156 protein-coding genes, 3 tRNA genes and 23 pseudogenes (1 of these 182 cut by a window edge) are annotated in these 230,686 nt (G+C 64.7%); 76 read left to right on the top strand and 106 right to left on the bottom strand.

The window, feature by feature from the left end; genetic code table 11:
* The 10 genes from pks13 to glf all read right to left on the bottom strand — a co-directional run.
* Nucleotides 1–1,409: the beginning of a polyketide synthase Pks13 gene (gene pks13, locus MHEC_RS00915; protein WP_048892012.1), read on the bottom strand. The gene continues 3,835 nt to the left of window position 1, outside the view; only the first 1,409 of its 5,244 coding nucleotides appear in the window; its start codon is at nt 1,407–1,409; its stop codon lies off the left edge, out of view.
* A gap of 5 nt (nt 1,410–1,414) precedes the next feature.
* Complete coding sequence (gene fadD32 / locus MHEC_RS00910) at nt 1,415–3,310, bottom strand: long-chain-fatty-acid--AMP ligase FadD32 (protein WP_048892011.1); 1,896 nt, start codon at nt 3,308–3,310, stop codon at nt 1,415–1,417.
* Between the two features lie 263 nt (nt 3,311–3,573).
* The gene (gene culp6 / locus MHEC_RS00905; protein WP_048892010.1) at nt 3,574–4,596 is read right to left on the bottom strand and encodes a carboxylesterase Culp6; all 1,023 of its coding nucleotides are present in this window, start codon (nt 4,594–4,596) and stop codon (nt 3,574–3,576) included.
* A 105-nt stretch (nt 4,597–4,701) separates the two neighbouring features.
* On the bottom strand, nt 4,702–5,601 hold the full coding sequence (locus tag MHEC_RS00900) for an esterase family protein (protein WP_048892009.1): 900 nt from the start codon (nt 5,599–5,601) through the stop codon (nt 4,702–4,704).
* 162 nt (nt 5,602–5,763) lie between these two features.
* Nucleotides 5,764–6,810, bottom strand: coding sequence for a diacylglycerol acyltransferase/mycolyltransferase Ag85A (gene ag85A / locus MHEC_RS00895; RefSeq protein WP_048892008.1), 1,047 nt, complete (start codon nt 6,808–6,810; stop codon nt 5,764–5,766).
* A 524-nt stretch (nt 6,811–7,334) separates the two neighbouring features.
* The gene (zomB, locus tag MHEC_RS00890; protein ID WP_275952261.1) at nt 7,335–9,290 is read right to left on the bottom strand and encodes a flagellar motor control protein ZomB; all 1,956 of its coding nucleotides are present in this window, start codon (nt 9,288–9,290) and stop codon (nt 7,335–7,337) included.
* Nucleotides 9,277–10,191: a decaprenyl-phosphate phosphoribosyltransferase gene (locus tag MHEC_RS00885; protein WP_048892005.1), complete on the bottom strand. Its 915-nt coding sequence runs from the start codon at nt 10,189–10,191 to the stop codon at nt 9,277–9,279. Before MHEC_RS00885 ends, zomB begins: the two co-directional genes overlap by 14 nt.
* Entirely contained in the window at nt 10,188–10,724 is a 537-nt protein-coding gene (locus MHEC_RS00880; RefSeq protein WP_048892004.1) for a phosphatase PAP2 family protein, read from the bottom strand. Before MHEC_RS00880 ends, MHEC_RS00885 begins: the two co-directional genes overlap by 4 nt.
* Nucleotides 10,717–12,618, bottom strand: coding sequence for a glycosyltransferase (locus MHEC_RS00875; RefSeq protein WP_048892003.1), 1,902 nt, complete (start codon nt 12,616–12,618; stop codon nt 10,717–10,719). Before MHEC_RS00875 ends, MHEC_RS00880 begins: the two co-directional genes overlap by 8 nt.
* Nucleotides 12,615–13,823, bottom strand: coding sequence for a UDP-galactopyranose mutase (glf, locus tag MHEC_RS00870; RefSeq protein ID WP_048892002.1), 1,209 nt, complete (start codon nt 13,821–13,823; stop codon nt 12,615–12,617). Before glf ends, MHEC_RS00875 begins: the two co-directional genes overlap by 4 nt.
* Nucleotides 13,824–14,087: 264 nt before the next feature.
* Here glf and MHEC_RS00865 point away from each other — a divergent pair, with 264 nt between their 5' ends.
* From MHEC_RS00865 to MHEC_RS00840, 6 genes are all read left to right on the top strand, one after another.
* Nucleotides 14,088–15,101 (top strand): hypothetical protein, encoded by a 1,014-nt coding sequence (locus MHEC_RS00865; RefSeq protein ID WP_201399411.1) that lies wholly within the window; start codon nt 14,088–14,090, stop codon nt 15,099–15,101.
* Nucleotides 15,102–15,244: 143 nt separating this feature from the next.
* Nucleotides 15,245–16,873 (top strand): N-acetylmuramoyl-L-alanine amidase, encoded by a 1,629-nt coding sequence (locus tag MHEC_RS00860; protein ID WP_099869402.1) that lies wholly within the window; start codon nt 15,245–15,247, stop codon nt 16,871–16,873.
* 190 nt (nt 16,874–17,063) lie between these two features.
* A complete protein-coding gene (locus tag MHEC_RS00855) occupies nt 17,064–17,381 on the top strand; it encodes a hypothetical protein (RefSeq protein ID WP_048892000.1) in 318 nt (105 codons plus the stop codon).
* A 228-nt stretch (nt 17,382–17,609) separates the two neighbouring features.
* Nucleotides 17,610–19,046, top strand: coding sequence for a hypothetical protein (locus MHEC_RS00850; RefSeq protein ID WP_048891999.1), 1,437 nt, complete (start codon nt 17,610–17,612; stop codon nt 19,044–19,046).
* A gap of 4 nt (nt 19,047–19,050) precedes the next feature.
* A complete protein-coding gene (locus tag MHEC_RS00845; RefSeq protein ID WP_048891998.1) occupies nt 19,051–19,770 on the top strand; it encodes a hypothetical protein in 720 nt (239 codons plus the stop codon).
* Between the two features lie 318 nt (nt 19,771–20,088).
* Nucleotides 20,089–21,282 carry an HNH endonuclease signature motif containing protein gene (locus MHEC_RS00840; protein WP_082169933.1) on the top strand — a complete coding sequence of 398 codons (1,194 nt, stop codon included), beginning with the start codon at nt 20,089–20,091 and terminating at the stop codon, nt 21,280–21,282.
* Nucleotides 21,283–21,713: 431 nt separating this feature from the next.
* On the opposite strand, the gene MHEC_RS00835 is transcribed toward MHEC_RS00840, so the two are convergent.
* Genes MHEC_RS00835 through MHEC_RS00820 form a run of 4 tightly spaced genes read right to left on the bottom strand, consistent with a single transcriptional unit; the run spans nt 21,714 to nt 25,016 of the window.
* Nucleotides 21,714–22,529, bottom strand: a complete 816-nt coding sequence (locus MHEC_RS00835; protein WP_048891996.1) for a Cof-type HAD-IIB family hydrolase — start codon at nt 22,527–22,529, stop codon at nt 21,714–21,716.
* A gap of 48 nt (nt 22,530–22,577) precedes the next feature.
* Nucleotides 22,578–23,450: a lysophospholipid acyltransferase family protein gene (locus tag MHEC_RS00830; RefSeq protein ID WP_048891995.1), complete on the bottom strand. Its 873-nt coding sequence runs from the start codon at nt 23,448–23,450 to the stop codon at nt 22,578–22,580.
* A gap of 5 nt (nt 23,451–23,455) precedes the next feature.
* Complete coding sequence (locus tag MHEC_RS00825; protein ID WP_048892048.1) at nt 23,456–24,232, bottom strand: lysophospholipid acyltransferase family protein; 777 nt, start codon at nt 24,230–24,232, stop codon at nt 23,456–23,458.
* A 4-nt stretch (nt 24,233–24,236) separates the two neighbouring features.
* Nucleotides 24,237–25,016 carry a lysophospholipid acyltransferase family protein gene (locus MHEC_RS00820; RefSeq protein WP_048891994.1) on the bottom strand — a complete coding sequence of 260 codons (780 nt, stop codon included), beginning with the start codon at nt 25,014–25,016 and terminating at the stop codon, nt 24,237–24,239.
* Between the two features lie 193 nt (nt 25,017–25,209).
* On the opposite strand from MHEC_RS00820, the pseudogene MHEC_RS00815 reads away from it, so the two are divergent.
* Nucleotides 25,210–25,641: pseudogene (locus MHEC_RS00815) on the top strand (transposase); the annotation flags it as partial.
* Between the two features lie 531 nt (nt 25,642–26,172).
* On the opposite strand, the gene MHEC_RS00810 reads toward MHEC_RS00815, so the two are convergent.
* Nucleotides 26,173–27,285 carry an acyltransferase family protein gene (locus MHEC_RS00810; RefSeq protein ID WP_048891993.1) on the bottom strand — a complete coding sequence of 371 codons (1,113 nt, stop codon included), beginning with the start codon at nt 27,283–27,285 and terminating at the stop codon, nt 26,173–26,175.
* Between the two features lie 347 nt (nt 27,286–27,632).
* Here MHEC_RS00810 and MHEC_RS25185 point away from each other — a divergent pair, with 347 nt between their 5' ends.
* A complete protein-coding gene (locus MHEC_RS25185; protein WP_435870364.1) occupies nt 27,633–28,733 on the top strand; it encodes an IS110 family transposase in 1,101 nt (366 codons plus the stop codon).
* On the opposite strand, the pseudogene MHEC_RS23860 reads toward MHEC_RS25185, so the two are convergent.
* The 10 genes and pseudogenes from MHEC_RS23860 to MHEC_RS00765 form a co-directional block, all read right to left on the bottom strand.
* Nucleotides 28,690–28,785, bottom strand: a pseudogene (locus MHEC_RS23860) (ATP-binding protein); the annotation flags it as partial. The gene MHEC_RS25185 and the pseudogene MHEC_RS23860 overlap by 44 nt on opposite strands.
* Nucleotides 28,786–28,902: 117 nt before the next feature.
* Nucleotides 28,903–30,060 carry a site-specific integrase gene (locus MHEC_RS00800; protein ID WP_048891992.1) on the bottom strand — a complete coding sequence of 386 codons (1,158 nt, stop codon included), beginning with the start codon at nt 30,058–30,060 and terminating at the stop codon, nt 28,903–28,905.
* Nucleotides 30,061–30,237: 177 nt separating this feature from the next.
* Nucleotides 30,238–31,371, bottom strand: coding sequence for an ISL3 family transposase (locus MHEC_RS00795; RefSeq protein ID WP_264016472.1), 1,134 nt, complete (start codon nt 31,369–31,371; stop codon nt 30,238–30,240).
* Nucleotides 31,372–31,622: 251 nt separating this feature from the next.
* Nucleotides 31,623–33,071 carry a group II intron reverse transcriptase/maturase gene (ltrA, locus tag MHEC_RS00790; RefSeq protein WP_048893872.1) on the bottom strand — a complete coding sequence of 483 codons (1,449 nt, stop codon included), beginning with the start codon at nt 33,069–33,071 and terminating at the stop codon, nt 31,623–31,625.
* Nucleotides 33,072–33,586: 515 nt separating this feature from the next.
* Nucleotides 33,587–34,345, bottom strand: a complete 759-nt coding sequence (locus tag MHEC_RS24630) for an IS3 family transposase (protein ID WP_269097929.1) — start codon at nt 34,343–34,345, stop codon at nt 33,587–33,589.
* A 189-nt stretch (nt 34,346–34,534) separates the two neighbouring features.
* Nucleotides 34,535–34,846: a transposase gene (locus tag MHEC_RS24625; protein WP_269096928.1), complete on the bottom strand. Its 312-nt coding sequence runs from the start codon at nt 34,844–34,846 to the stop codon at nt 34,535–34,537.
* A gap of 15 nt (nt 34,847–34,861) precedes the next feature.
* Nucleotides 34,862–35,062, bottom strand: coding sequence for a hypothetical protein (locus MHEC_RS00780; protein WP_053094064.1), 201 nt, complete (start codon nt 35,060–35,062; stop codon nt 34,862–34,864).
* 77 nt (nt 35,063–35,139) lie between these two features.
* Nucleotides 35,140–35,511, bottom strand: coding sequence for a site-specific integrase (locus MHEC_RS00775; protein WP_235434998.1), 372 nt, complete (start codon nt 35,509–35,511; stop codon nt 35,140–35,142).
* Nucleotides 35,508–35,765, bottom strand: coding sequence for a hypothetical protein (locus MHEC_RS00770; protein WP_235434997.1), 258 nt, complete (start codon nt 35,763–35,765; stop codon nt 35,508–35,510). The genes MHEC_RS00775 and MHEC_RS00770 overlap by 4 nt, the downstream gene beginning before the upstream one ends.
* A gap of 723 nt (nt 35,766–36,488) precedes the next feature.
* A complete protein-coding gene (locus MHEC_RS00765; protein WP_048893638.1) occupies nt 36,489–37,757 on the bottom strand; it encodes a glycosyltransferase in 1,269 nt (422 codons plus the stop codon).
* A gap of 355 nt (nt 37,758–38,112) precedes the next feature.
* Here MHEC_RS00765 and MHEC_RS00760 point away from each other — a divergent pair, with 355 nt between their 5' ends.
* The 6 genes from MHEC_RS00760 to MHEC_RS00735 all read left to right on the top strand — a co-directional run bounded on the left by MHEC_RS00760 (nt 38,113) and on the right by MHEC_RS00735 (nt 48,431).
* Nucleotides 38,113–39,393 carry a condensation domain-containing protein gene (locus MHEC_RS00760; RefSeq protein WP_048893637.1) on the top strand — a complete coding sequence of 427 codons (1,281 nt, stop codon included), beginning with the start codon at nt 38,113–38,115 and terminating at the stop codon, nt 39,391–39,393.
* Between the two features lie 1,077 nt (nt 39,394–40,470).
* Entirely contained in the window at nt 40,471–40,890 is a 420-nt protein-coding gene (locus MHEC_RS00755; protein WP_048893635.1) for an MmpS family transport accessory protein, read from the top strand.
* Nucleotides 40,891–40,901: 11 nt separating this feature from the next.
* Nucleotides 40,902–43,871, top strand: a complete 2,970-nt coding sequence (locus MHEC_RS00750; RefSeq protein WP_372507376.1) for an MMPL/RND family transporter — start codon at nt 40,902–40,904, stop codon at nt 43,869–43,871.
* A 25-nt stretch (nt 43,872–43,896) separates the two neighbouring features.
* Nucleotides 43,897–44,031, top strand: coding sequence for a hypothetical protein (locus MHEC_RS24620; RefSeq protein ID WP_264016570.1), 135 nt, complete (start codon nt 43,897–43,899; stop codon nt 44,029–44,031).
* A complete protein-coding gene (locus MHEC_RS00745) occupies nt 44,028–46,940 on the top strand; it encodes an MMPL/RND family transporter (RefSeq protein ID WP_048893634.1) in 2,913 nt (970 codons plus the stop codon). Before MHEC_RS24620 ends, MHEC_RS00745 begins: the two co-directional genes overlap by 4 nt.
* Nucleotides 46,941–47,243: 303 nt before the next feature.
* The gene (locus tag MHEC_RS00735; protein WP_236591464.1) at nt 47,244–48,431 is read left to right on the top strand and encodes an ISL3 family transposase; all 1,188 of its coding nucleotides are present in this window, start codon (nt 47,244–47,246) and stop codon (nt 48,429–48,431) included.
* A gap of 242 nt (nt 48,432–48,673) precedes the next feature.
* On the opposite strand, the gene ltrA (MHEC_RS00730) is transcribed toward MHEC_RS00735, so the two are convergent.
* The 3 genes and pseudogenes from ltrA (MHEC_RS00730) to MHEC_RS00720 form a co-directional block, all read right to left on the bottom strand.
* Nucleotides 48,674–50,122: a group II intron reverse transcriptase/maturase gene (ltrA, locus tag MHEC_RS00730; RefSeq protein ID WP_048893872.1), complete on the bottom strand. Its 1,449-nt coding sequence runs from the start codon at nt 50,120–50,122 to the stop codon at nt 48,674–48,676.
* Nucleotides 50,123–50,718: 596 nt separating this feature from the next.
* Nucleotides 50,719–51,896 (bottom strand): annotated as a pseudogene (locus tag MHEC_RS00725) (IS3 family transposase); the annotation flags it as partial.
* A gap of 320 nt (nt 51,897–52,216) precedes the next feature.
* Nucleotides 52,217–53,483: pseudogene (locus MHEC_RS00720) on the bottom strand (glycosyltransferase).
* Nucleotides 53,484–53,685: 202 nt separating this feature from the next.
* Between MHEC_RS00720 and MHEC_RS00715 the strand changes: the two are divergent.
* Nucleotides 53,686–55,202: pseudogene (locus MHEC_RS00715) on the top strand (IS1634 family transposase).
* 187 nt (nt 55,203–55,389) lie between these two features.
* Here the strand turns inward: MHEC_RS00715 and MHEC_RS00710 are convergent.
* The 3 genes from MHEC_RS00710 to MHEC_RS00700 form a co-directional block, all read right to left on the bottom strand.
* A complete protein-coding gene (locus MHEC_RS00710; RefSeq protein WP_048893772.1) occupies nt 55,390–56,658 on the bottom strand; it encodes a glycosyltransferase in 1,269 nt (422 codons plus the stop codon).
* Between the two features lie 160 nt (nt 56,659–56,818).
* Complete coding sequence (locus MHEC_RS00705; RefSeq protein WP_048893771.1) at nt 56,819–58,087, bottom strand: glycosyltransferase; 1,269 nt, start codon at nt 58,085–58,087, stop codon at nt 56,819–56,821.
* A gap of 592 nt (nt 58,088–58,679) precedes the next feature.
* A complete protein-coding gene (locus MHEC_RS00700; protein WP_048893770.1) occupies nt 58,680–59,588 on the bottom strand; it encodes a class I SAM-dependent methyltransferase in 909 nt (302 codons plus the stop codon).
* Between the two features lie 288 nt (nt 59,589–59,876).
* Here MHEC_RS00700 and MHEC_RS00695 point away from each other — a divergent pair, with 288 nt between their 5' ends.
* Nucleotides 59,877–60,671 carry a GAP family protein gene (locus MHEC_RS00695; protein ID WP_071700564.1) on the top strand — a complete coding sequence of 265 codons (795 nt, stop codon included), beginning with the start codon at nt 59,877–59,879 and terminating at the stop codon, nt 60,669–60,671.
* Between the two features lie 145 nt (nt 60,672–60,816).
* Here the strand turns inward: MHEC_RS00695 and MHEC_RS23855 are convergent, their stop codons facing one another.
* From MHEC_RS23855 to MHEC_RS00685, 3 genes and pseudogenes are all read right to left on the bottom strand, one after another.
* Nucleotides 60,817–61,164 (bottom strand): hypothetical protein, encoded by a 348-nt coding sequence (locus MHEC_RS23855; protein ID WP_048893769.1) that lies wholly within the window; start codon nt 61,162–61,164, stop codon nt 60,817–60,819.
* 200 nt (nt 61,165–61,364) lie between these two features.
* A pseudogene (locus MHEC_RS24905) lies at nt 61,365–61,430 on the bottom strand (hypothetical protein); the annotation flags it as partial.
* A complete protein-coding gene (locus tag MHEC_RS00685) occupies nt 61,421–62,389 on the bottom strand; it encodes a sulfotransferase family protein (RefSeq protein WP_048893768.1) in 969 nt (322 codons plus the stop codon). The gene MHEC_RS00685 and the pseudogene MHEC_RS24905, both read right to left, overlap by 10 nt.
* Before the next feature lie 201 nt (nt 62,390–62,590).
* Here MHEC_RS00685 and MHEC_RS00680 point away from each other — a divergent pair.
* Nucleotides 62,591–63,767, top strand: a pseudogene (locus tag MHEC_RS00680) (IS3 family transposase); the annotation flags it as partial.
* Nucleotides 63,768–64,363: 596 nt separating this feature from the next.
* The gene (gene ltrA, locus MHEC_RS00675; RefSeq protein ID WP_048893872.1) at nt 64,364–65,812 is read left to right on the top strand and encodes a group II intron reverse transcriptase/maturase; all 1,449 of its coding nucleotides are present in this window, start codon (nt 64,364–64,366) and stop codon (nt 65,810–65,812) included.
* Nucleotides 65,813–66,113: 301 nt separating this feature from the next.
* Here ltrA (MHEC_RS00675) and MHEC_RS00670 read toward each other — a convergent pair whose 3' ends face one another.
* Both MHEC_RS00670 and MHEC_RS00665 read right to left on the bottom strand, forming a co-directional pair.
* A complete protein-coding gene (locus MHEC_RS00670) occupies nt 66,114–66,578 on the bottom strand; it encodes an integrase core domain-containing protein (protein WP_200902214.1) in 465 nt (154 codons plus the stop codon).
* 165 nt (nt 66,579–66,743) lie between these two features.
* Complete coding sequence (locus tag MHEC_RS00665) at nt 66,744–67,049, bottom strand: COG3415 family protein (RefSeq protein ID WP_200902215.1); 306 nt, start codon at nt 67,047–67,049, stop codon at nt 66,744–66,746.
* A 449-nt stretch (nt 67,050–67,498) separates the two neighbouring features.
* On the opposite strand from MHEC_RS00665, the gene htpG reads away from it, so the two are divergent.
* Nucleotides 67,499–69,430, top strand: coding sequence for a molecular chaperone HtpG (gene htpG / locus MHEC_RS00660; RefSeq protein ID WP_048893356.1), 1,932 nt, complete (start codon nt 67,499–67,501; stop codon nt 69,428–69,430).
* A gap of 94 nt (nt 69,431–69,524) precedes the next feature.
* The gene (locus MHEC_RS00655) at nt 69,525–70,199 is read left to right on the top strand and encodes a methyltransferase family protein (protein WP_048893357.1); all 675 of its coding nucleotides are present in this window, start codon (nt 69,525–69,527) and stop codon (nt 70,197–70,199) included.
* Between the two features lie 59 nt (nt 70,200–70,258).
* Here MHEC_RS00655 and MHEC_RS00650 read toward each other — a convergent pair whose 3' ends face one another.
* Entirely contained in the window at nt 70,259–87,316 is a 17,058-nt protein-coding gene (locus tag MHEC_RS00650) for a non-ribosomal peptide synthetase (RefSeq protein WP_082170011.1), read from the bottom strand.
* Nucleotides 87,317–87,840: 524 nt separating this feature from the next.
* Between MHEC_RS00650 and MHEC_RS00640 the strand changes: the two genes are divergently transcribed.
* Complete coding sequence (locus MHEC_RS00640; protein WP_172442228.1) at nt 87,841–88,824, top strand: ISL3 family transposase; 984 nt, start codon at nt 87,841–87,843, stop codon at nt 88,822–88,824.
* Nucleotides 88,825–88,865: 41 nt separating this feature from the next.
* Here the strand turns inward: MHEC_RS00640 and MHEC_RS00635 are convergent.
* The 3 genes and pseudogenes from MHEC_RS00635 to MHEC_RS00625 all read right to left on the bottom strand — a co-directional run.
* Nucleotides 88,866–89,330, bottom strand: a pseudogene (locus MHEC_RS00635) (transposase); the annotation flags it as partial.
* 83 nt (nt 89,331–89,413) lie between these two features.
* Nucleotides 89,414–90,634: an IS110 family RNA-guided transposase gene (locus MHEC_RS00630; RefSeq protein ID WP_071700283.1), complete on the bottom strand. Its 1,221-nt coding sequence runs from the start codon at nt 90,632–90,634 to the stop codon at nt 89,414–89,416.
* Between the two features lie 234 nt (nt 90,635–90,868).
* Nucleotides 90,869–91,663, bottom strand: a pseudogene (locus tag MHEC_RS00625) (IS256 family transposase); the annotation flags it as partial.
* Nucleotides 91,664–91,914: 251 nt separating this feature from the next.
* Here MHEC_RS00625 and MHEC_RS00615 point away from each other — a divergent pair.
* From MHEC_RS00615 to MHEC_RS00570, 8 genes and pseudogenes are all read left to right on the top strand, one after another.
* Nucleotides 91,915–93,092: pseudogene (locus MHEC_RS00615) on the top strand (IS3 family transposase); the annotation flags it as partial.
* A 596-nt stretch (nt 93,093–93,688) separates the two neighbouring features.
* The gene (gene ltrA / locus MHEC_RS00610) at nt 93,689–95,137 is read left to right on the top strand and encodes a group II intron reverse transcriptase/maturase (RefSeq protein WP_048893872.1); all 1,449 of its coding nucleotides are present in this window, start codon (nt 93,689–93,691) and stop codon (nt 95,135–95,137) included.
* A 515-nt stretch (nt 95,138–95,652) separates the two neighbouring features.
* A pseudogene (locus MHEC_RS25180) lies at nt 95,653–96,999 on the top strand (IS256 family transposase).
* A 231-nt stretch (nt 97,000–97,230) separates the two neighbouring features.
* A complete protein-coding gene (locus MHEC_RS00590; protein WP_048893826.1) occupies nt 97,231–99,840 on the top strand; it encodes a LuxR family transcriptional regulator in 2,610 nt (869 codons plus the stop codon).
* A 130-nt stretch (nt 99,841–99,970) separates the two neighbouring features.
* Nucleotides 99,971–100,845: pseudogene (locus tag MHEC_RS00585) on the top strand (AAA family ATPase); the annotation flags it as partial.
* 104 nt (nt 100,846–100,949) lie between these two features.
* Nucleotides 100,950–101,744 (top strand): annotated as a pseudogene (locus tag MHEC_RS00580) (IS256 family transposase); the annotation flags it as partial.
* A gap of 234 nt (nt 101,745–101,978) precedes the next feature.
* Nucleotides 101,979–103,199, top strand: coding sequence for an IS110 family RNA-guided transposase (locus MHEC_RS00575; protein WP_071700283.1), 1,221 nt, complete (start codon nt 101,979–101,981; stop codon nt 103,197–103,199).
* An 83-nt stretch (nt 103,200–103,282) separates the two neighbouring features.
* A pseudogene (locus tag MHEC_RS00570) lies at nt 103,283–103,750 on the top strand (transposase); the annotation flags it as partial.
* 198 nt (nt 103,751–103,948) lie between these two features.
* Here MHEC_RS00570 and MHEC_RS00565 read toward each other — a convergent pair.
* The 5 genes and pseudogenes from MHEC_RS00565 to MHEC_RS00545 form a co-directional block, all read right to left on the bottom strand.
* A complete protein-coding gene (locus tag MHEC_RS00565; RefSeq protein ID WP_053094071.1) occupies nt 103,949–105,610 on the bottom strand; it encodes a transposase in 1,662 nt (553 codons plus the stop codon).
* Nucleotides 105,611–105,829: 219 nt separating this feature from the next.
* On the bottom strand, nt 105,830–105,988 hold the full coding sequence (locus MHEC_RS23845) for a hypothetical protein (protein WP_162838793.1): 159 nt from the start codon (nt 105,986–105,988) through the stop codon (nt 105,830–105,832).
* 78 nt (nt 105,989–106,066) lie between these two features.
* Nucleotides 106,067–107,167 carry an NAD-dependent epimerase/dehydratase family protein gene (locus MHEC_RS00555; RefSeq protein WP_048893747.1) on the bottom strand — a complete coding sequence of 367 codons (1,101 nt, stop codon included), beginning with the start codon at nt 107,165–107,167 and terminating at the stop codon, nt 106,067–106,069.
* A 332-nt stretch (nt 107,168–107,499) separates the two neighbouring features.
* Nucleotides 107,500–107,736, bottom strand: a pseudogene (locus MHEC_RS00550) (transposase); the annotation flags it as partial.
* A gap of 28 nt (nt 107,737–107,764) precedes the next feature.
* A protein-coding gene (locus MHEC_RS00545) for an IS3 family transposase (protein WP_099869514.1) occupies nt 107,765–108,951 on the bottom strand; the annotation gives its coding sequence in 2 pieces (ribosomal slippage) (nt 107,765–108,684 and nt 108,684–108,951; 1,188 coding nt in all).
* Between MHEC_RS00545 and MHEC_RS00540 the strand changes: the two are divergent.
* Nucleotides 108,913–109,128 (top strand): annotated as a pseudogene (locus MHEC_RS00540) (IS1380 family transposase); the annotation flags it as partial. The gene MHEC_RS00545 and the pseudogene MHEC_RS00540 sit on opposite strands and share 39 nt — an antisense overlap.
* 142 nt (nt 109,129–109,270) lie before the next feature.
* Here the strand turns inward: MHEC_RS00540 and MHEC_RS00535 are convergent.
* Both MHEC_RS00535 and MHEC_RS00530 read right to left on the bottom strand, forming a co-directional pair.
* Nucleotides 109,271–110,614 carry a phthiocerol/phthiodiolone dimycocerosyl transferase family protein gene (locus MHEC_RS00535; RefSeq protein ID WP_048893745.1) on the bottom strand — a complete coding sequence of 448 codons (1,344 nt, stop codon included), beginning with the start codon at nt 110,612–110,614 and terminating at the stop codon, nt 109,271–109,273.
* 18 nt (nt 110,615–110,632) lie between these two features.
* A pseudogene (locus tag MHEC_RS00530) lies at nt 110,633–111,141 on the bottom strand (AMP-binding protein); the annotation flags it as partial.
* 60 nt (nt 111,142–111,201) lie between these two features.
* On the opposite strand from MHEC_RS00530, the gene MHEC_RS00525 reads away from it, so the two are divergent.
* Nucleotides 111,202–111,567 (top strand): transposase, encoded by a 366-nt coding sequence (locus MHEC_RS00525; protein WP_200902229.1) that lies wholly within the window; start codon nt 111,202–111,204, stop codon nt 111,565–111,567.
* A gap of 209 nt (nt 111,568–111,776) precedes the next feature.
* On the opposite strand, the gene MHEC_RS00520 is transcribed toward MHEC_RS00525, so the two are convergent.
* The 3 genes from MHEC_RS00520 to MHEC_RS00510 form a co-directional block, all read right to left on the bottom strand.
* Nucleotides 111,777–112,550: an ExeA family protein gene (locus MHEC_RS00520; RefSeq protein WP_235434982.1), complete on the bottom strand. Its 774-nt coding sequence runs from the start codon at nt 112,548–112,550 to the stop codon at nt 111,777–111,779.
* A 38-nt stretch (nt 112,551–112,588) separates the two neighbouring features.
* Nucleotides 112,589–114,049 (bottom strand): DDE-type integrase/transposase/recombinase, encoded by a 1,461-nt coding sequence (locus MHEC_RS00515; protein WP_099869216.1) that lies wholly within the window; start codon nt 114,047–114,049, stop codon nt 112,589–112,591.
* A gap of 118 nt (nt 114,050–114,167) precedes the next feature.
* Nucleotides 114,168–114,587 carry a sigma-70 family RNA polymerase sigma factor gene (locus MHEC_RS00510; protein WP_330849073.1) on the bottom strand — a complete coding sequence of 140 codons (420 nt, stop codon included), beginning with the start codon at nt 114,585–114,587 and terminating at the stop codon, nt 114,168–114,170.
* 91 nt (nt 114,588–114,678) lie between these two features.
* Here MHEC_RS00510 and MHEC_RS00505 point away from each other — a divergent pair.
* Nucleotides 114,679–115,856: pseudogene (locus tag MHEC_RS00505) on the top strand (IS3 family transposase); the annotation flags it as partial.
* A 596-nt stretch (nt 115,857–116,452) separates the two neighbouring features.
* Complete coding sequence (ltrA, locus tag MHEC_RS00500; RefSeq protein ID WP_048893872.1) at nt 116,453–117,901, top strand: group II intron reverse transcriptase/maturase; 1,449 nt, start codon at nt 116,453–116,455, stop codon at nt 117,899–117,901.
* A gap of 187 nt (nt 117,902–118,088) precedes the next feature.
* Here the strand turns inward: ltrA (MHEC_RS00500) and MHEC_RS00495 are convergent, their stop codons facing one another.
* From MHEC_RS00495 to MHEC_RS00455, 8 genes and pseudogenes are all read right to left on the bottom strand, one after another.
* A complete protein-coding gene (locus MHEC_RS00495) occupies nt 118,089–118,277 on the bottom strand; it encodes a hypothetical protein (RefSeq protein ID WP_414018089.1) in 189 nt (62 codons plus the stop codon).
* 685 nt (nt 118,278–118,962) lie between these two features.
* Nucleotides 118,963–119,160 (bottom strand): annotated as a pseudogene (locus MHEC_RS00490) (peptide-methionine (S)-S-oxide reductase); the annotation flags it as partial.
* Between the two features lie 189 nt (nt 119,161–119,349).
* Nucleotides 119,350–122,370: an MMPL/RND family transporter gene (locus MHEC_RS00485; protein ID WP_236591520.1), complete on the bottom strand. Its 3,021-nt coding sequence runs from the start codon at nt 122,368–122,370 to the stop codon at nt 119,350–119,352.
* Between the two features lie 191 nt (nt 122,371–122,561).
* Nucleotides 122,562–123,812 (bottom strand): cytochrome P450, encoded by a 1,251-nt coding sequence (locus tag MHEC_RS00480; RefSeq protein ID WP_048893765.1) that lies wholly within the window; start codon nt 123,810–123,812, stop codon nt 122,562–122,564.
* A pseudogene (locus MHEC_RS24760) lies at nt 123,809–134,597 on the bottom strand (amino acid adenylation domain-containing protein). Before MHEC_RS24760 ends, MHEC_RS00480 begins: the two are co-directional and overlap by 4 nt.
* Nucleotides 134,582–134,854 (bottom strand): MbtH family protein, encoded by a 273-nt coding sequence (locus tag MHEC_RS00465; RefSeq protein WP_048893814.1) that lies wholly within the window; start codon nt 134,852–134,854, stop codon nt 134,582–134,584. The pseudogene MHEC_RS24760 and the gene MHEC_RS00465 overlap by 16 nt, the downstream one beginning before the upstream one ends.
* Before the next feature lie 536 nt (nt 134,855–135,390).
* Nucleotides 135,391–136,599, bottom strand: a pseudogene (locus MHEC_RS00460) (IS1380 family transposase); the annotation flags it as partial.
* A gap of 99 nt (nt 136,600–136,698) precedes the next feature.
* Nucleotides 136,699–137,118, bottom strand: coding sequence for a hypothetical protein (locus tag MHEC_RS00455; RefSeq protein ID WP_236591463.1), 420 nt, complete (start codon nt 137,116–137,118; stop codon nt 136,699–136,701).
* Nucleotides 137,119–137,337: 219 nt separating this feature from the next.
* Here MHEC_RS00455 and MHEC_RS23835 point away from each other — a divergent pair, with 219 nt between their 5' ends.
* Nucleotides 137,338–137,658 carry a helix-turn-helix domain-containing protein gene (locus MHEC_RS23835; RefSeq protein WP_048893927.1) on the top strand — a complete coding sequence of 107 codons (321 nt, stop codon included), beginning with the start codon at nt 137,338–137,340 and terminating at the stop codon, nt 137,656–137,658.
* A 377-nt stretch (nt 137,659–138,035) separates the two neighbouring features.
* Here the strand turns inward: MHEC_RS23835 and MHEC_RS23825 are convergent, their stop codons facing one another.
* Complete coding sequence (locus MHEC_RS23825) at nt 138,036–138,206, bottom strand: hypothetical protein (RefSeq protein WP_236591546.1); 171 nt, start codon at nt 138,204–138,206, stop codon at nt 138,036–138,038.
* A 112-nt stretch (nt 138,207–138,318) separates the two neighbouring features.
* Here MHEC_RS23825 and MHEC_RS00445 point away from each other — a divergent pair, with 112 nt between their 5' ends.
* Together MHEC_RS00445 and MHEC_RS00440 are read left to right on the top strand one after the other, a co-directional pair.
* The gene (locus MHEC_RS00445; protein WP_048893734.1) at nt 138,319–139,869 is read left to right on the top strand and encodes an MBL fold metallo-hydrolase; all 1,551 of its coding nucleotides are present in this window, start codon (nt 138,319–138,321) and stop codon (nt 139,867–139,869) included.
* Nucleotides 139,866–140,210: a hypothetical protein gene (locus MHEC_RS00440; RefSeq protein ID WP_048893735.1), complete on the top strand. Its 345-nt coding sequence runs from the start codon at nt 139,866–139,868 to the stop codon at nt 140,208–140,210. Before MHEC_RS00445 ends, MHEC_RS00440 begins: the two co-directional genes overlap by 4 nt.
* Here MHEC_RS00440 and MHEC_RS00435 read toward each other — a convergent pair.
* Nucleotides 140,207–141,778, bottom strand: a complete 1,572-nt coding sequence (locus MHEC_RS00435) for a phytoene desaturase family protein (protein WP_048893733.1) — start codon at nt 141,776–141,778, stop codon at nt 140,207–140,209. The genes MHEC_RS00440 and MHEC_RS00435 overlap by 4 nt on opposite strands.
* Nucleotides 141,779–141,861: 83 nt before the next feature.
* A complete protein-coding gene (locus MHEC_RS00430) occupies nt 141,862–142,461 on the bottom strand; it encodes a TetR/AcrR family transcriptional regulator (protein WP_048893732.1) in 600 nt (199 codons plus the stop codon).
* 70 nt (nt 142,462–142,531) lie between these two features.
* On the opposite strand from MHEC_RS00430, the gene MHEC_RS00425 reads away from it, so the two are divergent.
* Nucleotides 142,532–143,014, top strand: coding sequence for a DUF2834 domain-containing protein (locus MHEC_RS00425; RefSeq protein WP_048893731.1), 483 nt, complete (start codon nt 142,532–142,534; stop codon nt 143,012–143,014).
* Here the strand turns inward: MHEC_RS00425 and serS are convergent.
* Nucleotides 143,011–144,264: a serine--tRNA ligase gene (serS, locus tag MHEC_RS00420; protein WP_048893730.1), complete on the bottom strand. Its 1,254-nt coding sequence runs from the start codon at nt 144,262–144,264 to the stop codon at nt 143,011–143,013. The genes MHEC_RS00425 and serS overlap by 4 nt on opposite strands.
* Before the next feature lie 118 nt (nt 144,265–144,382).
* Here serS and MHEC_RS00415 point away from each other — a divergent pair, with 118 nt between their 5' ends.
* Genes MHEC_RS00415 through MHEC_RS00405 form a run of 3 tightly spaced genes read left to right on the top strand, consistent with a single transcriptional unit; the run spans nt 144,383 to nt 146,343 of the window.
* Nucleotides 144,383–145,735 (top strand): septum formation family protein, encoded by a 1,353-nt coding sequence (locus MHEC_RS00415; RefSeq protein ID WP_201399391.1) that lies wholly within the window; start codon nt 144,383–144,385, stop codon nt 145,733–145,735.
* Nucleotides 145,736–145,740: 5 nt separating this feature from the next.
* On the top strand, nt 145,741–146,091 hold the full coding sequence (locus MHEC_RS00410; RefSeq protein WP_048893866.1) for a metallopeptidase family protein: 351 nt from the start codon (nt 145,741–145,743) through the stop codon (nt 146,089–146,091).
* 60 nt (nt 146,092–146,151) lie between these two features.
* A complete protein-coding gene (locus MHEC_RS00405; RefSeq protein ID WP_048893863.1) occupies nt 146,152–146,343 on the top strand; it encodes a hypothetical protein in 192 nt (63 codons plus the stop codon).
* A gap of 2 nt (nt 146,344–146,345) precedes the next feature.
* Here the strand turns inward: MHEC_RS00405 and MHEC_RS00400 are convergent, their stop codons facing one another.
* Both MHEC_RS00400 and pheA read right to left on the bottom strand, forming a co-directional pair.
* On the bottom strand, nt 146,346–147,035 hold the full coding sequence (locus MHEC_RS00400) for a histidine phosphatase family protein (RefSeq protein ID WP_048893864.1): 690 nt from the start codon (nt 147,033–147,035) through the stop codon (nt 146,346–146,348).
* The gene (pheA, locus tag MHEC_RS00395) at nt 147,032–147,979 is read right to left on the bottom strand and encodes a prephenate dehydratase (RefSeq protein ID WP_048893865.1); all 948 of its coding nucleotides are present in this window, start codon (nt 147,977–147,979) and stop codon (nt 147,032–147,034) included. Before pheA ends, MHEC_RS00400 begins: the two co-directional genes overlap by 4 nt.
* Nucleotides 147,980–148,258: 279 nt before the next feature.
* On the opposite strand from pheA, the gene MHEC_RS00390 reads away from it, so the two are divergent.
* The 5 genes from MHEC_RS00390 (at nt 148,259) to MHEC_RS00370 (ending at nt 152,957) form a co-directional block, all read left to right on the top strand.
* A complete protein-coding gene (locus MHEC_RS00390) occupies nt 148,259–149,482 on the top strand; it encodes an IS110 family RNA-guided transposase (protein WP_048893892.1) in 1,224 nt (407 codons plus the stop codon).
* Between the two features lie 96 nt (nt 149,483–149,578).
* Nucleotides 149,579–150,355, top strand: a complete 777-nt coding sequence (locus MHEC_RS00385) for a DUF2470 domain-containing protein (RefSeq protein WP_048892643.1) — start codon at nt 149,579–149,581, stop codon at nt 150,353–150,355.
* 26 nt (nt 150,356–150,381) lie between these two features.
* Nucleotides 150,382–151,143, top strand: a complete 762-nt coding sequence (locus MHEC_RS00380; RefSeq protein ID WP_048892642.1) for a CPBP family intramembrane glutamic endopeptidase — start codon at nt 150,382–150,384, stop codon at nt 151,141–151,143.
* Nucleotides 151,144–151,324: 181 nt separating this feature from the next.
* Nucleotides 151,325–152,290 carry an LCP family protein gene (locus tag MHEC_RS00375; RefSeq protein WP_236591462.1) on the top strand — a complete coding sequence of 322 codons (966 nt, stop codon included), beginning with the start codon at nt 151,325–151,327 and terminating at the stop codon, nt 152,288–152,290.
* 121 nt (nt 152,291–152,411) lie between these two features.
* A complete protein-coding gene (locus MHEC_RS00370; protein WP_048892641.1) occupies nt 152,412–152,957 on the top strand; it encodes a ferritin in 546 nt (181 codons plus the stop codon).
* Here MHEC_RS00370 and MHEC_RS00365 read toward each other — a convergent pair.
* The gene (locus tag MHEC_RS00365; protein ID WP_048892640.1) at nt 152,954–153,778 is read right to left on the bottom strand and encodes a glycerophosphodiester phosphodiesterase; all 825 of its coding nucleotides are present in this window, start codon (nt 153,776–153,778) and stop codon (nt 152,954–152,956) included. The two genes, MHEC_RS00370 and MHEC_RS00365, sit on opposite strands and share 4 nt — an antisense overlap.
* 4 nt (nt 153,779–153,782) lie before the next feature.
* The gene (locus MHEC_RS00360; protein WP_071700279.1) at nt 153,783–154,793 is read right to left on the bottom strand and encodes a DUF4328 domain-containing protein; all 1,011 of its coding nucleotides are present in this window, start codon (nt 154,791–154,793) and stop codon (nt 153,783–153,785) included.
* Between the two features lie 424 nt (nt 154,794–155,217).
* Between MHEC_RS00360 and MHEC_RS00355 the strand changes: the two genes are divergently transcribed.
* The 10 genes and pseudogenes from MHEC_RS00355 (at nt 155,218) to rraA (ending at nt 161,828) form a co-directional block, all read left to right on the top strand.
* Nucleotides 155,218–155,376 carry a hypothetical protein gene (locus MHEC_RS00355; RefSeq protein ID WP_162838789.1) on the top strand — a complete coding sequence of 53 codons (159 nt, stop codon included), beginning with the start codon at nt 155,218–155,220 and terminating at the stop codon, nt 155,374–155,376.
* Between the two features lie 159 nt (nt 155,377–155,535).
* Nucleotides 155,536–156,159 carry a superoxide dismutase gene (locus MHEC_RS00350; protein WP_048892639.1) on the top strand — a complete coding sequence of 208 codons (624 nt, stop codon included), beginning with the start codon at nt 155,536–155,538 and terminating at the stop codon, nt 156,157–156,159.
* Between the two features lie 220 nt (nt 156,160–156,379).
* On the top strand, nt 156,380–156,913 hold the full coding sequence (locus MHEC_RS00345) for a hypothetical protein (RefSeq protein WP_048892638.1): 534 nt from the start codon (nt 156,380–156,382) through the stop codon (nt 156,911–156,913).
* Nucleotides 156,914–157,217: 304 nt separating this feature from the next.
* Nucleotides 157,218–158,006, top strand: a complete 789-nt coding sequence (locus tag MHEC_RS00340) for a TMEM165/GDT1 family protein (RefSeq protein WP_082169968.1) — start codon at nt 157,218–157,220, stop codon at nt 158,004–158,006.
* Nucleotides 158,007–158,335: 329 nt separating this feature from the next.
* Nucleotides 158,336–158,734, top strand: coding sequence for a helix-turn-helix domain-containing protein (locus tag MHEC_RS00335; protein WP_048892652.1), 399 nt, complete (start codon nt 158,336–158,338; stop codon nt 158,732–158,734).
* Nucleotides 158,735–158,849: 115 nt separating this feature from the next.
* Nucleotides 158,850–159,506, top strand: coding sequence for a DUF6474 family protein (locus tag MHEC_RS00330; protein ID WP_048892637.1), 657 nt, complete (start codon nt 158,850–158,852; stop codon nt 159,504–159,506).
* Nucleotides 159,507–159,512: 6 nt separating this feature from the next.
* Nucleotides 159,513–160,193 (top strand): YcnI family copper-binding membrane protein, encoded by a 681-nt coding sequence (locus MHEC_RS00325; RefSeq protein WP_048892636.1) that lies wholly within the window; start codon nt 159,513–159,515, stop codon nt 160,191–160,193.
* A 56-nt stretch (nt 160,194–160,249) separates the two neighbouring features.
* Nucleotides 160,250–160,718: pseudogene (locus MHEC_RS00320) on the top strand (copper resistance CopC family protein).
* 118 nt (nt 160,719–160,836) lie between these two features.
* Nucleotides 160,837–161,350, top strand: a pseudogene (locus tag MHEC_RS00315) (Rv3852 family protein).
* Nucleotides 161,351–161,354: 4 nt separating this feature from the next.
* A complete protein-coding gene (gene rraA, locus MHEC_RS00310; protein ID WP_048892635.1) occupies nt 161,355–161,828 on the top strand; it encodes a ribonuclease E activity regulator RraA in 474 nt (157 codons plus the stop codon).
* Nucleotides 161,829–161,847: 19 nt separating this feature from the next.
* On the opposite strand, the gene MHEC_RS00305 is transcribed toward rraA, so the two are convergent.
* Complete coding sequence (locus MHEC_RS00305) at nt 161,848–163,317, bottom strand: flavin-containing monooxygenase (protein ID WP_048892634.1); 1,470 nt, start codon at nt 163,315–163,317, stop codon at nt 161,848–161,850.
* Nucleotides 163,318–163,394: 77 nt separating this feature from the next.
* Between MHEC_RS00305 and MHEC_RS00300 the strand changes: the two genes are divergently transcribed.
* Both MHEC_RS00300 and dinB read left to right on the top strand, forming a co-directional pair.
* On the top strand, nt 163,395–164,033 hold the full coding sequence (locus MHEC_RS00300) for a TetR/AcrR family transcriptional regulator (RefSeq protein ID WP_048892633.1): 639 nt from the start codon (nt 163,395–163,397) through the stop codon (nt 164,031–164,033).
* 24 nt (nt 164,034–164,057) lie between these two features.
* Complete coding sequence (gene dinB / locus MHEC_RS00295; protein WP_048892632.1) at nt 164,058–165,278, top strand: DNA polymerase IV; 1,221 nt, start codon at nt 164,058–164,060, stop codon at nt 165,276–165,278.
* 81 nt (nt 165,279–165,359) lie between these two features.
* On the opposite strand, the gene MHEC_RS00290 is transcribed toward dinB, so the two are convergent.
* Nucleotides 165,360–166,364, bottom strand: a complete 1,005-nt coding sequence (locus MHEC_RS00290; protein ID WP_048892631.1) for a PHP domain-containing protein — start codon at nt 166,362–166,364, stop codon at nt 165,360–165,362.
* A gap of 19 nt (nt 166,365–166,383) precedes the next feature.
* Nucleotides 166,384–166,815, bottom strand: coding sequence for a hypothetical protein (locus tag MHEC_RS00285; RefSeq protein WP_048892630.1), 432 nt, complete (start codon nt 166,813–166,815; stop codon nt 166,384–166,386).
* Nucleotides 166,816–166,877: 62 nt separating this feature from the next.
* On the opposite strand from MHEC_RS00285, the gene MHEC_RS00280 reads away from it, so the two are divergent.
* On the top strand, nt 166,878–167,720 hold the full coding sequence (locus MHEC_RS00280) for an LLM class F420-dependent oxidoreductase (protein ID WP_048892629.1): 843 nt from the start codon (nt 166,878–166,880) through the stop codon (nt 167,718–167,720).
* 379 nt (nt 167,721–168,099) lie between these two features.
* On the opposite strand, the gene MHEC_RS00275 is transcribed toward MHEC_RS00280, so the two are convergent.
* Together MHEC_RS00275 and gltB are read right to left on the bottom strand one after the other, a co-directional pair.
* Nucleotides 168,100–169,566, bottom strand: a complete 1,467-nt coding sequence (locus tag MHEC_RS00275; protein WP_048892628.1) for a glutamate synthase subunit beta — start codon at nt 169,564–169,566, stop codon at nt 168,100–168,102.
* Complete coding sequence (gltB, locus tag MHEC_RS00270; RefSeq protein ID WP_048892649.1) at nt 169,559–174,142, bottom strand: glutamate synthase large subunit; 4,584 nt, start codon at nt 174,140–174,142, stop codon at nt 169,559–169,561. The genes MHEC_RS00275 and gltB overlap by 8 nt, the downstream gene beginning before the upstream one ends.
* Before the next feature lie 584 nt (nt 174,143–174,726).
* Between gltB and MHEC_RS00265 the strand changes: the two genes are divergently transcribed.
* A complete protein-coding gene (locus tag MHEC_RS00265; protein ID WP_048892627.1) occupies nt 174,727–175,869 on the top strand; it encodes a MinD/ParA family ATP-binding protein in 1,143 nt (380 codons plus the stop codon).
* Between the two features lie 14 nt (nt 175,870–175,883).
* Here MHEC_RS00265 and MHEC_RS00260 read toward each other — a convergent pair whose 3' ends face one another.
* Complete coding sequence (locus tag MHEC_RS00260) at nt 175,884–176,303, bottom strand: SRPBCC family protein (protein ID WP_048892626.1); 420 nt, start codon at nt 176,301–176,303, stop codon at nt 175,884–175,886.
* Nucleotides 176,304–176,954: 651 nt separating this feature from the next.
* On the opposite strand from MHEC_RS00260, the gene MHEC_RS00255 reads away from it, so the two are divergent.
* The 4 genes from MHEC_RS00255 (at nt 176,955) to MHEC_RS00240 (ending at nt 180,561) form a co-directional block, all read left to right on the top strand.
* Nucleotides 176,955–177,842, top strand: a complete 888-nt coding sequence (locus MHEC_RS00255) for a serine/threonine-protein kinase (protein ID WP_201399389.1) — start codon at nt 176,955–176,957, stop codon at nt 177,840–177,842.
* A 404-nt stretch (nt 177,843–178,246) separates the two neighbouring features.
* Nucleotides 178,247–178,759 (top strand): sensor domain-containing protein, encoded by a 513-nt coding sequence (locus MHEC_RS00250; RefSeq protein WP_201399387.1) that lies wholly within the window; start codon nt 178,247–178,249, stop codon nt 178,757–178,759.
* 21 nt (nt 178,760–178,780) lie between these two features.
* On the top strand, nt 178,781–179,263 hold the full coding sequence (locus MHEC_RS00245; protein ID WP_372507341.1) for an Rv0361 family membrane protein: 483 nt from the start codon (nt 178,781–178,783) through the stop codon (nt 179,261–179,263).
* A gap of 89 nt (nt 179,264–179,352) precedes the next feature.
* Complete coding sequence (locus MHEC_RS00240) at nt 179,353–180,561, top strand: DUF7373 family lipoprotein (RefSeq protein WP_048892622.1); 1,209 nt, start codon at nt 179,353–179,355, stop codon at nt 180,559–180,561.
* A gap of 116 nt (nt 180,562–180,677) precedes the next feature.
* Here MHEC_RS00240 and eccA read toward each other — a convergent pair whose 3' ends face one another.
* From eccA to MHEC_RS00165, 15 genes are all read right to left on the bottom strand, one after another.
* Nucleotides 180,678–182,531 (bottom strand): type VII secretion AAA-ATPase EccA, encoded by a 1,854-nt coding sequence (gene eccA, locus MHEC_RS00235; protein ID WP_048892621.1) that lies wholly within the window; start codon nt 182,529–182,531, stop codon nt 180,678–180,680.
* A gap of 3 nt (nt 182,532–182,534) precedes the next feature.
* On the bottom strand, nt 182,535–184,097 hold the full coding sequence (gene eccE / locus MHEC_RS00230; RefSeq protein ID WP_235434917.1) for a type VII secretion protein EccE: 1,563 nt from the start codon (nt 184,095–184,097) through the stop codon (nt 182,535–182,537).
* On the bottom strand, nt 184,064–185,722 hold the full coding sequence (mycP, locus tag MHEC_RS00225) for a type VII secretion-associated serine protease mycosin (protein ID WP_048892620.1): 1,659 nt from the start codon (nt 185,720–185,722) through the stop codon (nt 184,064–184,066). Before mycP ends, eccE begins: the two co-directional genes overlap by 34 nt.
* Nucleotides 185,719–187,203 carry a type VII secretion integral membrane protein EccD gene (gene eccD, locus MHEC_RS00220; protein WP_048892619.1) on the bottom strand — a complete coding sequence of 495 codons (1,485 nt, stop codon included), beginning with the start codon at nt 187,201–187,203 and terminating at the stop codon, nt 185,719–185,721. Before eccD ends, mycP begins: the two co-directional genes overlap by 4 nt.
* A complete protein-coding gene (locus tag MHEC_RS00215) occupies nt 187,203–188,225 on the bottom strand; it encodes a MinD/ParA family ATP-binding protein (RefSeq protein WP_099869445.1) in 1,023 nt (340 codons plus the stop codon). Before MHEC_RS00215 ends, eccD begins: the two co-directional genes overlap by 1 nt.
* Before the next feature lie 37 nt (nt 188,226–188,262).
* Entirely contained in the window at nt 188,263–189,096 is an 834-nt protein-coding gene (locus MHEC_RS00210) for an ESX secretion-associated protein EspG (RefSeq protein ID WP_048892618.1), read from the bottom strand.
* 66 nt (nt 189,097–189,162) lie between these two features.
* A complete protein-coding gene (locus MHEC_RS00205) occupies nt 189,163–189,453 on the bottom strand; it encodes a hypothetical protein (protein ID WP_048892617.1) in 291 nt (96 codons plus the stop codon).
* 56 nt (nt 189,454–189,509) lie between these two features.
* Nucleotides 189,510–189,836: a hypothetical protein gene (locus tag MHEC_RS00200; RefSeq protein WP_048892616.1), complete on the bottom strand. Its 327-nt coding sequence runs from the start codon at nt 189,834–189,836 to the stop codon at nt 189,510–189,512.
* Between the two features lie 217 nt (nt 189,837–190,053).
* On the bottom strand, nt 190,054–191,232 hold the full coding sequence (locus MHEC_RS00195) for a PPE domain-containing protein (protein ID WP_160315059.1): 1,179 nt from the start codon (nt 191,230–191,232) through the stop codon (nt 190,054–190,056).
* 45 nt (nt 191,233–191,277) lie between these two features.
* Nucleotides 191,278–191,589, bottom strand: a complete 312-nt coding sequence (locus MHEC_RS00190; RefSeq protein ID WP_048892614.1) for a hypothetical protein — start codon at nt 191,587–191,589, stop codon at nt 191,278–191,280.
* Nucleotides 191,590–191,704: 115 nt separating this feature from the next.
* Nucleotides 191,705–195,790: a type VII secretion protein EccCa gene (gene eccCa / locus MHEC_RS00185; protein ID WP_048892613.1), complete on the bottom strand. Its 4,086-nt coding sequence runs from the start codon at nt 195,788–195,790 to the stop codon at nt 191,705–191,707.
* Nucleotides 195,791–195,792: 2 nt separating this feature from the next.
* Nucleotides 195,793–197,286, bottom strand: coding sequence for a type VII secretion protein EccB (gene eccB, locus MHEC_RS00180; RefSeq protein WP_048892612.1), 1,494 nt, complete (start codon nt 197,284–197,286; stop codon nt 195,793–195,795).
* A gap of 2 nt (nt 197,287–197,288) precedes the next feature.
* On the bottom strand, nt 197,289–198,224 hold the full coding sequence (locus tag MHEC_RS00175) for a transglycosylase SLT domain-containing protein (protein WP_053094029.1): 936 nt from the start codon (nt 198,222–198,224) through the stop codon (nt 197,289–197,291).
* On the bottom strand, nt 198,221–198,538 hold the full coding sequence (locus tag MHEC_RS00170) for a DUF2710 family protein (RefSeq protein ID WP_048892645.1): 318 nt from the start codon (nt 198,536–198,538) through the stop codon (nt 198,221–198,223). The genes MHEC_RS00175 and MHEC_RS00170 overlap by 4 nt, the downstream gene beginning before the upstream one ends.
* Before the next feature lie 120 nt (nt 198,539–198,658).
* Nucleotides 198,659–200,212, bottom strand: coding sequence for a DUF5631 domain-containing protein (locus MHEC_RS00165; protein ID WP_048892611.1), 1,554 nt, complete (start codon nt 200,210–200,212; stop codon nt 198,659–198,661).
* Nucleotides 200,213–200,293: 81 nt separating this feature from the next.
* Here MHEC_RS00165 and MHEC_RS00160 point away from each other — a divergent pair, with 81 nt between their 5' ends.
* Nucleotides 200,294–200,437 (top strand): hypothetical protein, encoded by a 144-nt coding sequence (locus MHEC_RS00160; protein ID WP_162838788.1) that lies wholly within the window; start codon nt 200,294–200,296, stop codon nt 200,435–200,437.
* A 12-nt stretch (nt 200,438–200,449) separates the two neighbouring features.
* Here MHEC_RS00160 and MHEC_RS00155 read toward each other — a convergent pair whose 3' ends face one another.
* The 6 genes from MHEC_RS00155 to MHEC_RS00130 form a co-directional block, all read right to left on the bottom strand.
* Nucleotides 200,450–200,761: a DUF2694 family protein gene (locus MHEC_RS00155; RefSeq protein ID WP_048892610.1), complete on the bottom strand. Its 312-nt coding sequence runs from the start codon at nt 200,759–200,761 to the stop codon at nt 200,450–200,452.
* Nucleotides 200,748–201,074, bottom strand: a complete 327-nt coding sequence (locus MHEC_RS00150; RefSeq protein ID WP_048892609.1) for an ESX-1 secretion-associated protein — start codon at nt 201,072–201,074, stop codon at nt 200,748–200,750. The genes MHEC_RS00155 and MHEC_RS00150 overlap by 14 nt, the downstream gene beginning before the upstream one ends.
* A 75-nt stretch (nt 201,075–201,149) precedes the next feature.
* Nucleotides 201,150–202,436 carry a DUF4226 domain-containing protein gene (locus tag MHEC_RS00145; protein ID WP_372507339.1) on the bottom strand — a complete coding sequence of 429 codons (1,287 nt, stop codon included), beginning with the start codon at nt 202,434–202,436 and terminating at the stop codon, nt 201,150–201,152.
* A gap of 83 nt (nt 202,437–202,519) precedes the next feature.
* Nucleotides 202,520–202,882: a DUF4226 domain-containing protein gene (locus MHEC_RS00140; protein WP_048892608.1), complete on the bottom strand. Its 363-nt coding sequence runs from the start codon at nt 202,880–202,882 to the stop codon at nt 202,520–202,522.
* Between the two features lie 53 nt (nt 202,883–202,935).
* Nucleotides 202,936–203,769: a C40 family peptidase gene (locus MHEC_RS00135; RefSeq protein WP_048892607.1), complete on the bottom strand. Its 834-nt coding sequence runs from the start codon at nt 203,767–203,769 to the stop codon at nt 202,936–202,938.
* The gene (locus MHEC_RS00130; RefSeq protein ID WP_201399385.1) at nt 203,759–204,547 is read right to left on the bottom strand and encodes a helix-turn-helix domain-containing protein; all 789 of its coding nucleotides are present in this window, start codon (nt 204,545–204,547) and stop codon (nt 203,759–203,761) included. Before MHEC_RS00130 ends, MHEC_RS00135 begins: the two co-directional genes overlap by 11 nt.
* Before the next feature lie 140 nt (nt 204,548–204,687).
* On the opposite strand from MHEC_RS00130, the gene MHEC_RS00125 reads away from it, so the two are divergent.
* Nucleotides 204,688–205,104: a WhiB family transcriptional regulator gene (locus tag MHEC_RS00125; protein ID WP_048892605.1), complete on the top strand. Its 417-nt coding sequence runs from the start codon at nt 204,688–204,690 to the stop codon at nt 205,102–205,104.
* A gap of 180 nt (nt 205,105–205,284) precedes the next feature.
* On the top strand, nt 205,285–205,626 hold the full coding sequence (locus tag MHEC_RS00120) for a GNAT family N-acetyltransferase (RefSeq protein WP_048892604.1): 342 nt from the start codon (nt 205,285–205,287) through the stop codon (nt 205,624–205,626).
* Nucleotides 205,627–205,649: 23 nt separating this feature from the next.
* On the opposite strand, the gene MHEC_RS00115 is transcribed toward MHEC_RS00120, so the two are convergent.
* Nucleotides 205,650–205,735 (bottom strand) — tRNA-Leu (locus MHEC_RS00115).
* Between the two features lie 260 nt (nt 205,736–205,995).
* On the opposite strand from MHEC_RS00115, the gene MHEC_RS00110 reads away from it, so the two are divergent.
* The 7 genes from MHEC_RS00110 (at nt 205,996) to pknB (ending at nt 215,675) form a co-directional block, all read left to right on the top strand.
* Nucleotides 205,996–207,522, top strand: coding sequence for a DUF3662 and FHA domain-containing protein (locus tag MHEC_RS00110; RefSeq protein ID WP_048892603.1), 1,527 nt, complete (start codon nt 205,996–205,998; stop codon nt 207,520–207,522).
* A gap of 127 nt (nt 207,523–207,649) precedes the next feature.
* Nucleotides 207,650–208,117 (top strand): FHA domain-containing protein FhaB/FipA, encoded by a 468-nt coding sequence (locus tag MHEC_RS00105; RefSeq protein ID WP_048892602.1) that lies wholly within the window; start codon nt 207,650–207,652, stop codon nt 208,115–208,117.
* Nucleotides 208,114–209,565 (top strand): PP2C family protein-serine/threonine phosphatase, encoded by a 1,452-nt coding sequence (locus MHEC_RS00100; protein WP_201399383.1) that lies wholly within the window; start codon nt 208,114–208,116, stop codon nt 209,563–209,565. The genes MHEC_RS00105 and MHEC_RS00100 overlap by 4 nt, the downstream gene beginning before the upstream one ends.
* 71 nt (nt 209,566–209,636) lie before the next feature.
* The gene (locus tag MHEC_RS00095) at nt 209,637–211,019 is read left to right on the top strand and encodes an FtsW/RodA/SpoVE family cell cycle protein (RefSeq protein ID WP_275999530.1); all 1,383 of its coding nucleotides are present in this window, start codon (nt 209,637–209,639) and stop codon (nt 211,017–211,019) included.
* The gene (gene pbpA / locus MHEC_RS00090; RefSeq protein ID WP_048891401.1) at nt 211,016–212,491 is read left to right on the top strand and encodes a D,D-transpeptidase PbpA; all 1,476 of its coding nucleotides are present in this window, start codon (nt 211,016–211,018) and stop codon (nt 212,489–212,491) included. Before MHEC_RS00095 ends, pbpA begins: the two co-directional genes overlap by 4 nt.
* The gene (locus MHEC_RS00085; RefSeq protein WP_048891400.1) at nt 212,488–213,798 is read left to right on the top strand and encodes a serine/threonine-protein kinase; all 1,311 of its coding nucleotides are present in this window, start codon (nt 212,488–212,490) and stop codon (nt 213,796–213,798) included. Before pbpA ends, MHEC_RS00085 begins: the two co-directional genes overlap by 4 nt.
* Nucleotides 213,795–215,675, top strand: coding sequence for a Stk1 family PASTA domain-containing Ser/Thr kinase (gene pknB / locus MHEC_RS00080; protein ID WP_048891399.1), 1,881 nt, complete (start codon nt 213,795–213,797; stop codon nt 215,673–215,675). The genes MHEC_RS00085 and pknB overlap by 4 nt, the downstream gene beginning before the upstream one ends.
* On the opposite strand, the gene MHEC_RS00075 is transcribed toward pknB, so the two are convergent.
* Nucleotides 215,653–216,333 carry an aminodeoxychorismate/anthranilate synthase component II gene (locus MHEC_RS00075; RefSeq protein WP_048891398.1) on the bottom strand — a complete coding sequence of 227 codons (681 nt, stop codon included), beginning with the start codon at nt 216,331–216,333 and terminating at the stop codon, nt 215,653–215,655. The two genes, pknB and MHEC_RS00075, sit on opposite strands and share 23 nt — an antisense overlap.
* 42 nt (nt 216,334–216,375) lie before the next feature.
* Nucleotides 216,376–217,125 (bottom strand): DUF881 domain-containing protein, encoded by a 750-nt coding sequence (locus MHEC_RS00070; RefSeq protein WP_048891397.1) that lies wholly within the window; start codon nt 217,123–217,125, stop codon nt 216,376–216,378.
* Between the two features lie 96 nt (nt 217,126–217,221).
* Between MHEC_RS00070 and crgA the strand changes: the two genes are divergently transcribed.
* Nucleotides 217,222–217,503 (top strand): cell division protein CrgA, encoded by a 282-nt coding sequence (gene crgA / locus MHEC_RS00065; RefSeq protein ID WP_048891396.1) that lies wholly within the window; start codon nt 217,222–217,224, stop codon nt 217,501–217,503.
* Nucleotides 217,504–217,718: 215 nt separating this feature from the next.
* Nucleotides 217,719–218,096 carry a PH domain-containing protein gene (locus MHEC_RS00060; protein WP_048891395.1) on the top strand — a complete coding sequence of 126 codons (378 nt, stop codon included), beginning with the start codon at nt 217,719–217,721 and terminating at the stop codon, nt 218,094–218,096.
* Here MHEC_RS00060 and MHEC_RS00055 read toward each other — a convergent pair.
* Nucleotides 218,091–218,639, bottom strand: coding sequence for a peptidylprolyl isomerase (locus tag MHEC_RS00055; RefSeq protein WP_048891394.1), 549 nt, complete (start codon nt 218,637–218,639; stop codon nt 218,091–218,093). The genes MHEC_RS00060 and MHEC_RS00055 overlap by 6 nt on opposite strands.
* A 149-nt stretch (nt 218,640–218,788) precedes the next feature.
* Here MHEC_RS00055 and cwsA point away from each other — a divergent pair, with 149 nt between their 5' ends.
* Nucleotides 218,789–219,217 carry a cell wall synthesis protein CwsA gene (cwsA, locus tag MHEC_RS00050; protein WP_048891393.1) on the top strand — a complete coding sequence of 143 codons (429 nt, stop codon included), beginning with the start codon at nt 218,789–218,791 and terminating at the stop codon, nt 219,215–219,217.
* 7 nt (nt 219,218–219,224) lie between these two features.
* Here cwsA and MHEC_RS00045 read toward each other — a convergent pair.
* The 9 genes from MHEC_RS00045 to dnaA all read right to left on the bottom strand — a co-directional run.
* Nucleotides 219,225–219,297, bottom strand: a tRNA-Ala gene (locus MHEC_RS00045).
* Nucleotides 219,298–219,424: 127 nt separating this feature from the next.
* Nucleotides 219,425–219,498: transfer RNA gene (locus MHEC_RS00040), tRNA-Ile, on the bottom strand.
* A 69-nt stretch (nt 219,499–219,567) separates the two neighbouring features.
* Nucleotides 219,568–220,434: a DUF3566 domain-containing protein gene (locus MHEC_RS00035; protein ID WP_048891392.1), complete on the bottom strand. Its 867-nt coding sequence runs from the start codon at nt 220,432–220,434 to the stop codon at nt 219,568–219,570.
* Between the two features lie 131 nt (nt 220,435–220,565).
* Nucleotides 220,566–223,661 (bottom strand): intein-containing DNA gyrase subunit A, encoded by a 3,096-nt coding sequence (gene gyrA / locus MHEC_RS00030; protein ID WP_048891391.1) that lies wholly within the window; start codon nt 223,659–223,661, stop codon nt 220,566–220,568.
* 28 nt (nt 223,662–223,689) lie between these two features.
* Nucleotides 223,690–225,717: a DNA topoisomerase (ATP-hydrolyzing) subunit B gene (gene gyrB / locus MHEC_RS00025; protein WP_048891390.1), complete on the bottom strand. Its 2,028-nt coding sequence runs from the start codon at nt 225,715–225,717 to the stop codon at nt 223,690–223,692.
* Between the two features lie 233 nt (nt 225,718–225,950).
* A complete protein-coding gene (locus MHEC_RS00020; protein WP_048891389.1) occupies nt 225,951–226,499 on the bottom strand; it encodes a DUF721 family protein in 549 nt (182 codons plus the stop codon).
* On the bottom strand, nt 226,496–227,641 hold the full coding sequence (recF, locus tag MHEC_RS00015) for a DNA replication/repair protein RecF (RefSeq protein ID WP_048891388.1): 1,146 nt from the start codon (nt 227,639–227,641) through the stop codon (nt 226,496–226,498). Before recF ends, MHEC_RS00020 begins: the two co-directional genes overlap by 4 nt.
* A gap of 8 nt (nt 227,642–227,649) precedes the next feature.
* On the bottom strand, nt 227,650–228,849 hold the full coding sequence (gene dnaN, locus MHEC_RS00010; protein WP_048891387.1) for a DNA polymerase III subunit beta: 1,200 nt from the start codon (nt 228,847–228,849) through the stop codon (nt 227,650–227,652).
* 484 nt (nt 228,850–229,333) lie between these two features.
* A partial coding sequence (gene dnaA / locus MHEC_RS00005) for a chromosomal replication initiator protein DnaA (RefSeq protein WP_201399381.1) occupies nt 229,334–230,686 on the bottom strand: 1,353 nt, incomplete at its 5' end.

Here is a 230,686-nt window from a genome sequence, read left to right as displayed (position 1 = left end):
GCCGCCGATTCCAGGTGCCCGATGTTGGTTTTCACCGCGCCCAGCAGCGCAGGCTTGTCGGCGGGACGGCCCTTGCCGACGACGCGGCCCAACGCCTCGGCCTCGATCGGGTCGCCGAGGATGGTGCCGGTGCCGTGCGCCTCGATGTAGTCGACGGTGCGCGGGTTGATGCCGGCGTCCTTGTAGGCTCGGCGCAGCACGTCGGCCTGGGCGTCCGGGTTGGGGATCAGCAGCCCGGACGAGCGCCCGTCGTGGTTGACCGCGCTGCCGGCGATCACCGCGAGAATCTGGTCTCCGTCGCGGCGCGCATCCTCGACCCGCTTGAGCACGACCATCCCGGCGCCCTCGGAGCGGGTGTAGCCGTCGGCGTCGGAAGAGAACGACTTGATCCGCCCGTCGGGCGCCAGCACCCCGCCGACCTCGTCGAACCCGACGGTGATCACCGGGGTGATCAGCGCGTTCACCCCACCGGCGACGGCCACGTCGCATTCGCCACTGCGCAGCGCCTGCACCGCCTGGTGGGCGGCGACCAGCGAACTCGAGCACGCGGTGTCCACCGCGACCGAGGGTCCGCGGAAGTCGTAGAAGTATGAGACCCGGTTGGCGACGATCGAGTGCGCGGTACCGGTGATCGCGTACGGATGCGTGACCGTCGGGTCCGACATGGCCAGGAAGCTGTAGTCGTTCACCGAGACGCCGATGAACACCCCGACCGCTTCGCCGCGCAGACTCGACGCCGGGATGCGGGCGTTCTCCAGCGCCTCCCACGTCAGCTCCAACGCCATTCGCTGCTGCGGGTCGATGTTGTCGGCCTCGGTCTTCGACAGCGCGAAGAACTCCGAGTCAAACCCCTTGATGTCGCTGAGATAGCCGCCGCGGGTGCGTGCCTTGGCGACCCGTTCGGCGATGCGCGGCTCGTCGAGGAACTCCGACCAGCGGCCTTCGGGCGGGTCGGTGATCGCGTCGCGGCCTTCCAGCAGCGCCCGCCAGGTTTCCTCGGGGGTGTTCATGTCGCCCGGGAAACGGGTGGCCAGGCCCACCACCGCGATGTCGGCCCGATCGGCGGGCCCCGGCCGTGACCAGTCCTCGTCGTCGGCTTCGTCGACCGCCGCGGGTTCGCCCTCGACGATGTAGGTGGCCAGCGACTCGATGGTCGGGTGCTGGAACGCCACCGTCGCCGACAAGGTGACCCCGGTGCGGTCTTCGATGTCGGCGGCCATCGCCACGGCGTCGCGCGACGAGAGGCCCAGTTCGACCATCGGCGTGGATTCGTCGATCGAATCCGGTGACTGGCCGGTGGCTCTGGCCACCCATTCGCGCAGCCATCGCCGCATCTCGGCGACCGTCATATCAGTTCGCGCAGAAGATGTTTCGGCTGGGCTGGTCTCTCGGATATCGGTGTCGGACATGCTTGTCAGCCTTGGTCAGCGAAAGCGGTTGGGGAGGCGGTGCCACGGCGCAGACTGCCGTCGATGTAGGCGGCGCGGCAGGCGCGCCGGCCGATCTTGCCGCTGGAGGTGCGCGGCACCGTGCCGGCCTGCACCAGCAGCAGGTCGCGCACGGTCACCCCGTGCCGGACGGCGATCGCCGCGCGAACGTCGTCGGTGATCGGCTGGGGGTCGAGTTTGTGCGCGCCCGGGGCACGTTCGGCGACGATCACCAGCTGCTCGGACGTGTCGTCGGGGTCGTAGGTCAACCCGGAGTGCGGGTTGTCGAACACCTCCCGGGGCAGCTGGTTGGCCGGCACCGAGAACGCGGCGACGAAGCCGGTGCGCAACGCCCGGCTGGCTTCCTGCGCCGAGAACTCCAAGTCCTGCGGGTAGTGGTTACGCCCGTCGATGATGACCAGGTCCTTGATCCGGCCGGTGATGTAGAGGCTGCCTTTGTAGTAGGTGCCGTAGTCGCCGGTGCGCACCCACAACCCGTCGTCGGGGGCGCCGTCGGCGTGCGAGGGGCTGGTACGCGACTTGAGGATGTTTTTGAACGTCTCATGGGTCTCATGTTCGCGGTTCCAGTAGCCCATGCCCATGTTCTTGCCGTGCAGCCAGATCTCGCCGATCTGCCCGTCGGGCAGTTCGCTGGCGGTGTCCACGTCGACGATGACCGCCCATTCGTCCAGCCCGATCTTGCCGCAGGAAACCTGCGCGACGGCGTTGGGCGCGTCGGCAGGCACCTCGACGAATCGGTGGTTGTTGAGCTCCTCCCGGTCGACGTAAATGACCGTGGGCGGCTCCGACATCGGGGTGCTGGACACGTACAGGGTGGCCTCGGCCAGACCGTAGGCCGGTTTGATCGCGGTATCACGAAGCCCGAACGGCCCGAACGCGTCGTGGAACTTGCGCATCGACGCTACCGAGATCGGCTCGCTGCCGTTGAGGATCGCCTTGACGTTGCGCAAATCCAGCGGCGGCTCACCGTCTTTGGGCACGCCCCGCATCGCGGCGTGCTCGAACGCGAAATTCGGTGCCACAGAGTAGACCTCGCCGGGATAGTCGTCGTCGACCCGGGACAGCTCCCGCAGCCACCGAATCGGTCGGCGCACGAACGCGGCCGGCGTCATGAACGTGTGCGACAAGCCCAGCACCGGCGTCAGCAAAATGGTGATCAGACCCATGTCGTGGAAGAACGGCAGCCAGGTCACCCCCCGGTCGCCTTCTTTCCCGTCGAACGAGTTCAGCACCTGAACCACATTGGTGGCCAGGTTCAGGTGGGTGATTTCCACGCCCGTGGGCACTCGGGTGGAGCCGGAGGTGTACTGCAGGTAGGCGATGGTGTCGAACGGCGTGTCCAGCGGGGGATCCCAGGTGGCGGCCACCTCGTTGGGCACCGCGTCGACGGCGATCACGCGGGGCCGCTCCTTGGCCGGGCGGGTGCGGAAGAACTTGTTGACACCCTCGGCGGAGTCGCTGGTGGTCAGGATCGCCGACGGGCTGCAGTCGTCGAGCACCGCATGCAGCCGGCCGACGTGACCGGGCTCGGCCGGGTCGAACAGCGGCACCGCGATGCGGCCCGCGTACAAGATGCCGAAAAAGGAGACGAGGTAGTCCAAATTCTGCGGACACAGGATGGCGATGCGGTCCCCGGGTTTGGTGACCTGCTGCAGCCGCGCCCCCACCGCGCGGTTGCGGGCCGCGAAATCGACCCACGACATCTCGCGGGCGACGCCGTCGCGTTCGGTGGAGTAGTCCCAGAACCGGTAGGCCACCCTCTGGCCGCGCACCTTAGCCCACCGTTCGACGTGCATCACCAGGTTGGTGTTGTCAGGAAACCTGATGTGTCCGTCGACGATGTACGGGTTGTGGTACGCCATGCCAGTCTCCTGTCGGAAAAAGCTTCAAACGTCGGGTTGGCCGGCGGTAGGCCGCACGCGTCGCCAACGTCGCTTACCGCGAACGCCAAACCTCACAGATGGTACAGATGCACCGGCGGCTATCTGCACTACCCGACCACGCCGACCACCGTGGTTCTTATTTTTCTCTTAAACTCTCGTCATGTTAAGGGCCGCTGTGCCGCGGGCCAAATCGGAAACCTGCCGCGTCACCGAACTGTTATCCCCCACGACGTCGGCCCGCGTCAGCCGTGTTTGGGGTGGGGCGCGTTGTCGATCAGATTGTGGGCCCAATTCAAGGTCCACTCGGTGGCGGACTGCCCGTCGACGCTCCAAAACTGGGTTGTCGCATACATCGCGTGTACCGGCTGTCCGGCGCCCCCGGCCAGGGTGTCCAGCGTGGTCGGCAGGTTGGTGATGCTGAACGCCTCCTCGGGTGCGGCGCAGATCAGGTCGCCGGGCGCGCAGATTTCATTGGTCTGATTGTCGAGTGCGCCGAAACCTCCCGGGCGTTTGCCGGTCATGGTCAGGCCCAGCTCGGCCAGCACCGGCACCTCGTGCAGGGTGATCTCGGCGCCCTGCCCCGGCGGATCCGGGCCGATCTCCTTGCCCACGCCGTGCTCGCGGCGCCCGTCGGCGATCAGCGTCACACCCAGCACCAGGTCGTCGTCGACGGGTCCGCGACCGTTGCCGATGTCGCTGGCGATGTCCCCGGCGATCACCGCGCCCTGTGAGAAGCCGACCAACACATAGCTGGTCAACGGGCACTTGTCGTTCATGTCAGTGATCGCCTTGACCGTGCCGCGGGTGCCTTCAGCCCGGCTGTCGTTGTAGGACATCTGCTTGTCGCCGCTGAGCGGATTGTGGAACTGCGCGGTGTAGGGCACCGTATACGCCTCGACCCGGCTGGAGTCGAACTGTTGGGTGATCGGCCGAGTCACATTGAGCAGCAACGCTTTCGGGAACTGCACCGGGTTGAGCGGGTCGTCTTGAAGCGACGATTCCCAGGTGCCGGGAACGGCGACCAGCTGAACGTCGGGACAGCTGGCGTCCTGGAACGCGGGGCGGGGTTTTTTGACGCGGCCCGAGGTGCTCGGCGGCGGCACGATGCTGGGCGGCACCGCGCTGGGCGGGCCCGGCCGATGCCGGACGATGACCACCACGACGGTGATGACCAACGCCACCACCAGCGCCATCGCGGCAGCGGCGATCAGCGCGAGGATGCGGTGGCGTCTGCGCCGGGAATTTCCCCGCGATCTTTTGACCATGTTCTCCTGCTAGCGGACTGGATGCGCCCAGACGCCGGCTGTGCCCAGTCAAGCGCCCGGCTTTTCACGGTACCGGCTCTGCCGCACCGGCTTGCGGCGCAGGTGTTACCGGATGGCGCCGACGATGTCGCCGGACATCGCGGCCAGCTGCGAGCTCCACGACCCCCAACCGTTGTCTCCACCGGTCGGGAATTCGAAGTGGCCGTTGTGCCCGCCGACATTGCGGTACTGCTGGTAAAACATCCGGCTGTTGCCCATCGCCTGGTCGGCCTGGCCGATCATGGCGGCCTGGTCGCTGCCCGCCCCGGCGGCCGGCGCGTAGACCCATATCCGGCTGTTGTTGGCTGCCAGCAGCGACGCGTGCACGTAGGGGTCGTGCCATTTCCACCGGCCCAGCTGCGGAGCGCCCCACATACCGTAGCTGTCGACCCCGCCGTACTGGGCCATACCGGCGGTGATGGCGCCGTTGGTGGTGGTGTCCGACGGGTACAAGAACCCCGACAGCGATCCGGCGTAGCCGAAGCGGTCCGGGTGGAAGACGGCCAGCGCCATCGCGCCGTATCCGCCCTGGGACGCACCGACGGCGGCATGCCCGCCGGGGGCCAGGCCCTTGTTGGCCGCCAGCCAGTCCGGCAGTTCGCTGGACAGGAACGTCTCCCACTGCTTGCTACCGTCCTGCTCCCAGTTGGTGTACATGCTGAAGGCGCCGCCCGCCGGCGCGACCACCGAGATACCCTTGCCGGCCAGCGTGTTCATCGCGTTGCCGGCAGTCACCCAGTTGCTGACATCGGGGCCGGCGTTGAATGCATCCAGCAAATACACCGCATGCGGGCCCCCGCCCAGGAACGCCACCGGGATATCGCGGCCCATCGCCGCCGACGGCACCATCAGGGACTCGTAATTCGCCGCGTGAGCCGAACCGAGGTGGGTCGCAGCGATGCCCCAAAACCCGGCTGTCAGCGCCGCGGCCCACAGCACGCGCAGCAGCATCGACAGGCTCCTCATGTCCACCTCACTCGTCTCTGAACTCGTCTCTGGGTTCCTTAGCTGACCGCCCGCCCCCCGCCACGCAAGGTAGTGAACCACACGCCGCGTGGCCACAGGGGCGAAACGGCTGACGGCGACGACCCCGCAAGGTCGCCGCCGTCAGCCGGGCAAGTGCCGCGCTTAGCCGTGGCTGGCCGTGGCGGCGGCGTTGGTGGCGCCGGCCGCCGGTGCACCGGCGTTCGGTGTCGCGCCCAGTGACCGCTGCAGGTCGGGCTTCATGGCGTTCAGCTGCGCGCCCCAGTACTCCCAGCTGTGCGTGCCGTTGTCCGGGAAGTTGAACACGGCGTTGTGACCGCCCGCGGCGTTGTAGGCGTCCTGGAACTTGATGTTGCTGGTACGCACAAAACCCTCCAGGAACTTCGCCGGCAGGTTGTCACCACCCAGCTCCGACGGTTTGCCGTTGCCGCAGTAGAGCCAGACGCGGGTGTTGTTGGCGACGGTCTTCCCGACATTCAGCAACGGGTCGTTGCGCGCCCACGCCGGGTCCTCCTTCGGACCCCACATGTCCTTGGCCTTGTAGCCGCCGGCGTCGCCCATTGCCAGGTTGATCAGCGAGGGCCCCATCCCCTGAGACGGGTCGAGCAAGCCGGACATCGCGCCGGCGTAGATGAACTGCTGCGGGTGATAGTTCGCCAGGTTCAGCGCCGACGCCGCAGCCATCGACAGGCCGATTGCGGCACCGCCGGTGGGCTTGACCTGCCTGTTGGCTTGCAGCCACTGCGGCAGCTCGCTGGTCAGGAACGTCTCCCACTTGTAGGTCTGGCAGCCGACCTTGCCGCAGGCCGGGCTGTACCAGTCGGTGTACCAGCTGGACTGACCGCCCACCGGCATGATCATCGACAAGCCGGACTGGTAGTACCACTCGAAGGCGGGGGTGTTGATGTCCCAGCCGTTGTAGTCGTCCTGGGCGCGCAGTCCGTCCAGCATGTAAACCGCCGGCGAGTTGGGCCCGCCGCTTTGGAACTGCACCTTGATCTCGCGGCCCATCGACGGCGACGGCACCATCAGGTATTCAACCGGCAGACCCGGCCGGGAGAACGCCCCCGCGGTGGCCGAACCCCCGGCGACACCGATCAGCCCGGGCAGCAGGGCTGCGCCCACGGCCCCGAACACGAGCCGGCGCGGCATACCTTTTACCGCGCCGCGAAACCTGTCAACAAGCCTCATCCCTGTTTCCCCATCGTTTGTTCGGCCCATCCTTTCGGAGGTCGGACTGCATCATGGCATGGCCCGGCGAGCGCAGGGCGTACCTGTGCTCGTGTAGTCAACCACACCTCGGGGCGGTCGCTCTCCTCGGAGGTCACCCGCTGCTGGGCGGTCCGGCGCGGTGAGCCGGCGCTTAGTCGCCTGCGACGGGCGCATCACGCGATGTGCTCAGAGGCGGTGACGTGCCGGTGAAAGACAGGATGCGGCGTTGCTGACGGCACCGCCGGGGCGGTGCGGTGATCGGCGCACCGGCGCCGCGGAGCCGTCGGAAAATTTTTTCGCCACCGGCCGTGAAGCATCCGGCTGCACGCCGTGGGGCTCGGTTGTCACCGGACTTTGCCCAACCTTCGATCCGGCCGCGGTTGCGCATCGTACGGATGTATTCGAGTTCCGGGCGCGCCGAGGGCCCCAGACCTGCTGTGACTGATGTGGCCAGTTGTCCGTCGCAGCTAACGGTGTTGTCCCGCAGGCATTTTGCTGTGCCGTCAGGGCCCGGTCGCGGGTAATCCGGTGTATGCCGGAGCGCCGGTTTCCGGCACCTCCAGACCGCATCGGATCAGATCGTAGAGCGGAACCCGGTCGATGCGGTACTTGGTGAACTGGTACGAGTGCAGCATGTTCGACAGGAACCGGTGGACTCCCATCGGGGCGCGCACCGAGCTGAGCACCGCCTGGGTGGCCGGACATTTCAGCGCCGCTCTGGCTTGCTCGACCCAGGCCGGGTCCAGATACGGCGGAACACCGACAAACGGGCCTTCAGCGATGGCCCAGTCAGGGAACAAGTTTTTGTCGTGTCCGATGCGGCTGTGATGCAGCCGCGGCGTATGCGCGGCAAGCGGATTGGCCAGGCCGATCTGGTCGATCACCCTGACGTCGAGGCCGACGTTCATACCAACCATGCCGATGTTGGTGAAAAACACTGTGTGAGGTCCCTTTTCAGAGGAATCTCCTGGCTTTGGCGGGGCCGCCGGAACGATGTCCCACTGGTTGTAATTGCCCGACGGCAGCAGCAGCGCGCCGGCGGGCGTGTTGTTGATGGCCACCACCGCGGCGCGCATCCGCGGGTAGTCGAGGTAGTCCGCCGCGGTCAGCGGGTGCGCGTGCCCGGTGGCCTGGGCGTAGAACCGGCGCTCGTCGACGATGCCGGAGTAGGTGACCCGGGTGGCGTCGTCACCCATTCCCGGTGAGTTCGCCGCCCACAGCGACCAGCCCGCAACCGCGAGCCACAGCGCGCTCACCGCACCGGCAAGCACATTGCGCGTTTCCCGGGAGAATGTCGTGCCTTCGGGAAATACCACCGGGACCACCGCAACCGGGGCCAGCACGCAAACCATCGGGATCAGCAGGACACGGCCGTGCATGAAATCGCCGCCCTGGCGTATCCAGTACAACGCCTGCAATAGCCCGCTGATGACGAAGAAGATCACCGCGGCCGGGGGGCTTTGCACCGCGCGGGCCAACGGGCCGTAACCACGCGGCGCCTCGTGGCGAATCCGCCAGGGCCGGCTGCGGGTAGCCGCCAACAGCAGGCCCAAGGCCAGCAACAGCACCGCAGGCACCCACAGCACGTAGGGCCGGTTGAAGTTGGCCAGGTAGATCATGCCCTGCGACCATTTGTCGCCCGCGGCGTCTTTGGCCAGCGCGGTGCCGGGCACCAGCAGCCCGTAGTAGCCCATCCGGAAGACCTCGTAGCCGACCGGCAGCAGCCCGCCCGCCAGCACGATCAGCGCGCGCCGGCGCCAGCCCCGCGCCGCGACCAGCATCATGATCAACACACCGCCGCCGATCAGCGCCAGCTCGGGACGCACCAGCACGCTGCAGCCGGCGACGAAGGCCAGCGCGGCCGAAAACACCCGGCCCTCCGGCCGGATCCGCAATGCCTGCGACCAGCAGACCGTCATCCACCACAGCAAACCCAGGTATGCCAGCGCCAACCCGCTTTCCAGGCCGGAGGTGGCGAAGTCGCGCGCCGGCGGCACGGCGATGTAGACCAGAGCGCCGGCCGGCAGCATCACCGCGCGGTGCCCGCGCAGGCTGGGCGCGTAGAGCCGGCCCGCGCCAAGCATCAGCAGCGCGACCCCAATCACACTGAGCGCCAAGGCCATAACCAGTGCCACGTACTCCAGGCGAAGCGGCCCGCCGATCAGCCCGCCCAGATAGAGCAGAAACGTCCACACGGTCGAGGTGTTGGCCTCGACACGCTCGCCGGCGTTGAACACCGGCCCGTTGCCGGCCAGCAGGTTGCGTACCGTGCGCAGCACGATCAGGCCGTCGTCGGCGATCCAGCGTCGTTGCCAGGCGCCCCAGCCGAACAGCACCGCCACCACCGCGACGGAAACCCACAGGCTGATTCGCACCGTGGTGTCGTAGGGAAACAGCGGTCGGGCAACCGCCGCGGCCCGGCGCGACGCGGCCCTGACCCGGGGGCTAGCTGAACGCAACAGCAGCACCGACTGTCCCTATCCAGGCAAGAAACAGCAGCTGTAACACCCGGTCACGAAGCGCGATCTCTTCGGGTTCGCCGGCCAGCCCGCCGTCGACGTCGACCGCATAACGCAGGATCGCGATGGTAAACGGCACCATCGACACCACAAACCACGATCCGGCGTAGCCGTCGCGCTCGAACGCCCACAGCCCGTAGCACACCACCACCGCGGTGGCCGACATCGTCCATACGAATCGCAGATAGGTGCTGGTGTAGGTTTCCAGCGATTTGCGGATATTGGCACCGGTGCGTTCGGCCAGCACCAGCTCGGCGTAGCGCTTACCGGCGACCATGAACAGCGAGGCAAACGCACCGGCTAGCAAAAACCACTGGGACAGCGGGATATCGGCCGCCACGCCACCGGCGATGGCCCGCAGCAAATACGCCGACGACACGATGCAAATGTCGATCACCGCCTGGTGTTTGAGGCCGAAACAGTAGGCCAGCTGGATGCCGATGTAGACGGCCATCACCAGCGCCAGGTTGGGCGTGAGCCACCACGAGATCACCAGCGACGCCACGCCCAGCGCCGCGGCAAGCAGATAGGCCAGCCACTCGGGCACCACACCGGCCGCGATCGGCCGGAACCGCTTGGTGGGGTGCTCGCGGTCGGCTTCGACGTCGCGGACGTCGTTGATCAGATACACCGCCGAGGCCGCCAGGCAGAACACCACGAACGCGACAGCCACCTTGCCCAGCACGTCGGCGTAGTTGTAGTGGATTCCGCGGCCGGCCGCGGCCAGGGGCGCGGCCAACACCAGCACGTTTTTTACCCATTGCCGCGGACGGATCGCCTTGACTACCCCGACAATCAGGTTGGCCGGAGGCCCGGTCACCGGGGCCACTTCCTCACTCATTGGCCCAGCCCGCGCTCGAGGCGCCCGCCTACCCGCACGGCGGCGGCCGCGACAGCGGCGCCCACGGCAACGCCGATGGCCACATCACTGGGGTAGTGCACTCCCAGAAGTATCCGCGACAACGCCATCGGCGGCACCAACACCGCGGTCAGCGGCATCCCGGTGGCTCGGCCCAGCAGGATGGCCGCCGCGGTGGTGGACGTGGCATGCGCCGACGGGAAGCTCAGCCGGCTGGGTGTGCCGACTTTCACCGCAACCGCGGGGTGGTTGGGACGCGGTCGCCGCACCAGCCGCTTGATCAGCACCGCGGCCGCGTGCGCGGCGAACGCACCGCCGCCGGCCAGCAACCACGTCCGGGCCCGCCGCGGCCGCAGCAGCGCGCCGAGCAGCGATACCGCCAGCCAACCGATGCTGTGCTCACCGAAATGCGACAACCCTCGGGCCACGGCCACGACACCGGGACGGTCGACCAGCGCCGACTGAACCGCCACCACAGCCGCCACTTCGCCGCGCGGCGCGGCGAGCTCAGCCATGCGCCGGCGCTTTGTCCGTTGCTGACAGCAGCACCGTTTCCCACTTCTGCTTGCTGGACAGCACCGGCAACGCGTCGCGGTAGACCCGGCGCATCTCGTCGAATCGGCGTGCGAGCTTGGCCAGGCGGCGCAGCGACTGCCACAACAGCGTGAACATTTTGGCCCGGTCGCGCTGGCGGAACACGACACCGCGGCCGTCGGCTGTTGTCACCGTGGCTCCGTCGAGGGTGCACAGCCGGAACCACCGCGCATCCTGGGTGGCCACGTTGAGCTGGGGGCGCTGGTGGTGCGCCGGGTCGGCCTTGGTCAGGTTGTGCAGCATGCCCCGGGCCAGCCGATACCCGATGGCCAGCGGGCGCACCGGCGGTTTCATCGGCTTGGTCTTCTGCGACGGCGCGGGCAGTGCGCTGGCCGTGGGCAGCACGATCGCGTCGGGGTAGGCCTTGCGGATGCGGTGCACTTCCGGCAACGCCGTTTCCAGGATCGAGAAGATGTGCTCGGGACCGGCCAGAAAATCGTCAATTGCCTTGTTCTGTATTGCCACCGTCGAATATTCAAGGCAGGCAAGGTGTTTCAACGTCGCCTTCAGGTGGCTGCGCAGCAGGCCGATGACGTCGTCGTCCCAGTGCATGGCCGCGACCACCAACCGGTTGCGCAGATGGAAATAGGCCTGCCAGTCGATGGCGTCGTCCTTGTCGCTCCAGGCCATGTGCCAGATCGCGGCGCCGGGCAAGGTGGCGGTGGGATAGCCATGCTCGGCGGCGCGCAACCCGTAGTCGGCGTCGTCCCATTTGATGAACAGGGGCAGCGGCTGCCCCAGTTCCTCGGCGACCTGGCGCGGGATCATGCACGTCCACCAGCCGTTGTAGTCCACGTCGATGCGCCGGTGCAGCAGGTTGCTGCGAGGATTGTTGTCGCTCAGCGGATATGTGGCAAAGTCGTGGTCGTATTCGGCGTAAGGCGCGGCGGTCCACATGAAGTTCGACCGGTCCACCACTTCGCCCATGATGTGCAGGTGCGACGGCTCCTGCAGGTTGAGCATCTGCCCGCCCACCAGCATCGGGGACTTCGCGAATCGATGCATCGCCAGCACCCGCAGAATCGAGTCCGGCTCGATCCTGATATCGTCGTCCATAAACAGGATCTGCTGGCAGTCAGTGTTTTTCAGCGCTTCGTACATCACCCGGCTGTAGCCTCCGGAACCACCGAGGTTGGGCTGGTCGTGGATGGACAGCCGGTTACCCAGCGGTGCCGCAGCTTTGGCGAAGTCCGGGTGATCGCGCACCTTGGCGATACCCTGATCAGGTACGATGACCGCACCGATCACCTTGTCCACCAACGGATCTGATGTCAAGTCACGTAACGCGTTGACGCAGTCGCCGGGGCGGTTGAAGGTCGGGATTCCGACCGCGACGTTGGCCACACCGGGGGCCGGCTCGGTGGCGTACCACCCGGCGCTGTGCAAAATAACGTCGGTTTCGGTGGTGATGTCGAACCAGATCCATCCGCCGTCTTCGAAAGGCTCCAGCCCCACTTGGAATTCCACTGTCGCGGGCTGCGGGCCGCCGTCGAACGGGCGGCCGTCGATGAAGATTCGCGCACCGGTGGCCTTGGTGCGGTAAACGTCGACGCGGCCGGAGCCGGTCAGCTCCGCACGCAACACGACCGACTTGCAGATGGTCCATCGCCGCCAGTAGCTGGCCGGAAACGCGTTGAAATAAGTGGCGAACGACACCTCCGACTCGGCACCGATCTGCAATGTCGTGCGGCTGACCGCGTGCGCGCGCCGCGCGTTGGTCGTCGACTCCAGCAGGTAAAGCTTTCGCACGTCGAGTGGTTCGCCCGGGCGCGGCAGGATGACCCGGGCCAGCAGGCTCACGGCGGTTTCAGTCATCCGCGGATGCTTTCTTTGTCGTTGTTTTCCACGAGAGCCTTGCCGTCGCGCAGGTGCGGCGCCAGGACGTTGTCGAACATGTTGAGCGCGCTGGCGATGGCCATGTGCATGTCCAGGTACTGATAGGTGCCCAGACGCCCGCCGAAGAGAACTTTCGACGACGCGGTCTCGGCCTTGGCCCGGGCCCGGTACGCCGCCAGCAGCGCTCGGTCCGCTTCGGTGTTGATCGGATAGTAGGGCTCATCGTCGTTGCCGGCGAAGCGGGAGTACTCCCGCATGATCACCGTCTTGTCGGTGGGGTAGTTGCGCTCGGGGTGGAAGTGGCGGAATTCGTGGATGCGGGTGTAGGGCACGTCGAGGTCGTTGTAGTTCATCACCGCGGTGCCCTGGAAATCACCGGTGTCGAGCACTTCAACCTCGAAATCCAAGGTGCGCCAGCCTAACCGGCCTTCGGCGTAGTCGAAGTAGCGGTCCAGCGGGCCGGTGTAGACCACCGGAGCGTCCGGGCTGGCGGCGCGCAGCTCGTCGCGCACGTCGAACCAGTCGGTGTTGAGGCGGACTTCGATGCGCTTGTCGGCGGCCATGTTTTTCAGCCACGCGGTGTAGCCGTCGACCGGCAGCCCTTCGTAGGTGTCGTTGAAGTAGCGGTTGTCGAACGTGTAGCGCACGGGCAGCCGGGTGATGTTGGATGCGGGCAGCTCCTTGGGATCGGTCTGCCACTGCTTGGCGGTGTAACCCTTGACGAACGCCTCGTAAAGCGGGCGGCCGATCAGTGAGATCGCCTTCTCCTCGAGGTTCTGCGCTTCTTCGGGTTTGATCTCGGCAGCCTGCTCCTTGATGAGCCGGCGCGCCTCGTCGGGGCTGTAGTACTTGCCGAAAAACTGGCACACCAGGCCTAGGCCCATCGGGAACTGGTAGGCCTGCCCGTTGTGCATGGCGAACACCCGGTGCTGGTAGCCGGTGAAATCGGTGAACTGCCGCACGTAGTCCCAGACCCGCTTGTTGGAGGTGTGGAATAGGTGGGCGCCGTACTTGTGGACTTCGATGCCGGTTTGCGGCTCGGGCTCCGAATACGCGTTTCCACCGATGTGTGGGCGCTTTTCGACGACCAGCACCCGCTTGCCCAGCTGGGTCGCGACGCGCTCGGCAATCGTCAGCCCGAAAAATCCGGAACCGACGACGAAGAGGTCATAGCGCGGGGTCATCGGTTGCCTAGGGTATCTGACCGCACGGGTTCGCCCCGATCGGCGGCACCTGGCATTTCGGCTGCACCGCCAGTTTGCGGCCGTCGGCCCGGGCGGCCCGCGTCAGTGCGGCGGTCGGTTGGCGGAAGGTCGCGATTGCCTCACGATTCGATATCGCCACTCTAGTCTCACTAATCTCAGCAGTACCATCGATCACGTCGGCTTCATGTCGTGCTTCACCTGCAAGTCGGCCGAACACCAGATATCCAGATTGAGGAGACTTCCGTGCCGAACCGACGTCGACGCAAGCTCTCAACAGCCATGAGCGCAGTCGCCGCCCTGGCAGTCGCGAGTCCGTTTGCTTATACCGCTGTGTCCGGATTGACGGCCGACGCCACGCCCGCACCGCAGCACCGGGAATTCGTCCGGGCGGCGGTGATGACCGACCTGCCCAACGAGTTGATGTCAGCGCTGTCGCAGGGGTTGTCGCAATTCGGGATCAACCTGCCGCCGGTGCCGAGCCTCGGTGGGACCGGCACCACACCCGCCACCATGCCCGGGCTCGCGACACCGGGACTCACCACTCCGGGGCTCACCAATCCGGGCCTGACCAGCCCGGGCTTGACCACCCCCGGGGCAACCACGCCCGGGCTCACCACACCCGGCGCCACGGCCCCGTCGGCCGGGCCCGGCCTGACCGACCCGAGCCTGACCGATCCCAGCCTGACCAACCCGGCACTCACCACGCCCGGCGGGACGACACCGGGGCTGACCAATCCCCCTGGCGCCACGCCGGGGACGCCGGGACTCACCCCGGGCACGGGGCTGACAAATCCGGCGGGGCTCACCCCGGGCACGGGACTGACGAACCCGGCGGGACTGACGCCGGGCGCGGCGGGACTGACGCCGGGCGCGGCGGGACTGACGCCGGGCGCGGCGGGACTGACGCCGGGCGCGGCGGGACTGACGCCGGGGACCGGCCTCGACCCGTCGCTGACCAGCCCGGGGCTGACCAGCCCGGGCGAGGTGCCGATCACCACGCCCGTGGGTTTGGACCCGGGTGCGGGCGGCACCTACCCGATCCTGGGCGACCCGTCGTTGGGCGCCGTGCCCGCGACCAGCAGCAGCGGTGGCGGCGGAATCATCAGTGATGTGATGAACACCGCCAACCAGCTGGGCGCCAGTCAGGCCATCGACCTGATCAAGGGCATGGTCTTGCCCTCGATCATGCAGGCCGTGCATGGTGCGGCGGCGCCAGCCGCAGCCGCTCCGCCGCCGGCCCCGGCTCCGACAACCTAAGGCCTGTCACCAAACGGCACCGCAGAGTGGGGCTGGGCTCGGGGCGCCCGGCGATCACCACCCTGCGGTGCCGTTGCGGTATTTGTTAACAAATTCCCGTGTCGAATCATTAGCAACTTGAGACACATACGTAACATCATCTGGTGCCGTGCTGCCGCCCTGCACCCGCGATGTTGTTCACCGCCGTCGCGGCCGCCGCCGTGATCCTGCCGTCGACACTCGATTCCGGCCGCGGTGATCCGCCACCCCGGCTCGCCAGCACTCACGTCACCCAGCAGCCGCTGGTCGGGCTGGGCGGCGGCGTGACCGTGCGCGAAATCACCCAATCCACGCCGTTTTCCATGGTCGCGTTGACCGGTGGGGACTTGACCGGCACCTCGGCGCGAGTGCGGGCCAAGCACGCCGACGGGTCCTGGGGACCCTGGTATGGAACCGAAACGCTGGAGTCAGGTGGCACTGACCAGCCGTCGGGGATGGCACATGGTCCCCGCGGCACCGAGGCGGTGTTCGTCGGCAAGACCACAACCGTGCAGATCGCCGTCACCCGCCCGCCGGGCGCCCCGGTGACATCGCCGCCGCCCAAACACGCCCCGGCCGGTCTGGGATATGTGCCGGCCACCGCCGAACAGCCGTTGGCGCAAAACATCTCCGCGGTGCTGATCTCCCCGCCGCAGGCTCCGGCAGACACCCAGTGGACTCCGCCGACCGCGGTGCTGGCACCGGGCCAGCCCCCGAACATCATCAGCCGTGCGCAGTGGGGCGCAGACGAGTCGATCCGATGCGGTAATACCGTGTACGACAACGGCATTCACGCTGCGATCATCCATCACACCGCGGGCAGCAACGACTACTCACCGGAAGATTCAGCCGAGATTGTGCGGGCCATCTACGCCTACCACACCCAGACGCTGGGCTGGTGCGACATCGCCTACAACGCGCTGGTGGACAAGTACGGCCAGGTATTCGAGGGCCGGGCCGGTGGAATCACCAAAGCGGTCGAGGGCTCCCACACCGGCGGATTCAACCGCGAAACCTGGGGTGTGGCGATGATCGGCGATTTCGACGACGTGCCGCCGACGTCGATCCAGTTGCGCACCGTCGGCCGGCTGATCGGGTGGCGGCTTGGACTCGAGCGCATCAATCCCAAAGGCACCGCCACGCTGGCCTCTGCCGGGGGCCCGTTCACCCGGATCCCCGACGGTGCCGCTTTGACCCTGCCGACCGTCTTCAGCCATCGCGACGTCGACTCCACGGATTGCCCCGGTAACGCCGCGTATGCGCTCCTCGACGAAATCCGCGATATCGCCGCGCATTTCAGCGATCCACCTGGGCCAGACGATGTCGCCGCCTCGCTGGCGGGCGGTGCCATATTCGCGCGCTGGCAGGAGATGGGCGCCATGAACAGCGCGCTTGGCGCGCCGACGTCGCCGGAGGCTACCGGAGCGGGTTCGGCACGCTATGCCACGTTCGACAAGGGAGCGATCTACTGGTCACCGGAGACCGGTGCCCAGCCGCTCACCGGCGCGATCTACGACGCTTGGGCCGCACTGGGTTACGAGCGCGGCGCGCTCGGATTGCCCACCAGCGGAGAAATTCAAGAACCGCAATGGGTCAAGCAAAACTTCCAACATGGGACCTTGAACCTCGACCGAGAAACCGGCACGGTGATCCGGGTCATCGACGGCGTCGCCGAACAACTTCCACCACCCTCGGCGAGCGGACCGCCGGTACAACTGGAGCGGTTTACCCGCCCGATCAACCCGCCGCACTGACGCCGTCGAATCAGTCTGGTGTGCCGAACATGCGCGCAAGCCGGGGTTTGCCGTGCGGCCCACCAGGCACTGGCGCGACGGGGCCACCCTGACTCCCGAGAGATCGGGATGTCGACTTCGCGGCCCGACCTTTGTCGCTAAACGCCGATGTGTCGTAGATTCTTGGCCACAGTTCTGCAGGAGGTTGTCGATGGCAAGCACCAACCCCGATGTGCTTGAGGTGCTTCCACCGGGATTGCAGGGTGCGTCTGGGATCATCGCCGCACACGGCGCGCGGGTGGTCTCGGCGGCGGGAAGCTTGAGCGGGTCGGCGGAGCTGTCCGGTGCCGCGGCGGCGGCTGTGCACGGCGCGTTTGAGGGGTTCTGTGCGGCGTTTGCCCAGCGGCTGTCCTCGGCGTCGACCGCACTGCTGGAAGCGGCCAGCATGTTTACCGCGATGGAGGACACGAACACCCAGAGACTGGGATCTATCGCGCCCGCTGCGCACGCAACTGTCAGGCGGGTCTAGCCGTGGCAGCCGTGGGTGGGCCGATGACGCGCTCACGGATCGAGGCATTTGACCAGACTGCTCAGGTCTTGGCCGATCTCGCCGAGCGCTTACGGGATGGCACACAAGCGCTGCAGCAGGCCAGCGAAGCCTACGTTGAGCAGATGCGCGCACCCGGTGGGACCGAGTGGAGGGGACAGACCGCCACCGCGTACCTGGCGGCAGCCACCCAGCGATCGCCTCGCGTCGGTGTCGCCGTTGATCGGTCACGCTACCGAGGTCGCACAATGTGCTGAGAGCGGCTCACAATATCTGCTTGGTGCCCGCGAGTCTGCGCTGGAGGCGATCACCCAAGCCGAATTGGATGGCTTCACTGTCCACGAGGATCTGTCGGTCATCGACAACTCCGCGGGTGGGTCACCGGCCGAGCGCGCGGCCCGCAGAGCCGCCGCGATAGCGCATCGCAACTACATCGCGCACTGGGCGGCCCGGCTGGAAGCCGCCAACAGCAGCATCGCCGCACAACTCAACTCCGGAGCTGCGACGATGACTGCGATGACGCCAGCGCACTGGCGCGAGCCCTTCGCGGCATCCACCCGGGGCGCTTCCGGCAGCAACGGGGCCGACACCAAACCACACCAGCAAGGCAAAGTCGAGGCCGTCGACCGCACCTTCAACCGAGATGGCGGCTCGGGGCCGAAACCACCTGAAAATGACAGCGCCGCAGCTGCCGCCCGCCAGTACGACCAGTCTGGGCGCCGGGCCGCTGATCAGGCGCTTGTCGATCAGGCCGAAAAAGAGGGCCGCACAGCATATTTGCCCAGCATGGAAGGGCAGCCCGGATACATGACGCGAGAGGAAGCAGACGCGGCGGGGCGGCTGCGCGACTACAAGACCATCACCGAGCCCAGTGGCAGCGCTGCCCGCCACGGCGATCGGCGTCTGGCCGGTGAGCGCCTGGAGGACTACAACACATCGCGATTCGTCGGACCCTTACCCACCGACCCTGTTTTCGGTGGTGACGCCCGAGACCTGGCCCAGGCCCGGCTGCACCTGCAGCACAACTTGGAAAACGGCAATCTGTCGTGGCAGCCGCAACCGCTGACACCCGACGAGGCAACCCGGCTCGTCGACAGCATGCAGGCGAACGACCGGGCCAATATCTTGGGCAAATTGCAAAAAGGCCTGATAGGTGGCGGTGTCTCCCCCGGGGCGGCGGCCAGGATCACCGACGCCATCGCCCATGGCGCAAATCCTCAACAAATCATCCAGGGCGCGGCCGATGCCAGCCCGGTTTTCGCCGGCGGCAAGGAAGGATTCAACCATCTCGCCGACGCGCTGCCCACCGGCAGACACTGGCAAGGCTTCGCACCCGACGCACCCTTTTCCGCCCAAGACGTCGAAGCACTCAAAAAGATCGGTGGTCGCCTCGGCGCGGTCGGCAATGCTATCGACATCGGCGTAGGCCTGTACGAGATTGCACACGGCGCTGACGCGGGCGAAGAAATCGCGAAGGGCGCAGGCGGTTGGGCGGGGGTATGGGCAGGCGGGCAGGCTGTGGGAGCATTAGGTTTGGCGGTCGGCGGCCCCCCGGGGGCATTCGTTGGCGCGCTCATCGGTGGCACGGCGGGGGCATTCGGCGGCGAATGGGGCGCTGACAAGATATACAAATGGCTGACGGAGTAGCACAATGCGTCATCTCAATACCTTTTTTGTAGTGACTGGAGCTTTTGGTTTGCTCCTCACGGTGCTGGCTTCGCCGAAGAATCGTCGCGCGGGGCGGCGCGTATACTGGGCTGGCTGCCTCATCGCCACGATATCCGCGTTTTTCATCGCCTACCCACCCGACTGGAAGACAGGGATCTTACTGTCGCTATTTGTCAGTGGCATGACGGTTTTCACCGCCTACGCTTATACTCCGCACATCAAGATCCGGGGCAAGATTTACGCATTTTCTGTTGAAGACAGCCAACCTGACCCGTCCCCGGACGGGGTTTCGCCGCCTCGCGGCGGCAACCGTGATTACCACCCGGCACCGGACGCTTACGCAGGACTGGGGCTGGCCACCGCTAAGAAATTTTGGTGGCTGTTGGTTTTCATCATGGCGATGTGTGCTTTAGGCGTTGCTGAATACTTTCACTTCAGGGCGAGCCCGTGGAGTCTGGCCTCGGCGGTGGGCATCATCATGCTCTTGGCTTTTGGTTTCGGCTATGCTGCCGATGCGAGTTTGGGGTATCCGATTGCTCGCGGTCAATACCTTCAATTTGTAATCATCTCGGTCATCACGGCCGGTGTGTTCACCGTTTTCTATCTTGGTGGATACTATGCGGGAAAGCGCTGGCCTTTACGCCGTGAGCAATCTGTCGGGTATGGCAAACATTCACGACAACAAAAAAATGACCGTAGATAAACGCATCCCTTCTTGTCACGGCCACACGTTTCGGGGCCCGGTCTGGCAGTCACCGATCCGCCGGGGCGTTCGTCGGCGGGCTCATCGGCGGCACGGTCAGCGCAATCAAAGGCGAAAAGTATGCCGGCGAAGTTTACATGTGGGCTGACGGAGTCCTGGAGGACTACAACACAAATCGAGGTTCGTCAAACCGGCTAGCGCGTTCGGACCTACCCGTGGACCTACACAGAGGCTAAATGTCAGACCCGGCTGCGATGATGCGGTTATGTCGGTGACCGCTTCGCCTGCCGTGCCGGTGAGCCCTGCTGGGCGTTGGAGGTGTTGTTCGAGGAGCTGGCGCAGTTGGCCGGTCAGCGCAACGCGATTGATGGGCGCATCGTGCAGATCATCGCCGAGCTGGACCGCGACGAGCTGTGGGGTGCTACGGGGGCGCGCTCGGTGCCGGCGTTGGTGGCCTGGAAACTCGGGGTGTCCGCGGCCAACGCCCACACGATCACCACGGTGGCGCGCCGGCTCCAGGAGTTTCCCCGCTGCGCCGCGGGCCTGGCCGAAGGCCGGCTGTCGCTGGATCAAGTCGGCGTCATCGCCGCCCGCGCCGGCGAGGGCTCCGATGCGCATTACGCGCAGCTGGCCCAGGTCGCCACCGTCAACCAGCTGCGCACCGCGACCAAGCTGGAACCCCGCCCCGACCCCGATCCGGGGCCGCAGCTCCAGCCTGCGATCACCAAAACCACCACCGAGGCGTTCACCTCGTGGCGGATCAGGCTTGCCCACCCCGAGGCGGCCAAGTTCGACGCGGCGCTGGCCTCGCATCGGGAGGCGCTGATCAACCAGTGGAAACACGATCGTGGCACTGGCAAGGTCACCTCAGAGACCGCGCCGCCGTTGCCGGGCACCCTGGAGGCGTTTCTGCGCCTGGTCGAAACCAGCTGGGACGACGAGGTGGCCCGCCGCCCGCACGGGCAGCACACCACGGTGGTGGTGCACGTCGACACCGCCCAGCGTGTCGGCGCCCTGCATCTCGGTCCGGCACTCAGCGAGGCTGAACGCCACTACCTGACCTGTGATGCCACCTGCGAAGTCTGGTTCGAGCGCGGCGGGCAGCTGATCGGCGCCGCGCGCTCCACCCGAGTGATCTCCCGGCGGCTGCGCCGCGCCCTCGAGCACCGCCACCCCAGCTGCGCGGTCCCCGGCTGCGGGGCCACCCGCGGTCTGCACGCCCACCACATCCGGCACTGGGAAGACGGCGGCCCCACCGAGTTGTTCAACCTGGTGCTGCTGTGCCCCTATCACCACCGGTTGCACCACCGCGGGCTGATCACCATCAGCGGAACCGCGACCGAGCTGACCGTCACCGACAGCACCGGGCGACGCCTTAGCGCGGGATCGCTCGCACGCCCACCGACCCAACCCCCACCCGCGGTCCCGCCCTGCCCCGGGCCCACCGGCGAACGCGCCCACTGGTGGTGGTACGAACCCTACCGGCCCCACCCACCACCCACACCCAACTAGGCTGGCCAGCCTTCCCACTAAACCTGAAAGAGGTTGAGGCATAAAGAATTCCGTTCACGACGAGACCGGGACACGAGTCGACCAGCATCGTGTTCACCTCGCTATTGAGAAGGCGCAGAACAGTTCCCAGTAGTCACCGGTGGATCCCACCTACGTAGCCTTCTCTGCGATCAGGTACGACCGCCACGCGGCGATCCGCGACGTCGTCGGCGGTCCCTGTCACCGTCGATGAGGCTCGCTTGCGTCCGTGGCTGGAACTCCGACAAAGACCTTCGCATGCTTCTTCGAGCGGTCGATTCCCGCCCATCGCGAGTTGACAACAAGGCGTGCTCCCCGGGGAGCGCACGGGTTAAAGCTAGGCCGATAGCCTTCGGTAGTCCCGCAATCGCGGAACATCGGAATGACGTCGGGGATAGATTTCCGCGACGCCGTTAAAGCCACCAGCGTTCCAGCACCCGCGCCACACCGTCGTCGGTGTTGGGTGCGGTGACCTCGTTGGCCACTGCCAGCACGTCCGGATGAGCGTTGCCCATCGCCACACTGTGCCCGGCTTGCACCAACATCGGGACATCGTTGGGCATATCCCCGAAGGCCACCACGTCGTCCGGCGAGATCCCCAGCGGTGTGGCAATCTCCTCGACACCGGTCGCTTTGCTGATGCCTTGCGGCACAATCTCGATCAGACCGTTATTGGTGGAGTAGGTGATATCGCCTTGTGCCCCAATGTGTCGGGCCAACGCCGCTGCCATGTCGTCGCTGCGCGCACCGGCCTTACGGATCAACAGCTTGATCGCCGGCGCGCTCAGCAGGTCGTCGATGGACACCTCGGTGTTGTCGGGGTTCAGCCAGGCATGCTCGTAGCCCGGCGAGCTGACAAACTGCGGTGTCGCCGTGTCATGGGCGCTAAGCCCGATACGTTCCACCGCCAGCCCGGCACCCGGGATGACCCGCGTGGCGATCTCGGCCAGCTCAGCCAGGGTGTCGACGGACAGCGTTCGCGCGGACACCACCCGGTCGGAGGCCGAGTCGTAGATGACAGCACCGTTGGCGCACACCGCCATTGGCGCAAACCCCAGTTGGTCGACCAGCGGACGCACCCATCGAGGCGGACGGCCGGTGGCAAGAATGAAGGTCACTCCAGCCGTGATCGCCGCGTGTACAGCATTGCGGGTACGAGGTGAAATCGTGTCGTTGTCGTCGAGGAGGGTGCCGTCCACGTCGCTGGCGACGAGTGCCGGCAGCGTCATCGAGCCGATCCGGATTCGCTACTCCGAAACACCACAACCACCCCGTCGTCAGGCGATGTGCCGTGCTTGTTCGCCGTTGGTGTACAGCCGCACCCGTCGCTGCAGCCTTCGAGTCGTTTCAATTTGATCCGCCTTGCGCTTCCGCGGGCGCAGTCGAGGCAACCAACCCTGTCGAGGAGCAGTACTCTTTCGCTTCGCCCGCTCGGCGAGTTCGGCTTCGTCGAGCAACCGTGCTTCCTCAGGTGTTGGTGCGCCACCGCCTAACCGCCGAGGCACCCAATAGGCACCGGGCGGATGCGGGTAGGACTCCTGTGTCTCATGCAACAGCTTGACCATTGTCTCGCGCAGCGCTGCTTGCGTGTTTTCCACGGTGTCCATGGGATATATCGGCGTTCCGATCTTGACGGTGATCGGAGTTTTACTGCTCCATAAAGATTTCGGGTGATCTTTTGTCCAGATGCGGTGCGCGCCCCAGACGATGAGTGGAATGATCGGCACCCCTGCTTCATGCGCCATCCGGGCAGCGCCGGTTTTGAATTCCCGCAGCTCGAAACTGCGGCTGATCGTGGCCTCCGGGTGCACGCCGACCAGTTCTCCCGCGCGCAGCCGCTGCACGGCGACGGCGTAAGCGTCTGCGCCCGCGCTCCGGTCCACGGGAATGAGCTTGACGTGCTTGATCACGAAGTTGATCGAGCGCAGCTGCTGCAGCTCGGCTTTGATCAGAAACCGCAGGCGGCGCCCGCGGAGCGTCGCAGCATATTCAGCCGGAATCCAGTCCAGGTAACTGGTGTGATTCACCGCAACCACCGCACCGCCGCGTTCGGGAATGTTCTGCTCACCGATAAATGTGATCTTGATGCCGTTGACCGCGACCGCGGCTTTGACAAGGATTTCAATGGTGCGAAATACCGGCTCTGCCATGCTCGCTACCCCTTCCCGCCAGGCCAGCCCGGCCTGGGTTCGCGCGCTGCACGGCTCGCCGCCCGCACCGCCGCTTCCTGATCCTCCAACCTGGCCGCCTCGGCCGGTGAGGGGGCGCCGCCACCAAGTCGTCGCGGCACCCAGTACGCCCCTCGCGGATGCGGGTACTCCTGTTGCACCCGATACAGCACCGATGTCATCTCGTCGCGCAGCACGGCGGTGAGCTCATCTGCGCGACCTTCCGGAGCCAGGACCCGACCCACCGCCACTGTGATCGGAATCTTATTGCGGCCCAAGGTTTTCGGGCGATCTTTGGTCCATATTCGCTGAGCTCCCCAGACGATCAGGGGAACGATCGGGACCCCCGCTTCCAGCGCCATCCGAGCGGCCCCGGTCTTGAACTCCTTAAGTTCGAAACTGCGGCTGATGGTGGCCTCGGGCATAAGCCCGACCACTTCGCCCTCGCGTAACCGCTGCACCGCCACCGCGTACGCCTCGGCACCCGCTTGGCGGTCGACCGGGATCGTCTTGGTATGCCTGATCAGGTAATCGACCACCTTGACCTGCTGCATCTCGGCCTTGATCAGGTAGCGGATGCGGCGGCCGCGCTGGTGCACCGCGAGGCCGGCAAATAGCCAGTCAACGTAGCTGGTGTGGTTGATGGCGATCACGGCTCCACCGGTTTGAGGAATATTCTGAAGATTCTCGTAGGCGATCTGGCTGCCCCAGACTTTGATCACGGCCTTGGCCGCGATCTCCAGCGTGCGGAAAACCGGTTCCATACGCTCACTCCGGCCCGCCGGCCGTGTCGGGCCGGCGGGCCGCTTTGGCGGCAGCACGCCGACTCGCTTCCTCGGCATCGAGCCGGGTGGCCTCGGCCAGCGAGGGGGCCCCGCCACCGAGCCGGTGCGGCACCCAGAACTCACCGGCCGGATGCGGGCCGTAGGACTCCTGGACGCGTTCCAGCAAGTGCTGCATGCGCGAATGCAGCAACGCGGTCAGCTCCGCGGCCGGCAGGGTCGGTTGGATCGGCTCGCCAACGGCCACCGCGATCGGCACTTTGGGGCGGAACAGCTTCTTGGGATGGTCTTTGGTCCAGATCCGCTGGGCCCCCCACACGATATGCGGGATGATCGGCACGTCCCCCGCGATCGCCATCCGGGCCGCACCGGACTTGAGTTCCTTGATTTCGAAGCTGCGGCTGATCGTCGCCTCGGGGTAGACGCCGACCAGCTCACCGGCCTTGAGCATCTCGACGGCCTTGTAGAACGAGGCCGCTCCGCTTTCCCGGTCCACCGGGATGTGCCGCAGCTTTCGCATGATCGGCCCGGAAATCTTGTGGTCGAAAACTTCCTGTTTGGCCATGAACCGCACCTTGCGGCCCCGGCCCTGCATGTAGGCGGGCAACCCGGCAAAGGTGAAGTCGAAGTAGCTGGTGTGATTGATGGCGATCACCGCGCCGCCGGTCTCGGGCAGGTGCTCGACCCCGGTCACGGTGAACCTCAATCCTTGTACTCGCCACGTCAGGCGTGCGAGCTGGATGATCGTTCCGTATACCGGTTCCACAAGGGTCCAGCCTAGTGCTCGCTACCTGTGCGCTGGCGAACGACAACTTTCAAGGCCTCGCCAGCGCTGACCGCCCTGCGGCTGTTGACGACGGCAGCAGCGGAGAACGGCGATGCGCGTTGTATGCAGTTCGCGGCAGCTGCGCCGACGCCGCAATCTAGCCGACAGATGACGAGGCGCATGCCCAACTGCGGTGCGTGCGCCGCGGGTCAACGATAAGCGGACCGATCCTGACACCGGGCAGCGGCAGCGGTTCTCTTCGGCGATCCTGCCGGCCTGGGCGCGTAAGTTCCCGCAGGTCAGCGAGGTGTTGCCGCTGTTGTATCTGCATGGGCTGTCCACCAGCGATTTCGGGCCGGCGCTGGAGCAGTTCCTGGGCGCCGGATCGGGTCTGTCGGCGTCGACGATTACCCGGCTGACCGCCCAGTCGCAAGACGAAGCCGCAGCGTTCGGGGGTCGGGATCTGTCCGGTGTCGATTTTGTCTACCTGTGGGTGGACGGGATCCACCTCAAGGTCCGCCTGGAGCAGGAGAAGCTCTGTTTGCTGGTGATGATCGGGGTGCGCGCTGATGGCCGCAAGGAGCTCGTCGCCTTGACTGATGGGTACCGCGAGATCGCCGCCTCTACAAGTACTGCGGCGATATCCCACCAGTGGACCTGGAGGCCGCCTACTACGCTCAACACCGGAGACCAGCCGCCGGCTGAGCTCACACACCAGAAAGTCTCCGGACTCACCGGGGCGGTTCACGCCGCCGCCGCTTCGTCGGCGGTGACCACATGAACCACACGGGTCCCGTCGGCGTCCCGCTCGACACGCTCAACCCGTACTCCTGGCAACCCAAACAACAATGTCGTACCGTCAGATACGGCCCTCGGTCCCTTCTTCCGCCTGAAATCCGCAAACTTCAGACTTCAGAAGGCCGAGGGCCTCCCCATGCAACGACACGCCCTATGAGAGCGAAATCACAACTGCCCCTTTAAAATTGAAGAGCCCACATACCCGGGCTACATCATCGACAACACCGCCGACCTCCATTCAACGCGCCACTTACACATGCGACCTCGTGTCGCACGCACCGGAAGTGCCTTTTCAGAACTGAGCCAGATTGTTGCTTCAGGAACACCAATCATCCCAGTTCACAAGGCACTTTCATCATTACGACACTCGCGCCGCCGTCAATTCAATCGGTGGATCACGGCTTAGACGAGATTTCAGAGACAGCGCGCGCTCTTCCACCAAAAACCAGCTCCCTGCGGCTACCGGCAGAGTCGCTGCCGTCGCAAGTGCAAAGAAAACGAAGACATTCAGACTGGCAAACCCACAAATAACCAGCAACTGCTGAATGGGAGACGCGTAAATGTATACACCGTAGGACATATCGGTCTGCAGTCTGAGGCGCTTGTGGTGGATCAGGGCACCTGAAACGATGATGGCGTAAGCCAGCGAAAATGCAGCGACCAGCCGGTAGTTAGGCAGCAGCATCGCCGCTAGAACAATGATTACACTCACCCCGACGAGTGACCACCGAGCAGGAATTACATTTCGGAGTTGATACACCAGCGCGCCGACAAGGAAAACGGTAAACAGGCGCGCCGCAACCACCTGCACAATTACTGCGAGCTCCGCGGGGGAAACCCGCTGGTGGGTTTCTAATTTGGCAAGGAAGATGTATTCTGGCGGAAGAAGAGCTGACCAGGTCAGCGTCAGTGCAAGCGCAAGCGGAATAAACCACCGTCGTTTGAGGAGTCCTACCACGCCTAACACCGCAACAGCGATATAGCACAGCACCTCCCATATAAGCGTCCACAAAGAACCATTCCAATTTCCTGAAAATGGAATGCCGCTCGGGGTGCCTGCAATATCCAGCTGGACTGTCATAACTGCGCTATTTTTTAACACGTACTCAATCGGTGCAGAAGAAAGGAGGAGTTTCGCGGCCGAGCCACCTTGAATCGCGACAGCCATAGGAGCGATGACAAATGCCGTGACGACTAGGCAAACCCACAACCCGGGCAGGATGCGCAGACCCCTTGCGGCAAAGTAGCTGCGTAGTTGGGGTTTGTTAAGCCAACTCGCAGTGATAAGGAACCCCGAGATTGCGAAGAATCCGTCAACCCAGATGTCTCCAAGGAGCTGCTGGACCGGCCAGGACGGCAGGTGGCGTCCAGTTAGTTGGAAGGAGTGGTACAGGATGACGCCCGTCGCCAGCGTCAAACGCCATGCATTTAACGCATTGTTGCGCGGATCGAATGCCTGTCCGAGCTTCATTGCTCCCCTGCGTGTCCATTTTCCTCAGCGGTAACGACCGTAGTGGACTTATGCGCGGCTATGTGACCATATTCTGTCAAGGGACATGGGGAACTGCCCAGTGGCGGTCACTAGGGCACCATCCTTGTTGCGGGCCTGGATCTGAGGTTCGTGGAAGGGACTCGGCGGGAGCCGGGGTGACGGCCTGTGGCGGTCGCTCGTAGAGGGCCATCATGACACTGCCGCCCCCGGCTTCCCCGGGGCCGAAGACCGGCAACAGGGAGATGCGCCGCAGAGCGCCGGTTAGTGACCACCCAGGGGCCGGCCTCGCCGCCGAGTCGTCGTCGCTGCCATGTTGAGGAGTCGAATTGTCGCTCGCTGTTGCTGTCGCGTTGTTCTTCGTTGGAATCGACTGGGCCGCCGAATCCCATGCCGTGTGCGTGATGGACCAGGCCGGTAAGGTCGTGGCTCGCTTCACCATCGCCCATTCCGCGGACGGGATCGCCACTCTGATTCGTCGGTTGGCGAAATACGCTGCGGCTGAGGATGTTCCGATCGCAATCGAACGCCCAAACGGGCGCCTGGTGGACCTGCTGCTGGAGGCTGGGCATCCGGTTGTGCCGGTTAGCCCGAACGCGATCAAGAACTGGCGGGAGGGCGAAGTCCTTTCCGGCGCCAAGTCCGATGCCGCCGACGCTGAAGTCATCGCCGAATACCTGCGGCTGCGCCAGCACCGCCTGCACGTGGCCGCCCCCTACAGCGACCCCACCATCGCACTCCGTACCGTGGTCCGCACCCGCACCGACCTCGTCGAGCAACGCGTGGCGGCCACCCATCAGCTCTCGGCGCTGCTGGACGCGCACTGGCCCGGTGCCAAGGCCCTCTTCGCCGATGTGGAATCCCCGATCAGCCTGGCCTTTTTGACCCGCTACCCGACCCCGGCCGCCGCGATGCACCTGGGCGAAAAGCGGCTGGCCGCGTTCCTGGGGCGACTGCCGCCCAGCCTACGAGTGCCCCGAGTCGGTCGCCGCGCTGGCCGGATGCACACCGGTCACCAAGTCCTCTGGCAAACACAAGGCCGTGCACTTCCGCTGGGCCTGCAACAAACGATTCCGCCAAGCCATGACCACCTTCGCCGACAACAGCCGCCACGAAGGCCCGTGGGCAGCACACATCTACAACCAGGCGCGAACCGCAGGCAAAGACCACCCCCATGCCGTCCGCATCCTCGCGAGAGCCTGGATCCGCGTCATCTGGCGCTGCTGGCAAGACGGCGTCCCCTACGACTCGGCCCAACACGGCGCCGCAACCAAACTCACCGCAACCGCATCGGCGGCCTGAGGTTGACACAGGAGTGTCATGAGAACTGCACGCTGGTGGCCACGAGATCTGCCCACTGGCCGCCACCAGACGTGGCGAGTGGGGTTAGGTCAAGGCGCTCACTCCCTTACCGGCCATGGCTTGGGTGAGCCGTACGCTGTCGCCGCTTGCTTGGCAGACGTGGGCATGATGCAGTAGCCGAAAGCGCGCGAGTTCGCCGATTCTCGGTAGTGGAAATCGCGGAACCTGCACGTATCAAGCATTTTGCGGTCGAGTGTGGCGCGAGTTCGCCGACCCTGGGAGCGGATTGTGCAGGTGTTATCGAGGTGCGGTCGAGCGGCGTTCGGGGTGGGCGGCCTGGACGTAGGTCATGGCGGTCTTGGCGCTGATGTCGAACACGCGCATGAGGTGGACCGGGTCGGCGGTGTGCGAGGCCTCGTCGAGGATGCGGTCGCGGCGCAGCTGTGACGGGGCGAGCCCGAGCCGCTCGAAGATGGTGTCCATGACTTGGTGGGAGACGGGCGGGAGCGTCGCGTCGGCGGTGGTGACCTGGCTGACGAATAGGTGTGGGTTGGTGGTTCGGCCCCACAGCCGTCGACGTTGGTGCAGCCACGCATTGGCCAGGGTGTGGGTGAGTTCATCGAGGTAGACGGTGTGGTGGCGGGTGTCGCGGCGAACGAGCAGCCGGCCGGCGGGCAGGTCGAGATCGTCTAGCAGCAGCTGCGCGGTTTCCTGCTTGCCGAGGCCGTGGATGGCGATTAGGGCGACGACGAGTTTGGGCATCGGTCCGTCGGCCCGGTCGATGAGGCCGCGCAGCCGGTCGGTGGGTATCGGCGTGGGGAGGCGGCGCATCGCGGGCAGCGAAATGCCGCGGGTGGGGTCTTGGAAGATGACCCGTTCCTGTTTGAGGGCGCGGAACAGGCTGTGCAGGGCCGAGAGCAGGTTGCAGGCGGTGACTGGCGGTTGCCGGTTGAGCGTGGCGTGGATGTCGTCGCGGGTGATCTCGCGCAGGCTGGTGACCTGTTCGGTCCAGGTGGCCAGCGCCGGGCGCAGGCTGTTGAGGTAAGAGCGGATGGTGGCCAATGGGAATTCCGGATGCGGGTGACGCCCCTCACCGCGGAGAACCCGGACCCAGCAACGCAATTCGATGGCAATGGGGTCGGGTAGGGCGGCGATGCGCTGATCGACTGCGCGCTGGGCGGCCTCGCCTTGGCGGGCCGGGTCGGGGATGACCATTCCGTGTGCGTCGAGGAACTGCAGCACGCGCCGAATGCCTGCGTTATGGCGATGATCGCCGACCGCGCGGATGTCGGATTCATGGATCGGAGCCTCGGCCCCGAGCCAGCCCAGCAGGATCCGCAGGGTCATGGCCGCGGCGTTGCGCGGCGTCGGATTCCACCCGTGAGCGTCCGCGTGGCGCCGGAATTCCTCGAGCAGCGCTTCGGCGGTCGCTGTCAGCGAGGGCAGTCGCTCCATCGAACCGACGGTGAAGCGGCTCTAGTCCCGGCGTGCATCGAATAACACTGTCTGTGCTGGGTCGACCAAGTGAGGCGACACGGTCGGCTCGAGAGGGTGCGGTGTGAGCCAGCGCCGCTGCTTCGGAGTCGGCACCAGGTCACCAAGAGTCAATTCCTTTGCGGCACTTTGGCGGCTCTACGCCACCAAGCTGGGACGTCGGGTTCTAATCCGTGATGTCTGGTGATTGTTCTGGATTCGGCCGTGGTTGAGAAGTAGGCGGAGTCGGTAGTTGTCGAAGTTGCGGAATCCGCGCGCGGTGCGCTTGGTGTTCTTGATCTTCAGATTCAAGGATTCGGTGGGCCCGTTGGAGACGTCGGTGTGGGCGAAGTAAGCCAGAAACTCCACCCGCCAAATATGCAATGTCCTTCCTAGACGGGCAATTTCGGGAACAGGGCAGTCGCGGGCGGCGGTGATGACCGTTGCCGCGGCGTTGGCGTCGCGGAGCTGGTAGCAGCGCATCAGGTCCTGGGCGATGGTCCAGGCCGCAGTGATTTCCCCGTGCGGGTCGCCGGCCAGCAGTCCTGCCCGCAGCCGATCCCAAGCCCGCTCGGAGAGCCGGTCAGCGCGGCGCCGCAGGATGCGGCGGATCCCGTAGAGCGGGTCGCCGCGATGACCCCGATGCCCGTGGCTATCTTGCTGCACGCGGCGACGCACCTGGTCGAGCGCGGTCAGCCCAAGCTTGGTGACATGGAACGGGTCGAGCACCCGAACCGCTTGCGGCAACTGCTGTTTTAGGGCGCTGGCATAGCCGCGGAATGGGTCCAGCGATGCGGTGGCGATCTGCGCCCTCCACTGGTCGTCGCGCTCGCCCAGCCAGCTGGCCAGCACGACACCGGAGCGGCCGTCGACCACCTCGAGCAGCCGCGCCGGCTGACCCGGTGTCAGATCAGCGATGCCGGTCGCATACTTCGTCGGATGCTGTCCAGTCGCGCGCAAGAACGCGGTCTCATCCACCCCGATCGCCCTCGGCGCGTCCAGCCGTGCCGGGTCGTCGATGAGCGGCTTACCGCGAGCGGTGACGATCCGCATGATGGTCGCCCAGCCCACACCGAGCGCCGACGCGACCCGCGAGACGGCGCCGTCGTGGGCACCGACCTGCTTGAACGCCCACCCCCGGGCCCGCTCGGTCAAACACGCGCGCGGCTGGATCGCAGGATGCTGCTCAGTCCAAGTCTTTTTCGGACACAACGCATGTGGGCAACACCAGACCCGTTTATGCCAACACAGCACCACCGGTCTGCCGCCGATAGGCAGATCACGTACCCACACCGGACGGAGATCTGAATCGCCCTGGGTTTTGTGCACACCGGTTTACTTTGCGCCGGTCGGCTGACCGGTGTGGTGTGCATGGTAGTCGGCCTCGTATTCGATGGGTGGTTTCAGTCCGAGTCGGTGCATGAGCCGGCTGGTGTGTAGGGGTCGGACCGCAGCGCCCTGCCGGTCTTTCGACGCGGTGGGTTTCTGCGGCCCGCCCTCCGAACCGGACGTGCATGTCTCCACGCATCCGGCTCTCCACTTGTTCATGCCGCTGGTGCGGTGTCGGTGTCGGGTGGCCAATTCGCCCATGGTGCAGGGATCTTCGAGCCCCGGTATCGGTAGCGGAGGACCGTCACCGATCGTGGCCGGAACAGCTCGACACGTCGGTCGCTGATCTGCCAGTCAGGCCAGAAGCGACGGCGTAGCGTTCCCCAGGTCAGGCCGAGGTGTCGTTTACGCAGCCAATACGCAACCCGCATGAATGCGAAGTGGTCGACGTAGCAGAAGGTGCGTTTAGACACTCCGTGCTTGAAATAGTTGCACCAGCCCCGTAGCACGGGGTTGACCTGCCGGAGCAGGTCGGCGAGTGTGTGATGTTTGTTGCGGCGCGTCAGTTTCCGGATCTTGCCGGTGATCGAGGCCAGCGATTTCTTCGATGGCCAGGTGTAGACGAACCGCTTGCTGCTGCCCGGTTTGGTTCGCCGCTGGATGCGGAAGCCCAAGAACTCGAAGCCCTCGTCGATGTGGCAGACCCTGGTTTTCTCGACCGACAAGCGCAGGCTCATCGGTGCGAGTACCGCTTCGACCTCATCCCATAGTGCTTCGGCATGAGCGCGTGTGCCGTTGATCAGCACCACGAAATCGTCTGCATAGCGGACGATCCGATAGGTGGCGCCTCCGGCGCGCCGATGCTTGGTGCGCTTCCAGTTCGTATCGAGCGCTTCCCACTGACGCATGAAGTGCTCGTCGAGAACCGACAGGGCGATATTGGCCAGCAGCGGTGAGAGGATCCCGCCCTGGGGAGTGCCGGTCGGCGTATCCCGATGTACCGCATCCTCGGAGAGGATCCCGGCTTTCAGGAACGCCTTGATCAGCGTGAGCACCCGCTTGTCACCGACCCGCATCCGCACCCGATCCATCAGTGCACAATGCGAGATCTCATCGAAGCAGGCCGTGATGTCTGCTTCAAAGACCCACTCGTACCCCTTGTTACCCGAGGTGTAGTGGTGGATCTCGGCGATCGCATCCTGTGCCCGCCGTCTCGGCCGAAACCCATACGAGCACGGCTTGAAATCCGCCTCGTAGATGGGTTCCAGCACCAGCTTCAGCGCTGCCTGCACGATCCTGTCGGCGGTGGTCGGGATTCCCAGGCGTCGCATCTTGCCGTTCGCCTTGGGGATCAACTTCTCCCGCACCGCAACCGGTGTGAACCGGCGTTCTTTCAGGTCGCCTTGCAGTTCTGCAAGGAGTTGCACCGCTCGGTCATCGATGGAGGACGGTGTCACTCCATCGATCCCGGCCGTGCGTGCTCCCTTGTTGCCCCGCACCCTGTTCCACGCCACGACGAGGAACGCTGGGTCATAAACGAGGTTGAACAGATCATCAAACCGGCGGCCCGGATCGGCCACCGCCCAACGATGCAGTTTCCGCTGCATCATGCGTACCCGCAGCCACGCCTCATCGACGTCGGGCCACGGCGCGCCGGTATTCACCAGCGACCTTCGCGCAATGCTCGGCAACCGCGAACAAGCTGGACCCCTTCGCCATGTGACCGGCTTTCCCGGACTCGGACTACTACGGATCCTCCGCCCCCACACGACGGCATCGGCCGGCGACGGACCTTCCCGCCGAAACGCTGGATGCGCTCCGGGAAGGGGACCACCGCGTGGGTTCCCACGTTCACTGTCAGATCGATCGACGGGCGAGGTGCCCAACTATGCTCCTGCGGCATCGCCACGGCTACGCCGCGGGCCTTCACCGTGACCTCCCGACCGGCGGTACAAACCGATCGCGGAGTTCCCCGCACCACACCGTGATACGAGTGTGCGCCGCTGCCCAGCCCAGATCCGCCAGATTCGAGCTGGTGGGAACAGACTTGAGGAGCGTTCAGACGCTGGTTTCTCACGTACACCGTCCCGTCTTGCTTGCCGGACCCGCGTCGTCTGGCAGTGCCGACGCGTCCCGTCGTTGTCAGGGCTGCTTTCCACCCTCATCGGCGTCCCCCGAATCAGGCTGCCCCCAGCTTCAACCCGCTGCCGCGACAGCGGACAGACGAAGGATTCTCACCTCCATTCGATCCCACAGCGCCTCGTGGCGCTCTGTACCAGTGGACCCAGTCGGCGGTGAGGTGCTCGACATCGTGCACCGAGCGCAGCGGCCCGGTTCGGAACGGTGAGTCTTTCCGGATCGCTTCGGTCTTATAGAGACCAATTATTGTCTCCGCCAACGCATTATCGTAGGCGTCTCCGACCGTTCCAATCGACGGCTTCATGCCGGCGAGCATGATCGTCTCCCCGCAGTGCACCGACGTGTACTGCGACCCGGCATCAGAGTGGTGAATCGTCGACCCCGCCAGCGGGTGGCCTTCACGGGCCCGCAGCGCTGCGGCCTGACGGAGCGCCGATTCGACGAACCACGAGTGCTTGGTCGTTGAGCACGCCCAGCCGAGGATCCGCCCGGCGTAGGCATCGACGACGAACGCGGTGTAGACGAACACCCCGGTGACCAGGCGAACGTAGGTGAAATCGGCGACCAGAAGCCGGTTGGGGGCATCGACGGCGAAGGTGCGATCCACCAGGTCCGGTGCCCGCTGCGCGGCGGGATCGGCCACGGTAGTGCGGACCTTCTTGACCCGCCGCACCCCCTGCCAGCCGTTGGCCCGCATGAGACGCTCCACGGTGCATTTGGCCACCGGAATGCCCTGTCGTTGCAGGTGATGCCCACATCTTGGCCGCACCGTAGAGTGACTCGGGCTTGCGGCGACCATCAGCATCGGGGGTGTAGTAGCCGGCCAGGATCTCAGCGACCGTCATGTCCCACAAGACCCGTTTCGATGGTGGGCGAGCCTGCCAGGCGTAGAAGGTTCTCGGGGCGATCTTGCAGCCATGCTCGCTCAGCACGCGGCAGATCGGAGCGACCCCGAACCGAGCACGATGCTCGGCGATGAATTCACAAATCAACGGTGTCGCGGGTCGCTCTCCCGCGCGAAGAAACTTGTTGCCGCCTTGAGGATTTCGATAGTCTGCTCAAGCTCACGGTTCTTCTTACGCAGCTCGCGCAACTCCCGGCTCTCCGCCGTCGATACCCCAGCGGCCTGGCCGTCGTCGATCTCGGCCTGGCGCACCCACTTGCGCAGGGTCTCCGCGCTCATCCCCAACCGGGCCGAGATGGCCCGCATCGCCGCCCACTCGGTGTCGTACTCGTCGCGATGCTCCCGGACCAGCCAGACCGCCTTGGCCTTCATGTCCTGGTCGCACCTCGTTGCCATCGTGCCATCCTTCCCTCAAAAGAAGGTGTGCACGAAACCCGGGATGGTCCAATCTTTGGCAACCGCCAGCGCCCCACAGTCAGGGCATGACACCAGCCCAACGACGGTCTCAACCAGCAACTCCAGCTCACCTCCGGCATCCGCGGCGGCCAACACCCGAAACCCATCCAATCCGAACAACGCAGCAACAACCGATCCGGTAACCTCTGTTTCCAACCTGGGGCTCCTCAACAATCCGTGTGAACTTTGGTTTGTCATCACGGATCATGCCGAGCCCCAGGCCCACGATCAGCTCATTTCAAAGCCTCAAGCGGGTCTCGCCCGGATCCCCAGCTCCCAGGATCATGGAGAAGAGCCGATTTGCCTGACACCAGCATCCATCGGCAGAAATCACGAGCTTCGACGCGTGTCGCCCGATCCCACGCGACCTCGACCGCCCACAGAAACCGGAACCACCGCAGCAGGTCCATCCCGTAGGAGCGCAGCGTCGCCTCCGAACGTCCCGCGGCCTGCAGATCCCGCAGATAGGCCGACACGGCCTCCACCGGCTTGCCCGCCGAGTCGAGCAACCGGTAGGGCAACCACGCGTCGCCTGTCTCGTGCAGCGAGCCGACCAACGGCATCGCCAACTGCGCCATATCCCGCGAATCGTCGTCGCCGATCACGCAGGTGACGATAACGGCAGAATCCATTTTCGCCCGTCAACCAGGGACAACGCGTGTCGTAGTTCAGCCAATAGGTAACGGCGGGCGAAATCCAGCATCTGGGCATTGCGCAACGGTATCCCCGCCACATGCTCGCTGGTCACCGTCTTCTCGGTATCGGTCAATCCGTAGGTGGGTACCCCGCCAAACGTGCGCAGGCTCTGATCGATCGCGGCCATCACCGACGGCAGTGTTTTATCGAGCAGCGCCAGCACCAGCCGAAACCGGCACCACGCCAACCATGCGTAAAATAACTGTGTGCCAACGCCTCTCACGCGGGGGCTGTCACCGAAGTCGTTTTGAAACCACCTCCGCCATCGTGTTCGTGGTCGTGGTACTTGCGGTTGTCGAGATCGCCCTTGTCAGCTACTTGGTGGCACCCGCGAAAACCCAAGCGATGGTTTAAATCCTGCACGAATGGGATTCACCGGGGGAAGATCTTGGTAGCCATCTGCACAGTGGGCGGTGTCGCGTTGGTGGCCAACGGCATAGGCAGCATCTGAGCTGGTGACTAATTGCCGGGTGCCTCGTGCGGTGTGCATTCCGGACTTGAAGCAACGCACTAGCCCTCTTGCGATGCTGCGTCGTCCGAGAGGACAGGCCCGCCCGCCACCGCCTTGCGCCGCCACCAGCCCGTGCTCGCGACGCATCGCGCGCGGGGCCGCCGACGTATAAGCGTTCATCGTCCCCATGTCCAAAGTGCACCACCCGCGCTCTATCGCGACCGTCATAGCCGGGGGCAACGCCGACACTAACGCGACCACCGGATCGCCTGAGAGGCCTCGCAAGCCGCATGGCGGGCCGTGCTTCAACTGGACTACCCCCGACACTTCGCTGGGAGATCGCTGCTCAGATTCGCGCATCAGCCGACCCGTCATGTACTTACAGATCGCTCAGGTTCTGGGTCAGCTCACCCGAAACAAATCCCTGGAAGCCGATCAGCCAACAGCCCTTCGGCTGGCGAAATTCTCTATAAGGTCAGCGGCAGCCGCAACGCTGTCAGCGGCTTTGGTCATCCGGGTGGCGATTTCGCGGGCTCGGCTGAGGTAGTGCGGGGCGAGGATGGTGCGCAGTTCGGACACCAGCGATTGCTGAGTCGTGGACGAAAAGCGCCGGGCAGTGCCCACTTTCAATCGTTTGACCACCGTTCCCCAAAGCGTCTGATCGGGCCACGTCGAAAGGATCAACGTGGGGACTCCGGCGCGCAGGCCTGCGGCCGTGGTGCCAGCTCCGCCATGGTGCACTACCGCGCGGCAAGCCGGAAAGATCGCCGCATAATTTAGCGCGTCCACCACTTTGACGTGGTCGACATGCGGGAGGTGGCTGAAGTCAGTGCCGCCGGCGCACACCAGCGCCCGCTCGCCTAACTGCGCGCAGGCCGCGCTGATCATCGCAAACGTGTCGGCCGCTGAAGAGACGGGCATGCTGCCAAAGCCGAAGAAAATCGGCGGTGTTCCCGCAGCAATCCACGACGCGACCTCCGCGTCGGCGTCGGTCGGAAATTCGATCGTCAGCGCGCCTACAAAGGGCCGTCGACCATTGAATTTCGCCCATTCGGCCACCAACCCTGGAAAACACACCGCGTCGTAGGCCTGGATTTCCAACCACCCGCGTTCGGTGATCCGCCGCGACGGGAGGCCTGTGGCTTTCGGTAGGCCAAGGTGACCGCGCTGCGCGTCCTCAAGCTTTTTTGTCAAGAGCCTATCGGGCCACTCGAACACCGTCATTGCGAAGCGGGCCAGCGGCGCTGGCAGGAATGGCAGCAGCTGGCCGTTGGCCCGCATCGGGTAGGTATGCAGCGTGGCCAACGGAACGTCGCAAGACTCAGCGACATTGGCGGCTGCCTGCTCGCCAATCACGCCGGTGAACAGCAGGTCGGCTCCGTCCGCCAGTGAGGTCAGCGTCGTGCTGACCTCGTTCCAGCACAGGTTGAGCAGCCGCCAGTCTTCACGGTACAGCCTGATCAGATCAGCGATCTTCCACGGTCGGCGGAGCAAGCACGCTAAGAAGTCGCGGTGCACGGCCTGCCATGTCCGCGCATCTGGCCCGTAAGCGACCGCGGCGAGCCCCGCCGCTTCGGCAAAGCCAAACAGGTCAGGCGGCACGGCCACACACACGTCGTGCCCCCGGCGGAGCAACTCTCGTCCCAAAGCCACGCAGGGCTCGACATCACCGCGAGTTCCATAGCTCGCCAGCACAAACTTCATCGCCGAGATCGTAGCCGTTTGTTTCCGGTGCGCATGCTCCGCAATTGAAGCGGGCGCCTCCCGGTGAATCTCGGCCGCCGAGAGGTGCGTCGGTCCGATTTGCAGCTGAGGTTCGGCTACTCTACAGCTGATGGATCGGTTCGTCCCCGCCAAGGCTCACGCGCTCGGGCGCAGCGCACTCCGTGACGAGTTCTCCTCTCCAGAAAGCGAATCGATCCAGGTCGTCGGGGGCTGACCAGTGCCGGTCCGAAGACGACATACCGCACGCTCATCCTTTAAGAACGGCGCATCCGACCTACGCAGCGACAATCGGCTTGCGCCCGCGGACCACGCTTTGTTTGCCCAGCATGAGGCAATGGGCCGGAAGCTAGTCATTCAGTGCGTGTGGGTTTATGAGCACCCTATCGACTTCGACGGCGTGAAGCGTTTTCATCACAACCTTGGTTACGGCTTACTGGGACGGCGCATCGAGCGCTCGCCGCTACCGTTTGCCCGGCATCGGTGGGTCTTGGATCGGGGGCCGTCCGATATCGATATCGCTGACCGCGCTCGTCCACGCAGTGAACTCAGCGATTGGGTCGATGAACGCTCGCAATTGCCGATTGATCCGGAACGCGGGCCCACGTGGCATCTCGGCGTCCTTCCCCTTACGGACGGCTCGACGGCGGTCAGCCTGGTGGTCTCCCACTACCTGATCGACGGCCTCGGGCTTGTTGTCGCGTTAGTTGATGCAGTCTCGGGCAGCACGCGCGATCTTGGCTACCCACCCCCACGTTCACGTACTCGACTGCGCGCGGTTATACAGGATGCCCGACAAACAGCGCGCGACGCACCAGAAGTTGCCCGCGCGCTTGTCGTGGCGGCAAAACTGGCTCGTCATCGGCCGCACGGTATCGCGCAATCATCGGCATCGCGACCGGCCGCCCTCCTTCGAAGTCAATCCGATGACATGGTGCTTGTGCCCGGTATAACGATCTACGCCGACTTGGATCAGTGGGCTGCCCGCGCGCAAGCTCTAGGGGGATTGACTAACACACTGGTCGCCGGATTTGCTGCGAAGCTCGGGGAGCGCATGGGGCGCCGAGCCGGTGACGGCGTCGTCACCCTGCAACTCCCGGTGAGCGACCGCGCCGAGGGTGATACGCGTGCGAACGCAATGTCGTTTGCGCGCGTCAGCATCGACCCGACACAGCTAACGACGGATCTGCGTGACGCCCGTGCAGCCATCAAGGAGGCGCTGAGATCCCTGCGGGAGACGCCAAATGAGCCACCGCAGATCCTGTGGCTCGCCTCGTTCACGCCGAAACGCGCGTTGAATCGGCTAGCCGATGCGATGGCAATCGACCCGGATCTCTCGGTGTTTTATTCCAATCTCGGCGACGTCGGCTCAGTGGTGAACCGGCTCGACGGCACCCCCGCCGAGTACGCCACCGCACGAGTTACGGCTCAACACGAGACGCGACAATGGCTCGAGCGAATGGGCGGCCAAATGACTGTGCAGTCCTTCCGCCTCCCGGACAGGATGGTCATCAGCGTCAACGCCTATCAACCTGGCGCCGATAACACCAAACACGCGTTACGCGAGCTGGCCGCGCGAACGCTCGCCGAGTTCGAGCTCACCGGCAAGATTGACTAACGGAACCTGTCCTGCGCGCAACCGAAACGCCCAGCACGGATAGCTCGTCCTTTGGCTGACCGCGCCGGGTCATCATGTGTGGCGTTTCTAAGTGGCAGACAAGGCCGACGAAGGTCGCGGTCAACAATCGGGTGAGCGTGGCGACATCGCCAACGACATTACGGCAATGGCGCTGCTCCGCCGGGTCTGACATCCCTGACGGCGTCCATCTGTCGCTCAAGGCGCAGATGGAGGTTTGGCGATCGGTCGCAAAATAGCGGGCCTGCGGCCAGACCATCGGCGAACGCCGCCACGACCCTCCCGACGCCAGCATCGGGCCTGGCCCGCGTAACCCCACAGACCGTGTCCGACCATCGAACCAACGCTTCGATGCGAAATCTAGGAGCACTTCTTTATAGGAAGGTGAAATAGGGCGCACCGCAAAGTAGTCGACACCGGCGCGATTCGCAACCCCGTTAACCTCACCGAAGCGGCATCGTTCTCGAAAGCCAGCGACCGCGCTGCTTGCAAGATCCCGCCGCACGCAGGTGTTTTTGTTGCCTGGCGCGGGGCGTCGGAAGGCAGGTTACGCCACCGCCGAGGATAACGAACGCGATGTGATTTGGAGGTCAGACGAAAACACCAGCGTACCTTAACGCATAGGGTATGCGTTACGATCACAGATCACTTTGGGCAAGGAATCGATACGAAGCCCACCAACATGGTTTACTCATCAAGATCGGGTTCGCCGCCCGGGGCGCCGTTCGCTTGAGGTGACCGTCGCAGGTCTATAGCGCGACGTCCACCGCATTCGAGCAGTCGCTCTGGCGTGTCGGGGTCCGATCCATAGTTGCATAAACGAGCGGCTGAGAACATGGTGCCAGTTCTAGAAACGGGTGGGAGGGTGCGGTGGTCGAGCAAGGTGTGCGCGGCGTTGCAGGAGCCTCATCCGATGTCGCCACTGCAGGTCAGCAAGAAATCAATCCGTGGTCTCGTTCCGCTTTTCCGGAAACTGCTCACCAAAGTCCACATGCACCCACTGCATCAGGTGGCTTTCGAAAGGGTCATCGAAATCGGGGGTTTACCATTTCCAAGGTTTTGAGGCGACTGTGGATTCCGCTGGTCATACTGGTCGTCGTCGCTAGTGGCGGATTCACCGTGGCACGTCTTCACCGTGTATTCGGCTCTGAGAAACGTCCCTCGTATGCCGACACTAAAATCAACGACACAAAACCCTATAACCCTAAGCGCCTAAGGTACGAGATTTTCGGACCGCCAGGAACCGTCGCCACTATCAGCTATTTCGACGTCAATGCCGACCCGCAGCGAGTCGTCGGGGCGCGTCTGCCCTGGTCGGTGGAATTCGCGACCACCGAGGCAACAGCCATGGGAAGTATCGTGGCGCAGGGCGACAGCAACAGCATCGGCTGCCGCATCTTGGTGGACGGTGATGTAAAAGCCGAACGAATAACGTACGAAGTAAACGCGTTCACCTTCTGCCTACTGAAAGCAGCATGAGTCACGAGCACATGGGCACCGCATACACCACGCCACCATTCGTAGCGCGGGCGATCCGTCGACTCTCGATACCCCTCATTCTTTTATGGTTGGTGATCAGCTTCGTCCTGAGCACGGCCGTTCCGTCGTTGGAGAACGTCGAGAAAGAGCGTTCAGTATCGATCAATCCCAACGATGCGCCGGCGTTCAAGTCGGCGAGGCGCATGGTTCAGGATTTCAAGGAATCTACTTCCGAGAGCGTGGCGATGGTCGTCTTGGAGGGGCAGCAACGCCTCGGCGACGATGCGCATAGATACTACGACAGTTTGATTCGTAAATTTGAAGACGACCCGAAGCATGTACGGCATATCCAGAACTTCTGGGGAGATCCGCTGACAGCGGCCGCTGCGGAAAGCACCGACGGCAAGGGCGTATATGTTCAATTGGATCTCGCCGGAACTATGGGACAGGCCTTTGGGAACGAATCGGCCCAAGCGGTCCGCGACATCGTGGACCACACGCCGCCGCCACCGGGAGTCAAGGCGTATGTCACCGGCCCAGCAGCAATCGCTGCGGACATGGGCGAAAGCGGCGACAGAACGGTCAAAAGAATCACAGCGGTAAGCCTGACAGTGATCTGCACTGTGCTGTTCCTCGTCTACCGTTCGATCATCACCGTAATTCTTTTGCTGCTGATGGTCGGCATAGAATTCCAGGTCGCTCGAGGAGCCGTCGCCTTCCTTGGTCACCACGGGATTATTGGCCTTACTACCTTTGCAGTGAATCTGCTGGGGTCCCTCGCGATTGCGGCCGGAACGGACTATGGGATATTTTTCCTAGGGCGCTACCAAGAGGCGCGCCAGGCCGGCGAGAATCGGGAAGCGGCTTTCTACACCACATACCGCAGCGTCGCCAAAGTTGTCTTGGCTTCCGGCCTGACAATTGCCGGAGCCCTTTATTGCCTGAGCTTTACTCGGCTGCCCGCGTTCCAAGTAGTTGGTATCCCTTGTGCTGTGGGCATGCTCGTTGCGGTCGCGGTGGCGCTCACACTGGTTCCGGCAGTTATGGTCGTCGGCAGTCGCTTTGGGTTATTCGACCCCAAGCGCAGGATCGGCGTGCGTCGCTGGCGCCGAATCGGCACGTCGATCGTCCGCTGGCCGGGGCCAATCCTTGCCGCTGCCTTAGCATTCGCTCTAATCGGCCTACTAGCACTGCCGGGTTATAAGCCCAGCTACAACGACCAGAATTACATCCCGAAAGATATTCCCGCCAATCTCGGGTATGCGGCCGCGGCACGACACTTCCCACAATCGCGGATGATGACGCCTGAGCTCTTGCTGATCGAGGCCGACCGCGATATGCGTAATCCGGCCGATTTTCTGATATTGAACAAACTAGCGAAGAGCGTCTTCGCCGTCCCCGGCATTTCCAGAGTGCAGGCGATAACCCGACCTACAGGCGAGCCGATCGCACATACTTCGATACCGTTTATACTGAGCATGACGCAGGCGAGTCAGGTACAGAACTTGGAATTTCAGAAGCAGCGCATGAACGACCTGCTCAAGCAGGCGGACGATTTAGCGAAAACCATCAGCATAATGCAGCGCATGTATGCCTTGATGCAGCAGCTCACAAATACGACCCACCATATGGTCAGCGAAACACACGACGTGCAAGCCATCACGGAAGAATTGCGGGATCACATTTCCGCTTTCGAGGATTTCTGGCGGCCGATCCGCAGCTACTTCTACTGGGAAAAACACTGCTATGACATTCCGATTTGCTGGTCGCTGAGATCTATATTCGACACACTCGACGGCGTTGACGAGATCAGCGACAAGCTGCAAGACCTTGTCAAAGACCTCGACCAGCTGGATGTGCTCATGCCGCAGTTGCTCGCTCAGTTCCCGCCGATGATCGCAACCATGCAGAGCACCCGGACCATGATGCTGACCATGCACAGCACGATGTCGGGGATCTTCGGTCAGATGGAGGACTCGAGCGATAACGCGACAGCGATGGGGAAGGCATTCGATGCCGCGAAAAACGACGACTCCTTCTACCTGCCTCCGGACGTCTTCAAGAATAAGGATTTCAAACGAGTCGAGAAAGTGTTCTTGTCGCCGGATGGGAAAGCCACCCGGATGCTCATCACGCAAAGGGGAGACCCCGCGACGCCTGAAGGTGTCTCGCGGGTCGAGGCGATAAAGACCGCGGCCGAGGAGGCGCTGAAGGGCACTCCACTGGAAAACGCTAAGATCTACTTAACCGGCACCGCAGCGATGATCAAAGACATCGTGGACGGGTCCAAATACGATCTCTTGATCGCTGCAGTCGCTGCGCTCTCCTTGATTTTCATTATCATGCTGATTATCACGCGCAGTTTCATTGCTGCGCTGGTTATCGTGGGAACGGTAGCGCTGTCGCTCGGAGCATCTTTCGGTTTGTCTGTGCTCGTCTGGCATTACCTACTCGACATACAAATGCACTGGGTGGTGCTGGCAATGTCGGTGATCGTCCTTTTGGCGGTCGGGTCTGACTACAATTTGCTGCTCGTATCCCGGATGAAGGAGGAAATAGGCGCCGGAATAAACACGGGCATCATCCGCGCAATGGGCGGCACCGGTAAGGTCGTGACGAACGCGGGCTTGGTCTTCGCCTTCACGATGATGTCGATGGCTGTCAGCGACTTGGTCATCATTGCCCAAATTGGGACCACTATCGGCCTCGGGCTGTTGTTTGACACCTTGGTCGTGCGCGCGTTCATGACACCGTCGGTCGCCGCGTTGCTGGGACGCTGGTTCTGGTGGCCGCAGCAAGTGCGCCCACGCCCCGCCAGTGCCCTGCTCCGGCCATCAGGACCTCGTCCCGCAGTGCGCTCGCTGTTGCTCGGGCAAGGAACCGGATATGGCGCATTTCCGGGCGAGGATGCAAGTGCTGCTGGGGACGGGAACGGCCGGCGTCGCGTCTATCTTGGGGATCGCGGTCATGATGCGACTTGAGCAGTCATGAGGTGGCCGACCGTCCATGGCAACCTTCAGCTATTCCGACAGCACCGCCAACCTGCGGCGTGTTGATCGAGCGTTTTTGCTGTGGTGGATGAAGATCAGGGCAACCCCGCTGGCGACGGTGGAAGCGATCGTGGCGCCGGGGGCCGCATGAGCGCCAAACGCAGTCAGCCCTCCGTGATAGCATGCACAATCCGCCGGTTTTCGCTGTTGGTCATCCTGGCCTGGATTGCACTAACTCTGATTCTGACCTTCGCCGTTCCTCCCCTGGAGCGGGTCGGGCAACAGCACTCGGTTTCGATGAGTCCCAAAGATGCGTCGTCGGTGCAGGCCATGGTGCGCATGGGCAAGGACTTCAAAGAATCTGACTCGGACAGCTTCACGATGATCGTGCTGGAGGGTCAGCAGCCGCTCGGAGAGGATGCTCACGAGTATTACGCCCAACTAGTTCGGGAGTTGCGAGCCGACCCGAAGCATGTGGAACACGTGCAGGATTTATGGGGGGATCGCCTCACAGCCGCAGGCGCGGAGAGCTCCGACGGCAAGGCCGCGTATGTGCAATTGAACCTGGCCGGCAACCAGGGGACGACCTTGGGGGACGAATCCGTGGCGGCGGTCCGGGATATCGTCCGGCGGACGCAGCCGCCTCCCGGGGTCACGGCGTATGTCACTGGCGCGGCCCCGTTGGTTGTCGATATGCAGCAAAGCGGCAACAAATCCATCCTGAAGATCACCGCGGTTACGGTCGCAATGATCTTCATGATGCTGCTATTTGTGTATCGCTCGATTATCACTGTGGTCCTGCTGCTGATTATGGTTGGGGTCGAATTAGCGGTGGCCCGGGGAACCGTTGCGTTTCTGGGCCACAACAATATTCTCGTACTATCGACGTTCGCCATTAACCTGCTGGTATCCCTTGGGATCGCGGCCGGAACTGACTACGGGATATTCTTTTTCGGTCGATATCAGGAAGCGCGTCAGGCCGGTGAGGACCCCGAAACCGCCTACTACACCACGTACCGTGGGGTCGCTCCCGTTGTATTGGCCTCCGGCTTGACGATTGCCGGGGCGATTTTCTGCTTGAGCTTTACCCGGATGCCCTACTTCCAGACCATGGGTGTCCCCTGCGCAGTGGGCATGATCGTTGCGGTCGCGGTTGCGCTCACCCTGGTTCCAGCGGTTATTGCCGTCGGCAGTCGCTTCGGGTTATTCGACCCCAAGCGCATGATCAGGGTTCGTCGCTGGCGCCGGGTCGGCACGGCGATTGTGCGCTGGCCAGCCCCCATTCTGGCAGCCTCCTGCGTGATCGCGCTGATCGGACTACTGACGCTGCCGGGTTATAAGACGAGCTACAACGATCGCCTCTATATTCCCCAGGACATTCCGGCCAATTTGGGATTCGCGGCTGCCGACCGACATTTCCCTCAGGCGCGAACGATGCCAGAAATTCTAATGATCGAATCCGATCACGATATGCGCAATCCGTCAGATTTTCTGGTGTTAAATAAGCTCGCCAAAGGAGTCTTCCACGTTCCAGGAATTTCTCGGGTACAGGGTATCACCCGCCCTGAGGGTACGCCAATCGGTCATACATCTATACCCTTCCTGCTTAGCTTGCAAACCGCAACCATGCTTCAGGATATGAAGTATATGAAGGAGCGTGTAAACGACATACTCAAGCAGGCCGACGATATGACGAAAATGATCGGCATAATGCAGCACCAGTATAGCCTCGTGCAGCAGATCAACGCCACGACCCATCACACTTTCGGCATCACAAAGGAAATCACTGCCATTACCGATGAATTGCGTGACCATGTCGCGGATTTCGAGGATTTCTGGCGACCGATACGCAGCTATTTCTACTGGGAGAAGCACTGCTACGACATTCCCATCTGCTGGTCGCTGCGCGCGGTGTTCGATGCAGTCGACACGATTGACGAGATGACCGATAAAATGCACGACCTCGTCAAAGACCTCGATCAGATAGACGTGCTGATGCCCCAGATGCTCGCCCAGTTTCCACCGCTGATCGCGACAATGCAGAGCATGCGGACCATGATGCTGACCATGCATAGCACTATGTCGGGCATCTTCGGCGAGATGGACGAAATGGCCGAAAACGCGATGGCAATGGGACAGGCGTACGATGCAGCCAAAAACGACGATTCATTCTACCTGCCTCCGGAAGTTTTTCAGAACAAGGACTTCCAGCGTGCGATGGACTCCTTCCTGTCCCCAGACGGAAAAGCAGCTCGATTCATCATTTCTCAGAGGGGCCAACCCGCGACGGCCGAGGGAATTAAACGGATCAGCCAAGTGAGGACGGCGGCGGAGGAGGCGCTCAAGGGGACACCTCTGGCGAACGCCAAGATCTATATTGCGGGTACCGCGGCAACCTATAAAGACTGGGGAGAGGGCTCCAGATTCGATCTTTTGATCGCCGGGGTTGGTTCGCTCTGCCTTATCTTAATCATCATGCTCCTCATCACGCGAAGTTTTATCGCCGCACTAATTATCGTGGGTACGGTGGCGATTTCGTTGGGTGCATCGTTTGGGTTGTCCGTCCTGGTCTGGCAATATATTCTGGGCATCAAATTGCACTGGATGGTGCTCCCAATGTCGGTGATCATCCTTTTAGCGGTGGGTTCGGATTACAACCTGCTGCTGGTGTCACGGATGAAAGAGGAAATAGCCGCGGGCATTAGTACAGGTATCATCCGCGCAATGGGCGGTACCGGCAAGGTCGTCACCAACGCGGGTCTAGTATTCGCATTCACGATGATGTCCATGGCGGTCAGCGACTTGCGCATCATCGCGCAAGTCGGTACCACTATCGGTCTGGGGCTATTGTTCGACACTTTGGTCGTGCGCTCGTTCATGACACCATCCCTAGCCGCGTTGCTGGGGCGTTGGTTCTGGTGGCCACAAGCAGTGCGTCCGCGCCCGGCCAGTCAAATGCTTCGGCCGTACGGACCGCGTCCATTGGTCCGGTCATTGCTGCTACGGGAGGAGCAGGACGACGACCCGGTTACAGCCCCGCTGCCCAGATCAAGAGTCTGAATTGCACTGAGGCTTATCGGGTTGCGCGTGGAGCTACGGCGAACCCGGTCGCATCGGCCCTCGTCGGCCGCGCAAGAACCTTCATCATCACCGTAGCTAGCACAACATTACCGGGTCTTCGCAATGAAGCTTGGTAGCGGTCGGGTGACACGGTTGTCTGCCTGACCCTGGGGATGGGCCTGGGGCCTCATGATTCGTGGTGTTAGTGAACACGAATGGAAAGGCCCCAGGTGAATAACAACAGTAGTGCGATGGTGATGCTTGGACTGGAAGGCATGGCCGTGCTGGCGGTGTCCGAGCACGATGGTGAACTGGAGTACGCGATTGAGACAACCGCGGCGATCGGCTGGTGTCCGGTATGCGGGGCGATCGCGCGGTTGCATGATCGCCGCCCGACGTGGGTGCGTGATTTGCCGGCCGGGTGGACCATCCCGGGTTTCGTGCACACCTTCTTTTGACAACCGTGTGGTGGCCCGGGCCCGCGCCACCACACGGTTGCGTACCGCGATCGGTGCGGCGATCGGCGATGCCGGGCGGGCGGTGGCCGAGGTCGCGGCCGCCCACGGGGTACCCTGGCCGACCGCGCACCGCGCGTTCGTCGCGCACGCCGAGGAACGGCTATGCGAACCCGCGCCGGTGGCAGTGCTCGGTATCGACGAGACCCGCCGCGGCAAACCCCGCTGGGAGCAGTGCGCCACGACAGGGCGGTGGGTGCGGGTTGACCCGTGGGACACCGGATTCGTCGATTTAGCCGGAGATCAGGGCTTGTTGGGGCAGCGCGAGGGCCGCACCGGTGCTGCGGTGATCGACTGGCTGGCCGAGCGCAGCCAGGAGTTCCGCGAGGCCGTTCAGTTCGTGGCGATCGACCCGGCCGCGGTCTACGCCACGGCGATCCGCACACCGGGGTTGCTGCCCAATGCCACCCTGCTGGTCGATCACTTCCACCTGGTGAAACTCGGCAACGATGCGTTGACCAAGGTGCGCCGCCGGGTGACCTGGGATCTGCGGGATCGCCGCGGCGGCAAACTCGACCCGGAATGGGCCCACCGCCGGCGCCTGCTGACCGCGTGGGAACGCTTGTCGGACAAGAATTTCGCCACGATGTGGAACGCGATCGTGGCCGAAGACGACACCGGCCAGATCCTGTCGGCGTGGATCGCCAAGGAAGAACTGCGCACCCTGCTGTCCACCGTGCACGCCGGCGGCGATGCGCACCTGACCCGGCATCGGCTGCACCGCTTCCTGGCCTGGTGCATCGACTCGCAGATCCCTGAGCTGCTCACCCTGGCCGCCACCGTCGACACCTGGTGGCCCGAGATCAACGCCTTCATCGCCACCGGTATCACCAACGCCCGCACCGAGGGCTACAACCGGCTCGTCAAACAGGTCAAACGCGCCGCGTGCGGATTCCGGAATCAAGACAATTCGGCACGCCGGATACGATTTCACTGCACCCGCAAACAGCGGGCCGCAACCCAGACGTCATGCTGATTGTGAATCGCCCTGGGTTTTGTGCACACCGGTTTACTTTGCGCCGGTCGGCTGACCGCTGTGGTGTGCATGGTAGTCGGCCTCGTATTCGATGGGTGGTTTCAGTCCGAGTCGGTGCATGAGCCGGCTGGTGTGTAGGGGTCGGACCGCAGCGCCCTGCCGGTCTTTCGACGCGGTGGGTTTCTGCGGCCCGCCCTCCGAACCGGACGTGCATGTCTCCACGCATCCGGCTCTCCACTTGTTCATGCCGCTGGTGCGGTGTCGGTGTCGGGTGGCCAATTCGCCCATGGTGCAGGGATCTTCGAGCCCCGGTATCGGTAGCGGAGGACCGTCACCGATCGTGGCCGGAACAGCTCGACACGTCGGTCGCTGATCTGCCAGTCAGGCCAGAAGCGACGGCGTAGCGTTCCCCAGGTCAGGCCGAGGTGTCGTTTACGCAGCCAATACGCAACCCGCATGAATGCGAAGTGGTCGACGTAGCAGAAGGTGCGTTTAGACACTCCGTGCTTGAAATAGTTGCACCAGCCCCGTAGCACGGGGTTGACCTGCCGGAGCAGGTCGGCGAGTGTGTGATGTTTGTTGCGGCGCGTCAGTTTCCGGATCTTGCCGGTGATCGAGGCCAGCGATTTCTTCGATGGCCAGGTGTAGACGAACCGCTTGCTGCTGCCCGGTTTGGTTCGCCGCTGGATGCGGAAGCCCAAGAACTCGAAGCCCTCGTCGATGTGGCAGACCCTGGTTTTCTCGACCGACAAGCGCAGGCTCATCGGTGCGAGTACCGCTTCGACCTCATCCCATAGTGCTTCGGCATGAGCGCGTGTGCCGTTGATCAGCACCACGAAATCGTCTGCATAGCGGACGATCCGATAGGTGGCGCCTCCGGCGCGCCGATGCTTGGTGCGCTTCCAGTTCGTATCGAGCGCTTCCCACTGACGCATGAAGTGCTCGTCGAGAACCGACAGGGCGATATTGGCCAGCAGCGGTGAGAGGATCCCGCCCTGGGGAGTGCCGGTCGGCGTATCCCGATGTACCGCATCCTCGGAGAGGATCCCGGCTTTCAGGAACGCCTTGATCAGCGTGAGCACCCGCTTGTCACCGACCCGCATCCGCACCCGATCCATCAGTGCACAATGCGAGATCTCATCGAAGCAGGCCGTGATGTCTGCTTCAAAGACCCACTCGTACCCCTTGTTACCCGAGGTGTAGTGGTGGATCTCGGCGATCGCATCCTGTGCCCGCCGTCTCGGCCGAAACCCATACGAGCACGGCTTGAAATCCGCCTCGTAGATGGGTTCCAGCACCAGCTTCAGCGCTGCCTGCACGATCCTGTCGGCGGTGGTCGGGATTCCCAGGCGTCGCATCTTGCCGTTCGCCTTGGGGATCAACTTCTCCCGCACCGCAACCGGTGTGAACCGGCGTTCTTTCAGGTCGCCTTGCAGTTCTGCAAGGAGTTGCACCGCTCGGTCATCGATGGAGGACGGTGTCACTCCATCGATCCCGGCCGTGCGTGCTCCCTTGTTGCCCCGCACCCTGTTCCACGCCACGACGAGGAACGCTGGGTCATAAACGAGGTTGAACAGATCATCAAACCGGCGGCCCGGATCGGCCACCGCCCAACGATGCAGTTTCCGCTGCATCATGCGTACCCGCAGCCACGCCTCATCGACGTCGGGCCACGGCGCGCCGGTATTCACCAGCGACCTTCGCGCAATGCTCGGCAACCGCGAACAAGCTGGACCCCTTCGCCATGTGACCGGCTTTCCCGGACTCGGACTACTACGGATCCTCCGCCCCCACACGACGGCATCGGCCGGCGACGGACCTTCCCGCCGAAACGCTGGATGCGCTCCGGGAAGGGGACCACCGCGTGGGTTCCCACGTTCACTGTCAGATCGATCGACGGGCGAGGTGCCCAACTATGCTCCTGCGGCATCGCCACGGCTACGCCGCGGGCCTTCACCGTGACCTCCCGACCGGCGGTACAAACCGATCGCGGAGTTCCCCGCACCACACCGTGATACGAGTGTGCGCCGCTGCCCAGCCCAGATCCGCCAGATTCGAGCTGGTGGGAACAGACTTGAGGAGCGTTCAGACGCTGGTTTCTCACGTACACCGTCCCGTCTTGCTTGCCGGACCCGCGTCGTCTGGCAGTGCCGACGCGTCCCGTCGTTGTCAGGGCTGCTTTCCACCCTCATCGGCGTCCCCCGAATCAGGCTGCCCCCAGCTTCAACCCGCTGCCGCGACAGCGGACAGACGAAGGATTCTCACCTCCATTCGATCCCACAGCGCCTCGTGGCGCTCTGTACCAGTGGACCCAGTCGGCGGTGAGGTGCTCGACATCGTGCACCGAGCGCAGCGGCCCGGTTCGGAACGGTGAGTCTTTCCGGATCGCTTCGGTCTTATAGAGACCAATTATTGTCTCCGCCAACGCATTATCGTAGGCGTCTCCGACCGTTCCAATCGACGGCTTCATGCCGGCGAGCATGATCGTCTCCCCGCAGTGCACCGACGTGTACTGCGACCCGGCATCAGAGTGGTGAATCGTCGACCCCGCCAGCGGGTGGCCTTCACGGGCCCGCAGCGCTGCGGCCTGACGGATCGCCGATTCGACGAACCACGAGTGCTTGGTCGTTGAGCACGCCCAGCCGAGGATCCGCCCGGCGTAGGCATCGACGACGAACGCGGTGTAGACGAACACCCCGGTGACCAGGCGAACGTAGGTGAAATCGGCGACCAGAAGCCGGTTGGGGGCATCGACGGCGAAGGTGCGATCCACCAGGTCCGGTGCCCGCTGCGCGGCGAGATCGGCCACGGTAGTGCGGACCTTCTTGACCCGCCGCACCCCCTGCCAGCCGTTGGCCCGCATGAGACGCTCCACGGTGCATTTGGCCACCGGAATGCCCCGTCGTTGCAGGTGAGCCCACATCTTGGCCGCACCGTAGAGTGACTCGGGCTTGCGGCGACCATCAGCATCGGGGGTGTAGTAGCCGGCCAGGATCTCAGCGACCGTCATGTCCCACAAGACCCGTTTCGATGGTGGGCGAGCCTGCCAGGCGTAGAAGGTTCTCGGGGCGATCTTGCAGCCATGCTCGCTCAGCACGCGGCAGATCGGAGCGACCCCGAACCGAGCACGATGCTCGGCGATGAATTCACAAATCAACGGTGTCGCGGGTCGCTCTCCCGCGCGAAGAAACTTGTTGCCGCCTTCAGGATTTCGATAGTCTGCTCAAGCTCACGGTTCTTCTTACGCAGCTCGCGCAACTCCCGGCTCTCCGCCGTCGATACCCCAGCGGCCTGGCCGTCGTCGATCTCGGCCTGGCGCACCCACTTGCGCAGGGTCTCCGCGCTCATCCCCAACCGGGCCGAGATGGCCCGCATCGCCGCCCACTCGGTGTCGTACTCGTCGCGATGCTCCCGGACCAGCCGGACCGCCTTGGCCTTCATGTCCTGGTCGTACCTCGTTGCCATCGTGCCATCCTTCCCTCAAAAGAAGGTGTGCACGAAACCCGGGATGGTCCATTGCCCGGTCAAAATCGAAGAGCCCTCAACCCGTACTCCTGGCAACCCAAACAACAATGTCGTACCGTCAGACACGGCCCTCGGTCCCTTCTTCCGCCTGAAATCCGCAAACTTCAGACTTCAGAAGGCCGAGGGCCTCCCCATGCAACGACACGCCCTATGAGAGCGAAATCACAACTGCCCCTTTAAAATTGAAGAGCCGTTTTGGTAGCGGGGCATCCCGTTCCACCGATTTGATCTACGGGGTATCCACCGCCGGTCACGTTCTTTTATACACCCGCGCGGCGCGCGAAATTTTCCATAACATCGGCGGCCGCTGTAACGCTTTCGGCGGGTTTGCGCATCCGGGTGGCGATCTCGCGGGCGCGGTCCAAGTACTGCGGGGCGAGGATTGTACGCAAATCAGCGACCAGGGTTTCCCGGGTAGTGCACGAAAAGCGCCGCGCGGTACCGACCTTTAGCCGTTTGACCTGAGCTCCCCACAGCGTCTGATTGAGGTCGGTCGAAAGGATCAACGTGGGCACCCCGGCCCGCAGGCCGATCGCCGTGGTGCCCGCGCCGCCGTGGTGCACCACCGCCCGGCAGGCCGGAAAGATCCCGCTGTAATTCACCGCACGCACCACCTTGACATGGTCGGAATGGGAGACGTCGCTGAAGTCACTGCAACCGGAGCACACCAACGCCCACTCACCCAACTGCGCGCAGGCCGCGCTGATCATGGCGATCACGTCGGAAGCAGATTCGACTGGGATGCTGCCAAAGCCGAAGAAAATCGGAGGTGTTCCCGCCGCAATCCACGACGCAACCTCCTCATCGGCATCGGTAGGCAACTCCATCGTTAGCGCGCCAACAAAGGGGCGCTGGCCATTGAATTGCGCCCATTCAGCCGCCAGCCCTGGAAAACACACTTCGTCGTAGGCCTGGATTTCCAGCGCCCCCCGTTGTGCGATCCGCCGCGCCCAGGGACCTGTTGCCTTCGGCAGACCGAGTTGACGGCGCTGCGCGTCCTCCATCTTCTTCGTTCCGCGCCAAGACAACCACTCGAGCATGGTCATTGCACTGCGGCCCAGCGGGGCCGGCAGGGACGGAAGGAGTTGGCCATTGACTCGCAGCGGGAACCAGTGCAGCGTAGCCAACGGCATCTCGTAACACTCTGCGACATTGGCAGCGGAGTCCTCGTAATTCATGCCGGTGACCAGGACGTCGGCGCCCTGCGCGAGCGACGTCAGCGTCTTACTGACCTCTTCGCGGCACTGAGTGATAGGCTCCGAGATCTCGCGCCATAACCCGATCCAATCTCGGATCTTCCAAAACGCGCCGAAGAAGCACGTCCAAAAGTCGCGATACGCATAGAGGATAGCCTCCAACTCCGGGTCCGTAGGCAACCGCCGGAAGTCCATTTGACTCGGCAAAGCTAACCAGCTCAGGCGCAACAGCCATGCACACTTCATGCTGCCGGCAGAGCAGCTCACGGCCAACCGCGGCGAAGGGCTCGACTTCACCACGACTCCCCCAGCATGCCAACACAAATTTCACCGCGAAATCACAGCCTTCCACTTCCGAGGCGTACTTTGCGCAATGAAGGAGGACCTGAGCGTCCCCGACGTAGCCGGCTCGCAGTATAACCTGACTTGGGCCACTTTTGGAGGATCGGGGTGGTTGCGAGTCGCTGAGCTGGGGTTTTCGGTCGCGGCGGGTCGGAAGGTCTGCACTAATTGAAGTTCTTTAGTGTGCGCTGGTGGCGTATGTGCGCACGGTGAAGACGGCCTCGGGAGCAACCGCGGTGCAGATCGTGTGGTCTTCGCGGCGGGGATCGCGCCAGATTGAGCACCTCGGCTCGGCGCACAGTGAGGCCCAGCTGGAGGCGCTCAAGGCGGCTGCGGCTCAGCGCGTGGCTGCCGGTCAGCAGAGCCTGGACTTGGGACTCGAGCAGGCCGCTGCCGGCGGTGGCCGGCCGCTGGAGATCGTGGGCTCCTGTTCTGAGCACCTGTGGGAGGCGTTGTGTCATGCCTATCGGGTGCTGGGCTTTGATGCCGCCACCGATGGAGATGAGGTGTTTCGGGACCTGGTGGGCGCCCGAATCATCGAACCGACCAGCAAGGTCGATGCGCTGCGGGTGCTTTCGGAGACCGGGGTGGATTCGCCGGCCTATCGGACGGTGAAGCGGCGGCTGCCGATTTTCGCCAAACCCGAATTCCGGCAGGCACTTTCGGCTGCATGTGCAGCGCACGCTGCGTTGGGTCCGGCCAGCCTGGTGCTTTACGACGTGAGCACCCTGCACTTTGAAACCGATGCCGTTGATGGGTTTCGCGAGCCCGGGTTTTCCAAGGAACGTCGACTCGATCCACAGATCACCCTGGGTTTGTTGACCGATGCGACTGGGTTCCCGCTGACAGTGGCTGCCTTCGAGGGCAACAAGGCCGAGACCGCGACCATGTTGCCGGTGATCAACGCGTTCAAGACCGCCCACCGCTTGAGCGAGGTCACCGTGGTCGCTGATGCCGGGATGATCTCTGAAGCCAACCAGGTCGCCCTGCAGGCCGCGGGGTTGTCGTTCATTCTGGGAACCCGGATCTCATTGCTGCCCAACGTGATCGCCGAATGGCGCGCTAAGCACCCGGACGAGGTCATCCCGGACGGGTTGGTGTTAACCCAGCCGTGGCCGGCCACCTCAGCGGAGAAAGCCCGCGGTATCCCGGATCGGGTCATCTACTACCAGTACCGACATGACCGGGCCCGGCGCACCCTGCGCGGCATCGACGAGCAGATCGCCAAGGCCCAGCGCGCCGTGGATGGGCATGCCCCGGTCAAGCGCAACCGCTACATCCAACTCAGCGGTGCGACCAAATCGGTCAACCGCGCCTTGGAGGCCAAGACCCGTGCGCTGGCGGCTGGAAGGGCTACACCACCAACTTGGTCGAACAACCCGCGCAGTTCGTCATCGACGCCTACCACCAGCTGTGGCGCATCGAGAAGGCCTTCCGAATGTCCAAGCATGACCTTCAAGCTCGCCCGATCTACAACCGCACTCGCGACTCGATCGAGGCGCACCTCAGCGTCGTGTTCGCCGCCATGGCTGTATCGCACTGGATCGAACGCCAAACCGGCTGGAGCATCAAGAAATTCGTCCGCACCGCACGCCGCTACCGCACCGTGCAGATTCGCGCCGGACGACAAATCCTCACCGCCGCCGACGCCCTACCCGACGACCTCGCCGAAGCACTCGCCAAGATCCGCACCGACGGTGCGCACTAATTTGGCCCAAGTCGGGACGACTCCCCCAGCATGCCAACACAAATTTCACCGCGAAATCACAGCCTTCCACTTCCGAGGCGTACTTTGCGCAATGAAGGAGGACCTGAGCGTCCCCGACGTAGCCGGCTCGCAGTATAACCCTGCTACCTGCGCTATTACCCTGAAATCCGCGAGTTTTGAGGCTGGCTCAGCCAACACGCCTGAGCCGGGCGAAATTTTCGACAAGATCAGCGGCTGTCGTGACGCTTTCGGCAGGTTTACTCATCCGGGTAGCTATCTCACGGGCCCGGGTGATGTACTGCGGGGCCAGAATCCGGCGCAGGTCCGCTACCAGCGTTTGCTGGCTAGTGGTCGAAAAGCGCCGCGCGGTGCCCACCTTCAATCGCTTGACCGCGGTTCCTCGAAGCGACTGATCGGGCCACGTCCACAGGATAAGAGTGGGCACTCCCGCGCGCAGGCCGACGGCCGTGGTAGCCGCGCCGCCGTGGTGGACCACCGCGCGGCAGGCCGGAAAGATCGCCGCGTAATTCACCGCGCCCACCACTTTGACGTGGCCGAAATGCGGAAGGCCGCTGAAGTCACTCCACGCCGAGCACACCAGCGCGCGCTGGCCCAACTGGGTGCAGGCCGAGGCGATCATGGCCAGGGTGTCGGCGGAGGATTCGACCGGGATGCTGCCGAAGCCGAAGAAGATCGGCGGTGTTCCCTCGGCAATCCACGAGGCGACCTCCTCATCGGCATCCGTCGGAGATTCGACCGTCAGCGCGCCGACAAGGGGTCGCTGGCCGCCGAACTTCGCCCATTCGGCCGCCAGCCCAGGAAAGCAAACCTCCTCGTAGGCCTGGATTTCGAGCGCTCCGCGTTCGGTGATTCGCCGTAGAGAGGGAATTGTTGCCTCCGGTAGGCCAAGTTCACGGCGCTGCGCGTTCTCTACCTTCTTCGTCATGCGCCAATGCAGCCGCTCGAGCACGGTCATTGCGGAGCGCGCCAGCGGCCCCGGCAGATATGGCAGAAGCTGGCCATGGGCCCGCATCGGGAAGGTATGCAGCGTAGCCAACGGAATGCCCTGATACTCTGCGACGTTGGCAGCACCCTCCTGGAAGCTTATGCCGGTGAGTAGCAGGTCGGCCCCCTCTGTTAGCGACGCCAGCGTTGCGCTCATCTCCTCCCAGGACTGGATGCCCGGCTCCCAAACTTCGCGCCACAGCCTGATCATCTCGGGGACGTTCCAGAAGTTCCGGAAGAGACTCGTCCAGAAGTCGCGGTGCATGTCAATCTGTGCACGCGTATCCATCCCGTAGGCGACCGCCGTAAGCCCAGCCGCCTCGACGATGCGAACCATGTCGGGCGCGACGGCCATGCGCACCTCGTGCCCACGGCGCAACAGCTCACGGCCGATGGCGATGCCGGGCTCGACATCACCGCGCGTTCCATAACAGGCCAGCACAAACTTCATTGCGGATCTAGATCCCCGAACCCGACCCCTGGACCGTAATCAGCAAGGACACGAACTCACCGTACATCGTTCATAGTCACGCCGAGGGCCATTTGGGACGTGTCAACGCTGGTGCGTGCGTTGGATGGCGCCAACCGCTCTGACGTACTGCCGTCGGTGGTCAGTCAACACGGCCAACGCGGGCGATGTTTTCCACGAGATCGGCGGCGGCTGCAACGCTTTGGGCGGGTTTGCTCATCCGGGTGGCGATCTCGCGAGCCCGGGTGAGGTAGTGCGGCGCGAGGATGGTGCGCAGGTCCTCGACCAGCGTTCGCTGGGTGGTGGTCGAAAAGCGCCGGGCGGTGCCCACTTTCAATCGTTTGACCCGGATTCCCCACAGTGTCTGATCAAGGTCCGTCGAAAGAATCAACGTCGGGACCCCGGCGCGCAGACCCGCGGCCGTGGTGCCCGCGCCGCCGTGGTGCACTACCGCGCGGCAGCCCGGAAGGGTCGCCGTGTAATTGACCGCGCTCACCACCTTGACGTGCTCGACCTCGCCAAGGCCGCTGAAGTCGGTCCCACCCGAGCATACCAACGCGCGCTCGCCCAACTGCGCACAGGCACCGCTGATCATGGCGAGCGTGTCGGCTGGCGATTCGACCGGGATGCTGCCAAAGCCGAAAAGAATCGGTGGCGTTCCCGCGGCAATCCACGACGCGACCTCATCGTCGGCATCCGTGGGCAACTCCATCGTCAACGACCCGACAAAGGGCCGTTGCCCATCGAATTTCGCCCATTCGGCCGCCAGCCCGGGAAAGCAAACCTCATCGTAGGCCTGGATTTCCAGTGCTCCGCGCGCGGTAATCCGCCGCGGCGCTGGGCCTTTCGCCTTCGGCAGACCCAGTACGCGGCGCTGCGCATCCTCAACCTTCTTCGTGCCGCGCCACGAGAGCCACCAGAACGCCGTCATTGCGCAGCGCCCCAGCGGCGACGGCAGGAATGACAAGAGCTGGCCATTAGTCCGCAACGGGAAGTAATGCAGCGTGGCCAACGGAATGCCGAAATACTCCGCAACGTTGGCGGCGGCGTCCTCGAAATTCAGGCCAGTGAATAGCAGGTCGGCGTCCTCCGCAAGCGACACCAGCGCCGCGCTCATCTCCTGCCAGCACCGGATGATCGGCTGCCCAACTTCGCGCCGCGACCTGATCAGGTCCCGGATCCTCCACGGATTGCGGAAAAAAGACGTCCAGAAGTTGCGATGCGCGTCTAGTACGGAGTGCACATCCGCTCCGCAGGCGACCGCCGCAAGCTCAGCCGCCTCGGCGAAGCCAACAAGATCAGGCGGGACGGCCATGCGCACATCGTGCCCGCGACGAACCAGCTCACGACCGACCGCAACACAAGGCTCGACATCGCCGCGACTTCCATAGCATCCCAGCACAAATTTCATCGCCAAAATCTTAACTCGTCACTTCTCGCGTGCAGTTCCGCACAATAAAAGCGACCCCGCGTACCCGCGGCTCAGCCGCCAGCAGCATAAACCGACACCCCACACTTATCTAGATCTAGAAATCCAGAAGGTTTTGGTGCGCGGCCGACAAACGCCAGGCCGTCGTTGATTCCTGGGTGCTCAAACATGCGTGCAGGTGAGTGAGAAGTTTTTCAAAGCGCTCGAAAGGCCATGTCGTTGGGACGGCCTGGGCCACTGGGAGCAAGAGCTGTTGCTGCGTGACGTCGGAGGATTGGCGAAACCGCGGGGAATCAGAAACCAACTCGTGCGGTCGACGCTCATTAGGATGAACACAGGCAACTGTGAATGAAATTTTCACGTGAAAAATTCATGCGTACTGCACGCCACTACCGCTCCATCCACATCAACACAGCAGACAAATTGACCGCCGCGGCCCCGCTACCCGACGATCTCCGCAACACGTTGCCAAAATCGACCCCAGCAATGCACATTAAGTTGTCCTAAGTCGAGTGTTTTGTCCCGGACTCGCAGCGAACTAACTGCTGTGCCGCGTGCCCTCATTCCACTTGGCTCACTTGGCCCGCAAGACGAATCCGGTCTGGTCACCACGACGCTGTCGGTTTAGCTCCTCCGCGCGTTTTTCCCATTCCCAGATGCGCTTGGGCCCGAACATCCGCAGAATTTTAGGGTCGGTCACTGCAATGCCCCGGCGATAGGCTTCGCTTCCCATAAACTGACCTAAATTTGAATCATCAAACGTCTTCTCTACTCGCAGCCCAGCCGTTTCGGCTGCCAGCGCCATTCCCTGTCGTGAAGGTATAACGAAGTGCCGCGGCGCGTCGATCTGTACCCAGTCCGCTCCATAGATAGCCCACGCCTCAGACGAGGTCGTCGGCAGGCGAACCAGGCAAGTTCCTCCTGGAGCAAGCTTCTGGGATGCCATTTTAAGCGTCGGGACCGGGTCGGGAAGGTGTTCCAACGAATGATTGAACATTACGAGATCAAATTCGCCACTCACTTCGCTCAAGTATCGCTTTACCAGAGGCACACCCTGGGGCGTCTCGCCATCGGCCACGATGAAGGGATCGGCACCAGACAGGTTGCTGAACCCAGCTATCGCCAACCGATCAAGCAGCGCACCGTCGCCGCAGCCTACGTCCAGAATCCGCGCGTCGCGTTCAATCGCTAACTGAGCGAGCATTCCGACGACGTCTCCTCCAATCAGAGCGCGGAGGATACCGTCGAACAAGGGCAATGTCATGAGAGCACCGACTGGCCAGCCACCAATATGTAATTTAAAGCGGTCTTGCTGCGTAACCAGCCATCGGAAAACCCTCGGCTGAGCTAAAACATTGTAGGAGTAGTAATTTGGGGGATAATGACGCATGAGGTCTTGACCATCGGGCTCATTTACGATTTGTAACGAATCGCACGCAACGCAGCTATAGTACTCGAACAGCTCTTGGGTTCCGAACATCATTTCGCGGACTAAAATAGTTTGATGAGGGCCAGTCGATTGGCATAGTCGACACTCCTTGGCTACCTCGCTCACTTGGCCCTCCTAGCGAGGAATTCAACGATGAAAAAGCGCACCACCGGTGCGATTCCGGCCGATGCTGATACGACCACGAGCCGGAGATTAGAGCGTAACTGAAGTGAGGCGTTGTTCGCAAGAAGCCGAATTCGACGAGGTCCCGAGTCGGCAGAACAGGTTAGGAAAGCGTCAAAAAGAGCCAACTTGCGAGAACTAAAAGGTAGTGTTTCGGCTATGTGGGGTTCGGTGCTTGCGCTAGCTCTTCTGACAGGGCTCAACCCGGTGCGTCTCGGCCTCACACTTCTCGTAATCTCTCGGCCACGGCCCTTGCAAAATTTGCTCGTCTACTGGGTTGGGTGCTTGGTTGGCTGTATTCCTGCCGTGGTGCTTCCGCTGGTAATGCTGCATATCACACCGATGTTGAAACCTTTCGCGGATGCTTTGCCAACGAGCTCCGTCGTCCGGCACATCCGACTCGGCATCGGTGTTCTCGCGCTTTCGATCGCCGCGCTGCTAACAGTGCGTTCGCTGATACGCCAGCGTCAGCGAACGCACGTGTCGACTCTCGGCGGTAAAACGTCGACCTTGGTGCTGGATTCGAATCGACCGATGCCATTATCGCGGCTCCTGGGCCGCGCGCAGGATGCGCCGACGGAGGGCGGCTCCGCCATCCAGCGGCTGCTGCGTCGCGCCCGCAATGCCTGGGAAAACGGGTCCTTGTGGGTCGCGTTTTTGATTGGCGTGGGATTTGGGGGGACAGAACCCGACGCGGGGCTATTTCTGCTCGCCACCATAGCGGCTTCGGGAGCTGCGATCGGCACGCAGGTCAGCGCCGCCATCGTGTTCGTGGTCGTGGTACTTGCGGTTGTCGAGATCGCCCTTGTCAGCTACTTGGTGGCACCTGCGAAAACCCAAGCGATGGTTCAAATCCTGCACGAATGGGCGTGGATTCACCGGGGGAAGATCTTGGTAGCCATCTGCACAGTGGGCGGTGTCGCGTTGGTGGCCAACGGCATAGGCAGCATCTGAGCTGGTGACTAATTGCCGGGTGCCTCGTGCGGCGTGCGTTCCGGGCTTGAAGCAACGCGTTAGCGATCGTTGGTCGCTAACCGCTTGAGGATCAACTTCCGACAATTTGTTGGTGATGTGGAATGGCTGGCCTGTGCCGAATCCCTCAAGCGGCTAGCGGTGTTTCGATGGCGAGATCGGTGAAGAGCCTTTGCATGTCGATGCGGATTCGTTCGTAGTCACGGTCGACGCGGGTCCAGTGCGCGGGTTTGCGTCCCATCTTGGGGCTACGGATCCCTGCGAGGATGGGGCCGATGACCTGATCGCGCAGGGTGAGCAGGGCGGCGATGGTGCGCGCGGCCAGCGGCGAGACGTTGTAGCGGCGGGTACGGCCGGGCTTGTCGATGAGCCGTTTGCCGCGGAGTTTACGCAGGTCGTAGCCGGCCTGGCGGATGTTGTAGTCGGTGTCGGAGGTGCCAGTGAGGACGTGCACCTTGGCGGCGAATTCGGCCACGGTGAACCCGTTGGGCGCGAGCGGGTCCGGTCCACCACCGAGTCGAACACCTGCTGCATGGTTGCGCCGTTGGCGAAGATCAGGTTGCGGCTGTAAGCCCAACGGCTGCCGCGACTATGACTGTGGGATAAAGTCCTTTGGCGCCAGACGTCACATTCGACCAGATCACCGGGAATATGTCGGCCAAGTACTGCGCGACGCTGCTGACTCATAGTTTTCTGCATTCCGATCATCGTCTCGGTATCTGCCGGCCGGTTTAGGCCCAAGTCCCGCTGCGCCGGTGAGCAAAAGCGAGAACCTCTCCGATCAGCTTCATGACGGACGGCCGGAGTAGCACGCGAAACTTGTAGTAGCGGTGAAAATCCGCGAACACCCTTCGGAAATCATGTTCGCTCGCCCGATACGCTTCGAAGACGCGGTCCAGCGTAGACCCATCCCAGAGTTCGTCTCGCGCGGCCGCGTGCAGCGATTCGTAGACCGTGGAAATCCAGTCTGTGCCGAAGAGTTCCCTTACCAGACCGGAGTATCGCTGGCGGTGAAGGTCCTGTTCGAGGAACTCCTCGATTGCCGCGTCGTCACGGTTGTCGAGATCGATCGCGAGCGCCGCGGAAATCCGCTCTATTTCCCGCCGCCAATCGCCGAGCAGGTTGGGGTACTCGACGAACACTCGCGGGAGACCGCGTGTGTTTCTTTCCGCTAGCAGATTGTATTTCAGCCACAATGCACTCGAGAGCTCGGGCGAGGAGCCCATATGCCTCGCCAGCGACGCGGCAACTTCTTGGGGGTGGCGCACGGCAATCACGGTCACGATGTCAGATCCGGCCAGACGCACCGCCTCGAACCACATGTCGGAGAGTAGGTTTACCCGCGCTTCCTTAATGATGAGTAGCGGCGCGGCTGGCAGCGTGCTGAGGTATGCGCTGATCTCGGCCACGCAGGCGGCCTTGTCGTTGGCATCAAACGCATGTTCCTCCTGCAGGCGCAATGTCGGATCGTATGGCGCGCTGCGGTGGCGGTACAGGATTGCTTCGTTGAGGTAGATGGCTTTGCGCGGCTCCCAATAGCCAAGGGGATTGCTCTTGTTGGCGCCAACCATCCCCGGCGGGAGCGTACCACCACACAGCGAGAGAACGCGTGTGAGCGCCGACGTTCCAGACCGGGCCATGCCTATCACGAACAAAACAACGGAGCGTGTCGCGGTCGTGCCCTGGATAGCGTCTGTCATGAGCAAAACTCCGGGCTTGCTACCTGGTCCACGATAAAAGGGCTCTTCAAGCTTAAGCGGGCAGTTGTGATTTCGCTCTCATAGGAGGGGTGGTTGCATGGGGAGGCCCTGGCCTTTCCGAAGGCTCACGCACGCCACGCAGCTATAGTATGGACCATCCCGGGTTTCGTGCACACCTTCTTTTGAGGGAAGGATGGCACGATGGCAACGAGGTACGACCAGGACATGAAGGCCAAGGCGGTCTGGCTGGTCCGGGAGCATCGCGACGAGTACGACACCGAGTGGGCGGCGATGCGGGCCATCTCGGCCCGGTTGGGGATGATCGCGGAGACCCTGCGCAAGTGGGTGCGCCAGGCCGAGATCGACGACGGCCAGGCCGCTGGGGTATCGACGGCGGAGAGCCGGGAGTTGCGCGAGCTGCGTAAGAAGAACCGTGAGCTTGAGCAGACTATCGAAATCCTCAAGGCGGCAACAAGTTTCTTCGCGCGGGAGAGCGACCCGCGACACCGTTGATTTGTGAATTCATCGCCGAGCATCGTGCTCGGTTCGGGGTCGCTCCGATCTGCCGCGTGCTGAGCGAGCATGGCTGCAAGATCGCCCCGAGAACCTTCTACGCCTGGCAGGCTCGCCCACCATCGAAACGGGTCTTGTGGGACATGACGGTCGCTGAGATCCTGGCCGGCTACTACACCCCCGATGCTGATGGTCGCCGCAAGCCCGAGTCACTCTACGGTGCGGCCAAGATGTGGGCTCACCTGCAACGACAGGGCATTCCGGTGGCCAAATGCACCGTGGAGCGTCTCATGCGGGCCAACGGCTGGCAGGGGTGCGGCGGGTCAAGAAGGTCCGCACTACCGTGGCCGATCCCGCCGCGCAGCGGGCACCGGACCTGGTGGATCGCACCTTCGCCGTCGATGCCCCCAACCGGCTTCTGGTCGCCGATTTCACCTACGTTCGCCTGGTCACCGGGGTGTTCGTCTACACCGCGTTCGTCGTCGATGCCTACGCCGGGCGGATCCTCGGCTGGGCGTGCTCAACGACCAAGCACTCGTGGTTCGTCGAATCGGCGATCCGTCAGGCCGCAGCGCTGCGGGCCCGTGAAGGCCACCCGCTGGCGGGGTCGACGATTCACCACTCTGATGCCGGGTCGCAGTACACGTCGGTGCACTGCGGGGAGACGATCATGCTCGCCGGCATGAAGCCGTCGATTGGAACGGTCGGAGACGCCTACGATAATGCGTTGGCGGAGACAATAATTGGTCTCTATAAGACCGAAGCGATCCGGAAAGACTCACCGTTCCGAACCGGGCCGCTGCGCTCGGTGCACGATGTCGAGCACCTCACCGCCGACTGGGTCCACTGGTACAGAGCGCCACGAGGCGCTGTGGGATCGAATGGAGGTGAGAATCCTTCGTCTGTCCGCTGTCGCGGCAGCGGGTTGAAGCTGGGGGCAGCCTGATTCGGGGGACGCCGATGAGGGTGGAAAGCAGCCCTGACAACGACGGGACGCGTCGGCACTGCCAGACGACGCGGGTCCGGCAAGCAAGACGGGACGGTGTACGTGAGAAACCAGCGTCTGAACGCTCCTCAAGTCTGTTCCCACCAGCTCGAATCTGGCGGATCTGGGCTGGGCAGCGGCGCACACTCGTATCACGGTGTGGTGCGGGGAACTCCGCGATCGGTTTGTACCGCCGGTCGGGAGGTCACGGTGAAGGCCCGCGGCGTAGCCGTGGCGATGCCGCAGGAGCATAGTTGGGCACCTCGCCCGTCGATCGATCTGACAGTGAACGTGGGAACCCACGCGGTGGTCCCCTTCCCGGAGCGCATCCAGCGTTTCGGCGGGAAGGTCCGTCGCCGGCCGATGCCGTCGTGTGGGGGCGGAGGATCCGTAGTAGTCCGAGTCCGGGAAAGCCGGTCACATGGCGAAGGGGTCCAGCTTGTTCGCGGTTGCCGAGCATTGCGCGAAGGTCGCTGGTGAATACCGGCGCGCCGTGGCCCGACGTCGATGAGGCGTGGCTGCGGGTACGCATGATGCAGCGGAAACTGCATCGTTGGGCGGTGGCCGATCCGGGCCGCCGGTTTGATGATCTGTTCAACCTCGTTTATGACCCAGCGTTCCTCGTCGTGGCGTGGAACAGGGTGCGGGGCAACAAGGGAGCACGCACGGCCGGGATCGATGGAGTGACACCGTCCTCCATCGATGACCGAGCGGTGCAACTCCTTGCAGAACTGCAAGGCGACCTGAAAGAACGCCGGTTCACACCGGTTGCGGTGCGGGAGAAGTTGATCCCCAAGGCGAACGGCAAGATGCGACGCCTGGGAATCCCGACCACCGCCGACAGGATCGTGCAGGCAGCGCTGAAGCTGGTGCTGGAACCCATCTACGAGGCGGATTTCAAGCCGTGCTCGTATGGGTTTCGGCCGAGACGGCGGGCACAGGATGCGATCGCCGAGATCCACCACTACACCTCGGGTAACAAGGGGTACGAGTGGGTCTTTGAAGCAGACATCACGGCCTGCTTCGATGAGATCTCGCATTGTGCACTGATGGATCGGGTGCGGATGCGGGTCGGTGACAAGCGGGTGCTCACGCTGATCAAGGCGTTCCTGAAAGCCGGGATCCTCTCCGAGGATGCGGTACATCGGGATACGCCGACCGGCACTCCCCAGGGCGGGATCCTCTCACCGCTGCTGGCCAATATCGCCCTGTCGGTTCTCGACGAGCACTTCATGCGTCAGTGGGAAGCGCTCGATACGAACTGGAAGCGCACCAAGCATCGGCGCGCCGGAGGCGCCACCTATCGGATCGTCCGCTATGCAGACGATTTCGTGGTGCTGATCAACGGCACACGCGCTCATGCCGAAGCACTATGGGATGAGGTCGAAGCGGTACTCGCACCGATGAGCCTGCGCTTGTCGGTCGAGAAAACCAGGGTCTGCCACATCGACGAGGGCTTCGAGTTCTTGGGCTTCCGCATCCAGCGGCGAACCAAACCGGGCAGCAGCAAGCGGTTCGTCTACACCTGGCCATCGAAGAAATCGCTGGCCTCGATCACCGGCAAGATCCGGAAACTGACGCGCCGCAACAAACATCACACACTCGCCGACCTGCTCCGGCAGGTCAACCCCGTGCTACGGGGCTGGTGCAACTATTTCAAGCACGGAGTGTCTAAACGCACCTTCTGCTACGTCGACCACTTCGCATTCATGCGGGTTGCGTATTGGCTGCGTAAACGACACCTCGGCCTGACCTGGGGAACGCTACGCCGTCGCTTCTGGCCTGACTGGCAGATCAGCGACCGACGTGTCGAGCTGTTCCGGCCACGATCGGTGACGGTCCTCCGCTACCGATACCGGGGCTCGAAGATCCCTGCACCATGGGCGAATTGGCCACCCGACACCGACACCGCACCAGCGGCATGAACAAGTGGAGAGCCGGATGCGTGGAGACATGCACGTCCGGTTCGGAGGGCGGGCCGCAGAAACCCACCGCGTCGAAAGACCGGCAGGGCGCTGCGGTCCGACCCCTACACACCAGCCGGCTCATGCACCGACTCGGACTGAAACCACCCATCGAATACGAGGCCGACTACCATGCACACCACACCGGTCAGCCGACCGGCGCAAAGTAAACCGGTGTGCACAAAACCCAGGGCGATTCAGTATTCGAACGGATTTTGGTGGTGAGGTGTTTTTGACTTAACCGCAGAGATGGCTCCGAAAATTACCCAATGCATGACGTCTCCCCGGTGGGGGTGTTGGTGTGGCGATGGTAGTTGGGGCGGTGTTGCCGGGCGCACTCGAGGCCGTCGCGGCGGGCTTGGCGGATGGCCTCACCGCGACCGCTGTGTTCGTCGTCGGGGGTGATATACCCGATCGACTCGTGGAGCCGAACCGTATTGTATTCAGTTCGTACTCTCGCTAATTCGGCTTCCAGGACGGCGGGGCCGGTGATGGTTTGCAGATGCGGCCACTCGCCTTTGGCGTGGCTGAAAAGCGACTCGATCCACGCTTGATCCTGAGGCACTCCGGGGCGCCCATGGTGGCAGGCAATGGCCATCAGCGCCATAAACGCGTGGGTGTCGCGGGCGGTCATCGGCGGCCCGTTGTCGCTGACGGCGAGCAGGATCGGGCGGCGCGGGTCGTCGGGGTCGAGGTCGAGGCGCTCGTCGGTGAGCAACTCCAGCAACCCTTCAACCTCGAGTGCGTGCTCGGAAAACCACCTGCGCCTAAGTGGCGGTCTCCTCCACTGAGACCAAAGTGTCGATCCACTTTCGGCTGACCATGTCGATGATCGCCAAGCACCCCCGGCGAGCCCGAGTGAAATGCGTGAGGTCCCAGATCCAGATCCGGTTCAGTTGCCACACCAGCCAGTCTGGCCAGGGCTTGCGCCGGGTCGGGTGCGTGGCAAGGGTTCAGGCAGGGTAACCCCATGGGCGATCAACACGCGGTGCGAACTCGACGGCGACACCCACACGATGTTCTGGTAGGAGCCACGGTGGGCCACCTTGCGGTGGCTGCGGCCGACCGGACCCCAGCGTTCGACCAGATCGAGGATCGCGGCCACTTGCTCGGGCAACAAAGCGTGCACCGGGTGCCCACCGGGGGCGGCATCGACCAGGGTGCCGGTGTCGCGGCGCCGCGCCCGCCAGCGATGCACCCGAGAGTCAGAGACCTCCCACAGCGCACATGCCCAGGTGTGGGCGAACCCCGCCGCGACCGCGTCGTCGACGGTTTTCCAGACCAGCTCTTTGACCTCGGCGGGGACCGCCCGCTGGGGCTTCGCGATCTATCTGGCCAGCAAGAACGGCTACCAAGACTCGGTACTGCCCACCGGCCACACAGCAGGCCACCCGAAGACGCTCTCGACACCGCCTGTGGCCTCTACCTGGGTGACCCGACCGCGTGGTTATGAACCCCAACGAATTTACGAGCGGAACCACTTAGCGTCAGGACATGGCCAGGCGCGCTCAGCGGTCCGCGCGGCGCTACTAGAGTCAGGCCGCCTGGCCGGTGCACCGAGTTTGCTGCTGGCACTGGTCAGCGATGCCCTCGGTGTTATCTTTCAGATTGCCTGTAGGTTGTCGGTCACGTGTCGAAGGGGATCACATGACTGCCCATGTCGAGCGATTGGAGTTTCAGGCAGAGGCGCGCCAGCTGCTGGATTTGCTGGTCCACTCGGTCTACTCCAACAAAGATTCGTTTTTACGAGAGTTGATCTCGAACGCTTCCGATGCGCTGGACAAGCTTCGGCTGGAAACACTGCGTAACAAGGAGCTGGACGTCGACACCTCCGATCTGCACATCGAGATCGACGTGGACAAGGAGGCACGCACCCTCACGGTCCGTGACAACGGCATCGGGATGACGCGCAGGGAGGTCGTGGATCTGATCGGCACCCTTGCCAAGTCGGGGACCGCCGAGCTGCGCCAGAAGTTGCGCGAGGCCAGGACCGCAGCGGCCTCCGAAGAGCTGATCGGTCAGTTCGGTATCGGGTTTTATTCGACGTTCATGGTGGCCGACAGGGTCGAGCTGCTCACCCGCAAGGCCGGTGCAAGTGATGCCACCCGCTGGGTGTCTAGCGGCGACGGCACGTACTCCATCGAATCTGTCGACGATGCTCCAGCGGGAACCTCGGTAACGCTGCACCTCAAACCCGCAGATGCCGAGGACGGGCTACACGATTACACCGCGGAGTGGAAGATCAGGGAGCTGGTCAAGAAGTACTCCGACTTCATTGCCTGGCCCATCCGGATGGAGGTCGAGCGACGAACCCCCGACGCGGAGGGCGGCCAAGAGCAGGTCACCATCGAGACCCAGACCCTGAACTCGATGAAAGCGCTATGGGCCAAGTCCAAAGACGAGGTCTCCGAGGAGGAGTGCAAGGAGTTCTACAAGCACATCGCGCACGCCTGGGACGAGCCGCTCGAGATCATCCCGATGAAGGCCGAGGGCACCTACGAGTACCAGGCGCTGTTGTTCATCCCCTCACAGGCCCCGTTCGACTTGTTCAACCGGGACGCCAAGGTGGGGGTGCAGCTGTATGTCAAGCGCGTTTTCGTCATGGGCGACTGCGAGCAGCTCATGCCGCGTTACCTGCGTTTCGTCAAGGGCGTTGTTGACGCGGAAGATTTGTCGCTTAACGTCTCCCGCGAGATGCTGCAACAAGATCGGCAGATCACAGCGATCCGTCGCCGCCTTACCAAAAAGATCCTTTCGGCGATCAAGGATATGCAGTCCGACCGGCCGGAGGACTACCGCACGTTCTGGACCCAGTTCGGTCGCGTCCTCAAAGAGGGCCTGATGTCGGACTTCGACAACCAGGACACGTTGCTTCGAATTTGCTCGTTCGCGTCCACGCACAGCGAGCAGGTGTCCACCACGCTCCCGGAGTACGTCGAGCGCATGAAGGAGGGTCAGGAGCAGATTTTCTACGCGACGGGGGAGTCGCGGGAACAACTTTTGAAGTCGCCGCACCTGGAGGCGTTCAGGGCCAAGGGTTATGAGGTGCTGTTGCTCACTGACCCGGTCGACGAGATCTGGGTGGGCTCCGTACCCGAGTTCGACGGCAAGCGGCTGCAGTCGGTAGCCAAGGGCGAAGTGGACCTCGACTCCGAGGACGAAAAGAGCGAGGCCGAACGTGAAGAACGGCAGAAGGAGTTCGCTGATCTGCTGGCGTGGCTAAAAGAGACCCTGAGCGATCACGTGTCAGAGGTGCGGTTGTCGAAGCGGCTGACCGATTCGCCGGCCTGCCTGATCACCCCCACATTCGGCATGACGCCAGCGCTTGCGCGCATGTACCGCGCTTCGGGACAGGCGGTTCCGAAGGGAAAGCGGATTCTCGAACTCAACCCCACCCATCCGCTCGTCATCGGCCTCCAGCATGCTCACCAGGCCGGCGGTGACGACACGCAAATGCGCCGACTGGCTGAAACTGCCGAATTACTCTACGGCACAGCACTTCTCGCTGAAGGAGACGTACCTGACGATCCGACAAAGTTCGCGGAACTGCTCACAGATCGTCTCGTTCGCACTGTGTAGGGCCTACTGCCGGGCACCGCGCGTATTAAATCACGCGTTTCGTTCGCCGACCACGGCATGCTGTTGGTGTGGTGGCTGATTGGTGGGAGGCTATGTGAAACCAGTTTTGAGGGTGTTGGTTTTAGCGTTTGTTGAGCCTGTCGTGTTTGGGCTGGTGGTGTTTTTGGTGGCAGGCACGGCCTCGTACTGGCAGGGATGGGCTTTTCTGGGCGTGTATACCTTTTCGACATGGCTGCCCGGCATCTACCTTCTCAAGACGAATCCTGTTGCGCTTCAGCGGCGCATGCGTGGCGGGCCGATGGTGGAGACCAGGGTAGTGCAAAAGGCAGTGATGGCTGGGCTATGGTTATCACTTGCTGCAATGTTGGCAGTCAGCGCCTTAGACCATCGCTTCGGCTGGGCAGTTGTACCGGCGGCACTATCGTTGGTCGGCGACGGTCTTGTGGCAGGTGGCCTGAGTGTGGCGGCACTGGTGATCGTGCAGAACAGCTACGCTACAGCGACAGTGCAAGTCGAGCGCGACCAAAAGCTTGTCTCTACTGGCCTGTATCGACTTGTGCGCCACCCGATGTACACCGGAACCGCGATCATGATGGTCGGCATACCGTTGGCACTCGGCTCGTACTGGGGACTCATCTGCGTTGTACCCGGCCTGATTGTATTGGCCTTGCGCATCCGTGATGAAGAGAAACTGCTCCAGAAAGACTTAGACGGATATAGCGGGTACGCGCAGAAGGTCCGCTATCGCCTGGTGCCATGTATCTGGTAGCAGTTGCACGATCGAGCCAAGCCGGGTCTCACTTACGGTCGATGTCGTCGGCGTAGGTCTTACCGCTCGTCAGGCCAGCGCATTGCCAGAACCTGCTCCGCCGAGCTGGCGTGCCTAGCGACCCGCTGGCCCAGGCTGCTCACGGTTGGCGCGTCGAGCAAGTCGCGTACCACAAGGCGGATATCCATGGCCCTGTTGATCGCGGCGATTGCACGCATTGCGGCAAGAGAATCTCCGCCCAGCTCGAAAAACGACTCGTCGACCCCGATGCGGTCGATACCCAGCACCTGGGTGAAGATATCGGCCAGGATCTGTTCGAGCAGGTTGGCCGGTGCACGGTAACCACCACCGTTGTGTGATTCAGCCGCTGACACCGGCGAGGTAGCCGGCTGGCTCAGCATTGTCGCGCCTTCGGCGAGTTCGCCTGTCGACGACAGCCGCTGGGAGGGGTCGGTGGTCATCGCACCCAATACCCGTTTGTACTGGGCCATGAGCGTTTTGATGCTGGCGACGTCGAAAACATCCGTGCGGTATTGGACGCGAAGGTCCAGCTCGGCTCCAGGCACGGCTTGCATCGCCAGCGGGTAGTGGTAATAGTCGCGGACTGACAATTGGGTGACACCCAAGCCGTCGACGCTGGATATCTCGGCAGTGTCAACCGGGTAGTTTTCGTAAACAAGCACTGTGTCGAACAATCGGTAATGGCCAGTGATGCGGTGGATGTCCCTCAGCCACAGGTGCTGGTGCTCGAGGGTGTTGTTGTGAGCGCGTTGCAGCTGGTCCAAGAGGTCGGTGGTGGTGGTTGCTGGGGTGATGGTTGCACGCACCGGCACAGTGTTGATCAACAGGCCTACCATCGATTCGGCGCCGGCTACCTCGGCTGGCCTACCGGAGACGACGGCACCGAATGCGACATCGTGGCGGCCGGTCAGCCACATCAGCAGCTGCGCCCATGCGCCCTGCAGCACGGTGTTGACCGTGACGTGATGTGAGCGGGCCAGCTCCCAGATGGCACGAGTAGTCTCTTCGGGTACCAGGAATGATTCAACGCTTCGAGGCCCGAGCCCTAACCGATCCGGCGGGCCCACCAGCGTGGGGGATTCAAAGCCATCGAACACCTCACGCCAAACTGCTTGGGCTGCAGCGCGATCCCGACCCGCCAACCAATGAACGAACTTGCGGTACGGAACAGCAGCGGGTAGGCGCTGCCCGTAGTAGCTGGCGAAGATCTCCCGTAGCAGAATCGGCATCGACCATCCGTCGAGCACGATGTGGTGGTTGGTGAGCACAAACCGGTGCCGTTGTCCCGCGGCGCGGATCAATGCCACCCGGAAGGCCGGCTCATCGGCCAACTCGTAGACAGCGGCGCGTTCCTCGGCGCACACCCGCTGGATTTGCTCCTCGGCATCGGCGCGGTCACGGTCGAGCTCTAGGTAGCGCCACGGCGGGGCAGGGTCAGCAGGAATGACCTGCACCGGCTCGTCGAACCTATCGCAGAATCGGGCCACCAAGTTGGGATGGCGGGTGACCACCGTGTGCACCGCGTCGCGCAGCCGGTGCGGATCCAGCGGACCGACGATGGTGAAATCTAGTTGTACGGCGTACACATCGTCGCCGCTGCCCTTGGCGACGGTGGCGTGGAAGAGTAGTCCCTGCTGCAGCGGGGTGAGCGGCAAAACGTCAGCGACACGCTGCTGCTCTTGCAGCGCATCGATTTGCTGTTGGCTCAGCCGGGCAGGCGCAATATCCGACGGGGTCAATCCTCCGCCACCGGCGCGCACGTGCGCGCAGATACCGCGCAACGCCTCAAACCACAACCGGCTCAGCCTGGCAACCTGGGCGTAATCCAGCGCCGAGGGCGCCCAGGTCCAGTTAGCGTGTAGCTGCGGCCCGGCGTCGGACTCGATGATGCCAGCGTTGAGCTCCAGGGTGTGCGGCAACGGCACTGGAATGGCTGCGGCCGCGCCGGTCAGCGACAAACTCTGCGGGCTGATGCGCCACATCTCAGCGGACAGTTCGCCGGAGCCGCCCAGCCGGCCCAGGTAGTTGAATCCGATGGGCGGGTCCGATTCGGCGATGTCGACGTCATTGTTCAGATAGCGCAGCAGGCCATAGGTCAGGGGATTCGGCAGGGCGCGCAGCTGCTCTTTAGCGTGCTTGATGACCGCTCCCAGTGCTGCCTCGCCACCCATCACTTGCGTCCAGTCAGGGGCATTGACCGTTAACGACACCGGGTTTTTGGTGGTAAACCACCCTACCGTGCGCGAAAGGTGCACCTCTGGGGCAATATCCTCGTAGCGACCGTGACCCTCCACATCGATGCCGATGGGCGCGCCGGTGCATGAGAACTCCGCCACCGCCAAAGCGAAGCCGATGAGAAGGATCTCATGCACCCCTGCATGGAAGGCCGTTGGCACCTGCCCGAGCAGCATGCGGGTGGTCTCGACCTCCAGCTGCCGCGACAAGTACCCGGCGGTGGCGAACGTGTCTGTCTCGGGGTGGACTGCAGGCAGCACAGCTGGGGTCGCTGCGACCTGCCGCCACGCCTGCGCTTGGGCGACCACGTCCGGGCGGTGCGCATACTCGGTCAGCAACGACGCCCATCGGGCAAACGACGTTCCCGGCGGCGGCAAGGCGATCGGCTGGCCGCCACGGTGCTGGGCCCAGGCAAGGTTGAGGTCTTCCACCAGGATCCGCCACGACACCCCATCGACCGCTAGGTGGTGAATCAACAACACCAGCTGGCCAGTGGAGCTCACCCATAGCACGCTGAGCATCAGCCCGGCAGCCGGATCCAGCCGTGAGCGCGCGGTGATCAAGCTGTCATCGGAGAGCACCCCTACGGTGTGTAGGCAGGCCCGCGCGTCCACCGACCCCGGCTCGGGCACCGTCAACACCCAACCCCCCGCGCCGTCATCATCGACTCGTGCCCGCAACATGGCATGCCGATCCAGCAACGCCTGGACCAACACCGCCACGTCCGACTCGCTCGCCCCGGCAGGTGCTTGAAGCACCACCGCCTGGTTGAACTGCTCCACCGCGCCACCCAGGCTGCGCAGCCAGCACATGATCGGGGTGGCGGGCAACTGGCCGATCCCCTCATCGACCGCGCCATTGGCCGCCTCTCCCACCCGGGCCACTTGAGCCAGTCGGGCCACCGTCTGCTCGACGAAAACATCGCGCGGTCTCAGCAGCAGACCCGCGGCGCGCGCCCGCGCCACGACCTGCATCGAAAGGATGCTGTCGCCGCCCAACTCGAAGAACGAGTCAGCGACGCTGACCCGCTCCAGCCCGAGTACCTCACCGAAGATGCCAGCCAGAATTTCCTCGACCGCATCGGCCGGGGCCCGGAAACGTTCGGCATGCGTGTACTCCGGTGCCGGCAATGCCCGGGTGTCGAGTTTGCCGTTGACCGTCAACGGCAATACGTCCAGGACTACCACCGCGGCCGGCACCATATAACCCGGCAGCCGCTCGGCCAGCTTCTCGCGGATCGCGGCCGGCTCGGCGGTCCCGATGATATAGCCGACCAAACGCTTGTCACCCGGGCGGTCTTCGCGGGCGATCACTACCGCCTGCTCCACGCCCTCTAGTGCGCTCAGCGCCGCCTGCACTTCACCGAGTTCGATGCGGTACCCGCGAATCTTAACCTGCTCATCAGCGCGACCTAGATAATCCAGTTGGCCATTAGCACGCCAACGCACCAGATCTCCGGTGCGATACATCCTCGCCCCGGGACCACCGAACGGGCACGCCACAAACCGCGAAGCCGTCAACCCCGCGCGCCCGACATACCCGTACGCCAAGCCGGCGCCGGCCACATACAACTCGCCGACCACCCGGGCAGGCACCGGCCGCAACCACCCATCCAGCACGAAGAAGCCGAGATGGGCCAACGGCACCCCGATGGGGCTGGCGGCGTTGTCCACGTCGGTGTCGACGATCTGCCGGAACGAGGCATGCACGGTCGTCTCGGTGATGCCGTACATGTTGATCAGCCGCGGCGCTTTCGGATGGCTTTCTAGCCACTTCCCAAGCCGTTGCGGTTCTAGCGCCTCGCCGCCGAATACCACTGCCTGCAGCGCCAGTCGCTGTCTGCGGTCCCGGTGTTGAGTGTCGGCGGTTTGCAACGCATAGAACGCCGACGGAGTCTGGCTGAACATGCTGACCTGCTCGGCAATCAGCAAGGCGTGCAAGTCTTCTGGTGAGCGGACCACCGCGTCGGGAACCACCACCAGCCGGCCACCAAACAGCAAGGCGCCGAAGATCTCCCACACCGAAAAGTCGAACGCCAGTGAATGACACTGCGTCCACACCCGTCCCGTCGATAGCCCCAGCTCGGCGTCTAGGGTCGCCAGCAGCTGAGTCACATTGCTATGCGCAATCGCCACCCCCTTGGGGACACCCGTGGTGCCCGACGTGTAGATCACGTACGCGATCTCATCCGGCCCCGGTTGCGACAACGCAGAGTGGGGCTGGGCGGTAAGCGCAGCGTCGTTTATGTCGATGACCAGCGGCTCGACCCTACCCACGCGGTCAGCCAACGCGGCGGTGGTAATCACCGCCCGCGGCGCGGCATCCTCAAGCAAAAACCTGAGGCGGGCCAACGGGTGCGCCGGATCCATCGGCACGTACGCGGCTCCGGTTTTGAGTACGGCCACGATCGCGATGATCGCCTCGGCCGACCGGGGCATCAGCACCCCGACGCGCTGTCCCGGACCCACGCCGTGGTTGGTCAGAAGATGCGCCAACCGATTGGCAGCCTCGTCCAATTCGCGGTAAGTCATCGACCGACCGCCGCAGGTGAGGGCCTCTGACTCCGGGGAGCGGGCCACCTGCTCGGCGAACAGCGCAGGAATCGACACCGGCGCCGCCGTTGGCCGGGTCAACACCGCCCGATTACCCCAATCACCAAGCTGCGCGTGCTCGCTTTCGTCCAGCAAATCGATCGATGACAACCGTCGCGTCGGATCAGCCGTCACCGCCATCAACACCCGCCGCACCCGCTCAATCAGCGCCTCGATGCTGGGCGCATCAAACACGTCAGTGCGAAATTCCACTTCCCCGGCAATTCCGGCGGGCTTCCCACTCTCTGTCCAGTGTTCGGCCAGAGCAAACGTGAGATCCATCCGGGCAGTTCGGGTGTCGACCGGCAGTGGGGTAACCTCCAGATCACCCAGGGGCACCGCTGCGGCGGGCTCAGTGGTGTGCCGAGCGAAGTTCTGCCAGCCCAAGACGACCTGCACCAGCGGGGAATGGGTCAGGCTGCGGGTGGGGTTGAGCCGCTCGACCAACAGCTCGAAGGGCACATCCTGGTGCTCGTAGGCGGCCAGGCTGCGCGCCCGCACCTGCTCCAGCAGCTCGGCCATAGTTGGATCACCGGCCAGGTCGACCCGCAGGACCAGGGTGTTGACGAAGAATCCGACCAGCTCGTTGAGGGCCGGGTCGCGGCGCCCGGCGATAGGGAACCCGACGGCCACGTCGGAGCTGGCGCTGAGCTTGGAGAGCAGCACCGCAAGGGCGGTCTGCATGACCATGAAACTGGTGGCGTTGTTCTCGCGGGCGACCCGCGCCATCTGCTGCTGCAGCTCGGCCGGCCAGTTGACGGTCAACCGGGCGCCGCGGTGATCGGCCACCGGCGGATAGGGCCGGTCGGTGGGCAGATCCAGCCGCTCGGGCAGGCCGGCCAGGGCCTGCTCCCAGTAAGCCAGCTGAGCGGCGATCGGGCTTTGGCTGTCATCGACGTCCCCGAACTGCGCGCGCTGCCAAAGCGTGTAGTCGGCGTACTGCACGGGCAACGGAGCCCAGTCGGGAGCCCGCCCAGCACATCGGCCGGCGTAAGCCGCGCCCAGATCGCGCATCAGCGGGGCGATCGACCAGCCGTCGGCGGCGATGTGGTGCAGGGTGGCGACCACAACATGCTCATCGTCGGCAAGCTTGAAAAGCTTTGCCCGCAAGGGAATCTCGGCTGCAAGATCGAAGCTGTGCCGCACCGCTGTGTCGATGGCGTGATCGAGGTAGGCCGCTGTCCAACCGCCCGCATCAACAACATCCCAGCCAAAGTCAACCTGCTCACTGGGAACGACTACCTGCTGCGGTATCCCATCGACCGACACAAACAGGGTTCGCAGGCTTTCGTGGCGGCCCACCACATCGGCAAGCGCTTGGCCCAGCGCCTGAGCATCAAGGTGCCCACGCAGCCGCAGGGCCACCGCCATGTTGTACATCGGGGACGGCCCCTGCAACTGGTCGATGAACCACAACCGCTGCTGTGCAAACGACAACGGGATCATCGCGGGCCGCTCAACTGGCTTTAGCGGCTCGAGTCGCCTCGTCTGCTCACGGAGACGTGGAGCCAGCTGGGCGACTGTCGGCGCCTCAAAGACCGTGCGGACCGCAAGCCCGGCATCCAGACCTGCGTTGACAGCCGCCACCAGTCGCGTCGCCGACAGCGAATCGCCGCCCAGATCGAAGAACGAGTCATCGGCTCCGACCCGCTCTACGCCGAGCACCCGAGCATAGATTCCGGCCAGGATCTCCTCGACCGCAGTGGCCGGGGCGCGATACCGATCCGTATCGGTGTACTCCGGTGCTGGCAGGGCCCGGGTATCGAGTTTGCCGTTGACGGTCAACGGCAACGCGTCCACCACCACCACCGCCGCTGGCACCATGTAAGCGGGCAGGCGCTGCGCCAGCTGAATGCGGATTCCGGCCGGGGTCGCAGTGCCGGTGATATAGGCCACCAGCCGCTTGTCGCCGGGGCGGTCCTCGCGCGCGATTACCACCGCCTGCTCCACGCCCTCTAATGCACTTAACGCTGTCTGGACCTCGCCCAGCTCGATGCGAAATCCGCGGATCTTGACCTGCTCGTCGGCCCGGCCCAGATAATGCAGCTGCCCATCAGCGCCCCAGCGCACCAGGTCTCCGGTCCGATACATGCGCATTCCCGGCGTGCCCGCGCCACTGAACGGGCAGGCGACAAACCGCGACGCGGTCAATCCGGCCCGACGCACATACCCATACGCCAGCCCGCGACCGGCTACGTATAACTCGCCGACCACCCCTGGGGGCACCGGGCGCAACCATGCATCGAGCACGAACAACGCCGCCCCCGGAACCGGCGAACCAATCGGCACTGCCGATCCCGGTGTCAATGGCGCGCTGATCGCCACACACATTGTGGTTTCGGTAGGGCCGTAAGCGTTGATCATTACCCGCCCGGGCGCCCACCGCTCTACCACCTCGGCAGGGCAGGCCTCCCCGGCCATCACCAACGCTGTCGACTCCAACCCCTCTGGGGAGAGCACTTTCACCGCGGAAGGGGTCAGGGTGAGCACAGTGACCTGTTCGGCAACCAGCAGGTCGTGGAAGTCTTCCCGCAGGCCGGTCACCGACTCGGGCACCACCACTAGCCGACCGCCGCGCAACAGCGCACCGAAGATCTCCCACACCGAGACGTCGAAGGCCAAGGAGTGGCTATGGGTCCACACGCCCGTCGCCGGCAGGTCGGCATCCAACGACTCCAACAGTTGCGTGACGTTGTGGTGGGTGATCGCCACGCCCTTGGGCACCCCGGTCGTCCCCGAGGTATAGATCATGTACGCGATGTCCTCAGCTGCCGGGCCCGGCAAGGCGGTACTGGGTTGCGAGCCGACTGCGGGGTCATCGACGTCGATGACCAGCAACTCGTGCCCGGCCAGCCGTGACCGCAGCTCCCTGGTGGTGAGGGCGGCGATCGGCGCCGCGTCGTCGAGCATGAACCCGATTCGGGTCGGCGGCAGTGCCGGGTCGATCGGCAGGTAGGCCGCCCCGGTCTTGAGCACGGACAAAATCGCCACGATCGCCTCAGCCGACCGCGAAAACAGCAGCGCCACACATCGCCCGGGGCCAGCGCCGTAACCAACCAGCAAGTGCGCCAACCGGTTCGCCACCTCGTCAAGCTGGCGGTACGTCCAAGACCGGCCACCGCAAACCAGCGCCACGGCCTCTGGGGCCCGGGCCACCTGTGCACTGAAAAGTTCCGGAATCGACACCGGCGTGGCCGACGGCTGGGTCAACACCGCGCGATTTCCGATCTCATCGAGCCGGGCATGCTCAGCCCCGTCGAGCACATCAATCGACGACAACCGGCGATCGGGGTTCGCGGTCAGCGCCACCAATACCCGCCGCAACCGCTCGATCAGCGTTTCGATGCTGGCCGCATCGAACACATCGGTGCGAAACTCTACTTCCCCGGAAATCCCGGCAGCTTCCCCGGCCGTGCTCCAGTGCTCGCCGAGGGAGAACGCCACGTCCATCCGGGCGCTGCGAGTGTCAACAGGGAGCTGAGTAACCCGCAGGTTACCCAACACCAATCCGGCGGCGGGGTCGGTGTTTTGCCAGGCCATCATCACCTGCACCAGCGGGTGATGGCTCAACGACCTCGCCGGGTTGAGGCGGTCGACGAGCACCTCGAACGGCACGTCTTGGTGCTCGTAGGCGGCCAGGCTGCGCACACGCACCTGGTCCAGCAACTCGGCCACGGTGGGATCGCCGGCGAGGTCGACCCGCAGCACCAAGGTGTTGACGAAAAACCCCACCAGCTCGTCTAGGGCAGGATCGCGACGCCCAGCGATCGGAAACCCTACCGCCACATCCGAATTCGCGCTGAGCTTCCCCAGCAGCACTGCCAGGGCGGCCTGTACCACCATGAAACTGGTCGCGTTGTGTTCACGTGCCACCCGCGCGACCCGCTGCTGCAGCTCGGCGGGCCAGTTGACCGCCACCCTGGCGCCGCGCTGATCCGCAACCGGGGGGTAGGGCCGATCGGTGGGTAGGTCAAGGCGTTCGGGCATCCCGGCCAGTAACCGTTCCCAATAGGCGAGCTGGGCGGCGACGGGGCTGTCTGGGTCATCGAGATCACCCAGCTGGGCCCGCTGCCACAGTGCGTAATCGGCGTATTGCACCGGCAGCGGCTTCCAATCGGGGGCACGCCCCGCACACCGGCTGGCGTAGGCCATATTCAGGTCACGTGCCAATAGAGTGATCGACCAGCCGTCGGCTGCCACATGGTGCACCACAGTGACCAACACATGCTCATCGTCGGTGATGCGGAAAAGCCTTGCGTATAAAGGAATCTCGGTCGCCAGATCGAAACTGTGCCGCACCGTGGTGCCGATAGCCTCCTTCAGTTGGGTCGGCGGCCAGGCGGCGGCATCGACGACCTCCCACCCGAAGTCGGCCCGTTCGGCCGGAACCAGCACCTGCTGAGGTGTCCCGTCGACGGCCACGATCAGGGTGCGCAGGCTCTCATGCCGGGCCACCACGTCGGCTAGCGCGTGGCCCAAAGCCTGGGCGTCGAGGTGCCCACGCAGCCTCAAGGCCACCGCCATGTTGTAAACCGGTGAGGGCCCTTGCAACTGCTCCAGGAACCACAACCGCTGCTGAGCGAAAGACAGCGGGACTACTGCAGGCCGCGGGACTGCCACCACTGGCGCAAGCCGATGTCCGCCGTCGACATCGATACGCCGGGCTAGCTGAGCAACGGTGGGCGCCTCGAAAACTGTACGCACCGCAAGACCGGCGTGCAGGCCGCCATTGACCGCGGCGACTAGCCGCATCGCCGACAGCGAGTCCCCACCCAGCTGGAAGAATGGGTCGTCGACGCCGACCCGTTCGACACCAAGCACTTGGGCGTAGATGCCCGCCAAGATCTCCTCGACCGCATCGGCCGGGGCCCGGAAACGTTCGGCATGCGTGTACTCCGGTGCCGGCAATGCCCGGGTGTCGAGTTTGCCGTTGACCGTCAACGGCAATACGTCCAGCACTACCACCGCGGCCGGCACCATATAACCCGGCAGCCGCTCGGCCAGCTTCTCGCGGATCGCGGCCGGCTCGGCGGTCCCGATGATATAGCCGACCAAACGCTTGTCACCCGGGCGGTCTTCGCGGGCGATCACTACCGCCTGCTCCACGCCCTCTAGTGCGCTCAGCGCCGCCTGCACTTCACCGAGTTCGATGCGGTACCCGCGAATCTTAACCTGCTCATCAGCGCGACCTAGATAATCCAGTTGGCCATTAGCACGCCAACGCACCAGATCTCCGGTGCGATACATCCTCGCCCCGGGACCACCGAACGGGCACGCCACAAACCGCGAAGCCGTCAACCCCGCGCGCCCGACATACCCGTACGCCAAGCCGGCGCCGGCCACATACAACTCGCCGACCACCCGGGCAGGCACCGGCCGCAACCACCCATCCAGCACGAAGAAGCCGAGATGGGCCAACGGCACCCCGATGGGGCTGGCGGCGTTGTCCACGTCGGTGTCGACGATCTGCCGGAACGAGGCATGCACGGTCGTCTCGGTGATGCCGTACATGTTGATCAGCCGCGGCGCTTTCGGATGGCTTTCTAGCCACTTCCCAAGCCGTTGCGGTTCTAGCGCCTCGCCGCCGAATACCACTGCCTGCAGCGCCAGTCGCTGTCTGCGGTCCCGGTGTTGAGTGTCGGCGGTTTGCAACGCATAGAACGCCGACGGAGTCTGGCTGAACATGCTGACCTGCTCGGCAATCAGCAAGGCGTGCAAGTCTTCTGGTGAGCGGACCACCGCGTCGGGAACCACCACCAGCCGGCCACCAAACAGCAAGGCGCCGAAGATCTCCCACACCGAAAAGTCGAACGCCAGTGAATGACACTGCGTCCACACCCGTCCCGTCGATAGCCCCAGCTCGGCGTCTAGGGTCGCCAGCAGCTGAGTCACATTGCTATGCGCAATCGCCACCCCCTTGGGGACACCCGTGGTGCCCGACGTGTAGATCACGTACGCGATCTCATCCGGCCCCGGTTGCGACAACGCAGAGTGGGGCTGGGCGGTAAGCGCAGCGTCGTTTATGTCGATGACCAGCAGATCATGGCCATCGAAACGCTGGGCCAAATCTGCGGTCGTGACCGCTGCGACCGGCGCGGCATCCTCAAGAAGCAAAGCGACACGGGCCGGTGGGTGTGCCGGGTCGATCGGCACATACGCCGCCCCGGTTTTCAGCACCCCCAGAATCGCTACGATCGCCTCGGCCGACCGGGAAAACAGCAGTGCCACACGCTGTCCCGGACCCACCCCTCGAGCAGCCAATAGATGCGCCAACTGATTAGCCGCCTCGTCTAATTCCCTATAGGTCAACGAGATGCCACCGAAAGTCAGCGCCACAGCGTCGGGCGTGCGGGCCACCTGGGCGGCAAAGACTTCCGGAATCGACGCCGTCGCAGTTGGGGGCGCGTTCAGGACCCCGCGGTTGGCCCACCTATCCAGGTCGGTGCGCTCATCGGCGCCCATCGCATCCACCGACGACAGCCGCCGCCCGGGATCGGTGGTCATGAGGGTCAACAACTTCTGCAGTCGCTCGATGAGTGATTCGATGCCGGCCGCGTCAAACACATCGGTGTCGAATTCGACGCGTAGCCTCAGTTCGCTGCCCGGAATGGCTTGCACGGCAAGGGGGTAGTGGTTGTATTCGCGGTTGGTGATTTCGCTGACGGCCAACCCGTCGACGCCTGACAATGCAGTGACGTCGATTGGGTAGTTCTCGTATACGAACAAGCTGTCGAAGAGTTGCTCGTGACCGGTCACGCGGTGAATTTCGTTGAGCGCCAGATAATGGTGGTCGAGTGTGCGGTTGTGGGCGTCGTGCAACTGGTCGAGCAGCTCGGCAATGGTGGTCTGCGCCGTGGCCCGCGTGCGCACGGGCACCGTGTTCACCAAAAGGCCCACCATCGAGTCTGCGCCGGGAACCTCGGCAGGCCTACCCGATACTGTCGTGCCGAAAGCGACATCATGGCGGCCGGTCAGCCGCATCAGTAGCTGCGCAAAAGCCGCCTGCAGCACGGTATTCACGGTGGTGCGATGAGAGCGCGCCAGCTCGCTGAGAGCGCTGGTGGTTTCAGCCGGCACACCGTACGACGCAACGCCTCGCCGGCCCGGCCCTACGCGGCCCTGCGGGCCCACCAGGGTGGGGGTGTCGAAGCCGTCGAACACCTCACGCCAGGCCGCGCGGGCCGCATCAAGATCGCGACCGGCCAGCCAGGCGACGAAGTCACGATACGGCGGGGCAGCGGGCAGCCGCCGCCCGTCGTAGCTGGCGAATATTTCGCCCACCAGGATCGGCAGCGACCACCCGTCCGCCACGACGTGGTGGAGAGTCAGCACGATCCGGTGCAGGTTTTCGGCAGTGCGAACCAAAGCAGCACGGAAAGCTGGCCGGTCAGCGAGGTCGCCAACCTCAGCCAGTTCGGTGGCGACCAGCCGTCGGATCTGCTCATCGACATCTCCGCCGTCGACTACGACATACCGCCAGGGCGCCGCGGGATCGGCCGGGATGATCTGCACCGGCTCGTCGAACTGGTCGCAGAATCGGGCCGCCAGGTTCGGATGACGGTTGACCACCGTTTGCACGGCGTCGTGTAATCGGTGGGGGTCAAGCGGGCCGGCGACGGTGATATCGAGCTGCATCACGTACAGGTTGTCGGTAGCTTGTGCGGTGCTGGCGTGAAAGAGCAGTCCTTGCTGCAGCGGGGTCAACGGCAGCACATCAGCGACCTGGTAATGCTGCTGGATCTGCTCGATCTGCTGCTGGCTCAGGCGGGCCGGAAGGATGTCCGACGGCGTCAATCCGCCCCCACCGGCGAGCACATGTGCGCTAATACCGGCCAGAGCCTCAAACCACAGCTGGCTCAGCCGGCTGACTTGGTTGTGATCGAGCACAGAGGGTGCCCAAGTCCAGTGCGCCTGCAGACGCGGGCCGGTGTCGCTTTCGACGGTGCCCGCGTTAAGGTCCACGACGTGTGGCAGCGGTATGGGCAATGGCGCCGTGGTCAACGACATGCCATCATGGTCAATTCGCCACAACGCATCGGAGCTTTCAGCCGCTGAAGGACCCAAACGGCCCAAATAGTTGAACCCGATCGAAGGCTCAGCCCCGCCCAAGTTGACGTCGGCGTTCAGGTAACGCAGCAGACCGTAGGTCAGGCCGTCAGGCAGGGCACGAAGCTGCTCTTTGGCGTCTTTGACGACCTTCCCCAACGCCGCATCGCCGCCCGATACCTGCGTCCACTCCAGCGCGGCTACCGTCAACGCGACCGGGTGTTTGATGGTGAACCACCCGACTGTGCGCGACAGGTCTACATCGGGTGCGAGTTCCTCCTGCCGGCCATGGGCCTCGACATCGATGGCTATCGGCGCACCGTGGTTGTCGAGAAACTCCGCGAACGCGAGCCCGAACGCGATCAACAGAATCTCATGCACCCCGGTGCGAAACGCCGCGGGAGCCGCCCCGAGCAGGATACGGGTGGTCTCTGGATCGAGCTCCGCCGATAGATGCCCCGCTGTGGCAAATGTGTCCACCTGGGGACGCCTCGCGGCCAGCACCGCAGGCGTGGCCGCCACCTGCCGCCACGCCTCGGCTTGCCCCACGACTTCCGGGGAGTAGGTCTGCTCAGCTAGCAGCGCAGACCAGCGGGCAAACGACGTCCCCGAGACCGGCAGCCGCACGGTCTGACCGGCGCAGTGTTGAGTCCATGCGGTGTTGAGGTCATCTACCAAGATGCGCCAGGACACCCCATCGACAGCCAGATGGTGGATGATCAGCACCAACTGGTTCGCGCAGGCAACCCATACGGCACTCAGCATCGCCCCGGCGGCCGGGTTGAGTCGCGACCGCGCCGTGACGAGTGCCTCGTCAGAGAACGTGTCAACAGTGTGCAGGCATTCGAGAGCGTCCACCGACGCGATCTCGGGCACCCATAACCGCCATCCTCCGGTGCCGTCGTTCTCGACGCGGGCCCGCAGCATGGCATGCCGATCGAGCAACGCCTGCAATAGCACCACCGCGTCGGCCTGGGTTGCTCCAACGGGGGCCTGAAGCACCATGGTCTGGCTGAACTGCTCCACCGGGCCTTCCATGCCCAGCAGCCAGCGCATGATCGGGGTAGCCACCACCGGCCCGATACCCTCGTCGACCGGACCCGCGGCCCCGTCGGCCACCTTGGCCACCCGGGCCAGGCGGGCCACGGTCTGCTCGACGAACACATCACGCGGCCGGCAAAGCACACCGGCGGCACGAGCGCGGGCTACGACTTGCATCGACAGAATGCTGTCCCCGCCCAGTTCGAAAAAGGAGTCGTCGACCCCGACCCTCTCGAGACCCAGCACCTCGGCGTAGATGCTCGCCAGGGTTTCCTCCACCGCGTCGGCCGGGGCGCGGTACCGATCGGCATCGGTGTACTCCGGTGCCGGCAGAGCCCGCTTGTCGAGTTTGCCGTTGACGGTCAGCGGCAGCGCATCCAGCACTACCACCGCGGCCGGAATCATGTACTCGGGCAAGCACTCAGCCAGCGCGCTACGCGCCATGGCCGGATCGGCGGTGCCGGTGATGTAGCCGACCAGGCGTTTGTCACCGGGACGGTCCTCCCGGGCGACCACCACCGCCTGCTCCACCCCATCGCAATTGGCCAGCGCCGCGCGCACCTCACCGAGTTCGATGCGATACCCGCGGATCTTGACTTGCTCATCGGCGCGCCCCAGATAGTCCAGCTGACCGCCGGTGCGCCAGCACACTAAATCCCCGGTGCGATACATGCGCGCCCCAACACCGCCGAATGGGCAGGCCACAAACCGCGACGCCGTCAACACCGAACGACGCCAGTACCCATGTCCCAGCCCGGCGCCGGCCACGTACAACTCGCCGACCACGCCCGCCGGCACCGGCCGCAGCCACCCGTCGAGCACAAAGAAGGCAAGATGCCCCAATGGCACGCCAATCGGGCTGGCAGTGCTGTCGACGTCGTCGTCGACGATCTCCCGAAACGACGCATGCACCGTGGTCTCGGTGGTGCCATACATGTTGATCAGCCGTGGTGACCCGGGGTGATTGTCCAGCCAGGCCCCAAGACGCTGGGGCTCCAGTGCTTCGCCGGCAAACACCACGGCCTCAAGCTTGAGCTGCTCTCCCAACTCCGGCGCCAGCGCATCGGCGGTTTGCAGCGCATAAAACGCCGACGGGGTCTGGCTTAACACGGTCACCTGTTCGGTAACCAGTAAGGTGTGGAAATCCGCTGGTGAACGGACTACCGAATCGGGCACCACCACCAGTCGGCCACCGCGCAGCAGCGCACCCCAGATCTCCCACACCGAGACATCGAAGGCATAGGAATGCCACTGTGACCACACCTGTTCCGCCGCGAGCTCGCTGTCCACGGACTCCAGCAGCGCGAGGACGTTGTGATGGGCTACGGCGACTCCCTTAGGCACTCCAGTAGTGCCCGAGGTATAGATCAAATATGCGATGTCATCGGGAGCCGCCGCCAGCAGTGCGGTATTAGGCTGGGCCTCTACAGCGGGGTCGTTGATGTCGATGACCAGCAGATCATGGCCATCGAAACGCTGGGCCAAATCTGCGGTCGTGACCGCTGCGACCGGCGCGGCATCCTCAAGAAGCAAAGCGACACGGGCCGGTGGGTGTGCCGGGTCGATCGGCACATACGCCGCCCCGGTTTTCAGCACCCCCAGAATCGCTACGATCGCCTCGGCCGACCGGGAAAACAGCAGTGCCACACGCTGTCCCGGGCCCACCCCTCGAGCAGCCAATAGATGCGCCAACTGATTAGCCGCCTCGTCTAATTCCCTATAGGTCAACGAGATGCCACCGAAAGTCAGCGCCACAGCGTCGGGCGTGCAGGCCACCTGAGTAGCGAACACTTGGGGTATCGACACCGACGGGCGTGTCGGCGCCGTCAAGACCGCCCGATTCGCCCATCCATCCAGCCGGGCTAACTCATCCGCATCAAGCAGATCCACGCAGGACGTCGGCCGTTTCGGATCAGCGATCATCTCCGCCAGCACCTTCTGCAGCCGTTGCGCTAGGTCGACGACGTCCCATTTGGAGAAGACGTGCCCAGCTCCCGTGGTGCTGAGAAATAGCCGATCATCGTCCCTAAAAAAGACCAGCCCAAACTGATCTACCAGGCCAGCATGGGTCAGGGTGCCTGTTGCCAGAGCATCGGCTAAATATCCCATATGGGTAGCCGGGATGAAATTTACAACTACTCGATTTGACGCTTGGCCGGTGCCGCGGAGGCGCGATTTGTTCTCGATAACATTCACTGGAAACCGTTGGTGCTGTAGCGCTTCCCGTATTCTCATGTTGACGTGTTCACAAAAATTAGCGACGGTAGAACCCGCTGAGGTTTTCAAAACGAGTGGGACCACTCCGGAAATCATTCCGGGGACGGTCTTCGTTTCGGGACGCACACGTCTGCTCACCGGGAAATCGAGCACCACCTCGGAACCCGCATTCTCATACCCGCGCACCAGCAGCGCACAGGCTGCAGTAATCACAGATGAACGGCGCACGCCTAGGGCCTGTGACAACTTGTCGATTCCGGCAACCACAAGCGGGTCCAATTGAACTGGTGCGGACGTCTCATACGAGTCACGCTCGCGCGCGCCACTATCGGTCAACCGATAAGGCGGTTCGCTCTCTTGTGGAACGTTAGTAGCCCAATAAGCCTGATCTTCGAGATAGTCGGTGGATGCTTCGTACGCTAACTCGCAATCAACCAGATCACTCAGGGAACCGAAAAAAGCAGGGGGAACCGGGCTGCCTGAAGCGACTGCAGAATAAATATCTGCGATCCTATGACATACAAGAGCAAGACCGATTCCGTCAATGACTATATGATGACAGCACGCGAAAAAGTAAGATTCATCTGGCTGCGTCTGTAACAATGCAAACTTGAACAGCGGACCCCTGAGGGGCATCAGCGTGCGTTGGATCGCCGATGCGATACGGTGGGCTTCCTGTGCAGGATTCTGCGAATTCGTGAGGTCATAGCGAACAAGCTCAACATCGGGATAATCGACTAGCTTCTGGAACACCTGGCCGTCTACCTCGAAAAATGCGGCCCGAAGGGGTTCGGCCTCGTGCACCGTTTGACGGATCGCCCACTCCAGCAAATCAGTATCTACTGTGCCGTCGATTCGTAAAAGCTCCCCCAGTTGCCACTTGGCACCGAAGCGACCCGATTCCTCAGCAAGCCATATATCGAGTTGGCCGCGAGTCAGCGGAAACACTCGGTCGTCAGCTCTCATCCAACTCCCCCAAAACTCACGTTGTGCTTATCAGCAGCTGGGTGTTACTCATTCAGAAGCCCGGCTAGCGCCCAGCCTTCTGGCGCCCTTCTGCCGGGTATTGGCCCCCTCCTGTTCGCTGTAACCCGACATGCAGATCGGTCTGCTTCGCGACAAACCACCCGTGATCCGACTGGAACATCGGCGAAGCCCGCCATAAGGCTCTGTGTTGCGTTGGACCCCATGACCAGGGCGAAAAAGCCGTCATTCTCGTCATCAGACCGATTGATCTCCACGAGATCTCCTGGCTCCTAGTTAGGCATGGGTGGAACAACATTCAAACCTTACTGAAAACCCAAAGGATCGGTGCAGGATTTCGAGAAAGTCCTAACGTGATCTATTTAACGGGGTCTTCGCAATGAAGCTTGGTAGCGGTCGGGTGACACGGTTGTCTGCCTGACCTGGGGATGGGCCTGGGGCCTCATGATTCGTGGTGTTAGTGAACACGAATGGAAAGGCCCCAGGTGAATAACAACAGTAGTGCGATGGTGATGCTTGGACTGGAAGGCATGGCCGTGCTGGCGGTGTCCGAGCACGATGGTGAACTGGAGTGCGCGATTGAGACAACCGCGGCGATCGGCTGGTGTCCGGTATGCGGGGCGATCGCGCGGTTGCATGATCGCCGCCCGACGTGGGTGCGTGATTTGCCGGCCGGGGATCGACCGGTGACGCTGGTGTGGGTTAAACGCATCTGGCGGTGCGTGCATCCCCAATGTGAGCAGCAGACCTGGACCGAAACGCATCCGGCGATCGCGCCGCGCGCGTCATGGACCGAGCGGGCCCGCGCCCACGCCTGTCGGCGGGTGGGTCGTGACGGGCATGCGGTGGCCGCGGTGGCCCGCGAGTTCGGCGTCGGCTGGGCCACCGTGATGGCTGCGGTGCGCGACCATGGCGAGCCGTTGTTGCAGCGGGCATGCCCTGGCGCGGCGGCTACCGCGATCGGGGTGGATGAAACCGCGTTCACCCGAGCCAATGCGGTCCGTGGCACTGCGTTCGCCACGGGCATTGTTGACCTACATCGTGTCCGGCTGATTGATGTGGTACCTGGTCGGAGCCGGAAGGTGTTGGCGGACTGGCTTTCTGAACAGCCGGATGTGTGGGCCAGCGCAGTTACAGTGGCGGCATTGGATCCGTTCCGCGGCTATGGCGCCGCCCTGTCGGCCGGGCTGCCCAATGCGGTGCGGGTCCTTGATCCGTTCCACGTGGTGCGCCTGGGCTTTGCGGCCGTCGATGATGTGCGTCGCCGGGTGCAACAAGAAACGTGCGGGCATCGGGGCCGCCGCGGCGACCCGCTGTATGGGATTCGGCGAGTACTGCGCCGCGGCGCCGACAATCTCACCAAGCACGCCTGGGCGCGGCTGCTGTCTGGCATCGAAGCCGGCGACGATGATGGCCAGGTCGCCAAAGCGTGGGTGGCCGCCCAGGAGCTGCACGCGATCTACGGCTGCCGTGACGGGAGCCCGTCATGATTTCTGTGTAAGTCTGAGGTGACTTGACAACGAGTTATATTCTAACACAACGGAATCCGTCCGGGGAACAGTTTCGCCAGGGTGTTAAGCGCCACAGTCCAGTTGTAGGTTCCCGTCCCCGAATAGCCTCCTCTGTGGCTGGAGATGTTGCGCAACCCCAAGTACAGCAACTTGATCGCAGAGTCCTTGTCCGGGAAATGTCCGCGGTTCTTGGTGATTTTGCGTAGCTGGAAATTGATGGACTCGATCGCGTTTGTCGTGTACACGATCTTGCGTAGTTCCACCGGGTAATCCAGGAAGGCAATGAACTCTGGCCAGGCGCCCCGCCACACGTCGATCGCGCCGGGGTATTGCGCACCGAAATCGCGGTCAAACTCTTTGAGCGCGAGCTCAGCGGCATCTACGGTGGGCGCCGAATAGATGGCCCGCATCGACGAGGCGACCTTGCGGCGGTCCTTATACGACACGAACCGCATCGCATTGCGAATAACATGCACCACGCAGACTCCCGCTGTCAACCTCGGGTCGTGGGCATGATTGATCGCCGCGGCTGGCTGACTTTGCTCAGCGCGGGGGCGGGGTGGGGTTGTTAGGCGGCGGTGGCGCGGTGGTGGATGGCCGGGTCGTAGGGGTTGTGGTCGTGCCAGCAGCGCCACAAGATGCGACACCAGCGGGCGCCCAGGCCACGCAGGGCACGATGGTGTGGTTGGCCGGCGGCGCGGGCGTGTTGGTAGATGTCGGCCGACCAGAGGTCTTCACGGACGGCGACGAACATCCACCAGTCGATGGCGTGCCGCATCCGCCGGTTGGCGGCGTAGCGGAAGCGAACCTGACGTGTGCGCCCGGACACCTTGGTGACCGGAGCCAAGCCGGTCTCTGCCAACAATGACGGCGCCGAAGGAAAACGACTGCGCTCCTCACCCATTTCGGAGATCAACACGGCGGCGGTGACCGGTCCGATGCCGGGGAAACTGGTGAAGATCGGGGTGTCCGGGTGCGCCTCGAGCAGTTCGCCCAGTCGTTTGTCATGGGCTCGCAAATGGGTGTTGAGTAGAGCCAGTTGTTCGGTGAATGCTTTGGCCGCCAACGCTTTGCCAGCAACGGTGCCGTCGCTCGCCGATAGCAGATGCGGCTGCATCCGGGCGACAAGTGTCTCGGGTTTGTGCCGGCCACTGTAGCCGTGCCGGGACGTGAACGCGCCCATCCGCGCAGCGGTGATCCGGCCCGCCTGCACGGGAGTGGGATAGCTGCGGATGAAGGACAGGGTGATGTCCCGGTCCAGTGCAGAAAACAGGTGCAACGGGCACGGATGATAGGCATCCAAGATTGACCGCAGTCGATTCTCGGTGTCCACCTGCATATCCAGGATGCGTTGACGATCGCGGCTCACTGCGGTCAGCTCCGCTAGAAGCGGCGACGGAACGGCCAACGGCCGCCACTGGGCATACTGGTGACGCAACGTATCGGCCAACACATAGGCATCGAATTCGTCGGACTTGGCGGCCGCCATCCGATAGCGTTCGCGTGCTCGCGCCGAGATTTTCGGTGACACGCAATAAATTTCGGCATCGCAGTGGTGCTGGAGATATTCGACCAGTAGCCCTTCGGCCCGCTCGATCGCGATCCGGACCGCACCGGTGAACGAAGCAATCAACCCGACCAGGACGGCCAGACCATCGACGGTGTGAGCGACCTTGCGACTGAGCAGCTGCTGGCCGGTGCCATCCAGCACACACAGGTGATGGAAGCGCCCGCCCCAGTCGATCCCACACCAGAAGCTGTTCGGCCGTTGCAGAGTACTCTGATTCATTGCACTTGGATCCCTTTCAATGTGAAAGGTTCACCCTGCGATCGCGAGGCCTGCCCGGAACCTCATCTCGGCACTCACCGCCCACAGCGGTGGCGCTGCTCTCGCTGGCCGGTCCACGCCCCGCAGCCACCACGGGCGGACAGGTCTGCATGTGGACCTCGAAGGTGACGCGTTTGCGTGGGCCCTGCCCGTGGTGGTGCAGGTGAACGCCGAGACCATCCCGGCCGATCCATTGTTAATAGATGAGGTCTGGGTGATCGCCTGAGGCCACACGGCTTCGATGGCGGTCGGCAAGCCCTTCAGGCCGTCGCACACCACGATGCATACGTCCTGGGTGCCCCTATTTTTGATTTCCGAGAGCACGCGCAGCCAATACTTGGAGCCCTCCCCGTCGCCGTGCTCACCGGCCCACAGCCCCAGCACATCGCGGGTGCCGTCGACGGTGACGCCCAGCGCGATGTAGATCGGCCGGTTAGCGACGTTGCCATCACGGATCTTGACGTTGATCGCGTCGATGAACACCACCGGATACACCGGGTCCAGCGGCCGGTTGCACCACTCGCTCATCGCCTCGATCACCCGGTCGGTGATCGTCGAGATGGTCTGCTTGGACACCTGCGCGCCGTACACTTCGGCCAGATGCGCGGCGATCTCGCCGTGAGTTAAGCCCTTGGCGGACAACGAAATCACCAGCCCGTCGATCCCTGAAAGACGGCGCTGACGCTTGCGCACGATCTGCGGCTCGAACGACCCATCCCGGTCCCGAGGTATCGCGACCTCCACCGGCCCGACGTCGGTCAGCAGCTGCTTGGTGCGGGTGCCATTGCGAGAGTTGCCGCCATCGCGGCCGGCCGGATCATGCTTGGCGTAGCCGAGATGATCGTCCATCTCGCCCTCGGCCGCAGACTCGATGATGGTCTTCGTGAGCTGGGCCAGCAGCCCGTCCTCCCCGGTCAACCGCAGCCCCTGTGAGCGGGCCCGATCCACCAACTGACCGACCAGCTGCTGATCCAACTCATCCAGATCCACGACGCCGGTGTCCGGCGCTTCGACGCCCTTCTCGTCGGTGATCACATTAGTCACAGTGCTCTCCTTTTGTCTCAGGAGTTACACCGTTTAACTTATAACCCCTGATGGTGGACACCTGGCTGGTGGGACTGCTGGTCCCGCGGGAAGGATGTCCGTATGTCGGGTAAGCGTCGCAAGTACACCCTGGAGTTTCGGGAGCATGGACCATCCCGGGTTTCGTGCACACCTTCTTTTGAGGGAAGGATGGCACGATGGCAACGAGGTACGACCAGGACATGAAGGCCAGGGCGGTCTGGCTGGTCCGGGAGCATCGCGACGAGTACGACACCGAGTGGGCGGCGATGCGGGCCATCTCGGCCCGGTTGGGGATGATCGCGGAGACCCTGCGCAAGTGGGTGCGCCAGGCCGAGATCGACGACGGCCAGGCTGCTGGGGTATCGACGGCGGAGAGCCGGGAGTTGCGCGAGCTGCGTAAGAAGAACCGTGAGCTTGAGCAGACTATCGAAATCCTGAAGGCGGCAACAAGTTTCTTCGCGCGGGAGAGCGACCCGCGACACCGTTGATTTGTGAATTCATCGCCGAGCATCGTGCTCGGTTCGGGGTCGCTCCGATCTGCCGCGTGCTGAGCGAGCGTGGCTGCAAGATCGCCCCGAGAACCTTCTACGCCTGGCAGGCTCGCCCACCATCGAAACGGGTCTTGTGGGACATGACGGTCGCTGAGATCCTGGCCGGCTACTACACCCCCGATGCTGATGGTCGCCGCAAGCCCGAGTCACTCTACGGTGCGGCCAAGATGTGGGCTCACCTGCAACGACGGGGCATTCCGGTGGCCAAATGCACCGTGGAGCGTCTCATGCGGGCCAACGGCTGGCAGGGGGTGCGGCGGGTCAAGAAGGTCCGCACTACCGTGGCCGATCTCGCCGCGCAGCGGGCACCGGACCTGGTGGATCGCACCTTCGCCGTCGATGCCCCCAACCGGCTTCTGGTCGCCGATTTCACCTACGTTCGCCTGGTCACCGGGGTGTTCGTCTACACCGCGTTCGTCGTCGATGCCTACGCCGGGCGGATCCTCGGCTGGGCGTGCTCAACGACCAAGCACTCGTGGTTCGTCGAATCGGCGATCCGTCAGGCCGCAGCGCTGCGGGCCCGTGAAGGCCACCCGCTGGCGGGGTCGACGATTCACCACTCTGATGCCGGGTCGCAGTACACGTCGGTGCACTGCGGGGAGACGATCATGCTCGCCGGCATGAAGCCGTCGATTGGAACGGTCGGAGACGCCTACGATAATGCGTTGGCGGAGACAATAATTGGTCTCTATAAGACCGAAGCGATCCGGAAAGACTCACCGTTCCGAACCGGGCCGCTGCGCTCGGTGCACGATGTCGAGCACCTCACCGCCGACTGGGTCCACTGGTACAGAGCGCCACGAGGCGCTGTGGGATCGAATGGAGGTGAGAATCCTTCGTCTGTCCGCTGTCGCGGCAGCGGGTTGAAGCTGGGGGCAGCCTGATTCGGGGGACGCCGATGAGGGTGGAAAGCAGCCCTGACAACGACGGGACGCGTCGGCACTGCCAGACGACGCGGGTCCGGCAAGCAAGACGGGACGGTGTACGTGAGAAACCAGCGTCTGAACGCTCCTCAAGTCTGTTCCCACCAGCTCGAATCTGGCGGATCTGGGCTGGGCAGCGGCGCACACTCGTATCACGGTGTGGTGCGGGGAACTCCGCGATCGGTTTGTACCGCCGGTCGGGAGGTCACGGTGAAGGCCCGCGGCGTAGCCGTGGCGATGCCGCAGGAGCATAGTTGGGCACCTCGCCCGTCGATCGATCTGACAGTGAACGTGGGAACCCACGCGGTGGTCCCCTTCCCGGAGCGCATCCAGCGTTTCGGCGGGAAGGTCCGTCGCCGGCCGATGCCGTCGTGTGGGGGCGGAGGATCCGTAGTAGTCCGAGTCCGGGAAAGCCGGTCACATGGCGAAGGGGTCCAGCTTGTTCGCGGTTGCCGAGCATTGCGCGAAGGTCGCTGGTGAATACCGGCGCGCCGTGGCCCGACGTCGATGAGGCGTGGCTGCGGGTACGCATGATGCAGCGGAAACTGCATCGTTGGGCGGTGGCCGATCCGGGCCGCCGGTTTGATGATCTGTTCAACCTCGTTTATGACCCAGCGTTCCTCGTCGTGGCGTGGAACAGGGTGCGGGGCAACAAGGGAGCACGCACGGCCGGGATCGATGGAGTGACACCGTCCTCCATCGATGACCGAGCGGTGCAACTCCTTGCAGAACTGCAAGGCGACCTGAAAGAACGCCGGTTCACACCGGTTGCGGTGCGGGAGAAGTTGATCCCCAAGGCGAACGGCAAGATGCGACGCCTGGGAATCCCGACCACCGCCGACAGGATCGTGCAGGCAGCGCTGAAGCTGGTGCTGGAACCCATCTACGAGGCGGATTTCAAGCCGTGCTCGTATGGGTTTCGGCCGAGACGGCGGGCACAGGATGCGATCGCCGAGATCCACCACTACACCTCGGGTAACAAGGGGTACGAGTGGGTCTTTGAAGCAGACATCACGGCCTGCTTCGATGAGATCTCGCATTGTGCACTGATGGATCGGGTGCGGATGCGGGTCGGTGACAAGCGGGTGCTCACGCTGATCAAGGCGTTCCTGAAAGCCGGGATCCTCTCCGAGGATGCGGTACATCGGGATACGCCGACCGGCACTCCCCAGGGCGGGATCCTCTCACCGCTGCTGGCCAATATCGCCCTGTCGGTTCTCGACGAGCACTTCATGCGTCAGTGGGAAGCGCTCGATACGAACTGGAAGCGCACCAAGCATCGGCGCGCCGGAGGCGCCACCTATCGGATCGTCCGCTATGCAGACGATTTCGTGGTGCTGATCAACGGCACACGCGCTCATGCCGAAGCACTATGGGATGAGGTCGAAGCGGTACTCGCACCGATGAGCCTGCGCTTGTCGGTCGAGAAAACCAGGGTCTGCCACATCGACGAGGGCTTCGAGTTCTTGGGCTTCCGCATCCAGCGGCGAACCAAACCGGGCAGCAGCAAGCGGTTCGTCTACACCTGGCCATCGAAGAAATCGCTGGCCTCGATCACCGGCAAGATCCGGAAACTGACGCGCCGCAACAAACATCACACACTCGCCGACCTGCTCCGGCAGGTCAACCCCGTGCTACGGGGCTGGTGCAACTATTTCAAGCACGGAGTGTCTAAACGCACCTTCTGCTACGTCGACCACTTCGCATTCATGCGGGTTGCGTATTGGCTGCGTAAACGACACCTCGGCCTGACCTGGGGAACGCTACGCCGTCGCTTCTGGCCTGACTGGCAGATCAGCGACCGACGTGTCGAGCTGTTCCGGCCACGATCGGTGACGGTCCTCCGCTACCGATACCGGGGCTCGAAGATCCCTGCACCATGGGCGAATTGGCCACCCGACACCGACACCGCACCAGCGGCATGAACAAGTGGAGAGCCGGATGCGTGGAGACATGCACGTCCGGTTCGGAGGGCGGGCCGCAGAAACCCACCGCGTCGAAAGACCGGCAGGGCGCTGCGGTCCGACCCCTACACACCAGCCGGCTCATGCACCGACTCGGACTGAAACCACCCATCGAATACGAGGCCGACTACCATGCACACCACAGCGGTCAGCCGACCGGCGCAAAGTAAACCGGTGTGCACAAAACCCAGGGCAATTCACCGGAATGGAGCCTGTTAGCTGTTGACCGTCTCTTTGGATGGCGACGACGGGGTGGCCATTCTTTATTGAGTCTTCCGGTGTGACGGTGGGTGTGGCGGCGGGGTTGATCTTGTTCGTGTGCACCGTCAGTGTGACGAGGAACTGGTGGGTGCGCGGCACCCGGCTGAAGTCTTGGTCGGCTTGCGGGGTGCGGTCGTGTCCCTGCGGCGGTGTAAAAGGGTTCGGACGTAGGTTCCCTCGAAGACGAGCAAGTCTGAGGGAAGGAGCCTACGTCCGTGTCGACGAGGTTATCGCCTGCGCAGCGGTTGCAGGAAGAAATGGATGGGGTGTTCGCCGGTGGAGAGGATCTGGCGGGTGCGATTGAGGAGGTGGCTCGGCTGGGTGCACGGTTGCTGTTGCAGACCGCGATCGAGGCCGAGGTGACCGCGTTTTTGGGCCGCGACCGCTACCAGTGGGCCGCGACCTGCGAGGACGCCCGTGCCGGGATGCGCAACGGCTAGTGCCCGACCACGGTGAAGACCACCGCAGGGCCCATCACGTTGGAGCGGCCGAAGGTGCGTGGCACCACCGAGCGGTTCGCCTCCCAGCTGTTCGGCATGGGGGTGAGCAAGACCAATGCGTTGGAGGCGCTGGTGATCGCCGGGTTCGTGCGCGGGTTGTCGGTCCGTGAGGTGGAGGCTACCCTGCTCGAGGCGCTCGGCGAGGCCGCCGCGGTGTCCAAGTCGACGGTGTCGCGGATCTGCGAAGACATCCGCGAGCAGTTCCAGGCCTGAAGTAGGCGCCGTCTTGACGGCATCGAATTGGAGTACCTGTTCCTCGACGGCAGCCATTTCAAGTACCACGCCCACGCCGCGGCGGAGCCGGTGCTGGCCGCCTGGGGCATCGACACCGACGGCAAACCGGTGTTCGTCGGGCTGGATGTGGCTGCCAGCGAGTCCGGCGACGCTTGGGAAGGTTTCCTCACCGGGCTCGGCGAGCGCGGCCTGGCCTGTCCGCTGCTGGTGATCTCCGACGGCGCACCGGGGTTGATCGGCGCGGTCGAGCGTACCATGGGCGCGGCGCTGCGGCAGCGCTGCCTTATTCATCGCGCCGGCAACCTTTTAGCAAAAATACCCAGGCACGCGGCTGCCGAGGTCAAGGCCGACTATTGGGCGATTTTCGATCTGCCCGACAACATCGAACCCGGCCTGGATGCGGTCAAACTCGCCCAGAACAGGATCGACGCGTTCGCCAAGCGCTGGCGCGACTGCTACCCGGGCGCGGTGCGTTGCCTGCTCGATGACCGCGGCTCGCTAACGGTCTATCTGCGATTTCCGCGCGCGCATTGGCCACGGGTGCGGCATTCGAACTTCATCGAGCGCACTGTCGGCGAGACACGGCGCCGGGTCAAGGTGATCGGCCGGCTGCCCGGTGAGCACTCCTGCCTCAAACTGGTGTGGGCGGTGCTTGATCGCGCCTCAGCCGGATGGCGCGGATTCACCATGACCCCGGCCGGGCTGCGGCTGCTGGCCGACCTACGGCGCACACTGCACGACCCACCGACTGAACTCCCACAAAGGAATCCGGAAACCCACACCGAAACAAGCGTGACGCCAACCCAACCTGTCAAGACGACCGCATAGCATCATGAATGCAGATGAGCGGAGTCCGACGCATGTGGAACAGCCTGCAAGGACATGATTTATTGAATAAATGTTGAATTGACGGCTGCCCACGTTTTTTTGCTGGAAGTTTCGTCAACCGGCGCAAACCGTGGGCGGAGTCGCGGTAGCGTCAGCCAAAGGCGGGTGTGGACATGGCCCCGGGAGGTTCGACGGCCAGTGCAAACGGGGAGTGGCTCGGCGTGGCCGTTGGTGGGCCGCGATGACGAGGTCCGCCAAGCGTTGGCGGCACTCGGGGACGACGCGAAATTTCAGGGCGTTGTCTTGGTGGGCGAGGCCGGGACCGGTAAATCGACACTGGCTCGTGCGCTCGCCGAGGCTGTCCAGTCGCGCGGGCTTGCGGTGCGGTTTGTGCTGGGCACCGAAACCAGCAAGGCGGTGCCATTGGGCGCGTTCTACTGGTTGATGACCCTCGATGCGGTGAGTGAACCTGCCGTGATGCTGGCCGCCGCGCAAAAGACTCTGGAGCAGCAAGAGAACCTGGTCCTCGTCGTCGACGACGCCCACTTGCTCGATCCGTTGTCGGCGACGTTGGTGTATCACCTTGCGGCCGCTGGCAGTGCGCGTCTGATCGTGACAGTCCGCTCGGGTAACTCCGTGCCTGATGCGGTGACAGCCCTGTGGAAAGAGCGAGTGTTGCTTCGTCTGCGCATCAATGCGTTCACCTGGCAGCAGACCGAGGAACTCGCTCGCACCGTGCTTGGCGACGTGGTCCATACCCGGGTCATCTACGAGTTACATAGCCGGACAGCGGGTAATCCACTGATGCTGCGCGGCCTGTTAAGTGCGGGCCGGGAGAGCGGTGTGCTGGTGCGCTCGGAACACGGCTGGCAGCTTCGAGGTGCGCTGCACGCAGGTGGCGAACTCTACGATGTTCTTGAGGTTCGCCTGCAATCCCTGGCCGCCGAAGAACTGGAGGCGGTAGAGGTTTTGGCCGCTGCGGAGGTCCTCAGCTGGGAGACCCTACGTGGGCTTTGCGATGCTGACGCGGTGGCCCATCTCGAGCGCCGCGGCATCATCCAGTTGGTTGCCGACGAATCACACACCGTGGCTCGGTTGGCTAACCCCGTCATGGGTGAAGTGGCACTTCGGCACGCCGGAGTGGTGCGCACGCGCCAGCTCAATAGCATTCTGGCACAACATCTTCGGAAGGAAATGCAGCCGCAGGAGCAGCGGCCGAGGTTGTCTGACGTGCGCACCCGAATACGGTTGGCCCAGTTCATGATACGAAGCGACCTAACGCCCGACCTCGACGTGATCATCGACGCGGCGGCGAGCGCGGTGACCATGTCCAACGTCGCACTCGGCGAGGAGCTGGCACGATTCGCGTTCGATCATAGTGGTGGCCTGTCGGCAGCCATCGTGCTGGCTGAGGCACTGGGCTGGCAGGGGCGAGGCGATGAGGCCGAGGCGATCCTTGCCGACGCCGACCCCAATGGTGCCGATGAATGGCTGACCGTGCAGTGGGGTTCGCTGCGTGCCGCCAATCTGTTTTTTAATTGCGGACAGGTCGAGCGGGCACGGCTGCTACTCACCAATATAAGAAATCGCGCCCGCTCCCAGGAGCCGGCCTTTCTCGTTACGGCAATCGCGGGGGCATTTGCGTGCTTCTGCGGTGACATCCCGACCGCGCTCGAGCTTGGGCTGCCCCTGTGTGCATCCGATCAACAACCGTTGACGACGACGTGGGCTGTCACGTCAACCGTCTGGGCGTTGGCGCTCGCCGGCAGGCTTGGCGAAGTTCACCGGATAACGAAGGCGCGGCGGGCACAGGTGCTCGGCCAGATTGGACCGCACCGGTTCGTCATGGGCTTGGCTGAGGTCGTGGCGGCGACGGTCGCCGGTGATTATCCGGCGGCCGAGCGCGTGTGGGAACGCTATGGCCCGACGATCACGGTGAGTCCCGAGGCGGACGCCTTCGTACACGCGATGCTCGGATTCGTCCAGCTTGCCCGCGGTGCGCTGGCGTCCGCATGTGCGGCGTTTCACGACTCGATATCGGCGATGTCTCATGGTTTCCCACCAGGCTGGTTGATGCTGGTGGCGGCCTGGTGCGCGCAGGCCGAAGGTGCGCGGGGAGACGGCGAGGCGGCCGCCGGCGCGCTGCGCCGTTCGGAGGAAGCCTACGGACCGCAGGTCGCGGTGTTCTTGCCCGAACTTGAGCTGGCCCGGGCCTGGGAGCGGGCATCCGTCGGCGAGACGACGGCCGCCCGGAGGCATGCGGTGCGCGCCGAACAGATCGCCCGACAATCGGGGATGTCCGCCATTGAGATGCGCGCGCTGCACACCGCTGTCCGCTTCGGCGATCGATCGTGCGCCGCACGGCTGGAGGAACTTTCCAGGACGCTGAACACTGCGCTGGCAGAGGCGATCGCTACCCAAGCGCGCGGCCTTGCCTACCGCGACGGCGACCTGCTCGACGCCGCGGCAGCTCGGTTCACCGATCTGGGGGCATTGGCACTTGCCGCCGACGCAATGGCTCAGGCGGCGGGCGAACATGCCCGCAAAGGCCACCGCAGCAAGGAGGTGGAGTCCTCGACCCGGGCGTACGGACTGGCCAGCCAATACGGACTGCGCACACCGACGGTCGAGACCGCGGCCCGCCCGCTGCCGATCACCGACCGGGAACGCGAGATCGCGATGATGGTCGTAGCCGGCCTCTCCAACCGTGAGATCGCCGATCGGTTGGTTGTCTCGGTGCGAACGGTGGAGGGACATCTCTATCGCATCTTCGCCAAACTCGGCATCAACAACCGCGACCAGCTCATCCACTTACTAAGTCTGGATAGGTCCAGGAGATAGGAAGACGTCAGAAGCGGTGCTGCACACCCCTCGTGTTCCACAACGCCGGCGTAGGATCCCGCGTAAGCTGCAGCGCAGCAGGTTAGGGGTTCCGGTGCACGCAGAGTCCGGGTCGGGGTCGGTGTGGCCGATGGTTGCCCGCGATGACGAGTTTCGTCGTGCGTTGGCGGCGCTTGACGCCAGCGCACAGGTTCGGGGTGTTGTGCTGGTGGGCGAAGCCGGGGTGGGCAAGTCGACGCTCGTTCGCACGCTTGCCAAGACCTTGGAGTCGGACAAGCGGACGGTGTGGTTCGTGTTGGGCACCGAGACCGGTCGCGACGTCCCGTTTGGAGCGTTCTACCGGTTGGTGCCCCCCGACACGGCGCATGAACCGCCGTGATGCTGGCCGCTGCGCAAAGATCCCTCGAGCAGGAAAAGAACCTGGTCCTCGTCGTGGACGACGCTCAGTTGCTTGATCCACTGTCGGCAACACTGGTGCATCAACTCGCTGTCAGCGGGGTTACCCGATTGATCGTGGTGATTCGCTCCGGTGAGGCGGTGCCCGACGCGTTGACGGCGCTGTGGAAAGAGCAGCTGTTGTTGCGGCTGGATATCAACCCGTTCACCCGGGCGTAAACCGGGGAGCTGAACCACCCCGTCATCGGTGAAACGGCACTTCGCCACGCCGGGGTAGTGCGCACACGGCAGCTCAATAGCTTGCTGGCACAACAACTTCAGAAGCAAATGCAGGCAGAAGAGCGGCGCTCGAGGGTGCCCGACGTGCGGACCCGGATTCAGCTGGCCCAGTTCATGATGCGAAGCGACCTGGTGCCAGACCTCGGCGTGATCGTCGGGGCAGCGGCGAGTGCGGTGGCGATGTCGAGCCTCGTTCTCGGCGAGGAGCTGGCCCGATTCGCGTTCGATCATGGTGGTGGCCTGCCGGCGGCGCTCACGCTGGCTGACGCACTGAGTTGGCAGGGCCGCGGCGGCGAGGCCGAGGCGGTGCTTGCCGACGTCGACCCCGATGGGGGTGTATAAGTTAAACGGTGTAACTCCTGAGACAAAAGGAGAGCACTGTGACTAATGTGATCACCGACGAGAAGGGCGTCGAAGCGCCGGACACCGGCGTCGTGGATCTGGATGAGTTGGATCAGCAGCTGGTCGGTCAGTTGGTGGATCGGGCCCGCTCACAGGGGCTGCGGTTGACCGGGGAGGACGGGCTGCTGGCCCAGCTCACGAAGACCATCATCGAGTCTGCGGCCGAGGGCGAGATGGACGATCATCTCGGCTACGCCAAGCATGATCCGGCCGGCCGCGATGGCGGCAACTCTCGCAATGGCACCCGCACCAAGCAGCTGCTGACCGACGTCGGGCCGGTGGAGGTCGCGATACCTCGGGACCGGGATGGGTCGTTCGAGCCGCAGATCGTGCGCAAGCGTCAGCGCCGTCTTTCAGGGATCGACGGGCTGGTGATTTCGTTGTCCGCCAAGGGCTTAACTCACGGCGAGATCGCCGCGCATCTGGCCGAAGTGTACGGCGCGCAGGTGTCCAAGCAGACCATCTCGACGATCACCGACCGGGTGATCGAGGCGATGAGCGAGTGGTGCAACCGGCCGCTGGACCCGGTGTATCCGGTGGTGTTCATCGACGCGATCAACGTCAAGATCCGTGATGGCAACGTCGCTAACCGGCCGATCTACATCGCGCTGGGCGTCACCGTCGACGGCACCCGCGATGTGCTGGGGCTGTGGGCCGGTGAGCACGGCGACGGGGAGGGCTCCAAGTATTGGCTGCGCGTGCTCTCGGAAATCAAAAATAGGGGCACCCAGGACGTATGCATCGTGGTGTGCGACGGCCTGAAGGGCTTGCCGACCGCCATCGAAGCCGTGTGGCCTCAGGCGATCACCCAGACCTCATCTATTAACAATGGATCGGCCGGGATGGTCTCGGCGTTCACCTGCACCACCACGGGCAGGGCCCACGCAAACGCGTCACCTTCGAGGTCCACATGCAGACCTGTCCGCCCGTGGTGGCTGCGGGGCGTGGACCGGCCAGCGAGAGCAGCGCCACCGCTGTGGGCGGTGAGTGCCGAGATGAGGTTCCGGGCAGGCCTCGCGATCGCAGGGTGAACCTTTCACATTGAAAGGGATCCAAGTGCAATGAATCAGAGTACTCTGCAACGGCCGAACAGCTTCTGGTGTGGGATCGACTGGGGCGGGCGCTTCCATCACCTGTGTGTGCTGGATGGCACCGGCCAGCAGCTGCTCAGTCGCAAGGTCGCTCACACCGTCGATGGTCTGGCCGTCCTGGTCGGGTTGATTGCTTCGTTCACCGGTGCGGTCCGGATCGCGATCGAGCGGGCCGAAGGGCTACTGGTCGAATATCTCCAGCACCACTGCGATGCCGAAATTTATTGCGTGTCACCGAAAATCTCGGCGCGAGCACGCGAACGCTATCGGATGGCGGCCGCCAAGTCCGACGAATTCGATGCCTATGTGTTGGCCGATACGTTGCGTCACCAGTATGCCCAGTGGCGGCCGTTGGCCGTTCCGTCGCCGCTTCTAGCGGAGCTGACCGCAGTGAGCCGCGATCGTCAACGCATCCTGGATATGCAGGTGGACACCGAGAATCGACTGCGGTCAATCTTGGATGCCTATCATCCGTGCCCGTTGCACCTGTTTTCTGCACTGGACCGGGACATCACCCTGTCCTTCATCCGCAGCTATCCCACTCCCGTGCAGGCGGGCCGGATCACCGCTGCGCGGATGGGCGCGTTCACGTCCCGGCACGGCTACAGTGGCCGGCACAAACCCGAGACACTTGTCGCCCGGATGCAGCCGCATCTGCTATCGGCGAGCGACGGCACCGTTGCTGGCAAAGCGTTGGCGGCCAAAGCATTCACCGAACAACTGGCTCTACTCAACACCCATTTGCGAGCCCATGACAAACGACTGGGCGAACTGCTCGAGGCGCACCCGGACACCCCGATCTTCACCAGTTTCCCCGGCATCGGACCGGTCACCGCCGCCGTGTTGATCTCCGAAATGGGTGAGGAGCGCAGTCGTTTTCCTTCGGCGCCGTCATTGTTGGCAGAGACCGGCTTGGCTCCGGTCACCAAGGTGTCCGGGCGCACACGTCAGGTTCGCTTCCGCTACGCCGCCAACCGGCGGATGCGGCACGCCATCGACTGGTGGATGTTCGTCGCCGTCCGTGAAGACCTCTGGTCGGCCGACATCTACCAACACGCCCGCGCCGCCGGCCAACCACACCATCGTGCCCTGCGTGGCCTGGGCGCCCGCTGGTGTCGCATCTTGTGGCGCTGCTGGCACGACCACAACCCCTACGACCCGGCCATCCACCACCGCGCCACCGCCGCCTAACAACCCCACCCCGCCCCCGCGCTGAGCAAAGTCAGCCAGCCGCGGCGATCAATCATGCCCACGACCCGAGGTTGACAGCGGGAGTCTGCGTAATACACCTGTTGCGCAACAGCTTTCGCTACACCTCCAAGAGGGACTGGGCCGCGATCGCCAAAGACCTCAAGCTGGTCTACACCGCGGCCAGCGAGTCAGCGGCTTTGGACGCGTTCGCCGCGTTCACCGAGACCTGGGGCCAGCGCTACCCGGCCATCATCAAGCTGTGGGAGAACGCCTGGGCCGAGTTCGTTCTCTTCCTGGCCTTCGACAAGGAAATCCGCAGCGTGATCTGCACGACCAACAGCATCGAAAGCCTAAACTCAAGGATCCGCAGGGCGGTCAACGCCCGCGGCCACTTCCCGACCGAGCAGGCCGCGCTCAAGTGCGTCTACCTGGCGATCATGAGCCTTGACCCAACCGGCAAGGGCCGCAAGCGCTGGGTCAACCGATGGAAAGCACCGCTCAACGCCTTCGAGATCGCATTCCCAGGGCGACTAACCCAAGGCCGAAAATAACAGTACAACAACCAGTTACACCGTTAACTTGACAGCCTCATCGGGCCTCCTGGGGTAGGTGGTAACCGTTGTTGCGGGTTGAGCTTGCTGTGAAGGCTGGTGTCGGCCTGCGACGGATTCGGTGGTTGATGTGTCGGCTTGCTGGAGCGAATCATCGAGGCTATTGCGGAATCTGCGGTGCGGCAGGGTTTCCCGTGGTCATGCGGGCGCGACTTGCCAGCCTTGGCCGGTGGCTCGGCACAGTCCCAGCGCACCGAGGCGGGCCAGGTTGACCGCGGCGGCCAGCAAGGAGAAGTCGGCGGCGACCTTCGTAGTGCCGCGCATCCGGGCGCGACGCCCGCCGTGGCGGCGGCGCATCAGGTGAGCGATCTTGCGCTCCACTTTCGGTCGGGTCGCTTTGTATTGGGCGGCCCAGGCGGGATCGGCCTGGGCGGTGCGGGCGCGGGACAGTTGCGCCTCGTAGGCGCCGATGCGGATGGTGCGGCCGGCGGCCGAGCCGGTGCACTGGGCGGCGAGCGGGCAGGCCGCGCACGCCGCGCCGAACACAGCGGTGCCGCCGCCGATCTTGGCCGGGCGGATCGGCACGGTCACCGCGTTCGGGCAGCTGACCGTGCCGGCATTCAGATCGATGGCGAAGCGGTCCTTGGCGAACCGACCACCTGGTGCGGTCGGTGGTTGCACCTTCGTAAAGATCTGCGCGCCCGCGGTTTCCAGCCTGGCCAACAGCGGTCCCGCACCGTAGGCCGCATCGCCGTACACCGCCGGGCCATCCCCGCTGCGGGCAGGGCTCTCGGATGCGGCCGCACCGTCGGCGTCTGGATTCGGGTCATCGTCGCCGTCGTCACCCGCACCTGCGTCGGCGTCGGTGACCTCGGGCAGGTCGTCGGCCAGCAGATCGGTGGCGGGCTCGGCGTCCCCGGCGTTGGCCGCACCCACCTCGGTGGCCGTCACGATCTCGGCGTCCGGATCGATCGCGATGTGCCCCTTGTAGCCGTCGAAGCCGCGCGCTGAGGTCTTGTGTCCGTGACGCGCATCCGGGTCCACCGTGGAGATCACCCGATCCGCAGCGACCCGGCGCGCGAGCCGGAACACCCCGTCGGTGTCACGGTCGAGATCCTGACCGACCACGGTGGCCAACAACCGCGCCGCCTGCTCGGTCTCCGCACCCAGCTTCCGCTCCTGCAGGCAGGCCGGCAGCGCGTGCGCGTCGCGGGCCAACCCATCCACCAACGCCTCCCGTGCCGGCGCATCGTCGTAGTCACACACCGGCTTGCCCGCGCTGATGTAGTCGTCATCGCGGCCCAACACCGCCCGCAGTTGGGGCTCCAGCTCCGCGTCGGCGACCTTCAACAGCCCGCGGATGGCCGAACGGATCAACGTGACCGTGTCCATCGTGGCCACCGCGTCATACAGCGGGGTCGAGTCCAGCACCCGCCGCCGGCCCACCAGCCCCGCCGCCTTGGCCGCCTCCAACGTGACCTCGAAGATCCGATTCGGCCGGTCCGAGCGGGCCAGCCGGGCCCGCATGTCCACCAACACGGTTTCCACAAACCCCGGATAGTCGAAATCCAGCCCGCCGGCGGCGTATTTCCACCGGGCGTCGAACGCAAACCGATCCACCGCCTCCCGATCCGAGAGGCCCTCGATCCGCTGCAGCACCATCACCACCGCCACGATCATCGGCGGCACGCTGCGCCGACCCACATCGGTAAACAGATCGGCGAACAGCTCATCCGGGAACAAGGCGAAGCACTCCCGATGCAGCACACCATAAATCGAGTCCGGTGGGACCCGCCCATCACAGAAATGCGCCGTCGACCGCAGCAGATCCGCCTGAGTAGGCGTCAGTCCCAACGTCACCCGATCATTCAACTCGAGCAGCCGCGATCAGCCGGTCACCGCCACGCGAAAAACACCAACCACCTAGTGACGGTGGCGGCGGTGTTGTTGTGCTCATGGTTGGCCCCGATCCCCGTCGAGCAGCGCGGCGATGCGCTCAGCGATGTGCGCGGCGAACCAGGCGGTCGTGTCCGCGGCGCGGTAGCGGCCGAAGAATCGGTCGAAGTCGGCGCGGGTGTGTTAGTCGGCGTCTCCGAGCCAACCGGCGAACTCGCCGATCAGCCACGCCCACTCGAACAGTTCTCCGGCCGCCACGCCGGCCAGCTGGTCGCGATCGTCGGTGCCGTCGGTGTTGAGCAGGATCGATGTGGTCTTCGATAAGATGTCGAGGTAGGCCATTGTTAGTTCCCCTTGACTTCCGCTGCGGTCGTGCAATTCGGCATGAGGGCACAGCTAACGGCATCCGCACGCAACCGACTACTCAGGGCGGCCTGGTGCCTGAGTGTGATCGCTTGGCTCCAAGGGCAATTCGGGCTCCTCGCTGATCCATTCGAGCAGTGCATGCAGACCGTCCTCAAGCCCCCACTTCGGACGCCAGTGCAGTTCGTTCATCGCTGCCTCGATGCTGCAGCTTGCGGCACGTACGTCACCGTCGCGGAATTTGGCTACGACGGTCGGTTCGGGAGCGTCGCACATGGCGGCGATCGTGCGAGCCAGCTGATGGATGGTGGTCGCTGTGCCCGACCCTATGTCTAGGCAGCGTGACTCGGTCGCGGGCCTCTCCAGCGCGGCGAACACCGCGTCGACGACATCGTCGATAAAGACGAAGTCGCGAACGATGCGGCCGTCCTCGTAGACCTCAGGCGGGCGTTGTGCGCGCGCTAACCGCGCGAACAATGCGACTATTCCTGTGTAGGGGTTGGTCAGCGACTGGCCCGGCCCGTAGACGTTCTGCAGACGCAGCACACTGAGATTGGCGTCATGGGCGGCCGTCCAAGCAGCCAACAGATGCTCTTGAGCGAGTTTGGTCGCGGCGTAAATGTTGGTCGGCCGGGGCTCGGTGTGGCCTGCGCAGCTCGGTAACGGGAGCGCGGGTTCACCCGTGGGGCCCACCGGATCCCAGATACCAGCCAACAGCCGAGCGTGGCTGCGCGGCCGCGGATAGAAGACTTCGTCACCGGCTTGCCAGGCGCCCTCGCCGTAGACAGCCCGTGACGACGCCAGGACGATCTGGTGCGGTACCAGCGCTGAGCGGCTCAGGGCGTCGAGAAGCTGAGTGGTGCCCACCACGTTTACCAGGCCGTGGCGCGTGGCCTCGGTGAGCGACTGCGCCGTTCCGGTCTCGGCCGCCAAATGCACGATCTGGGAAGGTTGAAACAATCGAAGCACCGCATCCCAGTCGGGCGCATGGGTGACATCTCCGGTGAAGAATCGCACGGACGGCGGCAGGTCGATCGCTTGACGTCCGCCGTGCACCTGGGGGTGCAAGACGTCCATTACGGCGACGTCATAGCCGGCTTTGACGAGACGACGCGACAGAGCTGACCCGATAAATCCCGCCCCACCTGTGACAAGCACGGATGTCGACAAACGCCAAAGCCTCCGGTTCCTCTTGGGAGGAAGTTAGGCGACCGGCACGGGTTCCCCAAGAGTGTGGTCCGGTCGATCATATCGGCTCTTCAATCTTAAGCGGGCAGGTAGCCCGTTGATCTTGGTCGGCGTGTCTAACGGCTGAAGGCCCTTGGCCTTCTGAAGTCTGAGTGTTGCTACGCATTCAGGCCGGGAAGGAGCCAAGGGCTATGTCTGACGCTACGACAGTGTTGTTCGGGGTGTCAGGAGTACGGGTTGAGCGGGCCAAGTCCAGAGGCGTGGTGTAAGAGTTCGCTTCGCGTGACTCTTCGGTGGCCAGTTTAGGCGGTCAGTGCCGGTGTGGTGGGGGGGGGTTGCTGGTCGGCGGGCTGGTTGGTCAGCACTGCCCTTGCCCGGGTCAGGACGTCGAGGCCGAGGTAGCGGCGGCCTTCGATCCATTCGTCGTGCTGTTCGGCTAACACGGCGCCGACGAGGCGGATGATGGCGGTGCGGTCGGGGAAGATGCCGACGACGTCGGTGCGACGCCGAACCTCTCGATTTAGTCTTTCCTGGGGGTGGGCTTGACCCCGTTTGGTGGACACAGGGTCAGGCGGCTTGTGCCGTCTGAGTGAGTCGGTCTTCGAACTCGACCGGCCTCATCATAGCGAGGGCCGAATGACGTCTGCGTCGGTTATAGACCCGCTCGATCCAGTCGCCCACGGCGAGCTTGGCGGCCGTCTTGGTTGGCCACAGGTATCGGTCGTAGAACTCGACTTTCAGTGTGGCCCAAAACGATTCCTGCTGAGCATTGTCCCAACACACCGCGGTGCGGCCCACTGAACGAGCCAGGTTGTGCTCGCGGGCGAACCGCGCGAGCTGTGCTGAGGTGTACTGACAGCCGCGATCCGCGTGCAACACGACCTGCTCCGCAAGCTCGCCGCGCATCGCCACAGCCATCTCCAGCGCGGCCTGAACCAGATCGGTGTGCAGGTAATCGTCGATGGCCCAGCCGATCACCCGCCGTGAGCAGCCGTCGCGGACGGCGCACCGATAAAGCCAGTCCTCACCCGTGCGCAGATAGGTGATATCGCTGGTCCACACTCGGTTGAGGATCCCGGTGTCGAAACGACGCTTGACCAGGTCTTTAGGCACCGCAGCATCCAGGTCAACCACCGTGGTGGCCGGCGCGAACCGGCGCGGACAGATCCCCGCCAAACCCTGCCGGCGCAGTGAGGCCGCCCCCGTCTTGCGCGAGACCCGCTCACCGTCGTCGTGTAGATCGGCCAGGATGCGCGGGGCGCCGTAGACACCGTCGGAGGACGCGTAGAACTTGGCGACCTTGGCGTCCAGCTCGGCGCGCCGCTGCTGTGCCGGAGTCGGTCCGCGATCGCGGGATTTACGCCACTTGTAGTAGCCCGAGCGCGACACCTCCAGCAGTTCGCACATCCGCTTAACCGGGTAGGTGGCCTGCTGCGCCTCGATCACCCGGTAGGCTTCTACCGGTTGTGTTCGCAGACGAAGAAGGCCGCGGCTTTTTTCAAAAACTCACGGTCCAAACGTAATTCGGCGTTCTCTTTACGCAGACGCTCCAACTCCGCGCGTTCATCAGCATCTAACACCGCGCCAGTATCACCAGCCGAAGCCGCCTGGCGTTGCAGGCGCACCCAACGCCCCAGCACTTGATCACCCACACCAATCTCAGCCGCCACATGAGCCACCGGCCGACCGGTCTCAATCACCAGGCCGGCAGCCTGCTGCTGCGCGCCGCCCGCGTGCTCGCCGGTAACCAACACGCCCGGGCTCGGGGATCGACGCTACGCCGCAAGATCATCACCGTCCCAGCCCGGCTGGCCCGGCCCCAACGCCGCCCAGTCCTGCATCTGCCCACCCACTGGCCATGGTCGAAACACTGGCTTGCGCTATGGCACAACACGATTGGACGCTCACCACCACTGCCCGAAACAGCCTGACCACTCCGCCGATAACGGCCCGACCGGAGACCATAGGAAAAGCTGGGCACACCAGCAGTTACTTCACGCCCACAACCAGAGGATCAAGATCAACGAATCCAGACACCACTCAACTCAACCCGTCGGTGGATCAAGGCTTAGCTTAGTCAAGTGCGTCAAGCAGTGTCGCCACCGCATCGTCCGCGAACTTCTGCGCGGTCGGCTGTGACACAACGTCGTCGATATACGTGAAATTCCAAAATAATTGGCCATGGACGGTACCGGCCGCCGCCATAAGGTAGCCGCCGATTGATAGGCTACCCGCGCCCTGCCCGCCGGACAGGGACCATTCGCCGATGCGCGCTGGGAGGAAGTCGAGGCGACCGACGTTCGTCAGGCAAACATTGGAGGTAACACCGAGGCGTTCCATCAGGCGAATGGCGCGATCGCTGGTGTCGAGCGACGCGGGGCACACATACCGCACAGCGTTCTGCTCCGCGAGATGCTGACCGAATCGGATGCGTCGACGCATCGACCGGTTGACCTGCTGGGCGATCGACCACAGATCCCGGCCACCGCCGAAGCGCACGATCGACGTCAACGAGGACACGAAGGCACCTGCTTCGTCGAAGGGAACCGGGGGAACCGCTGCGGCGCGGGTGTCGACCGGTGATGTGATCCCTATCCAGCCCGAATCTTTCTGCGCGACTACCGGTCCGATCGCCATCGCCATCGCCGCCACCAGTGCGCCGGTTACGGTGACACCTTCGGCATGGCAACGGCCGATCAGTGCATCCAGCTGACTGCCTGACAGGTTACGGCACAACAGTCTGGTCCGGCGCTGGGACGCCGGGACGGGTGTCTCCGGTCGCAGCCGTCGCGGCCGGGTGATCGCAGTGGCGAGCCCGTCGGCGATAACGCTGCTCGCGATCCTGGCGATGCCCCGGACACCGCGATAGCGGGCGGGCAACCGGTCTTCGGGGGCGCCGACCGCCGACCGTGAGATCGTCTGGGTGTCGCCAGGTGACCGGTCCAGGCGGTCGGCGTGCTCGAGCAGTCTGAACATCAACCAAATCACCGTGAAACCGTCGGCAACGATATGCGACCCGGTCAACACCAGATCGTGCACGTCGCCGGAGTTCCCCGCCACGTGCACAATACGGACCAGCGGACCGGTGTGCCAGTTCAGTGACGTGGCCAGCTCGTAGCTGTCGACCTGCCGTTGCCATTCGGCGTCGTCACCCCTCACCGTGCGGATGTCGATCGGCCGCGCGGACGGCAGGAAAGAGGGATTGGTTCCGTCGGCGTCGGTCGTGATCGCTACCCGCAGTACCGGGTATTCGGCGGCCAGCGCAGCCGCCGCCGCTTCGAGCAGGTCATGCGAGATTTGCCCATGAAGACGCACTCGCGCAACAACGTTGAGCGGCGAGAGCTGATCGGCGATCCAGTACCACCGTTCCTGCGGGCTCAACGGGCGGCGCAGCTGCGGGGTCACAACGCGGTCCACGCCATATCAAACCATATTTTCACCGCATTCGATGCGATAGCCGCGGATCTTGACCTGCTCATCGGCGCGCCCCACATACACCAGCTGGCCATCCGCGCCCACCGCACCAGATCCCCGGTGCGATACATCCGCGCCCCCGGCCCCCGAACGGACACGCCACAAACCGCGACCCGGTCAACCCGGCCCGCCGCCAATACCCGCACCCCACCCCGGCACCGGCCACATACAACTCCCCGACCACACCCGGCCGGCACCGGACGCAACCAGCCATCGAGCACAAACAACGCCGCACCGGACACCGGCGCACCGATCGGCGGCACCCCCGATCCCGCCGCCAATGGGGCGCTGATCGCCACACACATCGTGGTCTCGGTCGGGCCGTAGGCGTTGATCATCACCCGCCCGGGCGCCCACCGATCCACCAACTCGGCCATGCAGGGCTCAGCCGCCACCATCAACGCCACCGAGTCCAACCCCTCAGCCGAGAGGCCCCCACCGCAGACGGGGTTGTTTTGCGTTTGAGTTAATGAGCCAAAGCCGGTCGAAAATACCCAGCCACGCGTGGGCGTCTTGGACACGTTTGGAGGCTGGCGACCATCGCCGCCACCAACAGCACGCTGTATCGGGCCTATCTGCTCAAAGAGCAACTGTGCGAACTGTTTCGGCTCAAAGGCCAAGCCGGGCGACAGCTGCTGGCCGGGTGGCTGTCGTGGGCGTCGCACTCGCGCATCCCCGAGTTCGTCGCCCTGGCCCGAACCATCCGCCGCTACCGCAGCCTCATCCTCAACACCCTCGACCACGGCCTGTCCAACGCCCGCGCCGAGGCCACCAACAACCACCTACGGGCATTGACCAAGCGCGCCTATGGGTTTCATAGCCTCGACGCGCTGATCGCCATGGCCCTGCTCACCCGAGGCGGACTCTGCTCCGTACTACCCGGACGAGCAACATGAAACCACACCCACGGAAAGGTCAGAAGATTCCCCACTTCGCGCTGATTGTTGCGCGTCGCTGAAGATGACGATGAGGGCGTCATCGATGTTGACGACGATCCGATGATGAGAACGGCCCCGCTCGGTGTGGTGAGCGGGGCCGTGGTGGGCGTGGTGACGGAGTGCTGGTCGGGTTGATGCGGTGCTGGTCGTGTTGACGTGAATCAGGTTCAGTCCGCGGCGGTTTCGCTGATCGCGATGCGAGCGGCCTTTTCGTCGACGATGGCGTGATCGGCGGCGAACGCGGCGGTCAGCGCGTGCAGGGCCAGGTTGTTGACCGCGCGGGGGTGACCGCGGGAGGCGTTGTGGATCAGCCCGATGGCGTCCTCGGAGAAGAGGGTGTCGGAGCGTCCGGCGATTTTGCAGTGATGGCGGATGTAGTCGGCGGTGTCGGCGCCGTTCATCCCGGCGATGGTGTAGCGGACTGCGATGCGCTGATCTAACGCGGCGAGCACCCCGAGCCGGAGCCGGTGGCGCAGGCTGGGTTGGCCGATGAGCACGACGGCGAACGGGGATCCACTGTCCATCTCGTGGTTGGTCAAGAGCCGGATCGCTTCGAGCTGGTGGTTATCGAGTAGGTGGGCCTCATCGACGACCAGCACGGGATTGCGGCCCCGTTCGGCGTGTTCGGTGGCCAGCGCCTCGGCGGCTTGGGGGGCCAGGGCTGATTTGTGATAGGCGGGGGTGTGCCCGAGCGCGGCCACGATGTGGGTGAGCATGCCGCGCACCCCGATGGTGGGGTTGGCCAGGTAGATGAACACGTGCCGAGACGGATCCAGGTTGGCGGTGGCCGCCCGCACGGCCACGGTCTTGCCCGCGCCGACCTCGCCGGTGATCACTCCGATCGCACGCTGGTCCACACACCAGGTGATGCGGGCGACCGCCTCACCGTGGCCGCTATGGCGGTGCAGCATGGCTGGCGCCAGGTCACGTCCGAACGGCATCCGGGTGAATCCCCAATGTGATTGCAGCCGTTGGATACTCACGCCGACACCTCACCATCGTGATCGGCGTCGCCGCTGGGTGCAAGGTCGTCGAGGGATAGCTGGCCGGCAATCTCGCTGTCCTGGCCGTAGAGGGCGTGATAGCCGATGCGTTCGTCGCGGCGTAGCTGCTCGTGGTGAGCGGCGGCGGTCAGCGCCAAATAGTCGATCCCCGTCGCTGCCGGCGGCTCGAGCTCGGGTGTTTCCGGTTTGGCCTTGGGGTGGGTGTGGCGAGAGATGCTGTGCGGCAGGGCTTTGCCGAAACTCTTGTCGCGGTAGCGGACTTCGACGGTTTCCAGGTCGAATGGGGAGAACACCAGCTCCACCTTGCGCCCAACCAGGGCCGCGTCGACCTGGTAGGTGTTAGCGTGCAGCGACACGGTGGCGGTCTTGGTCACCACGCGGTATTCGGACCACAAAAACGCCTCGGTCAAATCATCGGCGGTCGGCATGGCCGGGGTCCGCCCGAGCCGGTCCCAGCCGGCCTCCCACCGATCCAGCGGGCTTTGCCCGGTCTCGGTATGGGTGCGGCGGTGATATTCGGTTTCCACCCAGGCGACGAACAGCCGGTTAAGCTCCAACAACGCGGTGGCGTGATCGACCCCGGCGGCAGCGAGGTCTTCGGTGCTGGTGTCAGTCACCTCCACCAGGAATTGTTCGCGTACGGTGCGAAAGAATCGTTCGATCTTGCCCCGACCTTGAGGCCGACCTGGTTGGGAATGAACAAGGCGCACCCCGAGTTTCGCACATGCCCGCAACAACCAGGCGTCACAAAACGCCGAGCCGTTATCGACATAGACCGAGCCAGGCACCCCGTGGGCAGCCAGTGCGGGGCGCAACGCTGCGGCCAAGCGCACGGTGTCTTCGGCGAAGCCAAACCGGTAGCCGGCCAACAACCGAGAGTGATCGTCGATGAAGGCGAAAAGGTAGGTCTTGCGGTCGCCAACCCGCGGGCCGTGCAGAGCATCGCCGCACCACAGCTCATTGGGGTCGGCGGCCTCGAACCGGCCGAACACCCCGGGTAGCTCGCCGGTGGCCGGGCCCATCAACTCCAGCCGGTGAAAATGGCGTAGCAAGGTGGACTCCGAGGGCGCCCACCCGGTCGCGGTGCGCAGGATCCGAGCCACCTGTGTGGCGGTGCGGGTCGGATTCTCCCGCTTGAGCGACGCGGCCAGCTCCAGCACCTGCGCGTCGGTACGCGCGGCCAGCCGGCGCGGCGCGGGCACCAGCGCCTCGAACCCGCCGGACCGGTAGCGGCGGATCCAACGGTCCAGCGTCTCCCGCGAGATCCGCACCTGATTGCCGAATGGGTCGCTATGGGTACCGGCGGCGATCTGGCGCACCAGCTTGCCGCGCTGCTTGGTCGATAACCCCGCATCTAGGGCCGGACAGATCAGCTGATAGCGGAACAACCCGATTGCTTGGGCTCGCTCGCGGCGCTTGTGCTCCTCCAACGACATCTTCTCGGTTTTCCTCTCCAATCGAAGGCCCTGCCCGAAACCGTTGCCGCGCAGGTGCCTTGGTGAGGATCACCGATCACGCCGCTTACGCGTCAGGGGCGATTCGTGTTGTGCAGCCTCAGCGCCGCGGTGGCGACCAGCGCGGTGCCAGCAGCCGACCACCACTGGCCGCGACCGCTACCCGATCTGGCGTCACCGCGCCCAGCAACCCACCCGCACCGAAGCGGAACCGGATCGCCACGGTCGCGGTCGCCACCGCGGCCAACGCATCCCGCCACGCACAACCCGTCCCATCCGGGATCACCACGTCCACCCCGGCGGCCACCGCGACACCGATAAACCACGACCGGATCACCTCCAGCCGCTGCGCCGCCCGGCGCAGCCAACCCCGCACCGTCGCCGCCGGCACCCCCACATCCGCGGCGATCCGGCGATGCCCCAACCCCTGAGCACGAGCTATCAACGCGGCCCAAATCCGTTCCGCTGCATACGCTCTACGCAACAACACAGTCACCGGCAACAACACGTGGGTCACCATGCACACTCGGCATCTCGCCCGCCGCGGCCGCACCACATCATGGACCATCCCGGGTTTCGTGCACACCTTCTTTTGAGGGAAGGATGGCACGATGGCAACGAGGTACGACCAGGACATGAAGGCCAAGGCGGTCTGGCTGGTCCGGGAGCATCGCGACGAGTACGACACCGAGTGGGCGGCGATGCGGGCCATCTCGGCCCGGTTGGGGATGAGCGCGGAGACCCTGCGCAAGTGGGTGCGCCAGGCCGAGATCGACGACGGCCAGGCCGCTGGGGTATCGACGGCGGAGAGCCGGGAGTTGCGCGAGCTGCGTAAGAAGAACCGTGAGCTTGAGCAGACTATCGAAATCCTCAAGGCGGCAACAAGTTTCTTCGCGCGGGAGAGCGACCCGCGACACCGTTGATTTGTGAATTCATCGCCGAGCATCGTGCTCGGTTCGGGGTCGCTCCGATCTGCCGCGTGCTGAGCGAGCATGGCTGCAAGATCGCCCCGAGAACCTTCTACGCCTGGCAGGCTCGCCCACCATCGAAACGGGTCTTGTGGGACATGACGGTCGCTGAGATCCTGGCCGGCTACTACACCCCCGATGCTGATGGTCGCCGCAAGCCCGAGTCACTCTACGGTGCGGCCAAGATGTGGGCTCACCTGCAACGACAGGGCATTCCGGTGGCCAAATGCACCGTGGAGCGTCTCATGCGGGCCAACGGCTGGCAGGGGGTGCGGCGGGTCAAGAAGGTCCGCACTACCGTGGCCGATCCCGCCGCGCAGCGGGCACCGGACCTGGTGGATCGCACCTTCGCCGTCGATGCCCCCAACCGGCTTCTGGTCGCCGATTTCACCTACGTTCGCCTGGTCACCGGGGTGTTCGTCTACACCGCGTTCGTCGTCGATGCCTACGCCGGGCGGATCCTCGGCTGGGCGTGCTCAACGACCAAGCACTCGTGGTTCGTCGAATCGGCGATCCGTCAGGCCGCAGCGCTGCGGGCCCGTGAAGGCCACCCGCTGGCGGGGTCGACGATTCACCACTCTGATGCCGGGTCGCAGTACACGTCGGTGCACTGCGGGGAGACGATCATGCTCGCCGGCATGAAGCCGTCGATTGGAACGGTCGGAGACGCCTACGATAATGCGTTGGCGGAGACAATAATTGGTCTCTATAAGACCGAAGCGATCCGGAAAGACTCACCGTTCCGAACCGGGCCGCTGCGCTCGGTGCACGATGTCGAGCACCTCACCGCCGACTGGGTCCACTGGTACAGAGCGCCACGAGGCGCTGTGGGATCGAATGGAGGTGAGAATCCTTCGTCTGTCCGCTGTCGCGGCAGCGGGTTGAAGCTGGGGGCAGCCTGATTCGGGGGACGCCGATGAGGGTGGAAAGCAGCCCTGACAACGACGGGACGCGTCGGCACTGCCAGACGACGCGGGTCCGGCAAGCAAGACGGGACGGTGTACGTGAGAAACCAGCGTCTGAACGCTCCTCAAGTCTGTTCCCACCAGCTCGAATCTGGCGGATCTGGGCTGGGCAGCGGCGCACACTCGTATCACGGTGTGGTGCGGGGAACTCCGCGATCGGTTTGTACCGCCGGTCGGGAGGTCACGGTGAAGGCCCGCGGCGTAGCCGTGGCGATGCCGCAGGAGCATAGTTGGGCACCTCGCCCGTCGATCGATCTGACAGTGAACGTGGGAACCCACGCGGTGGTCCCCTTCCCGGAGCGCATCCAGCGTTTCGGCGGGAAGGTCCGTCGCCGGCCGATGCCGTCGTGTGGGGGCGGAGGATCCGTAGTAGTCCGAGTCCGGGAAAGCCGGTCACATGGCGAAGGGGTCCAGCTTGTTCGCGGTTGCCGAGCATTGCGCGAAGGTCGCTGGTGAATACCGGCGCGCCGTGGCCCGACGTCGATGAGGCGTGGCTGCGGGTACGCATGATGCAGCGGAAACTGCATCGTTGGGCGGTGGCCGATCCGGGCCGCCGGTTTGATGATCTGTTCAACCTCGTTTATGACCCAGCGTTCCTCGTCGTGGCGTGGAACAGGGTGCGGGGCAACAAGGGAGCACGCACGGCCGGGATCGATGGAGTGACACCGTCCTCCATCGATGACCGAGCGGTGCAACTCCTTGCAGAACTGCAAGGCGACCTGAAAGAACGCCGGTTCACACCGGTTGCGGTGCGGGAGAAGTTGATCCCCAAGGCGAACGGCAAGATGCGACGCCTGGGAATCCCGACCACCGCCGACAGGATCGTGCAGGCAGCGCTGAAGCTGGTGCTGGAACCCATCTACGAGGCGGATTTCAAGCCGTGCTCGTATGGGTTTCGGCCGAGACGGCGGGCACAGGATGCGATCGCCGAGATCCACCACTACACCTCGGGTAACAAGGGGTACGAGTGGGTCTTTGAAGCAGACATCACGGCCTGCTTCGATGAGATCTCGCATTGTGCACTGATGGATCGGGTGCGGATGCGGGTCGGTGACAAGCGGGTGCTCACGCTGATCAAGGCGTTCCTGAAAGCCGGGATCCTCTCCGAGGATGCGGTACATCGGGATACGCCGACCGGCACTCCCCAGGGCGGGATCCTCTCACCGCTGCTGGCCAATATCGCCCTGTCGGTTCTCGACGAGCACTTCATGCGTCAGTGGGAAGCGCTCGATACGAACTGGAAGCGCACCAAGCATCGGCGCGCCGGAGGCGCCACCTATCGGATCGTCCGCTATGCAGACGATTTCGTGGTGCTGATCAACGGCACACGCGCTCATGCCGAAGCACTATGGGATGAGGTCGAAGCGGTACTCGCACCGATGAGCCTGCGCTTGTCGGTCGAGAAAACCAGGGTCTGCCACATCGACGAGGGCTTCGAGTTCTTGGGCTTCCGCATCCAGCGGCGAACCAAACCGGGCAGCAGCAAGCGGTTCGTCTACACCTGGCCATCGAAGAAATCGCTGGCCTCGATCACCGGCAAGATCCGGAAACTGACGCGCCGCAACAAACATCACACACTCGCCGACCTGCTCCGGCAGGTCAACCCCGTGCTACGGGGCTGGTGCAACTATTTCAAGCACGGAGTGTCTAAACGCACCTTCTGCTACGTCGACCACTTCGCATTCATGCGGGTTGCGTATTGGCTGCGTAAACGACACCTCGGCCTGACCTGGGGAACGCTACGCCGTCGCTTCTGGCCTGACTGGCAGATCAGCGACCGACGTGTCGAGCTGTTCCGGCCACGATCGGTGACGGTCCTCCGCTACCGATACCGGGGCTCGAAGATCCCTGCACCATGGGCGAATTGGCCACCCGACACCGACACCGCACCAGCGGCATGAACAAGTGGAGAGCCGGATGCGTGGAGACATGCACGTCCGGTTCGGAGGGCGGGCCGCAGAAACCCACCGCGTCGAAAGACCGGCAGGGCGCTGCGGTCCGACCCCTACACACCAGCCGGCTCATGCACCGACTCGGACTGAAACCACCCATCGAATACGAGGCCGACTACCATGCACACCACAGCGGTCAGCCGACCGGCGCAAAGTAAACCGGTGTGCACAAAACCCAGGGCGATTCATCACGCAGTCCCTCGATCTGACGGGCCCGGGCATACCCCCAGCCACCCAGCACCCCGTCCCCGCATGCCGGACACGCGATCTCCCCAGCCGCCAACCGGGACTCGACGCGGACAACATCAGCCTCTACCGTCACCATCGGTGCCTCCGAGCACTACAGCGCGGCACCCCGCAAGCCGACCAAGACTTCAGCGGGGTGCCGCGCACCCATCAGTTCCTCGTCACACTGACGGTGCACACGAACAAGATCAACCCCGCCGCCACACCGACTGTCACATCGGCAGACTCAATGAAGAATGGCCACCCCGTGGTCGCCATCCAAAGAGACGGTCAACAGCCTGATCGTGGGAACGCTTGCTGGGGTAGTCATACCGGCCTCACAACTCTAGAATGGAAAAGTCATCGGATATTGCTTTCAAGGCAGTCCTTGCTGGACGGCAGTGCACGTCAAGCGGGGCGTCGTCCTGGGCGGCGCAGGGCGCGCAGGTCCTCACGGCAGGCACAACTGTGACACTACGGTTACCCGTCACCGACGGTGGGCTAATGCGCCAGCTAGCATGAGTTGGCGGCGTACCGCAGGGCCGGAGAAATGTCATCTAAGCTGCGCTCACTTCGGTTCGCTGCGGCGGGCACTTTGGTGAGAGAACGGGCACCCAGCGGCTGATCGATTCTGGCTGAGCTTGAACTTGGCCTCGATGCGGGTGATCAACACTTCCACTCCCACAATGGCGCGTAGTTGACCCTGATGAACTGTGGCGGCGCGTCATCCACGGACCTGCGGTGACGACCTCGGGCATGCGTGGGTCCGGTAGTCGATGCGGCGTCGGGTCAAAGGTGATTTCGATGGCTTCTGCGTGGGTGCCGTGATTACGGCGTGGGTGCCGTGATTACGGTAGGTTGCGTTGCGTCACCGCCGGTGTAGCCGACCGGGGTGGATACCACGTCTGGCCGCTTGCGGATCACTTCCCGCATACCCCACAGAAGCAGCCGCCGGCCAGGATCGCCCCGCTGTAGGTGGTTATTCGTGTCCTTCTTCACGATCTATCCAAGGGCGACGCCCACCGCAGCCAGTTCTGCCCGGAAGACAATGTCCAAACCCATGCTGTCGGGCCGGCATCGGCTGCGGCCAACTGACGAGATCGACCGGCCATGGCCCGTTGGTCGGATGGATCTGCCGCGCTGCCCTGATCGGATGCACCGGCTGGCGTAACCTAATCGGACGGGTGCACTGCGGTGGCTTTCTTGGCTGCAGCGCCCACCGTCGCAAGATCGGATGCATCGCGATCGATATGTGCTCGCTCCCGTCGCTTCGACGGTTGCCACTTCGACGGCCACCAGTTCCCCTTCCCAGCCAGCACCGCCAGTGCCGGCACAGTGATGGTCCGTACCAGGAAGGTGTCCAGCAGCAGGCCGACGCCCATGACGAAGCCCACTTGGACCATATCGCTCAGACTGGCGAACAGCAGGCCGAACATCGACGCGGCGAAGATCAGCCCCGCAGACGTGATCACGCCTCCGGTCGTGCCCACGGTACGGATGACACCCGATCGAATCCCGTACGGGGATTCGTCGCGAATCCGCGAGATCAACAACATGTTGTAGTCCGCACCGACGGCGACCAAGATGATAAACGCGAGTGCGGGCACGCTCCAAGCAAGTGGTCGACCGCCGATGAACTGGAACACGATAACACCGATACCCAGCGCCGACAGATACGAAAGGATTACCGTGCCAACGAGATACAGCGGCGCCACGACCGCCCACAGCAGCAGTACCAGGATCACGAACACAACCGCAATGGTCATGCCGACGATGAACCACAAGTCATGGTCGTAGTAGTCGCGCATTTCGCTGCCCGTCGGCGTCAGGCCCGCCATTGATATCGACGCATCGGCCAGCGACGTGTTGGGCTGCGCACCCCGCGCTGTGTTGGCAATTGACTTGACCTGATCCATCGCCTTCGTTTCAAACGGCTCCAGCTTCGACTGCACCAAGTAGCGCACCGCATGTCCGTCGGGTGACATGAACACCCCGGCGAGATCTTTGAACCGGCTGTCCGCCATCACCTGCGGTGGAATGTAGAAACCAGCCATGCTCGGCTGCATCGCATTGAGCTTGACGGCCAACAACAAGGCCGCGGCATCGGATAGGCCCCCACCGACCTGCCTGGTCTGGTCAGCTAGTACCCGCACGCCGTCCGCCACCTGCTCGCTTCCGTTGGCTAGGGCGTTGACGCCTTGCTGCACAGTCGCCATCTCGTTCTGCAGCGCGCCGGGGTTGTCGAGGCCTAGGGCACGGATTGTCTGAACCGCTTGACCGAGCGACGCACGAATACCCTGCAGGGTGGCCTCCAAGTCTTGGACGCCGGAGATGGATTGCAGCTGCCGAGCGAGATCGGCGACTGTGTCAAGCTGTCCGCGGTTGCGGTTGTCAACCAGGCGCTGCAGCAGGTCGCGCGCATTGCTGCAGGCCGGATCTCCGGCGCACACCGGGCTGGCATTCAGCCCGGCCAGCACGGGACCGATCATGTTCAACATATCTTCGAGGTTCCCGACGTTCGCCCCCATCGAGTTACCGGCAGAGCGCATGTTCGCGGCCAGCCTCTCAATGTCGTGGAGCGTCTTGGAGCTTGCGACTTGGTTCTCGATGCCGGCGAGTGTCTTAGCGAGACCGCTGACCACCGCTATCGCCTGGCTCACTTGGCTGCGTACGGCGCCGAGACTGTCGGCGAGCTGGCGCGCGCCACTCGTCAGAGCGCCAAGGTCGCCATTCGCGCCGGCGATTCGATTCGCCACGTCCGAAAGCTTGTCGCCGACCACGCCGGCCTGCCAACTCAACGTGGCTTGTTCCAGCGGCTGGCCCGTCGGCCGGGTGATGCCTCGAACCATCGCGATATCAGGCAGCTGACTGACCCGCCGCGCCATCTGCTCGAGGTCCGCCAGGGCCTTGGGTGTGCGCAAGTCATGCGTAGATTGGACGAGAAGGTACTGGGGGGTCATCGAACTCACTGGGAAATGGCGGTCAATCGCCGCGAATCCGAGGTTGCTTTCGGCCGACGCTGGCAAGCTCTTGCGGTCGTCGTAATTGAAACGCATCAGGGTCGAACAAGTGGCCAGGGAAATCAGAATGACCAGACTGGCAACCAGATGCGCGACCGGGCGCCGCACAATGTGAATTCCCGAACGCCGCCAAAACCGGCTAGTGAGATCTTGTTTCGGGGCTATCCATCCGCGACGCCCTGCGAGCACCATGAACGCCGGCAGCAAGGTGACGGCGGCTAGGAATGCCACCGAGATGGAGAGAGCTAGAGCTGGCCCAACCGTGGGAAACAGCGGCATCCGAGCGAAAATCATGCCCAGAAAGGTCACCGCGACAGTAGCTGCGGAGGCGGCGATGACCTTGCCGATACCCGTCAATGCACGCATGACAGCTTGGTCAGAATCCAACCCGCGCCGCAGGTGTTCGTGGTAGCGGCTGATCAGGAATACCGCGTAGTCGACGCCGGCGCCGATCATTATCGCAGTCATGAACACGACCGTCTCCTGCGAAATGCCCAGACCCACATTCGCAAGCCCGGAAACCACTTGCTGCGCGGTCACCATAGATATTCCTATGGTCGCCAGCGGCAGCAGCATGGTGACGGGATTTCGGTAGATCAACAACAAGATCAAGAGCACCATGATGACGGTCGCGGCCGTGATCAAATGCAGGTCGCGCTCCCCGATGTCGGCGAGTTCGACGGCGGTGGCTGGAAGCCCGGCCATTTTCACGGCCAGGTCGGATCCCCGTGGGACCTGCTCGAGCGTCTGCTTGACGAGGTTGGCAACCCGCGCGTAGGCCTCGTTGAATTTGGGTGAAGGATTGTCTCCGGCGATGCCGACCGGTACAAGCCAGGCTTTATTGTCTTTGCTGGCAAAGACTTCACGCAGCGGGGGTGTCGTGATGAAGTCCTGCACTATGACGACGTCGCGGGTGTCCCGCCGCAGCCGGTCGACCAGCGTGCGGTAGACGTCTTCGTCGGCGCGGGTGAGCCCGTGCTCGTTGGTGAGCACCACCAACACGACGTTTTCCGCCTTCGTTTCGTGAAACGACTCGGTCATCTGCCGAGTCGCGACCATCACCGGCGCGTCACTCGGCAGGATTTCTTCGTGGTGTTCGCGGACCACCTGAGTTAAGGGGGCAAACGTCACGGACAGCACGGCCGCCAGCACCACCCACAAGCCGATGACCACCGACGGTCGGCGCACCACGAGGCGCGCCACTCGCAGCAAAATGCCAACGGTCGGCCGCCTATTAGCAGGCTCGCGGCGTAACACCTTGTTTAGCTACCCTTCGCCGGTGACGTGCAATGACGCTATGAGAGCATTCTCTTGTTCGATAGTTGTCGGCTCGGTCGCGTCGTCGGTCTTCGCAATGGAACGGCTCACTGAACCGGAGTGAACTCGAGATGCAATTCCTTGAGGCGCCTGAACAGAAAGGTGCGGTCCCATTTGAGCCGACGAGCGCCTGCCGGGCCGTGCTCGGCCTCTGAAAGCCGAATGTCGGCCATCCGGTCAAGGATTCGTTCCAAGCTCACCCGCACTTCGGCGCGTGCAATCGGGGCGCCCGGACAAGTGTGAACACCACGGCCGAATGCCATGTGTTGCAATATGTTTGGACGGCCGAGGCGGAATTCGCTGGGCTCCTCGAACCGTCGTGGATCGCGGTTTGCCGCGCCGTTCATCACGAGTACGCTGGTACCGGCTTGCACATCGATGTCGCCGATCGTGGTGGTGCGCCGCGCCATGCGGAAATTCGATTTGATTGGGCTTTCGATGCGCAGTATCTCCTCGATAAAGGCGGGGATCTTTGAGTTGTCCTCGCGCAGCTGCTCTTGTAAGTCCGGTCGCTCCGCGAGCATGAGCATCGCGAGACTCAGCAGGTCGATCGTCGTGCCGTGGCCGGCGGCGAACATGAAGGTGGCAACGCGGGCAACGTCAATCGCGTCGGGTGTCGTGCCGTCGGGAAACGTTGCCAACGCAAGCTCGGTGAGGACGTCGTCGCGCGGATTGCGCCGCCGATCTTCGATGTATTCGACGAACCACTCCTCTTTCACGCCAACGAAGCCGCTGCGATCGCCTTCGAGCCTGCTGGCTGTCGCAGCGCGGCGGAATCGCTCACGGTCGGCCTCGGGTACGTCCAGCAGGTCGGTAATCGCGTCGAGCGTGAACGGGAAATTGTAGTCGATGACGATCTCGCACTTGCCCTCCGCGATGAAGCGGTTGAGCTGCTCGTCGGCAAGACGCCACAGGAAGTCCGCGTTGTTCTTGAGCTTCCTCGGCGTGAACAACCGGCTCAACAACGAGCGGTGCGCGGTGTGCTTCGGAGGATCAAATGTTATGAAGTAGTCGCCGAACGTAACCCTCTGGCGGTGCCGCTCGATCAGATCCGAGATGTCATCGCTGTCGGTTTCGATCGGAATCCCAGACCATGGTCCGCTGACTATGTTGCATACCGAGAAGGTCTGGTTGACGTCGCGTTGCACGGCGACGGCCTCGTCGTACCCCGACACCATCACCACGCCGTGCGCCGGCTCACGCCATACCGGGCAACGACGGATCGCGTCGTAGTAGTCGTAGGGGTCATCGACGAGCGACTCCTCGGTGAAGAAGTCGAGGTTCTCGGGTCCACTCACTTCGCCTCGCTATCGTCCCAAAGCCCGAGCAGTTGCAAGTCGGTGACGTATTTGATGATGATCGGCGCCGAGACGTGCGGAATGTTACCGTTGGGGCCGATTTTCGCTTCTCGTACCGCAGCACGGAATCGATCGGTCGTCGCAAGCGCTCCGCGGGTCGGCTCTGCGGGCCGTAACTGATTGGAATTGCGGAACAGCAACTCCAGCACGGTGCCTCGCTGTCGATCCGGCAGGGCACGCAGGGCGGTCTCAAAGCGCTGTACCCATTCCCCAAAGTCACCAATGCGCTGGATCGGGTAACCGGCCTCAATCACCCAGTCGACGTATTCGTCGAGGCCGATGCCGTCGTCGTGCGGGTTCATCACGTGATAGGTCTGAAACCCGTCGAGGGTCTGAGCGCCCAATGTGGCGATAGCCTCAGCGATGAATTCGACGGGCAGCCCGTCGAAGTGCGCGCGCTGCCGGTTGCCGTCGGCGTCGAGCTGGTAGAACGAGCCGGGCGCGATGCCGGTGGCCAACAGGCTCAGCACCATCTGGGTGAACCAGTCCGACACGTTGAGCTGGCCCGCATAGGTGGTGCCGGCCAGGATCATGTCGCAACGAAACACCGTGACCGGCAGGTTGGACAGGTCATGTGCCTCCCGCAGCAGCACTTCGCCGGCCCACTTGCTGTTGCCGTAGCCGTTGCTGTTATCGTTTGTGCGGGCGGGGCTGATGACCCGGATGTCGGCATCCTCGGTGAACGCCGACGGCTCGATCTGATCGCCGACGCTGGCAGTCGACACGTACGTGTAGGGCTTCAGCTTCGTGGTGAGCGCAATGCGGATCAGCTCTGCGGTGCCTACGACGTTGGGCCCGAATAAGTCGCTGTAGGGCAGGTCCCCGCTGACAAGGGCCGCGGGGTCGACGATCAGATCCACGGTCTCGGCCAGCCGCTGCCAGGTCTGCTGGTCTAGGCCCAGGTTGGCTTCGCCCTTGTCGCCGGCGAGGACCTGCAGATGATCGGCAGCCAGTTTCTGGAAGTGCCGCAGCAGGTTGGGGTCGCCGTTGTCGAAGGTCTTTTCCAAGCGTTGGTACGCATCCTCGTCAGACTTTGCCCGGACCAGGCAGATCAACGTGCCGCCGACCAGGTCCATACGCTGCAGCCATTCCAGGGCCAGGTAACGCCCCAGGAAACCGGTCGCCCCGGTCAGCAGCACCGTCCGCACTTCGGCGCTCGGACCTAGCGTCGGTGCGGCGGTCAGTGTCGTGGCGTCGATGAACTTGTCCAGCGTGAGGTCGCGGGCGTGCACCTCGGTGCTGTTGCGGCCGTGCACGGACGCGAAGCTGGGCCCGTTGGCCCGTCTGCCCAACTGCTGGCTCAAGCTTCTGACGGATGGTGCCTCGAATACGGTGCGTACGGAAAGGCTGGCATTCAGGGTGTTTTCGATGGCGGCGACCAGGCGCGTGGCCAGCAGCGAGTCCCCGCCCAGATCGAAGAATGAGTCGTCGACGCCGACCCGCTCCAGGCCGAGTACCTGGGCGTAGATGCCGGCCACGATCTCCTCGACCGGGGTGGTGGGGGCGCGGTAGCCGTCGCCCTGGGTGTATTCGGGTGCGGGCAGGGCGCGGGTGTCGAGTTTGCCGTTGACCGTCAATGGCAGCGCCGCCAACACCACCACCGCGGCCGGAACCATGTACTCCGGCAGCCGCTCGGCCAGCGCGGCGCGTATCTGGACCGGGTCTGCTGTCCCGGTGACATAGCCCACCAGCCGTTTGTCGCCGGGGCGGTCCTCGCGGACGATCACCGCCGCCTGCTTCACCCCGTCCAGCCCGGCCAGGGCGGCCCGGATCTCACCGCATTCGATGCGATAGCCGCGGATCTTGACCTGCTCATCGGCGCGCCCCACATACGCCAGCTGCCCATCGGCGCCCCACCGCACCAGATCCCCGGTGCGATACATCCGTGTTCCAGGGGCTCCCGCGCCGGCGAACGGGCAGGCCACAAACCGCGACCCGGTCAACCCGGCCCGGCCCAGATAGCCAACCGCCACGCCGCGACCGGCCACATACAACTCCCCGACCACACCGGCCGGCACCGGACGCAACCAGCCATCGAGCACAAACAACGCCGCACCGGACACCGGCGCACCGATCGGCGGCACCCCCGATCCCGCCGCCAATGGGGCGCTGATCGCCACACACATCGTGGTCTCGGTCGGGCCGTAGGCGTTGATCATCACCCGCCCCGGCGCCCACCGATCCACCACCTCGGCCGGGCAGGGCTCGCCGGCCATCACCAACGCCACCGACTCCAGCCCCTTAGCCGAGAGCACCGCCACCGCCGACGGGGTCTGGGTCAACACGTTGACCTGCTCGGCAACCAGCACGCCGTGCAAGTCTTCCGGTGAGCCCACCACCGACTCGGGCACCACCACCAGCCGCCCGCCGCGCAACAGCGCACCGAAGATCTCCCACACCGAGACATCGAAGGCATACGAATGACACTGGCTCCACACCCCCGCCGCGGGCAGGCCCGCATCCAAGGACTCCACCAGCTGGGTCACGTTGCGGTGGGTGATCGCCACCCCCTTGGGAACCCCGGTGGTGCCCGAGGTGTAGATCAGGTAAGCAATGTCATCAGGTGCCGGCGCCGGCAGCGCCGTGCTGGGTTGGGCGTCCACAGCGGGGTCGTTGACATCGAGGACCACCACGTCAAACCCGTCCAGCCGCGGGCGCAGCCCCGCCGCGGTGATCACCGCCACCGGCGCGGCATCGGCGAGCATGAACCCGATCCGCTCCCGTGGATGCCCCGGGTCGATCGGCAGATAAGCCGCCCCCGTCTTCAGCACCGCCAAAATCGCCACGATCGCCTCAGCCGACCGCGAAAACCGCAGCCCCACACACTGTCCCGGCCCCGCCCCCTTGTCGGCCAACAGATGCGCCAACCGGTTCGCGCGCTCCTCAACCTCGCGATAAGTCATGGAGCGGCCTTCGAAGGACACCGCCACCGCATCCGGTGTCTGGGCCACCCGCGCGGCGAACAACACCGGAATCGACAACCCGGCCGCCGGCCGCGCCAACACCGCCCGGTTACCGATCTCATCCAACCGGGCACGCTCAAGCTCATCAAGCACATCCACCGACGAGAGCCGCTGCCCCGGGTCGGCGGTCAAAGCCACCAACACCCGCTCCAACCGCTCGATCAGTGCCTCGATGCTCTCCGCGTCGAACACGTCGGTTCGAAATTCCACGTGCCCGTAAATCCCAGCGGGCTCACCGGCATCGGTCCAGCGTTCCTTCAGGAAGAACACCAGATCCATTTTTGCCGCCTGGGTATCCGCCAGCAGCGGCGTGACCTGAAGATCACCCAAACTCAGCCCGGTCGCGGGGACATCGACTTGCCCGGGCAAGTTCTGCCAGGCCAACATCACCTGAACCAGCGGGTGATGGGCCAGGCTTCGGGTGGGGTTGAGCCGCTCCACGAGCACCTCAAAGGGCACATCTTGGTGCTCATAGGCGGCCAGCCCGCGCGCTCGCACCTGGGCCAGCAGCTCGGCCACGGTGGGATCCCCGGCCAGATCGAACCGCAGCACCAGGGTGTTGACGAAAAACCCCACCAGCTCTTCCAGCGCGGGATCGCTTCGCCCGGCGATCGCGAACCCCACCGCCACGTCGCTGCTGGCGCTGAGCTTCGACAGCAGAACCGCAAGGGCGGCGTGCATCACCATGAAACTGGTCGCGTTGTGCTCGCGGCTAACCCGAGCAACTTGCTGCTGCAGCGCCGCCGGCCAGTCCACCGCCACCCTGGCGCCGCGCTGATCAGCCACCGGCGGGTAGGGCCGATCGGTGGGCAGCTGCAGCCGCTCAGGCATCCCGGCCAGCGCCTGCTCCCAATAGGCCAGCTGCGCGGCAATGCCGCTTTCACTGTCATCGAGATCACCAAACTGTGCGCGCTGCCACAGCGTGTAATCGACATATTGCACCGGCAACGGCACCCAGCCGGGGGCCCGCCCCGCGCGCCGGCTGGCATAGGCCACACCTAGGTCACGCACCAGCCGGGTCATCGACCAGCCATCGGCGGTGATTTCGTGCACCACGGCCACCAGCACGTGTTCGTCGTCGCCGACGCGGAAAAGCTGTGCCCGCAACGGGATCACGGTTGCCAGGTCAAACCGGTAGCGCGCCGCCGCGCCAATGGCTTCGCTCAGCTGGCCTGCCGGCCACCCGCTGACGTCAATGACGTCCCAGCCGAAATCGGCCTGCTCGGCGGGCACCACCACCTGCCGCGGTATCCCCTCGACCGCCGGCAACAGCGTACGCAGGCTTTCATGGCGGCCCACCACATCGGCCAGCGCCGCACCGAGCGCGTCGGCATCAAGCGCTCCGCGCAGCCGCAACGCCACAGCCCCGTTGTAGACCGGTGAAGGACCGTGCAACTGGTCGATAAACCACAATCGCTGCTGGGCGAACGACAACGGAATTACCGCCGGCCGCTCACCCGCCAGCAACGGCTCAAGCCGACCCGCCTCCGCGCCGATTCGAGGTGCCAACTGGGCAACCGTGGGTGCCTCGAACACGGCGCGCACCGCAAGGTGAGCATCCAGGGCGGTGTTGACCGCGGCAATCACCCGCATCGCCGACAGCGAATCCCCACCCAGATCGAAGAATGAGTCGTCGACGCCGACCCGCTCCAGGCCGAGTACCTGGGCGTAGATGCCGGCCACGATCTCCTCGACCGGGGTGGTGGGGGCGCGGTAGCCGTCGCCCTGGGTGTATTCGGGTGCGGGCAGGGCGCGGGTGTCGAGTTTGCCGTTGACCGTCAATGGCAGCGCCGCCAACACCACCACCGCGGCCGGAACCATGTACTCCGGCAGCCGCTCGGCCAGCGCGGCGCGTATCTGGACCGGGTCTGCTGTCCCGGTGACATAGCCCACCAGCCGTTTGTCGCCGGGGCGGTCCTCGCGGACGATCACCGCCGCCTGCTTCACCCCGTCCAGCCCGGCCAGGGCGGCCCGGATCTCACCGCATTCGATGCGATAGCCGCGGATCTTGACCTGCTCATCGGCGCGCCCCACATACGCCAGCTGCCCATCGGCGCCCCACCGCACCAGATCCCCGGTGCGATACATCCGTGTTCCAGGGGCTCCCGCGCCGGCGAACGGGCAGGCCACAAACCGCGACCCGGTCAACCCGGCCCGGCCCAGATAGCCAACCGCCACGCCGCGACCGGCCACATACAACTCCCCGACCACACCGGCCGGCACCGGACGCAACCAGCCATCGAGCACAAACAACGCCGCACCGGACACCGGCGCACCGATCGGCGGCACCCCCGAACCACTCTCAAGCCGGCCTGTCATCGTGACGTCCACCGTCGTTTCGGTCGGGCCGTACTCGTTAATCAGTGTGGCGACAGGGGCCCATCGGTCCACCAGTTCTTTTGTGCACGCCTCGCCAGCCGCAATCAGCGTCATGCCTTGCAGTCGGTCTACTGGGAGCGCGGCTAGCGCTGTGGGCGTGAATGCCGCGTGAGAGACGCGCTGCTCGGTTATTAAGTCGACTAATTCTTTGCCCGGAAGCGCTTGGTCATTGACGGGAACCACTGCGGCTGCTCCGGACAGCAATGCGTACCACAGGTTCCCCACCGAAGTATCGAAAGATAACGGGGCAAATTGCAGAATTCGGCTGTCAGGCGTGATGGCGAGACGCTCAATGTGCGTCCTCACGAGGTCCGGAACGCCGCTGTGGGTGAGTGCTACACCTTTGGGGGTGCCGGTGGTGCCTGAGGTGTAGATGATGTAGGCGATGTCGTCGGGTGCCGGCGCCGGCAAACCTGTGCACGGATAGGTCGGGATGCGAGGGTCTTCGACGTCGATGACCAGCAGATCGTGCCCGTCTAACCGCGACCGCAGGTCCTTGGTGGTGACCGCGGCAATCGGCGCGGCGTCGGCGAGCATGAACTCGGTTCGGGCCTCCGGCAGTCCCGGGTCGATCGGCAGATAGGCCGCCCCGGTTTTGAGCACGGCCAGGACCGCCACGATCGCCTCGGCAGAACGGGGAAACAGCAGCGCCACACACCCGCCTGCGCCCACACCATGGCCAGCCAGCAGGTGCGCCAACCGGTTCGCGGTCTCCTCGAGCTCGCGATAGGTCACCGAGCGGCCCCCGCAACTGATCGCCACCGCCTCCGGGGTACGCGCCACCTGCCCGGCGAATAGCACCGGAATCGACACCCCGGCCGCCGGCTGGGCCAGCACAGCGCGATTACCCCACCCATCTAGGCGGACGTGCTCAGCGGCATCGAGCAGATCCACCGAAGAGAGCCGCTGCCCCGGGTCGGCGGTCATCGCCACCAAAACCCGCTCCAACCGCTCGATCAGCGCCTCGATCCTGTCCGCGTCGAACACGTCGGTTCGAAATTCCACGTCTCCGTAAATCCCGGCGGGCTCACCGGCATCGGTCCAGCGTTCGGCCAGGGTAAATGTCAGATCCATGCGCGCCCACTGGGTTTCCGCCGGCATCTGGGTAACCCGCAGATCACCCAAGGCCAACCCGGCGGCGGGATCGCTGGTCTGTCCGGGGAAGTTCTGCCAGGCCAATACCACTTGGACCAGCGGGTGATGGGCCAGGCTTCGGGTGGGGTTGAGCCGCTCGACGAGCACCTCGAAGGGCACATCTTGGTGCTCGTAGGCGGCCAGGCCGCGCGCTCGCACCTGGGCCAGCAGCTCGGCCACGGTGGGATCTCCGGCCAGATTGACCCGGAGCACCAGGGTGTTGACGAAAAACCCCACCAACTCATCCAGCGCACGGTCGCCCCGCCCGGCGATCACGAACCCCAACGGCACATCGCTGCTGGCGCTGAGCTTCGACAGCAGAACCGCCAGCGCGGCCTGAACCACCATGAAACTCGTCGCGTTGTGCTCGCGGGCCACCTCGCGTACCCGCTGCTGCAACTCCCCCGGCCAATCCACCGCCACCTTGGCGCCGCGGTAATCGGCAACCGACGGGTACGGCCGATCGGTGGGCAACTGCAGCCGCTCGGGCAAACCGGCCAGCGCCTGCTCCCAATAGGCCAGCTGCGCGGCAATGCGGCTTTCACTGTCATCGAGATCACCAAACTGTGCACGCTGCCACAGCGCGTAATCGACATACTGCACCGGTAATGGCGCCCAGCCGGGGGCCCGCCCCGCACACCGGCTGGCATAAGCCACCCCCAGATCGCGCACCAGCGCGGTGATCGACCAGCCATCCGCACCGATGTGGTGCACGACGGCCACCAGGACGTGTTCGTCGGCGGCGACCCGGAAAAGCTGTGCGCTCAACGGGATCTCGGTTGCCAGATCGAACGTGTAGCACGCCGCTGCGTTAACGGCCTCACCCAGCCGGCTTTCCGGCCAGCCGGTGGCATCAGTGATCTGCCAGCCGAAGTCGGCCCGCTCACCAGGGACAACCACCTGCTGGGGTGTTCCCTCGACCGCCACAAGCAGGGTGCGCAGGCTTTCATGGCGGCCCACCACATCGGCCAGCGCCGCACCGAGCGCGTCGGTATCAAGCGCACCGCGCAGCCGCAACACCGCCGGTATGTTGTAGACCGGTGAAGGACCCTGCAACTGGTCGATAAACCACAACCGCTGCTGGGCGAACGACAACGGAATTACCGCCGGCCGCTCACCCGCCACCAACGGCTCAAGCCGACCCGCCTTCGCGCCTATACGGGGCGCCAACTGGGCAACCGTGGGTGCCTCGAATACGGTGCGTACGGAAAGGCTGGCATTCAGGGTGTTTTCGATGGCGGCGACCAGGCGCGTGGCCAGGAGCGAGTCCCCGCCCAGATCGAAGAATGAGTCGTCGACGCCGACCCGCTCCAGGCCGAGTACCTGGGCGTAGATGCCGGCCACGATCTCCTCGACCGGGGTGGTGGGGGCGCGGTAGCCGTCGCCCTGGGTGTATTCGGGTGCGGGCAGGGCGCGGGTGTCGAGTTTGCCGTTGACCGTCAATGGCAGCGCCGCCAACACCACCACCGCGGCCGGAACCATGTACTCCGGCAGCCGCTCGGCCAGCGCGGCGCGTATCTGGACCGGGTCTGCTGTCCCGGTGACATAGCCCACCAGCCGTTTGTCGCCGGGGCGGTCCTCGCGGACGATCACCGCCGCCTGCTTCACCCCGTCCAGCCCGGCCAGGGCGGCCCGGATCTCACCGCATTCGATGCGATAGCCGCGGATCTTGACCTGCTCATCGGCGCGCCCCACATACGCCAGCTGCCCATCGGCGCCCCACCGCACCAGATCCCCGGTGCGATACATCCGTGTTCCAGGGGCTCCCGCGCCGGCGAACGGGCAGGCCACAAACCGCGACCCGGTCAACCCGGCCCGGCCCAGATAGCCAACCGCCACGCCGCGACCGGCCACATACAACTCCCCGACCACACCGGCCGGCACCGGACGCAACCAGCCATCGAGCACAAACAACGCCGCACCGGACACCGGCGCACCGATCGGCGGCACCCCCGATCCCGCCGCCAATGGGGCGCTGATCGCCACACACATCGTGGTCTCGGTCGGGCCGTAGGCGTTGATCATCACCCGCCCCGGCGCCCACCGATCCACCACCTCGGCCGGGCAGGGCTCGCCGGCCATCACCAACGCCACCGACTCCAGCCCCTTAGCCGAGAGCACCGCCACCGCCGACGGGGTCTGGGTCAACACGTTGACCTGCTCGGCAACCAGCACGCCGTGCAAGTCTTCCGGTGAGCCCACCACCGACTCGGGCACCACCACCAGCCGCCCGCCGCGCAACAGCGCACCGAAGATCTCCCACACCGAGACATCGAAGGCATACGAATGACACTGGCTCCACACCCCCGCCGCGGGCAGGCCCGCATCCAAGGACTCCACCAGCTGGGTCACGTTGCGGTGGGTGATCGCCACCCTTGGGAACCCCGGTGGTGCCCGAGGTGTAGATCAGGTAAGCAATGTCATCAGGTGCCGGCGCCGGCAGCGCCGTGCTGGGTTGGGCGTCCACAGCGGGGTCGTTGACATCGAGGACCACCACGTCAAACCCGTCCAGCCGCGGGCGCAGCCCCGCCGCGGTGATCACCGCCACCGGCGCGGCATCGGCGAGCATGAACCCGATCCGCTCCCGTGGATGCCCCGGGTCGATCGGCAGATAAGCCGCCCCCGTCTTCAGCACCGCCAAAATCGCCACGATCGCCTCAGCCGACCGCGAAAACCGCAGCCCCACACACTGTCCCGGCCCCGCCCCCTTGTCGGCCAACAGATGCGCCAACCGGTTCGCGCGCTCCTCAACCTCGCGATAAGTCATGGAGCGGCCTTCGAAGGACACCGCCACCGCATCCGGTGTCTGGGCCACCCGCGCGGCGAACAACACCGGAATCGACAACCCGGCCGCCGGCCGCGCCAACACCGCCCGGTTACCGATCTCATCCAACCGGGCACGCTCAAGCTCATCAAGCACATCCACCGACGAGAGCCGCTGCCCCGGGTCGGCGGTCAAAGCCACCAACACCCGCTCCAACCGCTTTACTAAATCGCGGACATCACAATCCGAAAGCCATTGTCCAGCACCCGCGGTCTCACTCGTCGTCGCGCTCGGCTGCGTGCTGAGAAATAGCCGATCGCCGTCCTTGAAAAAGTCCATTCCGAACTGATCAACGAGGTTAGTATGAGTCAAAGTCCCCGTTGCCGTAGCACCAGTAAGCTTCGCCATATGTGTAGTCGGAATGAAATTAATAATTACACGATTCGGCGTCTGCGCGGAGTTGCGGAGACGTGCCTTATTCTCAAGTTCGTGCACTGGGAAACGCTGATGCTGCAGCGCCTCCCGCAGTCGCGTGTCGACATGTTGACAAAAACTAGCAACCGCAGACCCGGGCAAGGCTTTAAACACCAGCGGGACGAACCCGGTGACCATTCCGGGCACCGTCTGTGTCTCCGGACGCACACGCCTGCTTACCGGAAAATCGAGCACCACGTCCGAACTCTCGACGTCGCACCCATGCAGCAGCAGCGCGCACGCCGCAGTGATCACCGACGAGCGACGCACCCCCAACGTCTGCGACGTTCGTTTGATCCCGGCGACAACGGCAGGGTCCAATTCAACCGGTGCAGAAGGCTCATATTGATCACGCCTGTCCGCGGCGGCCGCTAACCGATAACGCGGTTCGCTTTCCGGCGGCAGGTTCCTCGTCCAATAATCCTGATCATCGAGATAATCGGTGGAGGCTTCGTATTCTAACTCGCAAGCAATGAGATCACCCAGCGACCCGAAGAAAGCAGGGGGAATCGGCGTGCACGAAGCCATGGCACTATAGACAACTGCGATCCGATGACAAACAAGAGCAAGGCCGATTCCGTCAGCCACTATATGATGGCAGCACACGAAGAAATACCATTGATCTACCCGTGTCTGCAACAACGCAAATTTGAACAGCGGGCCATTAAGCGGCATCACCGTGCACTGGATCGAGGATGTTAGCCGATAGGCTTCCCGGACAGGATCCTGCGAACCCATGAGGTCGTGGCGAGCAAGCTCAACACCCGGGTAATCAACCGTCTTCTGGAAAACCTGGCCGTCCACCTGGAAAAAGGCGGATCTAAATGGTTCGGCCTCGTGCACCACTTGACGGATCGCGCGCTCAAACAAGTCGGGCTCGAGCGCGCCGTCGAGTCGCACAAGATAGCCCAGTTGCCACCTCGCACCGAAGCGACCCGTTTCTTGTGCAAGCCATATAGCCAGCTGCCCCCGCGTGAGCGGAAACACACGATCAGTTAGCCGCGTCCCCATCGAAGTGCCCTCTCAGCCGAAGCAGATTTATGAGTCAAACGCCTGACCCCGCGCGGCCTCTCGCGCAGACTCTTCGGCCGTATATCGGTCCAGTTGTGTTCGATGTAGTCCAGACACGCCGCGCGGTCCGCTTCGCCGTAAACCACCCGCCACCCGGCGGGCACGTCAGCGAAGGAAGGCCACAGGCTGTGTTGCTCCTCGTCGTTCACCAAGACGAAGAAACTGCCATTGTCGTCGTCGAACGGATTGACGCTCATCGGTTCTCCAGACCGTCTAGTCGACACGAGTGGAACCGTTCCAAACCAGCTGAAGCGTCGCGTCGGTGTGCGGCGTGTCGGTAGGGACGTACGACGTCGGCACCGACCAGCACGGCCAGCAGTGCCGTCAGAGAAGGTGTAGCCATCGTGAAACCATCACGTCCCGTTCGCCTCGGGGGTGAGCCTCCTCCTGGAGTGTCGGCGTGCGCACGAGTAGTGCACTACCTGTTTCCTGCTCAGGTACTTTGCGGCCCGCCCGGCCACGCTCTCCCGACTGCGTGTCATTCGCGGCAGCGTATGGGCCCCTTGAGCTGGTGTCAGCACATTTGACATAGGTAGAGTGGTTGGGGCGCGCAGATAGAGTGGTAGGCGAAGCAGCCTGTAGTTGCTGAAGCAGCTTCGCCCTTCACGCGCTGGTTCTTGACCATGACGTCGATCACTTCACCGCCAGACCGCTGCCGATCCGCTCGGCATCGAAGTAGGCCAGGAACTGATGGCGGTGGAAACTTTCGCGGATGCTCTCAGCGCTAGCAAGTCAGGTTGTGGGCGATCGCCGTGCACAACACCCAGGCGGAGTTGGCGCCGAAGTGTCCCGAGGGCAGATGGGCCAGGGGTCCGTCGATCAGGTCGGCGAACACAGTCTCGATGATCGCGTGCTGGCGGTGGGTGATGTCGGCCTCAGCGACCGGCAGGTCGGTGTTGGTGAAGAACGGGTGATAGCGCCACACCGGGAACAGCGCGTCGGGAAAGCGGGCATCTTTGACCCGGCGCACGATCAGTCGGGCAGTGATCGCCTCGGGGGTGGATGCGAAGACGGTATAGGCGATTTCGGCGATTTCGGCGATTTCGGCGACTTCGGCATCTGAGATCCAGGCACCGGTGTCGGGATCAACCACCGCACCCGGATATCGCACCGGGGTCCAGGCAGCCTCGTCGATGGCGGCGATTGCCCGCTCGATCGCGGCGTTGCGGGTCATCGCCACCGAGAACCGCGCGCCGCGGCGCATACAGGTACCCACCACCGCGCGTGAGCCGAACGCCGAATCGCCGCGCACCAGGATCGTGGCGTCGGCGCTGATGGCGCGGGCGGTGCTGATCGCCTGGGCGACCATCCGTGCCGCACCCTTGGCCGAGTTGGCCCGCCCAGCACGCAACCGCAACCCGGCGATTACCGGCGCACAGCCCGCGGTGCTGATCGTGGTCGCCAGCGGCGAGAGCCCCTTGCGCAGGATCTGCGTCCCGGAGATCTTGGTGTGCCCGTAGGAGGCGCCCTGTTTGGCGTGCCCGTAGACCGGTCGTAGGAGCGAATCAATGTCGATGAACATCTGCTCTAGGGCGCCGGGCAGCAGATCGACCCGTTCACACAACGCCACCAGGTGCTCGCGCAGCACCGACTCGAGTTGGCGGGCATGACCAAAAGTGAACTCCCGCAACAACTTCCCGACCGTCGAGGGTGCATACACCCCGTCGAACAGCGTCTTCATCCCCCCGCTGCGCAGCACGTCGACGTCATCGATGCAGTCCGCGCCGGCACACATGCCGGCCACCACGGTCGTCAGCTTCGGGGCCGCGTTGGCCGCCCCAGAAGCGATCCGTGATTCAACGATGCGGACCTTCTCATCGAGCATCTGCGAAAGGCCGGTCTGCTCGGCCAACGTCATCACCGGTACCAGCCCCGCACACGACACGAGACGATCGTCATCGAACACCGCAGAACCCGCGCCGAACTTGTGGGACACTTTCACCGACAGTGCCTTTCTGAACTGGACCGATTGATGCGTAGCAACACCAATCATCCCAGCTCAGAAGGCACTTTTATCGTTCCGACACCCCCACCAACGAATTCACATCCGTGGATCGAGGCTAAGTGGTTCCGCTCGTAAATTCGTTGGGGTTCGTAACCACGCGGTCGGGTCACCCAGGTAGAGGCCACAGGCGGTGTCGAGAGCGTCTTCGGGTGGGCCTGCTGTGTGGCCGGTGGGCAGTACCGAGTCTTGGTAGCCGTTCTTGCTGGCCAGATAGATCGCGAAGCCCCAGCGGGCGGCGGATCCGCCGTAACGCAGCCGCATCAGTGGTATGCGATCACCGTCGCAGAGGCGGGCGGCGACGTAGGCGAAAGCACCGCGGAAACGCACGTCGACATTGTCGAGCTGGGGCCATCGTTGCTGTGCATGGGCGGACAGGCGTTGTTGCAGGGAGGTTTTCGTCGATGCGGGGGTGCGGCCATGGTCAGTGATCGTGCCCGACCGCGTGTCGCTGGGCAACGAACCAGGTGTGATGGGTGAGGCTGAAATGACCAGTGTTATTGATTTGTCATCGTCGCCTCGTGGAGTCACCTGCCATGCCGCCCGCCGACCGGATCACGTTGACCGGGTCGCAGCGCCGCCAACTGCGCCGCCTGGTGCGGACCGGACGCACCGAGCAACGCCTGGTCACGGCGGGCCAAGACCGTCCTCGCCGCGGCCGACAGAACCCCCGACGAGATGATTGCTGTGTCGCTGCGGGTGTGTGAGGACACCGTGGGCAAATGGCGGCGCCGGTGGTTCGCGGCACCGGGGGTGGCCTCGCTGGGCGACGCGAAACGATGCGGGCGCCCGCCGGTGTTCACCGCGGTGCGGGTCGCGCAGATCAAGGCGGCCGCGTGTATCCCACCAGCTGATGCCGGGGTGCCGCTCTCACGCTGGTCGTGTCCGAAACTGGCAGGCCATGCCGTCGCCAACGGGATCTGCGAGTCGATCTCAGCGCCCACGGTCGGCCGATGGCTGCCCGAGGACGCGCTCAAGCCCTGGCAATACCGGTCGTGAATCTTCATCACCGATCCCGACTTCGCCGTCAAAGCGCAGCGGCAACGGGCCTGGATGGACGTCTTCTCGTCGGTGGAGATCACATTAATCGTTGGAACCCAGCGGTTTTCATCCCACACTGCCACCCGGGTCTTCGGCCGCTGCCAAGACAACACTGGCATCGAACCATTCGGCCGCCTTGTCACCCAGATCATGACCCAGGAGCCCTACGCGTCGGCCGAGCGGGTGTTCTGGATCGTCGACAACGGCTCGTCGCACCGCGGCCAAGCCGCTGTCGATCGGCTCGCCACGCAGTTCCCCAACGCGATCATGGTGCACACCCCGGTGCACGCGTCCTGGCTTAATCTTAATCAGATCGAGATCTACTTCTCGATCGTTCAACGCAAAGCGCTCTCGCCCAACGACTCACCGACCTCGACGTCGTCATCGACCGCCTCAACGCCTTCGAGACCCGCTAGAACCAGGCTGCGCGGCCGTTTACCTGGAAGTTCACCACCACCGACCTCGACGAACTGCTGACCAGGCTCGACAACCACCGATCCCAGCACAATCCGATCCAACCCCGAGCGGCCTGAATGCCACCCCCGCCGAACTTACGGGCGCGACCGCTAAGCTCAAGGGCGGCACACGGACCGCTCTCGACGGCATCGGAAGGCATTAGTGCAGGTCACCAGCGTCGGACATGCAGGCTTCCGGATCGAGACGCATGCGGGCAGCCTCTTGTGCGATCCCTGGGTCAACCCGGCCTACTTCGCGGCATGGTTCCCGTTCCCGGACAACAGCAGGTTGGACTGGGGCCAGCTGGGCCAATGCGACTACCTGTACATCTCGCATCTGCACAAGGACCATCTCGATGCGAAGCTGCTCGCGGCCCACGTCAACAAAGACGCGGTGGTGCTGCTACCGGACTATCCGGTGCCGGACCTGCGCGGTGAGCTGGAAAAGCTGGGGTTTCACCGGTTCTTCGAAACGACCAACTCGGTCAAGCACCGCGTCGACGGGCCGAAGGGGCCGCTCGACGTGATGATCATCGCGCTGCGCGCACCGGCCGACGGGCCGATCGGCGACTCGGCTCTAGTAGTCTCCGACGGCGAGACCACCGTGTTCAACATGAACGACGCCCGGCCGGTGGACCTGGATGTCCTGCCTTCGAAGTTCGGCCACGTCGACGTCCACATGCTGCAGTACTCCGGCGCGATCTGGTATCCGATGGTCTATGACATGCCCGCGCGGGCCAAAGCCGCGTTCGGCGCGCAAAAGCGGCAGCGTCAGATGGACCGGGCCCGCCAGTACGTCGCGCAGGTCGGTGCCAGCTGGGTGATCCCGTCGGCGGGGCCGCCGTGTTTCTTGGATCCCGAGCTGCGCCATCTCAACGACGACCGCGGAGATCCCGCCAATATCTTCCCGGACCAGATGGTGTTCCTAGACCAGATGCAGACCCACGGCCACGACCGCGGCCTGCTGATGATTCCCGGTTCGACCGCTGACTTCACTGGCGCGCAATTGAATTCGCTGAGTCACCCGCTGCCTACCGACCAGGTCAAGGCGATGTTCACGACCGGCAAGGCGGCCTACATTTCCGACTATGCAGCCCGGATGGCGCCGGTGATCGCGGCCGAGAAGGCCAGCTGGGCACCCGAGGATGGTGAGCCGCTGCTCGAACCGCTGCGCGCGCTGTTCGAGCCGATCATGTCGGCAAGCGACGAGATCTGCGACGGGATCGGCTACCCCGTCGAGCTGCGGCTCGGCACTGAGACCGTTGTGCTGGACTTTCCGAAACGGACGGTGCGCGAGCAAGTTCCGGACGAAAGATTCCGCTACGGATTTGCGATTGCACCGGAGCTGGTGCGCACCGTGCTGCGCGACAACGAGCCGGACTGGGTCAACACGATCTTCTTGTCCACGCGATTCAAAGCCTGGCGGGTCGGCGGCTACAACGAGTACCTCTATACCTTTTTCAAGTGTCTGACCGACGAACGCATCGCCTATGCTGACGGCTGGTTCGCCGAGGCGCACGATGACACCGCCTCGATCCTGTTGGACGGCTATGAGATTCAGCGTCGGTGTCCGCATCTGAAAGCGGACCTGTCGAGATTCGGTGTGGTGGAGGGCAGCACCTTGACCTGTAACCTGCACGGCTGGCAGTGGAACTTGGACACCGGGCGCTGCCTGACGGCCCGCGGTCACGAGCTTCGGTGCAGCCGGCTGTGAGCGCGACACCGGGCGATGCCTACGACGACGGCCTGGTCCAGCTGGACCGTGAGGCGATTACGTTGCGTCGCTATCACTTTCCCTCGGGCACGTCGAAGGTCATTCCGTTGAAGACGATCCGCGGGTACAAAGCCGAGCCGCTGGGCTTGTTTTGGCACAGGTTTCGCATCTGGGGCAGCTCGGACCTGCGCCGATGGCTGCCCCTGGATGTGCGTCGTCCGCTTAGGTCAACGTTGATCACACTCGACGTTCCAGGCACCCGGCCTCGCCCCGCGTTCACACCAGCCAACCCGAAGGAGTTCACGGCGCTGCTCGACGAGTTGCTGAGGCAGGTTGACTAACGCGAGCGACCGATGTCGGCCAACGCCTGGTGTGCGGCGTTGTAGCCGGGGATGAATGTTATCCCGGGTCCGCCGTGGCAACCCGCGCTCGCCAGGTAAAGTCCATCCACCGGAATTGGCTGGCCCAGAAAGCCTTTCGGGCCGGGCCGGTTCGGGCCGATCTGGTTCGGGTTCAACAACCCGTGGCAGTAGTCGCCGTCCGGCGCGCCGAACATGGTACCCATGTGGCGTGGGGTGAACGTGGTGTGCCGGATGATGCTGCCTTCGAAATTTGGTGCCAACCGAGTGATCTTGTCAATCACCCGCTGGCCCATCTCGACTTTCATCTGCCCGTAGGAACCCGGGCCGCCTTCGATCGGGAACCACAGCGCGAACGCCGACGCAGCCTGTTTGCCCGGCGGCGCGAGTTGTGGATCGCGCACCGACGGAATCTGCAGCACCACGGTTGGGTCGGTCGGCACGATGCCGCGGCGGCATTCCTCCCACTGCTGCTGCACTTCTTCCGGCGTGTTGAAAATCCCGATGGACGCCTGCATTTCAGGATCGTTGAGCATCTCGTAGGGTGCGGCGAATTGTAGCGGCTCGTCCAGCGCGAAATGCATTTGCAAATAGCTGCCCCGGTGGTCGATGCGTGCGTAACGGTCACGGATGCCGGCGGGCAGTGCGGCCGGATCGACCAGCCGGTTGATGGTCAGGTCCGGGGCGATGGCGGACACGACGACCGGCGCGGTCAGGGCCTCCCCCGCCTCAGTGCGTACCCCGCGCACCCGACCGTCGTCGACGGCGATCTCGGTGACCTTGGTGCGCAGCCGCAATTCGCCGCCGTGGGTTTCGAACTGCTCTCGCAGATGCGACGTGAGCGCTCCGATGCCGCCGCGTAGCTTCTTCATCAGCACGCTGGCGGTATCGGGGACACCGAGCCCGTAGGCCAGCGCGGCCGCACTGCCCGGTATGGCCGGCCCCCGATACAGCGTGTTGACCGCCAGCACCGTGAACGAGCCGCGCAAGGCGCCGTGCTTTTCCCGGTCCGGCAGGTATCGGTCGAGGACGTCGGTGACCGAGCCGAACAGCATGTCGTCGATTGCGGCCCGCTCGAATTCGTTGGTGGCGCAGGCGAACATCTCGTCGAGGGTTTTCGGCGGCGCGCCAGCCTCGAACCGGCCCAGCGCGCGCGTCGGAGCCTGACTCCAGGCCAGCAGCCCCGCCATGCCGTTGACGGCGTCGGCGCCGTGCACGTCACCGAGGTGGGCGAGCAGCTTGACCGGATCGGTGTACTGGACGACCGGATCGTCACCGACCCCGCGCAACGCTACGGACATGACCTCGGCGTCGACGGTCGGCAAGGTGTCCAGCCCCAGTTCCCGACTCACCGTCGCCGCGGTCGGGAACTGCACCGAGCCGGCGATCTCGAATCGGTAGCCGTCGAACAACTCGACCGTCGATGCCATGCCGCCCGCATAGCGCTTGGCCTCCAAACACACCGTGCGCAGCCCCGCACGCTGCAGAATTACCGCCGCGGTGAGCCCGTTGTGCCCGCCACCGATGACGATCGCGTCGTAGTCGGCCATCAGCTCCGCCTTCGCTCAGCTCTGCTGCGCAGGCTGGCATGGCCGACGTCGTTTTGTCAATTGTGACAAAACGAGCCGCCTCGCTAAGGCCTCGGGATGCCGTCTGCAAGCCACCCCAGCGCGGCATGAGAAAGCCGGGCAAGCTCGGCGAGCGATCGGTCCTGGCTGACCATCCAGAGCTCGAGCGCGCCGAATACCGCGGCGGCGATGCAGCGCGCGGTCACCGTGGCCCGCAGCCGTTCGTCGACGGTCGTCGCGCCCGCACGCCGGCCCAGGTGCTCGGCGACGGCGTCGGCGAAGTCCGCTTCCACCTGCCGGATGTGGCGAACGATCCGGCTCGGGTCGAGCTCGGTGCTTCGCAGCGCAGCGATTTTTGTCACGGCCTCGACGTCATACGGAAACGCGAAGATGGCCGACTGCACCGATTCGATGATCGGCTCGTCGGCGGGCCGGGCGGCCAACGCGGCCCGAAACCAATGCAGTCCGGCGTCGTAGTCGGCGAACAGCAGATCGTGTTTCGAGGAGAAGTGGCGATAAAACGTGCGCAGCGACACCCCGGCGTCCGCCGCGATCTGCTCGGCCGATGTCTCCTCGAAACCCTGGGCCAAAAACCGCACCATCGCGGCTTGCCGCAACGCCTCCCGGGTGCGTTCGCTGCGCGCGGTCTGCGCGGGCCGGGCCATGTCAGTACGCTACCTTTCGCGCGTTCTGTCAATATTGACAAAACTAGTCGAGCGTGGTGACGTTGCCGGCATGGTCTCCCTCGTCGTCCACGCGCTGCTGGGCCTCGCGGTGATCGCCTGGATCGTCACCTCGAACCCGCTCGTGTTCGCCAGGCCGTCATCCGGGCCACTGTTGTCGGCGCTGGAGTGCGCCTACTACCTCGTCGGCGTCGTATCGGTGGCGCTGGGCTGGTACTTCAATATCCGGTTCGTGCACGACTATTCGGCCGGGTCTAAAAACCCGATCTGGGGCCCCGGCAGCTGGTCGGACTACATCCGGTTGATGTTCACCAACCCCGCGGCCAGCTCGGCAAGCCAGGACTACACGATCGCCAATGTCGTTTTGCTGCCGCTGTTTACGATCGTCGACGGCTACCGGCGGGGGCTGCGGCGGTCGTGGCTGTTTTTCGTGTCGAGCCTGTTCACCAGTTTCGTGTTTGCGTTCGCGTTGTACTTCGCCACCGTCGAGCGGGCGCGCCGCCACGAGCAATCGAGTCAAGCTGTGCGGGCTTAAGGCGCCAGCACCTCGGTGCCCACGAACGGCACCAGCGCATCGGGCACCCGCACGCTGCCGTCGGGTCGCTGGTGGTTCTCCAGGATCGCCACCAGCCAGCGGGTGGTGGCCAGGGTGCCGTTGAGGGTCGCCGCGATCTGCGGCCTGCCGTCGGCGTCGCGATAACGCGTCGCCAGCCGGCGCGCCTGGAAGGTGGTGCAGTTCGACGTCGACGTGAGCTCGCGGTAGGCCTGCTGGGACGGCAGCCACGCCTCGCAGTCGAACTTGCGGGCCGCCGACGACCCGAGTTCACCTGCGGCCACGTCGATGACACGATAGGGCACCTCGATGCGGGCCAGCATGTCGCGCTGCCAGCCCAGCAGCCGCTGGTGTTCGGCCTCGGCGTCGTCGGGCGCGCAGTAGACGAACCCCTCCACCTTGTCGAACTGATGCACCCGGATGATGCCCCGAGTGTCCTTGCCGTAACTGCCCGCTTCACGGCGAAAACACGACGACCAGCCCACGTAGCGCAGCGGCCCGGCCGACAGATCCAGGATTTCGTCGCTGTGATAGCCGGCCAGCGGCACCTCGGAGGTGCCCACCAGATACAGGTCGTCGGCTTCGATGCGGTACACCTCTTCGGCGTGCGCGCCGAGAAAACCGGTGCCCGACATCACCTCTGGGCGCACCAGCACCGGCGGGACGATCGGGATGAACCCGTTGTCGACGGCCAGCCGCAGGGCCAGCTGCAGCAAACCGAGCTGCAGCAGCGCGCCGCGGCCGGTCAAAAAATAGAACCGGGAGCCCGACACCTTGGCGCCGCGCGCCATGTCGATCAGGCCCAGTGATTCGCCGAGTTCCAAATGATCCCTGGGGTTTTCGATGCCAGCAGGCTCGCCGACCACGTCGAGGACCGTGTAGTCGTTTTCTCCGCCCGCGGGCACACCGTCGAGGATGACGTTCGAGATGGCCATGTGCGCGGCGGTGAAGGCCGCCTCGGCGTCGGCTTGCACAGCCTCCGCGGCCTTGACCTGCTCGGCTAATTCTTTAGCGTGCTGCAGCAGGGCCGGCCGTTCCGCGGCCGACGCGGCGCCCACCTTTTTGCTGGCGGCCTTCTGTTCAGCGCGCAGCGAATCGGCCCGGGAGATCGCCGTCCGGCGGGCGGCGTCGGCGGCAAGCAGCACGTCAACCAGGCCCGGGTCCTCGCCGCGGCTGATCTGGGAACGGCGTACCGCCTCGGGGTCGTCGCGCAACAGCCTCAGGTCGATCACGACCCGACCCTACTTTCGACCCAGGCCGCCGGACACAGGCCGGCGGTCCCGGCCGACAACAATGCCACGCCTGCATCATCAGTCACTCGTTCGCTGGGTCCGTCGCGGGCCTGTCAGAATGGAGCGGATGCTGGACGCACCCGAGCGGGAACATCCCACCGCCGAGCAGCCGCAACGTCGGTCGGCGCGGTTCGAGTGGTTGTACACCTTGCACGCCTCATCGACCAGGCGCGCGCTGTTACTGACCGCTCTCGGTGGCCTGCTGATCGCCGGCGTGGTGACCGTCGTTCCCATCGGCGGCGGCCGCCCCGGTCGGTTCGCCGGCTACATCGACCCGGTGCCGAGCACCGGCACCAAGGGCAATGACGCGTTCAACCACGCCACCAGCGGTAACTGCCTGATGTGGCCGGATCGGGTACCGGAGGCCGCGACGATCGTCGACTGCAAGGACGAGCACCGGTTCGAGGTCGCCGAGTCCGTCGACATGCGCACCTTCCCCGGCTCGGAGTACGGGCCCGACGCCGCTCCCCCGTCGGCCGCGCGCATCGAACAGATCAGCCAGGAGCAGTGCGAGGCGGCGGTGCGCCGCTACCTCGGCACCCGGTTCGACCCCAACAGCAAGTTCAGCATCAGCATGCTCTGGTCGGGTGACCGGGCGTGGCGGCAGTCCGGTGAACGCCGCCTGCTGTGCGGCCTGCAACTTCCCGGCGCGGACAACCAGCAGATCCCGTTCAAGGGTAAGGTGGCCGACCTCGACCAATCCAAGGTCTGGCCGGCCGGCACGTGCCTGGGCATAGACCTGTCGACCAACCAACCAACCGACGTCCCGGTCGACTGCGCCGCGCCGCACGCCATGGAGGTCACCGGCACGGTCAACTTGGCCGAGAGGTTCCCCGGCGCCCTGCCAGCCGAGGCCGAACAAGACACCTACATCAAGGACACCTGCACCCGGCTTACCGACGCCTATCTGGCTCCGGTGCAGCTACGCAACACCACCCTGACCCTGATTTACAGCACCATCTCCTTGCCCAGCTGGTCGGCCGGCAGCCACGAGGTGGCGTGCAGCATCGGCGCGACGCTCGGCAACGGCGGCTGGGCTACGCTGCTGAACAGCGCCAAGGGGCCGTTGCTGATCAACGGCCAGCCGCCGATCCCGCCGCCGGAGATCCCACCGGAGCGGCTCAATCTGCCGGCCATCCCGGTGCCCACCAATGCCGCCACGGCACCGGCCACCCCGCCGACCCAGCAGCGGCAGGGCAACGAGCATCTGCCCAACCAGCCCGCCGCCCCGCCCGCCCCACCGGCAGCGCCGGCCAACCCGCCAGCCGCACCCGCGAACCAGCCACCGGCGCCTGCGCCCGGTGCCGAAGCGCCACCGCCGCCCGCGGCTCCAGAGGCACCACCTCCGCCGCCTGCACCGGAAGCACCGCCGGCACCGCCACCGCCCGCTCAACCCGCACCGGGGGCCTAACCGCGGTGTCCGTGCGGATGGACCCGCACCGGTTCGACGAACTGGTTTCCGACGCACTGGATGCCATTCCGGCGAAGCTGGCGGCCGTCATGGATAACGTCGTCGTTCTGGTCGCGGCCCGGCATCCCGACGACCCCGACCTGCTCGGCCTCTACCAGGGCGTGGCGTTGACCGAGCGGGACTCCAACTACGCCGGATCCCTGCCCGACACCATCACGATCTACCGCGATGCCCTGCTCGACGCCTGTGACAGCGACGACCAGGTTGTCGACGAGGTGAAGGTCACGGTGATCCACGAGATCGCCCACCACTTCGGGATCGACGATGATCGGCTACACGAACTGGGATGGGCTTAAATCACGATTCTCGGGCGTGGCGGCGACGGATTTGTCGGCCCACAGTGCTAAGAACGGCCCATGGACACCGGCTGCCGCGACTGCCAGGCTGGCTTGGATCACTGCCACGGCACCGTCATTCGTCATTGCCTGCGCCGATCGGAGTGCACCGAGGACGCGTGCACCAGCCCGGAGCTGATACCGCACGACTTCGTCGTGGACTGCGACGCCGTCGGCTGCGCATGTGGCGAACCGGCCGCGCTGGCCGTCTGACATCAGCCCATCGGGTCGGTGCTCGACCGTACCGCGTCGGTCACCGGGGTGGGCTTCGGCTCGGGGTAGAACGGCGGCGTCTGATCGGCCCAGCGCACGCAACTCCATCGCCCGTCGGTGATCGGGACCAGCACCACCGCCTCAGTGTTACCCAGATGATGGTCGACCACGAAGCTGCCGTCCACCCCCGCCAGCACCGCCGCGGCCAGCCGGATCGCCGCGCCGTGACTGACCACGACGATGTCGCCGGTCCAGTCGTCGCGGTCGAGGTAGCGCAGCCGCAGGTCGGTGAGCACTGGCAGGTAGCGGTCCAGCACTTGGTTGCCGGTCTCACCACCGGGTAGCGGCAAGTCGAGCTCGCCTTCGTGCCAGCGCTGGTAGATCGCGTTGAATTCGGCGACCGCTTCATCATCGCTGCGGTTTTCCAGCTCCCCGACCTGCACTTCGTGGATGCCCTCGACCTCGCGGGCCGGCATGCTCCATTCGGTGCTGATCACCGCGGCCGTCTCGGCCGCCCGGGCGGCCACCGAATGCATCAGCATCGCCGGTCGCGTCGCGCCGCTGCGCGCGAAATCCCGGGCCTGCTCGCGTCCCAACGGCGTCAGTCCGGCCCCGGGCGGCCGGGTGTCCAGCCGGCGCTCGAGGTTGCCGTAGGACTGGGCATGCCGCAGCAGGACTAGCCGACCACTCATCGGCCGGCGCCCCCGGCCAGTTCTGGTTTGCCCTCTCGCACCCGCGCCAGCCAGCGCGCCGCCTCGTCACCCTGGGGCGGCAGCGCCCCGGCGGGCGTGCCCGTCGGCCAGGAGCCCAGGTACCGCACGTCGGGGCATCGGCGGTGCAGTGCCTTGAGTGCTTCGGCGACCGCGCTGTCGTCGATGTGACCCACACAGTCCAGGAAGAACATGTATGTGCCCAATTCCGTTCGGGTGGGCCGGGATTCGATGCGGGTAAGGTCGATGTCCCGGATGCCGAGTTCGGTCAACGCGGACACCAGCGCGCCCGGCACGTTGTCGATGCGCAGCACCACCGAAGTCCGGTCGGCGCCGGTGCGTGGCGGCGGGGGGCCCGGCGGGCCGACCAAGACGAAGCGGGTGCGCGCGTTGGGCTCGTCGATGACATCCCCGGCAAGCACGGCCAAGTCGCGCTGCTCGGCGGCCAGCGCAGTACTGACCGCGGCGTCGGCGCGGCCGTCGGCAACCTGTTGCGCAGCGTCGGCATTGGAGTTCGCCGGCCGCAGTTCGGCGTCCGGCAGATGTGCGGCCAGCCAGTGGCGCACCTGCGCAGCGGCCACCGGGAAGGCCGCCAGCGTGCGGACCTCGGCGGCGCTGCGCCCGGGTTTCACGGCGATGCTGAACGCCACGTCGAGCGTCACCTCGGCGAACACCTGCAGCGGCGAGCCGATGGCCAAGCTGTCCAGGGTGGGTGCCACCGAGCCGTCGATCGAATTTTCGATCGGCACGCACGCGTAGCGGGCGGCGCCGTCCCGCACATGGTCGAGCGCAGCCGGTGGGCTGTCGACGGGCAACGGCTGCACGGACTCCGCGGTCTGGTCTGGAACCAGGCCGGCTGCCGTCATCTTGCGCAGCGCCGCTTCGGTGAACGTTCCCGGAGGACCGAGGTAAGCGATGCGGGCCACGTTCAAACCCTAATGGGAACCGATCAGCGCGCCGTTGACTAGGTAATGGCCTGGATCGGGGAGGCTGGTCACCGAGCCGCCGGTAGGTGAGCACTGGCTCACCCGGGAGTGTGTTCGTCGATTCCTAGCGATAGATCGTGCCCCTGCCGGTTGGTGAGGGTCGCCTGTAGCGCTGATGGGGTGTCGTGCCGTTCGAGCACTGAATCCATTAGGTCGCCGCCGGGTGTCCCTTGGGCTCAATGGGAAACAGCAAGACTTCGGACAAAGGAGGCGATTTCACTGATCTTCATTGGAGACGACTGGGCCGAAGACCACCACGACATTTACCTGATGAACACCGACGGCGCTCGGCTGGCCTCGCGGCGACTGCCCGAAGGACTGGCCGGTATCCGCGGGTTTCACGAGCTGGTGGCCACCCACGCTGAAGAACCCGGCCACGTCGTGGTCGGCATCGAAACCGACCGCGGCTTATGGGTCGAGGCGCTGACCGCGGCCGGCTACCAGGTGTATGCGGTCAACCCGCTCGCAGTGGCCCGCTACCGCGACCGCCACCACGTCTCCGGGGCGAAATCTGATGCCGGCGACGCCAAGCTGCTGGCCGATCTGGTGCGCACCGATCGGCACAATCACCGCATGGTCGCGGGTGACACCCCCATTGCCGAAGCGGTCAAGGTATTGGCACGCGGACACCAAAACCTGATCTGGGCCCGTATTCGACAGACCAACGCGCTGCGCAGCGCTTTGCGTGAGTATTACCCGGCGGCACTGGAGGCATTCGACGACCTGTCAGACCGTGATGCCCTTGCCATTTTGGGCCGCGCTCCAACTCCCGCTGAAGCCGCACATCTGAGCCTGTCAAAAATCCGTTCGGCCCTCAAAGCCGCTGGGCGCCAACGTAACCTCGACACCCGCGCCCAACAGATCGCAGCCCTGCTGCGCACCGAACAGCTCACCGCCCCCGCCGCGGTCACCGCAGCCTTCGGAGCGACCACCCGCGCCGCGGTGGGCATCATCGTCGAACTCAACTGCCAGATCGCCGAGCTCGAAACCGAACTGGCCGCACATTTTGAGAAACACCCGGACGCCGACATCTACCTCTCCCTGCCAGGACTCGGTGTTGTGCTCGGCGCCCGGGTGCTCGGTGAGTTCGGGGATGACCCGAACCGCTACACCGACGCCAAGTCTCGCAAGAACTACGCCGGAACGTCACCCTTGACCGTAGCCTCAGGCAAGAAACGCGCCGTGCTGGCCCGCCACGTTCGCAACCGCCGCCTGTATGACGCGATCGACCAATGGGCGTTCTGCGCCCTATCAACCAGCCCCGGCGCACGCTCCTACTACGACCATCGCCGCGCCGCAGGAGACCTGCACCACCAAGCACTACGCGCCCTGGGCAACCGCCTCGTCGGCATCCTCCACGGCTGCCTACGACACCGCACCATCTACAACGAACACAAGGCCTGGGCACACCGCCAAACCACCCACGACACCCAAGCCGCTTGACAACTTACGACCCTGGGATGTCTATCGGTTCGCGGGGCTTGCGCAGCCGCCCCAGGACTAGTTAAGTTAGGCTTACCTTATCTACAGGAGGCCTTCATGACCGCTGGCGGCGCCGCGCCGACCACCGCAGAGCGCATCCGCAGCACCTGCGCCCGCGCCGGAGGCGCGCTGCTGGCCATCGAGGGCGCCGAGCCGATCAGCACTCCCCTGCACCACCTCTTCGACGACGGATCCATTGCGGTCGCTGTTCCGGCGGCCGCCCCGGCTCGCGATGGCACCCAAGCCGTTGTGGAACTGGCCGACTATGCGCCGCTACCCCTGCGCGAACCGGTGCGTGCGCTGGTCTGGATGCGAGGACGCCTGCAACCCGTGCCACTCGCCGAGATACCTCCGCTGCTCGATCGGATCGCCGCCGAGCACCCCCATCCGGCGCTGCTGCAAATCCAGACGCCCGCGTCCCAACCGCCGCGGATCGACGACACCCGGTATGCATTGCTGCGGTTGCAGATCGAGTCGGTGGTGGTGACCGACGCCTCGGGGGCCGAGTCGGTCGAGGTGGCGGCCTTGCTGGCGGCCCGGCCGGACCCGTTTTGCGCGATGGAATCGTGCTGGCTGCGCCACCTGGACAGCGTCCATCGAGACGTCGTCGCCCGATTGGCGTCCAAACTTCCTGCGCCGCTTCGGCGCGGCGAGGTCCGGCCCTTGGGGCTGGATCGCTACGGCGTGCGCTTGCGTGTGGAGGCCGCGGACGGCGACCATGACGTGCGCCTGCCGTTCCGTGAGCCGGTCGACGACGTGACCGGCTTGAGCCAAGCCATCCGCCTGCTGATGGGTTGTCCGTTCGCCAACGGCCTGCGCGCCCGCCGGTACTGACCACCGGCTGCGGTTACCGTGTCGGGGTGAACTCGCCCCACAGTGAGCAGTTGCAGCGACGCGCGCTGGGTATCGAGGTCGTCGTGGTGCTGGGCGTCACGTTCGGGCTCAGCGCCGTCACCGCCGTGCTTGAACTCACCGATTCGGTGCTGCGTAATCTCGGCGCGCAGCGAATCCCGTTGAACCCTAAGCGGTCCTACTTCGACGTCATCGACCTGGGACTCAACGTAGCGGTCGCCGCGCAGTTGATCGCTTGGGGCGGACTGGGCTTATACCTGTTGTGGCGCAGCGGATTTAGCCCGACACAGATCGGGCTGTCCAGGTTTCGCTGCCAGGCCGACCTGGGCGGCGGCATCGGGCTGGCGGTGATGATCGGCGTGCCCGGTCTGGGGCTGTACCTGGCCGCGCGCACGCTGGGTCTCAATGCCTCGGTGGTTCCGTCGAGCCTGAGCGATACCTGGTGGCGTATCCCGATGCTGGTGACGTCCGCCTTCGCCAACGGCTGGGCCGAAGAGTTGCTGGTCGTCGGGTACCTGCTTACCCGGCTGCGGCAATTGGGTGTCGCGCCCCGCGTCGCGTTGGGCTGCTCGAGCCTGTTGCGCGGCGCCTACCACCTCTATCAGGGGTTCGGCGCGGGGCTGGGCAATTTCGCGATGGGGGTGGTGTTCGGGTATGTATGGCAGCGCACCCGCCGACTCTGGCCGCTGATCATCGCCCACGGCCTCATCGACACCACGGCGTACGTCGGATATGTGCTGCTCGCCCACCATCTCGGGTGGCTGCGGTGACGACGCGAAGGCTACCCCGGTGAACGGCGGGCGATCACCCGATCCGCGATGGCTCCCCCCCGGAGCCGGTCCCGGTGATCCGCCGCGCGCATCCGTACCGGCTGGGTCCGCCCGCGACACATCCGCAGCGTCCCGCGCGGGCCCGAGAGAGACCGCACCACCGGGACGCGTCGGCAAACCGGTGCGCGCATGGGGCCGGATCGTCGCGCTGACACTGCTGATCGGGGTGCTGCTGGCCGGCGCCGGCCTGATCGGCGCTGCGCTGTGGCTCGACACCTCGCTGCAGCGCACCGCGGCACTCACCGACTACCCGGGTCGGCCGGCGCCGGGCCGCGGGACCACTTGGCTGCTCGTCGGTTCCGATAGCCGCCAGGGGCTCACCGTCGAGCAGCAGCAAGCGCTGAGCACCGGCGGGGACATCGGCAACGGGCGCACCGACACCATCCTGCTGGTCCACGTCCCGGCGTTCGGGTCACGTTCTGCGACCACGGTGGTGTCGATCCCCCGCGATTCGTATCTGCCCATCCCCGGCTACGGCAGCGACAAGATCAACGCGGCATTCGCGATGGGTGGGCCGCCGCTGCTGGCCCAAACCGTCGAACAAGCCACCGGTCTGCGGCTGGATCACTACGTCGAGGTCGGATTCAGCGGCTTCGCCAGCCTGGTCGACGCCCTCGGCGGCGTCACCGTCTGCCCCAGCGCGGCGGTCGACGATCCGCTGGCCGGTATCGATATGCCGGCCGGATGCCACCGGGCCGACGGCCGCGCCGCGCTCGGCTACGTTCGCAGCCGGGCCACGCCGCGCGCCGACCTGGACCGGATGGTGCACCAGCGCGAGTTGCTGTCGACGCTGCTGCACCGTGCCGCCAGCCCGGCGGTGTGGCTTAATCCCTGGCGATGGTATGCGGTGCCGCGTGCGGCGGCCGGGGCGCTGACCGTCGACCAGGCCGGTCATGTGTGGGATCTGGGCCGGCTGGGCTGGGCGCTGCGGGGGTCGACCAGCACGCTGACCGTGCCGATCGGCGAGTTCACCGGCAGCGATTCGGGTTCAGTGGTGGTGTGGAATCACGATGCGGCCCGCCAGTTGTTTGACGCGCTGGCGTCCGACGCGCCGCTGCCCTCGACGGCAAGCGACACGCAGCCATAAATTGGGGAATAACGCGCATCGTATTTCCATTCAACATAGCCTTTCTTTACTTAGGAAAAGCTGGCCTTCGTGAGCATCACCTTGCATGACAATGGGCTTTGAGCTGCGTTAATGTGGCCTCATGAGCGACCTTGACATCCACCGGACAAAATTTCACGCGCTACTGCAGGAACAGATCTATAACGAATTCACCGCCGCCCAGCAATATGTTGCAATCGCGGTTTATTTCGACGGCGCTGATCTGCCGCAGCTGGCGAAACACTTTTATCTGCAGGCGGTCGAGGAGCGAAATCACGCAATGATGCTGGTGCAGTATCTGCTCGACCGCGACGCCGGCGTCGAGATACCCGGCACCGGGACGGTCCGCAATCGGTTTGACGCGCCGACGGACGCGCTGGCGCTGGCCCGTGACCAGGAGCGTGCCGTCTGCGAGCAGGTCAGCCGGCTAGCCGGCGCGGCCCGCGACGAAGGCGACTATTTCGGGGAGCAGTTCATGCAGTGGTTCCTTAACGAGCAGGTCGAAGAAGTGGCCCGGATGACCACGTTGCTGCGAATCGCCCGCCGTGCCGGAGGCGACCTCTTCGAGCTGGAGGACTTCGTGGCCCGCGAGGTGGCCGCGCCGTGCATGGATCCGGCGGCGCCCCCGATCGCCGGGGGAGCCCGCTAGTCGCGGCCCGCCCCGGTCAGTCCGTTTTGCAGCCACGCCTTGGCGCGGCCCGGGTAATGGGTGGCAATCCACGCCACCCCGACATCGCGGCAGAACTCGACGTCCTCGAAATGGTCAACGTTCCAGCAGTACAGCGCGCGGCCCTGGGCCGCGGCGCGGTCCACCAGATCGGGGTGCTCGCGCAGCGTCGCGATCGACGGCCCCACCGCGGTGGCGCCGACCGAGCTGGCCGTCGGGCCGCCCAGATACCGGTAGGCCCTGCTGAGCAGCACGGTGGGCAGCAGGGGTGCCGCCCGCCGAATCCGCCACAGCGCCATCGCCGAAAACGACATGATGACCGCGCGCGACCGGTCAGCCGACGCCGGAGTGGCGATGCCGAAGCGCTGCAACAGGGCCAGCACCTTGCTTTCCACCAGTGCGCCGTAGCGAACCGGGTGCTTGGTCTCGATGAAGATCTTGACCGGTCGGTTCCAGTCCAGAACCAGCGCGACCAGGGCATCCAACGTCAGCAGCCCCGTGTCGCCGTGGGTGCCGTCGGGTCGCCAACTGCCGTGCCACGCACCGTATTCCAGCTCGCGAAGCTGCGCCAACGTCATGGTGCTGACCAGTCCGACGCCAGTCGACGTCCGGTCCAGGCGCCGGTCGTGCACGCACACCAGATGACCGTCGCGGGTTAGCCGCACATCGCATTCGACCCCGTCGGCGCCCTCTTTGAGGGCGAGGTCATAGGCGGCCAGCGTGTGTTCGGGCCGGTCGGCCGAGGCGCCGCGGTGCGCCACCACGAAAGGATGCCCGGCGAGCACCTCGTCGGCCCACGTCATGAGACTATGCTGCCGGTTCCTGGCCCGCTAACTCAACAGGAGCGCTCGATGCGGCTGCGTGGGCCTGGTCGTCACCGACAACCACCCAGCGATAGGTGGGCCGCTCCACGGGCTTGCGCTCGAATCCCTCGAACACCTTCGCGATGGCGGCGACGGTTAGCGCCGCCAGCAGATAGGCGAACGCGGTCGTGAGGGTGTTGTTGGCGATGCCCTGTGCGTCGTGAGCGCGGCTGGTCGCGATGGCCCACATCGACACCGCAGTGCTGCCAACCCACACCGCCCACCACACCAAGATCGGCCGGCGCAGCCGGGCGTGGGTGTCTTCGACGTTCGCCAGTTCGATGACGTACACCGGTGCCCACGCTAAGTTGACCAGCGGCACCAGGCAGCCTGCCCACATCGTTTTTTCGGGCCGCGGATCGGGCCGGCGGCGATAGCCGTAGGCGGCGGCCCGCCGGGCTATCAACCACCGGACCAGCACCACAGCGCAAAAAACGACCGTGGCCAGGGCGGCCAGGCTGGCCAGAACCCCGAGCCAAAGTGCGGCCGCGGCCACGATCGGGTTCAATAGCGTGCTGCGGTTGATGACGAGCAGCACGTAGCGCACCAGGTGCACGAGTGCCGCGATGGCCAGCACCACGATGCTGGTCAACAGGGTGGCCCGCACCTTCGCGGCGGTGGGTCCTGACGGCGGCGGCGACGCCCGACCCGCGACGAGATCGGGGCGGTCCACCAGGCCCCATCGCGGCATGGCCGCATATCGCGGCGTCGGTCCCAGCGGCCGCCGCCGTGGTCGCGGCGGCGGCGGAGGGCCGGGACGCACCGCTATCCACCGGTAACCCGGCGGCAGCCGCGGCGGGGTGTGCGCTCCGGGCTGGCTGCTTGGATGCGCGCTCCATCGCAGGTCAGCGTGGGGCACCGGCGCGTGCAGCGTGCCGCGGCAGCGTGGACACCACACCCGTTGCCGATCGCGGACGTTCCAGCGGGTGCCGCAGCGGGAGCACACCTGGATCACGGCACTAGCTTAAGCACGTCGCGCCGCCGGCCCGGCGCTGCGGCGCGGGCGAGAGGCCGCCCATCCGCAGTCTCAGCTACCTACGGCTATCCACAGTTTCCACAGCCTTATCCACAGCCCGGCTTGGGCGGCGGCGTCGTTGACGTCGTGTCGATATGACGTACGTCCCGGCGAGTGTGGATAACGCTGTGGCATTGTGCCGCACCATCCAAAGCCTCTTGGCCCGCAGAGCGAAATCCCTCGCCGCGCTAAGCAACCCCCAGCCGGTTTAACCGCACACGGCGTCGCCGGACAAACACGCAGGTCAGCACCCTTTCAACGGGCCTGTTTTCCTGCCGCTGCCCCAGGCGTTATGATCGCGAGCACCACATCCGTTGTGACTCATTTCACTGGGGGCAGTTCAAGTGCAGGCCAGGTGCACACGATGACCACACAACCAGTCGGGCCGCGGTCGGCGGCTTCGTCGCCGCAGTGGTTTTCGGGCTCGCCGACGTGTAATCGCTCCTACGTTGTGGCCGGTGTGCGCGCCGGCTTGATCGCCTTGGTGTTGCTGGCGGTCCTGGCTTTTCTCGTTTTGGTCTGACATCGCGCCGATTCGCGCTCTCGCCAGCACTCCGAGCATCTTGGTTGCGGCGCGCGCGGTCATGGAGCAGGGTTGAACACGCTTAGGCCGCCACGTGGCGGGAACCCTGAACGCAGGGCGTCACAAGCAGATCATCGAAGATCAAGGAAGGAATCTTAAGTGGCTGAATACACCTTGCCCGATCTGGATTGGGACTACGGGGCGCTGGAGCCGCACATCTCGGGTCAAATCAACGAGCTTCACCACAGCAAACACCACGCGACGTATGTCAAAGGCGCCAACGACGCCCTCGCCAAGCTGGAGGAGGCGCGCGCCAAAGACGATCATTCCGCGATCGTGGGGCACGAGAAGGCCCTCGCCTTCAACCTGGCCGGCCATGTCAATCACTGCCTGTGGTGGAAGAACCTGTCCCCCAACGGCGGTGACAAGCCGACCGGCGAATTGGCCGCAGCCATCGACGACGCGTTCGGGTCGTTCGACAAGTTCCGTGCCCAGTTCACCGCGGCCGCCACGACCGTGCAGGGGTCGGGGTGGGCGGCACTCGGCTGGGACAGCCTGGGCAGCAAGCTCCTGGTGTTCCAGGTCTACGACCACCAGTCCAACTTCCCGCTCGGGATCGTCCCGCTGCTGGTGCTGGACATGTGGGAGCACGCCTTCTACCTGCAGTACAAGAATGTCAAGGCCGACTTCGCCAAAGCATTCTGGAACGTCGTCAACTGGGCGGATGTGCAGGAGCGGTATGCGGCCGCGACCTCGAAGACCAAGGGGCTGATTGCCGGCTGACCGCGGCGGGTCCGGCGCTTAGGTGCCGGTGCTGCGCCCGCGCATCGAGGCGAATCGAAGACGGGGCGTCGCGCCAAGCGCGCGGCGCCCCCGCCTTTGCCCGCCGCTGTTGACTAGCCGTGTCGGCTTGCAGGTGTTCGATCGCTGGCGCATGCTGGGCTCATCGACCCACCGACGTGTTGTTCCGAGTTGTCCGAGCGGAGGTATCGCGGAGGCTGAAATGGAAGCTGGGTCAGGCCGGGCCATCGAAGTTGCCCCCTTTCATTCCCATGGCTCCCTGAAGGGATTCGTGATCTCGGGTCGGTGGCCGGATTCGACGAAGGAGTGGGCCCAGTTTCTCATGGTGGCGGTCCGGGTGGCGTCGTTGCCTGGATTACTCTCCACCACAACTGTTTTCGGCGCTCGCGAAGAGCTCCCCGACTCTCCGCAGCCCGGCACCGTGGGTCTCGTGGTGGCCGAGGGGCCGGTGGTAGGTGAGTCTGCCGTCGCGCCAGGTCATTTCGCTGACCACCAACCGCCCGCACTCATGATGTTGCATCCGCCGTCGGAGACCACGCCGTCATTGCCGGAATGCACCGGGGCGGCGTCAGGCTGTGTGCTGTTGCCCGGACTGCCGTATCTCGGGTTGGAGCACCGGGCGGCCTGGGTCGAAGCAGAAGCCGACGGCACGGTGACGTCGATGGTCTCTCGCGTCGGGGTTGACCCGATCAGCCATCCTGACACCGCGATCCTCGCGATGCTTCTTGCCGCATAAGCGAATTCACGGCGCCAACTGCTCACACCACACCGCTGCCGGATACAGCACCGGCTAATCTGAAATGGACCACGCCCGAATCGGCAAATACGGGTTACCGAACTTGCCCCCGGTGCTGGCGAACCGGTGTCAGCGCCGCTAGCCTGAGATCGTCATCGAAGGGGAGTAGTCCTCAATCGCCCAGTCGACATACTGGCGAACAGCCCGGCTGGCGAACCGATCCAAGCGGACGGTGGGCGAGACCTTCGGCCCGGAGTTCGGCGGCCACTGAGGTCGCCGGCGACGCGTCGAAAGGTCACGACACATGGTCGCAGCCACGATCGTAAGCTTCTGGGTAATTTTCGTCGCCGAACTCGGCGACCGCTCACAGCTCATCACGATCACCTATTCGCTGCGCTACCGCTGGTGGCTGGTGCTGACCGGGGTGGCGATCGCCTCGACGTTGGTGCACGGGGTTTCGGTGGCGATCGGGCATTCGTTGGGCATGACGCTGCCGGCGCGGCCGATGGCCTTCGCATCGGCGATCGCCTTCTTGGTCTTCGCTGTGTGGACCTGGCGGGAGGCCAACACCGGCACCGACGGGGTTCCCCCGGTCCGCCAACCGCGGTTCGCGCTGCTCGCTGTCGTGTCGTCCATCGTGCTGGCGGAGCTGAGCGACAAGACCACGCTGGCGACGGTCACGCTGGCCAGCGATCACGACTGGGTGGGCGTCTGGATCGGCACCACGGCCGGCATGGTGGCGGCCAACGGTCTGGCCATCGTTGCGGGAGTCCTGCTGCATCGCCGCCTGCCGGAGCGGCTACTGCACCTCATGGCCGGCCTGCTGTTCCTGGCGTTCGGATTGTGGATGCTTCTCGATGGCGCCCTGGGTTGGCGTTGGGTGGCGGTCGCGGTGATCGGAGCGGTGGCGCTCGTGGCAACGACGGCCGCATTGCGTTCCATCCGCCGCCGGCGCCGGCTGGCCGACCCCCTCCGGTCATCGCAGGAGTCCCCGCGGACGCCCCGCTCAGCATCGACCGACGCGACGTCGGCCGCCCGCAGACCAACGCGCGAGGGCGGCCAAGCGCCCACATCGCGCCGCCGCGCACACTAGGCGCCGCCATCCGACAGCAAAGCGCCTTCTGGATCGCTCAACGCGGCCGGTTGGTTGCCGGGCGACCCGCCGAGTGGGCTGCGTGAAGACACCGGCCCGAGGCACTCGATGAGGCGGTCGCGTACCACGACATATTTTCCTTGGTGCATATGCACATACGCAACGGAAAACACGTGATGTCGTTTAGCGGCGCTGCCGAGCGTCGCCGCGGGCGTCGGTACTAATTCCGTGCGGGTTTGCACTTGGTTGTGGGCATAACTGTCGCTACGATGATCAGCAAATACGTGGATAGAGTCGTTGGTTCTTCAAACCCGCTGGAGGTCATATCGATGAGCACGACGTTTGCCGCTCGCCTGAACCGCCTGTTCGACACGGTCTATCCGCCCGGTCGCGGGCCGCACACCTCGGCCGAGGTGATCGCGGCACTCAAGGCAGAGGGCATCACGATGTCGGCTCCGTACCTTTCACAGCTACGCTCCGGCAACCGGACCAACCCCTCGGCCGCCACCATGGCCGCCCTGGCCAACTTCTTCCGCATCAAGCCCGCCTACTTCACCGACGACGAGTACTACGAAAAGCTCGACAAAGAGCTGTCGTGGTGGGCCGCCATGCGAAACGAGAACGTTCGCCGCATCGCAATGCGAGCCGCCGACCTCTCCCCCGAAGCCCAAGAAGACGTCGTGCAACGGGTTGAAGAGCTGCGCCGCAAAGAGCACCTCGACGCCTAAGCCCGCCGGGCGCTGCCCTGACGTAAGCACACCGGCCGACGCCGATTAGGGTTGGCACGGCGATCACGCACACGCACCGCGAACGGTCAACGAGATAGCGGGAGGGCGGCCGGGAATGGGCCTGTTCGGCAAGCGAAAGACCCGGGCAATTCGTCGTGCCGAGGCCCGCGCGATCAAGCAACGCGCCAAGCTGGACGCAAAACTTGCCGCGAAAAACGAAGCACGCCGCATCAAATCGGCTCAACGGGCGGAAGCCAAGGCGCTCAAGGCCCAGCTCAAAGCGCAGCGCGACAGCGACCGGGCGGCGCTCAAGGCCGCCGAAACCCAACTGAAGGCGGCGCGCGAGGGCAAATTGCTGTCACCGACGCGAATCCGGCGGGTGCTGACGGTGTCTCGCCTGCTTGCGCCGATCGTCGTGCCGCTGGTCTATCGGGCAGCCATGGCCGTGCGGGGGGCAATCGACCAGCGTCGCGCCGACCGGCTCGGGGTGCCGCTGGCCCAGATCGGTCGGTTCTCGGGACACGGCGCGCGGCTGTCGGCCCGTGTCGCCGGCGCTGAGCAAACGCTTCGCGCGGTCCATGACAAGAACCCCAAAGATGCTGAGACCAAACAGTTCGTCGCCGCGATCAGCGAACGGCTGAGCGATCTGTCCGCGGCTATCACCGCGGCGGAGAACATGCCCGCTGCGCGGCGTCGCGGCGCCCATGCGGCGATCGCCAAACAGCTCGACGGCATCGACGCCGACCTGATGGCCCGGCTCGGGGTAGGCTGACCGTCGATGCCCCGCCGTCACAGCTTGGCGATGCGTGTCGCGCTTGTAACCGTCAGCGCCGCAACGCTTTACGTCGGTGCAGTCGCCGGTGTCGCGCCCGCCTGGGCGCACGTTCACGCCACCAGCGACAACCCGGTGCGCGGCAGCATGGCCATCGTCACCTTCGAGGTGCCAAACGAATCCCCGACGGGTGCGCCCACCACTGCGCTTAGCGTCGCGCTGCCGGGCGTGGCCGCGGCGCGCACCGAAACCGTGCCGGGGTGGACGGCCAAACTCGAGCGGGACGCAGCGTCGGGCGTCGTGCGGTCGGTCACCTGGACCGCCGCCCCGAACGGCGGCATTCCCGCCGATCAGTTCGCGCTGTTTCGGATCTCGCTGAGACTGCCCGACAGCGACACCGTGGCCTTCCCGGCCACCCAGACCTACGCGGACGGGTCGGTCGTGAAATGGGATGAGCCGCCGCTGCCCGGTGGCGCCGAGCCGGAACGTCCCGCGCCCCGGCTGACCCTTGCCGCCGGGCCGGGTGGGCCGTTAGAGCACCACATGCCCGCAGCGGTCGCGCCGACGGACCCGGCCGCGCGGCAGGCCAACAGCTCAGCCGACAACACCGCTCGCCTGCTCGGCGGGTGCGCCCTGCTGGTCGCCGCGCTGGGCGTCGCCATCGCGCTGCTACGCCGGCGCGGGTAGGGCTGATGACCGGCGCAGCCCGCGCAGCGACCCTCGGTCTGCTCCTCGCCGCGACCATGTGGGCCGGTGCTGTCAACGGCGCGACCGTCGCCGCGCACGCCATCCGGGTGTCCGCGGATCCACCGGAAAATGCCGTGCTGACCACCGGCCCGCCACGAGTCAGCGCCACCTTCAACGAGCCGATCCAGACCAGCTTTGCGGCGATGACGGTGGTCGGCCCGGACGCAAACCTGTGGTCATCGGGCCAGCCGCAGGTGCAGGGCGCGGTCGTCAGCGTCGGCGTCCGGCCGCTGGGACCGGTTGGCACCTACACGGTGAACTACCGGGTGACGTCCGCGGACGGCCATGTGGTGTCGGGGTCGTGGGCGTTTCGGCTCACCGTGCCGGGCACCGGTGAGCCTGGACCCGCGGCATATTCCGGCGCTGGCCCCCCCGCGAGCGATCCCGGTCTGGCCGTTTGCGCTCGGCGCCGTCGTGCTGGTTGCCGGCGCGGCGTTGTGGGCAGCGCGGCGCCGCCGGTCGTGAGCGTTCCGCCGGCTGGCCTCCCCAGCCGTTTTCGGCCACCGGTGCTGGCATGATGGGGATTCGAGTGCTGGTGTACGCGACTGGCGAACGCGACGAGAATCTGCAAAGGAGCAGCCGCATGGCAGACCCGCAGGATCACCCAGAAGACGCGCCCGGCGCGGCACCGACACCGCCCGCACGGCCAGCCGCCGAGCCCGGACCGGCGGCGCCGGCCGACCGGAAGCCGCCGGGGGACCAGACGCCGGCCGTGAAGCCACCGCAGAAAGCGGCGAAGAAGACCGCCGTCAAGAAGGCGCCCGCCAAGGCCGCGAAAGACGTGAAGAAGGCCCCGAAAGCCGCCGCCAAGAAGGCGCCTGCAAAGAAATCGGCCGACAGGAAACCTCCCGCCAAGAAGGCGGCCCCCGCCAAGGCTGACCTGCCCGCCGCTCCGCGTGTCGAAACCAACGGCCAGCTTGCCGCGGGAGCCAAACAAGCTGCGGCGCAAGCTAAGTCGACAGTAGAAGCCGCCGACAACCCGGTTCCCCCCGGCAACCGCGCTGCCGTCGGCTGCCCGCTCCCCGGTGCCGCTGGTGGTCGCGGTCGCCATCGGCCTGATCACGCTGCTGCTGATCCGACAGCTGCGACGCCGCTGAACCGGTGGCCGTGACATTCCGGCCCACCGCCGACCTGGTCGACGACATCGGCGACGCCGTGCGCAGTTGTGACATCCAGTTTTACCAGTTCGGGGGCCGTCGCCAGTTCGCCGGACCGATCAGCACCGTGCGCTGTTTCCAGGACAACGCTCTGGTGAAAGCGGTGCTCTCCGAACCCGGCCACGGCGCAGTGCTGGTGATCGACGGCGCCGGTTCGTTGCATACCGCACTGGTCGGCGATGTCATCGCCGAGCTGGCCCGCTGCAACGGCTGGGCCGGGCTCGTCGTGCACGGCGCGGTACGCGACGCCGCCAGGCTGCGCGACATCGACATCGGGATCAAGGCGCTCGGCACCAATCCGCGCAAGAGCGCCAAAACCGGCGCCGGTGAGCGCGATGTCGCGATCGACCTGGGCGGGGTGACGTTCGTGCCCGGCGACATCCTCTACAGCGACGACGACGGAATCGTCGTCACCTGACCCGCGGGAGCGCCGTGGGCTAGGCGGCCACCGCGACCCGGTGCCTGCGGAAATCCAGGGCCTCGTCGTCGACTCGGCCGCGCCGCAGTAAGCGCAGGTCCAGCAGGTAGTTCTGCTTGAGCCGCCACGGGATTCGGGAACCGGCTTTCGGCAGGTAGTCCAGTGCCCGCAGCACGTAACCCGGGGTGAAATCCAGCAGTGGGCGCTCGTCTACCGAGTTTCCGGGGTGTTGTGGCACCACCGTGTCAAAGTCGTTGGCATCCATGTAGTTGAGCAACCGGCAGACGAACTCCGAAACCAGGTCGGCCTTGAGCGTCCACGACGCATTGGTGTAGCCGATGGTAAATGCCATGTTCGGCACGTCGGTCAGCATCATGCCCTTGTAGGCCATCGTCTCGTTGAGTTCGACCGGGATACCGTTGCGCCGGATCTGGGCACCACCGAACAGCTGCAGGTTCAAACCTGTCGCGGTGATGATGATGTCGGCTTGCAGTTCGTCACCCGAGCTCAGCCTGATCCCGGTCGTGGTGAACCGGTCGATGGTATCGGTAACGACGTCGGCCTGTCCGTGCCGGATGGCGCGGAACAGATCCCCGTTGGGCGCCAAGCATAAACGCTGATCCCATACCTTGTAGCGTGGGCCGAAATGCTTTTCGACGTCGTAGCCCTCGGGCAGACGCCGTTTTGCCATCGTCATCAGCATCTTGCGCATGTAGTTGGGGAAGCGCCGGGAAAGCTGATACTGCAGCGTGCTGAACGCGATCGCCTTCCATCGGTTGGCGACGTGCGCCGCCTTGTCCGGCAGCAGCCGGTTGGCCCGCTCGGCGAACGGGTCCACTTCGGGCAGCGACCCGATGTATGTCGGCGAGCGCTGCAACATGGTCACGTGCCCGGCACCCGAATTCACCAGGGCTGGAATGAGAGTCACCGCCGTAGCGCCCGATCCGATGACGACGATCTTCTTGCCCCTGTAGTCCAGATCCTCCGGCCAGTGCTGCGGGTGGACGATGGTGCCGGCGAAATCCTGCGAGCCCTCGAACTTGGGCGAATAGCCCTCGTCGTAGTTGTAGTAGCCGCTGCACGCGAACAGGAATGTGCAGCTGATCTGGCTGCGCCCGCCGTCGTTGTCGACGGTGAGCGTCCAGCGGTTGTCGGCGTCGGACCAATCGGCGGCCACTACTCGGTGGCGATAACGAATGCGCCGGTCGATACCGTTTTCCGCCGCGGCCTCCTTGAGGTAGGCCTTGATCGACGCGCCATCGGCGATCGATTTCGCCGAACGCCACGGCTTGAACCGGAAGCCCAGCGTGAACATGTCCGAGTCGGAGCGGATGCCCGGATATTTGAACAGGTCCCAGGTGCCGCCGAGGTCGTCGCGGCGCTCGAGGATGGTGTAGCTCTTAGCCGGGCAACGGTTCTGCAGGTGCCATGCCGCGCTGATGCCGGAAATGCCGGCTCCGACGATGACCACGTCGAGGTGCTCAGTCATGGGACCAACGGTATCAACACAGTGTCGAGTTCGTCAACACAGTGTTGAATTCGTCGACACCGTGTAAAGTAGCAGCCGTGACGACCGTCAGCCCCGCCCGCACCTCCCATGGCCGACGTTCGGCGCGCCCGTCGGGCGACGACCGTGAGCTCGCGATCCTGACCACCGCCGAACGGCTGCTGGAGCAGCGCCCGCTCGCCGAGATCTCGGTGGACGACCTGGCGAAGGGCGCCGGGCTGTCGAGGCCGACCTTTTACTTCTATTTCCCCTCCAAGGACGCGGTACTGCTCACCTTGTTCGAGCGGGTGATCGTCGAGGCCGACTCCGCGCTGGAACGCATGGTCGCCAATCCCCCGGCCGACACAAAGGCTCTGTGGCGCACCGGTATCAACGTTTTCGTCGAAACGTTCAGCGCGCACCGCGCGGTTTCTCTTGCCGCCGATGCCGCCCGCACCAACGACGATGTCCGCGAACTCTGGTCGCGGTTTATGCAGAAGTGGGTCGCCCATGCCGCGACGGTGATCGAAGCCGAACGCGCCCGCGGTGCGGCGCCGGCGACCCTGCCGGCTCACGACCTGTCCGCGGCGCTGAACCTGCTCAACGAGAAGGTGATGTTGGCGTCGTTCGCGCACGCGCGTCCGTCAGTGCCCAACGAGCATCTGCTCGACACGCTGGTGCACATCTGGGTCACCAGCATCTACGGCGAACCGAGTTAACCCGTCGCCCGGATATGCGAACATATGTTCGTGCGGGCCTCTGCCGGTCGCCAGCCGTCCATCTTGCACGCCGACCTGGACTCGTTCTACGCGTCGGTCGAACAACGCGACGAACCGGCTCTGCGCGGCCGGCCGGTGATCGTCGGCGCCGGGGTGGTGCTGGCCGCCAGCTACGAGGCCAAGGCCTATGGCGTGCGCCCGGCGATGAGCGGAGCCCAAGCGCGACAGCTGTGTCCCCATGCCGTGGTGATGCCGCCCCGGATCAGCGCCTACCTGCGGGCCAGCGACGCGGTGTTCGAGGTATTCCGCGACACCACGCCGCTGGTGGAGGCGGTCTCGGTGGACGAGGCGTTCCTCGACGTGAGCGGGCTGCGCCGAGTATCCGGTGCGCCGGTCCAGATTGCCGCGCGGTTGCGCGCTGACGTGCGCGACCGCGTCGGCCTGCCCATCACCGTCGGTGTTGCCCGAACGAAGTTCCTCGCCAAAGTGGCCAGCCAGCAAGCCAAGCCGAACGGCCTGCTGGTGGTGCCACCGGACCGGGAGCTGGCATTCCTGCATCCGCTGCCGGTGCGTCGACTGTGGGGTGTGGGCGCCAAGACCGCCGACAAGCTCCACGCACACGGCATCGAAACCGTCGCCGACGTGGCCGAGCTCAGCGAGTCCATGCTGGCCTCGCTGGTGGGCCAGGCGATGGACTACCGGCTGTATGCGCTGTCGCGCAACATCGACCGGCGCCGGGTCAGCACCGCCGTACGTCGCCGATCGGTGGGCGCCCAGCGTGCGCTCGGTCGCGCGGGGCCCAGCATGTCGGACGCCGAGATCGACGCCGTGGTGATCAGCCTGGTCGACCGGATTGCCACCCGCATGCGCACGGCCGGGCGCAGCGGCCGCACCGTCGTGCTGCGGCTGAGGTTCGCCGACTTCAGCCGCGCGACACGGTCGCGGACCTTGCCGTGGCCGACGTCGTCGACCCAGACCATCCTCGCCGCCGCCCGGCAGCTGGTCGCATCCGCCGGTCCGCTCATTGCCGAGCGGGGACTGACGCTGCTCGGCTGCGCGGTCTCGGGTATCGACCGCAGCGGCGCCGAGCAATTGACGCTGCCTTTCACCGCGGACGAGCTGCGGCCGTTGGCCATCGACGCCGCCGTCGACGGGGTGCGGCGACGCTTCGGCAAGTCGGCGCTGACCCGCGCGGTGCAACTCGGCCGCGACCCCGGTATTGAGATGCCGCACCTGCCGGACTGATTTCCTACCCGCCGAATGGCCGGTTCATAGCGCGAGTTGCCCACGGACCTAACATAATTGGCCACTCGGCGGCACGACGCCTCACGCCGTCGTCCAGGCGAGCAGGTTATCCACCGGCCAGGTGTTGACGATCCGCTCGGTCGGCACGCCGGCGTCCAGAGCGCGTTGTGCACCGTAGCCGAGGAAGTCGAGTTGGCCGGGGGCGTGAGCGTCGGTGTCGATGCTGAAATTGCAGCCGATCTTGAGCGCGAGGTCGATCAAGCGCCGCGGCGGATCGCGGCGTTCAGGCCGGGAGTTGATCTCCACCGCGGTGCCGTGGTCGCGGCAGGCGGCGAAAACCGTTGCGGCGTCGAACTTGGATTCGGGGCGGATACCGCGATTGCCCGCCACCAGCCGGCCGGTGCAGTGCCCGAGCACGTCGACGTGGACGTTGGACACCGCGCGCACCATCCGCCGGGTCATGGCCTGCGCATCCATGGACAGTTTCGAGTGCACACTGGCCACCACGACGTCGAGGCGCTCCAGCAGTTCGGGGTCCTGGTCGAGGCTGCCGTCGTCGAGGATGTCCACCTCGATCCCGGCCAGGATCCGCATGGGCGCGAACCGTTCGCGCAGCCCCTCGATCACCTCCAGTTGTTCGCGCAGCCGCTGCGGCGAGAGTCCGTTGGCGATCGTCAGCCGCGGGGAGTGGTCGGTCACCGCGCAGTATTCATGGCCGAGCGCGGCGGCGGTCGCCATCATCTCCTCGATGGGCGCCGAGCCGTCCGACCAATTCGAGTGCAGGTGCAAATCCCCGCGCAGCGCTGCGCGTAGTTCACCGCCGCCGAGATCCCCTGCAGCGGAGCGTAATTCGACCAACAGGTCGGGCTCCCGTCCGGACCAGGCCTGGTCGATCACTTTCGCGGTTTTAGGCCCGATCCCCGGCAACGACTGCCAGCTCTTGGCCTGACCGTGCCGTTCGCGCTCGGCATCGTCTAGCGCCTCGACGACGTCGGCGGCGTTGCGGTAGGCCATCACTCGGCGGGGGTCTTCGCGGGCACGATCCTTGTAGTAGGCGATCTGTCGCAGCGCGGCCACCGGATCCATAACCCAAGTCTGCCTGTCGTCAACCAGTGATGAATTGGCCGGCGATGAACCCCGCCAAGATGACCGCGAACCCACCGATCTCACCGGCGATGAGCGACGCCATCTCCAGTTGCAGCCTGCGGTCGGCATGTTCGAATTGATTGGTGGTGTCACGGCGCAAGCCGTGGTCGATGTAGCTGGCGATGGCCGCAACGAAGAAGAACACCACCACCATCGCCGCGGTGAGATTAACCCACGTCGGCCAGGCGCTGAGTTCGACGAAAACCGCGACCAATAGCGTCGCAAACGCATAGAGCAGCGCCGCGCGGTGCGCGATGTCAACGTAGGGATGCGCCCGGTGGTCGGCGGCAACCATAATCTGTCGGTACTTCCAGACACCGAGGACAAGCGCGAGTAGAAAGATCAGCCCCGCCGACAGCAGGGTGATTTTGGTGTCGATGCCCAGACCCATGGTCCGGGCGAGTCTAGTTGGCCGTGCACCGATGTCGACCGCGGCCCCACTAGGCTCGTGGAATGCGATTCGCGTTCAAGACATCTCCGCAGAACACCACCTGGGCTGACATGTTGGCTGTCTGGAAGGCCGCCGACCACATCGACGTCTACGAATCCGGGTGGACCTTCGACCACTTCTATCCGATCTTCTCCGATTCCACCGGCCCCTGCCTGGAAGGTTGGACCACACTGACCGCGCTGGCTGCGGCCACCACCCGGCTGCGCCTGGGCGTGTTGGTGACCGGCATCCACTACCGCCACCCCGCGGTGCTGGCCAACATGGCCGCGGCGCTCGACATCATCTCCGACGGCCGACTCGAGTTGGGCATCGGTGCTGGCTGGAACGAAGAGGAATCGGGTGCCTACGGCATCGAACTGGGCAGCATCAAGGACCGCCTCGACCGCTTCGAGGAAGCCTGCCAGGTACTGACCAGTCTGCTCAGCCAGGAGACGACCGACTTCGACGGCAAGTACTACCGACTCAAGGCCGCCCGCAACGAGCCCAAAGGGCCGCAGCGTCCCCACCCGCCGATCTGCATCGGCGGCAGCGGCGAAAAACGCACACTGCGCATCACCGCCCGCTACGCCCAGCACTGGAACTTCGTCGGCGGCCCCGCCACGGAATTCGCCCGCAAGCGCGACGTGCTGGCCGCGCACTGCGCAGACGTCGGCCGCGATCCGAGGGAGATCATGCTCTCCGCCCACCTGATGCTGGGGCCGGACCGCAATTATGCGCAGGTGATCGAGAACGCAGCCGCGCTGGCGGCCGAGGGTCTGGATCTGGGCATCGTGAACATCGCGCCGCCGCACGACCCGCGGGTGCTAGAGCCGCTGGCCGACGCGATCCGAGACTCGGGGCTGTAGGTCTCGGTGCGCACAACGCCCGATCACGACTTGATAACACCCAGCAAACGCATCGCGGTGCCAGTCGCATGAGCGCGGCCGCGGCTACACGCCGAAGCGCAACAGTTCCTCGGCGGTTACCAGGCGTTCGTGCTTGGCCGGAAATTCACGACTCTTCACCGGGTGCCGGAACCATGACCAGGCAATTCGTCCCACCCGTGACCGAGGTATGAGGTTGATATGCACGCGAATCACTCCTGCAATCGGTCAACTTAACCTGGGTCTACACCGAGTGTAGCGCCCACACCCGGCCATTAGACACCCCTTTGCTGGCAAACGATAGAAGACGCGCCGAAGCGTTATCGGGCTGTTTCTGGCGATACCGGTGAGACGCACGTGACTAACGTTGCGGTGCGGCGGTCGGTTTGATGGGCGCCGGCAGGGCGCTGCGACCCATCAGATACCGGTCCACGGCTGCGGCGGCGGCCCGGCCCTCGGCGATGGCCCACACGATTAACGACTGGCCGCGGCCCATGTCGCCGGCAACGAACACACCGGGCACCGACGTCTCGAAGTCCTCGCCGCGCGCGACGTTCCCGCGCTCGTTGAACTCCACCCCGAGATCGGTGAGCAGTCCCGACCTTTCCGGGCCCACGAAGCCCATGGCCAGCAACACCAAGTCGGCTTCCAATTCGAAATCGGTGCCCTCGACCTTGACGAACCTGCCGTCTTGCATACGCACCTCGTGCGCCTTCAGCCCGGTGACGTGCCCGTCGCGGCCCAGGAATTCCTCGGTGTTGACCGAGAACACCCGCTCGCCGCCTTCCTCGTGGGCCGCCGAGACACGGTACATCAGCGGATAGGTCGGCCAGGGCGTCGACTCGGCGCGCGTGTCGGGTGGGCGTGGCATGATCTCGAACTGGTGCACGCTGATCGCGCCCTGCCGGTGCACGGTGCCCAAACAGTCGGCGCCGGTGTCCCCGCCGCCGATGATGATCACCTTCTTGCCTTTGGCGGTGATCGGCGGCTCCCCATCCGGGCCGAGGACGTCGTCACCCTCCTGCACCCGGTTGGCCCACGGCAGATATTCCATCGCCTGGTGGATACCGTCCAAGTCACGGCCGGGAATCGGCAGGTCGCGCCACGCGGTGGCGCCACCGGCCAGCACCACCGCGTCGAACTCGGCACGCAGTTGATCGGCGCTGATGTCGACGCCGACGTTGACGCCGGGCCGAAACTCGGTGCCCTCGGCTTCCATTTGCTCGAGCCGACGGTTGAGGTGACGCTTTTCCATCTTGAACTCGGGAATGCCGTAACGCAGCAGCCCGCCGATGCGGTCTTCGCGTTCGAAGACGGTGACACGATGGCCGGCGCGGGTGAGTTGCTGTGCGGCGGCCAGACCCGCGGGACCCGAGCCGACCACGGCGACCGTTTTGCCGGTCAGCTTGTCCGGCGGCAGCGGGACTACCCACCCCTCCTCGAAGGCCTTGTCGATGATCTCCAGTTCGATCTGTTTGATCGTGACCGGATCCTGGTTGATCCCGAGCACGCAGGCCGGTTCGCACGGCGCCGGGCACAGCCGTCCGGTGAAGTCAGGGAAGTTATTGGTGGCGTGCAGCCGTTCGATCGCGTCTCGCCAACGCCCCCGCCGCACCAGATCATTCCATTCCGGGATCAAATTGCCTAACGGACATCCATTGTGGCAAAAGGGAATTCCACAATCCATGCACCGGGTGGCCTGCTGCTGAAGCACCTCCCGGTCGAAGTCCTCGTAAACCTCGCGCCAGTCACGCAAGCGCAGCTCCACCGGGCGGCGCTTGGGCAACTCCCGGCGGGTGTACTTCAGAAAACCCGTCGGATCAGCCATGCGCGGCCGCCATGATCGCCTGGTCGACGTCGGTGCCGTCACGCTCAGCGTCGGCGATCGCCTCCAGCACACGCTTGTAGTCGAGCGGCATCACCTTGACAAAGTGCCGCTGCTCGTGCGCCCAGTCGGACAGAATGCGTTGCGCCACCGCTGAATCGGTGTTGTCGACGTGGGCCTGGATCATGCCGTGCAGCCAGTCTAAGTCGTCTTCGTCGAGGCTTTCCAGCTCCACCATCTCGGTGTTGAGATTGCCCGGCAGCGCGCCGTCGGGGTCGTAGACGTAGGCCACACCGCCCGACATCCCAGCCGCGAAATTGCGCCCCGTACGGCCGAGAATGACGACCTTGCCGCCGGTCATGTACTCGCAGCCATGGTCACCGACGCCCTCGACCACCGCGTGGGCTCCGGAGTTACGCACCGCAAACCGTTCACCGACCACCCCGCGCAGGAAGGCTTCGCCGCTGGTGGCGCCGAATAGAATCACGTTGCCGCCGATGATGTTGTCTTCGGCGACATAGTCCTCCGGCGCATTGTCGGAGGGCCGCACCACGATCCGTCCTCCGGAGAGACCCTTGCCGACGTAGTCGTTGGCGTCCCCGTAGACCCGCAGTGTGATGCCTTTGGGCACAAACGCTCCGAAGCTGTTGCCCGCCGACCCCTCGAACGTGATGTCGATGGTGCCGTCGGGCAGGCCTTGGCCGCCATAGGCTTTCGTCACCTCGTGGCCCAGCATGGTACCAACCGTGCGGTTGACGTTCGAAATCGTGGTGGAAAAGCGCACCGGCGTGCCGGAATCCAGCGCCTCGCGGCTCATCACGATCAACTGCTGATCCAACGCTTTGTCCAGCCCGTGATCCTGGCTTGAGCTGCAGTAGAGGTCCTGGTTCATAAACGCCGACTCCGGCTCGTGCAGTATCGGCGTCAAATCGAGCTTGTGGGCCTTCCAGTGCGCTCGCGCCAGCGTGGTGTCCAGCGAACCGACCTGGCCAACCGCCTCGTTGAGGGTGCGAAAGCCCAGCTGGGCCATGTATTCGCGGACTTCTTCAGCGACGAACATGAAGAAGTTCTCGACGAATTCGGGCTTGCCGGTAAATCGCTGTCGCAGCAACGGGTTCTGAGTGGCCACCCCGACCGGGCAGGTGTCCAGGTGGCAGACCCGCATCATGACGCAGCCGGACACCACCAGCGGTGCGGTGGCGAACCCGAACTCCTCGGCGCCGAGCAGCGCGGCGATCATCACATCGCGGCCGGTCTTGAGCTGGCCGTCCACCTGCACCACGATACGGTCGCGTAACCCATTGAGCAGCAACGTTTGTTGCGTTTCGGCCAGGCCCAGCTCCCACGGCGCGCCGGCGTGCTTCATCGACGTCAACGGTGTGGCCCCCGTGCCGCCGTCATGCCCGGAGATCAGCACCACATCGGCGTGGGCCTTCGACACCCCCGCGGCCACCGTGCCGACCCCGACCTCGGACACCAGTTTGACGTGGATGCGGGCCTGCGGGTTGGCGTTCTTCAGGTCGTAGATCAGCTGGGCCAGATCCTCAATGGAATAGATGTCGTGGTGCGGCGGCGGGGAGATCAATCCCACCCCGGGAGTGGAGTGGCGCACCTCGGCGATCCACGGGTACACCTTGCCGCCCGGAAGCTGGCCGCCCTCACCGGGTTTCGCACCCTGGGCCATCTTTATCTGAATGTCGGTGCAGTTGGTCAGGTAGTGCGAGGTGACGCCGAACCGAGCCGAGGCGACCTGTTTGATCGCGCTGCGGCGCCAGTCGCCGTTCGGGTCGCGCTCGTAGCGGCTGACATGCTCGCCGCCCTCACCGCAGTTCGACCGCGCGCCGAGCCGGTTCATCGCGATAGCCAGGGTCTCATGCGCCTCGGCGGAAATCGAGCCGTAGCTCATCGCTCCGGTCGCGAAGCGTTTGACGATCTCACTGGCCGGTTCGACTTCCTCTAACGGAACCGGCGGGCGCACACCGGCTTTGAACTTCAACAGCCCGCGCAGCGACGCCATCCGCTCGCTTTGGTCGTCAACCAGCCTGGTATATTCCTTGAAGATCTTGTACTGCCCGGTGCGGGTGGAGTGCTGCAGCTTGAACACGGTGTCCGGGTTGAACAGGTGGTATTCGCCCTCCCGGCGCCACTGGTATTCCCCGCCCACCTCGAGCTCACGGTGTGCCCGCTCGCGTACCCGGTCCAGAAACGCCAACGAGTGACGGGCCGCGACGTCGGCGGCGATGTCGTCGAGGGTGATGCCACCGGTGGGGCAGGTCAGTCCGGTGAAGTACTCGTCGAGTACCTCTTCGGAGATGCCGACCGCCTGGAACAACTGTGCACCGGTGTAGGAGGCCAGCGTCGAGATGCCCATCTTGGACATCACTTTGAGCACACCCTTGCCGGCGGCCTTGATGTAGTTGCGCAGCGCGGTCTCGCGGTCGAGGTTTTCCAGGACACCGCGATCGAGCATGTCCTCGATCGACTCGAACGCCATGTACGGGTTGATGGCGGCCGCCCCGAAGCCGAGCAGCATCGCCATGTGGTGCACCTCGCGGGCGTCACCGGACTCGACGACCAACCCGACCTGGGTGCGGGTGCGTTCGCGCACCAGATGGTGGTGCACCGCGGAGACGGCAAGCAGCGACGGGATCGGTGCCATCGTCTCGTCGGACTCGCGGTCGGAGAGGATGATGATGCGCGCGCCGTCGGCGATCGCCGCCGATGTCTGCGAACGAACCTCGTCAAGCGCGGCTTTCAACCCGGCGCCGCCCTCGGCGACCGGGTACAAGCAGCGAATGACCTTGGAGCGCAAGTCAAGCCGTCGACCGTTGATTTCCACGTCCGGGTCGAGGTTGACCAGCTTGGCCAGCTCGTGGTTGCGCAGGATCGGCTGCGACAACTGAATCTGGTGACAGGATTTTTCGTCCGGGTTGAGCAGGTCGCCTTCTGGCCCGATGGTGTGCTGCAGGCTGGTCACCACCTCTTCGCGGATGGCGTCCAGCGGAGGGTTGGTCACCTGGGCGAACAGTTGGTGGAAGTAATCGAACAGCATCCGGGGCCGCTGGGAGAGCACCGCGACCGGGGTGTCGGTGCCCATCGACCCGATCGGCTCGGCGCCGGTGCGCGCCATCGGCGCCACCAACAGATTGAGCTCTTCGTAGGTGTAGCCGAACACCAACTGGCGCAAGACAACTCGGTGGTGCGGCATCCGCACGTAGTTGCCTTGCGGGAGTTTGTCGAGCGGGATCAGGCCCTTGTCGAGCCATTCCTGGTAGGGGTGCTGGGCGGCCAGCTCTGCCTTGATCTCCTCGTCATCGACGATGCGGCCCTGCGCGGTGTCGACCAAGAACATGCGGCCCGGTTGCAGCCGCATCCGCCGGATTACCTTCGACGGGTCGAGGTCGAGTACCCCCGCCTCGGAGGCCATCACGACCAGGCCGTCGTCGGTGACCCAAATCCGCGACGGCCGCAGGCCGTTACGGTCGAGCACCGCGCCGACCACGGTGCCGTCGGTGAACGTCATCGACGCCGGCCCGTCCCACGGCTCCATCAGCGAGGCGTGGTACTGATAGAAAGCGCGGCGCGCGGGGTCCATCGATTCGTGGCGCTCCCACGCCTCCGGGATCATCATCAGCACCGCATGGGCCAGGCTGCGTCCGCCCAGGTGCAAGAACTCCAGCACCTCGTCGAAACGTGCGGTGTCCGAGCCGCCGCGGGTGCAGATCGGGAACAGCTTTTCCACGTCGTCGTACGAGCCGAAAATGTCGGTCTTGACCAACGCCTCCCGGGCGCGCATCCAGTTCTCGTTGCCGGTGACGGTGTTGATTTCGCCGTTGTGCGCGATGCGCCGGTAGGGGTGCGCCAGCGGCCAGGACGGGAAGGTGTTGGTGGAAAACCGGGAATGCACGATGCCCAGCGCGCTTTCCAGCCGGTCGTCTTGCAGATCAAGGTAGAACGCCTTGAGCTGCGGTGTGGTCAACATGCCCTTGTAGACGAACGTCTGACCGGAAAGGCTTGGAAAATAGACGGTTTCGCGGCCGGGACCGTCCTGGCCGGGGCCCTTGGTGCCCAGCTCGTGTTCGGCGCGTTTGCGGACCACATACGCGCGGCGCTCCAGCGTCATGCCCGACGCTCCGGCGATGAACAGCTGCCGGAAGGTGGGCATCGCGTCGCGAGACAGGGCGCCCAGCGACGAGTCGTCGGTGGGCACCTCTCGCCAGCCGAGTACCTGCAGCCCCTCGGCTTCGACGATCTTTTCCACCGCCGCGCACGCGGCCGCGGCGTCTTTGGAGGACTGGGGCAAAAACGCGATACCGGTGGCATAGCTGCCGGCGGGCGGCAACTCGAACTCCACCACCGAGCGCAGGAAGCGGTCGGGAACCTGGATCATGATCCCGGCGCCGTCTCCGCTGTGCGGCTCGGCGCCCTGGGCGCCGCGGTGCTCAAGGTTCAGCAGCGCCGTGATCGCCTTCTCGACGATGTCGCGGCTACGGCGGCCATGCATGTCCACGACCATGGCCACCCCGCACGAGTCGTGCTCGAACGCGGGGTTGTACAGCCCGACGCGGTTGGGCGCCATTCCCACCTGACCCTTCACCAAAACTTTCTGCGCGGCATATGAACGGCTCCGTCGGCGCCGCCGCCCTCAAGATTGCGGGCTAGGCTCCTCCGGTCTTGTCGATACGGTGGTCACCAGTGATGATCCGGTCAGGGGATGCGTCCGTGCAACGCTGAACGGGGGCCCTGTACCCGGTCTCGACAAGTCGTAAAACGATATGACAAAAACCGCCTGACATGCCAACTTCGTCAATAGTAACCCCTCGGTTGGGTGAGCCACGCCGACGAGCTCCCGGCGGTTCGAGGGCGTTGCCGGTCATGTCGAGGGTCTGCAGATTAGGCAGTGCCGCCGCCTATTTGCCGCATCGCCGGAGTTGGCTCGTCGGGCCGCGCGGTTTGCTGTGACGGACGGCTCAGCTTGCCGGCGATGACCGGTCGGTCACACCGATGCCAGCTGCGGATGGCGTGGCTTGAGATCCGCCGTGGCCCTGGCTGTGGGCGGGCGGCCGTGCCAACCTGCCGCTCGATGCAGATACTAGGTCGCATGTCCTACGTTGCCGATGGGCCGCAGCGGCCCTTCGGCACCGAGCGATGCGCGGGAAACTCATGAGCGAGCGTGACGACTTCTCGATGGATCGGCTGCGGTCTGGCCCGCTCGACCGTCGGGCCGCACATCCGCCGCAGCCCGAGAACAGGGATCAGCGGACCATGCCGCTGCCCGCCTATGCGCCCGCGCGCCCGCGCCCGACGGTCACACCCGTGCAGCCGCGGCCGGCCGCCGCTGCGCAGCAGCCTGCTCCCGCGCCGAGACCGGCACCGCCGGTCGCTGCTACCCCTGCGGTGCGTCCGCGTCCCAGTCGCGGCTGGCGCCACATCGTCCTGGTGGCCACCGGTGGGCTGGTCAACCTGGGTCCGTCCGCCAACGAGCGCCAGGAGGCCCGGTTCGAATCGGCCGTCCAGTCGGTGTTGCGCGGCAACTACAAGGTCGGGGTGCTGGGTAAGGGCGGTGTCGGGAAGACCACGGTGGCGGCCAGTGTCGGGTCGATCTTCGCCGAACTGCGCCGCCAGGACCGCGTGGTCGCGGTCGATGCCGACACCGCGTTCGGGCGGCTGGCCAGCAGGATCGACCCGCGCACCGAAAGCTCGTATTGGGAGCTCGCCGGGGACAAGAACCTGCGGTCGTTTGCCGACGTGCGGGCCCGGGTCGGCGCCAACGCCGCCGGGCTGTACGTGCTGGCCGGCGACCCGCCCACCGGGCGGCGACGGGTGCTGGACCCGGCCATCTACCGCGAGGCCGCGCTACGCCTGGACCGCCATTTCACCATCTCCGTCATCGATTGCGGCTCGACGATGGACGCTCCGGTCACTCAGGAGGCGCTGCGGGATTTGGATGCGCTAATCGTGGTGTCGTCGCCGTGGGCGGACGGCGCCTCGGCGGCCGCGCAAACCATCGAATGGCTGGCCGAGCACGGGCGCACCGGTCTGCTGCGGCGCAGCGTCGTGGTGCTCAACGATTCCGACGGGCACGCCGACAAGCGCACCCGCGCGGTGCTGGCGCGCCAGTTTGTCGATCGCGGGCAAAAGGTCGTCGAGGTTCCCTTCGACCCGCATCTGCGGCCCGGCGGCGTCATCGACGTGCGCCGCGAGATGGCTCCGGCCACGCGTCGGCGGTTTCTTGAGATCGCGGCCACGGTCGCCGAATATTTCGCGTCCCGGCCCGACGGCGTGCGGGACCGAATCGGCAGGTGACGACGGACGTCGCGTCAGCTCGTTTCGGCGGCGCGCTTTAACCCCGTACTCTCCATGCCGAGATACGCCCGAACCCGGGATCCGGCGAGCAGTGCGCCCAACCACGCCAGCGGGCCGGTGCCGATGAACTCCAGCCTCGTGCGCACCTCGTTTCCGGTGTCCTCGATGCGATGCACCGCTTCCAGCGTGAGTCCCGGTTGTTTGGCCACCCAGGTGAATGTGCGCATGGGCTCCAGTTCGGTCACCGTCCACACCGTCGGCCGGCCCTTTGGCTGAACCACGCGGGCTTGGCTGCCGATCCCCAGCGGACCCTCGTCGAGTCGCGTGATTTGTCGCATCGATTCGGTCCAGGCGGGCCAGCCCTCCACGTCGACGAGCAGCCGCCACACCCGCTCGGGTGGGGCATGCACGGTTTCCTCACGCACGTAACGCATGCGCCATCACCTCCGCTGGCATCCTTGCAGTACCTGAATCGGGCGCGGCAGACCGACCGCCGAAAGCCGCACAGCGGGCCGCCGGGTCGACGGTGGCCTCGACTCGGTGATCAGCTGGTTGCAGGTGTCAGCACCATCACCGCGAGCAGGCGCCGCGGCGCGAAGGGAAGCACCGGCTGGCCGGCGGGTCCGCTGGTCTGCGGTCACACCGGGGCTCAGACGGCGCAGCAATTCGTGGCCGCGGGGTTGGGGCCAGATTCGGGAGACCGAATTGATCAGGTACGAACGACGGTGTCAATGGGTCTCGCTGATCTGGTCGCTCGGCGGTTGACTGAGGTGTTCCACGACGATCCGCATGCGGGGAACTAACAGCATCGCGACCAAGGGCGACGGGTGCGGATTTAAACTGCACCGACAAACCGGTGAAGGGGGTTTCTCTCATGCGAGCGAGGCTGTAAGGCGATGACCACGCGCCACCCATGCTGCCGTGGTGTGCGGTACATTCGACAACCCGCTCGTTCAGGCGCGCCCTGTCGGATTAGCTCACGCCACGGCGACTGCGCAGCCCTGCCAACCCGACGATCGACGCGACCGTCGCGGTCGCTGTTACATGCGAACCACAGTCCGCTGTCGAAACGGCTGGTGGTTTAGATGCTCAGTGTCGGGTCGATGGTGGCCGGCTATCGCATCTCGCGGGTGCTGGGTACTGGCGGTATGGGCACGGTCTATCTGGCGACCCACCCCACCTTGCCGCGCAATGACGCACTGAAAGTGCTGTCGGCCGAGTTGTCGCGGGATCCGGACTTTCGTACCCGGTTTATCCGTGAAGCCGATGTGGCAGCCGCCCTCGAACATCCTCAGATCGTGTCGGTGTACAACCGCGGACAGACCGAGGAAGGGCATCTGTGGATCGCGATGCAGTTTGTCGACGGCACCGACGCCGATGCGGCCCTGCGCGCCGGCGCGATGACCCCGCAGCGGGCGGTGCACATCATTACAGAGGTAGCTAAGGCACTCGATTTCGCTCACGCACACAACGTCGTGCACCGTGATGTCAAGCCAGCGAACTTTCTGCTCTCCGGTCTGATCGGCCCGGGCGAGCGAGTCCTGCTCGGCGATTTCGGGATTGCGCGAGCACTCGATGACGTCGGTCTGACGGCCACCGGGTCGGTTATCGCCACCGTGGCCTATGCGGCCCCAGAGGTGCTGTCGGGTGGCCGGTTTGACGGCCGTGCCGACATCTATTCCTTGGGGTGCGCGCTTTTTCGGCTTCTAACCGGCAAGACCCCGTTTCCGGGCGACAACGGTCCGGCTGCGGTCATGCTGGCTCATCTGCAGCGGCCGCCGCCGCGCGTCACCGATCTGGTGCCGTCGTTGCCGACTGCCCTGGACCAGGTGATCGCCACGGCCATGGCCAAAGACCCGGCTGTTAGGTTCGGCTCAGCGGCCGCACTGGCCGACGCGGCGGCGAGCGCATTGCGCGAGCCCGCGCAGCGGCTGCGTGCGCCTTTGCCACCGGTCCCCCCCTACCGAGGTTAGCTCATACCCGCTTGTGGGACCTGCCGGCGCGCCGTGGTGGCAGCAGGCCGGACCCCGCACACTCACCGGCTGGTCCGGTCCATCGCCACAATCGGTGTCGCCTGCGCCGCCAAGCCTCCCGCCGTCGACGCCACTGCTGAGGCGCCGACGGACCGTGATCGGTGCAGCTGTTGCGGCACTGGTGATCATCGCGGCAACCACCACTTTGGTGGCCTGGCCCGACAGCCCAAGCACCAACCCGAGCTCCGCGTCTGATCAACCGGGAGCGCCAGCTGGGCCGGAGTCAGATCCGGCATCGGCCCAGCAATCCGCACAGGGCCCGGCGGCCACCGATATTGGGCCGACGCAGTTACGCCCGATACTGCTGACTGCGGCAGAGCTCCCCCCAATCCAACGGCGCGCCAATGGCACTCGAGCAGGACAGCTCCAGCCTCTTCAACGACGTTAACACGGTCGATGACCCGCAGTGTCTGGGCGCGTGGCTGCCCGCCCAACAGTCGGTGTTCACCGGTCGCAACGTCACCGTCACAGGCGTTGCGGCTCAGGTCCTGCGCGGGATAAACCACGAACCTTGGCAAGACGGTGTTACCCAGGCCGTCGTATCGTTCTCCTCGCAGCGATCGGTGGGGTTTTTTTATGTCGACCAGCGCGGCCAGTGGGAACTGTGCGGTGGCAAATCCATCACGGTGACCCCACCAGGACAGCCTCCACAGACATGGGAGCTCAACCACCCGGTCACCATTTCCGGCGTGCTCACCATCACCGCCACGCTGCGCGGAGATGCCGACTCCTGCCAGCACGGAATGATGCAGCGCGGCAACATCGTCATCGACATCCGGCAGTGCCGGACTACAGGTCGCGCCGATGTGGCCGCCTTAGTAAACGCGACCGCAGTCAAGGTGCCACGCCAGCACTAGCAGGGAGGCCAGACAGTGAAGATGATCTCAGCGCGGGCGCCCGTCGGTGTGACATTACTTGCCGCCAGTGCCATAGCCGCCTCATGCTCAAGTACCACGAGTGGCGCTCCGGTGCCGCAGCGCAGTACTTCCCTTTCGTCGACGTCGCCATCAAATCCATCGAAATCGCTTGCTGCGCCGCCACAAACGGCTGCCGTCTCAGACGAGAACCAAATACGCGAAACCGTCATGGCGTTCCAGGACGCCCTCAACACCCAAAACTGGCAGGCCTACCTTGACCTGATGTGCGCGCCGATGCGAGCCAAATTCACCGGCATCGTAATGGATTATCTCAAGAAGGACCGAGCTAGGACCGGAGTAACAACGGCCACTATCACGTCGGTTTCAATTGCCGGCGACACCGCCACGGTCACTATGGATTCCAACAATGAGGCGATGGGTTCGGCTTCGGTCAGCCTGCCCTTGAAGCGCGAGGACGACGGGTGGAAGATCTGCCAAACCTAGCCACGACGGTGCCCTTGACCGGCCCATGCGGTGCCCACGGTGGGCATTCGGATCCACCGCTACCACCCTTAACCCGCATACCACGCGCCATGGTCGGGTTGGTCGCCGCCATGCTGGCCGGATGTAGCAGCACCACCGCCGGCGTGGCACTACCGGCACACCAGCCGCCGCTAACCACGGTCAATACATCCGCGCTGGATCCCGGCCGATACCCGATCACACCGCTGGCTCCGCTCGGTAACGCCGGCTCCGAACAAGTCGGACGGCTCGCCGAGGGCCGTCGCCTGGCAAGCTACGTGGTCGGGCCGTGGCAAGCCGATCCCGCTCTCACAGCTCGCCTCCCCAGCGATGCGACCGTGATCGAAAACTACCGCCAGCTGGGCACGGTCGTGGTGTGGGCGCCGATAGCGGGCGGCATACGGTCGTTACCTTTCGTAGTGGGATTCATGTCCCAACGACACAGCACGGATTCAGCGTTGTCACTGCGCAACGCGGTTCTGCGTTTCGCTGATCCAGACTCTGCATCCGCCGCGGCCCAAGGCATGTTCACTAACGCGATGGCCATGCCCCGAAGACCGGACGTCACCCCCATCGTCACCTCTCCCGAGCGCGTCATCCCCATACCCGGCCACCCCGAAGCCAAAGCCGCCCTGCTCACCTTCCAAGAGGATGCCAAGAGCGTGCAAGAACTTACCGCGGCTACCAGCCACGGCCCCTACCTGATGGTGCAAGTCATCCGGTGCCCGGCCGCGCCCGACTGCGATGCACAACTGGCCGCACGCATCCTCGACCTTCAGGTACCGCTGATCGACACCTTCAAACCCACGGACCTGTCCCAGTTCGCCGCCCTGCCGCTCGACCCGACCGGACTGGTCGCCCGCACACTGCCACTGCCCGCCGATCAGACCACATCAATATCGTCCGCCGCATACCAGCGCGCCGGCGCGCTGCACTTCGAAGACAACCCCGTCAAAGCCGGCCCGGTGCTCGCCGACGCGGGCGTCGACTACGCATCTGTCAACCTGACGACACTGTACCGAGCCGAAACCGCCGACAGGGCACAGAGACTCGTAGAAGTCTATGGCGACGACGTGGCCGCAATGCCAGCGGCACAAGCCGCCTCCGGTGTTCCGGGGTTACCGCAGAGCCGCTGCATTCGCGTACCAGGATCCGGCGGGCTCGTGCCGCACTACTGGTGTCTAGCGGCTGCTGGCCGCTACATGATCAAAGCCGTTGCGCGTCAACTAGATGCCGCACACCATCAGGTCGCAGCACAATACCGCATCCTCACGCGTTAACAAAGACTTTTGGCCGGTTGGAGTACCCTTTCGGCGGATCTCCGCGAGCAAGGCCCGAAGTGATGCTTGAACCTTTTACAGCAGGTTCAAGCGCTGCGGGCCGGTTTTAAGCCCACTCAAAGCACTATCGGCACATGCTTTTCCGCGCACGCATCCATCACGGCGTCCACGATGTCCTGGGTGCGCACCGTTTCCAGGTCTTCTACGGTTACCGAGCCTTTGTTGGTGCGATGCTGTGCGGCAACCCGGGAGTCGCGCAGCCGCTCCGCACGCTCCACCACGTTGCGGGCGAACCGTCCGTTCTGCATGATGTCGATTCCGTGCCTGCCGTCCGGTGCCAGGTAGGCCCGCAGCATCGTGCATGCCACGTTAAGTGCTTCACGGGCGCTGGGCTCGATGACGGTGGCGCGTGGCTCACCGTACCGGACGGCGATTTCCACCAGTTCCTCCGGTGTGTAGGACTCGAACCGCAGCTTCCGGTTAAACCGGCCCGCCAATCCCGGGTTAACTGTGAGGAATTCGTCGACTTCCTTCTCGTATCCCGCACCGATGAAACAGAAGTCGAACCGGTGCACCTCCAGCGCGATCATCAGCTGGTTGACCGCTTCCATGCCGATCATGTCTGGTCGGCCGTCTTGGTGTCGCTCCACCAACGAATAAAACTCGTCCATGAACAAGATCCGGCCGAGTGAGCGGTTGATCAGCTCGTTGGTCTTCGGTCCCGATGCCCCGATGTGCTCACCACAAAAGTCGGCCCGCTTGACCTCGATGATCTCGGGGTGGCGCACAATCCCCAACCCGGCGAAGATCTTTCCCAGCGCCTCGGCGGTGGTGGTCTTACCGGTGCCCGGCGGACCCACGAGGAGCATGTGATTCGTCTGGTTGGTCACCGGTAGTCCGGCGGCAAGCCGCAGTGCCCGGACCTCGATCTGGTCTTCGAGTTCAGCGACGGCCCTTTTGACTTCGGCTAATCCGACTTGGTTGTTGAGCAGCGCCCGTCCCTCCGCAAGAAGTTCCTCGCGCCGCCCTTTGTTCTCTTCCTCCCGGCGCTGCTCTTCTGATCGCTCGGTGGTGACGTCCCATTTGTTGGTGCGGCTGTTGATCGTTTCTTCGTCGGTGATCACCAGCTGCAGCGCAGGGTCGGCAAGCGCTTGCTTGGCAGGTTCGATGAGCGCGCCGTTGATCGTCGCCTTCGACAACCAGATCTCGGCTTTGTCTTGCTCACCGAGCTGACGGTGAGCCATCCCGCGTACATAGGCAAGATCGGCTGCGATCAAAGGAAATTCGTTGGGATCTATCGCAGTGACGGCGGTTTCGATCAGTTGGTGACGGCGCCATTCTCGGGGTTCACTATGTCCGGCACGTATTTCGACCCGGTCAGTCCAGTCGAGCGCGACACGTGCCTGCCCGAGGTGGACGGCGGCGTGGGCGGCTAGGGCATTAGTTCCGGCCGTGACTGCGGACATGATGATGGCCTGCGGCGGCAGGATGCTGGCAGCGATCGAAATTACGTCAGGCCAACGCTGGGTGGCGAACATCAAATAGGCTCGGATGTATTGCTGCCACTGATGGTTCTCCCAACTGTCCAGCAGCGATGAATCCTGCAGCAGCGCTTCGGCTTTTTCGTATTGTCGATCATCGATCAGCGCGCTGGCCAGGGCCAGGCCGGCATGAGATGCCTCGGTCACCGAGATCGAGAGATACGGTCCAGCCTTGATCGCCGCCGATAGACGCACACCGAGCCGGTTGGTCTCCCGGTGGAGCCGGGCTCCGTAGGCGTAGAGCTCCTGCAGGGTAGATAGTGAATCATCGCCCGCCGCGATCCGGCCAAGCCAGGCGTCGGCCATCGATGGGTCGATCTCGGTTGCCTGCCGGAAATAGTCTCGTGCGGTGTCGGGATCGGAGTCGAACAACGCCATGGCCTGATCGAAGCGCTTGCGCGCGGCGACCGTGTCGGTGCTGCTAGTCATCGTCTATTCCACCGGCTCGAGCTCGGAGGTCCTCAAGATCGTCGGCTCTGAGGATACGTAACGGTTCTCGGCACGGAACAGCTCGACCTCCACGGTGTGCCTCTGCCCCGCCGCCTGGACTTCCACGCTGGCCGGCCCGATCTGGGTGATCACCACATCAGCGGATCCCCGGTACGGCTCTCCCGGTTCCCCGACCGAGATCAACGTGTTCGGTCGAGGCGCGGGCATGACGGTCCCATCCACGACACTGACGGTAGTGCCCGTGACCGGCCGAACGCGGTTATCCACGGCAATATCCGGCATCCGAAGACTGGCCCAGCGCTGCAAATCCCGAGTATGCACCGTGATGCGTTCCCCAGCACCGGCCATTCGCAACACAATTCGTTTAGCCAGCGAATCCTCCGCAGCGATGTGAACTCGGCTTAATTCGCCCGGGTCGTCGAGCGGGAGCATCAGGCGGTTCCCTGCGCCGACCTTGCCGAGCAGCACACCCGAGGGTCCTATCGGAATAATGAGCGACCCGGTCAGCGTGCCGCGGCGTACCCCCCGCAACGGGGGCATCGGCGCGCACAGGTTGGCTCTGATGGCTTGGGTCTGCTCCCCCGGCAAGGTCCGCAGCATCACGCTCGGCGGGGCGGTGGGTGGCTGCATACTGCGCACCGTTACGGTCGCTAGAGCCCTGCCGTCGCTGAACAACGTGACGTTCTGAATGATCCCGTCCGCGCGCAGCGCCCAGGCGTGCGCTAAGTTTTCGGCGGTGATGTCACCGGGACGGTACCAATAGGTTGTCAACCAGCCGCCGTCACCGCGGACGGTGCGCCAACGTCGGTTTTGCGGGTTCAGCGCGGCCCGTCCGACCCGCCGTTCCAGTTCGACCATGTCGGTCGCGGTCGCCACCTTGGCACGAATGCCTTGCTGGCGCATCGCTGCACTGATTCGCTGTCCTGCAGCCAGTGTCGCGGTGCCGATCGACGTGCGCCACTGCAGCGCTTCGGCGTTGGCGATCGCGGCCACCCGGACAATCAGCCAGGTTTCCCGCTGGCCGGCATAGGGTGGGGTACCGATCAGCGTGTCGTACACCCGTGGGTAATCGCCTGTGCTGCGCCGCCGAGCCCCAGCGCTGACGACGCTCAGCGAATCAATCGTCAAACCGAGACTCTGGTGCAGCAGCGGCGCTAAACCGGCGATGTCAACGGTGTTTTCGGTATAGGTCGCCGTCGAACCGGTGAACAGCGTCGGCCTGTGCGCCTTACCAAGCAACTGAATGGCCACCACTGCGACACCGTCCTGGTAGCGCACACCGCCGCCGGTGCGGTCGTTGGCCACCGTGATCGGTTCGCTCAACTCGATTGGCCGGCCGCGCTGCCGCCAGAGGTGTAGCCAGTACCACAGCGGATGCCCGCGCCAATGAATGACGCCGCCGGCCAGTCCTACAACCAAACCTGTTGCGGCGCCGGGATAGCCGCCAATGCTCCACCCGGCGAGACCGACGGCAAAGATGCCGACGATGATCGCGAGTTTCGTCGTCGCCGTCATCGCGCCCGCCGGGCTCGCGCGATTAGCCATGCCATGACGACCGCGGCCGCCACCACGGCGGTCAATCCCAGCGCCACATTGCGGGCGCGGTGATCCGGGGGCGGCGGGGGTGTGGCCGGTGTGATCACCCGGGTCTGCGCACCGGGTGCCAACTTGTCGCCGGGGGGAACGTTGAAGGTCAGCGCGGCCACCGGGTCGACCACGCCGTAGCCGACCTGATTGTCGACTCCCCGCGGCGGATTGTGGGCTGTCTGCAGGATCCGGTTGATGACCTGATGGGCGGTCAACTCCGGATACTTGGCGCGCACCAGTGCGGCTACCCCGCTCACGTAGGCCGCTGAAAAGCTGGTGCCCCAGAACGGCATGTTCTTTTCACCCGGGCGGATCGGCGGGTAGGCGTTCGCAGGTCCCCCGGTTTGCGGGGACAGCCCCATAATCCCCACACCCGGGGCTGCAGCGGCGACCCAAGGCCCGGACAGGCTTTTGCTGATCGGGGCGCCGGTGTTATCGACCGCGCCCACCGAAAGCACGTAGTCGGAAAACCACGACGGCGACGACACCGTCTTGACTTGATGCCAGTCGCGAGGATCGAAGGGATCCAATGGGTCGAACGACGGGTTTTGGGCACACTCGTCTTCGCCCTCATTACCCGCCGCCGCGACGATCACCGCATCCTTGACCGTGGCCGCGTACCAGACGGCAGCGCCAATACCGCTCTGATCCAACGGATCAGCCGCCGAAACGCATGCCGTGACGCTGACGTTGATGACTTTGGCGCCCATGTTGGCGGCGTGGACGATGGCGCTGCCCAATGTGGCCACGGTGCCGGCCTTCTTGCGGGCCTCGATGTCGCCGCCACCCGGGTTCACCGGTTCGTAGGCTCGCGACGATTGGCGGATCGCGATGATCGTCGCGTGCGGCGCGACCCCAACAACCCCGTCCGGCGCCCCTGGTGGAGGTGGCGGAACCTCCGGGTCCTCGGCCTGGTCGGGGGTGGGATCCCCCGGCGCGTTTGAAGGTTCGTCGGCTGGTGGAGGCGGTGGCGGCGGTGGCGCCGGTTTGATTTCGGTGATCGTCACCGGCGACGGCGGTGGTGGTGGCGCCACCGGCGGGGGCGCACCGCCCGGAGGTGGCGGTGCCGCGAACGCCGGTGGTGGCCCGGCCGGCGGTGGAAACGCCGGGACAGCCGGCATCGGGGCGGGCATAGGGATTCCTTGCGGTGCCGCGGCAATCACCGAAGCCACGATGGTGCCGTGAGCGTCGCAGTCCATCAGCCCGTCGCCACCCATGATGTAGTCGCCGCCGGCGACCGCCGGTAGTCGCGGGCTGGGATTGACCCCGGTATCGATGACCGCGACCGGTACGCCGTTGCCAGTCGAGTATTGCCACGCCTTGCCGATGTTGAGCATGGTGAAACCGGGTGCGGTCACGGCTACGTTCGGTTCGGCGACCGTGATCGTGCGCGCACAGACGTTGCTTTGCCTCATCGGCTGGTCAGGACCCGGCTTGCCATCCGCCGGTACTCGGCCCGGGTCGACGCTGGGAGGTGGAATCGCTTGGGCCACAGGACAATTAGCTGATACTCCAACGAGTAGCCCCGTCAGCCCCATCGCTGCAATCCGCTGTGTCCACGTCCGTGAGGCCGTCGGATTCATCGCATGCGCACCCAGGTGAACAGTCCGCCGATCCACGCCGCCAAGGGCATGGCGACAATGATCGCCACGATTTCCAGCCATTCTGCGACCATCCGCACCAGCGGCGTGAACCGGGTGATCGGCACGAGAAGCGCCGCCGCCAGGCCGGCGCCACCGAATGCGACCAGCATTGCGGCTCCCCAGAGCACGGGCTCGCCGGAAGGCGCAGGTTCGTTTAGCACGTATTTGACTACACCGACGCACACCGCGGCAACGGCCCCGCATACCAGTGCGATGGCCTGACGTTTGTCGGCGAATGCCCTTCCGCGGCTGATGAAGATCAGCACAAAAAGCCCGCAGAGTACCGCCGCGGCCACGCTGCGACCCTGACCCGGCATCAGGGTGGCCCACACCGCGGCGGGCAGTGTCAACCCGGCAGCCGCGCAGATCCCGGTCAGCACGTTGTTGGCGCGGATGGCGGCGGCGGCGATTTCCCTACCGCGCGGCGTGGTGTCGGCATTCGCCTCATCTTCGGCGCCCTCGTCCACGGGTGCCACCGCGTCGGCCGGCAGGCCGGGGCTGCGCCGGAAGAGATCGCGCCCGGTGATGGAGCCGAAATACGGGGGCCGGATTCGCGCCGCCCACAGTGCGATCGTCGGCGCCAGGGTCAGTAGGAGCAGCAGGACGATCAGGGTGCACATGCCGAGCCATTGGGCTGGAATCGGCCGCCACATCCGCGCAGCGGCCACCGCGCCGCCCAGCGCGCACAACGCCACGATCGTTGACGACACGTTGATGTGCCGTCCGGTCGTCACCGCTATCCCACAGGTCAGCACGGCGAATAGCAGAGCCCCGATAAAAAGGTGCGCCGACCCGACGTTGCCGGGAGCCGCAGCACCGAAACTCACCGCCAGCATGGGCGCCGCGAGCCAGGCGAAGCCATCGAGCATGTCGTTGCGGTGCGGCCACCACCGCCATACCACCCCGGCCCCGCCGGCGGCCAGCAGGCCTGGTACGCCGGTGGCGATGCTGGACACCAGCGAATCGCTGGCGAGACGATTGCGTACAGCGAATACCACCACGGTCAGCCAGATCATCGCCAAGATGGCCAGTGCTGTGTGCGCTGCAGTGTCGGCAGAGACGGGTTGGAACAGCTTTTTGCCGATCCGGGCGAGTGCTGTCGATAGCGACTCGTACTGCGGCTCAAACGAGTCGCCTTCGACTGCGGGAACGAGGACCAGTGTGGCGCCGTCCTCGACGCCGAGTTCATCGAGGGTCTTGGTGACGTCGAGCCGCACACCGTTGGATTTGTGTAGCTCGTAGCCCATTCCGAGATCCAGCCCGGGCAGACCACGGCGTTTGAGTTCCTCATCGAGCAGTTCGACGATGTTGTCGATGAACATTTCGACCGGCACCGACGCCGGATACACCTGCGACACAAGGTGGTCGCCACACACCACTGCGACCGCGCAGCGAGCGGGAAAAGTGACCTTCGCCGCCATTAGCGTGGCCTATCGGCGTCCGGGATATATTTGTCCGCCAGTGCCGCGGTGATTTCGAATAACCGCAGCCGTGTTTTCTTTTTCAATTCATGCTGGGTGTCGATTATGCCGCCTTTTGCAAGGTGTGGGTCGTAGGGCATAAATTCGACCGTCGCGCCTGATTTCCCGAAACGCTCGGTAAGGTATGCTCGTGCATCCGGGTCGTATTCATTGCGGCTGTCATTCAAAATGACCATGCTGCGTGACACCAACTCGTGGTAACCCATTGCCCGTAGCAAATCGATCGCGCGGGTCACCGGCAACGACGTGTCTGCGGTCAGGCCGGAGACGAAGACCAGAGTGTCACAGGCGTCGAACACGGCCTTCATGACCGGATGCTCAAGGTCGTCGGATGTGTCCACCACGATCACGGTGTGCGTGCGGCGCAGCCGTGACAGAACCCCGGTGAACATGGACGGGACCAGCGGCCGCGGTTGATCGGATGCGCGGTTTCCGGCCAGCACGTCCAAGCCGACGCTGTTTTGCCCCAAGTGTTCTCGAATATCGGCGTAACCCTGGACGTCGGTGTCGTTCAAAACGGCCGTGTAGTCGCCTGGTGGGTTTTCGTCGATGCGACCGGCGAGTGTTCCGAATCCAGGTGCCGCGTCGATGGCCACCACGTTCTCCGGTCGGCATTCCCTAAATACCGCGCCAATACACGCAGTCATGGTGGTTTTCCCGACACCCCCCTTGCCGGAGACTACTCCGATGACATACTGCTTGCGGATGTGGCGGCGGATCCGCTCCTGCAGTTCGCGGTAGTGGCGTTCGGCCGGTGATTCACCGAGGTTGATGGTGTGAAACGATGCGTTATAGACGAATTTGCGCCATCCAGAACCCGGCGGAATTTTGCGCGGCGCAACCATATCGGAAATTCGCAGGGTTCCCGATACGGATTCTTGATGGCGCGCAGCCGCCGATTCTATCCGGCCCGGCCTGAGTGGCTCCGGCGAATTCGGTGCCGCGTTCCACGGATTTGTCACGATGCCGATGCTAACATGGCGCGTTTACCCCTTTTTACTACACGACCTTTCGGTACGAAAACCATTCTTGATTGGCGGGCAGGCGGCGCACCATCCGGTTGATCGCGTCGGCGATGCTGCTGGTTGTCCCTGGCCCGATGATCATCCATCTCTTGCCGGATGAGGAGATGTGCTCGCCGACCAGCCGGCCTTCAGGGGTATCGGCGATAGCAACGACGCTCTGCTCCACGTGTTTTCGGGTGGGCTGACCCGTGTCTACCCCGGATTGGGTTGCGACGACGAAGGCGCGCGCCGATCGTTTTGTGTCGGCGGCCATCATCAGGATTTGCAACTGGTCGCCGTCCAATCGTTGGCTGAGAAGCTGCCGTCGCAAGGTTTCTCGGTTGGTGACGCCCACCATCACCTGGTCGACATCCACGGTGACCGGCTGCAGCGGTGCCGGTTCCAAGGTTCCGCATAACCGCTCAATCTGACGCATTACGACCTCGTTGGCCGAGGACTCGGTGGTGGAGGTCCCAGCGCCACCGATACGAACGAGGTTTTCTGAGCGTTCCATCACGACCCACCACTGCGCGAACCGCGCCAGGATCGCGCGGTCGGGTGCTTCTTTTTGAGTTCCTTGCATGTAGATCAGCAGTGCGACGTCGCGGCGCGCAAGCACCGTCAGCCATTCCACCACGATGGGGTCGACGTTTCCTGAGTCGTCGATCACACCGGCGGCTTGCAGCTCCGCGGCGATCGGATGCGCCAGCGCCAGCTGCGGCGTTTCCACGCTCGGCAGGATGGGCCGCAGCGCCAGCTCGGGGGCCACCATCTCGATGCCCGTCAGCACTTGCAGAACCCACAATCCGTCGACAGTGGTGGTTAACACATCTCCTCCAAGCCAAAGCGCGGGGCGCACATTCGCGCGCGCCCCGCGGTCGGCTATCTGTAAGACCTAACCACCCAGGAGATTTGCCGCCGTGGCGTCGACGTGGTTGGCCCCGAGGAATGAGGCGTCAACAGCGTTGCTGTGCCGCATGATGGTGTCACCGATATCCGACACCGCGCTGGTCAGTCGGCGGAGGCTGTCGAGGTAAGCGTCGCCACCTTGACCGATAAGGTGCTCGGACACCAACGCGTTGCCGGCTTGCATCAGGTCATGTGCATGCTGGCTCAGCATCGCAGCCTGTGTGGCCATGGCGTGGGACAAGTCTGCTCCGGCGCCGTAGTTGTACGAGATTTCCATCTTTTCTCCTTGCTGAATATGGCTTAGGGGTGAAAGATCGCTCGACCAGCGGACAACTACATCTGGGTCGGGCTTGCGCCGGGATGCACGGCGGAAAGCTGTTGGCTGGCGTCAGCTTCCTGAGCGATGTAATTGGCCTTGGCGGTGTTGAGGTGCTCATGCAATTCCAGGCTGGCCGCGAGCGCTTGATCAAGATCGTGCTTGATTTGAACTGCCGTCGCGTGCGATGTGGCGCAAGCCTGACCGGACCAGCCTGCATTGATGATGTTCTCCGAATGGGCTATGTATTGGCCGCCGAGCGCCTGTGCTTCGGCTAGAAGCGAGTCGGCCTTTTGGATCATCGCTTCGACCGCCTCGATTCCTACCTGCAGATTTGCTGCCATTTATGTCTCCCTCTCGTTCGCTGGACTGGCCCGGGGCTCCGGAGTATTGCGTAGAGTGTACTGGCTGCAGGGCGGCTGTCACTTCACCTTGTGACAGACGTGAGGCGACAGCTTCCTGTCGTTGCATGTGTTAACTAATTCGCGAACGGCAACGTGTTCTAGCTGGATGGCTTGCTGGGCTGCCGTCGGCCGATTTAGCCCGGTAACCGGTGACGAACTACGGCGAGCCTTGCCTCTCAGCGTCGACGACAATCCGTGCATGCGTGACTTTCTCCTTATCCGACTCGCCGCCCTCACGACCCAACATTCCGGCAGCCGCGGGTGAAACGGGCATCATCCCACCACCGGTGGCCGTCGTGGTGGTCGGGCCACCTACCTGAGCCGCATTAAGAAACCCGCTCGCCCTGAGCCCCGTTGGCCGTCCACCCAGTTCGGGTTCGAATGTGCTGGCCGGCCGCGTGAAGCTGGTCAACCCGGCACCGGAATAACCGACACCGCCAGCGCCGCCGGCTGCGCCAGACCCCAAGCCGGCCGCACCTCCACCGCCGGCGGCGATCGGCTCGGCCGCCGCGGCCACTGGTTCAACCGCAGCCGAAGCGCCCGATTGGGACATTAGTCCGGGGAACATCCCCATCATCTGTTGTAGTGGGCTTGAGAAACCCTGCATTCCGCTCTGTAAAAATTGCGTCGATCCACCAGCCAACGATTGCGCGGCCTGCGGCAGGCTGGTCATCGCGCTCTGCATTGGCTGCAAAAGTTGAGTGACCGACTCCACGGGCGACGCCGTCGATCCCGCGGTTTCTGCCGCCCCGCTCGGCAATGACGGCAACCCTCCGGCGTTGCTCGCCGCCGATTCGGCGGCAGACTCCGCCGGCGCCGCCGCCGCGGCCGGGGACGCCCCCAACGGTGTAATCGGTGGGGGCGTGCTCGTTATGGCGCCCATTAATGTGGTCAACGTCGTGGCATACGCGACCCCGGCGCTTGTGTTCTGCGGCCAGAAGTGGTTGTAGTACTGGTCCTCGAGCGCGATGATCGCCGGAGTATTGCAACCACACCAGTTGGTGCTGTACAACGCGGCCGTCTCGTCTCGATTGGATTGACAGACCGCCGCCGGGATAACGGATGACCTGGCAATCGTGTTGGCTTCCACCGCCGCTTGCCCGATGGACACGTGCTTGAGACAGTGCGCCATCATCGGTGCCAGCCCCGCGAAGTTCAGTTCGTTGCCCTTCAGCGCGGAAGCGACACCGCCGAGACCTATCCACTGCGACATGGTCGCCGCGATGTTGGCCATGGATGCCCCCATCGACAGTTCGTGGCTGACCGCTTCGCTCAGCCATGCCGCAATATTGGCGACCACGGTCGACGGGTCGCTGGATTCTAGGAGCGCTGCCACGCTTTCAGGCGGACCGAACCACAAGGGGTCGGGCATATTGCCTCGTTAGACGATCGACGAGATGTTTACCGAGCTAAGTAGCTCGCGCACCACGTAGCTGATTGCGGACAGTCCTTGGGCCCCGGCATAGGCGGCCCGTTGCCCGACGTGCTCCGCAACCGAACCCAGGTACGCAACACCCGCCTCGTTCAGCGCTGCCGAGAACGCCGCGTCGTCGGACGTGGGCACCATGGGCACTGTTCCGGTGAGGGCCGCGGCCCCGGCCGCGTTGTTGGCGGCCATGTCGCCGCTGATCACCATCTCCGTAACGGACGACAGATTGACCGCCTCAGGAGTCACGCTAAGGAAACCGGTCATGTGTGTTCCTCCCGTTGGTCGGCAGGATGTTCCTGCGAAGTAATGCGAGCTTAAGACATCCCGCGCACTCGTCCAGACGAATTCTGCGGTACCCGACGCCGCGGCGCAATTCGCCTTACTCCAGGTGCCCGGGTGCGCCGACTAGCACCCCTTCGATCTCGCCATCGGTCGTCACCAGCAAGCCGCGTCCGGGGGGCAGTTGCTGGGCGCTGATTCTGCCGTAGACCTTGACGTTCGCTGGGTCGTTGTCCATGAACAAGGTCGGCGAGCGGGACCCGGTCAGCTTCTGCAGGAAGGGATTCATCACCACCTGCGATGCCCAGTTGCCGGGCAGCCGTGCCGCGATGACGTGCAATCCCACCTCGCGACTGCGTTCGATGAATGGCCACAACGGCGCCGTCGCGGCCGGCTTCATCACCTGATTGTGGGGCCGCAGTTCATGCTCGTCGTCGATCAGGACAAAGTGGTGCGCGCCCTCCCACGGCTTTCGGTTCAGCAGCTCTTCTTGGCTGAGCCCGGACGGTGGCAGACGATCGCGCAGCAGCTCGGCCAGTTCGCTGACCACGACATCGATGTCGTCTGCGGTGTAGGCATAGGCACGCACATGGGGACCCCGGATCTTGCCGATGAGTGTCGTCTTCGGGTCGATGATGGTGATCTGCGCCTGCTCGGGGCCGAACCGCTCGATGATCGCCTGACCGAAAGCCGCCAGCGTCGTGGTCTTCCCGCACAGCTGACGGCCCATCACCAGCATGTTGGGCACCATTCGGGTCGGCAACGCCACCGGCTGCAGGGCGCTCTCCCCGATCGCGAATGGGATGTTCAGTGGGTCGGCCGCATCAGCGGTCCGGTCGAATGCCTCGATGACCTGATTCAGTTCCACCCGCTCGGGCAGCCGGGACAGGCGCTCCACCTTAGCCGCACCCGTGACCCCGGCAATGAGCGCACCAATACCGCGGGTCGTCACCCGCTCACCGTCGGTTCCGGTGATTTCGGGCAATCCCACCAACAGCTCGTATCCGTCCCTGGTGAGCCCAAAACCCGGCCGATCCAAGGTGTTTCGCGCAGCCTTGCGCAACTCCGGGGAGGTGCCCATCTGCGTTTCGTCGGGGTTGCTCAGCCGCAGCTGTATCCGCGCGTTGGAGACCGTGATCATCCCTTGCTTCTGCCCGACGAACCACGCGTTGGCGCTGGTCATTACGTGCACCCCGTAAGACAGGCCCTGTCGTGCGATGGCGATCGCGCGGTCGCCCATGCCGGGGTCCTTCTCGTACAGGTCACCGTAGTTGTCGATGACCAAAAACACGTCGCCGAACTTGTCCTCGGGATCGGTGCCTCCGCCCCCGGCGGCGCCGAAGCGTCGTTCGCGGAACTCGGAGATGTCGATCTGGTAGTGCTTGAACGACGCCTCGCGGGCGCGGATCAACCCCTCGATGGTGGCGATCGTCCGTGACACGCCTTCGGTGTCGTTCAGGCTGACCACCCCGGCAACGTGGGGAAGCTCCTCCACGGGATACAGCGACGCCCCGATACAGAAGAACGTCACCCGCTCCGGGCGATACATCAGCGCAGCGGACGTCATCAAGGTCATCAACGTCGTCGACTTGCCGCGCTGAGCTGTTGCCACCACCATGATGTTGTCCATCTCGGCGTTGATGACATGCACCCGCTGCGCGTGTTCTTCGGGTATGTCGACCATTCCGACCGGGAACACCAGCCCCGGGTTTTGCCCGTAGTCGACATGCCAGGGCTTGCCCCGCCAGTAGGCCACCAAAGCGTCGATCGGCTCGCTGACTTCCAGCGGGGGCAGCCAGATTTGGTGCGGCGCGCGAGCTGGGTGCGCCACAAGTGATTCTCGGATGACGTCGAGAATCTTCTTCTTCTTGAAACCGTCAGCGTGGAACAGGAATTCGTCGGGTTCCTCGGGTTCGTCGGCCTCCGCCAGGGCCGCAGTGTCCTCCGGGCTGAGCGGCTGGTATTCCCACGTGAGCGGACGAGGCTTCGAGAAGCTGACGTCGATCGTCTTGTCGACTTTCTTGGTCTTCTTGGGCAGCACGAACGGCGCCGATAGATAAAAGCACCGGAACGGCTCGAGATCGCGCGGCCCGACCTTCAGCAGCGCGTAGCCGTTTTCGCGCGCCGGCAAATGCAAGGCAGCGTCGCTGCCAATGACGTCCCGGGAGTCTTCAGCGGTTTCCGCGCGCAGTGCAATCCGAAAAGCGATATTGCTCTTGACCTTGCTCAGCGACGACAGATCCAACCGCTGGCCACCCAAGGTGAAGAACACATTGCAGCCCCGGCCTTCCTGGCCGATGTGGATGACCAGCTGGACCCATTCAGGGTGGTGATGGAAGAGTTCGAGATATTCGTCGATGATGACCAGCAGGATCGGCACCGGTTCCAGGTCGCGGCCGGCCAGCCGCATCTCCTCGTACTCGTTGGCGTCGCGAGCACCGGCCTCTTTGAAAAGCCGGTAGCGCCTTTCCATTTCACCGTTGATCGCTTTGCGCATCCGCTCGGCGAGATGCCGGTCGTCTTTGCCCAGGTTGGACAGGGAGCCCGCGACATGGGGCAGACCTTCAAGGTCTTGGGCCGCGGATTCGAACTTCATGTCGACAAAAATGACGATGAACGTTTCCGGTGAGTGGGTGAGCGCGATGCCGTTGCACAACGACAGGAAGAGCTCGGACTTGCCTGATCCCGATGTCCCGATCACGACGGAGTGAAAGCCGTACCCGCCGAAGTCTTTGGCGCGGAAGATGATGTATTGCAGCTCACCACCAGGCTTGATCCCTACCGGCACCATCGCCCACTTGGGATCGCCCCGTCCGCGGCTTTCCGCCCACAGCCGGTCGACGTCGAGGCGGCGTGGATCGCTGATCCCCAAGGCCCGCAACAGTTCACCGGCCTGGCTGTCGGTTTCGGACAACTCGCTGGCGCTCATCGGTGACCAGCGCGCCAGCGCCCGTGCATAGCGGTGTGCGGTGCTTTCGGCGAGCATGTCAGCCACCGCGTAGAACGCCTCGCGGTGATAGAGCCGGCCTTCACGAAGCTGAAATCGCTGGTCCTCTTCGGCGAAACCGACACCGACACCCGCCCGGGTCGCCAGTCGCAGCACGGTGATACCGGCCATCCCCTTGAGCCCGGTCACGCCTTCCCACTGCTCGGGAGTGCCGGTGTTGTCGTCGACGATCACCCAATGCGGACCCAGCGACAGGCCTTGCGCCTCCATCGGGGACGGCATTGAGGAGGGGCTGGTACCGACCGGCGGGGCCCACGGCCCGCGGCCTTTGCGGTGCAATTCGGCGTCGAGGGCTTCTTCCAGCTCGGTGGGCGACGCGAAGACCAGCCGGCGCAGGCCGCAGGCGTCGAACATTTCGTCGTGGTGGTTGTGCGGCAGCCATACCAGCCAGGACCACTGCTCGGGGTGGCGGGTCACCACCATGAGCTTGACGTCGTTGGGGCTGTGGTAGACCGCCAAGGAGCACAGGAGCGCCCGCATGAAGCTGTGCAGCTCGCCGGGGTCGTCGCTGATGAAGCTGAATCCGGGTTTCGACCGCAGGCTTAAGACCTTGCCGATGCCGCGGATCTTGCTTTGCTCGAGGATGAAATCCCTTAGCGCGCCGCCGGTTACCGGCTCCAGCTCCTCTCCGATGGGAACCTCGGGCCATTGCAGCGACACGGCCGCGTCGCTGGCTTGCTGAATCCCGATCCCCAGGCGCACGTCCAGGAAATCCGCGTCGTTGGGGCGGCGCTCCCACATGCGGGGCCCGCCGATGACGGTGTCGAGCTTCTGCGGATCACCGTGGACGAACAGCTGGGCGCGTTTCTGCTCCTGAGCGGCCCGCTGCACTTCTTCACGGTCCTCGTCGAGTTGGCGCAGATAGCTGCGTCGCTGCTTTTCCTGCTCGCCCCAGGAGATACGGCGGGCTCGCCCGAAGCGCCCGCTGAACATCAGTGCGCCGAACCCGAATAATCCCATCATCGGAAAGAAACCCGACTGCAGCGAGCGCACGCCGGAGGTGTACATCACCACCAACGTGCCGATGATTCCCACCAGCAAGGCCGGAATGGCAATCATCATGAGGATGTTGCGGGGCTCACGTTCAGGCAGCGCCAGTGGCGGAGCAACCGCCACCCGTACCGGCGGAACGGCCGGCGGTGGTTTACGGGCGCCCCGCACGAACCCTCGTTTCGACATGCCTAACCTCCTGCCTGCGGGTTGGCTTGGGGTACGGGCGCCACCGCGCCGTTGCCCACAATGGTGTCACGCGCTAACAGCGCGCTATCGCGGCTGATGGCCGGCCCTGCCGCAAATGTGCGCACAATCGGCCATGGCGCCTGAACAGCGCTACGCGGATCCAGTCCCAGTGCTTGTAAAGTGCGGTTATCCGACTGGATCCCGTAGCGAACACCTTGCGGTGATAGCCAATACAGGCTTTCGCGGCTGTCGGAGGTCGCCACACCGCTCGTGGTCGCCACGAAGTTCGCCGCGCCCGGCAGCAGCAGCGCCTGATCAGCCTCCACGGATTCGGGATTGCGGTCGTCGCGCACCAGATGCACCAACCGGGCATCCATGCTGATCGGTACCGGCAGGCCCCGGCCGCTGAAGATGGTGATGCTGGCTTGCGGGTCGCTGGACTGCTTCTGCCACGCTACACAGGTCACCGGATTAGCCGCTGTGTCAATGAAATCCAGTTTGCCGGGCGGATAGTAGTCGACGTTGAGCACATCGACCGTGGGGATGTGGATCAGCTTGTCCGGCGTGATCAATGTCGGGGTAGCCGAACCTGCCGGATTCGCAGTGCGCAGCAGCTCGGCAACGAAGCCGGTGATCTTTTGTACCCCATCTGGAAGCAATACGTAAAAGCCGGTGACCGTGCCGGCGGCGTCGCGGGTTTCCAGCACGCTGCCCACGGTCGAGCCGGGCAGCCACCGTGACGGTGTCCCCGCTTCCGGGATCGGCGGTACCACAAGGGGTTCGGTGGAGGGCATGGCGTCATACAGGGCGTTGGAGATCTCGATCGGACGCGTCACTCCCGGATCGAGACCCAGGTTGAAGGTCACCGAGCGGTCCATGGGGTCGATGCGGGACCGGTGACCACCCCATATCACGTAGGTCGCGTCCTTGTGGGTGGCAAGGATCGCCTGCGCCGGGCGCATCGGAGCGGCGCGGCCGAATGCCGACAGCTCGCCGGCGATGGATGTCACGACAGGAGCAGCCCGGGCACCGCGGGTGGGAGCGGTGTCGCACACCGTCCACGCGGAGACGCTGCTCGGGGTGACCGTGAGGCTGTCGGGCACACCGGGGATGCCGATCATCGGCCCGGTCGGATACTTCGCGATTTCGCTTGCCTTGACCCAGGCCGGGGCGGCCGCATTGCCGACTGCCAGCCGAGCGGAAGTCAGGTTGAGCGCCGGGTAGAGCCGCCCGTCGATCTTGGCGTACACCGCGCCGGTGTCCCGGTTTCCGACGATCGCGGACTGGCCCACCAGCCCGGCGGGTTTCCAGATGTGCAGCAAAGCCATCCACCCGAGACCAATGAGGACGAACACGATCGACAACGCCACTGCGGCTTGCTGTTTGCGGTCGTCGTGTTTCATGCGGACCGAAAACCTGGTGATCGCCGCCCGCAGCCGACGGTTATAGAACAGGTGGCCCGAGTTCTGGTCGCGGTTGGACAGGTTGAGCGGCATGGTCAGTATCCTCTCGGCGGTCTACGTGCGTCCGCCTGTTGGACCAGCGCAACCAAGTTCGCACCGTTGGCGGCGACGCCGTAGCGATGCATTACATAGTTCATCGACGCGCAAATGTTGGCCACCGGGTCGTAGATGTTCGTCGAGGTGCCGGGTTGGTGATACCGGGCGAAGGTAGCTGGGATTGTCTGGGTGATGCCGCGGGCGTAGCCGAGACCGTGCCCGTCGGCTTGCGCGGGCCCGGCCGCGGTGGCGGGTTCCGACGCGATCGCCGATGCCCGGCCGCCGGACTCCCGGGTTATCAATGTCTGGTAGCCCCGCAGCCAATTGCGTCGCGCCACCGGATCGGTGATTCCCATGTGATCGAGTGCCTCGGCGACGCGTTGCCTGATAGGCCCTGCCGTGACAGATCTGTCGTATCGGACAGCGCCCAGCGGGATCGCTGCCGCCGACGACGGCCGACGGCTGGCCGCGGTGTGTCGCAAGTAGCCGATCCGGCGCAGCCGTCGCGCGAGCAGCTGTGCCCGGTGACGCGAACGGTGAATGAGGCGTCGCTGCATTCGCAGCCGAACCGCCATGCGGCGCAGCGCTTCCCGTCTGCCTAACGGTGAATCGGCTGCCGGCATCGCGTCGGCGTATGCATCCTCGAGCACCGCACGGGTGGCGCGCCGGCCCGCCGCGTGGTCGGCGTGGGCGTCAGTCAACACCGCGGCCAGCTCGGTATCGTCCTCGGCGCTGGTTCGAAGCATCCCCGCCATCCGCCGCGCGCGGTCCACTGCGGTCCGCGCGCCGGCCGGCGGTCGGGTGATCCTCGCCGCATGGTCGCGCAACGGGTCCGGTGTCTTCAGTGCGCCAGTGTTCGCCCGGCTCACCCCAAACAGGTCGTGGCCGCGACCCAGCACCGCGAGAGCGTGACGCGTCAGCGGATCCGCGGTCACCGGACGCCTTTCCCGTAGCGTGCCGCGTTTTCGGCTTGCGCCTCCTCACGTAGCGCCGCGATCGCCGTGTTCAACCGGTCGGCCAGCTCGCCGTGGGTGTAGCCGGTCATCACATTCGGGTGCAACGTCAGCTCGACCAATCTGCCGTCGGAGTTTGCGACGGCATGAATATCGCCCAAGTCGACGCTGTAGGTGATGGTTTCGGCTTCGGCTACCAGCTGCTCCCACCTGTCGGCGGCCTCGCTCAATTCGCGCAGCACTGACTCGACGAGATCCTTGTCGCTCAACTTCGCCCGACTGCCCGGCCCCGCCACCGTGCCAGTATCTCGACCGCCGGCGACCAGCGTCAATTCATACCCCCTCGTCGCGCTCTGGTCGTGGGGACACTACACCCCGACCGCAGCTGAGCAGGGCGGGTCCCGACGGCGACCTGCTCAAGAATTGGTGCTGAACCTGCTCGCCGGTGGGGTGCTCAGCACCTGGAACCAGGCGAAGTGATAGTTCGCTGAAGTTCGGTCCCCGGCGGCGATGCCTTCCGTGGCCGCCAATAGCAGGCAGTTCAGCAGCAGCGCGGGATCGATGTCCGGGTACTGCGCCAGCAGAGAATACCGGGCGGTATCGAGGTGGACCCGCAGCACGTCGAGTTCGGCGTCGACGACCCCCGTCCCCGCCGCGCCGGCTTTGGCCAACGTGTGCACCATCCGCGGCAGCCCGTCACGCCAGTGCGTGGCCTCGCTCAGCAACCATCCGAGATCGTCGACCTCGGGCAGTTCGCGAGGTAGCACCGAGGATTCGGTCGGGCCGAAATCAGTCGCCCAGCCGAGCGGGTCGCCGGGGGAGTAGGTCGCCGATAGCGTGGTGGAGCCGAGCAGCGCTGCCGCGTTGCCTTTGCGGCGCGCCGGTTCCAGCAGCCGCACCCCGGCGGGCAAGGTGATTCCCGAAGGTATCCAGCCGTGCGCCAAATCGGTGACCACGACGGTTGCCCCGTCCTCGCGAAGCCCGACAGCCCACCGCAATCCGGGTTCTTGACGGGCGACGAACTGCAGTAATCGCTGCAAGCGTTGATGGTCGGTTTCCTTTTGGGCCGGGACCACCCGCTGGTGGCTTGCGGCGGCAGCCTCGGCCGGGGCCGCCTGCGCGAAGGCATCGGTGTCGTCAGCGGCCCGGGCTTGGAGGAGGTCGTTGTCGTGCGCGGCGTCGTGCTGCCCGCCCGCAACCGCCTCGGTATCGTCGTCGAGTCCGACGTCGGCCGTCTCGGCAACGGTCGAAGGTTCACGGCTTTCGGTCTCGAGCGGCTGCGGCGGCGGGGTTGGCGGTACGAGAGCCTCGGTCACGTCGGTGTCAACCGCATCGGGCGAAGACGGGAGCGTCAGCGGCTGCGCTGCGGTGTCGTCGGATTCCGGCTCGGGCGCTGCATGCTTGCCGGCCGAAATCGGTTCGGCCTCCTGATCCTTGTCGACCGGTGGCGACTCGAGGCGATTGTCGGTGACCTGCTGCCGACGGTCGTCGACGGGAACTTCGGTGGGCGGCTGCGCTGGGGGAGGCGGGGTCGCGGCGACTTTGAACCGCGGCCCCGTCGCGGTGATTCGACCGGGACTGACGGCGCTGCGGCGCTGATGCTCAATACGGTGTTCCTGATGCGCACCGCGCAGATGGCGAACGGTCGACTCGACTCGCCGGACCGCAAAGGCGCGGGCGGCGTTGATGACTCGGGCTTCCTCGGCATTGCGGGCCGGGTCGGCCATCCCCGCCTGCCTGATGCGCTTCAACTGCTCGTTGGCCGACTTGGCGATCCGCTCTAGATCAGCTTTGAGATACTCTGCGACGGTGGCGGTTTCAGCGTTGACCGTCGACAGTTCCGCAGGCCAAAGCCCGCCGATCACCCACGGGGTGCAGTCAACCGGGGAGCTGAAGGCCGGAATCGCGAGGGATTCCTGGGTCGCTCTCCGGAGACGCTGGCGCGCCGTCTTTCGCCCGAAGATCGCCACCGGTCCAGCGTACCGTTGTCCGGTGATTGGTCAGTTCACTGGTGAATTGTGGGGACATCGTCGGCGCAGTAGCGTAGAGACGTGACGGTTTCGGCGCTGCAACAGCAACTAGACGAAGTGCGGATCCTGCTGGCGCGCGCACGAGAGTTGTTCGGCGCCAATCCCATCGAACCTCCAGGCAATATCGCGCCGGATCCCGATGCCGTCAAGACCTGGCTGCGCTGAACGGTAGCGGTTCTACTCGGCGCCGCGTCGAGGGTGCAACTCATGTGCCAGCAACTTCTCGATCGCGACGTCGAGGTCATGCGCGGTGGGTACCTCCGCTGATGGAGTGTGACCGGCCGCCACGATTTCGCTGCGAACTTCCATTAGCGCCTTGAGATAGGACACGTCGGCGGTCAGCAAGATCCCTTGCGCGAGCGTCTGCGCGTCGGTGTCCATGGCCGCTTCGCTCAACGCCACGCTATGGGCGTATCCGCCCCGGCAGGACCGGAACAGGATGTGGCCGCTCGGATGGACGGTGTCGAAGGCCGGGTTAGCGTCTGTCATCGACGTCGTCAACGATGCCGCCCAGCTTGCCCGCGGCCTCTTCCTCGTGCTGCTCCCACATGTCCGCCGACATCTTCAGGTGGTACGCCATCTCGGCGTGGTCGTCGGCTTGCTGCTCGTAGCAGCGCCGCCGGTGCTCGAGCAGTTCGCGCCCGGCCTCGCGCAGCTCGCTGAAAACCGGCCCCAGCGAGTCCAGGCTTTCCTGGATCGCTGCGTGTGCCGATGGGATGGTGCGCAAGTACTCGGACACTTGCTCGTGGTGCCCGGCCGCCGTGCGTAAGCTCTCCGGCACCACATGGATTTGATCTGCCATCCGCTGTCTCCTCTTAAAGCGCCGACGACCCTCGTCGGCGCGCTCGTCGTGCGCTGTGTCGGTCTTCGCCAGCTGTCACGGTGACGTACCGGTCGTGGCCGCCGGCCGGGTCGGTGCCGGTGTTTCGGGCTTGGCCGGTGCGTTTGCCGTCGACGGCACCGGTGGGTGCTCCCAGCCTAGAAAGCTTGGCCCCGTCACGCTGGAGATGTGCTGAATCTGACCGTTGAGCAGCGCTTTGCTGTTGCCGAGAGCAAGCGCGTGCCGATCGGTGAACATCCCGATATCCCCGGGCGCTACCCGGGACGGATCGACCGGATCGTCGACGGCGGTGCCGGGTGGGGGAATGGTGATCCCTTGCTGGCGAAACGCATCGGCGATGGGTGTGCCGGCGGCGGCGGCTCCGATCGCCGCGGCAAGCTGCGGACTGGCAGCGGTGACGGTCTCCCCGGTGGGCAACGTCACCGTCGTCGGGCCGGCGGCTGGCTGCTCGGGAGCGGAGGCTGGTTCAGCCACCTTGTCGTTGCCCGTCTCGTCCACGTCCTCAGCCGCTGGCTGCTGTTGCGGGGTCGCGGCATCGGGTGCGGGCAGCGCCTCCTCAAGATCGTCGGGTGCCCGTTGTTTTCCGGTGTCGGGCAGTTGTCCGCCCAGCGGAATGCCGCCGGGCATACCAAGACCCGGCAGACCTGTCGGCAGCATCCCCCCACCCGGCATCCCGCCAAGCGCGGGGAAACCGGTCATCGGTGGCATCGGTGGCACCGGCGCCTGCGGGACCGGTGCGGTGGGGTCTTCCGCAAACAATCCCGGATCGTCTGCGAGCAACGCATCGAGGTACGGGTCGGCTCCGTTATCCGACTCCGCTGGATTGCTGGTGGCTTGTGGCCCGGCGTTCGCGGTGGTGCTGCGCGCAGGCTGTTGCCCACCACGGGCCCTTTGCGGCTCGGCCGTCGATACGCGGTAGAGCGACGTCCATGCGGCCATCAGCGCCGACTTCGAGGTGTCGTCGAGACCTGTGCCCGTCACCACGGCCCGAATTTCGCGGAGCTTGCCTGTCAGGAAGCGCTGAAAATCCCGAGCACCCGCGGGGGTATCCAGATCGGTGCGGCTGCGCACCGCAGCCTCGACGTCGCGCTGCAGTGCGGCCAGCGCATCACTGCCTTCAAGCGTCTTTTGGTGGGCATTCAAGATTGCCGAAACCACTTGCATATCCAACTGAGCGCACGCCGAATTCTGTTGCGCCAAAGCAATTTCGGCGTCTCTGATGGCGTCTGCTGCTGCGCCGCGCTGCCGATCGGAGGGCATCGCCACCTCAGCCGCCGGCATAGCCGAAACGCCGAGCTGCCAACGTTGCTGCGGCCCCTGCATGGCGGCGACAGTACCCAGGGGAGAGGGTGGCGACAATTCACTTCGACTAGCCGTTGAGCAAAAGCGTTTAGCGTCGAATGACGCTAGCTCGCGCCCACCGGATACCGTTCTGGCAATGCTTCCAAGGCGGCCTTTGTCGCGGCATCGAGTTCGCGGGCGTGAGCAACCACGCTGAGAATTTCACGCTGTTTGGTGAGCAAGAATTTCTGGAATTCTCGGGCGCCGGCGGGCGTATCCAGGGCAAGCGCGGCCTGGTTCTGCACGGCGTGGTCGATCTCGGCCGCGATCGCGTCGAGCCTTGCTACACCTTCGACCGTTGCGGTGTGAGCACCGACCAGCGCGTCCACCAACAGCCGGTCGGCGTCGTTCACCGCGGAGTACCGTCGCGCCAACGCCGCTTGCCTGGCTTGGATCGCTGCCACTGACCACCCGGCTTGTTCTGCCATGAGCTGAATCTTCCCATCTCCACGCGGTCTTCATCGACCTTCGCACCAGCCTGCTACCACGACGGGCGCCGGATCACCACACCCGCACCCAACGGACTAATCCGCACCGCGGCGCCGGCGTGGGGGGCTTCGACAACCAGATTGTTGCCGATCGCCATCTGTACGTGCCCGGCGTGCGGGAACACAAGATCCCCCGGTCGCACCTGCGAGCGGGGAACCGGAATGCCATCGTGAATCTGTTGATACGTCGTGCGGTCCAGGTGTATCCCCGCCTGTGCATAGGCCCACTGCACCAGCCCCGAACAGTCGAATTGGTCGGGACCGGTCGCGCCCCACACATATGGCCGGCCCAGCCGGGACAGGGCCGCGCGCACCGCCATTGCGGCGCGGCGACTCGGCGGCAGCCCAAATCCGCCTCTCTCGGAAGCGCGCCGGCACAGTGCCAGATACCGCAGGACACCCAACGCCGCCGCCCGTCGCCGCGCCTGCCAGCGTGCCGACATGACGTGGATGCGTTGCGCACGCAGCCGGGCCACGCGGCGGCGCAGCGCTTCCCGCTGGGCCATGGGCGCAACCGATGGCGCGCCGACATCCGCGCGCGCTTCGTCGAGGATTCGCTTGGTCTGCTCACGGGCCCGGGCGTGATCGTGGTGGGCGGCGGCGATGACGTCTGTGACCGCGGCGTCTGTCCGGGCCGCGGAGCGCAGCACCGCGTGGCTGTGGCGCACGGCGAGCCGATAGCGGTCGTGGCCCTCACCGGTGTTCGACGCTGTGACGGGCACAGCGGCCTCGAGGTGGGCTGCGGCTGTCTGCGGTGTCGCGAGCCAAGCAGAGCCACTGAACAGTTGATGAGCGCGGCTGAGCAGCTCCAGTTCGCTACCGCTCACCGGCTTGCCCTTCGACCCGGACGGGCGGACCGTCGTCGTCGGAGTTCACCGCGTCGGCGAAGGCCCGAACGCGGGGAGTGCCGCCGGCGGCACGACCCTGGTTGCGGATCGCCCACATCTCGTCGCAGGTGACGCCGACCAGCGCGGCGATCACCGCTTCGGGCAGCGCCGAGCGGGCGCATGCCCGATCGAATCGGGCGCTCAAGCTCTCTGGTATCCGGGTCAACAACGAGCTGCGGGTCGCCTCAAGCGCCTGCAGGTGTTCCAAAAGCCGGCCGGCCGAGTCCGCGCCAGCATGCACCGCCGCGCGCCACGACCTGGCCGCCAGCATTTCGAACTTCACGCAGAGTTCGATCACAGAATGAATATACGTCTCGTATTCGTCTGATGTCTTCGTGGGCAGTCGGTCGATGAGCCAGTGCAGTGTCTCCAGTTGTGCTTCGGCGTGCTCTTCCAGCACTTCGGTGTTGTCGTGCCGCTCGACGACGACCGCCGCGGCCTCCCGCGCGGGCACCGCCGGCGGTTGTTCACCTGTGGTCAGCCGGGCCAGCTCGGCGTCGGGATCGGCCGCGACGACGAGCCGCGCATACGTGCCCGGCGGCAGGCCGAGGCCATTTTCCACCTTTTGCACCGTGCTCTTGTGCGGCTTGCGGGCCCCGCGCTCCAGATAGCTCAGCCCCATGATGCTAACGCCGGTCGCGGCCGCGAAATCCGCCAATGACCAGTCGCGCGATTCCCGCAGCGCCCGGATAGTCGCGCCCGCCGATTCGCGGCTCATCGTAGAGCTCCGGCCATATCCGAATATTACATATCCCCAAGCATCTGCGGTGTCATATCTGCTTTTGCACCGGTCCGGTTGCGTCCTTCGCTGTTTGCATATACAGTTTCATCTACGTTTTGCTCGACAAGGAGACGCACATGGGGTATCCGTGCTCCACCAACCCAGACCTGTGGTTTGGCTACAACGATGATGACAGCGGCGACGGCGCGGCCAAGGCACGCGCGTATGAGCAGTCCGCCACCGAGGCACGACTGCTGTGCTTGCGGCGGTGCCCATTGGCGCAGCAGCGTGTTTGCGCGCGATACGCGGTCGAGCACCGGGAGGAGTACGGCGTGTGGGCGGGCGTCAAACTTCCCGGCGGACAGTACCGCAAACGCGAGCAGCTTGCTCGCGCTCACGACATCCTGCGTCGCATCGCTGCCGGCGAGATCAACTCCCGCCAGCTGCCGGAGAATGCCGCGCTGCTCGCCCGTCGTCAGGACCACGCTGTTCCGGTGCCCGCCATCGTGTTTCACTTGCCGCCGGCCCGGGTCGGACCGCGGTCGGCGGCATAACCCCGGACAGTCCCCTGCCGGCGGCCGAGGATGTGGCCCGGGCGGCTTCTACAGTTGGGCAGTACTCGGTTACCGAAACGTCGTGATGTGCTGGAACCGGTTACCAGACATTGCCGCCCCGGCTTCTGCTGCGGGTGCCCCGCCCGTCGCAGAAGAGCCGCCGGAAGAAAGGATCCGTCCATGACGACCGATAAGACCGGTGCGCAAACCGCGGTCTGTGCCGAGCAGGGCAAATACACCATCGCCGTCGAGGGCAAGACCGTTGGTCACGCGGCCGTCGCCGACCGCGATGATCAGCGCGTGTTCTACCACACCGAGATCGACAACGACTTCGGCGGACGCGGCCTGGGGACCATCCTGGTGGAGCAGGCGCTGGATGCGACCCGCCGGGATGGCAAGCGCATCGTCGCGGTATGTCCCATGGTGGCCGGCGTCCTTGCCAAGCACCCGGAATTCAGTGACATCACCGATCCGGTCACACCCGAGATCAAACAGTGGGCGCGCGACCTACCGACTAGCTAGCTAAACCGGCCACCCTGGAAAAATGGTGGGCGAAGGGGGATTTGAACCCCCACGTCCCGAAGGACACTGGCACCTGAAGCCAGCGCGTCTGCCGTTCCGCCACTCGCCCGAACAACCGGTGGAGACTACCACTCTAATCGGCTCCCTCCCCAACCGCTGTCCATGGACTGCGGTGGCACCGAGTGCCGAGCCGGTGCCCGCCGACATGATCTGACCTGCAATAATCCGATTTTCGCAGTTCTCGAGGTGCCGCACGGGCGCGGTGGGCCGATACCATGGCTTGGTTAGCAGATGGGTGCTGGGCCGGGCCCGTGAACCATCTGGCCCGGCAGCAGCAATATAGAAGGACAAGTGAGGCGAGCGCTGGATATGGGTACCCCCAAGGGGCTGGTTCAGCGCATCGAGCGCAAACTTGAGGTCACTGTCGGGGATGCGTTTGCCCGGGTGTTCGGCGGATCGATCGTCCCGGAAGAGGTCGACGCCATGTTGCGCCGCGAGGCTGCCGACGGGGTACGGTCGCTTCAGGGCAATCGCCTGTTGGCGCCCAACGAATACGTCATTACTCTCGGTGCCCACGACTACCAGAAGCTCGGCACCGATCCGGCCATTACGGCGGAGACTTTTGCTAAACAGTTGGCGGGATATATCGGGGAACAGGGGTGGCAAACATATGGTGATGTGGTTGTCCGGTTCGAGCAGTCCCCGAGCCTGCACACCGGCCAGTTCCGCACCCGCGGCGTTGTCAACCCCGACGTCGAGCCCCGCCCGGCATCCCATGATTTTGCCCCGCCACAATCAGATCATGCGTTAAGCGCAGAACCAGGAGTACCACCAATGACTGAGAATTCCAGCTATCGCGGCGGCCAGGGGCAGGGGCGGCCCGGCGACGAATACTACGACGACCGCTACGGGCGTCCGCAAGACGATCCGCGCGGTGGCCAGGAATCGCGTGGTGGGCAAGAACCCCGCGGCGGTTACCCGCCGGAATCGGGTGGCTACCCGCCGTCCGGTTATCCACCCCGGCCACCGGAACACGGCGCATACCCCGATCAGGGTGCCTACCCCGACCAAGGCGGGTACGACCAACGCGGCTACCCCGACCAGGGCGGCTACCCCGACCAGCGGGGATACCCCGACCAGCGCGGGTATCCGGAGCAGGGACGCTACGGCGAGCCGCCACGCTATCCCGATCAGGGCGGTTATCCGGATCAGGGCGGTTACCCGCCGCCGTATGAGCAACGGCCCCCTGCCGGTTACGGCGCACCCGGCTACGACCCGGGGTATCGGCAAGGCGGCTACGGCCCGCCGGCCGGCGCCGGTTACGGCGAGTACGACTACGGTCGCGGTCCGGCTCGGCCTGACGAAGGCGCCGGTTATGGCCAGCCGCCCGAACGTGGCGCGTATCCCGAACCCGGTTACGAAGGCTACGGGCCCGGGTACGGCCGCCAGGATTACGGCCAACCCGATTACGGCCGCTACGGCGAGCCCGGTGGCGGGTATGCGCCGCCCGGCGGCGGGTACGCGGAGCCGGCCGCCCGCGACTACGACTACGGCCAACCCGGCGGGGCCGGGTACGGCGGTTACGGGGAGACCGGCTATGCGTCTACCGGCAGGACGGTCACACTTCAGCTCGACGACGGCAGCGGGCGGACATACCAGCTGCGCGAAGGCAGCAACATCATCGGCCGCGGGCAAGACGCCCAGTTCCGGCTGCCCGATACCGGTGTGTCGCGCCGTCACCTTGAGATCAGGTGGGACGGGCAGGTCGCTCTGCTGACCGACTTGAACTCCACCAACGGCACCACCGTCAACAACGCGCCGGTGCAGGAATGGCAGCTGGCCGACGGTGATGTGATCCGGTTGGGCCACTCCGAGATCATCGTCCACTTTCAGTGAGCTGACCGTGCGGCGAAGCTATCAAGCTTCGCCCCGAGTCGGCCACCGTCCAAGTATCGTGACGTTGCTGACGTGCTCGCCCACCGCGAGCACGAGGTGTGCAGCGCCGGGACGGAGAGGACGCCGGATGCAGGGATTGGTTCTGCAGCTGACGCGTGCCGGGTTCTTGTTGCTGTTATGGGTTTTCATCTGGTCGGTGCTGCGGATCCTGCGCACTGATATTTACGCGCCCACCGGCGCGGTCATGGCCCGCCGTGGCCTGACGTTTCGCAGTGCGCTCATGCCGTCGCGACAGCGCCGCAACGTGCCCCGCCACTTGGTGGTCACCGAGGGCTCGCTCGCCGGCGCGCGCATCAGCCTCAGCGGGCAACCGGTGCTGATCGGACGCGCGGACGATTCGACGTTGGTGCTCACCGACGACTATGCGTCGACGCGGCACGCGCGACTGTCCCAGCGTGGCTCAGAATGGTATGTCGAGGATCTAGGATCGACCAACGGCACTTACCTTGACAGGGCGAAGGTGACGACGGCGGTACGAGTTCCGATTGGAACCCCGGTTCGAATCGGCAAAACGGTAATCGAGTTGCGCCCGTGACACTGGTTCTGCGTTACGCGGCCCGCAGCGATGTCGGCCTGGTGCGTTCCAACAACGAGGACTCGGTGTATGCGGGAGCACGGCTGCTGGCGCTGGCCGACGGCATGGGTGGTCACGCCGCCGGCGAAGTGGCGTCGCAGCTGGCGATTGCCGCGCTGGCTCAACTCGACGATGACGAGCCCGGCGGCGATCTGCTCGGCAAGCTCCACGACGCTGTGCAGCAAGGCAATTCGGCGATCGCCGCGCACGTCGAGCTGGAGCCGGACCTGGAGGGGATGGGTACCACGCTCACCGCGATCCTGTTCGCCGGCGATCGCCTGGGGCTGGTGCACATCGGCGACTCGCGCTGCTACCTGCTGCGCGACGGCGAGTTGACCCAGATCACCAGAGACGACACCTTCGTGCAGACCTTGGTCGACGAAGGCCGCATCAGCCCGGAAGAAGCGCACAGCCACCCGCAGCGCTCCCTGATCATGCGCGCCCTCACCGGCCATGAGGTGGAGCCGACGCTGACCATGCGCGAGGTACGGGCGGGTGACCGATACCTGTTGTGCTCGGACGGATTATCCGACCCGGTCAGCGACGAAACCATCCTTGAGGCGCTGAAGATCCCCGACGTCAACGATGCCGCAGACCGCCTCATCGAACTGGCTTTGCGCGGCGGCGGACCGGACAACGTGACCGTGGTGGTCGCCGATGTCGTCGACCACGACTACGGTCCGACTCAGCCGATCGTAGCGGGCGCGGTTTCCGCAGACTCCGATTACCAGGACCAACTGACCCGGCCCGACACCGCCGCCGGCCGGGCATCCGCCATCAGCCCCCGCAAAGATGTCACCAAACATATTCTGCCCCACGGAGATACATTCACTCAGCCGATCCGGTCGCGTCGGCGGATGGCGATGGCTATCACACTGCTGGTGCTGCTGGTGCTGGCGGGTCTTGCGATCAGCCGGGCCATCATCCGCAACAACTACTATGTCGCCGGATACGAGGGCAACGTGTCCATCATGCGCGGCATTCCGCAGTCGATTCTGGGCTTGCCCCTGCACAAGCCGTACCTGCTGGGCTGCCTCAACGGCAATCAGCTGTCCCAGATCAGCTACGGCCAGTCCAAAGACCACCTGGGCTGCCACCTGATGAAGCTGGAGGATCTGCGACCCGCCGAACGTGCGCAGGTGGCGGCCGGGCTGCCAGCCGGCAGCCTTGACGACGCGATCGCGCAGCTGCGCGAATTATCAACGAACTCACTGCTACCCCCGTGCCCGCCGCCACGCGCCACCTCGCCACCGCCCGCGACCAGCCGCGCCCCCACGCCCAGCACCACCGCCACCCCGCCGCACCCCCAGTCTCCCGATTCCACCGACTCCTCAGCCCCCGCGCCTCCCGCCAGGGCGAATCCGCAGCCGCCACTGCAGCCGGGCACCGATTGCCGGGCGGCGGCATGAGTGGCGGCGACGCGGGGCGCAGGGATGATGAGGAGCGGCACACAGTGAGCACAGCGCCGCAGCCGCCAATCATGGTGACACCTGCCCTGCCGACCCGGCGCAATGCCGAACTGTTGCTATTGGGCTTCGCCACCGCCATCACCGCCGCGGCGCTGCTCATCGTGCAAGCCAATCAAGAACGCGGATTGCATTGGGACCTAGCCGGTTACGCGGTGGCTTTCTTCACCTTGTTCACCTGCGCGCATCTAACGGTGCGACGTTTTGCCCCCTATGCGGACCCGCTGCTGCTGCCGGTGGTCGCGTTGCTCAATGGCCTGGGCCTGGTGATGATCCACCGTCTCGACGTCACCAGCGCCACGCTCGGCGGCCGCACCCATCCCAGTGCCAACCAGCAGATGCTGTGGACGCTGGTGGGCGTGACCGGCTTCGCGCTGGTGGTGTGGTTACTGCCGGACCACCGCCGCCTTGCCCGCTACGGCTACACGTGCGGCGTCGCAGGCTTGGTGATCTTGACCATTCCGGCGTTGCTACCGTCGTCGTTTTCCGAACAGAACGGTGCGAAAATCTGGATTCGCTTGCCGGGCTTTTCGATTCAGCCTGCTGAATTCTCGAAGATCCTGCTGCTGATTTTCTTCGCCGCGGTGCTGGTCGCCAAACGCCGCCTGTTCACCAGCGCCGGCAAGCACGTGATGGGCATGGACCTGCCCCGGCCCCGTGACCTCGCGCCGCTCGTGGCTGCATGGGTCATCTCGGTGGGCGTGATGATTTTCGAAAAGGACCTCGGCACTTCGCTGTTGCTTTACGTGTCGTTCCTGACGATGGTGTATCTGGCCACCCAGCGATTCAGTTGGGTGATTATCGGTTTGGCCCTGTTCGCCGTGGGAAGCGTTGCAGCGTATTTTCTTTTCGCCCATGTCCGGCTTCGCGTGCAGACCTGGCTGTCTCCGTTCGCCGACCCTGAGGGCAGCGGCTATCAGATCGTGCAGTCGCTGTTCAGCTTTGCTACCGGCGGCATCTTCGGCACGGGTCTGGGCAACGGCCAACCCGACACGGTGCCGGCGGCATCAACCGATTTCATCATCGCCGCATTCGGCGAAGAGCTGGGGCTGGTGGGGCTGGCCAGCCTGCTGATGCTCTACACCATCGTGATCATCCGGGGCCTGCGCACCGCGATCGCGGTACGCGACAGCTTCGGCAAGCTGCTGGCGGCCGGGTTGGCGTCGACGCTGGCCATCCAGCTGTTCATCGTCGTCGGCGGCGTGACGACCCTGATCCCGTTGACCGGGCTGACCACACCGTGGATGTCCTACGGCGGCTCGTCGCTGCTCGCTAACTACGCGTTGCTGGCGATCCTCGTGCAGATCTCGCATGCGGCCCGGCGACCTTTCCGCACCCCGTCGCGCGCCACGTCGCCGATTGCGGCGGCCAGCACCGAGGTGATCGAGCGGGTATGAACGCCTCTTTGCGCCGGGTCTCCGTCACCGTGATGGCGTTGATGGTGCTGCTGTTGCTCAATGCCACCTTCACCCAGGTGTTCACCGCCGACGGTTTGCGCGCCGACCCGCGAAACCAGCGAGTGCTGCTCGACGAATATTCGCGACAACGCGGTCAGATCACCGCCGGCGGACAACTGCTGGCCTATTCGGTGGCCACCGACAATCGCTACAAATTCCTGCGCGTATACCCCAATCCTTCTGTGTACGCGCCGATTACGGGTTTTTACTCACTGCGCTATTCCAGCACGGGCCTGGAACGCGCCGAAGACCCGGTGCTCAACGGCTCCGATGAGCGGCTGTTCGGTCGCCGGCTGGCCGACTTCTTCACCGGTCGCGACCCGCGCGGCGGCAATGTCGACACCACCATCAACCCCCGGGTGCAGCAGGCCGGCTGGGATGCGCTGCAGCAAGGCTGCGGCGGCCCCTGCAAAGGGGCGGTGGTGGCGCTGGAACCGTCGACGGGCAAGATCCTAGCGCTGGTGTCGTCACCGTCTTACGACCCCAACCAGTTGGCGTCGCACAATCCCGACGAACAGTTGCGGGCCTGGCAGCGGCTGCGCGACGACCCCGCTGCCCCACTGACCAATCGCGCTATCGCAGAGACCTACCCGCCCGGATCGACATTCAAGGTGATCACCACCGCGGCTGCCCTGCAGGCCGGGATGACCGAGGACGACCAGCTCACCTCCGCGCCCACGATTCCGCTGCCCGACAGCACCGCCACCCTGGAGAATTTCGGCGGCACGCCGTGCGGCGCCGAGCCGACGGTGTCGCTGCGCGAGGCCTTCGCCCGGTCCTGCAATACCGCCTTCGTCCAGTTGGGCATCGCGACCGGCACCGAGGCACTGCGCAGCACTGCCCAGGCGTTCGGGTTCGACACTGCGCCCGAGCCCGTCCCGCTGCAGGTCGCCGAATCAACCGTTGGCCCTATCGCCGATGCCGCCGCGCTGGGGATGTCGAGCATCGGTCAAAAGGACGTCGCGCTGACCCCGCTGCAAAACGCCGTGGTCGCCGCGGCGATCGCCAACGCCGGCGTCATCATGCAGCCCTACTTGGTCAACAGCCTCCAAGGACCGGATCTGGCTAACATCAGCAGCACCGCCCCACACCAGCAGCGCCGTGCGGTTTCACCGCAGGTCGCGGCTAAGCTAACAGAATTGATGGTCGGCGCCGAGTCAGTCACACAGCAGAAAGGGGCCATCCCCGGCGTGCAGATCGCATCCAAGACCGGTACCGCAGAGCACGGCACCGACCCGCGTCACACTCCGCCACATGCGTGGTACATCGCCTTCGCGCCGGCGTACTTGCCGAAGGTGGCCGTCGCGGTACTGGTGGAAGGCGGAGCTGAGCGACCATCCGCGACTGGTGGCGCCCTCGCCGCGCCGATCGGACGCGCCGTGATCGAGGCTGCGCTGCAGGGAGGGCCATGACCGCGCGAGTAGGTGTGACGCTGTCCGGGCGGTATCGCCTCCAGCGCCTCATTGCCACCGGCGGCATGGGTCAGGTGTGGGAAGCGGTCGACAGCAGGCTGGGCCGGCGTGTGGCGGTGAAGGTGCTCAAGCAGGAGTTCTCCCAGGACCCCGAGTTTTTAGAGCGGTTTCGCAACGAGGCACGCACCACCGCAATGCTCAACCATCCCGGGATCGCCAGCGTCCACGACTACGGCGAAACCACCCTCAACGGTGAGGGACGCACCGCCTACCTGGTGATGGAGCTGGTCAACGGCGAGCCGTTGAACTCTGTGCTGAAACGCACCGGCAAGCTCTCGCTGCGGCACGCGCTGGACATGCTCGAGCAGACCGGCCGCGCGCTTCAGGTCGCGCATGCCGCCGGGCTCGTGCACCGCGACGTCAAACCGGGCAATATCTTGATCACGCCCACCGGCCAGGTCAAGATCACCGACTTCGGTATCGCCAAAGCCGTCGACGCGGCACCGGTAACCCAAACCGGCATGGTGATGGGCACCGCTCAATACATCGCTCCCGAGCAGGCCCTCGGCCACGACGCCACCCCGGCCAGTGACGTCTATTCGCTGGGAGTTGTTGGCTACGAATCGGTTTCGGGTAAACGCCCCTTCACCGGTGACGGCGCTTTGACAGTGGCGATGAAGCACATCAAAGAGCCGCCGCCGCCGCTGCCCAACGACGTGCCGCCCAATGTGCGGGAGCTCATCGAAATCACGTTGGTCAAGAACCCGCAGCTGCGCTACAAGAGCGGGGGACCGTTCGCTGACGCCGTCGCCGCGGTGCGTGCGGGCCGCCGACCACCACGACCGAGCCAAACCGGGCGGGCCACTCCGGCGGCCATTCCGTCCAGCGGCCCGTCGAGGGCCGCCGCTAACCCCACCGGTCGGGTGCCCGCCGCCCGCCGAGCCCGCCCGGCGACCGCGGGGCATCGTCCGCCGCCGCCGCGCCGCACCTTCTCCTCCGGGCAGCGTGCGCTGCTGTGGGCCGCTGGAGTGCTGGGGGCGCTGGCGATCATCATCGCGGTGCTGATCGTGATCAACTCGCACGACGAGAACATCCAGCCCCAGCAATCCACCCCGACGGTCACCGATACCGGGACCCCGCCCAGCACCACGTCCAGCGGATCCGCCCCCGCGCAGCCGTCCGATTGGACTGATCACGCCCCGACCAGTAATCCTGGACAGCAGAGCAAGCAAGCCCTACTTCGCTGGGCCGCCGCGCTGACACCGCCCCCTCCCGTCTCGCCGGCCCGACCCGAGACACCGCGATGACCACTCCGCAGCACCTGTCCGACCGCTACGAACTCGGCGAAATCCTGGGTTTTGGTGGCATGTCGGAGGTTCACCTGGCCCGCGACCTCCGACTGCACCGTGACGTCGCGGTCAAGGTGTTGCGCGCCGACCTTGCCCGCGATCCCAGCTTCTATCTGCGCTTCCGGCGTGAAGCGCAAAACGCGGCCGCGCTGAACCACCCGGCCATCGTCGCCGTATATGACACCGGCGAAGCGGAAACACCCGCCGGTCCGCTGCCCTACATCGTGATGGAGTACGTCAACGGCGTCACCCTGCGCGACATCGTGCACACCGACGGCCCGATGCCGCCCCACCGCGCCATCGAGGTCATCGCCGACGCCTGCCAGGCGCTGAATTTCTCACACCAGCACGGCATCATCCACCGCGACGTCAAACCGGCGAACATCATGATCAGCACCACCGGTGCGGTGAAGGTGATGGACTTCGGGATCGCCCGGGCGATCGCCGACAGCGGCAACAGTGTCACCCAGACCGCGGCGGTGATCGGGACCGCGCAGTACCTGTCCCCGGAGCAGGCTCGCGGCAACCCGGTCGATGCCCGCTCCGACGTCTACTCACTGGGGTGTGTTCTCTACGAAATCCTCACCGGCGAGCCACCTTTCGTCGGTGACTCGCCGGTCGCGGTCGCTTATCAGCACGTGCGCGAGGACCCGATTCCGCCGTCGCAGCGCCGCGAGGGCATCTCCGCCGACCTCGACGCTGTCGTGCTCAAGGCGCTGGCCAAGAACCCGGACAACCGATACCAGACCGCCGCCGAGATGCGGGCCGACCTGATCCGGGTGCACAACGGTGAACCACCCGAGGCGCCCAAAGTGCTCACCGCCGCCGAGCGCACATCGATGCTGGCGTCGGGGGCGCCGGGCGGTCCGGCGGGGCCGCACACCGACCCGCTGCCGCGCCAGCAGCTTGATTTCGCCCCGGATCGCGATGCCGGCTCGGTGCGCCGCTGGTTGATCGCGGTTGCCGCGCTGGCCGTGTTGACCGTCGTCGTCACCATCCTCATCAACACCTTCGGCGGCAACACCCGCAACGTGCAGGTGCCCGACGTGCGCGGGCAAGTCTCAGCCGACGCGATCGCGGCACTGCAAAACCGCGGCTTTAAGACCCGCACCCAGCAAAAACCGGATTCCACGGTGCCACCCGACCACGTGATCGGCACCGAGCCGGCTGCCAACGCGTCGGTGAGTGCGGGCGAAGAGATCACTATCAACGTGTCGACGGGCCCCGAGCAGCGCGAGGTGCCTGACGTGTCTTCGCTGAGCTACGCCGACGCGGTCAAGAAGCTGACCGCCGCCGGATTTGGCCGCTTCAAGCAGGCCAGCTCGCCTTCGACCCCGGAGCTCAAGGGCCGCGTCGTCGGCACCAATCCACCGGCCAACCAGACGTCGGCCATCACCAACGTGATCACGATCGTCGTCGGGTCGGGGCCGGCCACCAAGCAGATCCCGGACGTGGCCGGCCAAACCGTTGACCTCGCGCAGAAAAACCTCACCGTCTACGGGTTCACCAAATTCAGCCAGGCGGCGGTGGACAGCCCCCGCCCGGCCGGCGACGTAATCGGCACCAATCCTCCTGCGGGCGCGACGGTTCCGGTGGATTCGGTGATCGAGTTGCAGGTCTCCAAGGGCAACCAGTTCGTGATGCCTGACCTGTCCGGGTTGTTCTGGACCGACGCCGAACCGCAGCTGCGCGCGCTGGGCTGGACGGGTGTGCTGGTCAAGGGGGCCGATGTCGACGCCGGGGGCGACAAGCACAACCGGGTGGTGTATCAGAGCCCGGCGGCGGGCCAGGGCGTGAACAAAGACGGCGCCATCACGCTGAAGTTCGGTCAGTAGCCGTCAGCGGCCGTGCCGTGGCTGTGGTTTTCAGAATCTCGCTTTCCAGCCGCCGCACCAGGATGTCGTCGAAGGGCTGCCCGCAACAGGCCAGCCAGTTGGCCAACATCCGGTGCCCGCCCTCGGTGAGGATGGACTCCGGGTGAAACTGCACCCCGTAGATCGGCAGGTCCGTGTGCTGCACCCCCATGATCACCCCACTGCGGGTCCGGGCCGTCACCTCCAGCATGGGCGGCAAGGTCTCCGGCAAGATCGTCAGCGAATGATATCGGGTCGCCGTGAAAGGATCCGGAAGTCCTTGCAGCACACCGATATTCGTGTGGAATACGCTGCTGGTTTTGCCGTGCAGGAGCTCGGGTGCGCGGTCGACCGTGGCCCCGAATGCCACCCCGATCGCCTGATGCCCCAAGCACACGCCCAGCAGCGGGGTGCGCGCGGCGGCGCAGGCCCGCACCAGGCCGATCGACGCCCCCGCGCGCTCGGGTGTGCCCGGACCCGGGCTGAGCAGCACCCCGTCGAATTGGGCGGCCGCGGCGGCTTGGTCGCTCAACCTGGTGTCGTCGTTGCGCCACACCTGGGCCTCGACGCCGAGCTGGCCGAGATACTGCACCAGGTTGAACACGAAGCTGTCGTAGTTGTCGACGACCAAGATCCGCACCACGATGTCAGCCTATCGCCTGCCGGGTGCGGGCTTTCGGGCTCAGTAGCCCAGCGGGCCGACGGGCTGAGCGACATGCATGCGCAGCGGTTCGGTGTGGCCGACAATCCGCACGTCGGGTTTGACCTGCTCGTCGTAGCCGAGACCGAAGCGGATCACGTACTGCTTGTAGAGCGCGACCAGGGGAGCGGCGGCCAACGCCGCCTGCATGGCCGCGGCATCGCCGACGGCGCTGATCGTGTAGGGCGGGCTATAGGTACGTCCGTTGAGCAACAAGGTATTTCCGACGCAGCGCGGTACCGAGGTAGCGATGACGCGTTGGTCTTGGATCTGGATGGCTTCCGCGCCGGCGCTCCACAGCGCGTTGAGCACCGCCTCCACGTCCTGCTGGTGCACCACCAAGTCGTCGGGGGATGCGTCGCGGGGGAACCGGCCGTTGGCGTCGCGCTGGGCGTCGCTAAGCGTTACCACCAAGCCGGGCCCGTGGACCGGATCCAGCCCGGCCTCGCCGGTGAGTTCCGCCGAGCGCGCCCGCATCGCCGCCAATGCGCTGTCCGCAGAGCGACCATGCGTCGAATCGATCTTGGCGGCCAGCGCATCTCGCTCGCTGCCGAGCCGGTCTACCGACGACTGTTCCGCGCGAACCAGGTCGACCAGCCGCGGGGCATCGCTGCGGCGGATCTCGCTGCCCCCCGACACGCCGTGGGTGGCCGCCAGCAGCAGACCGGCCAGCATCCACACTAGCGGTACCGCGAATCGCCACGGGGAGCGCGTGTGGCCCGGGCTGGTCATCGGCTTTCCGTTTCCTGCGCGGCGTGTGCGTTAATCTCGTAGCCGCTATCGTTGCATCCGCCCCGTTCGAGTGTCCGAGGTTTCGCCGAGGTATCAATGCCCAAGTCGAAAGTCCGCAAGCGCAGGGACTTCACCGCCTCCGCGGTGAGCCGCACGCCGGTCAAGGTCAAGGCCGGGCCGTCGAGCATGTGGTTCGTCGCGTTGTTCGTGGGCCTGATGCTGATCGGGCTGGTCTGGCTGATGGTGTTTCAACTAGCCGCCGCCGGCAGCCAGACCCCCACCGTGCTGACTTGGATGTCAGACCTCGGCCCGTGGAACTACGCGATCGCGTTTGCTTTCATGATCACCGGTCTGTTGCTCACAATGCGCTGGCACTGACCGATGCGCGTACCGTGATGAATTCATCTTCGGCGGGAATCGTTTCTGTGCTGGCAACCTTACCGTCATCCAATCACACGAATGTGATTCATCCCCATTGTTGATAGCGCTTGTGGATAACCGCATCGCCGGTGGTGAGAGGGTCTAGCGGCTTGGTTCAGCAAACGCACTGGGCGCCCCGAACAGCCGCCATCGCAGGCTGCGGCGCCGCAGGGATGCTGATGGCTATCGGGTCTGTGACGCTTGTCACAGACATTCCTGGCAGGATTTTCACAGGTATTGCCGCCGCGGGTTTGATCTTGTTTGCAAGCGTTTCGTGGCGCGCGCGCCCAAAGCTGGCAATCACGGCCGACGGGCTTGTCGTGCGCGGATGGCTGCGAACGCAGCTATTGCGGCGCCCCCAGGTCAAGATCATTCGGATTGTCGAGTTCCGCCGCATCGGGCGCAAACTCCGGCTGCTCGAGATCGAGACCGTCGACGACCAGCTGCGGATTTTCTCCCGCTGGGACCTGGGCACCGACCCGCTGGAGGTGCTTGACGCGCTCACCGCCGCAGGCTACGCCGGTCCGGAGGTCAGCGAAACCAGCTCATGAGATCGTGACCGATTCGATGACGACAGGCTCGGTCGGCCGGTCGTTGCCGTCGGTGGGCGTGCCGGCGATCGCGTCGACAACCTTCTGCGACTCCGGGTCGATCACCTCGCCGAAGATCGTGTGCCGCCGGTTGAGGTGCGGCGTCTTTTCGACGGTGATGAAGAACTGCGACCCGTTCGTGCCTGGTCCGGCATTGGCCATCGCCAGCAGATAGGGCCGGTCGAACTGCAGCTCGGGGTGGAACTCGTCGGCGAACTTATAGCCCGGGCCGCCCCGACCGGTGCCGGTCGGATCGCCGCCCTGGATCATGAACCCCTTGATTACCCGGTGAAACACCGCGCCGTCGTAGAACGGGCCGGAGGTGCCGCCAGAGGCGTTCTGGCTCGAGTATTCCTTGGTGCCTTGGGCCAAACCCACGAAGTTAGCGACGGTCTTGGGCGCATGGTTACCGAACAGGGCGATCTTGATGTCACCGCGGTTGGTATGCAACGTAGCGGTAGCGGTCTGAATGGGGCTGGTAGTCACGGCAGCCGAGTCTGCCATTGCGCACGCGCCCGCCCGCACCGGGTCCCCCGCGACGCTGCCCACGGCAGGCGCCCGAACACCAGCAGCCGAGCTCGTCGCGCACACGGGCGTCGTCGATGATGGCAGGCTGGGATGGGTTCGGACACACAGCGACAGGAAGGCGCGCTATGAGCTTGACGGCCAATGGTCGGCTGACCCCGCGACAGCGGTTGACCCGTGGCCTGGCCTATACGGCGGTCGGTCCGGTGGATATCACCCGCGGTGTCGTCGGGCTGGGTGCTCACTCCGCTCAAGTGGGCGCCGCCAACCTGCTCCGGCGGTACCGAGAGGGCCGGCTGGCGCGTGACCTCGCCGGCGCCCAGCAGACCCTCACCCAGGAACTGGCGGCCGCCGGCGAGGTGGTGTCCGGCCTTCCCGCAGCCCTGCAGCATGCACGCCGATCCCGGCGTCGCAGCAAGCGGCCCTGGGTCCTCGCGGGTGTGGTGACGGCAGTGGTTCTGGCCGCTGGTGCTGTCGCGTTCTCGGTCGTCCGGCGCTCGTCACGCAACGAGCCGTCGCCGCGGCCGCCCAGCGTCGACGTGCAACCAAAACCGTGATCAAGGGTGGAGCCTAGGGGATTCGAACCCCTGACTTCTGCCTTGCAAAGGCAGCGCTCTACCAACTGAGCTAAGGCCCCTCGTCACACTCCGCGGCCACGTGCCACACCTCGACGCCGCGGCGGCACCGTACCACCGTCACCACCACACCGATAACGGCGAGCAGTGTCGCGACTTTCGCGGCGCGTCGGGAAAAACACATGACAGTGGGCCTAGGAGGACTCGAACCTCCGACCTCTTCGTTATCAGCGAAGCGCTCTAACCGCCTGAGCTATAGGCCCGTACTCCCGCACGGCCGAGCGACGAGATTACCGTACCGGCCGCACACTGCCCAAACACGATTACCGGCACTAGTCTCGGTCAGCCAGCGTCACCTCGATACCGCCGATCAAGTCCGTCGTCAGGTTGTAGATGAACGCGCCTACGGTGGCCATTGCTGTCAGCAAGACAATATTGACCAGGCCGATCAGCGCCGCGCCTCCGAAGATCGTGCCGCCGGAAACCAGCTCACCCCTGGTACCACCGCCAGCGTTGGTAAGCAAGTCGCCGACGTTGCTGTTCAGCTTGCTCCACACGCCCATGCCGCCCAGCACCAGATAAAGGAACGCCACCGCGATCATCCACACGAAAAACAGCGTCACCGATAGCACCAGCGACACCTTCAACGTGCTCCACGGATCGATCCTGCGCAGTTGCATGCTGGCGCGAACCGGGCCGCGGGGTCTCCGGGCCACCGTGAACCGCGGCTCCGGTCCCGTCGGCCGGCCCGGCGATGGCGCTGCGTCGGTTGGCTGCTCGGATGCCGGTTGGCGCTGCCCTGACCGCGGCGAAGGCCCGGACAGATCGGGCAATTCGCTGAGGTACGCATCGCCATGCCGGCCCTCCTCGCCGCGTTCCGGGTGGGCCGGCTCCGGTCGCGGCGCAGCGAAGGCCGCGGGCGCGGCAGTCCCGGTGATGAACCGGTTCAGCCGGGCCCCGACCTCGCCGGATTGGCCACCCGCACGGGGTTCGGCGTTCGGCGAGGTTTCCGGTGCCGAGCGTTGTGGTGGATGGGGCCGGTCGGGGCGCCGCGGCCGCCGGTCGCCGATTTCGGGCACCCGACCGGTGTCGGCGATTCCCGGCGCGGGTGTGTGCGGGCCGCCACGATCGGGAGAGCCATTGCGCTCGCCCAGGTTATCGCCGGGTCTGGGGTATCCCGGCTCGTTCGGTGAAGTCATCGCCCCGGCTCCTTACCTGTGTACCCGGGCCGCCCGGGCGGTGACGGCGGCCGCTTCGGCGTCGGGTCGATTGGGACTGCCCGCCCCGGCCCGGCAAGCGCAAACGCCCACCTCGGCATCGTATCGTCAGCCTAGGCGTGATGGTCCGGTTCCTCGGCGGCGTCGGTTTCCTCGGCATTGCGTGCAATGGCTACCAGTGTGTCGCCCTCACCCAAGTTCATCAACCGCACACCCTTGGTCTGCCGCCCGGCCTTGCGGACCTGCCGGGCCGCGGTGCGGATCACCCCTCCCCCGGAAGTGATGGCGTAGACCTCGGTGTCGTCATCAACGATCAACGCCCCCACCAGCTTGCCGCGCCGGGGGTCGTACTGAATCGTCAGCACCCCTTTGCCGCCGCGTCCCTGTATCGGGTATTCCTCGATCGCGGTGCGCTTGGCATAGCCACCCGAGGTGGCGACCAATAGATAGGTGTCTTCCCGGACCACGTTCAGCGACAGCAACCGGTCGTCGGTATTGAACCGCATGCCTTGTACACCGGAGGTGGCCCGGCCCATTGGCCGCAACGCTTCGTCGTTTGCCGAGAACCGGATGGATTGGCCGTTGGCCGACACCAACAGCAGGTCGTCGTCTGCCGAGCAGAGCACCGCGCCGACGAGTTCGTCACCGTCGCGGAGGTTGATCGCCACAATCCCGCCCGAGCGGTTGGAATCGAACTCGGTGAGCCTGGACTTCTTCACCAACCCGTTGCGAGTGGCCAGCACCAGATACGGGGCGTCGGTGTAGCTGCGGATCCGGATCACCTGAGCGATGCGTTCCTCCGGCTGGAATGCCAGCAGGTTGGCCACATGCTGACCGCGCGCCGTGCGAGCGGCCTCCGGCAGCTCGTAGGCCTTCGCCCGGTAGACCCGGCCCTGACTGGTGAAGAACAGGATCCAGTCGTGCGTGGAGCAGACGAAAAAGTGCGCGACGATGTCGTCCTGCTTGAGGCCCGCCCCCTGAACTCCTTTGCCGCCGCGTTTCTGGCTGCGGTACAGGTCGGTCTTGGTGCGTTTGGCGTACCCGGTTTCGGTGATGGTGACGACCACGTCCTCGCGCGCGATCAGATCCTCGTCGCTGACCTCGCCGTCGGCGGCGACGATGCGGGTGCGGCGGTCATCACCATGTTTGTCGACGATCTCGGCGAGCTCGTCGCGCACGATTCGGCGTTGCCGCTCGGGTTTGGCCAGGATGTCTTCCAGGTCGGCGATCTCGGCCTCGATCTTGGCCAGGTCATCGATGATGCGCTGGCGTTCCAGCGCGGCCAGCCGGCGCAGCTGCATGTCCAGGATCGCCTGGGCCTGGATTTCGTCGATCTCGAGCAGCTCGATCAGACCAGCTCGGGCAATGTCAACCGTCTCCGACGCCCGGATCAGTGCGATCACCTCGTCGAGGGCGTCGAGCGCCTTGACCAGCCCGCGCAGGATGTGGGCGCGTTCGTTGGCCTTGCGCAGCCGGTATCGGGTGCGCCGCACGATCACGTCGAGCTGATGGTCGACGTAGTAGCGGATCAGCTGGTCCAGCCGGAGCGTGCGCGGCACGCCGTCGACGATGGCGAGCATGTTGGCGCCGAAGCTGGTCTGCAGCTGGGTGTGCTTGTAGAGGTTGTTCAGCACCACCTTGGCCACCGCGTCGCGTTTGAGCTCGATGACGATGCGCAGGCCCACCCGGTCGCTGCTTTGGTCTTCGATGTTGGCGATTCCGGAAAGCTTGCCGTCGCGGACCTGCTCGGCGATCGAGGTGATGAAGTTGTCGTGGTTGACCTGATACGGCAACTCGGTGATGACCAATGCGGTTCGGCCCTTTGCGATCTCCTCGATCTCGGCCACGCCGCGCATCCGGATCGAACCGCGACCGGTGGTGTAGGCCTCGGCTATGCCCTGGGTGCCCACAATCAACCCGGCGGTGGGAAAGTCCGGCCCCCTGACCCGCTCGGTGACCGCCTTGAGCGTCGCTTCTTCGTCGGCGTCGAAGTTGTCCAGGCACCAAAACACCGCTTCGGCGAGTTCCCGCAGGTTGTGCGGCGGGATGTTGGTCGCCATCCCGACCGCGATGCCGCCCGAGCCATTAGCCAGCAGGTTGGGAAACCGGCTCGGCAGCACCGTCGGCTCCTGCACTCGCCCGTCGTAGTTCGGGATGAAATCGACTGTCTCCTCATCGATTTCACGCAGCATCTCCATCGCAAGCGGAGTGAGCCGCGCCTCGGTGTTGTGACTGACGAAGCCGTTGGTGACGAATGCGTGGTCCTCGGTATCGACGCGGAGGCTATAGACCGGCTGGACGCCCGCATGGGTCACACTTGCGACTCTCGCGTAGTAGAAGCGCCCGTCGGTCAGCTCGGTCGCAATGGCACGGGCGTCCGGGTCGCTGTCGTGTGCTTGCAGGAAGCGCGCCAGTCCAGGGACGCCCACCGTGTAGGTTGTGGGCGAGAATTCGTGTTTTTCGCGCCCACAACCTGCACGGTCGACGCTTAATGCGCTTCGTTGGATTACCGCGTAATCGCCCGGCTTGATTTCTTCGATCAGTTTCCACAGCAGGGTCGGCACGCCCGCGACATCGACCAAACACAGCAACGGGTGGTTGGCGGTGCCCGTTACGTGCAGACCTTCGATTGTGCGGACCGTGTACACCGGATGCTCGCCCGAGTGGAACAGCCGGTCGGCGAGCACAGGATTACCGTGGCGGTCGAGCACTTTCAGGTCGATCGCGTTGTCGCTGTCGGGGTGCGCACCTGGCACGATGTCGGCGATGCGCACTGACTGGCCCTCGGGTAGTGCGACCACCGCATCTCCGGTGACGCAGTAGCGCATCGCGGCCGGCGGGTCGTTACCTGGGGAACCGAAGTTGCCCTGGCCGTCGACCAGTGGATAGCGCATCGACCACGGCTGCGCCATCCGCACCAACGTGTCGTAGATCGACGCATCGCCGTGCGGGTGATAGTTGCCCATCGTCTCGGCCACCGACCGCGCCGACTTGGCGTGGCTGCGATCCGGGCGGAAGCCGGAGTCGTACATGGCGTAAAGCACCCGGCGGTGCACCGGTTTGAGGCCGTCGCGCACTTCGGGCAACGCCCGGCCGACGATCACGCTCATCGCGTAATCGATGTAGCTGCGCTGCATCTCCTGCTGGATGTCGACCGGTTCCACCCGGTCGAGCGAATCATCCCCGGGGGGCAGCGTGGTGTCGGTCATCTATTCCTCGCTTGCGATCAGCCGCGGGTCAGACGTCAAGGAAGCGAACATCCTTCGCGTTGCGGGTGATAAAGCTCCGCCGGGCGTCGACGTCCTCGCCCATCAGGATGGAGAACAGCTCGTCAGCCGCGGCGGCGTCATCGAGGGTGACCCGCCGCAGCACCCGGACCGAGGGATCCATTGTGGTTTCCCACAACTCCTTGGCGTCCATCTCACCGAGCCCTTTGTAGCGCTGGATGCCGTCGTCCTTGTTGATCTTCTTTCCGGCTTTCAGCCCGGCTTCCAGCAGGGCGTCCCGTTCGCGATCGGAGTAGGCGAATTCCGGTTCGGCGCGCAGCCATTTGAGCTTGTACAGCGGCGGTTGCGCCAAGAACACATGCCCGTTTTCGATCAGCGGCCGCATGAACCGGAACAGCAGCGTCAACAGCAGCGTGGAGATGTGCTGGCCGTCGACATCGGCGTCGGCCATCAACACGATCTTGTGGTAGCGAAGCTTGGAGATGTCGAATTCGTCGTGAATCCCGGTGCCGAGCGCGGTGATGATCGACTGCACTTCGGTGTTTTTGAGCACCCGGTCGATGCGGGCCTTCTCGACATTGATGATCTTGCCGCGCAACGGCAAGATAGCTTGAAACATCGAGTCGCGACCGCTCTTCGCCGAACCGCCTGCCGAATCACCTTCCACCACATACAGTTCCGACTTACGCGGATCGGTGGAACGGCAGTCGGCCAGCTTGCCGGGCAGTCCGCCAATGTCTGTCGCCGTTTTGCGGCGCACCAATTCTCGGGCTTTTCGCGCGGCGATGCGCGCCTGCGCCGAGGAAACCGCCTTGTTGACGACGGTCTTGGCGTCAGATGGGTTGGATTCGAACCAGTGGGTGAGCTGTTCGTTGCATACTTTCTGCACGAACGACTTGACTTCGGTGTTTCCGAGCTTCGTCTTGGTCTGGCCCTCGAACTGCGGTTCGGCGACCTTGACCGAAATCACCGCAGCCAAGCCCTCCCGGATGTCGTCGCCGGTGAGGTTCGGATCCTTGTCTTTTAGTAGTTTTCGGTCCTTGGCGTACTTGTTGACCACGGACGTGAGCGCGGCCCGGAAACCCTCTTCGTGGGTGCCGCCTTCGTGGGTGTTAATGGTGTTGGCGAAGGTATGCACGGACTCCGAGTAGCCGGCGTTCCACTGCATAGCGATCTCGACCTCACACCCCGGGCCCTTGCCGGAGAAGTCGACGATGCTGGAGTGGATCGGGTTCTTGGTGCGGTTGATGTGCTTGACGAAGTCGACCAGACCGCCCGGGTAATGGAACGTGCGATGTTTAACTTTATGCGGCGCAACCGATTCGGCTGCACGCTCCTCCGCGGATTTTGGTGCATCGGCCACATCGCTGACCACCTCGTCGACGACCTCGTCCTGGGTGACTCGCTCGTCGGTCAGTGTGATGGTCAGCCCCTTGTTAAGAAAGGCCATCTCCTGCAGTCGGCGGGCGACGGTCTCGAAATCGTATTCGGTGGTTTCGAAGACCTCGGGGTCGGCCCAAAACCGCACTGTGGAACCGGTTTTCTTGGTCTTAGCGCCCTGTTTGAGAGTGCCCGGCACGGAGTGGTCGTAGAACTGGAACCACTCATAGCCGTCGCGGCAGATTTCGACCTCCAATCGGGTCGACAGCGCATTGACAACCGACACACCGACCCCGTGCAAGCCGCCCGATATCGCATACGCCTCGGAGTCGAATTTGCCGCCGGCGTGCAACTGGGTCATCACTACGTCAACCGTGGGTATCCCGGACGCGTGCATCGCGACCGGAATGCCCCGGCCGTCGTCGCGGACTTCGACCCCGCCATCTGCGAGCAGCACCACGTCGACCCTGGTGGCGTAGCCGGCCATCGCTTCATCGACGGCGTTGTCCACGACCTCCCAAATAAGGTGATGCAGGCCACGTTCGCCGGTCGACCCGATATACATGCCCGGGCGTTTACGGACAGCCTCCAACCCCTCGAGAATGGTGATGGACTGGGCGTCGTATTCCTCTTGTGCCTTCTTCTTCTGGGCAGCCACGGTTGGAAAGCTCTCCTTGGGGGTCGCGTGCGAGCGGTCCAGTCACCGCAGCAGCATCGTGGCTCCAGTCTACCGTTACGAGCGGACAGCACCGATTTTCCCGGGGTGTTTCTACCCAGCTGACCGCGCCGTGTGCTGACCATCTTGATGGCATGCAGGTCCTGACGGCAGCCGAGCCGATCGCTGCGCTCCTGGCGGTTCTGAGCCGATAAATCCCGCCCGGCGTGCCAGCCTCAACCGTAGGTGTCGCGCGGACCCCGGCCGGCAATATGTAACGGACCTTTACGCCACGACGGCGCCGCCGGACCCGAAATTTTCAGCGACGTCACAACACCGTCGCCGACCGCGGCGGCAATTTTCGCCAGCAGTTGCGCCTGCATAATCCGCAACTGGGTGGCCCAGGCCGTCGACTCGGCCGCTATCTTCAACACGCCGTCGTTCAGCCCGGTGGGGGTGGCGTGGTCGGCGATCTGATGCCCGACGACCGACGCCCATTGGCCCAGCACCGTGCCTTCGGCCACCCTGGCCGACCACCCGCGCTGTTTGGCCAGCTCTCGCGCCACCGCCCCGAGTGGCTGCGGATCGCGGGGATCCGGCCCCGGTCCTGACCACCGGCGCCGGTTTCCGGCGCCGGCGACCCGATGCGTAACCGGTGCTTTTCGCCCACGACCAACGTCGCGGCCGCGCAGCCGCGCGGCCTCACGGGCTTCCTCGAGTGTGCGCCGCACCAAATCCATACCCACTGGCATCGGTGGCTCGCGGTCGTTGACGGAGTCGGTCATGGCCGTATCACCGAGACTCGGCCGCCGTCGTCGTCACGCAAGCCGATCAGAACCTGCCGGGCGTCCCAGTCTTTCGGGATGTCCTCGGCTACCGCAGCGGTGACTAACACCTGCTCCGCCGCCGCAGCAACGGCGGCTAATGCCCGCCGCCGTGTGGTGTCGAGTTCGGCGAACACGTCATCAAGCAATAGCACCGGTTCGCTGCCGTCCCGGCGTAACAATTCATAGGCCGCGAACCGTAGCGCCAACGCCAGCGACCACGATTCCCCGTGGCTGGCAAAGCCTTTAGCCGGCTGATCACCGAGTTGCACGTCCAGATCGTCGCGGTGCGGGCCGATCAAGCACACGCCACGTTCAAGCTCGACTGTGCGCCGCTGCGCCAGCGCCGACAACAGCGCCCCCTGCAGAAACTGTGGATCGGCATCCCCGCCACCGTCCAAAGCGATGCTCGCCCGATAACCGATGCTCGCCGTCCTGGATCCGGGCGCCAATAGCTGGTAGGCCTTTTCGACTTCGGGTGCCAGCTCGTTAATCAGCTCGATACGGGCGGCCATCAATTCGGCACCATGTGCAGCCAACCGGCTATCCCATACGTCTAGCGTGTCGATGAGGCCCGAATCGCGTTGGCGGGTACCGGTCACGGTTTTCAATAGCGCGGTACGCTGCCGCACCACTTTGTCGTAATCGGCCCGCACCGCCGCGACACGCGGGCGTCGCAGCGCGGCCAGATCATCGAGATAGCGGCGGCGATCCATCGGATCCCCGCGCACCAACGCCAAATCCTCCGGCGCGAACAACACCGCCCGCAATACCCCGACCACGTCGCGGACACCACGCACCGATGAGCGGTTGAGCCTTGCCTTGTTCGCTCGCCCGGTGTTGATCTCCACATCAACCGCGCATTCCCGCCCGCCGTTAACCACGATGGTTGAGATCACGGCCCGCGCCGCACCGGTGCGCACCAACGGTATGTCGGTGGCCACCCTATGCGACGTTAAAGTCGACGAATACCACAGCGCTTCAACTAAATTTGTTTTGCCGTACCCATTCGGGCCGATGAACACCGTGCAGCCGGGCTGCAAATCCAGTTCCGTGTCCGCCCATGACCGGAAGTCGCGCAATCCCAAATACCGGACGTACACGCTATGCCTTACCCGGGCAAACGTACCGGCATCAACAGATAAACGTAACTGCTGTCGACAGCGGGGAAGGGCCCCGAACCGTTCGGCGTGGGCTCGTCACCAGACGCCGGACGCAGCAGAGCGGGCCGGCTCGAAGTGGTAAAACCGAACGACACTCGCTCAGAATGCAACGACCCCAGCCCTTCCGTCAGATAGGTCGGGTTGAACGCGATGGTCAGCGGATCGCCGACGAATTCCACCGGCAAGTCTTCTTCGGCCCTGCCCACGTCGTCGGCACCGGCGGAGAGCCGCAAAAGCCCGTCGGCAAACTCCATCCGAATCTGGGCTCCACGCTCGGCCACCAGCGCAACCCGCTTAATCGCTTCGGTCAACTCGGCCACACCTGTCGTAGCGATCGCGGTGTGCTCGGTTGGCAACAGTTGGCGAAACTTCGGGAACTCGGCATCAAGCAGGCGTGTGGTGGTGCGCTTACCGTCGCCGCTGATGCCCAGCAGACCATCTTTGCCGACCCCCGCCCCAGCGCCCAACGACAATCGCACCTCCGAGCCATCCAGGCCCGCCTTGGCCGCCTCCGCCAACGTCTTGGCCGGCACCAGTACCGCCGCCTCAACGTCAGGCGACACCGCCGACCAGGTCAGTTCACGAACCGCCAACCGAAACCTGTCGGTGGCGGCCAAAACAACCGTTTCCCCCGAGATCTCCAGCCGAATACCGGTCAACATCGGCAGGGTGTCATCCCGTCCCGCCGCCACCGCGACTTGGCTAATCGCCTCGGCGAACACGTCAGCGGACAATCGCCCGGTTTCCGCCGGCAGAGCCGGCAACGCCGGGTAATCCTCGACCGCCATCGTGGGCAGTGAGAACCTGGCGCTGCCGCATGTAAGCGACACCCGCGTACCGTCGACGTGAAAGTCGACCGGCCGGTCCGGCAGTGCGCGAGTGATATCCGACAACAACCGACCGGAGACCAAAACCGTTCCAGGAGAAGCTATTTCCGCGGCCACCCGCACTTCAGCGGAGACCTCGTAGTCGAAACCGGAAATCACCAGCCCGTCGTCGGAGCCGGTCAGCAAAACTCCCGCCAGGACCGGCACCGCCGGCCTGGTGGGCAGGGTACGGGCCACCCAAGCCACCGCCTCGGCGAAGTCGTCGCGTACTAATCGAAACTTCAAGTCGCTGAGGCCTACTTTCGTCGTCGCCACGTCCATGCCGGTCCCTTCACCACCATCACAACAAGCCTCAAATCAGACGGCTAACCGCCCCCGCGAACCGGGGGGCCGCCGGTGACGAACGCCTGCGGCCGCAATCCGCTGTGGCGACCGTAATCGGCAGTCGAAGAACAACCGTAGAGCGTCCGGGCCCATCTTGAAAGCTAGTCGGCGGTGCCGACGGGTGATCGCCGGCTTCCCGAGTTCGTGTGCGGGTGAGAGGTGTCCCCAGCGCCATCTTCGATAAAGACTTGAAGGTGACATCTCAATAGCAGTAATAGGTCCTGTGCAATGTGGGGATAGCGGGGCTGCGGCGCTGTTCGGCGCACTGGCGAGGTGTGGATCGCCGCGTTGATAGTTGCGTGGGCAGTTGCCGGTGATTGGGGATGGCGCATCGGTGTACACGCTGTGGACACGGTAGTTGAACCGCGGCCGGAGCTTATGCACAAGTTATGCACATCGGGTCGCGGCGTTGTGATGACGGTCAGCGCTTGGAGCGTTGCCGGATGCGGGTAGTGAGTTCCTTGACATGGTCGAATACCTCTTGGCGTTCGGCCATCTCACCGCGGACTTTGCGTTCGGCGTACATCACGGTGGTGTGGTCGCGGTCGAATGCTTGACCGATTTTCGGAAGCGATAGGTCGGTGAGTTCTCGGCAGAGGTACATCGCGATTTGCCGTGATTGGGCCAGTGCCCGGGTTTTGCCGGGCCCGCGAAGTTCTTCGACCGTGGTATCGAAGTATTCGGCGGTGGCTGCCATGATCGTGGCGGCGCTGATTTGCATGCTGCTGGCGTCGGTAATCAGGTCGCGGAGCACAATCTCAGCCAATGCCCGGTCGATGGGGGTCTTGTTGAGCGACGCGAAGGCGGTGACTCGGATCAGTGCGCCTTCGAGTTCGCGGATGTTGCGTTCGATGCTGCTGGCAATGAGCTCCAGGACGTCGTCGGGTACGGCAAGACGTTCCATTTGGGCTTTCTTGCGTAAAATCGCGATCCGGGTTTCCAGCTCAGGTGGCTGTACGTCGGTGATGAGACCCCATTCGAAACGGGTTCGTAGCCGATCCTCGAGGGTGGCAAGTTGTTTGGGTGGCCGGTCCGATGAGATGACAATTTGTTTATTGGCGTTGTGCAGTGTGTTAAACGTGTGGAAGAACTCTTCCTGGATACCTTCTTTGCCTTCGATGAACTGAATGTCGTCGACCAGTAGGATGTCGACATCGCGGTAGCTGCGTTTGAACGCGACTTTGCGATCGTCACGCAGGGAGTTGATGAAGTCGTTGGTGAATTCTTCGGTGGAGACGTATTTGACTCGCATACCGGGGAAAAGTCGTTGCGCATAATTGCCCGCTGCATGCAACAAGTGGGTCTTTCCAAGGCCGGATTCTCCCCAGATGAACAGCGGGTTGTAGGCGCGAGCCGGGGCTTCGGCAATTGCCAGGGCGGCGGCATGCGCGAACCGGTTCGAGGCACCGATGACAAACGTGTCGAACGTGTAACGCCGGTTTAAACTGGTTCCCCCGGCCGCTGCGGCGTCTGCGTTGCGCGGTCGTTCGGTGAAATAGGCCGGCCAGTTTTCGTGGGCGCTGGCCAGCGCCTCCCGGTCTTCGTCGACTTCGTCGGAATCTAACGGGGGGTCGTCCGGTTGCGTTACGGCATCGTCGTGCGGTTCGGCCGTTTCCGGTGGGGCAATGCGCACGCCGAGTTGGATTGGCTGACCGAGCCGACGACTCAGCGCGTCGGTGAGCTGAGTGCGCAGGTGCCGTTCGATTTCGTTTTGGACGAAACTGCTGGGAACCGACAGCAGGGCAAACCCTTCGACGATGGTGAGGGGCTGCAC

Origin of the sequence: Mycobacterium heckeshornense (assembly GCF_016592155.1) — a bacterium.
GTDB lineage: Bacteria > Actinomycetota > Actinomycetes > Mycobacteriales > Mycobacteriaceae > Mycobacterium > Mycobacterium heckeshornense.
This window is presented reverse-complemented; position numbering and strand designations above follow the sequence as displayed.

Bases quoted from the DNA above. Each gene is read 5' to 3' on its own strand.
- fadD32 (WP_048892011.1), bottom strand. From the start codon at position 3,310: ATGGCGTACCACAACCCGTACATCGTCGACGGACACATCAGGTTTCCT.
- culp6 (WP_048892010.1), bottom strand. From the start codon at position 4,596: ATGGTCAAAAGATCGCGGGGAAATTCCCGGCGCAGACGCCACCGCATC.
- MHEC_RS00900 (WP_048892009.1), bottom strand. From the start codon at position 5,601: ATGAGGAGCCTGTCGATGCTGCTGCGCGTGCTGTGGGCCGCGGCGCTG.
- ag85A (WP_048892008.1), bottom strand. From the start codon at position 6,810: ATGAGGCTTGTTGACAGGTTTCGCGGCGCGGTAAAAGGTATGCCGCGC.
- MHEC_RS00885 (WP_048892005.1), bottom strand. From the start codon at position 10,191: ATGAGTGAGGAAGTGGCCCCGGTGACCGGGCCTCCGGCCAACCTGATT.
- MHEC_RS00880 (WP_048892004.1), bottom strand. From the start codon at position 10,724: ATGGCTGAGCTCGCCGCGCCGCGCGGCGAAGTGGCGGCTGTGGTGGCG.
- MHEC_RS00875 (WP_048892003.1), bottom strand. From the start codon at position 12,618: ATGACTGAAACCGCCGTGAGCCTGCTGGCCCGGGTCATCCTGCCGCGC.
- glf (WP_048892002.1), bottom strand. From the start codon at position 13,823: ATGACCCCGCGCTATGACCTCTTCGTCGTCGGTTCCGGATTTTTCGGG.
- MHEC_RS00855 (WP_048892000.1), top strand. From the start codon at position 17,064: ATGGCAAGCACCAACCCCGATGTGCTTGAGGTGCTTCCACCGGGATTG.
- MHEC_RS00845 (WP_048891998.1), top strand. From the start codon at position 19,051: ATGCGTCATCTCAATACCTTTTTTGTAGTGACTGGAGCTTTTGGTTTG.
- MHEC_RS00835 (WP_048891996.1), bottom strand. From the start codon at position 22,529: ATGACGCTGCCGGCACTCGTCGCCAGCGACGTGGACGGCACCCTCCTC.
- MHEC_RS00830 (WP_048891995.1), bottom strand. From the start codon at position 23,450: ATGGCAGAGCCGGTATTTCGCACCATTGAAATCCTTGTCAAAGCCGCG.
- MHEC_RS00825 (WP_048892048.1), bottom strand. From the start codon at position 24,232: ATGGAACCGGTTTTCCGCACGCTGGAGATCGCGGCCAAGGCCGTGATC.
- MHEC_RS00810 (WP_048891993.1), bottom strand. From the start codon at position 27,285: ATGAAGCTCGGACAGGCATTCGATCCGCGCAACAATGCGTTAAATGCA.
- MHEC_RS00800 (WP_048891992.1), bottom strand. From the start codon at position 30,060: ATGGAGCGACTGCCCTCGCTGACAGCGACCGCCGAAGCGCTGCTCGAG.
- MHEC_RS24630 (WP_269097929.1), bottom strand. From the start codon at position 34,345: ATGGTCGCCGCAAGCCCGAGTCACTCTACGGTGCGGCCAAGATGTGGG.
- MHEC_RS24625 (WP_269096928.1), bottom strand. From the start codon at position 34,846: ATGGCAACGAGGTGCGACCAGGACATGAAGGCCAAGGCGGTCTGGCTG.
- MHEC_RS00765 (WP_048893638.1), bottom strand. From the start codon at position 37,757: ATGAAGTTTGTGCTGGCGAGCTATGGAACTCGCGGTGATGTCGAGCCC.
- MHEC_RS00760 (WP_048893637.1), top strand. From the start codon at position 38,113: ATGGGCCGGAAGCTAGTCATTCAGTGCGTGTGGGTTTATGAGCACCCT.
- MHEC_RS00750 (WP_372507376.1), top strand. From the start codon at position 40,902: ATGGGCACCGCATACACCACGCCACCATTCGTAGCGCGGGCGATCCGT.
- MHEC_RS24620 (WP_264016570.1), top strand. From the start codon at position 43,897: ATGGCAACCTTCAGCTATTCCGACAGCACCGCCAACCTGCGGCGTGTT.
- MHEC_RS00745 (WP_048893634.1), top strand. From the start codon at position 44,028: ATGAGCGCCAAACGCAGTCAGCCCTCCGTGATAGCATGCACAATCCGC.
- MHEC_RS00735 (WP_236591464.1), top strand. From the start codon at position 47,244: ATGGTGAACTGGAGTACGCGATTGAGACAACCGCGGCGATCGGCTGGT.
- MHEC_RS00710 (WP_048893772.1), bottom strand. From the start codon at position 56,658: ATGAAGTTTGTGCTGGCCTGTTATGGAACGCGCGGTGATGTCGAGCCC.
- MHEC_RS00705 (WP_048893771.1), bottom strand. From the start codon at position 58,087: ATGAAATTTGTGCTGGGATGCTATGGAAGTCGCGGCGATGTCGAGCCT.
- MHEC_RS00700 (WP_048893770.1), bottom strand. From the start codon at position 59,588: ATGATGTTCGGAACCCAAGAGCTGTTCGAGTACTATAGCTGCGTTGCG.
- MHEC_RS00695 (WP_071700564.1), top strand. From the start codon at position 59,877: ATGTGGGGTTCGGTGCTTGCGCTAGCTCTTCTGACAGGGCTCAACCCG.
- MHEC_RS00685 (WP_048893768.1), bottom strand. From the start codon at position 62,389: ATGACAGACGCTATCCAGGGCACGACCGCGACACGCTCCGTTGTTTTG.
- htpG (WP_048893356.1), top strand. From the start codon at position 67,499: ATGACTGCCCATGTCGAGCGATTGGAGTTTCAGGCAGAGGCGCGCCAG.
- MHEC_RS00650 (WP_082170011.1), bottom strand. From the start codon at position 87,316: ATGAGAGCTGACGACCGAGTGTTTCCGCTGACTCGCGGCCAACTCGAT.
- MHEC_RS00640 (WP_172442228.1), top strand. From the start codon at position 87,841: ATGGTGATGCTTGGACTGGAAGGCATGGCCGTGCTGGCGGTGTCCGAG.
- MHEC_RS00630 (WP_071700283.1), bottom strand. From the start codon at position 90,634: ATGAATCAGAGTACTCTGCAACGGCCGAACAGCTTCTGGTGTGGGATC.
- MHEC_RS00575 (WP_071700283.1), top strand. From the start codon at position 101,979: ATGAATCAGAGTACTCTGCAACGGCCGAACAGCTTCTGGTGTGGGATC.
- MHEC_RS23845 (WP_162838793.1), bottom strand. From the start codon at position 105,988: ATGGCCTACCTCGACATCTTATCGAAGACCACATCGATCCTGCTCAAC.
- MHEC_RS00520 (WP_235434982.1), bottom strand. From the start codon at position 112,550: ATGCCGTTCGGACGTGACCTGGCGCCAGCCATGCTGCACCGCCATAGC.
- MHEC_RS00515 (WP_099869216.1), bottom strand. From the start codon at position 114,049: ATGTCGTTGGAGGAGCACAAGCGCCGCGAGCGAGCCCAAGCAATCGGG.
- MHEC_RS00510 (WP_330849073.1), bottom strand. From the start codon at position 114,587: ATGGTGACCCACGTGTTGTTGCCGGTGACTGTGTTGTTGCGTAGAGCG.
- MHEC_RS00495 (WP_414018089.1), bottom strand. From the start codon at position 118,277: ATGGTGACGGTAGAGGCTGATGTTGTCCGCGTCGAGTCCCGGTTGGCG.
- MHEC_RS00465 (WP_048893814.1), bottom strand. From the start codon at position 134,854: ATGAGCGTCAATCCGTTCGACGACGACAATGGCAGTTTCTTCGTCTTG.
- MHEC_RS23835 (WP_048893927.1), top strand. From the start codon at position 137,338: ATGATTGCTGTGTCGCTGCGGGTGTGTGAGGACACCGTGGGCAAATGG.
- MHEC_RS00435 (WP_048893733.1), bottom strand. From the start codon at position 141,778: ATGGCCGACTACGACGCGATCGTCATCGGTGGCGGGCACAACGGGCTC.
- MHEC_RS00430 (WP_048893732.1), bottom strand. From the start codon at position 142,461: ATGGCCCGGCCCGCGCAGACCGCGCGCAGCGAACGCACCCGGGAGGCG.
- MHEC_RS00425 (WP_048893731.1), top strand. From the start codon at position 142,532: ATGGTCTCCCTCGTCGTCCACGCGCTGCTGGGCCTCGCGGTGATCGCC.
- MHEC_RS00415 (WP_201399391.1), top strand. From the start codon at position 144,383: ATGGAGCGGATGCTGGACGCACCCGAGCGGGAACATCCCACCGCCGAG.
- MHEC_RS00405 (WP_048893863.1), top strand. From the start codon at position 146,152: ATGGACACCGGCTGCCGCGACTGCCAGGCTGGCTTGGATCACTGCCAC.
- MHEC_RS00400 (WP_048893864.1), bottom strand. From the start codon at position 147,035: ATGAGTGGTCGGCTAGTCCTGCTGCGGCATGCCCAGTCCTACGGCAAC.
- MHEC_RS00385 (WP_048892643.1), top strand. From the start codon at position 149,579: ATGACCGCTGGCGGCGCCGCGCCGACCACCGCAGAGCGCATCCGCAGC.
- MHEC_RS00370 (WP_048892641.1), top strand. From the start codon at position 152,412: ATGAGCGACCTTGACATCCACCGGACAAAATTTCACGCGCTACTGCAG.
- MHEC_RS00365 (WP_048892640.1), bottom strand. From the start codon at position 153,778: ATGACGTGGGCCGACGAGGTGCTCGCCGGGCATCCTTTCGTGGTGGCG.
- MHEC_RS00355 (WP_162838789.1), top strand. From the start codon at position 155,218: ATGACCACACAACCAGTCGGGCCGCGGTCGGCGGCTTCGTCGCCGCAG.
- MHEC_RS00345 (WP_048892638.1), top strand. From the start codon at position 156,380: ATGGAAGCTGGGTCAGGCCGGGCCATCGAAGTTGCCCCCTTTCATTCC.
- MHEC_RS00340 (WP_082169968.1), top strand. From the start codon at position 157,218: ATGGTCGCAGCCACGATCGTAAGCTTCTGGGTAATTTTCGTCGCCGAA.
- MHEC_RS00335 (WP_048892652.1), top strand. From the start codon at position 158,336: ATGAGCACGACGTTTGCCGCTCGCCTGAACCGCCTGTTCGACACGGTC.
- MHEC_RS00330 (WP_048892637.1), top strand. From the start codon at position 158,850: ATGGGCCTGTTCGGCAAGCGAAAGACCCGGGCAATTCGTCGTGCCGAG.
- MHEC_RS00325 (WP_048892636.1), top strand. From the start codon at position 159,513: ATGCCCCGCCGTCACAGCTTGGCGATGCGTGTCGCGCTTGTAACCGTC.
- MHEC_RS00305 (WP_048892634.1), bottom strand. From the start codon at position 163,317: ATGACTGAGCACCTCGACGTGGTCATCGTCGGAGCCGGCATTTCCGGC.
- dinB (WP_048892632.1), top strand. From the start codon at position 164,058: ATGTTCGTGCGGGCCTCTGCCGGTCGCCAGCCGTCCATCTTGCACGCC.
- MHEC_RS00290 (WP_048892631.1), bottom strand. From the start codon at position 166,364: ATGGATCCGGTGGCCGCGCTGCGACAGATCGCCTACTACAAGGATCGT.
- MHEC_RS00285 (WP_048892630.1), bottom strand. From the start codon at position 166,815: ATGGGTCTGGGCATCGACACCAAAATCACCCTGCTGTCGGCGGGGCTG.
- MHEC_RS00280 (WP_048892629.1), top strand. From the start codon at position 166,878: ATGCGATTCGCGTTCAAGACATCTCCGCAGAACACCACCTGGGCTGAC.
- MHEC_RS00275 (WP_048892628.1), bottom strand. From the start codon at position 169,566: ATGGCTGATCCGACGGGTTTTCTGAAGTACACCCGCCGGGAGTTGCCC.
- gltB (WP_048892649.1), bottom strand. From the start codon at position 174,142: ATGGCGCCCAACCGCGTCGGGCTGTACAACCCCGCGTTCGAGCACGAC.
- MHEC_RS00265 (WP_048892627.1), top strand. From the start codon at position 174,727: ATGAGCGAGCGTGACGACTTCTCGATGGATCGGCTGCGGTCTGGCCCG.
- MHEC_RS00260 (WP_048892626.1), bottom strand. From the start codon at position 176,303: ATGCGTTACGTGCGTGAGGAAACCGTGCATGCCCCACCCGAGCGGGTG.
- MHEC_RS00255 (WP_201399389.1), top strand. From the start codon at position 176,955: ATGCTCAGTGTCGGGTCGATGGTGGCCGGCTATCGCATCTCGCGGGTG.
- MHEC_RS00250 (WP_201399387.1), top strand. From the start codon at position 178,247: ATGGCACTCGAGCAGGACAGCTCCAGCCTCTTCAACGACGTTAACACG.
- MHEC_RS00245 (WP_372507341.1), top strand. From the start codon at position 178,781: ATGATCTCAGCGCGGGCGCCCGTCGGTGTGACATTACTTGCCGCCAGT.
- MHEC_RS00240 (WP_048892622.1), top strand. From the start codon at position 179,353: ATGGTCGGGTTGGTCGCCGCCATGCTGGCCGGATGTAGCAGCACCACC.
- eccA (WP_048892621.1), bottom strand. From the start codon at position 182,531: ATGACTAGCAGCACCGACACGGTCGCCGCGCGCAAGCGCTTCGATCAG.
- eccE (WP_235434917.1), bottom strand. From the start codon at position 184,097: ATGGCTAATCGCGCGAGCCCGGCGGGCGCGATGACGGCGACGACGAAA.
- mycP (WP_048892620.1), bottom strand. From the start codon at position 185,722: ATGAATCCGACGGCCTCACGGACGTGGACACAGCGGATTGCAGCGATG.
- eccD (WP_048892619.1), bottom strand. From the start codon at position 187,203: ATGGCGGCGAAGGTCACTTTTCCCGCTCGCTGCGCGGTCGCAGTGGTG.
- MHEC_RS00205 (WP_048892617.1), bottom strand. From the start codon at position 189,453: ATGGAAATCTCGTACAACTACGGCGCCGGAGCAGACTTGTCCCACGCC.
- MHEC_RS00200 (WP_048892616.1), bottom strand. From the start codon at position 189,836: ATGGCAGCAAATCTGCAGGTAGGAATCGAGGCGGTCGAAGCGATGATC.
- MHEC_RS00190 (WP_048892614.1), bottom strand. From the start codon at position 191,589: ATGACCGGTTTCCTTAGCGTGACTCCTGAGGCGGTCAATCTGTCGTCC.
- eccCa (WP_048892613.1), bottom strand. From the start codon at position 195,790: ATGTCGAAACGAGGGTTCGTGCGGGGCGCCCGTAAACCACCGCCGGCC.
- eccB (WP_048892612.1), bottom strand. From the start codon at position 197,286: ATGCCGCTCAACCTGTCCAACCGCGACCAGAACTCGGGCCACCTGTTC.
- MHEC_RS00155 (WP_048892610.1), bottom strand. From the start codon at position 200,761: ATGACAGACGCTAACCCGGCCTTCGACACCGTCCATCCGAGCGGCCAC.
- MHEC_RS00150 (WP_048892609.1), bottom strand. From the start codon at position 201,074: ATGGCAGATCAAATCCATGTGGTGCCGGAGAGCTTACGCACGGCGGCC.
- MHEC_RS00145 (WP_372507339.1), bottom strand. From the start codon at position 202,436: ATGCAGGGGCCGCAGCAACGTTGGCAGCTCGGCGTTTCGGCTATGCCG.
- MHEC_RS00140 (WP_048892608.1), bottom strand. From the start codon at position 202,882: ATGGCAGAACAAGCCGGGTGGTCAGTGGCAGCGATCCAAGCCAGGCAA.
- MHEC_RS00130 (WP_201399385.1), bottom strand. From the start codon at position 204,547: ATGAGCCGCGAATCGGCGGGCGCGACTATCCGGGCGCTGCGGGAATCG.
- MHEC_RS00125 (WP_048892605.1), top strand. From the start codon at position 204,688: ATGGGGTATCCGTGCTCCACCAACCCAGACCTGTGGTTTGGCTACAAC.
- MHEC_RS00120 (WP_048892604.1), top strand. From the start codon at position 205,285: ATGACGACCGATAAGACCGGTGCGCAAACCGCGGTCTGTGCCGAGCAG.
- MHEC_RS00110 (WP_048892603.1), top strand. From the start codon at position 205,996: ATGGGTACCCCCAAGGGGCTGGTTCAGCGCATCGAGCGCAAACTTGAG.
- MHEC_RS00105 (WP_048892602.1), top strand. From the start codon at position 207,650: ATGCAGGGATTGGTTCTGCAGCTGACGCGTGCCGGGTTCTTGTTGCTG.
- MHEC_RS00095 (WP_275999530.1), top strand. From the start codon at position 209,637: ATGGTGACACCTGCCCTGCCGACCCGGCGCAATGCCGAACTGTTGCTA.
- pbpA (WP_048891401.1), top strand. From the start codon at position 211,016: ATGAACGCCTCTTTGCGCCGGGTCTCCGTCACCGTGATGGCGTTGATG.
- MHEC_RS00085 (WP_048891400.1), top strand. From the start codon at position 212,488: ATGACCGCGCGAGTAGGTGTGACGCTGTCCGGGCGGTATCGCCTCCAG.
- pknB (WP_048891399.1), top strand. From the start codon at position 213,795: ATGACCACTCCGCAGCACCTGTCCGACCGCTACGAACTCGGCGAAATC.
- MHEC_RS00070 (WP_048891397.1), bottom strand. From the start codon at position 217,125: ATGACCAGCCCGGGCCACACGCGCTCCCCGTGGCGATTCGCGGTACCG.
- crgA (WP_048891396.1), top strand. From the start codon at position 217,222: ATGCCCAAGTCGAAAGTCCGCAAGCGCAGGGACTTCACCGCCTCCGCG.
- MHEC_RS00060 (WP_048891395.1), top strand. From the start codon at position 217,719: ATGCTGATGGCTATCGGGTCTGTGACGCTTGTCACAGACATTCCTGGC.
- MHEC_RS00055 (WP_048891394.1), bottom strand. From the start codon at position 218,639: ATGGCAGACTCGGCTGCCGTGACTACCAGCCCCATTCAGACCGCTACC.
- cwsA (WP_048891393.1), top strand. From the start codon at position 218,789: ATGAGCTTGACGGCCAATGGTCGGCTGACCCCGCGACAGCGGTTGACC.
- MHEC_RS00035 (WP_048891392.1), bottom strand. From the start codon at position 220,434: ATGACTTCACCGAACGAGCCGGGATACCCCAGACCCGGCGATAACCTG.
- gyrA (WP_048891391.1), bottom strand. From the start codon at position 223,661: ATGACCGACACCACGCTGCCCCCCGGGGATGATTCGCTCGACCGGGTG.
- MHEC_RS00020 (WP_048891389.1), bottom strand. From the start codon at position 226,499: ATGACCGACTCCGTCAACGACCGCGAGCCACCGATGCCAGTGGGTATG.
- dnaN (WP_048891387.1), bottom strand. From the start codon at position 228,849: ATGGACGTGGCGACGACGAAAGTAGGCCTCAGCGACTTGAAGTTTCGA.